This is a genomic window from Salicibibacter cibi (genome assembly GCF_016495865.1).
Taxonomy (GTDB): Bacteria; Bacillota; Bacilli; order Bacillales; family Marinococcaceae; genus Salicibibacter; species Salicibibacter cibi.
This window is the reverse complement of record NZ_CP054706.1, coordinates 1838449-2069134: the sequence shown is the minus strand read 5'-3', so window position 1 is coordinate 2069134 and position 230686 is coordinate 1838449. Positions and strand designations below refer to the sequence as shown.

At 45.5% G+C, this 230686-nt stretch carries 224 protein-coding genes, 4 pseudogenes and 1 riboswitch (2 of these 229 running past the window's edge); of the genes and pseudogenes, 193 read left to right on the top strand and 35 right to left on the bottom strand.

The window, feature by feature from the left end:
- The 18 genes and pseudogenes from HUG20_RS10525 to HUG20_RS10440 all read left to right on the top strand — a co-directional run.
- Positions 1 to 329, top strand: partial view of a tripartite tricarboxylate transporter permease gene (locus HUG20_RS10525; protein WP_246476379.1) — the end only. It extends 1165 nt beyond the left edge of the window; 329 of the gene's 1494 nt are visible here — the last part of the coding sequence; its start codon lies off the left edge, out of view; the stop codon is at positions 327 to 329.
- A 134-nt stretch (positions 330 to 463) separates the two neighbouring features.
- Positions 464 to 1849 (top strand): sigma-54 interaction domain-containing protein, encoded by a 1386-nt coding sequence (locus HUG20_RS10520; protein ID WP_200084551.1) that lies wholly within the window; start codon positions 464 to 466, stop codon positions 1847 to 1849.
- A gap of 17 nt (positions 1850 to 1866) precedes the next feature.
- Positions 1867 to 2022 (top strand): hypothetical protein, encoded by a 156-nt coding sequence (locus HUG20_RS10515; RefSeq protein ID WP_200084547.1) that lies wholly within the window; start codon positions 1867 to 1869, stop codon positions 2020 to 2022.
- A gap of 140 nt (positions 2023 to 2162) precedes the next feature.
- On the top strand, positions 2163 to 2714 hold the full coding sequence (locus HUG20_RS10510) for a 3-hydroxyacyl-CoA dehydrogenase family protein (RefSeq protein WP_246476378.1): 552 nt from the start codon (positions 2163 to 2165) through the stop codon (positions 2712 to 2714).
- Positions 2715 to 2771: 57 nt separating this feature from the next.
- On the top strand, positions 2772 to 3293 hold the full coding sequence (locus tag HUG20_RS10505) for a thiamine pyrophosphate-binding protein (protein ID WP_200084543.1): 522 nt from the start codon (positions 2772 to 2774) through the stop codon (positions 3291 to 3293).
- On the top strand, positions 3230 to 4444 hold the full coding sequence (locus tag HUG20_RS10500; protein WP_200084541.1) for a thiamine pyrophosphate-binding protein: 1215 nt from the start codon (positions 3230 to 3232) through the stop codon (positions 4442 to 4444). Before HUG20_RS10505 ends, HUG20_RS10500 begins: the two co-directional genes overlap by 64 nt.
- Positions 4410 to 4556: pseudogene (locus HUG20_RS19800) on the top strand (SDR family NAD(P)-dependent oxidoreductase); the annotation flags it as partial. The gene HUG20_RS10500 and the pseudogene HUG20_RS19800, both read left to right, overlap by 35 nt.
- 388 nt (positions 4557 to 4944) lie before the next feature.
- Positions 4945 to 5964: a TAXI family TRAP transporter solute-binding subunit gene (locus HUG20_RS10490; protein WP_200084538.1), complete on the top strand. Its 1020-nt coding sequence runs from the start codon at positions 4945 to 4947 to the stop codon at positions 5962 to 5964.
- 17 nt (positions 5965 to 5981) lie between these two features.
- The gene (locus HUG20_RS10485; protein WP_200084536.1) at positions 5982 to 7955 is read left to right on the top strand and encodes a TRAP transporter permease; all 1974 of its coding nucleotides are present in this window, start codon (positions 5982 to 5984) and stop codon (positions 7953 to 7955) included.
- A 221-nt stretch (positions 7956 to 8176) separates the two neighbouring features.
- Complete coding sequence (locus tag HUG20_RS10480; RefSeq protein WP_200084534.1) at positions 8177 to 9805, top strand: sigma-54 interaction domain-containing protein; 1629 nt, start codon at positions 8177 to 8179, stop codon at positions 9803 to 9805.
- 17 nt (positions 9806 to 9822) lie between these two features.
- Positions 9823 to 10044 (top strand): hypothetical protein, encoded by a 222-nt coding sequence (locus HUG20_RS10475; RefSeq protein WP_200084526.1) that lies wholly within the window; start codon positions 9823 to 9825, stop codon positions 10042 to 10044.
- A gap of 9 nt (positions 10045 to 10053) precedes the next feature.
- Positions 10054 to 10200 (top strand): hypothetical protein, encoded by a 147-nt coding sequence (locus HUG20_RS10470; RefSeq protein ID WP_200084524.1) that lies wholly within the window; start codon positions 10054 to 10056, stop codon positions 10198 to 10200.
- A gap of 230 nt (positions 10201 to 10430) precedes the next feature.
- Positions 10431 to 11579 carry an acyl-CoA dehydrogenase family protein gene (locus HUG20_RS10465; protein WP_200084522.1) on the top strand — a complete coding sequence of 383 codons (1149 nt, stop codon included), beginning with the start codon at positions 10431 to 10433 and terminating at the stop codon, positions 11577 to 11579.
- Between the two features lie 4 nt (positions 11580 to 11583).
- On the top strand, positions 11584 to 13194 hold the full coding sequence (locus HUG20_RS10460) for a long-chain-fatty-acid--CoA ligase (protein WP_200084514.1): 1611 nt from the start codon (positions 11584 to 11586) through the stop codon (positions 13192 to 13194).
- The gene (locus HUG20_RS10455) at positions 13194 to 14054 is read left to right on the top strand and encodes a 3-hydroxyacyl-CoA dehydrogenase family protein (RefSeq protein WP_200084495.1); all 861 of its coding nucleotides are present in this window, start codon (positions 13194 to 13196) and stop codon (positions 14052 to 14054) included. Before HUG20_RS10460 ends, HUG20_RS10455 begins: the two co-directional genes overlap by 1 nt.
- Positions 14047 to 14859: an enoyl-CoA hydratase/isomerase family protein gene (locus HUG20_RS10450; RefSeq protein WP_343073169.1), complete on the top strand. Its 813-nt coding sequence runs from the start codon at positions 14047 to 14049 to the stop codon at positions 14857 to 14859. The genes HUG20_RS10455 and HUG20_RS10450 overlap by 8 nt, the downstream gene beginning before the upstream one ends.
- A gap of 15 nt (positions 14860 to 14874) precedes the next feature.
- Positions 14875 to 16071: a thiolase family protein gene (locus tag HUG20_RS10445; RefSeq protein ID WP_200084493.1), complete on the top strand. Its 1197-nt coding sequence runs from the start codon at positions 14875 to 14877 to the stop codon at positions 16069 to 16071.
- A 5-nt stretch (positions 16072 to 16076) separates the two neighbouring features.
- Positions 16077 to 16922 (top strand): 3-hydroxyacyl-CoA dehydrogenase NAD-binding domain-containing protein, encoded by an 846-nt coding sequence (locus HUG20_RS10440; RefSeq protein WP_200084491.1) that lies wholly within the window; start codon positions 16077 to 16079, stop codon positions 16920 to 16922.
- A 367-nt stretch (positions 16923 to 17289) separates the two neighbouring features.
- On the opposite strand, the gene HUG20_RS10435 is transcribed toward HUG20_RS10440, so the two are convergent.
- Entirely contained in the window at positions 17290 to 18195 is a 906-nt protein-coding gene (locus HUG20_RS10435; RefSeq protein WP_200084489.1) for a nuclease-related domain-containing protein, read from the bottom strand.
- 203 nt (positions 18196 to 18398) lie between these two features.
- Here HUG20_RS10435 and sucC point away from each other — a divergent pair, with 203 nt between their 5' ends.
- From sucC to HUG20_RS10125, 62 genes are all read left to right on the top strand, one after another.
- Complete coding sequence (sucC, locus tag HUG20_RS10430) at positions 18399 to 19559, top strand: ADP-forming succinate--CoA ligase subunit beta (RefSeq protein ID WP_200084487.1); 1161 nt, start codon at positions 18399 to 18401, stop codon at positions 19557 to 19559.
- A gap of 18 nt (positions 19560 to 19577) precedes the next feature.
- A complete protein-coding gene (gene sucD, locus HUG20_RS10425) occupies positions 19578 to 20492 on the top strand; it encodes a succinate--CoA ligase subunit alpha (protein ID WP_200084485.1) in 915 nt (304 codons plus the stop codon).
- 124 nt (positions 20493 to 20616) lie between these two features.
- Positions 20617 to 21471: a DNA-processing protein DprA gene (gene dprA, locus HUG20_RS10420; RefSeq protein ID WP_200084483.1), complete on the top strand. Its 855-nt coding sequence runs from the start codon at positions 20617 to 20619 to the stop codon at positions 21469 to 21471.
- A 234-nt stretch (positions 21472 to 21705) separates the two neighbouring features.
- Positions 21706 to 23778 (top strand): type I DNA topoisomerase, encoded by a 2073-nt coding sequence (gene topA / locus HUG20_RS10415; RefSeq protein WP_200084476.1) that lies wholly within the window; start codon positions 21706 to 21708, stop codon positions 23776 to 23778.
- 227 nt (positions 23779 to 24005) lie between these two features.
- Complete coding sequence (gene xerC / locus HUG20_RS10410) at positions 24006 to 24911, top strand: tyrosine recombinase XerC (RefSeq protein ID WP_200084474.1); 906 nt, start codon at positions 24006 to 24008, stop codon at positions 24909 to 24911.
- An 11-nt stretch (positions 24912 to 24922) separates the two neighbouring features.
- Entirely contained in the window at positions 24923 to 25462 is a 540-nt protein-coding gene (hslV, locus tag HUG20_RS10405; RefSeq protein WP_200084472.1) for an ATP-dependent protease subunit HslV, read from the top strand.
- A 36-nt stretch (positions 25463 to 25498) separates the two neighbouring features.
- Positions 25499 to 26911 carry an ATP-dependent protease ATPase subunit HslU gene (gene hslU, locus HUG20_RS10400; RefSeq protein ID WP_200084470.1) on the top strand — a complete coding sequence of 471 codons (1413 nt, stop codon included), beginning with the start codon at positions 25499 to 25501 and terminating at the stop codon, positions 26909 to 26911.
- A 27-nt stretch (positions 26912 to 26938) separates the two neighbouring features.
- On the top strand, positions 26939 to 27718 hold the full coding sequence (codY, locus tag HUG20_RS10395; RefSeq protein ID WP_200084468.1) for a GTP-sensing pleiotropic transcriptional regulator CodY: 780 nt from the start codon (positions 26939 to 26941) through the stop codon (positions 27716 to 27718).
- Positions 27719 to 28382: 664 nt separating this feature from the next.
- Positions 28383 to 28769: a flagellar basal body rod protein FlgB gene (gene flgB, locus HUG20_RS10390; RefSeq protein ID WP_200084460.1), complete on the top strand. Its 387-nt coding sequence runs from the start codon at positions 28383 to 28385 to the stop codon at positions 28767 to 28769.
- Position 28770: 1 nt separating this feature from the next.
- Positions 28771 to 29223: a flagellar basal body rod protein FlgC gene (flgC, locus tag HUG20_RS10385; RefSeq protein WP_200084458.1), complete on the top strand. Its 453-nt coding sequence runs from the start codon at positions 28771 to 28773 to the stop codon at positions 29221 to 29223.
- Positions 29224 to 29243: 20 nt separating this feature from the next.
- Positions 29244 to 29582 (top strand): flagellar hook-basal body complex protein FliE, encoded by a 339-nt coding sequence (gene fliE / locus HUG20_RS10380; RefSeq protein ID WP_200084456.1) that lies wholly within the window; start codon positions 29244 to 29246, stop codon positions 29580 to 29582.
- 121 nt (positions 29583 to 29703) lie between these two features.
- Positions 29704 to 31284, top strand: coding sequence for a flagellar basal-body MS-ring/collar protein FliF (fliF, locus tag HUG20_RS10375; RefSeq protein ID WP_200084454.1), 1581 nt, complete (start codon positions 29704 to 29706; stop codon positions 31282 to 31284).
- 12 nt (positions 31285 to 31296) lie between these two features.
- The gene (gene fliG, locus HUG20_RS10370; protein ID WP_200084452.1) at positions 31297 to 32310 is read left to right on the top strand and encodes a flagellar motor switch protein FliG; all 1014 of its coding nucleotides are present in this window, start codon (positions 31297 to 31299) and stop codon (positions 32308 to 32310) included.
- Complete coding sequence (gene fliH, locus HUG20_RS10365) at positions 32303 to 33079, top strand: flagellar assembly protein FliH (protein WP_200084450.1); 777 nt, start codon at positions 32303 to 32305, stop codon at positions 33077 to 33079. Before fliG ends, fliH begins: the two co-directional genes overlap by 8 nt.
- Positions 33076 to 34395: a flagellar protein export ATPase FliI gene (gene fliI / locus HUG20_RS10360; protein WP_200084448.1), complete on the top strand. Its 1320-nt coding sequence runs from the start codon at positions 33076 to 33078 to the stop codon at positions 34393 to 34395. Before fliH ends, fliI begins: the two co-directional genes overlap by 4 nt.
- Positions 34395 to 34835 carry a flagellar export protein FliJ gene (fliJ, locus tag HUG20_RS10355; protein WP_200084446.1) on the top strand — a complete coding sequence of 147 codons (441 nt, stop codon included), beginning with the start codon at positions 34395 to 34397 and terminating at the stop codon, positions 34833 to 34835. The genes fliI and fliJ overlap by 1 nt, the downstream gene beginning before the upstream one ends.
- A gap of 4 nt (positions 34836 to 34839) precedes the next feature.
- Positions 34840 to 35370: a MotE family protein gene (locus HUG20_RS10350; RefSeq protein WP_200084438.1), complete on the top strand. Its 531-nt coding sequence runs from the start codon at positions 34840 to 34842 to the stop codon at positions 35368 to 35370.
- A 116-nt stretch (positions 35371 to 35486) separates the two neighbouring features.
- A complete protein-coding gene (locus HUG20_RS10345) occupies positions 35487 to 36791 on the top strand; it encodes a flagellar hook-length control protein FliK (RefSeq protein ID WP_200084436.1) in 1305 nt (434 codons plus the stop codon).
- Positions 36792 to 36806: 15 nt separating this feature from the next.
- Complete coding sequence (flgD, locus tag HUG20_RS10340; protein WP_200084434.1) at positions 36807 to 37280, top strand: flagellar hook assembly protein FlgD; 474 nt, start codon at positions 36807 to 36809, stop codon at positions 37278 to 37280.
- A gap of 251 nt (positions 37281 to 37531) precedes the next feature.
- A complete protein-coding gene (gene flgG, locus HUG20_RS10335; RefSeq protein ID WP_200084432.1) occupies positions 37532 to 38320 on the top strand; it encodes a flagellar basal body rod protein FlgG in 789 nt (262 codons plus the stop codon).
- Positions 38321 to 38452: 132 nt separating this feature from the next.
- Positions 38453 to 38881, top strand: coding sequence for a flagellar basal body-associated protein FliL (fliL, locus tag HUG20_RS10330; protein ID WP_200084430.1), 429 nt, complete (start codon positions 38453 to 38455; stop codon positions 38879 to 38881).
- A gap of 81 nt (positions 38882 to 38962) precedes the next feature.
- Positions 38963 to 39949, top strand: a complete 987-nt coding sequence (gene fliM, locus HUG20_RS10325) for a flagellar motor switch protein FliM (RefSeq protein WP_200084428.1) — start codon at positions 38963 to 38965, stop codon at positions 39947 to 39949.
- Entirely contained in the window at positions 39949 to 41145 is a 1197-nt protein-coding gene (gene fliY, locus HUG20_RS10320) for a flagellar motor switch phosphatase FliY (protein ID WP_200084426.1), read from the top strand. Before fliM ends, fliY begins: the two co-directional genes overlap by 1 nt.
- A 567-nt stretch (positions 41146 to 41712) precedes the next feature.
- On the top strand, positions 41713 to 42075 hold the full coding sequence (locus HUG20_RS10315) for a response regulator (RefSeq protein WP_200084424.1): 363 nt from the start codon (positions 41713 to 41715) through the stop codon (positions 42073 to 42075).
- A 15-nt stretch (positions 42076 to 42090) separates the two neighbouring features.
- Positions 42091 to 42699: a flagellar biosynthetic protein FliO gene (locus HUG20_RS10310; RefSeq protein ID WP_200084422.1), complete on the top strand. Its 609-nt coding sequence runs from the start codon at positions 42091 to 42093 to the stop codon at positions 42697 to 42699.
- A complete protein-coding gene (gene fliP / locus HUG20_RS10305) occupies positions 42699 to 43382 on the top strand; it encodes a flagellar type III secretion system pore protein FliP (protein WP_200090473.1) in 684 nt (227 codons plus the stop codon). Before HUG20_RS10310 ends, fliP begins: the two co-directional genes overlap by 1 nt.
- Positions 43383 to 43397: 15 nt before the next feature.
- Entirely contained in the window at positions 43398 to 43667 is a 270-nt protein-coding gene (fliQ, locus tag HUG20_RS10300) for a flagellar biosynthesis protein FliQ (RefSeq protein ID WP_200084413.1), read from the top strand.
- A 4-nt stretch (positions 43668 to 43671) separates the two neighbouring features.
- The gene (fliR, locus tag HUG20_RS10295) at positions 43672 to 44445 is read left to right on the top strand and encodes a flagellar biosynthetic protein FliR (RefSeq protein ID WP_200084406.1); all 774 of its coding nucleotides are present in this window, start codon (positions 43672 to 43674) and stop codon (positions 44443 to 44445) included.
- A 6-nt stretch (positions 44446 to 44451) separates the two neighbouring features.
- On the top strand, positions 44452 to 45537 hold the full coding sequence (gene flhB, locus HUG20_RS10290; protein ID WP_200084403.1) for a flagellar biosynthesis protein FlhB: 1086 nt from the start codon (positions 44452 to 44454) through the stop codon (positions 45535 to 45537).
- A 197-nt stretch (positions 45538 to 45734) separates the two neighbouring features.
- Complete coding sequence (gene flhA, locus HUG20_RS10285; protein ID WP_200084396.1) at positions 45735 to 47774, top strand: flagellar biosynthesis protein FlhA; 2040 nt, start codon at positions 45735 to 45737, stop codon at positions 47772 to 47774.
- Positions 47775 to 47816: 42 nt separating this feature from the next.
- Positions 47817 to 48431, top strand: coding sequence for a chemotaxis protein CheC (locus HUG20_RS10280; RefSeq protein WP_200084394.1), 615 nt, complete (start codon positions 47817 to 47819; stop codon positions 48429 to 48431).
- The gene (locus tag HUG20_RS10275) at positions 48428 to 48931 is read left to right on the top strand and encodes a chemotaxis protein CheD (protein ID WP_200084392.1); all 504 of its coding nucleotides are present in this window, start codon (positions 48428 to 48430) and stop codon (positions 48929 to 48931) included. The genes HUG20_RS10280 and HUG20_RS10275 overlap by 4 nt, the downstream gene beginning before the upstream one ends.
- Positions 48932 to 49275: 344 nt before the next feature.
- Positions 49276 to 50043, top strand: coding sequence for a FliA/WhiG family RNA polymerase sigma factor (locus HUG20_RS10270; protein WP_200084390.1), 768 nt, complete (start codon positions 49276 to 49278; stop codon positions 50041 to 50043).
- 39 nt (positions 50044 to 50082) lie between these two features.
- A complete protein-coding gene (locus HUG20_RS10265; RefSeq protein ID WP_200084388.1) occupies positions 50083 to 51471 on the top strand; it encodes a flagellar assembly protein A in 1389 nt (462 codons plus the stop codon).
- 34 nt (positions 51472 to 51505) lie between these two features.
- Positions 51506 to 51922 (top strand): DUF6115 domain-containing protein, encoded by a 417-nt coding sequence (locus tag HUG20_RS10260; RefSeq protein WP_200084386.1) that lies wholly within the window; start codon positions 51506 to 51508, stop codon positions 51920 to 51922.
- 326 nt (positions 51923 to 52248) lie between these two features.
- Positions 52249 to 53010, top strand: coding sequence for a 30S ribosomal protein S2 (rpsB, locus tag HUG20_RS10255; RefSeq protein ID WP_200084384.1), 762 nt, complete (start codon positions 52249 to 52251; stop codon positions 53008 to 53010).
- 83 nt (positions 53011 to 53093) lie between these two features.
- Positions 53094 to 53975, top strand: a complete 882-nt coding sequence (tsf, locus tag HUG20_RS10250) for a translation elongation factor Ts (RefSeq protein ID WP_200084382.1) — start codon at positions 53094 to 53096, stop codon at positions 53973 to 53975.
- Positions 53976 to 54042: 67 nt separating this feature from the next.
- Positions 54043 to 54765 carry a UMP kinase gene (gene pyrH, locus HUG20_RS10245; protein ID WP_200084380.1) on the top strand — a complete coding sequence of 241 codons (723 nt, stop codon included), beginning with the start codon at positions 54043 to 54045 and terminating at the stop codon, positions 54763 to 54765.
- A complete protein-coding gene (frr, locus tag HUG20_RS10240) occupies positions 54762 to 55319 on the top strand; it encodes a ribosome recycling factor (RefSeq protein ID WP_425504070.1) in 558 nt (185 codons plus the stop codon). The genes pyrH and frr overlap by 4 nt, the downstream gene beginning before the upstream one ends.
- A gap of 207 nt (positions 55320 to 55526) precedes the next feature.
- The gene (uppS, locus tag HUG20_RS10235; protein WP_200084378.1) at positions 55527 to 56279 is read left to right on the top strand and encodes an undecaprenyl pyrophosphate synthase; all 753 of its coding nucleotides are present in this window, start codon (positions 55527 to 55529) and stop codon (positions 56277 to 56279) included.
- Positions 56280 to 56290: 11 nt separating this feature from the next.
- A complete protein-coding gene (locus tag HUG20_RS10230) occupies positions 56291 to 57073 on the top strand; it encodes a phosphatidate cytidylyltransferase (RefSeq protein ID WP_200084377.1) in 783 nt (260 codons plus the stop codon).
- Between the two features lie 36 nt (positions 57074 to 57109).
- A complete protein-coding gene (gene dxr / locus HUG20_RS10225) occupies positions 57110 to 58261 on the top strand; it encodes a 1-deoxy-D-xylulose-5-phosphate reductoisomerase (protein ID WP_200084375.1) in 1152 nt (383 codons plus the stop codon).
- A 64-nt stretch (positions 58262 to 58325) separates the two neighbouring features.
- Positions 58326 to 59582, top strand: coding sequence for an RIP metalloprotease RseP (rseP, locus tag HUG20_RS10220; RefSeq protein ID WP_200084373.1), 1257 nt, complete (start codon positions 58326 to 58328; stop codon positions 59580 to 59582).
- An 82-nt stretch (positions 59583 to 59664) separates the two neighbouring features.
- A complete protein-coding gene (locus HUG20_RS10215) occupies positions 59665 to 61362 on the top strand; it encodes a proline--tRNA ligase (RefSeq protein ID WP_200084365.1) in 1698 nt (565 codons plus the stop codon).
- Between the two features lie 79 nt (positions 61363 to 61441).
- Complete coding sequence (locus HUG20_RS10210; RefSeq protein ID WP_200084357.1) at positions 61442 to 65740, top strand: PolC-type DNA polymerase III; 4299 nt, start codon at positions 61442 to 61444, stop codon at positions 65738 to 65740.
- 919 nt (positions 65741 to 66659) lie between these two features.
- Positions 66660 to 67127: a ribosome maturation factor RimP gene (gene rimP / locus HUG20_RS10205; RefSeq protein ID WP_200084355.1), complete on the top strand. Its 468-nt coding sequence runs from the start codon at positions 66660 to 66662 to the stop codon at positions 67125 to 67127.
- 146 nt (positions 67128 to 67273) lie between these two features.
- The gene (nusA, locus tag HUG20_RS10200) at positions 67274 to 68494 is read left to right on the top strand and encodes a transcription termination factor NusA (RefSeq protein ID WP_200084353.1); all 1221 of its coding nucleotides are present in this window, start codon (positions 67274 to 67276) and stop codon (positions 68492 to 68494) included.
- Entirely contained in the window at positions 68491 to 68763 is a 273-nt protein-coding gene (gene rnpM, locus HUG20_RS10195; RefSeq protein WP_200084351.1) for an RNase P modulator RnpM, read from the top strand. Before nusA ends, rnpM begins: the two co-directional genes overlap by 4 nt.
- Complete coding sequence (locus HUG20_RS10190) at positions 68760 to 69062, top strand: YlxQ family RNA-binding protein (protein ID WP_200084350.1); 303 nt, start codon at positions 68760 to 68762, stop codon at positions 69060 to 69062. The genes rnpM and HUG20_RS10190 overlap by 4 nt, the downstream gene beginning before the upstream one ends.
- Before the next feature lie 18 nt (positions 69063 to 69080).
- A complete protein-coding gene (infB, locus tag HUG20_RS10185) occupies positions 69081 to 71234 on the top strand; it encodes a translation initiation factor IF-2 (RefSeq protein ID WP_200084348.1) in 2154 nt (717 codons plus the stop codon).
- On the top strand, positions 71231 to 71506 hold the full coding sequence (locus tag HUG20_RS10180) for a DUF503 domain-containing protein (protein WP_200084346.1): 276 nt from the start codon (positions 71231 to 71233) through the stop codon (positions 71504 to 71506). The genes infB and HUG20_RS10180 overlap by 4 nt, the downstream gene beginning before the upstream one ends.
- Before the next feature lie 22 nt (positions 71507 to 71528).
- The gene (rbfA, locus tag HUG20_RS10175) at positions 71529 to 71876 is read left to right on the top strand and encodes a 30S ribosome-binding factor RbfA (RefSeq protein ID WP_200084344.1); all 348 of its coding nucleotides are present in this window, start codon (positions 71529 to 71531) and stop codon (positions 71874 to 71876) included.
- 32 nt (positions 71877 to 71908) lie between these two features.
- Positions 71909 to 72838, top strand: a complete 930-nt coding sequence (truB, locus tag HUG20_RS10170; RefSeq protein ID WP_200084342.1) for a tRNA pseudouridine(55) synthase TruB — start codon at positions 71909 to 71911, stop codon at positions 72836 to 72838.
- A 44-nt stretch (positions 72839 to 72882) separates the two neighbouring features.
- Positions 72883 to 73830 carry a riboflavin biosynthesis protein RibF gene (gene ribF / locus HUG20_RS10165; RefSeq protein ID WP_200084341.1) on the top strand — a complete coding sequence of 316 codons (948 nt, stop codon included), beginning with the start codon at positions 72883 to 72885 and terminating at the stop codon, positions 73828 to 73830.
- Positions 73831 to 74065: 235 nt separating this feature from the next.
- Positions 74066 to 74335: a 30S ribosomal protein S15 gene (gene rpsO, locus HUG20_RS10160; RefSeq protein WP_200084339.1), complete on the top strand. Its 270-nt coding sequence runs from the start codon at positions 74066 to 74068 to the stop codon at positions 74333 to 74335.
- A 199-nt stretch (positions 74336 to 74534) separates the two neighbouring features.
- Entirely contained in the window at positions 74535 to 76613 is a 2079-nt protein-coding gene (locus HUG20_RS10155) for a polyribonucleotide nucleotidyltransferase (protein WP_200084332.1), read from the top strand.
- A gap of 129 nt (positions 76614 to 76742) precedes the next feature.
- Entirely contained in the window at positions 76743 to 77768 is a 1026-nt protein-coding gene (locus tag HUG20_RS10150) for a polysaccharide deacetylase family protein (RefSeq protein WP_246476377.1), read from the top strand.
- Positions 77753 to 79012, top strand: coding sequence for a M16 family metallopeptidase (locus HUG20_RS10145; RefSeq protein WP_425504119.1), 1260 nt, complete (start codon positions 77753 to 77755; stop codon positions 79010 to 79012). The genes HUG20_RS10150 and HUG20_RS10145 overlap by 16 nt, the downstream gene beginning before the upstream one ends.
- A gap of 71 nt (positions 79013 to 79083) precedes the next feature.
- Entirely contained in the window at positions 79084 to 79320 is a 237-nt protein-coding gene (locus HUG20_RS10140; RefSeq protein WP_114370763.1) for a YlmC/YmxH family sporulation protein, read from the top strand.
- Positions 79321 to 80584: 1264 nt separating this feature from the next.
- A complete protein-coding gene (dpsA, locus tag HUG20_RS10135) occupies positions 80585 to 81466 on the top strand; it encodes a dipicolinate synthase subunit DpsA (RefSeq protein WP_200084328.1) in 882 nt (293 codons plus the stop codon).
- Positions 81467 to 81468: 2 nt separating this feature from the next.
- Positions 81469 to 82062, top strand: coding sequence for a dipicolinate synthase subunit B (locus HUG20_RS10130; protein ID WP_200084320.1), 594 nt, complete (start codon positions 81469 to 81471; stop codon positions 82060 to 82062).
- A gap of 361 nt (positions 82063 to 82423) precedes the next feature.
- Positions 82424 to 83410: a gamma-glutamyltransferase gene (locus HUG20_RS10125; protein ID WP_246476376.1), complete on the top strand. Its 987-nt coding sequence runs from the start codon at positions 82424 to 82426 to the stop codon at positions 83408 to 83410.
- Between the two features lie 586 nt (positions 83411 to 83996).
- On the opposite strand, the gene HUG20_RS10120 is transcribed toward HUG20_RS10125, so the two are convergent.
- Entirely contained in the window at positions 83997 to 85223 is a 1227-nt protein-coding gene (locus HUG20_RS10120) for an MFS transporter (protein ID WP_200084313.1), read from the bottom strand.
- A gap of 66 nt (positions 85224 to 85289) precedes the next feature.
- Positions 85290 to 85826 (bottom strand): flavodoxin family protein, encoded by a 537-nt coding sequence (locus HUG20_RS10115; RefSeq protein ID WP_200084311.1) that lies wholly within the window; start codon positions 85824 to 85826, stop codon positions 85290 to 85292.
- A gap of 123 nt (positions 85827 to 85949) precedes the next feature.
- Here HUG20_RS10115 and HUG20_RS10110 point away from each other — a divergent pair, with 123 nt between their 5' ends.
- Positions 85950 to 86852 carry a LysR family transcriptional regulator gene (locus HUG20_RS10110; protein WP_200090469.1) on the top strand — a complete coding sequence of 301 codons (903 nt, stop codon included), beginning with the start codon at positions 85950 to 85952 and terminating at the stop codon, positions 86850 to 86852.
- A gap of 627 nt (positions 86853 to 87479) precedes the next feature.
- Here HUG20_RS10110 and HUG20_RS10105 read toward each other — a convergent pair.
- The 3 genes from HUG20_RS10105 to HUG20_RS10095 all read right to left on the bottom strand — a co-directional run bounded on the left by HUG20_RS10105 (position 87480) and on the right by HUG20_RS10095 (position 88947).
- Positions 87480 to 87629 (bottom strand): hypothetical protein, encoded by a 150-nt coding sequence (locus tag HUG20_RS10105; RefSeq protein ID WP_200084309.1) that lies wholly within the window; start codon positions 87627 to 87629, stop codon positions 87480 to 87482.
- A 13-nt stretch (positions 87630 to 87642) separates the two neighbouring features.
- Positions 87643 to 88530: a permease gene (locus tag HUG20_RS10100; RefSeq protein WP_425504118.1), complete on the bottom strand. Its 888-nt coding sequence runs from the start codon at positions 88528 to 88530 to the stop codon at positions 87643 to 87645.
- Positions 88531 to 88620: 90 nt separating this feature from the next.
- Positions 88621 to 88947: an ArsR/SmtB family transcription factor gene (locus HUG20_RS10095; protein WP_200084305.1), complete on the bottom strand. Its 327-nt coding sequence runs from the start codon at positions 88945 to 88947 to the stop codon at positions 88621 to 88623.
- Positions 88948 to 89117: 170 nt separating this feature from the next.
- Here HUG20_RS10095 and HUG20_RS10090 point away from each other — a divergent pair, with 170 nt between their 5' ends.
- Genes HUG20_RS10090 through arsC form a run of 3 tightly spaced genes read left to right on the top strand, consistent with a single transcriptional unit; the run spans position 89118 to position 91216 of the window.
- Positions 89118 to 89468, top strand: coding sequence for an ArsR/SmtB family transcription factor (locus HUG20_RS10090; RefSeq protein ID WP_200084303.1), 351 nt, complete (start codon positions 89118 to 89120; stop codon positions 89466 to 89468).
- Positions 89469 to 89480: 12 nt separating this feature from the next.
- Positions 89481 to 90779, top strand: a complete 1299-nt coding sequence (locus HUG20_RS10085) for an arsenic transporter (RefSeq protein ID WP_200084301.1) — start codon at positions 89481 to 89483, stop codon at positions 90777 to 90779.
- A 20-nt stretch (positions 90780 to 90799) separates the two neighbouring features.
- On the top strand, positions 90800 to 91216 hold the full coding sequence (gene arsC / locus HUG20_RS10080; protein WP_200084298.1) for an arsenate reductase (thioredoxin): 417 nt from the start codon (positions 90800 to 90802) through the stop codon (positions 91214 to 91216).
- Positions 91217 to 91309: 93 nt separating this feature from the next.
- Here arsC and HUG20_RS10075 read toward each other — a convergent pair whose 3' ends face one another.
- Entirely contained in the window at positions 91310 to 91555 is a 246-nt protein-coding gene (locus HUG20_RS10075) for a YolD-like family protein (RefSeq protein ID WP_200084291.1), read from the bottom strand.
- 615 nt (positions 91556 to 92170) lie between these two features.
- Between HUG20_RS10075 and asd the strand changes: the two genes are divergently transcribed.
- The 3 genes from asd to HUG20_RS10060 all read left to right on the top strand — a co-directional run bounded on the left by asd (position 92171) and on the right by HUG20_RS10060 (position 96492).
- Positions 92171 to 93223: an aspartate-semialdehyde dehydrogenase gene (asd, locus tag HUG20_RS10070; RefSeq protein ID WP_200084289.1), complete on the top strand. Its 1053-nt coding sequence runs from the start codon at positions 92171 to 92173 to the stop codon at positions 93221 to 93223.
- Positions 93220 to 94467, top strand: a complete 1248-nt coding sequence (dapG, locus tag HUG20_RS10065) for an aspartate kinase (RefSeq protein WP_200084287.1) — start codon at positions 93220 to 93222, stop codon at positions 94465 to 94467. The genes asd and dapG overlap by 4 nt, the downstream gene beginning before the upstream one ends.
- A 354-nt stretch (positions 94468 to 94821) precedes the next feature.
- Positions 94822 to 96492, top strand: a complete 1671-nt coding sequence (locus HUG20_RS10060; protein ID WP_200084279.1) for a ribonuclease J — start codon at positions 94822 to 94824, stop codon at positions 96490 to 96492.
- Positions 96493 to 96612: 120 nt separating this feature from the next.
- Here the strand turns inward: HUG20_RS10060 and HUG20_RS10055 are convergent, their stop codons facing one another.
- Positions 96613 to 96885 (bottom strand): hypothetical protein, encoded by a 273-nt coding sequence (locus HUG20_RS10055; protein ID WP_200084277.1) that lies wholly within the window; start codon positions 96883 to 96885, stop codon positions 96613 to 96615.
- Between the two features lie 78 nt (positions 96886 to 96963).
- Positions 96964 to 97209, bottom strand: coding sequence for a hypothetical protein (locus HUG20_RS10050; RefSeq protein ID WP_200084275.1), 246 nt, complete (start codon positions 97207 to 97209; stop codon positions 96964 to 96966).
- Between the two features lie 170 nt (positions 97210 to 97379).
- Between HUG20_RS10050 and HUG20_RS10045 the strand changes: the two genes are divergently transcribed.
- The 29 genes from HUG20_RS10045 to hfq all read left to right on the top strand — a co-directional run bounded on the left by HUG20_RS10045 (position 97380) and on the right by hfq (position 130981).
- The gene (locus HUG20_RS10045; protein ID WP_200084273.1) at positions 97380 to 98120 is read left to right on the top strand and encodes a ClpP family protease; all 741 of its coding nucleotides are present in this window, start codon (positions 97380 to 97382) and stop codon (positions 98118 to 98120) included.
- Entirely contained in the window at positions 98117 to 98326 is a 210-nt protein-coding gene (locus HUG20_RS10040; protein WP_200084270.1) for a YlzJ-like family protein, read from the top strand. Before HUG20_RS10045 ends, HUG20_RS10040 begins: the two co-directional genes overlap by 4 nt.
- A 227-nt stretch (positions 98327 to 98553) precedes the next feature.
- Entirely contained in the window at positions 98554 to 100878 is a 2325-nt protein-coding gene (locus HUG20_RS10035) for a DNA translocase FtsK (protein WP_246476375.1), read from the top strand.
- 34 nt (positions 100879 to 100912) lie between these two features.
- On the top strand, positions 100913 to 102190 hold the full coding sequence (gene yfmF, locus HUG20_RS10030) for an EF-P 5-aminopentanol modification-associated protein YfmF (protein ID WP_200084268.1): 1278 nt from the start codon (positions 100913 to 100915) through the stop codon (positions 102188 to 102190).
- Positions 102191 to 103477 (top strand): EF-P 5-aminopentanol modification-associated protein YfmH, encoded by a 1287-nt coding sequence (gene yfmH / locus HUG20_RS10025; RefSeq protein WP_200084267.1) that lies wholly within the window; start codon positions 102191 to 102193, stop codon positions 103475 to 103477.
- Positions 103474 to 104196, top strand: a complete 723-nt coding sequence (gene ymfI / locus HUG20_RS10020; protein WP_200084265.1) for an elongation factor P 5-aminopentanone reductase — start codon at positions 103474 to 103476, stop codon at positions 104194 to 104196. The genes yfmH and ymfI overlap by 4 nt, the downstream gene beginning before the upstream one ends.
- A gap of 142 nt (positions 104197 to 104338) precedes the next feature.
- Complete coding sequence (locus HUG20_RS10015; protein ID WP_200084263.1) at positions 104339 to 104587, top strand: DUF3243 domain-containing protein; 249 nt, start codon at positions 104339 to 104341, stop codon at positions 104585 to 104587.
- A 499-nt stretch (positions 104588 to 105086) separates the two neighbouring features.
- Positions 105087 to 105860, top strand: a complete 774-nt coding sequence (locus HUG20_RS10010) for a DUF3388 domain-containing protein (protein WP_200084255.1) — start codon at positions 105087 to 105089, stop codon at positions 105858 to 105860.
- A 17-nt stretch (positions 105861 to 105877) separates the two neighbouring features.
- The gene (locus HUG20_RS10005) at positions 105878 to 106774 is read left to right on the top strand and encodes a helix-turn-helix domain-containing protein (RefSeq protein ID WP_200084253.1); all 897 of its coding nucleotides are present in this window, start codon (positions 105878 to 105880) and stop codon (positions 106772 to 106774) included.
- A gap of 151 nt (positions 106775 to 106925) precedes the next feature.
- The gene (gene pgsA, locus HUG20_RS10000; RefSeq protein ID WP_200084251.1) at positions 106926 to 107504 is read left to right on the top strand and encodes a CDP-diacylglycerol--glycerol-3-phosphate 3-phosphatidyltransferase; all 579 of its coding nucleotides are present in this window, start codon (positions 106926 to 106928) and stop codon (positions 107502 to 107504) included.
- 23 nt (positions 107505 to 107527) lie between these two features.
- Entirely contained in the window at positions 107528 to 108766 is a 1239-nt protein-coding gene (locus HUG20_RS09995) for a competence/damage-inducible protein A (RefSeq protein ID WP_200084249.1), read from the top strand.
- 95 nt (positions 108767 to 108861) lie between these two features.
- The gene (locus tag HUG20_RS09990) at positions 108862 to 110475 is read left to right on the top strand and encodes a DEAD/DEAH box helicase (RefSeq protein ID WP_200084247.1); all 1614 of its coding nucleotides are present in this window, start codon (positions 108862 to 108864) and stop codon (positions 110473 to 110475) included.
- A 190-nt stretch (positions 110476 to 110665) separates the two neighbouring features.
- A complete protein-coding gene (gene recA / locus HUG20_RS09985; protein ID WP_200084245.1) occupies positions 110666 to 111724 on the top strand; it encodes a recombinase RecA in 1059 nt (352 codons plus the stop codon).
- A gap of 626 nt (positions 111725 to 112350) precedes the next feature.
- Complete coding sequence (locus HUG20_RS09980; RefSeq protein WP_200084244.1) at positions 112351 to 113583, top strand: IS110 family RNA-guided transposase; 1233 nt, start codon at positions 112351 to 112353, stop codon at positions 113581 to 113583.
- Between the two features lie 694 nt (positions 113584 to 114277).
- Positions 114278 to 115849 carry a ribonuclease Y gene (gene rny / locus HUG20_RS09975; RefSeq protein ID WP_200084243.1) on the top strand — a complete coding sequence of 524 codons (1572 nt, stop codon included), beginning with the start codon at positions 114278 to 114280 and terminating at the stop codon, positions 115847 to 115849.
- A gap of 129 nt (positions 115850 to 115978) precedes the next feature.
- Positions 115979 to 116173 (top strand): hypothetical protein, encoded by a 195-nt coding sequence (locus HUG20_RS09970; protein ID WP_200084239.1) that lies wholly within the window; start codon positions 115979 to 115981, stop codon positions 116171 to 116173.
- A 171-nt stretch (positions 116174 to 116344) separates the two neighbouring features.
- Positions 116345 to 117139 carry a TIGR00282 family metallophosphoesterase gene (locus HUG20_RS09965; protein ID WP_200084237.1) on the top strand — a complete coding sequence of 265 codons (795 nt, stop codon included), beginning with the start codon at positions 116345 to 116347 and terminating at the stop codon, positions 117137 to 117139.
- An 85-nt stretch (positions 117140 to 117224) separates the two neighbouring features.
- Complete coding sequence (locus HUG20_RS09960; RefSeq protein ID WP_114370720.1) at positions 117225 to 117485, top strand: stage V sporulation protein S; 261 nt, start codon at positions 117225 to 117227, stop codon at positions 117483 to 117485.
- Positions 117486 to 117679: 194 nt separating this feature from the next.
- The gene (locus HUG20_RS19495; RefSeq protein WP_281392387.1) at positions 117680 to 117811 is read left to right on the top strand and encodes a hypothetical protein; all 132 of its coding nucleotides are present in this window, start codon (positions 117680 to 117682) and stop codon (positions 117809 to 117811) included.
- Positions 117812 to 117918: 107 nt separating this feature from the next.
- Positions 117919 to 119616, top strand: coding sequence for an ABC-ATPase domain-containing protein (locus HUG20_RS09955; protein ID WP_200084235.1), 1698 nt, complete (start codon positions 117919 to 117921; stop codon positions 119614 to 119616).
- A gap of 181 nt (positions 119617 to 119797) precedes the next feature.
- Entirely contained in the window at positions 119798 to 121372 is a 1575-nt protein-coding gene (miaB, locus tag HUG20_RS09950) for a tRNA (N6-isopentenyl adenosine(37)-C2)-methylthiotransferase MiaB (protein ID WP_200084233.1), read from the top strand.
- Entirely contained in the window at positions 121369 to 121770 is a 402-nt protein-coding gene (locus HUG20_RS09945) for a YlbF/YmcA family competence regulator (RefSeq protein ID WP_200084231.1), read from the top strand. Before miaB ends, HUG20_RS09945 begins: the two co-directional genes overlap by 4 nt.
- A 217-nt stretch (positions 121771 to 121987) precedes the next feature.
- A complete protein-coding gene (locus HUG20_RS09940) occupies positions 121988 to 122467 on the top strand; it encodes a Dps family protein (RefSeq protein ID WP_200084229.1) in 480 nt (159 codons plus the stop codon).
- Between the two features lie 258 nt (positions 122468 to 122725).
- Complete coding sequence (gene cotE, locus HUG20_RS09935; protein WP_200084227.1) at positions 122726 to 123370, top strand: outer spore coat protein CotE; 645 nt, start codon at positions 122726 to 122728, stop codon at positions 123368 to 123370.
- Between the two features lie 651 nt (positions 123371 to 124021).
- A complete protein-coding gene (gene mutS / locus HUG20_RS09930; RefSeq protein WP_200084225.1) occupies positions 124022 to 126598 on the top strand; it encodes a DNA mismatch repair protein MutS in 2577 nt (858 codons plus the stop codon).
- Positions 126599 to 126810: 212 nt separating this feature from the next.
- The gene (mutL, locus tag HUG20_RS09925; RefSeq protein ID WP_200084210.1) at positions 126811 to 128688 is read left to right on the top strand and encodes a DNA mismatch repair endonuclease MutL; all 1878 of its coding nucleotides are present in this window, start codon (positions 126811 to 126813) and stop codon (positions 128686 to 128688) included.
- A gap of 285 nt (positions 128689 to 128973) precedes the next feature.
- Positions 128974 to 129837 carry a class I SAM-dependent methyltransferase gene (locus tag HUG20_RS09920; protein ID WP_200084208.1) on the top strand — a complete coding sequence of 288 codons (864 nt, stop codon included), beginning with the start codon at positions 128974 to 128976 and terminating at the stop codon, positions 129835 to 129837.
- Positions 129773 to 130723 (top strand): tRNA (adenosine(37)-N6)-dimethylallyltransferase MiaA, encoded by a 951-nt coding sequence (miaA, locus tag HUG20_RS09915; RefSeq protein ID WP_200084206.1) that lies wholly within the window; start codon positions 129773 to 129775, stop codon positions 130721 to 130723. Before HUG20_RS09920 ends, miaA begins: the two co-directional genes overlap by 65 nt.
- Before the next feature lie 24 nt (positions 130724 to 130747).
- Positions 130748 to 130981, top strand: coding sequence for an RNA chaperone Hfq (gene hfq, locus HUG20_RS09910; RefSeq protein WP_200090467.1), 234 nt, complete (start codon positions 130748 to 130750; stop codon positions 130979 to 130981).
- A 35-nt stretch (positions 130982 to 131016) separates the two neighbouring features.
- Here hfq and HUG20_RS09905 read toward each other — a convergent pair whose 3' ends face one another.
- Positions 131017 to 131997, bottom strand: coding sequence for a tyrosine-type recombinase/integrase (locus tag HUG20_RS09905; protein ID WP_200084204.1), 981 nt, complete (start codon positions 131995 to 131997; stop codon positions 131017 to 131019).
- 117 nt (positions 131998 to 132114) lie between these two features.
- On the opposite strand from HUG20_RS09905, the gene HUG20_RS09900 reads away from it, so the two are divergent.
- From HUG20_RS09900 to glnA, 5 genes are all read left to right on the top strand, one after another.
- On the top strand, positions 132115 to 133002 hold the full coding sequence (locus HUG20_RS09900; protein ID WP_200084196.1) for an AAA family ATPase: 888 nt from the start codon (positions 132115 to 132117) through the stop codon (positions 133000 to 133002).
- Positions 133003 to 133028: 26 nt separating this feature from the next.
- Complete coding sequence (gene hflX, locus HUG20_RS09895) at positions 133029 to 134282, top strand: GTPase HflX (RefSeq protein ID WP_246476688.1); 1254 nt, start codon at positions 133029 to 133031, stop codon at positions 134280 to 134282.
- Positions 134282 to 135538 (top strand): methionine gamma-lyase family protein, encoded by a 1257-nt coding sequence (locus tag HUG20_RS09890; protein WP_200084187.1) that lies wholly within the window; start codon positions 134282 to 134284, stop codon positions 135536 to 135538. The genes hflX and HUG20_RS09890 overlap by 1 nt, the downstream gene beginning before the upstream one ends.
- Positions 135539 to 135645: 107 nt before the next feature.
- Positions 135646 to 136035, top strand: coding sequence for a MerR family transcriptional regulator (locus HUG20_RS09885; RefSeq protein ID WP_425504069.1), 390 nt, complete (start codon positions 135646 to 135648; stop codon positions 136033 to 136035).
- Between the two features lie 33 nt (positions 136036 to 136068).
- Complete coding sequence (gene glnA / locus HUG20_RS09880) at positions 136069 to 137424, top strand: type I glutamate--ammonia ligase (RefSeq protein WP_200084178.1); 1356 nt, start codon at positions 136069 to 136071, stop codon at positions 137422 to 137424.
- A 126-nt stretch (positions 137425 to 137550) separates the two neighbouring features.
- On the opposite strand, the gene HUG20_RS09875 is transcribed toward glnA, so the two are convergent.
- The gene (locus tag HUG20_RS09875) at positions 137551 to 138384 is read right to left on the bottom strand and encodes a tyrosine-type recombinase/integrase (RefSeq protein WP_343073168.1); all 834 of its coding nucleotides are present in this window, start codon (positions 138382 to 138384) and stop codon (positions 137551 to 137553) included.
- Positions 138385 to 138413: 29 nt separating this feature from the next.
- On the opposite strand from HUG20_RS09875, the gene HUG20_RS09870 reads away from it, so the two are divergent.
- The 14 genes and pseudogenes from HUG20_RS09870 (at position 138414) to HUG20_RS19490 (ending at position 149225) form a co-directional block, all read left to right on the top strand.
- Positions 138414 to 138674 carry a cystatin-like fold lipoprotein gene (locus HUG20_RS09870; RefSeq protein ID WP_200084168.1) on the top strand — a complete coding sequence of 87 codons (261 nt, stop codon included), beginning with the start codon at positions 138414 to 138416 and terminating at the stop codon, positions 138672 to 138674.
- A gap of 35 nt (positions 138675 to 138709) precedes the next feature.
- Positions 138710 to 139573 (top strand): RpnC/YadD family protein, encoded by an 864-nt coding sequence (locus tag HUG20_RS09865; RefSeq protein WP_425504068.1) that lies wholly within the window; start codon positions 138710 to 138712, stop codon positions 139571 to 139573.
- Between the two features lie 446 nt (positions 139574 to 140019).
- A complete protein-coding gene (locus tag HUG20_RS09860) occupies positions 140020 to 140244 on the top strand; it encodes a hypothetical protein (RefSeq protein WP_200084166.1) in 225 nt (74 codons plus the stop codon).
- Positions 140245 to 140433: 189 nt separating this feature from the next.
- Positions 140434 to 140688 carry a hypothetical protein gene (locus tag HUG20_RS09855; RefSeq protein WP_200084164.1) on the top strand — a complete coding sequence of 85 codons (255 nt, stop codon included), beginning with the start codon at positions 140434 to 140436 and terminating at the stop codon, positions 140686 to 140688.
- A gap of 792 nt (positions 140689 to 141480) precedes the next feature.
- Positions 141481 to 141894: a MarR family winged helix-turn-helix transcriptional regulator gene (locus HUG20_RS09850; RefSeq protein WP_200084162.1), complete on the top strand. Its 414-nt coding sequence runs from the start codon at positions 141481 to 141483 to the stop codon at positions 141892 to 141894.
- A gap of 70 nt (positions 141895 to 141964) precedes the next feature.
- Positions 141965 to 143101: an NADH-dependent flavin oxidoreductase gene (locus HUG20_RS09845; RefSeq protein WP_200084160.1), complete on the top strand. Its 1137-nt coding sequence runs from the start codon at positions 141965 to 141967 to the stop codon at positions 143099 to 143101.
- Positions 143102 to 143591: 490 nt separating this feature from the next.
- The gene (locus HUG20_RS09840) at positions 143592 to 144188 is read left to right on the top strand and encodes a TetR/AcrR family transcriptional regulator (protein WP_200084158.1); all 597 of its coding nucleotides are present in this window, start codon (positions 143592 to 143594) and stop codon (positions 144186 to 144188) included.
- A 73-nt stretch (positions 144189 to 144261) separates the two neighbouring features.
- Positions 144262 to 144888 carry a GNAT family N-acetyltransferase gene (locus HUG20_RS09835; protein WP_200084156.1) on the top strand — a complete coding sequence of 209 codons (627 nt, stop codon included), beginning with the start codon at positions 144262 to 144264 and terminating at the stop codon, positions 144886 to 144888.
- Positions 144889 to 145146: 258 nt separating this feature from the next.
- Positions 145147 to 145269, top strand: a pseudogene (locus HUG20_RS19795) (GNAT family N-acetyltransferase); the annotation flags it as partial.
- A gap of 133 nt (positions 145270 to 145402) precedes the next feature.
- Positions 145403 to 145597: a hypothetical protein gene (locus HUG20_RS09830; RefSeq protein WP_200084154.1), complete on the top strand. Its 195-nt coding sequence runs from the start codon at positions 145403 to 145405 to the stop codon at positions 145595 to 145597.
- 587 nt (positions 145598 to 146184) lie between these two features.
- On the top strand, positions 146185 to 146379 hold the full coding sequence (locus tag HUG20_RS09825) for a hypothetical protein (protein ID WP_200084152.1): 195 nt from the start codon (positions 146185 to 146187) through the stop codon (positions 146377 to 146379).
- Between the two features lie 129 nt (positions 146380 to 146508).
- Positions 146509 to 147324: a CPBP family intramembrane glutamic endopeptidase gene (locus tag HUG20_RS09820; protein ID WP_200084150.1), complete on the top strand. Its 816-nt coding sequence runs from the start codon at positions 146509 to 146511 to the stop codon at positions 147322 to 147324.
- Between the two features lie 202 nt (positions 147325 to 147526).
- Positions 147527 to 148918, top strand: a complete 1392-nt coding sequence (locus HUG20_RS09815) for a serine hydrolase domain-containing protein (protein WP_200084143.1) — start codon at positions 147527 to 147529, stop codon at positions 148916 to 148918.
- 175 nt (positions 148919 to 149093) lie between these two features.
- A complete protein-coding gene (locus HUG20_RS19490; RefSeq protein WP_281392386.1) occupies positions 149094 to 149225 on the top strand; it encodes a hypothetical protein in 132 nt (43 codons plus the stop codon).
- Between the two features lie 420 nt (positions 149226 to 149645).
- On the opposite strand, the gene HUG20_RS09810 is transcribed toward HUG20_RS19490, so the two are convergent.
- Positions 149646 to 150185: a GbsR/MarR family transcriptional regulator gene (locus tag HUG20_RS09810; protein WP_200084141.1), complete on the bottom strand. Its 540-nt coding sequence runs from the start codon at positions 150183 to 150185 to the stop codon at positions 149646 to 149648.
- 672 nt (positions 150186 to 150857) lie between these two features.
- Here HUG20_RS09810 and HUG20_RS09805 point away from each other — a divergent pair.
- From HUG20_RS09805 to HUG20_RS09790, 4 genes are read left to right on the top strand one after another with little or no spacing between them, the layout of a single operon-like run.
- Positions 150858 to 151976, top strand: coding sequence for an ABC transporter ATP-binding protein (locus HUG20_RS09805; protein WP_200084139.1), 1119 nt, complete (start codon positions 150858 to 150860; stop codon positions 151974 to 151976).
- Positions 151977 to 151979: 3 nt separating this feature from the next.
- The gene (locus HUG20_RS09800) at positions 151980 to 152612 is read left to right on the top strand and encodes an ABC transporter permease (RefSeq protein ID WP_246476374.1); all 633 of its coding nucleotides are present in this window, start codon (positions 151980 to 151982) and stop codon (positions 152610 to 152612) included.
- Positions 152613 to 152632: 20 nt separating this feature from the next.
- On the top strand, positions 152633 to 153523 hold the full coding sequence (locus HUG20_RS09795; protein WP_200084136.1) for a glycine betaine ABC transporter substrate-binding protein: 891 nt from the start codon (positions 152633 to 152635) through the stop codon (positions 153521 to 153523).
- A 21-nt stretch (positions 153524 to 153544) separates the two neighbouring features.
- The gene (locus HUG20_RS09790; protein ID WP_200084128.1) at positions 153545 to 154195 is read left to right on the top strand and encodes an ABC transporter permease; all 651 of its coding nucleotides are present in this window, start codon (positions 153545 to 153547) and stop codon (positions 154193 to 154195) included.
- 162 nt (positions 154196 to 154357) lie between these two features.
- On the opposite strand, the gene HUG20_RS09785 is transcribed toward HUG20_RS09790, so the two are convergent.
- A complete protein-coding gene (locus tag HUG20_RS09785; protein WP_200084121.1) occupies positions 154358 to 155833 on the bottom strand; it encodes a transposase in 1476 nt (491 codons plus the stop codon).
- A gap of 261 nt (positions 155834 to 156094) precedes the next feature.
- Here HUG20_RS09785 and HUG20_RS09780 point away from each other — a divergent pair, with 261 nt between their 5' ends.
- From HUG20_RS09780 to HUG20_RS09760, 5 genes are all read left to right on the top strand, one after another.
- Positions 156095 to 157276, top strand: coding sequence for a M20 family metallopeptidase (locus tag HUG20_RS09780; protein WP_246476373.1), 1182 nt, complete (start codon positions 156095 to 156097; stop codon positions 157274 to 157276).
- Positions 157277 to 158858: 1582 nt separating this feature from the next.
- On the top strand, positions 158859 to 161339 hold the full coding sequence (locus tag HUG20_RS09775) for a transglycosylase domain-containing protein (protein ID WP_200084112.1): 2481 nt from the start codon (positions 158859 to 158861) through the stop codon (positions 161337 to 161339).
- 147 nt (positions 161340 to 161486) lie between these two features.
- Positions 161487 to 161780, top strand: coding sequence for a hypothetical protein (locus tag HUG20_RS09770; RefSeq protein ID WP_200084105.1), 294 nt, complete (start codon positions 161487 to 161489; stop codon positions 161778 to 161780).
- 79 nt (positions 161781 to 161859) lie between these two features.
- Positions 161860 to 162015: a hypothetical protein gene (locus HUG20_RS09765; RefSeq protein ID WP_200090318.1), complete on the top strand. Its 156-nt coding sequence runs from the start codon at positions 161860 to 161862 to the stop codon at positions 162013 to 162015.
- A 203-nt stretch (positions 162016 to 162218) separates the two neighbouring features.
- Positions 162219 to 163409, top strand: coding sequence for an MFS transporter (locus HUG20_RS09760; RefSeq protein ID WP_200090462.1), 1191 nt, complete (start codon positions 162219 to 162221; stop codon positions 163407 to 163409).
- Between the two features lie 10 nt (positions 163410 to 163419).
- Here the strand turns inward: HUG20_RS09760 and HUG20_RS09755 are convergent, their stop codons facing one another.
- Positions 163420 to 164403: an LLM class flavin-dependent oxidoreductase gene (locus HUG20_RS09755; RefSeq protein ID WP_200090317.1), complete on the bottom strand. Its 984-nt coding sequence runs from the start codon at positions 164401 to 164403 to the stop codon at positions 163420 to 163422.
- Positions 164404 to 164419: 16 nt separating this feature from the next.
- Positions 164420 to 164704: a DUF3219 family protein gene (locus HUG20_RS09750; protein ID WP_200090316.1), complete on the bottom strand. Its 285-nt coding sequence runs from the start codon at positions 164702 to 164704 to the stop codon at positions 164420 to 164422.
- A 336-nt stretch (positions 164705 to 165040) separates the two neighbouring features.
- Between HUG20_RS09750 and HUG20_RS09745 the strand changes: the two genes are divergently transcribed.
- The 3 genes from HUG20_RS09745 (at position 165041) to HUG20_RS09735 (ending at position 168213) form a co-directional block, all read left to right on the top strand.
- Complete coding sequence (locus HUG20_RS09745; protein ID WP_200090315.1) at positions 165041 to 166033, top strand: ABC transporter substrate-binding protein; 993 nt, start codon at positions 165041 to 165043, stop codon at positions 166031 to 166033.
- A gap of 132 nt (positions 166034 to 166165) precedes the next feature.
- On the top strand, positions 166166 to 167014 hold the full coding sequence (locus tag HUG20_RS09740; protein ID WP_200090314.1) for an ABC transporter permease: 849 nt from the start codon (positions 166166 to 166168) through the stop codon (positions 167012 to 167014).
- 26 nt (positions 167015 to 167040) lie between these two features.
- The gene (locus tag HUG20_RS09735; protein ID WP_200090313.1) at positions 167041 to 168213 is read left to right on the top strand and encodes a quaternary amine ABC transporter ATP-binding protein; all 1173 of its coding nucleotides are present in this window, start codon (positions 167041 to 167043) and stop codon (positions 168211 to 168213) included.
- A gap of 67 nt (positions 168214 to 168280) precedes the next feature.
- Here the strand turns inward: HUG20_RS09735 and HUG20_RS09730 are convergent, their stop codons facing one another.
- The 3 genes from HUG20_RS09730 to thiT form a co-directional block, all read right to left on the bottom strand.
- Positions 168281 to 170689 carry a YhgE/Pip domain-containing protein gene (locus HUG20_RS09730; protein WP_200090312.1) on the bottom strand — a complete coding sequence of 803 codons (2409 nt, stop codon included), beginning with the start codon at positions 170687 to 170689 and terminating at the stop codon, positions 168281 to 168283.
- Positions 170690 to 170770: 81 nt separating this feature from the next.
- On the bottom strand, positions 170771 to 171346 hold the full coding sequence (locus HUG20_RS09725) for a TetR/AcrR family transcriptional regulator (protein ID WP_200090311.1): 576 nt from the start codon (positions 171344 to 171346) through the stop codon (positions 170771 to 170773).
- Positions 171347 to 171482: 136 nt separating this feature from the next.
- A complete protein-coding gene (gene thiT / locus HUG20_RS09720) occupies positions 171483 to 172124 on the bottom strand; it encodes an energy-coupled thiamine transporter ThiT (protein WP_246476610.1) in 642 nt (213 codons plus the stop codon).
- A riboswitch (TPP riboswitch) is annotated at positions 172118 to 172218 on the bottom strand. It overlaps the preceding gene by 7 nt.
- Positions 172219 to 173003: 785 nt before the next feature.
- Between thiT and HUG20_RS09715 the strand changes: the two genes are divergently transcribed.
- The 3 genes from HUG20_RS09715 to HUG20_RS19485 all read left to right on the top strand — a co-directional run bounded on the left by HUG20_RS09715 (position 173004) and on the right by HUG20_RS19485 (position 174657).
- A complete protein-coding gene (locus HUG20_RS09715; RefSeq protein WP_200090460.1) occupies positions 173004 to 173390 on the top strand; it encodes a hotdog fold thioesterase in 387 nt (128 codons plus the stop codon).
- A 27-nt stretch (positions 173391 to 173417) separates the two neighbouring features.
- Positions 173418 to 174212 carry an MBL fold metallo-hydrolase gene (locus tag HUG20_RS09710; RefSeq protein WP_343073211.1) on the top strand — a complete coding sequence of 265 codons (795 nt, stop codon included), beginning with the start codon at positions 173418 to 173420 and terminating at the stop codon, positions 174210 to 174212.
- 322 nt (positions 174213 to 174534) lie between these two features.
- The gene (locus tag HUG20_RS19485; protein ID WP_281392552.1) at positions 174535 to 174657 is read left to right on the top strand and encodes a hypothetical protein; all 123 of its coding nucleotides are present in this window, start codon (positions 174535 to 174537) and stop codon (positions 174655 to 174657) included.
- A 149-nt stretch (positions 174658 to 174806) separates the two neighbouring features.
- Here HUG20_RS19485 and lexA read toward each other — a convergent pair whose 3' ends face one another.
- A complete protein-coding gene (gene lexA / locus HUG20_RS09705) occupies positions 174807 to 175439 on the bottom strand; it encodes a transcriptional repressor LexA (protein WP_200090309.1) in 633 nt (210 codons plus the stop codon).
- 144 nt (positions 175440 to 175583) lie between these two features.
- Between lexA and HUG20_RS09700 the strand changes: the two genes are divergently transcribed.
- From HUG20_RS09700 to HUG20_RS09675, 6 genes are all read left to right on the top strand, one after another.
- On the top strand, positions 175584 to 175772 hold the full coding sequence (locus HUG20_RS09700) for a hypothetical protein (RefSeq protein WP_200090308.1): 189 nt from the start codon (positions 175584 to 175586) through the stop codon (positions 175770 to 175772).
- A gap of 163 nt (positions 175773 to 175935) precedes the next feature.
- Positions 175936 to 176169, top strand: a complete 234-nt coding sequence (locus HUG20_RS09695) for a DUF896 domain-containing protein (protein ID WP_200090307.1) — start codon at positions 175936 to 175938, stop codon at positions 176167 to 176169.
- A gap of 230 nt (positions 176170 to 176399) precedes the next feature.
- Positions 176400 to 178388 carry a transketolase gene (gene tkt, locus HUG20_RS09690; protein WP_200090306.1) on the top strand — a complete coding sequence of 663 codons (1989 nt, stop codon included), beginning with the start codon at positions 176400 to 176402 and terminating at the stop codon, positions 178386 to 178388.
- A 175-nt stretch (positions 178389 to 178563) separates the two neighbouring features.
- Entirely contained in the window at positions 178564 to 179001 is a 438-nt protein-coding gene (sirA, locus tag HUG20_RS09685) for a sporulation inhibitor of replication protein SirA (protein WP_200090305.1), read from the top strand.
- Between the two features lie 109 nt (positions 179002 to 179110).
- Positions 179111 to 179335, top strand: a complete 225-nt coding sequence (locus HUG20_RS09680; protein WP_200090304.1) for a YneF family protein — start codon at positions 179111 to 179113, stop codon at positions 179333 to 179335.
- Positions 179336 to 179450: 115 nt separating this feature from the next.
- Positions 179451 to 179972, top strand: coding sequence for a CcdC family protein (locus tag HUG20_RS09675; RefSeq protein WP_343073210.1), 522 nt, complete (start codon positions 179451 to 179453; stop codon positions 179970 to 179972).
- 37 nt (positions 179973 to 180009) lie between these two features.
- On the opposite strand, the gene HUG20_RS09670 is transcribed toward HUG20_RS09675, so the two are convergent.
- Positions 180010 to 180420: a DUF2621 family protein gene (locus HUG20_RS09670; RefSeq protein WP_200090458.1), complete on the bottom strand. Its 411-nt coding sequence runs from the start codon at positions 180418 to 180420 to the stop codon at positions 180010 to 180012.
- Positions 180421 to 180591: 171 nt separating this feature from the next.
- Here HUG20_RS09670 and acnA point away from each other — a divergent pair, with 171 nt between their 5' ends.
- Positions 180592 to 183321, top strand: coding sequence for an aconitate hydratase AcnA (gene acnA / locus HUG20_RS09665; protein ID WP_200090303.1), 2730 nt, complete (start codon positions 180592 to 180594; stop codon positions 183319 to 183321).
- Positions 183322 to 183795: 474 nt separating this feature from the next.
- Here the strand turns inward: acnA and HUG20_RS09660 are convergent.
- Positions 183796 to 184967 (bottom strand): annotated as a pseudogene (locus HUG20_RS09660) (IS3 family transposase).
- A 260-nt stretch (positions 184968 to 185227) separates the two neighbouring features.
- Between HUG20_RS09660 and HUG20_RS09650 the strand changes: the two are divergent.
- The 7 genes from HUG20_RS09650 to HUG20_RS09620 all read left to right on the top strand — a co-directional run bounded on the left by HUG20_RS09650 (position 185228) and on the right by HUG20_RS09620 (position 189741).
- Positions 185228 to 185938, top strand: a complete 711-nt coding sequence (locus HUG20_RS09650) for a DUF421 domain-containing protein (protein ID WP_200090457.1) — start codon at positions 185228 to 185230, stop codon at positions 185936 to 185938.
- A gap of 47 nt (positions 185939 to 185985) precedes the next feature.
- Positions 185986 to 186105 carry an FbpB family small basic protein gene (locus tag HUG20_RS09645; protein ID WP_200090302.1) on the top strand — a complete coding sequence of 40 codons (120 nt, stop codon included), beginning with the start codon at positions 185986 to 185988 and terminating at the stop codon, positions 186103 to 186105.
- 265 nt (positions 186106 to 186370) lie between these two features.
- Positions 186371 to 186805 (top strand): acyl-CoA thioesterase, encoded by a 435-nt coding sequence (locus HUG20_RS09640; RefSeq protein WP_200090301.1) that lies wholly within the window; start codon positions 186371 to 186373, stop codon positions 186803 to 186805.
- Positions 186768 to 187121, top strand: a complete 354-nt coding sequence (locus HUG20_RS09635) for a hypothetical protein (RefSeq protein WP_343073209.1) — start codon at positions 186768 to 186770, stop codon at positions 187119 to 187121. Before HUG20_RS09640 ends, HUG20_RS09635 begins: the two co-directional genes overlap by 38 nt.
- Before the next feature lie 15 nt (positions 187122 to 187136).
- Complete coding sequence (gene nadE / locus HUG20_RS09630) at positions 187137 to 187961, top strand: ammonia-dependent NAD(+) synthetase (RefSeq protein ID WP_200090299.1); 825 nt, start codon at positions 187137 to 187139, stop codon at positions 187959 to 187961.
- Positions 187962 to 188000: 39 nt separating this feature from the next.
- Positions 188001 to 188909, top strand: coding sequence for a homoserine O-acetyltransferase MetA (metA, locus tag HUG20_RS09625; protein WP_200090298.1), 909 nt, complete (start codon positions 188001 to 188003; stop codon positions 188907 to 188909).
- Complete coding sequence (locus tag HUG20_RS09620; protein WP_200090297.1) at positions 188896 to 189741, top strand: alpha/beta fold hydrolase; 846 nt, start codon at positions 188896 to 188898, stop codon at positions 189739 to 189741. The genes metA and HUG20_RS09620 overlap by 14 nt, the downstream gene beginning before the upstream one ends.
- Before the next feature lie 39 nt (positions 189742 to 189780).
- Here HUG20_RS09620 and HUG20_RS09615 read toward each other — a convergent pair whose 3' ends face one another.
- Positions 189781 to 190098 carry a YppG family protein gene (locus tag HUG20_RS09615; RefSeq protein ID WP_200090296.1) on the bottom strand — a complete coding sequence of 106 codons (318 nt, stop codon included), beginning with the start codon at positions 190096 to 190098 and terminating at the stop codon, positions 189781 to 189783.
- Positions 190098 to 190475, bottom strand: a complete 378-nt coding sequence (locus HUG20_RS09610) for a hypothetical protein (RefSeq protein ID WP_200090295.1) — start codon at positions 190473 to 190475, stop codon at positions 190098 to 190100. The genes HUG20_RS09615 and HUG20_RS09610 overlap by 1 nt, the downstream gene beginning before the upstream one ends.
- Positions 190476 to 190825: 350 nt before the next feature.
- On the opposite strand from HUG20_RS09610, the gene HUG20_RS09605 reads away from it, so the two are divergent.
- The 8 genes from HUG20_RS09605 (at position 190826) to HUG20_RS09575 (ending at position 198252) form a co-directional block, all read left to right on the top strand.
- Positions 190826 to 191629, top strand: a complete 804-nt coding sequence (locus HUG20_RS09605; protein ID WP_200090294.1) for a SurA N-terminal domain-containing protein — start codon at positions 190826 to 190828, stop codon at positions 191627 to 191629.
- Positions 191630 to 192144: 515 nt separating this feature from the next.
- The gene (locus tag HUG20_RS09600; protein ID WP_200090293.1) at positions 192145 to 193362 is read left to right on the top strand and encodes a quaternary amine ABC transporter ATP-binding protein; all 1218 of its coding nucleotides are present in this window, start codon (positions 192145 to 192147) and stop codon (positions 193360 to 193362) included.
- A complete protein-coding gene (locus tag HUG20_RS09595) occupies positions 193331 to 194170 on the top strand; it encodes an ABC transporter permease (protein ID WP_200090456.1) in 840 nt (279 codons plus the stop codon). Before HUG20_RS09600 ends, HUG20_RS09595 begins: the two co-directional genes overlap by 32 nt.
- 459 nt (positions 194171 to 194629) lie before the next feature.
- A complete protein-coding gene (locus tag HUG20_RS09590) occupies positions 194630 to 195616 on the top strand; it encodes a glycine betaine ABC transporter substrate-binding protein (protein WP_200090292.1) in 987 nt (328 codons plus the stop codon).
- A 77-nt stretch (positions 195617 to 195693) separates the two neighbouring features.
- Positions 195694 to 196617: a glycine betaine ABC transporter substrate-binding protein gene (locus tag HUG20_RS09585; protein ID WP_200090291.1), complete on the top strand. Its 924-nt coding sequence runs from the start codon at positions 195694 to 195696 to the stop codon at positions 196615 to 196617.
- Between the two features lie 140 nt (positions 196618 to 196757).
- The gene (locus tag HUG20_RS09580; RefSeq protein ID WP_200090290.1) at positions 196758 to 197288 is read left to right on the top strand and encodes a chemotaxis protein CheW; all 531 of its coding nucleotides are present in this window, start codon (positions 196758 to 196760) and stop codon (positions 197286 to 197288) included.
- Between the two features lie 243 nt (positions 197289 to 197531).
- Positions 197532 to 197663, top strand: coding sequence for a hypothetical protein (locus tag HUG20_RS19480; protein ID WP_281392551.1), 132 nt, complete (start codon positions 197532 to 197534; stop codon positions 197661 to 197663).
- Between the two features lie 397 nt (positions 197664 to 198060).
- Positions 198061 to 198252, top strand: a complete 192-nt coding sequence (locus tag HUG20_RS09575) for a hypothetical protein (protein ID WP_200090289.1) — start codon at positions 198061 to 198063, stop codon at positions 198250 to 198252.
- 48 nt (positions 198253 to 198300) lie between these two features.
- Here the strand turns inward: HUG20_RS09575 and HUG20_RS09570 are convergent, their stop codons facing one another.
- The gene (locus HUG20_RS09570; RefSeq protein ID WP_200090288.1) at positions 198301 to 199164 is read right to left on the bottom strand and encodes a YitT family protein; all 864 of its coding nucleotides are present in this window, start codon (positions 199162 to 199164) and stop codon (positions 198301 to 198303) included.
- Between the two features lie 132 nt (positions 199165 to 199296).
- On the opposite strand from HUG20_RS09570, the gene dsdA reads away from it, so the two are divergent.
- Positions 199297 to 200652 carry a D-serine ammonia-lyase gene (gene dsdA, locus HUG20_RS09565; protein WP_200090287.1) on the top strand — a complete coding sequence of 452 codons (1356 nt, stop codon included), beginning with the start codon at positions 199297 to 199299 and terminating at the stop codon, positions 200650 to 200652.
- Positions 200653 to 200686: 34 nt separating this feature from the next.
- On the opposite strand, the gene HUG20_RS19475 is transcribed toward dsdA, so the two are convergent.
- Positions 200687 to 200818: a hypothetical protein gene (locus HUG20_RS19475; RefSeq protein WP_281392550.1), complete on the bottom strand. Its 132-nt coding sequence runs from the start codon at positions 200816 to 200818 to the stop codon at positions 200687 to 200689.
- 259 nt (positions 200819 to 201077) lie between these two features.
- Here HUG20_RS19475 and HUG20_RS09560 point away from each other — a divergent pair, with 259 nt between their 5' ends.
- From HUG20_RS09560 to HUG20_RS09550, 3 genes are read left to right on the top strand one after another with little or no spacing between them, the layout of a single operon-like run.
- The gene (locus tag HUG20_RS09560; RefSeq protein ID WP_200090286.1) at positions 201078 to 201605 is read left to right on the top strand and encodes a helix-turn-helix domain-containing protein; all 528 of its coding nucleotides are present in this window, start codon (positions 201078 to 201080) and stop codon (positions 201603 to 201605) included.
- A 5-nt stretch (positions 201606 to 201610) separates the two neighbouring features.
- Positions 201611 to 202339 carry an AzlC family ABC transporter permease gene (locus HUG20_RS09555; protein WP_200090285.1) on the top strand — a complete coding sequence of 243 codons (729 nt, stop codon included), beginning with the start codon at positions 201611 to 201613 and terminating at the stop codon, positions 202337 to 202339.
- Positions 202336 to 202635 (top strand): AzlD domain-containing protein, encoded by a 300-nt coding sequence (locus HUG20_RS09550; RefSeq protein WP_200090284.1) that lies wholly within the window; start codon positions 202336 to 202338, stop codon positions 202633 to 202635. Before HUG20_RS09555 ends, HUG20_RS09550 begins: the two co-directional genes overlap by 4 nt.
- 177 nt (positions 202636 to 202812) lie before the next feature.
- Here HUG20_RS09550 and HUG20_RS09545 read toward each other — a convergent pair whose 3' ends face one another.
- Complete coding sequence (locus tag HUG20_RS09545) at positions 202813 to 204399, bottom strand: fatty acyl-CoA synthetase (RefSeq protein ID WP_200090283.1); 1587 nt, start codon at positions 204397 to 204399, stop codon at positions 202813 to 202815.
- A 144-nt stretch (positions 204400 to 204543) separates the two neighbouring features.
- Between HUG20_RS09545 and HUG20_RS09540 the strand changes: the two genes are divergently transcribed.
- From HUG20_RS09540 to HUG20_RS09530, 3 genes and pseudogenes are all read left to right on the top strand, one after another.
- Positions 204544 to 205248 carry an ABC transporter ATP-binding protein gene (locus tag HUG20_RS09540; RefSeq protein WP_246476608.1) on the top strand — a complete coding sequence of 235 codons (705 nt, stop codon included), beginning with the start codon at positions 204544 to 204546 and terminating at the stop codon, positions 205246 to 205248.
- Positions 205249 to 205251: 3 nt separating this feature from the next.
- Positions 205252 to 206019 carry an ABC transporter permease gene (locus tag HUG20_RS09535; RefSeq protein ID WP_200090282.1) on the top strand — a complete coding sequence of 256 codons (768 nt, stop codon included), beginning with the start codon at positions 205252 to 205254 and terminating at the stop codon, positions 206017 to 206019.
- Between the two features lie 109 nt (positions 206020 to 206128).
- Positions 206129 to 207750 (top strand): annotated as a pseudogene (locus HUG20_RS09530) (catalase).
- Between the two features lie 683 nt (positions 207751 to 208433).
- Here the strand turns inward: HUG20_RS09530 and HUG20_RS09525 are convergent.
- Positions 208434 to 209336: a polysaccharide deacetylase family protein gene (locus tag HUG20_RS09525; protein ID WP_200090281.1), complete on the bottom strand. Its 903-nt coding sequence runs from the start codon at positions 209334 to 209336 to the stop codon at positions 208434 to 208436.
- A gap of 153 nt (positions 209337 to 209489) precedes the next feature.
- On the opposite strand from HUG20_RS09525, the gene HUG20_RS09520 reads away from it, so the two are divergent.
- The 3 genes from HUG20_RS09520 to HUG20_RS09510 are packed head-to-tail and all read left to right on the top strand — an operon-like array spanning position 209490 to position 212643.
- Positions 209490 to 210050, top strand: coding sequence for a biotin transporter BioY (locus HUG20_RS09520; RefSeq protein WP_200090280.1), 561 nt, complete (start codon positions 209490 to 209492; stop codon positions 210048 to 210050).
- Positions 210047 to 211501, top strand: coding sequence for an AMP-binding protein (locus HUG20_RS09515; RefSeq protein WP_200090279.1), 1455 nt, complete (start codon positions 210047 to 210049; stop codon positions 211499 to 211501). The genes HUG20_RS09520 and HUG20_RS09515 overlap by 4 nt, the downstream gene beginning before the upstream one ends.
- Positions 211501 to 212643 (top strand): thiolase family protein, encoded by a 1143-nt coding sequence (locus tag HUG20_RS09510; protein ID WP_200090278.1) that lies wholly within the window; start codon positions 211501 to 211503, stop codon positions 212641 to 212643. The genes HUG20_RS09515 and HUG20_RS09510 overlap by 1 nt, the downstream gene beginning before the upstream one ends.
- Positions 212644 to 212674: 31 nt before the next feature.
- Here the strand turns inward: HUG20_RS09510 and HUG20_RS09505 are convergent, their stop codons facing one another.
- Positions 212675 to 214366 carry a BCCT family transporter gene (locus HUG20_RS09505; RefSeq protein ID WP_200090277.1) on the bottom strand — a complete coding sequence of 564 codons (1692 nt, stop codon included), beginning with the start codon at positions 214364 to 214366 and terminating at the stop codon, positions 212675 to 212677.
- A 120-nt stretch (positions 214367 to 214486) separates the two neighbouring features.
- A complete protein-coding gene (locus HUG20_RS09500) occupies positions 214487 to 214675 on the bottom strand; it encodes a hypothetical protein (protein WP_200090276.1) in 189 nt (62 codons plus the stop codon).
- Between the two features lie 127 nt (positions 214676 to 214802).
- Here HUG20_RS09500 and HUG20_RS09495 point away from each other — a divergent pair, with 127 nt between their 5' ends.
- Positions 214803 to 215972, top strand: coding sequence for an aminotransferase A (locus HUG20_RS09495; RefSeq protein ID WP_200090275.1), 1170 nt, complete (start codon positions 214803 to 214805; stop codon positions 215970 to 215972).
- Here the strand turns inward: HUG20_RS09495 and HUG20_RS09490 are convergent.
- On the bottom strand, positions 215950 to 216585 hold the full coding sequence (locus HUG20_RS09490) for a DNA-3-methyladenine glycosylase (protein ID WP_200090274.1): 636 nt from the start codon (positions 216583 to 216585) through the stop codon (positions 215950 to 215952). The two genes, HUG20_RS09495 and HUG20_RS09490, sit on opposite strands and share 23 nt — an antisense overlap.
- A 72-nt stretch (positions 216586 to 216657) precedes the next feature.
- On the opposite strand from HUG20_RS09490, the gene HUG20_RS09485 reads away from it, so the two are divergent.
- Together HUG20_RS09485 and HUG20_RS09480 are read left to right on the top strand one after the other, a co-directional pair.
- On the top strand, positions 216658 to 216993 hold the full coding sequence (locus HUG20_RS09485) for a metal-sulfur cluster assembly factor (protein ID WP_200090273.1): 336 nt from the start codon (positions 216658 to 216660) through the stop codon (positions 216991 to 216993).
- Positions 216994 to 217086: 93 nt separating this feature from the next.
- Positions 217087 to 217386 carry a hypothetical protein gene (locus HUG20_RS09480; RefSeq protein WP_200090272.1) on the top strand — a complete coding sequence of 100 codons (300 nt, stop codon included), beginning with the start codon at positions 217087 to 217089 and terminating at the stop codon, positions 217384 to 217386.
- 126 nt (positions 217387 to 217512) lie between these two features.
- On the opposite strand, the gene HUG20_RS09475 is transcribed toward HUG20_RS09480, so the two are convergent.
- From HUG20_RS09475 to HUG20_RS09460, 4 genes are all read right to left on the bottom strand, one after another.
- Positions 217513 to 217710 carry a hypothetical protein gene (locus HUG20_RS09475; protein WP_200090271.1) on the bottom strand — a complete coding sequence of 66 codons (198 nt, stop codon included), beginning with the start codon at positions 217708 to 217710 and terminating at the stop codon, positions 217513 to 217515.
- Positions 217711 to 218689: 979 nt separating this feature from the next.
- The gene (gene pepF, locus HUG20_RS09470) at positions 218690 to 220480 is read right to left on the bottom strand and encodes an oligoendopeptidase F (protein WP_200090270.1); all 1791 of its coding nucleotides are present in this window, start codon (positions 220478 to 220480) and stop codon (positions 218690 to 218692) included.
- Positions 220481 to 220518: 38 nt separating this feature from the next.
- Complete coding sequence (pepF, locus tag HUG20_RS09465) at positions 220519 to 222327, bottom strand: oligoendopeptidase F (RefSeq protein WP_200090269.1); 1809 nt, start codon at positions 222325 to 222327, stop codon at positions 220519 to 220521.
- Positions 222327 to 223256: a ketopantoate reductase family protein gene (locus HUG20_RS09460; protein ID WP_200090268.1), complete on the bottom strand. Its 930-nt coding sequence runs from the start codon at positions 223254 to 223256 to the stop codon at positions 222327 to 222329. Before HUG20_RS09460 ends, pepF (HUG20_RS09465) begins: the two co-directional genes overlap by 1 nt.
- 145 nt (positions 223257 to 223401) lie before the next feature.
- Between HUG20_RS09460 and HUG20_RS09455 the strand changes: the two genes are divergently transcribed.
- From HUG20_RS09455 to HUG20_RS09440, 4 genes are read left to right on the top strand one after another with little or no spacing between them, the layout of a single operon-like run.
- Entirely contained in the window at positions 223402 to 224574 is a 1173-nt protein-coding gene (locus HUG20_RS09455; protein ID WP_200090267.1) for a pyridoxal phosphate-dependent aminotransferase, read from the top strand.
- Between the two features lie 15 nt (positions 224575 to 224589).
- Positions 224590 to 225375 (top strand): carbon-nitrogen family hydrolase, encoded by a 786-nt coding sequence (locus HUG20_RS09450; protein ID WP_200090266.1) that lies wholly within the window; start codon positions 224590 to 224592, stop codon positions 225373 to 225375.
- A gap of 13 nt (positions 225376 to 225388) precedes the next feature.
- Positions 225389 to 226243: a fumarylacetoacetate hydrolase family protein gene (locus HUG20_RS09445; RefSeq protein ID WP_200090265.1), complete on the top strand. Its 855-nt coding sequence runs from the start codon at positions 225389 to 225391 to the stop codon at positions 226241 to 226243.
- A 13-nt stretch (positions 226244 to 226256) separates the two neighbouring features.
- Complete coding sequence (locus HUG20_RS09440; protein ID WP_200090264.1) at positions 226257 to 227045, top strand: SDR family oxidoreductase; 789 nt, start codon at positions 226257 to 226259, stop codon at positions 227043 to 227045.
- A 109-nt stretch (positions 227046 to 227154) separates the two neighbouring features.
- Here HUG20_RS09440 and HUG20_RS09435 read toward each other — a convergent pair whose 3' ends face one another.
- Positions 227155 to 228210, bottom strand: coding sequence for a tetratricopeptide repeat-containing glycosyltransferase family 2 protein (locus HUG20_RS09435; protein ID WP_200090263.1), 1056 nt, complete (start codon positions 228208 to 228210; stop codon positions 227155 to 227157).
- A 204-nt stretch (positions 228211 to 228414) separates the two neighbouring features.
- Here HUG20_RS09435 and HUG20_RS19975 point away from each other — a divergent pair, with 204 nt between their 5' ends.
- The 4 genes from HUG20_RS19975 to HUG20_RS09415 form a co-directional block, all read left to right on the top strand.
- Positions 228415 to 229215: a hypothetical protein gene (locus HUG20_RS19975; RefSeq protein ID WP_425504103.1), complete on the top strand. Its 801-nt coding sequence runs from the start codon at positions 228415 to 228417 to the stop codon at positions 229213 to 229215.
- Positions 229216 to 229335: 120 nt separating this feature from the next.
- Positions 229336 to 229875, top strand: coding sequence for a GNAT family N-acetyltransferase (locus HUG20_RS09425; protein WP_246476605.1), 540 nt, complete (start codon positions 229336 to 229338; stop codon positions 229873 to 229875).
- Positions 229876 to 230523, top strand: coding sequence for a class I SAM-dependent methyltransferase (locus tag HUG20_RS09420; RefSeq protein ID WP_200090261.1), 648 nt, complete (start codon positions 229876 to 229878; stop codon positions 230521 to 230523).
- A gap of 59 nt (positions 230524 to 230582) precedes the next feature.
- Positions 230583 to 230686, top strand: partial view of a GyrI-like domain-containing protein gene (locus tag HUG20_RS09415; RefSeq protein WP_200090260.1) — the 5' portion only. It continues 382 nt past the right edge of the window; only the first 104 of its 486 coding nucleotides appear in the window; the start codon lies at positions 230583 to 230585; the stop codon falls past the right edge of the window.

Sequence of the window (230686 nt, the reverse complement as noted above, 5' to 3'; positions counted from 1 at the left end):
TATTTCCCATCGTATTATCACTTTGTTTAATGGGAGGGTATGCATTTGAAAACCAGATATATACAGTAGGTATAACTATATTTTTTGGGGTGCTCGGCTATTTATTGAGTAAATTGCAATATCCACTTGCTCCTATGCTCATTGCATTAATATTAGGGCCAATAGCTGAAGAGGGATTACGTCAATCTTTGATGTTATCTGGAGGGAGTTTGGCCATCTTCTTTGTTAGGCCGATATCCTTATTCCTTATAATCTTAATTCTATTATCCGTAATAATGCCTTTTGTAGCTAAATATAGAAAAAATAAGACGGCGAACCGTAGTCTATAGTTGATCTTACTTTACGTAGGAACTAAATTCTAATCGATTTGTTTGATTAAAAGAGGCCATATCCTTAGTTGAACCATTATATTATGTTAAACTATTTGGCAAAACTATGTTGTTATTTGGAGGGATGAATAAAGATGTTCAATAATGAAACGTTGCAAGAATTCTTAGGCAGCGAAAAATTTGAGCCTGAATCGATACATGATTTTCCTTTAGCGCAAGTTTTGTCATCCATTCATGACGGCATCGTTGTTGTAAATGAACAAGGGGTGATTGTGTATGCCAATCCTTCCTATACCCGTATCTTAAATGTCCCTGTGGATCGTGTGATAGGTAAAAAAATGAAAGATGTAGAACATGACGCCAGAATATTAACAGTCTTAAAAACCGGTAAAGCTATTTTACAAGAACCCATTTATTTAGATTCACTACAAGCTGAGGTGGTTGTCGACTCAACACCATTATATAAAGGTAATAAAATAATAGGTGGTGTCACTGTTTTTAAAAAAATGGGAGAAGTCATTGATTATTATAATGCTCTCACTAAGTTAAACGAAATCAAAAAGAAAAAAAAGCTGAAAAAAAATAAAGACGAATTAAAAGACCCTTTTAAAAATATTATCGGTAGCGATCCTCTTTTTAAGAAGAGTCTCCAAAAAGCGTCTGCAGTCGCCCTATCAGGCGCATCCATTTTATTGAGTGGGGAGAGCGGTGTTGGGAAAGAAGTGTTTGCAAATGCGATTCATAAATCCAGCGATAGACAAAACAACGCTTTTGTAAAAATTAATTGTTCCGCTATTCCGGAATCATTATTAGAATCAGAGCTATTTGGTTATGAAGAAGGGGCATTTACCGGGGCTAAAAAAGGTGGGAAAATTGGAAAGTTTGAACAGGCAAATGGCGGAACGGTTTTTCTAGATGAAATCGGGGACATGCCAATACAGGTGCAGGCGAAATTATTAAGGGTACTACAGGAAAAAGAATTTGAACGTGTAGGTGGCCTACAAACGATAAATGTCGACATTCGAATTATAGCAGCAACGAATCAGAATCTTGAAGCGATGATAGAAAACAAACAATTTCGTGAAGACTTGTATTATCGCTTGAATGTCGTACAAATTCGCATCCCGGCTTTAAGAGAAAGGCCTTTAGATATTGAATTAATTGCGAAGCATTTCACTTCTCAATTTACAAACCTATATAATAAAAAACTGATTCTTTCTAGTGAAGTAGTTCAAAGGTTAAAACACTATGATTGGCCGGGAAATGTTCGCCAACTTGCTAATTTTATCGAACATGGGATTATTCTCTGTGATGAGCCCATCATACAAACGAAGCATCTACCTGAACAAATTTTTGAAATCGATTACATTCATGAATATGATTCGAATGATAATGAAGAACTAAGAATCATCAAGGCTTTAAAGGCATCAAAGTACAACCGGACAAAAGCTATGGAAGATTTGGGTATAAGTCGGAGAACGTTTTATAAAAAAATAAAAAAATACAATATTGAGCTATGATGTAGGCGGTGGTCGAAATGAGAGTGATCGTACTTGGTTCAAATAAATATGCGATCGGTATAATAAAAAAAGCTTTTATGTCAAACGCCGAATTTATATCTGTTTTTGAAAAAGACGATTCATTATTAATGGATTTAAAAGAAGAGCTTAATAAGGAATTAGGGGATATTTAAATTTTGAGAGTAAAATAAAATATATAGCTGAACTAAATATAGATAGCCTAAAAAACTCAATTGTTATTGATTGTTTAGCAGATTTTGAAGAAGATTCTAGTTTAGTAAAACAAATTTTCAAAGAGGTGTCATCAAAAGCGATGATATTTTTTACTACAAGTAAAATTAACTCCGTGAATTACATCGCTTCTCTGACAGAAGATCCCAAAAAGGTTGTAGGACTTCAATTTATTGGGTATTTCGAAAGTATAAAGATTGTGGAACTAATCAAAGGGATTCATACATCACAGAAAACGTTGATGGATGCGCAAAATATTTTAAAAAAAATGGATAAAGAGGTAATCATTTTAAAAGACTCACCTGGTTTTATGATAAATAGATTAGTATTTACATTAATCAATGAGTCTATTCATCTTTTAAATGAAGGAATTGGCACACCGAAAAACATAGATGATGAAATGGAATTAGGAATGGGGATGGCAATAGGTCCATTAAAGTTAGCTGATAAAATAGGATTGGACAATACACTAAAAATATTACATCATCTTTATGAGGAGACGGGAAACAATAAATATTTACCTTGTCCACTATTAAAAAATATGGTGAATGCCGGCTATGTTGGTGTTAAATCAAATGTAGGTTTTTTCAACTACTCAGCAGAAATATTAGATTTTCCGATATTTAATACTTAATAAAAGGACATTTATATTTATGTTATTTTTTCTCGATCTGAAAGGAAGGATGATAGTTTGCTAGGAAGAGATTTAGTTTTAGAAGCATTCCGGGAGTATGGGGTAGAGTACTTGTTTGGCAACCCGGGGACGACAGAGTTACCTTTAATGGATGGTTTAGTGAATTATCCGGATATTGAATTCATTGTATCTCTTCAAGAAGATATCTGTGTGGGGATGGCTGCAGGTTATGCTCAAGCGACAGGGAAGCCCGGCGTATTAAATTTACATGCAGCTCCGGGGTTAGCGCACGGATTAGGAAATGTTTATGATGCTTTTCGCGCATCCGTGCCATTGATTGTGACTGCCGGCCAACAGGACACACGGTTGGCTGCTCAAGAACCGGCTTTATGGGGAGAAATGGTCCCGATGATTGAAAATTACACAAAATGGAGTTGGGAAGTCAAAAGCATTGAAGAATTGCCGATCGTTGTGCAGCGTGCTTTTAAAGTTGCAATGACGGAACCAAGGGGCCGGTGTTTTTATCTTTCCCTTCCGATATCATGTGGAAGGAATCGGACGCAGAGACCCTGCCTTTAACAGATATATCAACTAATATTCGTGGCGATCGCGAGGCGATCAAAGCAGCGACGAAAAGCATTCTTGAAGCGTCCAACCCTGTTATTTTAGCAGGCGATCGAATCGGGAGCACGAATTCTATATCAAGCTTAGTGGCATTATCAGAATTAACGGGGGCTCAAGTCTATGTAGAACATCAAAGTGCTGAGTTGAACTTCCCTTACACTCATCAACATTTTGGAGGGCGATGCTTACCGAACGGTTCTTTTATAAAAAAAGTCCTGTCAGAAGCTGATTTGGTGATTTTTGCCGGTGTCATCAGTCAGGCACCATTACTTTACTTTGATGAACCACTTGTCGAGAAAGGGACGAAACGAATTGCTATTGACAACTCCGAATGGCAAATCGGTAAAAATATGCATGTGGATATTCCTATTCTCGGACACCCCCATGAAGTTTTGAAAGAAATCGTTGATGAAACGAAACAACATGCCTCAAATGAGAACGTTCGGACATTTGACATTACGAGAAAAAGAACGTTGGCAAAACATAGGCAAAGGACTGAAGACTTACAGAGACAGTTGGAGGAATCGCAGGAAAACGACATCCTGACACCGGCTCAGGTTATCCATGAACTGAATCAACATCTGCCCGAAAATGCACTAATCGTCGATGAATCGGTCACTTCCGGGCAATATGTCCACGACTATTTGCAATTGGAAAAGCCCAAAAGTTTTATTGGACTGAAGGGTGGTGGTTTAGGTTACGGAATGCCCGCCTCCTTAGGGGCGCAATTAGGGCGCCCGGATCAAAGAGTCGTGAATATCATAGGGGACGGATCCAGCCTATACTATATTCAGGCCATATGGAATGCTGCTAAACATCGGCTCCCTGTTGTTTTCTTTGTTATTAATAATGCCAGTTACATGATTCTAAAAGGTGGTTTAGTAAACATGGATGGGGAAGCAGCAAAAAAGAACTTTTTTCCCGGAATGGACTTAACAGGACCATCTATTGATTTTGTCAGTGTTGCCAAGGGATTTGGTGTGGATGCAGTAAAAGTGGAAAATGAAGAGGAATTGACGACAGCTTTACAACAGGCGTTTTCTGCAAACAAACCGATGCTTCTTGATGTGACTGTTGACTCCACGGTTAAAGTGTTTCTTAAATAGAAGCAGTGGCATTGGGGAAGCGACCGCCATTGCTCTTGCTGAAAAAGGAGTCAAAATTGTTTTGGCTGCGCGAAGAAAGGAACGGTTGGAGGAAATCGCGGACGTATACAAAAAATGGGGGACAGGCAGCGTATTACTAAACCAATGTAACCGCTCGTGAAGCGGGGGAATTGATAAGCCGTTAACGGAAATCGATATTGCTGACGCGATTAGTGTCATGGCTGATAAATTGCTTGTTTGGCTGATATATTGATGTTTTCGGCTGATAAGTACTCTAGGAACTTATCCAGGTAAAGCTTCCGGGAAGCCGCATAACAGCTTCTGCGGAAGCTTTTATTTTTTTCATGCAGTTTTGCATGATCCATACAAGAATGAATGATTAAAAGAGCAAGTAAAATGAAAGCCCTTTAATTTGATGCCTTTTTTGCCGATTATTTTTTTGGCATCATTATTGCATTAAAAGAATGAGGCAACATCTAAGAAATACAGGAGGGAAAAGAGTGAGAATAAATAAAAAAGCGAAGAAATGCTGTTTGTTAAGTGGATCGTTCTTACTAACAGCAGGCTTGTTAACCGCCTGCAATAGCGAAGCAGAGGATGATGAGTGGCAGCATGCCCATATTTCCGGACCGACAGATTCGGGTTGGTATCCGCTATCCACCTTATTTTCCGACATTTGGCTGGATGAACTGGAAGAAGCCGATGTGACCGTTGTTGAAGGCGCTGCGATTGGCAACATTCGTGAGGTGAATACAGGGGTTGACGTGCAAACCGGATTTGCGTTTGTATCTGACTTTGTTGATGGGATTAACGGAGAAGGAGGATTTGAAGGGGAACCCCAGGAGAATGTGAAGGCGCTCGGCGCATTTTATCCTACCTTTTGGAACATCGCGGTATTGGAGGACAGCCCATATGAATCCCTGGAAGATGTGGTTGAATATGGCGCAGATGTGATTCCCGGCAATCCGGGCGACGCGAGCGTGCAAACCTTTCATCGAATCTTTGAAGCCATGGGGTATGACGAAGAAGATTTGGAAGAAGCAGGTGTTTCTGTAGATTATGGAGGTTACGGCGATGCTGCCAATCAGATGAGGGATGGGATTATTGATCTCACGATTCAAGGCGGCGGTCCTTACGTTCCGGGTCTGACTGAAATTGATGCCACCCAGTCCGTGGAACTTTTGTCTATCCCGGAGGAAGTGTTGGACGAGTTGGAGGAGCAAGATTATGGATACACCACTGACTTGGAGATTCCCGCTAACAGCTATAGCGCTCAACCGGAAGATATTCCGACCGTTGTGACATGGGCGATGATGATTGTACACGAGGATATGGATGATGACGTTGTGTATGAGCTTACAAAGGCGATTTGGGAAAATGTTGATCGTGTTGAAGAGGAGCAACCGACGCGAGGCGAATGGTTTGATCCGGAATTTGCCTACGGTGAAATTGACGATCCCGAAGAAAATATTCATCCTGGCGCATTACGATATTATGAAGAAGTCGGTGCGACTGACTAGGAAGGGGGGAGAACGCAATGGAGAAAAGCGCTAACGGAAATGAAAAAATTGACTTAACCATCGAAGAAGAAAGAATGAACTCTTCCATTGAGAAATCTCTGTATAACCCGGATGGCTGGACAACATGGAAGCGTTTACGGCAATTTATGATTGCCATCATTGCGATCACCCTCGCGGTTTATGTGATCTACTACGCGGCAGCCGGGGGCTTGCCGGCTTGGCAGCACCGCGCTGTGTTTACAACCATCTTTTTAATTCTGTGTTTTAGTACGTTTTCGTATCGCAAAGGCAAAGAACCCGGACATTTATTGTTCGATGGAGTGCCGCTCATCTTATCGATTGCACTGCTCGGACATGCGTTTTTTTCCTATCCGGATATTGCCCTTCGCCAAGGGGCTACTACCCTTATTGACCAAATCGTGGCGACGGTTATGATTTTCCTTGTTATAGAAGGAGTACGACGGACGATTGGGCACGCGATGGCAATATTGGCATTGTTTTTTTGGGCCTATATATTTATAGGGCCTTTGTTCCCGGGTCTATTGGGGCATCAAGGATTTAGTTATGGCCGCATGACTGATGCCCTTTACACGACGACGAACGGGATTTTCAGTGATCCCATTTATGTGGCTTCCACTGTCCTTATTTTGTTTCTGATTTTTGCTGCCTTTATGATGAGGACAGGGGTTGGGCAATTTTTTATTGAATTTGCATTTGCATTAACCGGACGTATTCGCGGCGGTCCCGCGCTAGCGTCGGTGTTATCAAGCGGTTTGCTAGCGACGGTGAGTGGAAATGGGGCGGCGAACGCATCCATGACCGGACCGTTTACAATTCCGTTGATGAAGAGGGTAGGTTATACCAAAACGTTTTCCGGTGCTGTGGAAGCGGTTGCTTCTCAAGGTGGACAGATTATGCCGCCGATCATGGGCGCGGCCGCGTTTGTTATGGCGGAATACACCGGTATTCCTTACATTGAAGTAGCCGCCTATGCCCTTCTCCCGGCTATTCTGTTTTTTACCGTCGTCGGAGTGGTCATCTATTTTCAAGCTCGCCGCTTAGGGTTGGAGGGCATCCCGGGATATCAGCTCCCAAATTTTTGGAAGCTCGTCGCGGGCAAAGGATACCTTATCTTGCCGTTAGTGATTATTATCTTTTTGATGGTCATTGGCTATAGCCCGATGAGAGCCGGAATGTGGGCGTTGCTGTCCGTTTTTATATTGAGTCTATTTAAAAAAGAGAGCCGTATGAATGTGATGGCTATCCTTGCCGCTTTGGAAAAAGGCATCCGAAATGCCGTTCCGACGGTGATGGCCTGTGCAGGGGCGGGCATTATCGCCGGATCTGTGATTATGACAGGACTTGGCATGAGTTTTTCCAGATTCGCGGTGGAAATGTCAGGCGGGCAACTGTTGCCGTTGCTTTTGCTGATCATGGTTGCTTCCATTATTCTCGGTATGGGCATGCCGACGGTTTCGGCTTATGTCATTCTCGCAACCGTTGCCGCAGGTGCGCTTACGCAATTGGGTGTACCCGTTCTCGTCGCCCATTTCTTCGTTTTCTATTTCGGTATTTTTTCCGGAATTACACCACCGGTGGCGATTACCTCTTATATTACAGCCGGAATTGCCGGCAGCAATCCGTTGCGTACCGCTGTCTATTCCCTTCGGGTCGGGATGGCCGGTTTTATCTTGCCGTACATGCTCGTCTATAATCCATCGCTGTCTTTGGATGGAAGTGTCCCTTCGATTATTTTCGGTATTATAACTGCTCTCATGGGTCTTGTGGCCTTTGCCGGTTTTATCGAAGGGTGTATGCTGAAAATAACGGAGGTTTGGGAGCGAATATCTTTATTGGTAGCGGCTGTTTTGTTGGTGGCTGACCATTTATGGACAGACGTTATCGGTCTCGCGTTGCTGCTGATTATTTTTGTCTATCAATGGAGAAGCAAGGATAAAAATACAACAGCGGGGATTTCTACTGAGTACTAAAGCAACTTGAAATTCTTATGCGCTCAAATCTCGGTTTTGGGCGCATGTTATTTTAAGGATCCTTTGCTAGTAAAAATGAGATTGCCAGTCCTAATAGACTTTCAACCGGGCTTTGGGCGCAGTTGATGGCCTTTTCCGGGAAAAACGGGTTGGGAAGATGAGGTCACATTCTGGTATAATGGCTGAAAGAAAAATCCATTCTTCTTGAGGGAGTGTTTCTGATGACAACAAAAGCGTTATTATCCAGTGAATGGTCCTATCTCCCTTTCCCTATGCTCCTTGTAAACGATCGTGGAGAAGTGATCGCGAGCAATGAGCGGGCAAGTGAGGATTTTCATCGTTGCATAGCGGAAGACGAACATCATTTTGCATGCAATGTTAATGGTAAGGATTATCTTGTGGAAAAATATGAGCACTCCCATATAAACAATTATTTTTTTTATCTTTTCTATCCCCACGATAAAAGTGCGGCCAAGAAGTATGAAGAGATGGAAAGGGAATTAAATAGTTTGTTGGAAAGCGCTTATGATGCGATTTACATTACTGATGCTGAAGGAACTACGTTGAAAACTAATCCGGCCATTGAACGGATTACGAAAATCCCGCGAGATTATTATATTGGAAAAAATGTAAATCAGCTCGTTCAACGAGGCATACTGGAAGAATCGGTAACTTTTAAAGTGGTAGAAGAAAAGAAACCCATGACGGCTTATCAGCGGGGTCAAGGAGATATTGAAGTGATGCTTACCGGGAGTCCCATATTTAATGAAGATGGCGAAGTGGAAAAGGTCATCACCAACATTCGGGACTTGACGGACTTAAAGCAGCTTCGCGATGAAAATCAAAAAGTGAAAGAACTGAACTCTTTTTATAAGGCCGAACTCAATAAAATGCAGGCGAATCCACAGGTAACAAAGGAGGTCGTTTGTGAAAGTACGGAAATGAAAAACATTTTTTTCACGGGGGAACGTGTGGCAAATATCGATGCCACCATCCTTGTTCTCGGGGAAACCGGTGTCGGGAAAGATGTTTTCGCTAAAAATGTGCATGAGCATAGTCTACGCTCGGAACAAGGAGAATTTATAAAAATCAATTGCGGTGCGATCCCGCCGACACTTTTGGAATCGGAGTTATTCGGTTATGAAGCGGGGGCTTTTTCAGGTGCGCAGAAAGCGGGAAAAGCGGGGATGTTCGAACTTGCGAACCATGGTACGTTATTTCTCGATGAAGTCGGCGAACTTCCCCTCGAATTGCAAGTCAAGCTATTGCGCGTGTTACAGGAAGGCGAAATTAGAAGGGTTGGGAGCACGCACACGACGCGGATCAACGTTAGGGTGATTGCCGCTACCAACCGGGATTTAAAGAAAATGGTGAAAGAAGGCATCTTCCGGGAAGACCTATACTATCGCATTAATGTCATCCCGATTCACATTCCGCCGCTACGGGAGCGGCGCGAAGACATTTTGCCCCTCATCTATTTTTATCTCAAGCATTATAATGAAAAATACGACGTAAATAAACAGTTTTCGGAATCGGCATTAAACTTTTTCTATCAGTTTGATTGGCATGGAAATGTGAGAGAATTGGCCAACTTGGTGGAACGGCTCGTCGTCACGATTCCAACCAACATGATCGATATCAGCGATATTCCCGTCGATATCAGGGAGGAAACAGGAGATGACGGGTTACCCCAAGAGATTACGACACTGCAGGAAGCAACGGAACATTCGGAAAGAGCGCTTTTGGCAAAAGCCCTGAAACTTTATGAAAACACGTATAAAATCGCTGACGCATTAGGAACGAGCCAGGCGACGATTGTAAGGAAATTGAAGAAGTATGAGTTGACGTAGGTAGAGAAAAAAATTCAGTGACAAAAAAGAAGTGCCGATCGAATGGCACTCTTTTTTTGTTAGAAATTTTCTTTTGTGTAGAGGATGAAAGCGAGCAAATTCTATATTTCACCCGTGCGATTCTAAAACAAGAGAAAAACCCACCTGAATTTGAACGGCTGATTCAAGAAAGTGAACAAATTGTCTTAATGTATACAATGAAGACACGATTATCGATATTAAAGGCAAACAGTTTTTGATTCATCCAATTGAAAAAAAATGAAATACAAACAGAGATCGAGAATAATCCGGAATTGCAAAAAATGATCGAACGGGCAGATCAGGATATTGCCACAGGAAATGTGTTCACAACGGAGGAAATGCTTGAATCGATTAAACCTGGAGCTTTTACATGATTACCCAATATTTATGGCCATCGTGATCGAACCCTTAAAAATCCGAAAAGTGACTTACAATTTTGAAACCGGTTTCGAAGTGAAACCGGTTTTTTCTCCCCATAATACATTTATAAATCAAATCATACATAGATGATTTTCCGGGTGTGTGAATCCTCCTTAAAACGCTCATGAAAAATGGCATGGATTTTGCATTTATAATGATGAGAACTTTAAAGGAGGAAAACCTCATGAATTTTAATATCAGCGAAGAAAATGAACAGATGCGCGTGATGGTAAAAAACTTTGTGGAAAACGAAGTGGAACCATATGCGCAACAAATTGAAGAAGAGGATGCGATTCCCGGGAATCTTATCGATAAGGCTAAGGAGCTAGGGCTTTTTGGTTTAAGTATTCCGGAAGAATACGGAGGCATCGGCCTCGATACCGTCGGGAAGTGCATTGTGTATGAGCAGTTGGGACGTACGCATAATGGCTATGTTTCTCTTATTGGCGCCCATACCGGCATCGGCAGTACCGGACTCGTTAGATTGGCTTCGGAAGAGCTCAAACAAAAGTATCTGCCTGACATGGCAGCCGGAAGAAAGATTGGTTGTTTTGCCCTTTCCGAACCGGGAGCAGGGTCTGATGCGACCAATCTTGGCACGACAGCGGAGAAAAAGGGAGATAAATGGTTTGTAAACGGCACTAAGCATTTCATCACGAATGCGCCGATCGCCGATGTTTTCACCGTCTTCGCTCTCACCGACAGAGAAAAGGGAGCAAAAGGCGGCATTACGGCATTTCTGATCGAAAAGGATTTTCCGGGAATCAAGGTCGGTAAACCGGATAAGAAAATGGGGCTCAAAGGTTCCCATACGAGTCAAGTTATCTTCGATAATTGTGAAGTCCCTGATGAAAATGTCATCGGTGAAGTCGGGATGGGATACGTGTCCGCGCTCACCATTTTAGGGGAAGGGCGAGTTGGACTGGCTGCCCGTTCCGTTGGGTCATCGAAAAAGTTGATTGACCTTTCCATGGAATATGCGGAAGAAAGGAAACAATTTGGGAAACCAATCTCCAAGCAGCAAGCGATCCAATGGATGCTCGCCGATATGGAAACGGAAACGGAAGCGGCCAAAACGATGACCTACCGGGCAGCATGGTTGATCGACCAAGGCGAAAAAGCGATTAAAGAAAGCTCAATGGCCAAGCTTTTTGCAACGGAGACCTATAATAAGGTTGCCGATAAGGCGGTACAAATCCATGGTGGAATGGGTTACATGGCCGAGTACCCTGCCGAACGTTTTTATCGTGATGCCAGAATCACGAAAATCTATGAAGGCACCAATGAGATTCAAAGACTCATTATCTCTAAAAATATGTTGAAAGGCTCGTGAGGGTATGGAACGTATATGGCTCGAAAATTATCCCGAAAATGCTCCGGCGGATATCGAGGTTCCGAACCTTTCCATATATGATTTTCTGGAAAGAACAGCAGAAGATTACGGTGACGTTCTCGCGGTCATCGATGGTGAGCTAAGCTACACTTATGAAGAATTGAGGGACGAGGTCCGGCGCTTCGCCTCCTCTCTCTCCGATTTAGGGCTCCGAAAAGGGGACCGTGTCGCTTTAATGCTGCCGAACGGTGTGGAATATATTGTGAGTTACTTTGCGATCCAGCGTCTCGGCGGTATCGTCGTCCAAGTGAACCCGATGTATCAGGTGGGGGAACTGGAGCATATATTCCGGCAAACAGAGCCGCTGATCTTCATCGGGGAAGCGAAACAAAAAGAAAAAGTGCAATCGATTAAGTCGCCGACTTTCGGCATCTATCATGGCCGCCCACAACTAGACGAAAATGAATATGATTTACATGACCTCTTTGATCAAGGCAATTCTGGCAGGATCCCGGAAACGGTGATTGATCCCGGGAACGATCCGGCGCTTATTCAATTTACGGGTGGAACGACCGGTTCACCTAAGGGGGCGGTTCTTTCCCATTACAATCTGGTTGGGAATGTTTATCAAACGTTTGCATTCACATCGGATACGCTACAACGACCGGGGGAAATTTTTCTGGGGGCTGCTCCTTTTTACCATGTGTTGGGAATGTCGAGTGTCATCAATCAAGGCGTTTTTGCTGCCGCGACGATCATTTGTATGAAAAAGTGGACGGTAGAAGAGGGCGTTGACATTATTGAGCGTTATCGGCCGACGTATTTTCCCGCTGTTCCAACGATGTACATTGGGTTGTTGCGCTACGCGGAGGACAATCCTATTTCCCTTGATTCCATAAAGGCAATGACGAGTGGCAGCGCCCCGTTGCCTGTCGAAGTCATGCGAAATGTTGAGGAGATGACGGGTGGGGTGATTTCAGAGGCTTACGGATTGTCGGAAACGTCACCGACGACCCATCGAAATCCGTTCAAAGGAAAACGGAAGACGGGAAGTATCGGTCTGCCGTTGCCGAGTACGGAATGCAAAATCGTGGATACTGAAAGTGGAGAAGCCTTGTCCGTCGGGGAACCCGGTGAATTATGGATTAAAGGTCCGCAAGTCATGCTTGGATATTGGGGCCTCAAGGAAGAGACAGATGAACACCTGCAAGATGGCTGGTTCGCCACCGGAGATATCGCTGAAATGGATAGCGAAGGGTATTTTTATATTGTCGGCCGGAAAAAAGAGATGGTGATTGGCAGCGGTTTCAATATTTATCCCAATGAGGTTGAAGGCATCATGTATGAGCATCCGAGCATTGGAGAGATCGTAGTTTATGGTGTTCCCGACCCTTATCGCGGAGAAACATTAAAAGCCTCTATCGTTTTGAAAGAAAGAGAAACGCTTACTGAGGAAGAATTAAAAGCCTGGTGCAAAAAACGAATGGCGAGTTATAAGGTACCAAAAATTATCGAATTTCGCGACTCGATCCCCAAGACGAGCGTAGGGAAAATATTGCGTCGGGAACTTATCCGGGAAACGAAAGATCAACTGGAGAAGGAGAGAAATCAATAATGGGTTCGGTCAACAAAGTTGCGATTATCGGGGCAGGCGCGATGGGGTCTCAAATTGCGGCTGTATGTGCCCTTGCCGGCTGTGATGTTCGCATCCAGGATATTAATGAGCAAAATTTCGGAAACAGTATGGAAGAGATTTGCAAACGGTTGAAACGAAAAGTAGAGAAAGGGAAATTATCTCAGCAAGTCCTGGAGGATCGTTTTGCGCGCCTCATTTTTATGCCAGAAATTGAAAGCGCTGTTGCTGATTGTGATTTTGTCATCGAAGCAGTCACCGAGAATATTGAAACGAAAAGGAATATCTTTCAAGAGATGGATCAATATGCGCCGAAGCACGCGATCCTCGCGACGAACAGTTCCACGATTGTAAGTTCAAAGATTGCGGATGCAACGGATCGTCCTGAACAGGTGTGCAATTTTCACTTTTTCAATCCGGCACTTGTGATGGAACTAATCGAAGTTGTGAAAGGACCTCATACATCAGATAAGACAGCGGAAACGGCAATGGAATTTGCAAGAAATTTAAACAAAACACCGATTCTGCTACAAAAGGAAATCAGCGGTTTCGTGGCAAACCGCATGCTTGGAAGCTTGATGGACGAAGCCTTGGATTTATACGAAAGAGGCGTCGCAAGCCATGAGGAAATCGATCTTGCCTGTACAAAGGCTCTTAATCATCCGATCGGGCCTTTTCAACTCATCGATTTAACCGGGATTGACGTGCATTATCATGTGCGAATGCAGCGCTATGAAGAATCTGGTGATGAATCCCAAAAACCGGCAGAAGCGGTAAGAAAAAAATATGAAGCCGGAGAGCTTGGACGGAAAACCGGCAAAGGGTTTTATACGTATGTTTGAAAGTGAAATGAAGAAAGGAACGTCAAAAATGAATTTGGAATTGATTCAATTAAATGTTGATAACCGGTGGGCGACGATCACGATCAACCGGCCGGATGTGCGCAACGCATTGAACGCACAAGTGTTGGAAGAAATGGAAACTGTGCTCGATGACGTGGACAGGCGTGCTGACGTAGACGGCGTTATTTTCACAGGAGCAGGTGAGAAGGCATTCGCGGCTGGGGCGGATATCAAACAGCTTCGGGACAAGGAAGCGCTCGATGCACTCTCGCCGGGCATGCAAGCGGTGTATGACAAACTGGCAGACTTTGAAAAGCCAACAATCGCCATGATCAACGGAGTTGCGGCCGGGGGCGGGTGCGAGCTGGCATTGGCCTGTGATATTCGGGTGGCGAGCACGAAAGCGAAAATCGGGCTGCCTGAATTGAACTTAGGGATTATTCCGGGGGCCGGCGGCACGCAGCGTTTAACCCGGCTCGTCGGGAAAGGGAAAGCGGTTGAAATGATTTTACGCGGCAAATTGATCGAGGCCGACGAGGCTCATCGAATTGGCCTTGTGAATGATGTGGCCGATCCGGAAGCGCTTGAGGAAAACGTGCGGGCGATCACCGCTGATATCTCCGCGAAAGGGCCACTCGCCGTTCGGCTTGCGAAGATGGTCGTGACCCGGGGTGCGGATTCGAATCTTGAAAGCGCTCAATTATTGGAAAAACTGGCGCAAGCAGTCGCTTTCCAATCCGATGATAAATATGAAGGAACGAGTGCTTTTTTGGAGAAAAGAAAGGCTGATTTTCGAGGAAAATAGAAAGGGTGAAACCATTTGAAGGTTGAAAATAAGGAGATTGTGATCGTAAGCGCTGTGCGAACCGCCGTTGGACGCGCGGGGGGTTCGCTAAGGAATGTCGATAGCGGCCACCTTGGCAGTATAGTGATTCAAGAAGCGGTGTCTCGAGCAGGGATCGAAAAAGCAGATGTAGATGAAGTCATTCTTGGGGAAGTCCGGCAAACGACAGCGTCGTCGAATGTGGCCCGGGTCGCCGCTTTGCGCGCGGGCATTCCGGAGAGCAAACCGGCGTTTACCGTCAATCGCCTATGCGCTTCCAGCATGCAGGCGATTGGGTCCGGTGTCCAACAAATTTTGTTCGGGCAGGCGGATGTCGTCGTTGCCGGCGGGACGGAAAACATGAGCCAGGCGCCCATGTATCTGCGTAACACCCGTTATGGCGAAGGGATACAGAAGCTTGTGGACTCCAATCTGGAAGCCGGACAACAGCCGATGGACATTTATGGGGACAAACTTGGCATGGGGGCGACCGCGGAAAATGTGGCGGAGCGCTATGAAATTAGTCGTGAAGACCAAGACGCTTTTGCATTTGAAAGCCAAGAGAGGGCGCAGCGCGCGCTTGAAAACGAGACGTTTGCAGAAGAAATTGTACCTGTGGAAGTGAAGGAACGGAAGCGTTCGTTTCCGTTTTCCGCCGATGAGCACCCGCGGGAGACTTCCCCGGAGAAGCTTGCGTCTTTGAAACCGGCATTTAAAGCGGATGGCTCGGTGACGGCAGGGAACGCTTGCGGGCGCAATGACGGCGCATCCGCCCTCGTCTTGATGACGAAAGAAAAGGCAGAGACGCTCGGGGTAACGCCGATGGCGACGATTGTAGACTGGACGGCTGTAGGCGTCGACCCGGAAGTGATGGGCATCGGTCCCGTGCCGGCAGTGGAAGAGCTTTTGGATAGAACAGGGAAGCAAAAAGAAGACATCGAGGCATGGGAACTGAATGAAGCGTTTGCCTCCCAGTCATTGGCGGTCATCCGTGAACTTGGCATTCCGGAGAAGGATGTCAATCGAAACGGCGGCGCCATCGCGTTGGGGCACCCGCTTGGCGCCACAGGCGCGCGGATTACGACATCGCTCCTTTACGAAATGAAACGAAAAAATGAACGGTTCGGCGTCGCGACCTTATGTGTCGGCGGCGGCCAAGGCATGGCTTTAATGCTGGAAAGGAATAAGAGGTGAGTGTGTTGCAACAAATTAGTGTCGTGGGAGCCGGGACGATGGGCAGGGGCATCGCTTATACCGCTGCTTTGAGTGGCTTCCGGGTGAAACTTCATGATGTCGATGAATCCAATCTTGAGCAGGGAAGGGCATCGATTGAGGAATTATTGCAAAAAAGCACGGATAAAGGCTTTATTGATGGCGGTCAGGCGGAAGCGGCGAAGCAACAAATAGATTATGAAAATGATCTGCGAGAAGCTGTGCGCGAGGCAGATGTCGTCATTGAAGCAGTGTTGGAAGAAATCCCGTTAAAGGTGAAGATTTTCCGGCAGCTTGATGAGCATTGCCCGGACCATACCGTTTTGGCGACAAATACATCCACGCTCAGCCCGACCGAGATCGGCGCGGCGACGAATCGCCCGGAGAAAGTGGTTGCCATGCATTTTTTCAATCCGGTTCATAAAATGAAGCTGATTGAGATGATCAAGGGGTTGGATACTTCGGAAGAAACGGTGCGGATTGTGCAGGATCTCGGGGAAAAAATGAACAAGGAAACGGTGGAAGTCAATGAATTTCCGGGATTTGTGACGAGCCGTATGAACTGCCTGATCGGAAACGAGGCGATGAACATGTACATGGAAGGCGTCGCTTCAGCCGAAGATATCGACAAAGCGCTTAAACTGGGCTTGAATCACCCAATGGGCCCGTTGGAACTGGCAGACCTCGTCGGTCTTGATAGCCGCCTTCGGAACATGAATTATTTGTATGAAACACTTGGCGAAAAATACCGGCCTTGTCCGCTCCTCATCAAGTATGTGAAAGCCGGAAAATTGGGCCGGAAATCCGGGGAAGGGTTTTATAAATACCGCTAGGCGCTTGCGCTAAAAAATGAGCATAAAACGTACACGGGATTAATGCAGGTGAAGGGCAAGTATCATGAGCTAATCGTGAGTTTGGTTCAGGCGTTGGATGGGTGAGTGGGGCGTCTGAGCCGCGGGAGAACTCGATAATGGGTATCCAACTGATCTCGTTGGAACGCGAATTGCGGTGCACCGTCTGAAAAAGTGTTCCAACCAGGTCCGTTGGAGGGTGAATCGAGGTGTAACGCCCCAAAAAGTGCTCCAGCCGAGTGCGTTGGGAGGTGAATCGGGTAGACCTGTTGTAAAAAGTGTTCCAACCGGGCTCATTGGAACGCGAATTGCGGTGCACCGTCTGAAAAAGTGTTCTAACCGAATCCTTCTAGCCATAGTATGAACCTTTCCCATGACTAAAACGTCTAAAATTTTTCGATAGGACCCGTTTGACTTTGCTTGCTGAACCTTTAACCCCACACCATTCGTAAATCGTGTTGGTTGTAATTTTTGCGTTTGGAAATAGAAATGTAAATGCCTCGACATTGCGCATAATCGCGGCTTCGTTTGACTCTTGGTTTCCGCACGAGGAACATATCCATTTTCGCTCTTTTTCACTCATGAATGTCCCGCATGTGACACAAATGACACCCTTTTTCAACGTTTGATAGTCGTAGTCCGGCCACCGAGTATGCGGTGAATGATCCAAGTGCAATGAAACCAATCGTTCGACAAGTATTTCATGTTTTCGCTCTATTTTCGAAGGTTTGCTGTTCAGTTTTTTCTTAAATCGATTGAGTTGGCTGGAAAAAATGATAGGAAACTGTGGAGGAGCATTATACAAAATGAATTCAGGGTGGATAAAAACAAGGGAGGGCTCGATAGGAGTGGTTGTGCCAAGTTTTCGCAGCAATTGACGAAGGAGAAAGTCACTCCGCTGCAACTGAAGGAGGGGGCTCTTGATTTCAGCGCCTGACATGAAGTGCCATTTTTCTCCATTAATATAATAATCACCGGCGTGATTTTTTACATTAAAGAGATAGATTTGCCAAGAAAAAATAAGAAGGGTATCAATTTGAAATAATTCCCCTTTATGTTCGAGCAACAAGCCTTTTATTAAAAGGTGATCGGTCGATAGATTTTGCTCGATCCAACGGTCAAATGTTATCTCACCTTCAAAACCTTTTTGAGCATTGGTGTATTGTCGTTTTTCTTCCGGGGAGAGATGCATTCGTCCTTCCAAAAATCTGAAATATTTTAATTCAAGGGGTTCTTGTCGTTCCTTACGATTCATTACTCATCTCCTTTCGGCTCATTATTTTAATCATACGAGAAACAATCAGGAAAAACAAGAATATACTCGAATCTTTCCCTTTATTCTTTTCCAAAAGACTGGTATCATAAAAAATGTGTGTAAAGGTATTGGACAGGTGATATTCATCGCTCCTTTATCGCATGATCGAATTGATAAGTACTCATAGGAAGGATGGACAGAACATGAATATTCATGAGTACCAGAGCAAAGATCTCCTCAGACAGTACGGCGTCGCTGTGCCGACGGGGTATGAGGCTTTCTCTGTGGAAGAAGCCGTCGAAAAAGCCCGTTCATTAAAAACGGACGTGCGCGTCGTGAAGGCGCAAATTCATGCCGGCGGCCGTGGCAATGCCGGCGGTGTAAAAATAGCGAAGAATGAGGATGAAGTGCGTACATATGCCGAAGAAATTCTCGGCAAAACACTCGTCACTCATCAGACAGGCCCTGAAGGTAAAGAAGTAAAACGATTGCTCGTTGAAGAGGGCTGCGACATTGACCAAGAGTATTACATCGGCTTGGTATTGGACCGTAGCACTTCCCGCGTCGTCTTGATGGGCTCTGAAGAAGGCGGCACCGAAATCGAAGAGGTGGCGGCCGAAACACCTGAAAAAATCTTCAAAGAGTTTATCGATCCGGCGATTGGCTTGCAAGGTTTCCAAGCGCGTCGACTCGCATTTAACATGAACATTCCAAATGATTCCCTCGGAAAAGCGGTTAAGTTTATGAGCGGGCTTTATGACGTGTTTATGGAAAAAGATTGCTCCGTTGCGGAGATCAATCCGCTCGTTACGACAAAAGACGGCGACGTTTTGGCGCTTGATGCGAAACTAAACTTCGACGACAACGCCCTTTATCGCCAAAACGATATCCAGGAACTTCGTGACCTCGATGAAGAGGATCCGAAAGAAATCGAAGCATCCAAGTACGACCTTAGTTACATTGCTTTGGACGGAAATATCGGTTGTATGGTCAACGGCGCAGGTCTTGCCATGTCGACGATGGATATTATTAAGCATAATGGCGGCGAACCGGCGAACTTCCTTGACGTGGGAGGCGGCGCAACGGCAGAGAAAGTGACCGCTGCTTTTAAAATCATCCTCGAAGATGAACAAGTCAAAGGCATCTACGTCAATATTTTCGGCGGAATCATGAAGTGTGATGTCATCGCGGAAGGTGTTGTGACGGCAACAAAAGAAATCGGCCTAACGATGCCGCTCGTTGTCCGTTTGGAAGGCACAAACGTTGGTGAAGGCAAGAAAATACTCGAAGAATCAGGCTTAAACATTACCGCTGCAGATTCTATGGCAGATGGTGCCGAGAAAATCGTAGACTTAGTAAAATAGAAAGGCGGGCACGCTACTATGAGTATCTTAATTAATAAAGATACGAAAGTGATAGTTCAAGGGATTACCGGTTCCACCGGCCTCTTTCATACAAAACAAGCGATCGAATACGGGACTCAAATTGTCGGTGGCGTTACGCCGAAAAAAGGCGGCACCGAAATTGAAGGTGTCCCGGTATTCAACACCGTTTCAGAAGCTGTAGATGCCACAGGAGCCACTGCTTCCGTTATTTACGTTCCACCGGGACTTGCGGCAGATGCCATCTTTGAAGCGGTGGATGCCGAGCTTGATGCCGTCATTTGTATCACGGAAGGAATTCCCGTGATCGACATGTTGAAAGTAAAGCGTTACATGGAAGGGAAAAAGACCCGTTTAATAGGACCGAATTGCCCGGGTGTCATCACGCCGGATGAATGTAAAATTGGTATTATGCCCGGCTATATTCATCAAAAAGGGCACGTTGGTGTCGTTTCCCGCTCCGGGACGCTCACGTATGAAGCGGTGGATCAATTATCCGCGGCCGGCGTCGGACAGTCCACGGCTGTCGGCATTGGCGGCGATCCGGTGAACGGGACCGATTTCATCGATACGTTGAAACTATTCAATGAGGATGACGATACAAAAGCGGTCGTGATGATCGGAGAAATCGGCGGTACGGCAGAAGAAGAAGCAGCCGAATGGGTGCAAGCGAACATGAACAAACCGGTCGTCGGCTTTATCGGCGGCGCCACTGCGCCTCCGGGAAAACGTATGGGTCACGCGGGCGCGATTATTTCCGGCGGCAAAGGCACTGCGGATGAAAAGAAAAAGACAATGGCCGATAACGGCATTTCCATTGCTGAAACCCCGGCGATCATCGGAGAAACGATGATTGAAACGTTGAAAGAAAACAACTTGTATGATGCATGTTTAACGCATGAACCGCGCAATTAATTCTCCGGAAGGCACCTGTCATGAAAAGTGTGACAGGTGTCTTTTTTTTGCTTGACTTCTTTTTCATATGTGCTATAATTGTACACGAACACATGATCTATATCCTTATTGGAAAGGAGACGCTATGTCCTCGTACCGACAACGATTGCTCCACGCCCATCTCGCCCCCGGCATGAGCTGGCGCGCACTGCGCCGCTTGCATGCAGACGACCCCTCATTAGAACGATATGCCGAGCATTCCACCGACACATTAATTAGCCTTACCGGCTGTCGCTCGACGTCGGCTCGCAACTGGCATTCCTATTGGAAAAGCACCTCCGTTGTTGAACTGGAAAAAGAATTGAAAGCGGCCGGAATCATGCCGATCACGAGAGACGATCCTTCCTATCCGTTGCGTCTGGAACAAATGCCCGACCCGCCTTGGGTGATCTATTGTAAAGGAGATATCTCTCTATGCAACAAAGAAACGTTGGCTGTTATTGGCACGCGCCAACCGAGCAATTATGGTGTGCGAGCCACAGAGGAATTGCTCCCCCCGGTCATTCAATCTGGCCGTGTCATCGTAAGCGGCTTGGCCAGAGGCATTGACACCGTCGCCCATAAGCGTGCAATTCTCGCAAACGGTATGACGATCGCTGTGATTGCCGGAGGCTTTTTTCACATTTATCCCCGCGAGAACAAGTCGCTTGCAGAAACATTGGCGAATGACCATTTAATCCTCTCCGAATATCCCCCGGACCGTCGCCCGCAGAAGTGGCATTTCCCGGAACGTAATCGCATTATCAGCGCTCTCAGTGACCGCTTATTCGTCGTGGAAGCCGGCGAACGCTCAGGTACACTGATTACCGTTGATCAAGCGTTGGAGCAAGGGCGCGATGTTTGTGCGCTTCCCGGACCGATTTACAGCAAAACATCCATAGGCACTAACCGTTTGATTGAACAAGGGGCAGCGATTGTCCTGCGTTCCTCGGATCTTTAATCCCCCCTCTGAATTCGAAAAATTCTTCCCCTTTCCAAAAAACTTTGTTTGACAAACATGAAATTGTTGTTTAATAATGAGGAAGGTTTTACATTAAAATTCGAACATGTTCAAAACGCCCTGCAATATAGCCATGAAGCCTTCGCTACAGACAGCAACAACAAATGAAGCGGGCAGAGTGATACACGGCACAGGCTTTTGAGCAACCTTATCTGGGGGGAGGAAACTCTAGAGATGGCAGATTACCTTGTAATCGTTGAATCTCCCGCTAAAGCAAAAACGATAGGAAAGTATTTAGGGAAAAAATATACGGTGAAAGCATCGATGGGACACGTGCGTGATTTACCGAAATCACAAATGGGTGTGGATGTGGAGCAGAAATATAACCCGAAATACATTACGATTCGCGGGAAAGGCCCGGTTTTACAGGAATTGAAACAAGCAGCGAAAAAAGCAAAAAAAGTTTACCTTGCTGCGGACCCCGACCGTGAAGGGGAAGCGATTGCCTGGCATTTGGCATTCAGCTTGGGGATTGATGAAGATACGCCTTGCCGGGTTGTGTTTAATGAAATCACAAAGCCCGCGATTCAGGAAGCATTCAAAAACCCACGCACCATTAATACCGATCTCGTTGATGCCCAACAGGCACGCCGAATTTTAGATCGGCTCGTTGGTTACAACATCAGTCCGTTGCTTTGGAAAAAAGTGAAAAAAGGCTTAAGCGCAGGACGTGTACAATCGATCGCCGTAAAGATGATCAATGATCGGGAGAGAGAAATTCAACAGTTTGAACCTGAAGAGTACTGGAATATAAAAGGAACATTTACGTATGGAAAAGAAACATTTGAAGCCCAATTTTACGGAAAAGGAAACAAAAAAGAGGCTCTGAAGAAAAAAGAAGATGTGGACGAAGTCCTTGGAAAAATAACAGGGAACGATTTTACGATTGCTTCCGTGCAGAAAAAAGAACGGCGTCGCAATCCGGTACAGCCTTTCATCACCTCTTCGCTTCAGCAGGAAGCGGCCCGAAAGCTTAATTTCCGTGCAAAAAAGACGATGATGGTTGCCCAGCAATTGTACGAAGGAATAGAGCTGGGAAAAGAAGGAACTGTAGGTTTAATTACGTATATGCGTACCGATTCCACACGAATTTCCGAAACGGCAAAAGAAGAAGCGCAGACCTATGTTCAAGATAAATATGGAAAGCAATATGTAGGCGGCGACCGCAAGCCAAAGAAACAGGGAGAGAACACCCAAGACGCCCACGAAGCCATCCGTCCAACGACTGTCTCCCGTGAGCCCAAATCAGTCAAAGACTATTTGAGTCGGGATCAGTTAAGACTCTATCGTCTAATTTGGGAACGTATGGTAGCGAGTCGCATGGCACCTGCGATCATGGATACAATGACGGCAGATTTGGAAAATGGCGGAATGATCTTTCGGGCAACGGGATCTAAAATAAAATTTCAAGGATTCATGAAAGTTTATGTGGAAGGAAGCGACGATCGCAAAAAAGAAGAAAGCAAACTTCTTCCCGCGCTCGAAGAAGGGCACACGGCCAAAAAAGAATCGCTGGAACCGACGCAACATTTTACGCAACCGCCGCCCAGATACACGGAAGCACGACTCGTGCGCACGATGGAAGAACTGGGAATCGGCCGGCCTTCCACGTTTGCGCCAACGCTGGACACCATTCAGCGACGCGGGTATGTCTCATTGCAGGACCGTCGTTTCGTACCGACGGAGCTTGGAGAGATTGTCCTTGATCTTATCGTCGAGTTTTTCCCCGAAATCTTAAACGTGAAGTTTACTGCCCAGATGGAATCGGATCTTGACGACGTTGAGGAAGGAAAAGAAAACTGGATCGAGATCATCGACACCTTCTACCAAGGATTTGAGAAACGGTTAAAAGTTGCCGATCGGGAAATGGAAGAAGTCGAGATCAAAGACGAACCGGTAGGGGAAGATTGCGAAAAATGCGGGCATCCCATGGTTTACAAAATGGGAAGGTATGGAAGGTTTATGGCTTGCTCCAATTTTCCCGATTGCAGGAACACAAAGGCCATTCTAAAACCGATCGGTGTAAAATGTCCGCGGTGTAAAGAAGGGAACGTCGTGGAACGAAAAAGCAAAAAACAACGGACATTTTACGGATGCGATCGATATCCGGCGTGTGAGTTCGTGTCTTGGGATAAGCCGATTGCGCGGCCGTGCCCGAAGTGCCAGAGCCTACTCGTCGAGAAAAAAGCCAAAAAAACAGTGCGGGTACAGTGTTCGAATTGCGATTACCGCGAAGAGCCCAATTAGGATAATTGTGTACGATTTAGTGACAATTCTCTTTATAGAAAGGAAAACCCCTTGTCATCAGCAGGGGTTTTCCATATGCTGATGATGGGTGTTCCAGTGACAGTTAATAGGGCACGTTGTATTGCAAACCCATATCAGAATTTTATGAATAAAATCTTGCTTTTACACGATGCAATATGTTAAGCTTTAAATGCTTAACAAAGCGGAAAGCTATGAGGTGAATGCTGATGCATTCTGATACGAAAGATCCTTATTTAGCTTTTTTTCAATATTTGCAGGTTGAAAAAAATGTGACTCCTCATACGATGGCTGCTTACAGACGGCAGTTGAGCGTTTGGCAACATTATACGCATGAGGAATTGCAAGTAGATGTATATGCCGTTGATTATCGCCACATTCGCATGTATTTAACTCATCTGTATGACAAAGGCTTGGCAAGAACGAGTATCGCCCGTGAACTTTCTGTCATTCGGTCGTTTTATCGCTTCTTAAAAAGGGAATCACTAATACGGAACAACCCTGTGTCGTTCACTCGGTTTCCGACTCAAACCAAGCGTTTGCCCCGTTTTCTCTATTGGAACGAACTGGAAACGCTTTTGAGCGTCTGCGAAGGGGAAGATCCGCTAAAACAGCGGGATCTTGCGATCATAGAATTGCTTTACGCAACAGGCATCCGTGCATCGGAATGTTGCGGTTTAGTGCTCGATGATTTGGATTTGGGCACAGAAACTATCCATGTGACCGGGAAAGGCGGAAAAGAGCGCTACATTCCCATTGGAGCTTATGCCCTCGATGCTTTAATGAAGTATTGCGAAGACGGGAGGGACACGTTAGCCAATCACGATGGAGATCGTCCTTCCGCTCTTTTTTTGAATTATAAAGGCGGAACATTAACGGATCGCGGGTTGCGCTACGTGTTAAATAAACGCGTACAAGAAGCGTCACACTCTATGAAAATGTCTCCGCACAGTTTGCGCCATACATTCGCCACCCATCTTTTAAATGAAGGCGCTGATCTTCGCGCGGTTCAAGAATTGCTTGGGCACGAGCATTTATCGACGACCCAGCGCTATACACATGTAACAACCGATCGTTTACGCACGATTTATAATGGGGCGCACCCGCGTGCCTGAAAGGAGTCATTATGGAGTCCACTTTTCACGCAACAACGATTTTTGCCATTCGCCATAATGGCAAAGGCGCAATGGCCGGGGATGGCCAAGTAACGATGGGGCAGGCCGCGGTCATGAAACACAGTGCCAAAAAAATACGTAGAATTTATAACGGGAAGGTGCTTGCGGGATTTGCCGGTTCTGTCGCCGATGCGTTTACTTTATTCGAGAAATTTGAAGGGAAACTGCAAGAATACGGCGGTCAAATGCAGCGGGCGGCCCGTGAGTTGGCAAAAGAGTGGCGCAGCGATAAGGTACTCAGAAAGTTGGAAGCAATGCTGATCGTCATGGATGATCGTCAGTTGCTGCTGATTGCCGGTACGGGGGAAGTCATTGAACCCGATGACGGTCTATTGGCCATTGGCTCCGGTGGTTTCTATGCGCTTGCAGCCGGTCGGGCACTCGCGAGACATTCCGGACTCGAAGCCCGGGATATCGCTGAAGAAGCGCTTAGAACCGCCGGTGAAATCTGCGTATACACCAATGATCAACTCGTGATAGAAGAGATTTAACTTCCCGTATAAATGGGTTACGAAAGGTGATAACTGGTGGAATATGCCAATCATACCCCGCGTCAAATTGTTGAACAGCTCAACCAATACATTGTCGGGCAAAACGAGGCCAAACGTGCGGTTGCGATCGCGCTTCGCAATCGTTATCGCCGCAGTAAAGTTCCTGAGGGCATTCGCGAGGAGATTACACCAAAAAACATTCTTATGATTGGCCCGACAGGCGTAGGAAAGACAGAAATCGCCCGTCGCTTGGCGAAACTCGTCGGTGCTCCTTTTGTCAAAGTGGAAGCAACGAAATTTACGGAAGTAGGTTATGTTGGCCGCGATGTGGAAGCAATGGTACGCGACCTTGTCGATCATGCCGTCCGTATTGTAAAAGCTGAAAAAATGGAAACGGTCAGGCCGCAGGCAGAAAAACAGGCGAATGAACGCTTAGTGAAACTTTTGGCTCCAACGAAGCGAAAAAATCAGCAACAAAAAAATCCCTTTGAAATGCTGTTTCAAGCATCGTCCACTGAAGACGCGGAGGAAGATGCGAACGACAGTGAACCGGAGCAGGAAGAAAACAATCGGGAACGCAGGAAACGCATCGCCCATCAACTCGCCCTCGGCGAATTGGAAGATCACCTCGTCACGGTTGAAGTAGAAGAGCAAAGCCCATCCTTTTCAGATATGTTTCAAGGGACGGGAATGGAACAAACGGGCATGAATATGCAGGAGATGTTCGGAAAAATGATGCCGAACAAAAAGAAAAAACGGCAACTGCCCGTGAAAGAAGCACGAGGTGTTCTCGCAGACGATGAAGCACAAAAACTCGTGGATATGGACGAAGTCAGTCACCAAGCCGTCAAAAAGACGGAACAACTCGGGATGATTTTTATTGATGAAATCGATAAAGTAGCCGGATCACAACAAGGAAGCAGCGCCGATGTTTCCAGGGAAGGTGTCCAGCGCGACATTCTCCCCATCGTAGAAGGAGCATCGGTGACGACAAAACATGGGACGGTACAAACCAATCATATTTTATTTGCGGCAGCCGGTGCGTTCCATATGTCAAAGCCTTCGGACTTAATCCCCGAACTTCAAGGCCGTTTTCCGACACGCGTGGAATTGGAGAATTTGTCGAAAGAAGATTTTATCAGGATTCTTTGCGAACCTGACAATGCCCTCCTCAAGCAATATGCGGCACTTTTGAAAACGGAGGGTATAGATGTAGAATTTTCTGACGAAGCTGTTGACAAGATTGCAGAATTAGCCGAACATGTCAATCGCGAAACGGAAAACATCGGGGCCAGGCGATTGCACACGCTGCTCGAACGATTGCTTGAGGAACTGTCCTTCGAAGCTTCCGACATCACGCTGGAAACAATCACAATAACTGCCCCTTATGTCGAAGAAAAACTCGCGGATGTTGCCGGAAACGAAGACACGAGCCACTTTATTTTGTAATTTAACAATAGGAGGAAATGATTCACAATGGAACTACTAACGAAATCGAGACAAATCAATGATATGCTACAAAAGACGACGGGCCAGCATGTAGATTTTAAAGACATGGCGGAAACGTTAAGTGAAGTGATTGCTGCCAACGTTTTTGTTGTAAGTCGTCGGGGAAAATTGCTCGGTTACTCAATTGAACAAGAGATTGGCCATGAAAAAATCGACCGGATCCTCGAAGAACGACAATTTCCGGAGGAATACACTGCCGGCATCTTCAATGTCAACGAAACCTCGCCAAACCTCGACATTGACAGTGAGCATACCGCTTTTCCGGTAGAGAACCGGGACCTTTTCCGCACCGGGCTTACAACGATCGTTCCGATTATCGGTGGCGGTCAACGTTTGGGAACGTTGATTCTTGCCCGTTTGAACGATCGTTTTAGCGACGATGATTTGGTATTGGCCGAATACGGGGCGACCGTTGTCGGCATGGAAATTCTTCATGAAAAAGCTTCGGAAATCGAAGATGAAGCCCGGAGCAAAGCGGTTGTGCAAATGGCGATCAGTTCACTTTCATACAGTGAATTGGAAGCCGTTGAACACATTTTTGAAGAGTTGGACGGCAAGGAAGGATTGCTCGTCGCCAGTAAAATTGCCGATCGTGTCGGCATCACACGTTCAGTTATCGTAAATGCCCTCCGCAAACTGGAAAGCGCGGGTGTGATTGAATCTCGCTCGTTGGGCATGAAAGGAACGTATATTAAAGTGCTTAACAATAAGTTTCTCGTCGAATTGGAGCGCCTCCGCGACGATTAAAACGGAAAGTAATGACAGTCAGTCTTCCCTTTCATCGAGGGGGACGGGCTGTTTTTTTTGGGAGCTAAGGTTTTCGCCATAAAAACTTGAAGAAAAATCAAGTTTTTATGGCGAAATTTAGCGTGGTGCATGGCTATAAATGGCGTATGGCGACCGAAACGGATCGCTCGAGATTTTTAATAGTCGTCATGAAGGAGTTAGGACGAACGAACGGACGGAACCAATGCCAGATATTTTGGTCACCATGGAAGGCCGAAAGGATAAATAAATAGGATGAAACACCCGATATTACAAAAGCAATATTGGGTGTTTTTTTAGTAGATAATTTGGGCGAAGGCTTTCGCCATAAAAGCTTGGCGAAAAGACAAGTTTATAAAGCAAAAAGGCAGAATAGTTTTCAAGATCATCCGAAACAAGCTTACTAAGCTTTTAGGCCTAAACAACTGTCGCCGGAAATATAATGAGTAAAAAGAACTATATAAAAGAAACAACCCCTTGTTTTTAATAGATAATAGTTACTGTTTTTCGTTTTTTTTCGTTTCTAATAGACAATTATCTTGTCTTTTTTATACAATGGTAAGGACGAATTAAACCCAACGTAAGTATTAAGTACATAAGTATAGGCTTAACGTTTGATTTATTTTTGAACAAGGAGGTGTGTGTGATGGCTTTGTTTTCATCGACCATTGACCAATTGCACAACGGCTTGGACGGCGCCGAACTTCGACAAAATACGACCGCAAACAACATTGCAAATGCAGATACGCCGAACTATAAAGCAAAGAAAGCAAACTTTGAACATATGTTGGATGATGCTAGGCGACAGTTCGACGCCCAAAAGACGGACGGAAGGCATGTCGATTTTTCCGAAGGGGATCGTGAGGCCTATACATCTGTTGATCGCAGCCGAAGTTATAATCATAACGGCAACAGTGTAGATATGGACAAAGAGATGGCGGAGATGGCCAATAATCAAATCTATCAATCGGCGCTCGTTGATCGGATGGACGGACAGTTTGGCAATTTAAAAACCGCTTTGGGAGGTCAGTAACATGGCGTTGTTTGATGGCATGAACGCGACTGCTTCCGCTTTAACCGCGCAACGCCTGCGCATGGACACGGCATCGGGAAATATGGCGAACGCATCGGCGACGAGAGGAGACATGGTTGATGGGGAGTGGGAACCTTACCGGCGAAAAATGGTTACGATGGCGCCTCAGGAAAACCAGCCCTCGTTTGCTTCCCATTTGGAAAACGCGGAAAGGGAAAACACTGAAGGTGTGCAAGTGACCGGCATCGTTGAAGATCAGACGCCTTTTCAAACGATGCATCAACCGGGGCACCCGGATGCGGATGAGGACGGAAATGTCCAACTCCCCAACGTTGATCCCCTGAAAGAGATGGTGGATGTAATGGGGGCAACACGATCATATGAGGCCAACGTAACCGTGTTTGATGCCCATAAAGCCATGAAAATGAACGCCATGGAAATCGGTCGAGGCTAGAAGGGGAAGGAGGAAAGAGAATGCCAATGATACAAGGAAACCCATCCGGGGAGATGCCTTTGTCGCCGTTGTCTCCGCAGGCGGCGCAAAGCCCAACGGAGGACGGTCGAAGCGAACAGGTGCGTACAGATGATGCACAAAATAGCTTTGGAAATAGGTTAAATGAAGCGTTGCAAAATGTACAAAATCATCAGGAAGCATCCGAGGAAAAGACAGGCCAACTGCTGACCGGGGAAGTGGAGAATCTGCATGATGTTTTTATTGCTTCCGAGAAGGCAGGCGTGGCTTTGCAGGCAACGGTAGAAGTGCGGGATAAAGTCATCGATGCTTATGACAGCGTGATGAGAATGACTTTATAGACGTCTGAATTTGGCAGGTAAGAAAGGATAAAACTTTTTTCTGCATAAGTGCAACGAAGGCTTTCGCCATTAAGCTTGGCGATAAGCCAAGTTTTCCAAATGGGAAAGTGAGCGGCAATCAATGAAAGAAAAGATACATATGTACAGCAATAAAGTCCGGGAGTATTGGTCAGGAAGAACGAAAAACCAGCAACTGCTTATCATTGGCGGGGCACTGTTACTCCTCGTATTCATCGTGCTGCTCATCTTTTTTAGTACACGGACGAACTATGCCCCGTTGTACAATGATTTGCCCGTTGAAGAAACCGGCCAGATAAAAGAAACGCTCGACAGCAGGGGTGTCCCTTCGGAGGTAACCGATGATGGCACAGCTATTTTAGTGCCCAGGGAAAGCGTAGATCAACTAAAAGTGGAATTGGCCGCGGAAGGGATTCCGGAAAGTGGTTCTATTGGCTATGAGGATTTTCAGGATCAACTAGGGTTCGGCATGACGGAAAATGAGTTTTCCGTCATGGAAAAAGCGACACTGGAAACGGAACTCGGAAATTTGATGCAGTCGATGGATGGTGTTTCGCAGGCAGACGTTATGGTTACGCTTCCGGAAGAAACGGTATGGGTGAGCGACGAACCGGAAGAATCCAACGCTTCCATCGTTATCACGCTTGCCGCGGGTTATCAGTTGGAACAGGAAAACGTACAGGCACTGTATCATCTTGCTTCAAAAAGCATTCCCCAATTGCCCGTTGAGAACATCACGATTACGGATCAGCAGGCGAATCAATATCATTATGAGGATCAAGGGGCCATCGATGGAACGCAACAAGCCTATGATCAGCAACGAGAGATTAGCCGTACTGTCGAAAGTGACCTGCAACAAAACCTTCAACAGATGTTAGGCACAATGATGGGACAGAACAGTGTGATCGTTTCAGTAACAACGGATATCGACTTCACCCAGGAAACAAGGGAAGAGGAACTGGTGGAACCGGTCGATGAAGAGCAAATGGACGGGATTGAGATCAGTGCAGAATCAATCATCGAAACGTATGAAGGAGAAGAAATTCCCGAAGAAGGCGTTGCCGGAACCGGGGAAGATGACATCGCCAACTATCCCGGTGTTGGCGCCGGCGGGGACGGCGATTACGAAAGAATCGAAGAAAGGGTGAATAACGATGTCAATCGCATTCATCGCCAAATCCAGGAGAGTCCTTACAAGTTAAGGGATTTGGGTATACAAGTTATCGTTGAACCGCCGGACCCGGAAGATATGCTGTCGTTGCCGGCGGAAACCGTCGATAACATTGAAGAGATTCTGGAAACGGTTGTCACTACGAGCATCGATGAAACCTATTTGGAAGACATGGAAGACGGAGAAATCACGGATAAAATTTTTGTTTCCGCCCAGCCGTTTATGGGCAATATGGACACCGGTGAAGAACCGGAATCCGCGGGAATACCGGCATGGGTATACATTTTGGCACTTGGCATGCTGGCGGTGATCGTAGCCATTGTCTTTTTCTTCAGGCGCAATCGTTATGTGATCGAGGATGAAGAAGTGCAGGAATCGCATGTTGCGCTCGAAGACATTCCGGAAGAAGATTATTCGATCGAAGGGGAGCAGCGACAGCGCTTAGAAAGGCTAGCGAGAGAAAAACCGGAGGAATTTTCCAAACTTCTCCGCACGTGGATGTCGGAAGATTAGGGGGGAGCATCGATGGCGAGAGGAAAAAATGTAATGACCGGCAAGCAAAAAGCCGCAATTCTTCTCATCTCCATGGGACCCGATGTCTCGGCTAACGTATACAAACAGTTGCAGCCGGAAGAAATTGAACAATTGACGCTAGAGATCGCCAACGTTCGTAAAGTGGAAAGCGAGACGAAAGATAAAATCATCGGTGAATTTCATCAGCTCGCGGTTGCCCAAGATTATATGACGCAAGGAGGCATCGGCTATGCGCGGGACGTGTTGGAAAAGGCCGTCGGTGAAGAAGAAGCCATGGCGATTATTACGAAACTTACGTCAACGCTTCAGGTCCGCCCATTTCATTTTGCCCGCAAAGCTGAACCGATGCAGATTTTGAATTTCATTCAAAATGAACATCCGCAAACGATCGCCCTCGTCCTTTCTTATCTAGATGCAGAGCAGGCGGGACAAATTCTCTCGGCATTGCCTTCCGAGGTGCAAGCGGATGTTGCGAAAAGAATCGCGTTGATGGATAGCACTTCTCCGGATGTTATCAACGAAGTGGAAGGCATTCTTGAACGGCAACTTTCTTCGGCTGTTTCTCAAGACTATAAAGAAGCGGGCGGGATTGAATCGGTCGTGGATGTGTTAAATAGCGTCGACCGGGGAACGGAGCGCACGATCATTGATTCTTTGGAATTTCAAGATCCGGAACTTGCGGATGAGATCAAAAAGCGGATGTTCGTATTTGAAGATATCGTCACCCTTGATAACCGCTCGATCCAACGCATTATCCGCGAAGCGGGACAAGAAGATTTACAGCTTTCCTTAAAAATGGTCAGTGATGAAGTGAAAACGATCATTTTCAGCAACATGTCCACGCGGATGGCCGAGACGTTCCAAGAAGAATTGGAGTACATGGGTCCTGTTCGCTTAAAAGACGTGGAGGACGCGCAAATGCGAATCGTCGGGACGGTACGGAAGCTGGAAGAAGCGGGCGAAATCGTTATTGCCCGTGGTGGGGGAGACGATATTGTTGTCTAACATTATCAAAGCAGGTACATCAAACCTAAAGGCGAACGCCCCCCACGCTGTACTGTTACAGCCGGTACGTAATAGCAGCGGGCAAAACTCCGCCCAGGATGAAGGGCCAGGCGGGCATTGGGGCGGCAAAAAGGGACAAATGCTTGCCGAAGCTCATGAAGAAGCACAAACCATCATCGAAAAAGCCCAATCGGAAAAGGAACACATAGAAAAAGAGATGGAAAAAGCTCGTGCCACCCTAGACGAAACCATTGAAAAAGCATACAAAGATGCAAAAAGCAAAGGGGAAGAAAAGGGATTTCAAGCAGGAAAAGATAAAGGTTATGAGACATATCAAGCCATCATTGCCGAAGCCGAAGACGTTGTTACCGCGGCTCACGAAGAATACCGGAAATATATGGACGGTGCCGAGCCTGTGATTCTTGATTTAGGCGTGAGAATCGCCGAAAAAGTCCTTGGCGAAAAGCTGGAAACGGAGAACCACTGGTCCCAATTCGTAAGGCAAATCCTCCGGGAAGTAAAAGATCAAAGCGAGGTCGATATTTTCGTCCATCCGGATCGTTACAAGAAAACAGTTCAACAACGGGAAGAATGGCAAGCCCTTCTTAGCCACACAGAACGCATTCGCTTTTTTCCGGATGATGATTTGGATAAAAATGGATGCCTCATTGAAACACCATATGGGCGTTTGGTAGCTTCATTAGACGATCAGTTAGAGGTGTTACAAACTGAGCTTCACGAACTGCTATCCGGGGAGAGGGACTCATGAAAGCCGCAGATTTGCAAGAGCAACTTGATGACGTTCGTACGTTGAAATGGATGGGAAAAGTGACGCGTGTGGTCGGCCTTACCATTGAGGCGAAAGGACCGCAAGCGGCCGTAGGGATTTTATGCTTTATTTTCACAGATAACACCCGTGAACCGATACGCGCAGAAGTCGTTGGCTTTAAAGATGCCCGCATTCTATTGATGCCGTATTCGCAAACCGCAAATATTCAGCCCGGTTCTCTGGTGAAAAGTACGGGAAAACCTTTGGAAATCGGCGTGGGAACAAGATTAATAGGGAAGGTTATTGATGGTTTGGGGCGGACGCTTGATGGTGGCGAACTGCCCAAGGGTCTACATAAATTCCCAGTCAACAGAGAAGCGCCGAATCCGCTGACGCGCCCTAGAATTGTCGAACCGCTTTCCCTCGGCGTACGAGCGGTTGATGGCATGTTAACGGTTGGCGAAGGCCAAAGGGTAGGGATTTTTGCCGGTAGTGGGGTTGGAAAAAGCACGTTGATGGCAATGCTTGCAAAATTCTCGGAAGCCGATATCAATGTTATCGCGCTAATCGGTGAACGAGGCCGAGAAGTCAAAGATTTTATTGAAAAGGATCTCGGGGATGAAGGATTGAAGAACACGATCGTTGTCGTCGCCACATCGGATCAACCGGCCCTCGTTCGCATAAAAGGAGCGATGGCGGCGACGGCCATCGCGGAATATTTTCGCGACCGGGGAAAAACCGTTAATTTAATGATGGATTCGGTGACCCGTTTTGCGATGGCACAACGCGAAATCGGACTTGCCACCGGGGAACCTCCGACGACAAAAGGGTACACCCCTTCCGTCTTTTCCCTTTTGCCGCAACTGTTGGAACGATCGGGAGCTAATCAGCGGGGATCGATCACCGCCTTTTATACCGTGCTTGTCGATGGTGATGATATGGATGAACCGATTGCGGATGCTGTGCGGGGGATTTTGGACGGGCACTTCATCCTTGATCGGAAATTGGCGAACAAGGGGCATTATCCGGCTTTAAACGTTTTGAAAAGCATCAGCCGTTTGATGACAGATATTGTTCCAAAGGAACATTTGGAGGCCGCTACAACGATTCGGCAACACTTGGCTACCTATGAAGACAACGAGGATTTGATCCAAGTGGGCGCTTATAAGAAAGGGACCTCAGAAGACGTGGACCTCGCCATACAAGTGCACCCCGACATCCAGGAATTTTTGCAACAGGGAACCGAGCGAATCTACCCCTTATCGGATACGGTTGAACAATTACAGTTGCTGGCAAGGAAAGGGAATGATGTGTGATGTTTTTTACGTTTACCCTTGAAAAGGTGTTGGAAGTGAAAGAACGAGAAGCTGCCGAACGCAGAAAAGGGTACGAAGAAGCCGCCGGAACATTCGAATCCGTTGGCTACGAGCTATATCAATGGTTGAAAGCACGCGAATCTCTCGATGACAGCCAAACCCAAGATTGCCAAAAAGGCACGACGATCGCGGCTTTGCAAAGCAAACAATTGGCAAGAACAAACATTGAAACCGCCATTGAACAGAGCCAAGCAAAAACAAACGCGGCCCGCAAAACGATGGTCAAACGGAAAAAAGAATGGCAAACGGCAACGATCGAGGCAAAGAAATACGAAAAGATGAAAGGGCGCAAGTGGGAAGAACACGTCCGGGAAATGAAGAAACAAGAACAAAAACACATGGATGAACTTGCTTCCCGACAAGTGTTGCAAGGCAGGTGACACAATGGCCAAAAGAAAAGAAGAAAAGGGAAACGGCTTCAAACGTTTTGTGCTGCTCATCGTTATTCCCGGGTCCTTGCTCGTTATCATTGGGGCAATCGTCTTATCGGCATTGGGGATGAGCCCGGTGGAACATGTATCCACCTGGATAAGCGAAGAAGAGGACGACGGGGAAGAACAGGAATCGCCCCTTCCCGATAAAGATGAAGAGGTTGCCAACCTTGAGCAGCAACTGCAAGAAGCAGAAGACACTATTGAGGAATTGGAAGAAGAGATCGAGCAAATGGAAGAGGATGAAGCCTTTGCAGAAGAAAGTGCCGAGGATGATGAAGATGACGCTTCGGAAGATGAAACGAGGATTGCCCGCATCTATGAAAATATGAGACCGGGGCAGGCCGCTGAAATTATGGAAGAACTTACAAATGATGAGATTTTGCTTCACATGTCGGAGATGAATGATGATAGCCGCTCGACGATTCTGGAAAATATGGATCCGGAACGAGCCGCGGAAATTACAGCATTGCTTGGCAGGTAAGAAAGTATAAATCAACTTTCTTACTTGCATAAGTTGGGCGAAGGCTTTTCCCCATAAAAGCTTGGTGAAAAACCAAGTTTTCTAACCGATTAAGATCAGCAGCGAAGGGAGGTGAAATGGTGATTTCATCGGGCTTGCAGGCATTTCCATTCCATGAAGGGTTACCCAAGTTCGTTCCAACCTCCATAGAAAAAATAGGCGAGAGCCTTGATAGAACTTTTGCGCAACGGCTTGCCCATTTTCAAGAAAAGAACGAGGCATTTTCGTGGGAAGAAGGATCACAAAAGAGCGGAGATACGTTTGAAGAAGGAAAGAACAAAGATTTTCCTGATATGGAAGCCCTCCTCGAAGTGTTTCAAGACTGGGCTCACTCCTTCCCCGAATCAGCATCTTTCTTCGAGGACATTGATTGGGAAAATGCGATGATGATGGCTGAAGAAGCGTTGAACAAAAACGAGGAAGATGGCCTCCCTTCTTTTGATTTGGAAAAGCTAGCAGTATCTATCATGGAGGCCGCACCTTCCATTGCGGAAATGCTTGAAACCGTCTTCCCCGACAGCGAAGAGGGGATCACCGAAACCGATGAGGCATTCGCTTTTTCCGAAGAATTGAAGGAGGCAGACATCCCGCCTTTAATGGCTTTTATCGCTTTTGCCGCTGAAAAGGATGAAAATGAGAAACCGATACGTGAACGAATTGCCCAGTACGTCCAACAATTGTATCCGGCGGCGAGAAGGGAGGCTGGATCGCAAAATTATCGTGATGCTTCCGTCCGTGCGGAGAAAACCGAAAAGACAACAGAAGTGGCCTCCCGCCTTTATCGTTTTGAACCTTCACATGCGGCTGTAAAGGTGGAAACGATCCTTCCGAAGCTCAATCACGGGAACCCGACTCCTCCTGCATTTGTTTTCAATGAAACGATGACGATGCAGCCTCTGAATCAAGGGGAACAGTTGAACATTCATATCGGCGGTCAAAAAACCGAACATGCACGGGTGATGGCTTTTATCAAGCAGTTTCAACAAGCGCTCAGCAACGGGAACCTGCGCTCGGATGGAGAAGGCCGGCAGCAATTGACGATTAAACTTCATCCTGAAAGCTTGGGCCGGTTAGACGTGCAAATCACAAGAGATAACGGCGTGTTGCAAGCAAGGCTCGTTGCAACAACAGCGATGGCCCGTGAATTGGTAGAATCCCAACTTCCCAATCTCAGGCATGCATTCCATCAACAACAACTGCCGGTGGAACGAATCGTCGTTGATGAAGCACACACCGAAGTTGCCGACGAACGAAGAGAAGGGAAACATCCGACGGATGAAGACGCTTCCGTTTATGAAGAAGAAAACGATGAAGAAAGGGCCGATGAACAGCTTCCATCCTTTGAAGAATGGTTACAGGCGACATTAAATCAAGAAATATAGGCAGGTGAAAATGAGATGAACATGAACGTGCAAGCCACGGCTTCTCCGGGCGAAAGGGACATGAATGAAGGGCAGGTTGCCGAGCAAGAAGACGCTATGCTCGACAAGGATGATTTTTTAAAAATTTTAATTGCCCAATTACAGAATCAGGACCCCCTTGATCCGATGGATGACCGGGAATTTATTGCCCAGATGGCGCAGTTTTCCTCTTTGGAACAAATGACGAATATGAACGAGGCGATGCAACGTTTCGTTGATCGGCAAGAGGGCAATGCCCTCGTTCAACAAAGCGAGTTGATTGGAACGACCGTCAAATGGGGCAGCCTCGTTGATGAAGATCACGGAGAAATCCAGTACAAGGAAAACGAAGTCCAATCCGTACGGAGGAGCGAACAAGGGGATATCGAGCTGCTTCTCGATGATGGGCGCTGGATTGACAGTAGGCAAGTGGCGCAAATCGGTTTGGAGCACGAAAATGAGGAAACATAAGCATTTATTGATCAACAATCTATGGTTGAAAAATAGATGTATTATGCCGGTAAGAAAGTTGATTTTTACTTTCTTACCGGCAAAAAAGAAGTTCGCTTTTTTTCTGCGGGGTCTTCCCACTGCGCTTTCCCACAGGAGTTTCCGTGTTTTTCCTCCGCTGGTTAGTGTTATTACCATCATTATTCACTGATATCAACGATAGATTTTAATGAAGAGTCGCATTTACCTTACAAAACAGGAGGATTTATTCCATGTTGCAATCGATGTATTCCGGGATTTCCGGTTTGCAAAACCATCAAACGAAATTGGACGTGATCGGCGATAATATTGCCAATGTGAATACGCATGGGTTTAAAAAAGGACGGTTTACTTTTCAAGACATGATGAGCCAACAAATGCAAGGAGCAACCGCCCCCGGCGCTGGCCAAGGTGGGTCAAATCCGGAACAAGTAGGGCTAGGCACGCAGACCGGCTCTATCGATACGCTTCATACCCAGGGTCCAACGCAACCGACGAACCGTGAACTTGACCTCGCGATTGAAGGAGACGGTTTCTTTCGCATTCAAAATCCGGATGGCGGAGAATTTTACACCCGCGTGGGCAACTTTTCCCGTGATAGTGATGGGGATCTTGTGACCGCAGATGGATATTATGTGTTAGATGACGATGGCGGCACCATTAATATTGCTGAGGAGGCGTCCAATTTCAGCATTGGCAGCGACGGTACGGTGACACAAGTGATTGACGGGGAACCTGAAGATGCGGGGACGATTGGCCTGGCTACATTTGCGAATCCGGAAGGCTTGGAAAGCTTGGGCGGCAATTTATACGGGGAAACGGCTAACTCGGGAGACGTAAACAATTTGGAAGCGGGAACCGGTGGTGCCGGTGATATCGCCGCGGGCATGTTGGAAATGTCGAACGTTGACCTTTCCGAAGAGTTTGTGGAAATGATTTCCGGCCAGCGTGGTTTACAAGCCAATACACGCATTATTACGACGTCCGATGAAGTCTTGCAAGAAATTATGAATATGAAATAAGAAAACTTTCTATCAGAGGGGTTCATCTCCCTCTCTGAGGTTTTTAAGGTGCAAGCTCGCCGCGGCTACATAGTAATTCGGCAAAAGAATCGATAAAAGATTTTGGCCATGAGGCAGAGAGGGGGCGTCTCGATGAAAAAGCTGGTCATTACGTTTAGCATTGTCATTGGGTTATTGCTCGTCAGCATAACGGCGGCGTTTTTTCTTGCCGGTCAAACGGGAAGCGGATCAGCGGCGGAAAATGAAGACTCCGGGATCGATGAAGTCATCGATCGTTCTTGGGACACAGAAGAATTGACCACGAATTTGGCGGGTGACCATTACGTACGTGCCTCTTTTCGAATCCAGGCTGATTCCAACGATACGAGAGAAGAACTGGAGAAACGGGACTTTCAAATACAAAATGCGATTATTTATCGATTGGCGGAGATGGACGCGGATGAACTCGGCAGTTCGGATGGATTGCAAACGTTGGAAGCCGGATTGCAGGAAGATATTAATGACTTGCTTGATACCGGAGAAGTGGAGAACGTGTATACGACAAGCCGGATCATACGATAACGGCCGCCCTTGGCTCCCAGGCATGCGCGAAAAAGTGTATTGGAACGAAGAAGAAACATTGATAAACCGGAGTTGGTAGTTATGGCAGACGTACTCTCGCAAGGCGAAATCGATGACTTGTTGTCAGCGCTGTCCACGGGGGAAAAGGATGCGGAGGAATTGCGCAAGGAGATCGATGAAAAAAAAATAACAACATATGATTTTAAACGGGCCCTCCGTTTTTCAAAAGATCAAATGCGAACACTGACGCGCATGCATGAAAACTTTGCCCGCCTGTTTACGACAACCCTGTCTTCCAGGTTACGGACCTTTGTGCAAATGTCCGTCGCCTCCGTTGAGCAGTTGCCTTATGAAGAATTCATAAGTTCGATTCCGAAAATGACCTTGCTTCACGCTTTTGAAGCCCCCCCGTTGGAAGGGCGGTTGTTAATCGAGATGAATCCCCAGATCGGCTACGCCATGCTTGACCGCATTTTAGGAGGAGTGGGGGCCGATTATAATAAGATCGAAAATTTGACTGAAATCGAAACGCGTATTCTTTCGCAAATGTCGACTTATTTAATGGATAGTTTTCAACAGGCATGGCAATCGCTCGTTGAAATTGAACCGAAGATGGTTGATTTGGAAGTAAACCCCCAATTTATGCAAATGGTTTCGCCGAATGAAACCGTCGTTGTCGTATCCCTTTCGGCAATGGTTGGGGAAACAGCCGGAATGATTAACGTATGTTTGCCTTACGTTGTACTTGAAGAAATTTTACCCAAATTGTCGGGGCATTACTGGATGCAAACGACGAAAAAAACGCGGGATGAACAGGAAGAAGAAAAAATAGAGACATCGGTTCGGCAGGCACAATTGCCGTTGCAAACGGTGCTTGGCCATTCAACGATTAGTGTGGAGGAGCTCCTTTATTTAAGCAAGGGAGATGTCATTGAACTTGATCAAGGCGTTAATGATGCACTGATTGCCTATGTAGGCAGCGAGCCGAAATTTTACGTGCAGGCAGGGAAAAAGAACCAACGGCTTGCCGTGCAAGTGACCGAGGACTTCAAGGAGGCCGATCAATAATGAACGATCATGGAGATGAGAAATTATCCCAAGAGGAAATCAATCGTTTGCTCGAAGGTTTTGAAGGCGATGGGGCAGAAGAAACGAAAATTAACGACTTGCAAGCAGACGGCTACCCGCCGTCTCCAACGAAAGCAGTCTTGGATGCGAATCATTATTTAACCGATGTGGAACAAGATACCCTTGGTGAGATCGGAAATATTTCTTTCGGGAGTGCTGCTACCGCGTTGTCCGAGTTGATCAACCAAAAGGTATCGATTACGACGCCTATCGTACAGGCGATTGAATTTGATCTTTTGCATGAAGAGTTTCCCGTCCCGCATGTGGCTGTTCACGTCAACTATACGCAAGGATTTAGAGGGACGAATCTTCTCGTCATTAAGCAAGATGATGCAAAAATCATTGCCGATCTAATGTTGGGCGGAGACGGTTTAAACCCGGCACCTGAGCTTACCGACATGCACATCAGCGCCGTTCAGGAAGCAATGAATCAAATGATGGGAAGCTCTTCGACATCGATGTCAACGATCTTTGGTCTTCGTGTGAACATTTCTCCTCCCAGCATCGACATGCTTGATACGATGGAAGGTTCCGGTACAGAGGAAATGTCCGACGAAGCGACATTGATCAAAATCTCCTTTCGGTTACGAGTGGGAGACATGATCGATTCTTCCATTATGCAGTTAGTCACCGTGGCTTTTGCAAAGGAGATGACTGCCCAATTGCTTCATTCACAGAATGGAGAAAAAGAAGAGAAAATTAGCACCGAAGAAAATCCTCCATTCGCAATAAATGAAAAATCAAGTGAAAGAAGCGTAAATGTAGAAGGGGAGCAGGCAGCATCAAACGTGCATGACGAAACGTCCAGAAGAAGCGTGCAACCAGCGGCTTTTCATGACTTCGATGATGTGGGGTTACAGGCCTCCGAAGCTCAAAATCTCAATCTGTTAATGGACATCCCTTTGGATGTGACCGTCGAATTGGGAAGAACGAGCCGTTCGATCAAGGATATTCTTCAATTTACACAAGGGTCGATCATTGAGTTGGACAAACTTGCAGGGGAGCCGGTAGATATTCTCGTCAATCAGCGTTTGGTGGCAAAAGGCGAAGTCGTTGTCATCGATGAAAATTTTGGGGTGCGTGTGACAGACATCGCCAGCCGTGAACAACGATTGCAGCACTTAAGAAGTCAATAACCCACGACGAAAGTTGCGGGCTTGCAAAAGCCCTTATTTGACTAGCCTAAGTCTTCATTGGCTACGTTGTTTGTGTCATGACCGGAGTGCCTGCTCTAGCTCCTTGCCCTGTCGTGTGTGATTAAAAGTTCTGATGGGTAGGAACGGTGTTACACATGTCAAAAGCACTTACAACATTGGCGAAGAGCACCTAACTCTAAAAGGGAGGACGTAACTTTGAGCGTCTACGTCACTAATCAAAGAGAAGAACCTTTAATGCCAACAAGACCACAGAAGGCACGAAAATTGTTCAACAAAGGAAGAAGAGCAACTGGATATTTTGAATTAAGATTATTGGATCCCGTGTCCATAAAAGTGCTAGTTAGTACTACAGCGAAAGATTGGCTAAAGAAAGTCACTAGACGTCTTTATTATAGCCGAAGACAGCCATGAGATTGGGGATGTTGCAGGCTTTTCAGGAAGAATGTTTATAAGTTTCGCTGTAGTATTAGGGATTGCTGAACAACTTGCAGCTATCAGTTGAAGCCGGGAGGCAGCCCGCAGAAACGACTAAAGGAGAGAAGGACAATGGCAAGCAACGTGCTTATCGTAGATGATGCTTCGTTCATGCGGATGATGATTAAGGACATATTGGAAAAGAACCAGTTCGTAATTTGCGGCGAAGCGGAAAATGGAAAAGAAGCAGTGGAAAAATACAAGGAATTGAAGCCCGCGTTTGTAACGATGGACATTACCATGCCGGAGATGGACGGCATCCAGGCGTTAAAAGAAATCTTGGCACTTGATCCACAGGCAAAAGTCATTATGTGTTCCGCGATGGGGCAACAAGCGATGGTGATCGATGCGATTCAAGCAGGAGCCAAAGATTTTGTTGTGAAACCTTTTCAAGCTGACCGGGTGCTTGGTGCGGTTCAGAAAACCCTCGGTTAGACAGGAGAGGTTTCAATGAAAATAGGAAAAACCTGGTTGGCAATATGCATATTCGCATTTTTCACGCTCGGTCTTCCCCAAGAGGCTTTTGCGGATAACTCCGTAAGGGATGCCTTGGAAAATAATGAAGGCGTGGGCGAGGGTAATGAAGAAAGAGAAGAAGCCGAAGAAAGTGGCGAGCAAAGCTTATGGGGTGTTTTGTTTCAACTCGGGTTAGCCCTCGGCGCCGTCATTCTCGTCATGTTTTTTTTATTAAAATTGTTGGCCAATCGGACAAATCGCTTTCAAGCGACGAGCACGATGCAAAATTTGGGCGGCATCGGCCTTGGGCAACAAAAATCGGTGCAACTCATTCGCGTAGGCGATCGGCTCCTTGTTGTCGGTGTCGGGCAATCGATTCAATTGCTTCGGGAAATCGAGGATGAAGCGGAAGCAAAAGCGCTGATCGCTTTGGCAGAAGATCAGCAGACGACGGATTTCACAAGCAAAGGGCGGGCACTTCTGAAAGGGGATAAGCTGGAGGAGAATGATGAGCATTCCATTTATTCACAAATGGATGTGCACATGCGTGATGTGAAGCGTCAAAAAGAAAGCGGATTGAACCGGGTAGAGGGGAGAAAATGATGATATCATCCATCATACCGGGCGTGCCCATCGGTGAGTTTTTTGGTGATGATCCAGAGGGTGTGTCTACGGCACTGCGCCTGATTGTCCTTATTACCGTGCTTTCCCTTGCGCCGGGAATCCTCATTTTGATGACTTGTTTCACGAGAATTGTCGTCGTGCTCGCCTTCGTGCGGATGGGGCTCGCTACCCAACAGATGCCACCGAATCAGGTGTTGATCGGCCTGGCATTATTTCTGACCTTTTTTATTATGTCACCGGTTGTATCTGAAATGAATGAAGAGGCGCTGACGCCATTTCTCGAGGGAGAAATGGATCAAGAAGAAGCTTTTGAAGCAGCCGCTTCTCCCTTAAGAGAATTTATGGCAGACCATACTCGGGAAAGAGACCTGGCGCTATTTTTGAATTACGCAGAAGCAGAGGCTCCGGAGACGATTGATGATATCCCGCTTTCTGCTTTGATTCCTGCTTTTGCGATCAGCGAATTGCAAACGGCTTTTCAAATCGGTTTTCTCATCTTCGTGCCATTTCTTGTGATCGACATGATCGTGGCCAGCGTTTTAATGTCCATGGGGATGATGATGTTGCCGCCCGTAATGATCTCTCTCCCTTTTAAAGTATTGTTATTCGTTTTGGTAGACGGTTGGCATCTTGTCGTTGAATCGCTTTTAATCAGCTTTTAGCAAAGGGTGGATGGCATGAATGAAGAGACGGTTATAAGCATGGCGGAGCGAAGCGTAACGGTTGTTTTTCTCGTTGCGGGGCCATTGTTGATTGTCGCGCTCGCCTTGGGATTAGCTGTCGCTATTTTTCAGGCGACGACACAAATCCAGGAGCAAACGTTGGCGTTCATTCCGAAAATTATCGGCGTTCTCGCCTCGGTCGTGATGTTCGGCGCCTGGATGCTCAGTCAGCTCGTGAGTTTTACAACGGAAATCTATACAAATTTGCATAACTTTATAGGATAAGGCGATGGAGTGGATCAACCAGCTGCCGGCTTTTCTTTTAATCTTTGTGCGCATTCTCGCTTTTTTGGCGACACTGCCGGTATTTTCGTATCGCAATGTGCCGAATATGTTTAAAATCGCTTTTGCGCTCTTTTTTGCTTATATCATTTTTTTCACGCTGGATGTTCCGGTGATCGGGATCGACGCTTCTTTGTTTTTGTTGATCATGAAGGAAGTTTTGATCGGTCTTTTACTCGGGCTGATTGCCTCGATACTGTTTTATGCCATTCAGGTCGCAGGCGCTTTTATCGATATTAAAATGGGTTTTCTTATCGCGAACGTGATGGATCCGCAAACTGGAGCGCAAACCCCGTTAACCGGCGGATTCCTTTATGCCTTTGCCGTGCTTTTTCTGCTCGTTACCGACGGCCATCATTTGTTATTGGATGGGATTTTTTACAGCTATGCATATGTGCCCGTCGATGAAATGAATGTTCATTTTGGCGGAGAGTCGGTGATGGAAACAGCGGTCGGAGCTGTTTCAACGATGTTTATCATTGCTTTTCAAATGGCTTTTCCGATTGTAGGGGCGCTTTTCCTCGTCGATGTGGCGCTTGGGCTGATGTCGCGGGCGGTGCCGCAGATGAATGTGTTTGTCGTCGGCTTGCCGCTGAAAATTTTCCTGGGGTTGCCGATCATCATGTTTATGTTGCCGGCGTTCTTTTGGCTCGTCTCCAATCTTGTCGATGAAATGGTGATCACGATGCGGACGCTTTTAGAGTTGTTTGGGGGAGCGTGAAAAGCCATGCAAATGGATCTGCAATATTTTGCAGCAGAAGGCGGACAGGAGAAAACGGAAAAAGCGACGCCGAAAAAGCGTGAGGATACGCGCAAAAAAGGACAGGTAGCGAAAAGTAACGATGTTAATACTGCCGTCATTTTACTCATCGTTTTTATTGTCCTTTTTGCTTATGCTGCGGTTCCCGGACAATTCCTGCACGATTTATTCACGAAAATGTATATCAACTACGCGGGCATGGCTTTTTCCATTGAAAATGTAATGGCGCTATTTCTCGATTTGATGTTCGAAGTCGCGATTGTTTTGTTGCCGATATTTGTTGCCGCCCTTTTTGCAGGGGTAGTCGCGAGTATGCTGCAAGTGGGTGTGTTGTTTGCTCCGGAAGCGATCAAACCGAAATTGTCGAAAATAAATCCGCTTAAGGGAATCAAACGAATTTTTTCCGCGCGTGCGATCGTGGAGTTGGTGAAAGCTTTTCTGAAAATCTGCCTTGTCGGCTTGCTTTCCTTTGGAATTATATGGATTTATGCGGACGAGCTTCTGCAACTGGCACTCATGGACGTCGTTGAAGGATTCCAATTGGTGGCTTGGTTGACGGGAGTCATCGGCATTGCTTGCGCCTTGCTCTTGCTCCTTTTAGCTGTTCCGGATTATGTCTACCAACGCTATGACCATGAAAAACAGATTCGTATGGCCAAACAGGAAGTAAAAGATGAACATAAAAAGATGGAAGGCGATCCGCAAATAAAGGCAAGGCGACGGCAACGTGCCAAAGACGTGGCTATGCAACGCATGATGCAGGAAGTTCCGAAAGCCGATGTCGTCATCACAAACCCGACCCATTACGCGGTTGCCCTTCAATATGACGGGGAGGTGATGGCGGCGCCGACAGTGATTGCCAAGGGATCGGATTATACAGCTTTGCGCATGCGGCAAGTGGCCGATTTAAACAAAGTTCCGATCGTCGAAAACAAGCCGCTCGCCCGTAGCCTCCATGATGGAACGGACATTGGACAAGAAGTGCCGGAAGATTTATTTCGTGCGGTCGCCGAGATTCTCGCCTACGTGTATCGGATTGGAGGTGAGAGGTGAGAAGTGGGAGAGGTGCGTGGTGCCGTACTGTACCCATCTTTTCGCCGTTTGCCAGAGCGCCCGAAATCGAGAGCGAACCGTGCGACTGGTCGCCATGAAGTGGCTTTTGAGGCTGAAACAGAAACCTGCCTGCCATATATACACATGCGGAGACAACCTCGTAGAAGCCCGCCCGGGTCTTTGAAGGAGATGGAACGATGCGAGCACGTGATTTAGTCATTTTAATAGGCGTCATTTTAATCGTGGCAATGCTTATTTTTCCATTGCCGTCTCCGATGATTGATGTGCTTATCATCGTCAACATCTCGATGTCACTCATCATCATCCTCGTCGCTATGAACATGAGGGAGCCGTTGGACTTTTCCATCTTTCCGACTGTGCTTTTGTTGGCGACGTTGTTTCGCGTCGGATTGAGTGTATCGACGACACGTGCGATTTTAAGCCGCGCAGAGGCGGGAAGCGTCATTGATACGTTCGGGTCATTTGTTGTCGGTTCGAACGTGCTCGTTGGTTTTGTCATTTTTCTTATTCTTGTTGTCATCCAGTTCATCGTCATCGTCAAAGGCGCGGAACGTGTTTCCGAAGTTGGCGCACGCTTTACCCTTGATGCGATGCCCGGGAAACAAATGAGCATTGATGCGGATCTTAATGCCGGATTAATTACGGAACAACAAGCAAAAGCGAGACGGGAAAAAATAGAAGAGGAAGCGGATTTTTACGGTTCGATGGACGGCGCAAGCAAATTTGTCAAAGGGGACGCGATCGCCGGCATCGTCATCGTTCTTGTGAATATTATCTTCGGTTTTATCATTGGGATGCTTCAACATGGAATGAGCTTTCAAGAAGCAGCCGCCACGTATACATTGCTCACGGTCGGGGATGGGCTCGTAACACAAATTCCGGCCCTTTTGATTGCAACAGCTACGGGCATTGTCGTGACACGGGCGGCGTCCGACGGCTCTCTCGGCTACGACATCAGCGAGCAGTTGCTTGCCTATCCAAAATTACTTTATATCGCAGGGGGTGCCATTCTGCTCCTCGGCCTGCTCACTCCGATTAACAATATTGTTACCCTGCCGATCGCCTTGTTTCTTGGAGTAGGGGCATGGATGCTGTCCCATCGCAAATCCGACAACATGGAAAAAGAACCGAAAGCAGCAGAAGAGGAAGAGCGCCCCCAAAGCACTACCTCTCCGGAACAGGTTACGGAGCTCTTGACGATTGATCCGATCGAATTCGAGTTTGGCTACGGGCTCATTCCGATTGCAGATGCAAACCAAGGAGGGGACTTGCTTGACAGAGTCGTCATGATCCGGCGCCAATTGGCACTCGATTACGGGATTGTCGTGCCTGTCATTCGCATCCGCGATAACATTCAGCTACAACCGAATGAATATGTGATTAAAATGCGTGGAAATGAAGTCACGCGCGGGGAATTGCTTCTCGATCATTACATGGCCATGAGCCCCGGTGTCGAAGATGATACGGTTACCGGCATCGAAACGGCGGAACCGGCATTTGGCCTGCCGGCGCTATGGGTGGATGAAGAGCAAAAAGATCATGCTGAAATTGCCGGGTTTACCGTTGTTGACCCGCCTTCGGTCGTATCCACCCATTTAACGGAAACGATTAAACGCCATGCCCATGAATTATTGGGGCGCGAAGAAACGAAACAACTCGTCGAACATTTGAAGGAGTCTCACCCGACGCTTGTGGAAGAGGTTACGCCAAACCCGCTGTCCCTTGGCGACATTCAAAAAGTGCTGGCAAATCTGTTGAAGGAAAAAATATCGATCCGGAATCTGCCTTTAATTTTTGAAGCGTTGGCGGACTATGGGCAAATGGTCAAAGATCCGAGGTTAATCGCAGAGTACACGCGGCAAATGCTATCCAGACAAATTACAAAGGCCGTCGTTCCGAACAATGGACCTTTATATGTTGTCACGTTAGCGGGTACTGCTGAGAAAAAAATTGCAGATGCACTGCAACAAACGGAACATGGAACGTTTTTGTCCATGCCTCCCGAAGATTCGGGAAAAATGATTGAAATGATCGGTCGGGAAGCCGAAAAACTGTCTGAACTGGGGCAAACACCGGTCATTCTCTGTTCCCCTGCAGTACGGATGCACGTGCGCCACTTGATAGAACGTCAATTCCCGAACGTTCCGGTCTTGTCCTATAACGAGTTGGAACCGCAAGTGGAGATTCAAAGTGTGGGAGTAGTCAATGTCGCATAACGAATGGAGCTCCAAAGTATTTGAACGAGGAAGTGGCAAACGATGTTTTCCATCCATCAAGCAGAATTAGATAAAATTCGAGAGATAAGCAACATCGGGTTAGGCCAGGCGGCGACTTCCCTTTCCCGGTTGCTGGATATGTCGTGTAAAATGACGGTCCCGGCCGTCACTCTCACCGGCTTTGATGAAATTATCGAACTGGCGGGCGGTCCCGAAAACGAAGTTGCTGCAATTTCCCTCAAAATGAAGGGTGCGTTTCGAGCGACGATGCTGTTTATTTTTCCCGCTGCCCATGTCTCAAACATTATCGGGAGATTAACCGGCGAAAGCACCGGAATCATGGATGGCATCGGCAATTCAGCGCTTCATGAATTTGGGAATATCATTACGGGTGCGTATGTAGCGACGTTTGCCGATGTGACGAAATTGAATGTCCGATCATCGATTCCGGATGTTGTGATCGATATGGCAGGTGCGGCGATAACCCCAAGTCTTTTGCCTCTTTCGTTATACGGGGATGACGTTATTTTGATTCAAACGTATTTTAACGATTGGTTTGCAGAAAGCCCGGAACGTCTTCAGGCACAGTTTTACTTAATCCCCGAACCGGGAAGTATGAATGTCCTTCGCACTGCTTTAGAAGGGATGCCGTCATGACGTTGACGCAAAAAACGGTGAAAGTCGGTATGGCGGATATGGGGCATTGTTTGGCGCCGAATTCGATCGGGAGTTCCGGATTGGGATCATGTGTAGCTATCGTTATTTATCCCGCGAACGGTGCCGCGGCTGCCCTCGCCCATGTCATGTTGCCGGACGCTTCGATTCGCAGAAACGATGATTTTAACCATGCAAAGTATGCGGACACAGCTGTGCCGTTGCTCCTCGAAACGATGCAGCGACTCGGCCCTTTCCGGAACACAACGTTACGCGCGAAAATTGCCGGAGGGGCAAACATGTTTCAAAGGTTATCAACGGTTGATCCGATGATGAAGATTGGCGAGCGAAATGCCGAAGCGGCGAGAGAAGCGTTGAAACAGGCGAATATTCCAATCACGGCGGATGTGACAGGCGGATCCGAAGGACGAAGTGTTGTATTTTCACTTAAGGACCAATCGCTTTCGGTACGAACGATTCACGGCGGGACTAAGCTTTATTGAAAAGGTGGGTCAACACTAAAATCTATGGTTGGAAAATAGAATCATGAACGATGGTAACCGCTGCGGAAAAACACTACGCTTTCCGTGGGCCTTTAGCTCAGCCTCCTCGTTAGAAGTTCGCTTTTTTCTGCGGGGTCTTCCCGCTGCGCTTTCCCACAGGAGTCTCCGTGTTTTTCCTCCGCTAGCAAGTGTTATTACGATAATTTTTCATTGATACCAACTGTATTTTTTAGTTAAGAACGAGAATTAATTGCGACGACTACTCAGGGGAAAGAAGTTCAGATGAAGGAAACGGTTTTTTGACTTATTTACCAACTCTAACCTCTAGCAAAGGAGGCGCTACCATGGAACGACCAACTGCAATGGAGGATCATTGGGCACGATGGATCAATGAAAAAGATGAACAGGCAGCCGAAGAAATCCTAACTGCCCATGCACCGCTCGTCGATTATCATGTGCAGCGAATCGGCGCTACGCTTCCGACAAATGTAGACCGTGAGGATTTGCGATCACAGGGCTTGGTTGGCTTATACGATGCGTTGTTAAAGTTCGACCATCGCCGAGATTTAAAATTTTATACATATGCGTCTTTTCGGGTGCGCGGGGCCATCATTGACAGTTTGCGGAAAGAAGATTGGCTGCCTCGCTCTTCACGGGAAAAGGCAAAAATGATTGAGGATACGACAGAAAAGCTTGAGCAGCAAAAAGGAAGGTATGTCACGGAACACGAAGTTGCGGACACGCTTCAGCTATCCATCGAGGACGTTTTAAAAACGACAGCGGAAAATTACATGGCACAGCTCTTATCGATCGACCAAGCGCCGGAGGATGAGAACCGGGAAGATACCCATCCGTTAATGGTGCAAGATCCTCAAACGCCCACCCCTCATGAAGAGGCAGAAAAAAATGAGACAAAAAAACAGTTGCAACATCTGATATCAACGCTTCCGGAGAAAGAAAAACTCGTGCTCTCCCTCTTTTATCACGAAGATCTGACATTGACGGAAATCGGCCATATATTGCGGTTGTCCACTTCAAGGATATCCCAACTTCATGCAAGGGCGTTGTTTCGTTTAAAACAAGCATTTCAAAAAGAAGAAGCAAAAATATAACCGTCAGCCAGGCCACAGTTTAATTTGGAGGGGACGTGCATGGAACTTACACAGTACTTTAAAATAAAAGTGTCACGTGATGCAATGATGGCCAGTTGTTTTTCGAATAAACCGGTGGAAGACAGGGATTATCATGACGAAGACGTGCTAAAATTCCTGCATGCCAATGGGATTGTCTATGGCATTGACGACGAAAGCATCCGAAAATTGGCAAACGATCTGGTCCATGTAACGTTCCCATTGATTGTGGCCAGAGGAAAAAAACCGACTCGTGGAACGGATGCGTATTTGGAAGCGACACGTAAGAATTATGCATCACAAGAAGAAAGCGAAGATTTCGGTTCTGTGGATTTGCGGCAAGTAACGGAGATCCCGATGGCCACGCAAAATGAAATCGTCGCTCGCAAAGTGGAAGCCACAACAGGCGAGGCCGGCGTGGATGTATATGGAAACCCTATTCCGGGTTTAAGAGGGAAAGATTTTACGTTACGAGCCGGGAAAAACACGGCTTTGTCTGAAGACGGAAAAAGCCTGCAAGCGATTCTGAACGGCCAATTAAGCATCGCTGGCCGGACCGTGCATGTCTATCCCGTCTATGAAGTTCCCGGCGATCTAACGATGAAAACGGGAAATATTACATTTAATGGAAATGTTGTCATTCATGGTTCCATCGCTTCCGGTTATCGGGTGAATGCCGATGGAGATATCCATGTAAAAGGGTCCGTCGACGCTGCGTATTTGGAAGCAGGCGGGTCCATCTTTGTTTCCCAAGGCATTGCCGGCCAAGGGAAAGGGGAAATCAACGCGCGTTATGATGTTTATAGTGGGTATATCAATCAAGGGATTGTTTTTGCCGGTCACGATATGCATGTTTCCAATCATATTTTACACAGTCAATGCGAGGCCGGAAATGCATTGATATGCACGAGTGGAAAAGGGAATGTTGTCGGCGGACAACTTTCCGCCGGGCGAAAGATCAAAGTAAAAGAAGCAGGCAATGGATTAAACACACACACGTCCCTATACATTGGCGTGCAGGAAAAGTTGTTAACGGCCCGAAAAGAAGCGGAGAGCGTTTTGCTGAACGGAAAAGAAGAAAAGGGTAAGTTGCAAACGTTACAAACAAAAATGGCGGAGAAAGAAAGGGAGAATCCTCTTCTGTCAACGAAAGATCGAATAATGAAACTTCGGATTCGCCAGTCGTTGAGCGAGCTTTACGACCGAATGAGAGAAGCTTATGACACCTTGCAAGCCTTTAATGATCGAATAGGCGAGCGCGATAACGGAGGGGTTTTTATCACCCATCAGGCTTTCGTGAATACAAACGTGCACATCGGCAAATATAAACGCAGAATCACGAAAAACAGAAACGCGGTCAACATTTTTTTGTCCGAAGGCGAGATTCGCATCGAGCAACAAGATTCCTAAACAACCGCCATTCGAGAAAAAGAGGAGGCTAACTGTGATCGTCTTTGTAATCATAAGTGTACTTCTGCACGCCGTCTCCTTTGCCGCCATCGTCTATCTTTTTCAGAAAAGTGCCGCTCCCGGAGATAAAATTGAACGATTGTTAAAAAGATACACAAATGAAATGAAGGAAGACAACGAGCGGTTGCTCCGGCAATTACGACCCGAGCAAGCAAATACGCCAAAAAACCCCTTTCGATTCGAGCTCGCACAAGCAACCGGCAAACTTGAAAAGCAGGAAAAAGGGTATGAGCCACCTGAACCGGCAGGCGAGAACGAAGCGCAAGTAACACCTGCTGCACAAGCGTTAAGATTAGCGCAAACAGGAAAAAGCAAACAGGAGATTGCCGAGACGCTTTCCCTTGGCTACGGGGAAGTTGAACTTTTGCTAAAAAAACATGAACGAACGTAAATGAATAGCGTATGGGTAGCCATCCATACGAGAGGTGCCGGGTACCCGAAAAACGTTTGCCAACCGTAATTTAGGGTAATCCTGTTGAAAGGTATTCCCAACGGGAGTGACGAATGATAGAAGCGCAACATATCGCTTGTCGAGATCCCGCATCTTATGGTATAGTTACTGCGGTGTTATTGAATACACACGCTTGCTGATTCGAACAACGGTGCCGTCCAACGACCACGGTTTTGTTCTACTATCTAGTGATAGTAATGGGAAAACGACCGTTTTTCCAGGAACATGATGCAAAGCGGAGGAAAAAAACCGAAGGAGGAAAAAATATGGCTGTTATTTCTATGAAACAGTTACTGGAAGCAGGTGTGCATTTCGGCCACCAAACAAGACGGTGGAACCCGAAAATGAGCCGTTATATTTTCACGGAACGAAATGGCATCTACATCATCGATTTGCAAAAAACGGTGAAGAAAGTAGATGAAACCTACAAATACGTGCGCAACTTGGCTGCGGACGGCGGCAAAATCTTGTTTGTCGGCACGAAAAAGCAGGCACAGGAATCCGTCCGGGAAGAGGCTGGCCGTTGCGGGATGTACTTTGTTAATCAACGCTGGTTAGGCGGTACATTGACAAACTTCCAAACGATCCGAAAGCGGATCACGCGCCTTAAAGATTTGGAAAAAATGCAGGAAGACGGGACGTTTGACGTCCTTCCGAAAAAAGAAGTAACGGTTTTGCAAAAAGAAATGGATCGCCTTGAGAAATTCTTGGGCGGGATCAAAGACATGAAGACACTACCGGATGCCGTTTTCATTATCGACCCTCGCAAAGAACGGATCGCCGTTGCGGAAGCACGTAAACTTAACATCCCGATCATCTCCATTGTCGATACTAATTGTGATCCGGATGAAGTGGACTACGTCATTCCGGGTAACGATGATGCCATTCGTGCGGTACGTTTGCTTACATCAAAAATGGCGGATGCTGTTGTGGAAGCAAGCCAGGGAGAAGAAGAAAAAGTGGCGGACGAAGAACAAATAGAATCGGACCCGGAACCTGAACCGGCAACGACAAACGCTGAAGAATAATAAGGAAGAGAAAAAACGGGGTGACAAGGGCGAGTCCCATGTCACCTTTTTTCCACGAAAAACAAAAATAAGGAGGAGTTTACATGGCCATCAGCGCAAGCAAAGTAAAAGAACTACGGGAAAAAACCGGCGCCGGAATGATGGATTGCAAGAAGGCGTTAACGGAAACAGATGGAAATATGGAAGAAGCGGTTGCTTTTCTGCGTGAAAAAGGAATCGCCAAAGCAGCGAAAAAGGCAGAGCGTGTTGCGGCAGAAGGATTGGCGAACGTCAAGGTTGACGGCAATAAAGCAGTGATTGTGGAAATCAACGCCGAAACCGATTTTGTCGCGAAAAACGAAAACTTTCAAAAGGTCGTTTCGACCGTTTCCCAGCACCTGCTTGACCATCAACCAAGCGATGTCGATACCGCGTTGGCACAGAAAACCGAAGGCGGAGACACCCTCGAACAGTATATTACCGAGCAGATCGCTACCATCGGTGAAAAAATCTCGCTAAGGCGCTTCACGGTCGTTGAAAAAACAGAAACGCAAGCATTCGGCGCTTACCTTCATATGGGAGGAAGCATCGCTGTGCTTGCCGTGGTCGACGGCACAACGGACGAATCGGTTGCAAAGGATATAGCGATGCATGTGGCTGCGATTAAGCCAACGTATGTGACGCGCGATGAAGTTCCCGAAGAAGAAGTCAACAAAGAGCGGGAAATTCTTAAACAGCAAGCGCTTAATGAAGGAAAACCGGAAAAGATCGTTGAAAAAATGGTGGAAGGCCGTTTGAAGAAATTTTTCCAACAAGTGACGCTCTTGGATCAAGAATTTGTGAAAGACAGCGATCAAACTGTAGAACAATATATGAAAAGCCAAAACGCAACAGTTTCCTCCTTTATTCGTTATGAAGTGGGAGAAGGAATGGAGAAAAAAGAGGAGAATTTTGCCGACGAAGTCATGTCGCAAGTGAAAGAGTAAGGCAAACGGTGGGGGCTTTTCTCACCTCCCACCTCTCACCTCTCACTTCTAGTAATGGAGGCATACGATGCACAATTACAAACGTGTAGTTTTGAAATTAAGCGGGGAGGCACTTGCCGGAGATCAAGGGTATGGCATTGATCCGAACGTCATCCAATCTATTGCTTCTCAGTTAAAAGGCGTAGCCGCGTTGGGTACAGAAATCGCCATCGTTGTTGGAGCCGGCAATATTTGGAGGGGAATGGCAGGCAGTTCTCAAGGAATGGATCGCGCCACCGCTGATTACATGGGAATGCTTGCAACAGTCATGAACGCCCTCGCTTTACAGGACAGCCTTGAAGAAATTGAAGTGGAGAGCAGGGTGCAAACGAGCATAGAGATGCGCCAAGTCGCTGAACCATACATACGACGCAAAGCAATCCGGCACTTGGAAAAAAAGCGCGTCGTCATATTTGCAGCCGGTACCGGCAATCCTTATTTTACTACGGATACGACAGCAGCATTGCGGGCAGCGGAAATTGAAGCTGACGTCATCCTAATGGCAAAAAATAACGTAGATGGCGTTTATGATGCTGACCCCGCAGAGAATGAAAATGCGGTTAAATATCGAGAGTTATCCTACTTTGACGTCTTAAAGGATGGACTGGGCGTGATGGATTCGACCGCATCTTCCTTATGCATGGATAACAACATCTCGGTAATCGTTTTTTCTATTTCAAAGGAAGGGAATATCAAACGGGCGGTTCAAGGAGAAGATATTGGAACCGTCGTAAGGGGGAACGGATCTTGAATGACCCGATGAAAAAAGACATGAAAAACCGAATGGAAAAGACAGTGGATTCGCTAAACCGTGAACTTGCCACATTGCGTGCCGGCCGTGCGAATCCGGCGATTCTAGACAGGGTCGCCGTCAATTATTACGGAATGGAAACACCGCTCAATCAGCTGGCAGGCATTACGGTGCCCGAGGGACGGTTGCTCGTCGTGTCTCCTTTTGACAAATCAGCTATTGCAGATATTGAAAAGGCCATCCAAAAAGCGGATCTCGGCCTCACTCCCAATAATGATGGCCAAGTGATTCGCATTACGATTCCGGCGCTCACGGAAGAACGTCGCAAAGAATTAGGGAAACTTGTGCGAAAATATGCCGAAGACGCACGTGTTTCCATCCGTAATATTCGTCGGGATATTAATGATCAAGTGAAAAAACAGGAAAAAAACGGAGATATTGCCGAAGATGAATCCCGGCGTGCGCAAGAAGAAATCCAAAAAATCACAGATGAACATATAAAAACAATTGATCAAGCGGCAGACGAAAAAGAAAAAGACATTATGGAAGTGTAAAGCGGTGCGATGCGCCCAAAAACCCTCTGCTCGACAAGGGGGTTTTAGCTATTCAAGTGCCGTACTTCATACGTCCAATCTGTCGACGGATAAGACCGACGCGGATCACAAAGGATGTGGAGTAACTTGACGTAGGAGACCTGGGAATCATTTTCCCACCTCTCACTTCCCACATCCCACATCCAGTAAGAGGCTGGTGCGTAAACCATGTTGGGAAGGTTTTTTAATCATCAGAAAGAGTCACAAGCCGTTGATGTGAAAACGGAAGTTCCGCCCCATGTGGCCATCATTATGGATGGAAATGGGCGATGGGCGCTGAAACGGGGCATGCCGAGAAATATCGGTCACCGTGAAGGCATGAAAACCATCCACCGCATTGCAGAAACCGCGAATGATATGGGTGTTGAAGTGCTCACATTATTTGCGTTTTCGTCGGAAAACTGGTTAAGGCCCAAGACAGAAGTCGACTTTATTCTTCGTCTTCCGGAACGTTTTTTATCCAGTGAATTACCAAAACTGCAAGCGAACAATGTACAAGTTCGTGTCATAGGTGCTGTTGAAGACTTGCCTTCCCATACAAAAAAAGCCGTTGAAACGGCAATGCTCGAGACGGCGGATAACGATGGCATTATTTTAAATTTGGCGCTTAATTATGGAGGAAGGTCAGAGATCGTCCAAGCGGTGAAGCGTCTTAGCACCGAAGTTGAACAAGGGCGTTATCAAGCTGAAGACATTACCGAAGAGATGATTTCCGACAAACTGTATACATCCGATTTTCCCGACCCGGATCTATTGATCAGAACGAGCGGGGAAATTCGTTTAAGCAACTTCATGCTTTGGCAAATGGCGTATAGCGAATTCTGGTTTACTGATGTATTGTGGCCGGATTTTAACGCAGACGATTTTGCCGAGGCCATCTCGGTTTTCCAACAACGTAAGCGTCGATATGGCGGGGTGTAAGGAGCGTTCGTATGAAGCAAAGAGTAGTAACTGCAATGATGGGACTTGTCATTTTCCTCGTCCCGCTCGTCATCGGCGGATCCGTTTTTGCTCTGCTTGTTGCGGCAATGGCAGTTGTGGGCTTCATGGAATTGTTAAGAATGAACCAATTAAGTCTCTTTTCCATGCCTGCCTTCATCGGATTGTTGCTTTCCCTGTTTCTATTGGTTGCGGGACCGCAATCAACGTTCATACCCAATGACGCTCTATTGATGAGCATGATAGTTGCTGTCTGGTTGTTGCTGCTCGTAACGGTCATTTCGGCCAACCGGTACAATTTTGAAAAGGTTGCGTTTGTCGCATTTGCCGCCCTTTATGTTGGATTCGGATTGCACTTCTTTCTGGCGGCTCGCCTTGAGGAAGGATTTGCCTTTGTTCTTTTCGTCCTAATCGCTATTTGGGCGACGGATACGGGCGCTTATCTTTTCGGACGAAAATTCGGAAAGCGTCCGCTCTGGCCGAAAATCTCACCGAAGAAAACGGTCGAAGGCGCGTTGGGAGGATTCGCGCTGGCGCTTGTGGCGAGTGTTATTTTCGCTTCATTTTGGCCTCCTTTTCCGTCTCTGTGGCTAACGATCGTCGCGGTGATCGTTATTTCCGTTGCCGGCCAATGCGGGGATCTCGTGGAATCTGCCTTTAAACGTTATTATAATGTAAAGGATTCCGGCAAAATCCTTCCCGGCCATGGCGGCATTCTTGATCGTTTCGATAGTCTTATTTTCGTGTTTCCCGCCCTTTATGTACTAATGATTTAATCGGCCCGCTCGCGGGTGTGAAGAAGGTGAAGTCGAATGAAAAAAGTCGCTGTACTTGGTTCAACAGGGTCAATCGGCACGCAAACCCTAGAAGTCATCCGTCAACATCCGGATTTATTTCAGGTAAGCATGCTCGCCTGTGGCCGAAATATTGAGCTTGCAAAAAAGCAAATCACCGAGTTTCAACCTGCGACCGTTGTCATTGCAAATGAAGGCGATCTTGGAAAATTGAAAGCTCATCTCCCACCGGAGACACGGGCAATGGCAGGTGAGGCGGCATTGTTGGATGCGCTTGGCGAGACGGACGCCGCATTCGTGATGAACGCCATGGTGGGAAGCCAAGGTTTGAAACCGACAATGACCGCGATCAAAGCAGGAAAAACGATTGGGATCGCCAATAAGGAGACCCTCGTAACCGCGGGACACTTCGTAACTGCTGCCTGCAAACGTTACGGCGCACAGTTGATTGCCGTCGACAGCGAGCATTCCGCTATTTTGCAAAGCTTGCAAGGCAGCAATCGCAGCGACGTCGAGCGGCTGATCATCACCGCATCCGGCGGGAGCTTTCGCGATTGGAGCGCCGAGGAAATCCAGCACGCCACACCGAAAGATGCATTGAATCACCCGAATTGGTCGATGGGACAGAAAGTCACCATTGATTCGGCAACGATGATGAATAAAGGCCTCGAAGTCATTGAAGCCCATTGGTTGTTCGATATGCCTTATGAAAACATTGACGTCGTTATCCATCGGGAAAGCATTATTCACTCCCTCGTTGAATATCAAGATAAGAGTGTGATTGCACAGATGGGCACCCCGGATATGAAAGGGCCGATCCAGTATGCGCTCAGCTTTCCGGACAGGCTTGAATTAGACGGTCCGGAAAGGTTAAACTTATGGGAAGTCGGAACGTTACATTTTGAAAAAATCGATCCGGTCAAGCACCAATGTTTATTGATGGCTTACCGAGCCGGTGAAACGGGCGGATCGGCACCGACGGTTTTAAACGCGGCAAATGAAGGTGCCGTCCAACGTTTCCTGGAAGGGAAACTTTCGTTCCCCGGCATCGCGAACGTTATTGAAAAGGCGCTCGCTGCCCATAGCGTCATTGCGGAGCCTACAATCGAAGAAGTGTTGGAGATTGATGAAGAAACACGAGAACGGGTAAGGAATGGAACAGAAATGTGAGAGGAAGCTCTCCCCTTCCCCCTCACATTTCTGATATGCAAGCCAAAAAGAAGGTGAAAAGCACGTGCAAACGCTTATAGCCATCATCGTGATTTTCGGGCTTATTATTGCCATTCACGAGTGGGGCCATCTCTACGTAGCAAAAAAAGTAGGCATTCTTTGCCGGGAATTCGCGATCGGTTTCGGGCCGAAATTGTTTTCCAAGAAAAAGAACGAGACGGTTTATACGTTTCGGTTACTCCCGCTCGGCGGTTTCGTTCGCATGGCCGGTGAAGACCCGGAAATCGTGCAAATTAAACCGGGGTATGAAGTGGGTTTAACGTTTCATGAGGATGACACCGTAAAAGAAATCATCGTGAATAACAAGGCGAAACATGCCGACGCCAAAATTGTTTCGGTTGAACGGGCCGACCTTGAACATCAGCTTTTTATAGATGCCTACAGTGACGATGAAGAAGGATTGGTTCGTTACGACGTCCACAGCCAAGCGGATATGATTGTGGATGAAGAACGGGAACAAATTGCCCCTTGGGACCGGCAATTCGGATCGAAAAAGCCGTGGAAAAAGGCAGCTGCCATTGTTGCGGGACCGGCAATGAATTTCGTCCTTGCGTTTATTTTGTTTGTGATCTATGGGCTTATCCAAGGGATTCCTCAACCGATCGTTTCGAACGTGATGGACGATAGTGTCGCTGAGGAAGTAGGATTGGCCGAAGGGGATCAGATTGTCTCCATTGAAGGTGAATCCATTGACGGCTGGACCGATATGACGGAAATCATCCAGCAACAGCCTGATGAAGAAATCACGATGGTGGTAGATCGGGATGGCGCGACTGAATCATTCACGATGGTGGTGGATAGCGTTTACGAGGATGTTGTAGATGCAGAGATCGGCCAAATCGGTGTCGAACCGACGTGGACTCATTCTGTGTTTGAGTCGCTTCAATACAGTATCTCGCAAATTCAAGAAGTGGTTGTATTAATATTCGACGTTCTTCAGCTCATTTTTACCGGTGATTTTTCCTTGGATTATTTAGCGGGACCGGTGGGGATTTATGATTATACCGGTGAAGTGATGGAAATGGGGATCCTTATTTTGATCATGTGGACAGCGATGTTGAGTGTCAATATCGGACTCATCAACTTGTTGCCGCTTCCTGCTCTTGACGGTGGCCGGTTGGTCTTTATCGTCTTGGAAGCGATTCGCCGAAAACCGATCGATCCGAACAAGGAAGGTGTGGCCCATTTCGTCGGTTTTGCGCTGCTTATGTTGCTCGTGCTCATGGTCACCTGGAATGACTTAAACCGGTTGTTTATGTAGTTATTAGATGGGAGAGGTGGGAGTGCCAATCTCTGGCCTCTAGCCTCTGACTTCTGATTTCCGAAAAAGGAGGGTGTAACGAATGAGACAACAAACGTTTTTTAGCCCGACGATGCGGGATGTTCCCGCGGATGCGGAAGCAATTAGCCACCAACTAATGTTGCGCGCCGGCTTAATGCGGCAAACCGCAGCCGGCATTTATACATATTTACCACTTGGAACAAGGGTGCTGCACAAAATTCAAGCGATCATCAGAGAGGAATTGAATCGTGCAGGGGCGCAAGAATTATTGATGCCGGCGGTTCAACCGGCCGAACTTTGGGAAGAATCCGGCCGTTTGGAGGATTACGGCCCCGAATTAATGAGGCTGAACGATCGTCATGAGCGGCGTTTTGTACTCGGCCCCACCCATGAAGAAGTGATCACCTCAATTGTTCGCGATGGCATTCACTCTTATAAACGTTTACCGATCAATGTGTATCAAATTCAAACAAAATATCGGGATGAGCGCCGTCCTCGTTTTGGATTGTTACGCGGCAGGGAATTTATTATGAAAGATGCCTATTCTTTTGAACCCTCGGAAGAAGCGCTCGCCGAGACCTATGAAGTGATGTATGAGACGTACATGAAAATCTTTCGTCGATGCGGCCTTGATTTTCGCGCGGTGGAAGCGGACGCGGGTGCCATCGGGGGAAGCGGGGGCACGCATGAGTTTATGGCACTAGCCGATATTGGCGAGGACACGATCGCGTATTCCGATCGTTCCGGTTATGCCGCGAACATTGAAATCGCGGCTGTTCGTCCGCCTGACGACACGGAAGAAGGAACGTCTACAGCCCTTTCCGAAGAAAAAGGGTTTGCAAACGGAGAAGCCGTGGCAACTGCCGCTGGCCAACCAACGTCTGCGGTGATTACCGGCCGGCTTTTTTATATTGACGAAGCCCCCGTACTCATTCTTACGCGAGGGAATCATGAAATCAGCGATGTGAAGATTGGAAACCATTTTGATACATTGGATGTTGAAGTTGCAACGGATGCACACGTGCAGGAACGATTCGGCACGTCTTCTGCTTACATTGGTCCGGTGAAGGCGCCGTCGAGTGTGAAAATTGTCGCCGATCAAGCGATTCGCCCGCTTGTCAATGCCGTCTGTGGCGGCAATCAAGACGAAGCCTTTTATGTCAATGTTGACCATCGCCGTGATTTTAAAGTCGATGCCTTCGCCGATCTTCGCATGATTCAAGAAGGAGATCCGTCCCCCGACGGGGAAGGAACGATTCAATTTGCCGAAGGCATTGAAGTGGGGCAAGTGTTTAGCCTTGGAACGAAATATTCAGAGGCCCTCGGTGCCCAGTTTCTGGATGAAAATGGCAAAAGTGTGCCGATGCAAATGGGCTGCTACGGCATCGGCATTAGCCGTACGCTAGCTGCCGTTGTGGAACAACATCATGACGCAGACGGCATCATTTGGCCAAAAGCACTTGCGCCGTTTGATTTGCATCTGCTCGTCATCAATCCGAAAGATGAGGCGCAACTGACGCTCGGGGAAAATCTTTACGAGGCACTTCAAACGGAAGGCTATGACGTTCTTTATGACGATCGCAAAGAACGTGCGGGCGTGAAGTTTAAGGATGCCGATCTTTACGGCATGCCCATCCGTATCGCAGCAGGCAAAAAAGCGAATGAAGGCATCGTCGAAGTAAAAGACCGAAACACAGGCGAAGTAACGGAAGTACAAGCAGAAAACTTACCCGCGTATTTAAAAACGATCGGATGGTAAAGGAAGTGTGCAGGTTGGCGGATGAAGTTTTTTCACCTCCGATCTCTCACTTCCAACTTCTAGAAAAGGACGGTTTTCTATGGATGACAGTGCTGTTCGGTATGAACGTTTTCAACTTCTTTTGGAACAGATTGGAATCCCTGAAGATGTTTACCAATCAGAGTTGCGTTCCGGACGCATCGAGAAATTAGATGTTTATCGGGAAACGCGCAAATGGCATTTTACGTTCAGGCTGGACAAACCGGTCAATGCGTTCGCGATCCAACTGTTGCAGGAAAAACTGAACGCAGGATTCCGGGAAATGGCCACGATTGATTTTTCCATCGCTTATGATGAAGGAAACATTCCCTCCGAACAGGTGGCGACGTACTGGCCTGCAATCATTGCTAAAGCGAGTGCCCTCCCCGACCATATCGCCCTGAAGCTGGAACGATCAGAACCGGCTGTGAACGGACGTTTCTTGATGCTTACGTGCCACAGTGAGGCGGAAGCCAATTCCCTTTCCAAACAAGCAGGTCCCGCTTTGGAAGCCGCGCTCCAATCTTTAGGGTTTGAAACGCTTACCTTTTCTCCGAAAGTCGAAATTGCTACCGAGGAAGAAACCCGCTTTTTGGAGCAAAAAAAAGAGGAAGAACAATCGAAAGTCATTGAAGCAATGATGGAACAGCAAAAAAAGGAAAAACAAGCGGCGCCGGAAGCGAAAAAACAATTGCACATCGGTTATCCGATTAAAGACGAGCCCCTCCCACTTGCTTCCATTCAGGATGAAGAACGTCGGGTGACGATACAAGGATATGTGTTTCAAGCGGAAACGCGTGAGTTAAGAAGCGGGCGTATGTTAGTAACATTTAAACTTACCGATTACACAGACTCTTTGCTTGTGAAAATGTTTTCCAGAGATAAAGAGGATATTCCGCTATTCAATGAAATAAAAGCGGGCAAGTGGCTGAAAGCAAGAGGCAGTATTCAAGACGATACATTTGTTCGTGATCTCGTCATGATTGCCAATGACCTCACGGAAGTTCAAATTGCGCAGCGGATGGATGGGGCCCCTGAAAATGAAAAACGCATCGAGTTGCATGCGCATACGACGATGAGCCAGATGGATGGTGTGGCCTCCCCGAGGGAAATTGTGGAAAAGGCGGCACAATGGGGCCACGAGGCTATCGCGATTACGGATCACGGGGTCGTACAAGGCTTTCCGGAAGCTTATTCGGCTGCGCAAAAAAATGACATTAAACTGCTTTACGGCATGGAAGCCTATCTCGTCGATGATGGTGTGCCGATCGCGTACAATGAGAGCGAACGGAATCTAAAAGCGTCAACGTTTGTCGTCTTTGATGTGGAGACGACCGGGCTATCAGCCGTTTATGATACGATTATTGAACTGGCTGCCGTAAAAGTGACGAACGGGGAAATTGTGGACCGGTTTGAATCGTTTGCACAACCGCATGTACCCCTTCCCGCGAAAATTACGGAGCTTACCGGTATTACCGATGAAATGTTGACAGATGCCCCTGAGGTGGGCGATGTCTTGCAACAGTTTGCGGATTTTGTGGGAGATGCCGGTCTTGTCGCGCACAACGCCAGTTTTGATATCGGTTTTATCAACGCCGGCTACAAAAAAGAAGGATGGGCGAAGGTAGAACAGCCGGTCGTCGATACGTTGGAACTAGCCCGCTTTTTATATCCAAATATGAAAAATCACCGGCTGAACACATTATGCAAAGCGTTTGACATTGAACTCGTCAGCCACCACCGCGCCATTTATGACACGGAAGCCACCGCCTATCTTTTTATGAAAATGATTCGTGACGCCAATGAGCAGGGAATTGATCAACATCGCCAACTCAATGAAAATATTGGCCGCGGCGATTTTTATAAAAATAGACCTTCCCATTGCACGATTCTCGTTCAAAATCAAGAAGGCTTGAAAAATTTGTATCAACTCGTTTCCTTATCCCACTTATCGTATTTTCACCGAACGCCGCGAATCCCGCGGTCAAAACTCGTCCGGTATCGGGAAGGGTTGTTGATTGGATCGGGCTGTGAGCAAGGGGAAGTCTTTGAAACAATGATGCAAAAATCCGCGGAAGAAGCGGAGAAAGCTGCCCGTTTCTATGATTTTATCGAAATACAACCGCCGGAAATCCATAATCATCTATTGGAAAAAGATATCATAAGAAGTGAAGCACAACTTTTGGACATTATGCGAAAATTGTACGAGGTTGGTGAACGTTTAGCGACTCCGGTCGTCGCCACTGGCAATGTCCATTATTTGGAACCGGAAGATCATATCTATCGAAAAATCCTTGTTGCGTCTCAAGGCGGAGCGAATCCGCTAAATAAACAAACGATGCCGAAGGTGCACTTTCGAACGACTGCGGAAATGTTGGAGGCATTTGCTTTCCTCGGGGAAGAAAAGGCGCGCCAAATTGTGGTCACATCCCCAAAACAGATCGTGGACGAGATCGAAGCGATCGCGCCGGTTCCGAGCGGCTTGTATCCACCAAACATCGAGGGTGCCGACGAAGAAATGCGGTCGCTCACCTATGGGAAAGCAAAGCGCATGTACGGGGAAGATCTTCCTTCCATTGTCGAAGACCGCTTGGAAAAGGAATTGGAAAGCATTATCGGGCATGGGTATGGCGTGATTTATTTAATTTCCCATAAACTCGTCAAACGTTCCCTGGATGATGGCTATCTCGTCGGCTCCCGCGGTTCTGTCGGATCCTCCTTTGTGGCAACGATGTCCGACATTACCGAGGTTAATCCGTTGCCGCCCCATTACGTTTGCCCGGACTGCTCACACTCTATTTTTTATGATGACGGCTCGGTGGCTTCGGGGTATGACTTGCCGGACAAATTATGTGAACAATGTGGGTCCACGTATATCCGCGAAGGCCATGATATTCCCTTTGAAACGTTTCTCGGCTTTAAAGGCGATAAAGTTCCCGATATTGACTTGAATTTCTCCGGGGAATACCAGGCACGCGCGCACGCGTACACCCGTGAATTATTCGGGGATGACAAAGTCTTTCGAGCGGGGACGATCGGCACGGTTGCGGATAAAACGGCTTACGGGTTCGTGCGCGGGTATCAAAACGACAACCAAATTGACCATATCCGCGGCGCTGAAATCGATCGGCTCGTTCATGGCTGCACAGGGGTGAAACGGACGACCGGCCAACATCCGGGCGGCATCATCGTTGTTCCGGGCGATAAAGATATCCATGATTTTTGCCCGGTGCAGTATCCGGCCGATGACAAAAACGCGAGTTGGAAGACGACCCATTTTGATTTTCATTCCATCGATGACAATTTATTGAAACTCGATATTCTCGGCCACGATGATCCGACGGTCATCCGGATGTTGCAAGATTTAAGCGGCATTGATCCCAATGACATTCCTATTGACGATCCTGAGGTTATGCGTATATTCGAAGGGCCGGAAGTGCTCGGCGTCACGCCGGAGCAAATTATGTGCAAAACCGGCACGTATGGCATTCCCGAGTTCGGCACCCGATTCGTCAGGCAAATGTTGGAAGAAACGAAACCGCAGAAGTTTTCCGAGCTCCTGCAAATTTCCGGCTTGTCCCATGGGGCCGATGTGTGGCTCGGCAATGCGGATGAATTAATCCGCGATGGAATTTGTGAGCTGAAAGACGTGATTGGCCTTCGAGATAACATTATGGTTAACCTAATTTATAAAGGTCTGGAACCATCGCTTGCTTTTAAAATTACCGAATTCGTCCGTAAGGGAAGAGGCTTGGAGCAAGAATGGATTGACGAAATGAAAAAGCACGACGTCCCGGATTGGTATATTCAATCCTGTTTGAAAATCAAGTATATGTTCCCGAAAGCGCACGCAGCAGCGTATGTTCTGATGGCGGTGAGAATCGCATACTTCAAAGTTCACTATCCGATTCTTTTCTACGCCACTTATTTCAGTGTGCGGGCCAGTGACTTCGAGCTTGAAACGATGCAAAAAGGGAGCGCTGCTATCCGGGCGCGCATCGAGGACATTCAAGCAAAAGGATTTGACGCGGCGCCGAAAGAAAAAAGTCTGGTTACGGTATTGGAACTGGCGCTAGAGATGACGGAGCGCGGATTTTCTTTCGGGCAGATTGATCTCTACCGTTCGGAGGCAGATACGTTTATCGTCGATGGAGATGCGTTGATCCCGCCGTTTGGCGCGTTGGAAGGCGTAGGCGCGAATGCCGCGAAAAATATTGTCGACGCGCGAGCGGACGGTGAGTTTTTATCAAAAGAAGATTTGCAGCAAAGAAGCAAAGCGACGAAAAACGTGATTCAAAATTTGGAAGCGAGCAACTGCCTGGAAGGCTTGCCGGATTCGAACCAGCTTTCGTTGTTCTAGAGGAACGCATCAGAAATTCTTTCTTTGCGAGAACGTTACATCGTTCGCTTTCTATTTTCACTTATTAATGCCTGCGGAGTGCACATTCCCCGGGTTTTAAGCAGCGCTGCTCCGGGAGGGGCAAGAGAAAGAGAAGCAATATAATTACCGTCCCTCTAAGAGAGAAGCCTGCCTTTTGGGGTACGACAACGCGGCCCCCCGTCCCTCTGAATGGTATGAGTACCATCGGGAGTGATCACTTGTATTCGAAACGGGGGATGAGCGAATGCTAGGCTCCATCTGGTCGGTGAGGCCACCTAGAGCATAAAACGGTCTGGTTTCGGGCTTCGTTGCGATTCTAGAACGTAAGCGGGCGACCATCGATCTATTTTCAGCGCTCGTTGTGATAATAGACCGTAAGAAAGCGTCCAACGATCTGTTTTCGTCGATCATCGCGAAAATAGAACGAATGAACGTCTCACGATTTTTTTCGAAGTCTGTGAACTGCTGTTTTGCGCAACGATAAATCGAGTGGTTCCCATGAATGTCCCGAGGTTTACGATTGTCCACATTTGGCCAAAATAAATAGCAGATAAGCACAATGCCATGCACCACACACGCAGAGAGGGCGCTCCTCGGTCCGCGTGTGACTTGCAATCGTTGGGAAATTGTGATATTTTAACGTTGGCAACAGATGGATACGTACGGAGAAAAGAGTGGGGCTAGTTCCCACTCTTTCTGCTTGCACTTTGAAAAAATGTTCGTAAGACCTAAGGCTCGCTACCGGAACTTGGTAGGTAAGAAAGTATAAAGCAACTTTCTTACCTACATAAGTGCAACGAAGGCTTTCACCATAAAAGCTTGGCGAAAAGCCAAGTTTTCTAAGCTAAGCCAAAGTTTTTCTCATCATACTGGACGGCTTTTGCAAAGGAGGGAGCACATGTCAAAAAATGTGAAGGCAAACGTGGCAACGATCGCGAAACCCGTTCTTGCTGATCTCAACATGGAACTTGTGGATGTGGAATATAAGAAAGAAGGAAAAAATTGGGTGTTACGTATGTTTATTGACCATCCGGATGGTGTGGGACTTGAGGAATGCAGCCTCGTCAGCGAACAGATGAGTCAAAAATTAGACGAAGAAGACCCAATCGAGGGATTTTATTATTTGGAAGTAAGTTCTCCGGGGGCGGAACGCCCGCTAAAAAACGCAAAGGATTTCCAGGGAGCTATCGGGAAGAACGTCTATATCAAGACGTATGAACATGTTGATGGCAGAAAAACGTTTACGGGAGAGCTTACTGCTTATGAAGATGGCGAAATAACGATCAACATTCGTGAAAAGGCACGGACCATTGCTTTTCAGGTGCCGGAGCGCCTGATTGCAAATGCACGATTGTCCGTATTATAGAGCAATCGGCTTTTCCGGAAGTCAGACATTGGAAGCTGGAAATCGGAAGATCCCGAAAAAAAGACCATTTCCGACCTCTGGCCTCTGAAATCTGACCTCTGTTAATGGAAGTTTCACTGTATTCACCGAAAGGGGACCGCGTAGTTATGAACAGCGACTTTTTAGATGCTTTGGCGACATTGGAGGAGGATAAAGGCATCGAAAAGGAAATCGTGCTCGAAGCAATTGAATCCGCGTTGATATCGGCTTACAAGCGAAATTTCAGCCAAGCGCCGAACGTCCGCGTCGATATCAACCGTGACAATGGTGAAATTAAAGTGTATGCACGCAAACAAGTGGTTGAAGAAGTCTTCGATCCCAGGCTGGAGATTACCGTCGAAGCCGCGAGAGAAATAAGCATGCATTATGAGCTTGATGATGTTGTCGAAATTGAAGTAACACCGAAAGACTTTGGGAGAATTGCGGCGCAGACCGCAAAACAAGTCGTTACCCAGCGCGTGCGCGAAGCGGAGCGAGGCATCATTTACTCAGAGTTTATCGATCGCGAAGAAGACATTATGACGGGGATCGTCCAACGCCAGGATCATCGCTTTATCTATGTTGATTTAGGAAAAGTGGAAGCTATCCTTCCACAAAGCGAACAGATGCCGAATGAAACTTACGCGCATAACGACCGGATCAAGTCTTATATTACAAAAGTGGAAAAAACGACAAAGGGTCCGCAAATTATGATTTCACGTACCCATCCGGGTCTTTTAAAGCGATTATTTGAACTTGAAGTTCCGGAAATATATGATGGAACTGTTGAGATTCGATCCGTGTCACGAGAAGCAGGGGACCGGTCAAAAATTTCCGTTTACGCTGAAGATCCTGACGTTGATCCGGTTGGTTCTTGTGTCGGGCAGCGCGGACAACGCGTTCAAGCAATTGTTAATGAATTGAAGGGCGAAAAAATCGATATCGTTCATTTTTCCAATAACCCTGTCAACTACATCGGAAATGCCTTGAGCCCTTCGAATGTGCTCGATGTTCAAGTCGACGAGGAATCGAAAAGCACCCTCGTGATCGTCCCGGATTACCAATTGTCGCTTGCCATTGGGAAGCGCGGGCAAAACGCACGCTTGGCAGCGAAGCTGACGGGCTGGAAAGTTGATATCAAAAGCCTCTCGGAAGCAGAAGAGAAAGGGGTATACGATCCGGCAACCGCTCGAGTCCCCGGCGAAGATGAAGGGGAAGAGCATAACATTCAAGAAGATGAGATCGAAGAAGAAGAGGTGTATGGAGAGGAAGATATAGAAGCTGTTTTGGATGACGATCTTGATGAAAAGTTTCCGGAAACCGACGCCGTAGAGGAGAAAGACGAATGAAAAAGCGTAAAACCCCTTTGCGAAAGTGTATCGTTACCGGTGAAATGAAAGCCAAGAAAGAGCTCGTGCGAATCGTCCGGGACCCGGAAGGCCATGTATCCGTTGATCCGACCGGAAAGAAAAACGGGCGCGGATCGTACATTACAAACACAGAGGAATGTTTCGCACTGGCCAAAAAGAAAGACCTTTTATCACGGCATTTAAAAGTAAACATCGATGAAGAAACCTATGAAAGGCTGGAGACACAACGTCTTCAAGCAAACAAATGAAACAAGATTTTCACCGATTTCTCGGGCTTGCTACACGAGCCAACAAGGTTGTCAGCGGCGAAGACACCGTTATGCGAGGCATTAAAACGGAACGGTTTCATCTTGTTCTTATTTCCGATGATGCATCAACAAACACAAACAAACGGTTTGATGATAAATGCCGACATTATCATATTCCAATAAGGCAAGCGGGAACACGGCAAGCGTTAGGGGAAGCGATCGGAAAACGCGAACGTGTTGTCATCGGCATTACGGATAAAGGATTCTCCAAAAAAATGATCCGGATGCTAGACCAATAGAAGTTGGAGGTTGTTTTTATGGCGAAAATGCGAGTATATGAATACGCCAAGTCCATTAATAAATCAAGCAAAGAAGTCGTTGCGGATTTAAAGGCGAAAAATATAAACGTGAGCAACCATATGTCTGTAATTAATGACGAACAAATCAAACAGCTAGAGCAAAATCAAACAACAGAGAAAAAGGATGGGAGTATGGGGAGAAACGAAAATCAAACAAAAGAAAAACAAACGAATGCTTCAACACAATCCCAAAATCAAAATAACCGTAAAAAAACCCAGCAACACAATAAACAAGATAAAAGGAACAACGGGCAAAATCGCCAACGTCCCGGCGGGCAGCGAGGAGGAAACCAAGGTCCCGGCAGAAGAGGCAAAGGCAATAAAAATCAAAAACGGCGTGCAAAAGAAGCACCGAAAATCCCTGAAAAAATTACGTTTTCCGGGAGCTTAACCGTTGCGGAATTGGCGCAGAAATTAAACAAAGAAACGTCCGAACTCATCAAAAAGCTCATGGGCTTAGGCGTTATGGCAACGAAAAACGAAGCCCTTGACAAAACTTCCATCGAGTTGATAGCCGATGATTTTGGCGTGGAAGTAGAAGAAGAAGAAGTCGTCGATCCGTTGGATATTGAACGTTATGAGGAAGAAGACGACCCCGCGAACCTTGAAGAAAGGGCTCCCGTCGTTACGATCATGGGACACGTGGACCACGGGAAAACCACCTTGCTTGACGGTATTCGCAAGACGAAGGTCACCGATACGGAAGCCGGTGGCATTACCCAACACATCGGTGCTTATCAAGTGGAAGAAGGAGGAAAAAGGGTCACCTTTCTTGATACTCCCGGCCACGCGGCGTTCACGACGATGCGTGCCCGCGGCGCGCAGGCTACCGACATCACCATTCTCGTTGTCGCTGCCGATGACGGGGTCATGCCGCAAACGGTGGAAGCATTGAATCATGCGAAAGCAGCGGAAGTCCCCATTATCGTTGCCGTAAACAAAACGGATAAAGAAAACGCGAATCCCGATCGCGTCATGCAAGAATTAACGGAATATGAGCTAGTCCCCGAAGCATGGGGCGGTGAGACTATCTTCGTTAACGTTTCGGCCATGAAAGGCGAAGGCATCGATGAGCTCCTCGAAATGATCTTGCTCGTCGCGGAAGTGGAAGAGTTAAAAGCCAATCCATCGAAACGAGCGCAAGGAACGGTCATTGAAGCGGAGCTTGATAAAGGACGGGGACCGGTTGCAACATTGCTCGTGCAAGGGGGAGTGATGAACGTCGGTGACCCTATTGTTGTCGGGTATACGTACGGTCGTATTCGGGCGATGATGAATGATGTCGGCCGGCGTGTGAAAACTGCAGGACCGTCGACACCGGTGGAGATTACCGGTTTGAATGACGTACCAGAAGCCGGCGATCAATTTCTCGTGTTTGCCGATGAGAAAAAGGCGAAACAAATCGGCGAAGGACGTGCCGTCCGGGCGAAGGAAGCAAGGAGGCGCCAAACGTCTCGTGTTAGCCTTGATGACTTGTATAACCAAATTAAAGAAGGTGAAATTAAGGAAATCAACATCATCGTTAAAGCGGATGTGCAAGGTTCCGTAGAAGCCGTGCGCGGATCCCTCGAGAAAATTGATGTTGCCGGCGCCAAGGTAAATATTATTCATACGGGTGTCGGAGCGGTAACAGAATCGGATGTCATTCTTGCTTCCGCATCCAACGCGGTTATTATCGGTTTCAATGTCCGCCCCGGTACGAACGCAAAACGGACAGCGGAAGTAGAGAACGTTGACGTACGTCTGTACCGTGTCATTTACGACGCAATCGAGGAAATTGAAGCTGCGATGAAAGGGCTTCTCGATCCGGAATATGAAGAAAAAGTAATTGGCCACGTAGAGGTTCGCCAACTGTTTAAAGTGTCGCGAATCGGAACAATTGCCGGAAGTTATGTAACCGACGGTAAGATTACCAGGGATTCCAACGTGCGTGTACTTCGGGACGGTGTCGTTATTTTTGACGGAAAAATTTCGGCGCTCAAGCGGTTTAAGGATGATGTCCGGGAAGTCAGCAATAATTATGAATGCGGCATTACGCTGGAGAATTTTAATGATGTGAAAGAAGGCGACACGATAGAAGCTTACGTCATGGAAGAAGTTCCGCGCACATGATCGGTGTCATTCATTGTGAATGTTTTTTGCCGGATTGCGGTTCCTTAAAGGAAAAACGCTCCATCTTGCAGAGTCTTATTACCCGGGCGCGCCGTTTGAATGTCTCCATTTCGGAGATGGACCATCAAGATGCATGGCAACGTACATCCTTTTCCATTGCATGCATTAATAAGACCCGCAAGGTGATTGAGAAAGAGCTCGAACATGTGCTTAAGATGATTGACGGCAGCGCAGGATTGGAATGCCATTCGGTTCAATATGAGTGGCTGTAGTAAGTAGTGAGGAGTGTTTACGATGAGTCAAATGCGTGCCCAACGAGTCGGTGAACAAATGAAGAAAGAACTGAGCGATATACTCATGCGGGAAGTGAAAGACCCTCGAGTGGAATTTGTCACCGTCACAGGGGTTGACGTAACCGGGGATCTCCAACACGCCACGGTGTATGTTACCGTCCTGGGGGAATCCGAAGAAAAAGAAGAAACATTGAAGGCGCTCCGTCAAGCGAAAGGATTCATTCGCTCAGAAATCGGCAAGCGCATTAACCTTCGCAAAACCCCGGATATTGAGTTTGATTTTGATGAATCAATTGCTTATGGCAATCGGATTGAAAAACTAATCAATGATTTGAAAAAGGAAGAGTAGAGGGGCGCCTCCCTCCGATGGAGGAGAAGACAATGAACGTTAGTGGCATTTTGCCGTTGGAAAAACCGGCAGGGATGACTTCACACGATTGTGTGCTGCGGGCCCGGCGTTGGTTCAAAACGCGTGAAGTCGGACATACGGGAACGCTCGACCCGGATGTCACGGGCGTTCTCCCCCTTTGTGTCGGACGGGCTACGAAACTTGTCCCCATTTTAATGGAAGGCACAAAGGCGTATGAAGGCAAGATTGCATTGGGAAGCGCGACAACGACGGAAGATGCGACGGGAGAGGTGATCGACCGCAAAACAGTGCGTACCCCGATTCCGGATGAAGAATTGGAACAGGGATTCGCGTCATTCGTTGGGGAGATACGACAAGTCCCACCGATGTATTCGGCGGTAAAGGTTAATGGCAAACGACTGTACGAATATGCTCGCGCGGGAGAAGCTGTTGAACGTCCGATCCGATCGGTTACGGTTTATGCATTTAATCGCACCGGGCATACAATGTGGTCACCGGATCGGGATCATCTTTTGATCCCTTTTTCAGTTATTTGTTCCAAAGGGACCTACGTCCGAACGCTCGCGGTAGAAGTTGGCAGGCGCCTGGGATATCCCGGTCATTTATCGATGCTAACAAGAACGATGAGTGCAGGCATTGGGCAAAACGAGTGCGTGAGCATTCCGGAAATGGAAGAGCGCTCGGAAAATGGGCATGTCGAGAGGGCCCTGTTGCCCGTAGAATCTGTGCTCCGGGAGTACCCTCACTACGAAGTCAGCGACTGGGAAACACAAAAAATCAAAAACGGCGCTGTTCTGCCGGCAAAAGATTATCCGCAATCGAAGCGGATTGTCTTTACAAAAGAACGCCAAGCCCTTGCGATTTACACACCGCATCCTCGCAAACAGGGCATGATCAAACCGGATGTAATGCTCAGGGTGGATGCGGGACATGAGAAGTGAGAGGCTCTCCCACTTCTCACCTCTGGCAGGAGGAGGCCGAAGATATGGAAGTGGAATATTTACAAGCGGAATTAACAGCTGCTGAGCGCGAATCACGCCCTCCCATCGTGCTGGCGCTTGGATATTTCGATGGGGTGCACGAAGGGCATCAAAAAGTGATTCGGACTGCGATTGCAGAAGCAGAAAAAAGAAGTGCCGAGGCCGCTGTTTTAACGTTTCATCCCCACCCGCGCACGGTTCTGACCAAGGATTATGAAGAGACTGATTATCCCGAATTAACCCCTTTGCCGGTAAAAGAAACCCACATAAAGGAATTGGGAGTGGACCGGCTTTTTGTCGTCACTTTCGACAACACACTTTCTTCGCTTTCGCCACAACAATTTGTTGATGGTTATATCCTTCCGCTTCATGTCGTTCATGCCGTTGCCGGTTTTGACTTTTCTTACGGCCAATACGGGAAAGGAAACATGGAAACATTGCCTTCCCATGCCCGTGGAAAATTTGCGACGACCGCTGTTACAAAATGGGAAAGAGAAGGAGAAAAAGTAAGCTCCACCCGTATTCGCCAACACATTGAATCCGGAGAATTGGAACAAGCGAGCTATTTGCTGAAACGCCCCCATACGGTGTATGGGAAAGTCGTGAAAGGGGATATGCGCGGACGAGAGATAGGGTTCCCGACCGCGAACATCGAGCTTGATGCTCCTTACGTATTGCCGCCAATTGGAGTGTTCTGCGCGTATGTGCAAATTGATGGAACGGATTATCCGGCTGTTTGCAGTTTCGGGTATCGTCCGACTTTTCATGAGCAGCAACCGGAGCCATTGATTGAAGCTCATCTTCTCTCCTTTCATGAAACGATTTACGGGAAACGCGTAGAGATGAAATGGTTGACAATGCTTCGCCCTGAGATAACATTCAATACCGCAGATGCACTGGTTACGCAAATGGAGGCTGACAAGCGCGAGGCCTATCGTTATTTTGGCGAGTGAGAAAGTATAAAGTGCAACGAAGACTTTCGCCATCCTTGGCGATAAGTAAAGTTTTTCCAACATTAATCTCCGGTCAATGAAAAGAAAAATCGAACGAACACTTGCATTCTCGCAAAAAAAAATGTATTCTACTCGATGTGGTCTGTTTCCAAGGCCATTACTGCCATTTGCTTGGCTTACGCGCGCCACCGGCGGTAAGCGAGGGAAGTGGAGAAATAAAAAGGAGGTGGAAAGGATGGCTATTAGTCAAGCACGTAAACAGGAGATTGTCGATACGTATAAAGTGCACGATTCGGACACTGGATCTCCGGAAGTTCAAATTGCTATCCTTACGGAACAAATTGTCGAATTGAACGAGCATTTGCGCACCCATAACAAAGATCATCATTCGCGTCGCGGTTTGCTCCAGATGGTCGGGAAGCGCCGAAACTTGCTCACGTATTTGCGAAACAAAGAAATTACAAGGTATCGGGATATTATCCGCAAGCTGGGATTACGTCGATAGGCTGTCGGGGGAGATTATTCTCTCCCCGGCGGTACTCGATGCTATCAGCAGTCCCCGCCGCTTGCTACGATGGGATAAAACAAAAAGCGGGGTGTTGATCCCGCTTTTTTCCACTATCAGAAAGTATAATTTATGGATGATAGAATAAGAAAACGTATTCGCCTACTTAGGGCGAAAAGACAAAAAAGGAGGTATATACATGGAAGAAGAACAACGAATATTTTCCCTCGATGTCGGCGGCCGCACGATGTCCTTTGAAATTGGCAAACTTGCCAAACAGGCGAATGGCGCAGTACTTGTAAAGTACGGCGACAGCGTTGTGCTCACCACTGCGACCGGCTCAAAAGAACCAAAAGACTTGCCATTCTTTCCTTTAACGGTGAATTACGAAGAGCGTTTGTATGCAGCCGGAAAAATTCCCGGCGGATTTATTAAGCGGGAAGGACGGCCATCGGAAGCGGCTACATTAACGAGCAGACTTATTGACCGGCCGATTCGTCCCTTGTTCCCCGATGGTTTCCGAAACGATGTCCAAGTGATCAGTACAGTGATGAGCGTGGATCAGGACGCATCACCGGAAATGGCGGCAATGGTTGGGTCTTCCTTGGCGCTTTCGATATCGGATCTTCCGTTTGCAGGCCCTATCGCCGGCGTGGATATTGGCCTTGTGGATGGGGAATTCGTCGTTAATCCGACAAGCGCGCAAACGGAATCGAGCGAAATGGCATTAACGGTAGCGGGAACGAAAGAAGCCATCAACATGGTAGAAGCAGGAGCAAACGAAGTATCCGAAGAAAAGATGTTGGAAGCCATTCTGTTTGCCCACGAGGAAATTAAAAGAATTGTCGCTTTTCAAGAAGAAATCGTCGCTGAAATAGGAAATGAGAAAATGGAAGTGACGTTGAAAAAGCCGGATGTTGATTTGGAAACGGACGTCCGCCATCAAGCCGAGGGGCAATTGAAAGAAGCAGTGCTCGTCAAAGAAAAACATGCCCGTGATGTGGCCATTAAAGAAGTGGAAGCATCCATCCTTGCCAACTTTGACGAAGAACATCATGAAGATGTAAAGGAAATTCTGCAAAGCCTTCTCAAAAAAGAATTTCGCCGTTTGATTACGAAAGAAAATATTCGCCCCGATGGACGCGGTCGGGAAGACATTCGGGATCTTTCTTCTGAAGTTCAGCTTTTGCCGCGTACCCACGGATCGGGATTATTCACGCGCGGGCAAACACAAGCCCTCAGCGTTTGTACGTTGGGCGCCCTCGGAGACGTACAAATCATCGATGGTCTCGGTGAGGAAGAATCGAAACGGTTTATGCACCATTACAATTTTCCGCCTTTTAGCGTTGGGGAGACAGGCCCGATGCGTGCACCCGGACGTCGGGAAATCGGACACGGAGCACTTGGCGAGCGGGCATTGGAAAGAGTGATCCCCGATGAGGATGCGTTTCCGTATACGATCCGACTCGTTTCCGAAGTTTTGGAATCCAACGGTTCCTCATCACAGGCCAGCATTTGCGCGAGTACACTCGCGATGATGGATGCCGGCGTTCCAATCAAATCACCGGTTGCCGGAATTGCCATGGGGCTTGTAAAAGAAGAAGAGGACGTAACCGTGTTAACCGATATTCAAGGAATGGAAGACGCCCTTGGGGACATGGACTTTAAAGTGGCCGGAACCTCCGAAGGGGTAACCGCCTTGCAAATGGACATTAAGATCGAAGGCATCACCCGTGAAGTGTTGAAAGAAGCTTTGGATCAAGCCCGTAATGCCCGTATGCAAGTGTTAAAAAGCATGCTCGATGTTATCAGCACATCCCGGCCGGAATTGTCCGCTTACGCACCGAAAATTCTTACGATGCATATTAAACCGGACAAAATTCGCGATGTTATTGGACCGAGCGGGAAAATGATTAACCAGATTATCGAAGATACAGGCGTAAAAATTGATATTGAACAAGACGGAACCGTCTACATTTCTTCAACGGATGCAGGCGCGAACGAAAAAGCAAAAAAGACGATCGAAGATATTGTCCGCGAGGTTGAAGTCGGGCAAACCTACGAAGGCAAAGTGAAACGAATTGAGAAATTCGGGGCATTTGTGGAATTATTCAAAGGAAGGGATGGACTCGTCCACATTTCCCAACTAGCGAAAGAGCGTGTGAACAAAGTAGAAGATGTTGTAAAAATCGGGGACAAGATTAACGTGAAAGTAACGGAAATCGATCAGCAAGGTCGCGTAAATCTATCCCGAAAAGTGTTGTTAAACGAAGAATAATTGATCATTACTGAAGAGAAACTTGGTCGAACACCAAGTTTTTTTACTGCTTTTTTTGGCACCACATAACCTCATACACATAACATAACGCTTTAACTCTCGCATAAAATGGGACGAGGGGTGAGCAAAATGATGTTTAAAACGAGGTTTTTACAATTGTTCATAGGTCTTCTCGTTGTCATTGTAGGCTTTACCGCTTGGCAACTTCCCCATACATCGGAGGATACCGTTGATACATGGACGGAAGAAGCAGAAGAATTGCAAACCGAAGAAAGCGGGGAAGATATCCGCCAGCAGATTCAAGAAGCACAAGAGGAGTTCAATGAACCCCCCATTGACGCTTTCATTGATGACGTTTGGAAAGGAATTCCCGGTTATAATGGTCGTGTGATTGATGTTTCGGAATCATATGAAAACATGAAAGAACATGACCGTTACGCCGAAGAACTCCTTGTTTTCCGTGATACGGTCCCTGAAGTGTCCTATGAAGATTTGCCACCAACGCCTTTTTATAAAGCAAATCCAAACAAGCCGATGGTCGGCTTTGTCATAAATGTTGCCTGGGGGAACGAGCATCTTCCAACCATTTTGAATGAGTTAAATGAACAGGATGTACAGGCAACGTTTTTTCTGGATGGGTCTTGGGTACGCGACTATCCCCGGATCGCCCGCATGATTAAGGAAGAAGGCCATGAAATAGGCAACCATGCATATTCCCATTCTGATATGGCTTCTTTATCGACTGAAGAAATAAGAAGCGAATTGGAAGAAACGAATGAAGTAATTGAAGCAACATTAAATGAAGATCCGCAATGGTTTACGCCACCATCGGGAAGTTTCAGGAATGAAGTCGTGGAAATAGCCCACGAACTGGGCATGTATACCGTGCTGTGGACCGTCGATACGATTGATTGGCAAAATCCCGATCCGGATGCTATGGTGGAACGAGTAACGAATCAAATACATCCGGGCGCGACCGTCCTGATGCACCCTACAGAGCCGACAGCTGAAAGCATCGGCGCGATGATTGAGCAGATTCGGGATCAGGATTTGGAGATAGGCACGATCTCTTCAGTCATGAGTGAAAATCGGATGAGCGGACCACAAAGATCATCAGAGGAAGAGGAGGACGATGAGCTATTGTTCAACGAATGAATTTACCAAACGGGCTGCGCCTCGTTTATGAACCGATGGAACATGTGCGCTCGCTTTCCATCGGCATTTGGATTTACACAGGATCGCGGGATGAAAAGGAAGAAGAAAACGGCATAACTCATTTTCTCGAACATATGCTGTTTAAGGGAACAAAAAAACGATCGGCAACCGAGATTGCAGAAAGCTTCGACCGCATTGGCGGGTATGTCAATGCTTTTACGGCGAAAGAATATACATGTTTTTACGCGAAAGTCATGGATAAACACGGGAAAGAAGCCGTCGATATTTTAAGTGATATGTTTTTTAACTCTATTTTTGATGAAGAGGAACTGGCAAAAGAACGGAATGTCGTTCTTGAAGAAATCCGCATGGTTGAGGATACAGCTGATGATGTCGTGCATGACGACCTCGATGCCGTCGCTTACGGAGACCATTCATTGGGGCGACCGATTCTCGGTACGGAGAAAACAGTTCCCACGTTTAGCCGTGAACAATTATATAATTTTATCCATACCCATTACCGGCCTGATAACGTCGTTCTATCAATGGCGGGAAAAATAGATGATGGATTGTTATCCTTTGCAGAATCTCAATTTTCCGGGTTCTCGGCAAGAAAGGCCCCCTCGATTTCCGAAACACCGCCTATTTTGCTTAACAATAAAGGAGCGCGGGCAAAAAGGATTGAGCAAGCCCATCTGTGTCTTGGTTTTAGCGGGGTCCCGGTCCGTGATGATGAGCTTTATGCGATGGTCTTATTCAATCAATTATTGGGAGGCAGCATGAGCAGCCGTTTGTTCCAGGAAATCCGAGAACAACGAGGGCTTGCGTACGCGGTGTTCTCCGATCATGTGGCGTATCGTGACGGAGGGATGTTGACGGTTTACGCGGGAACTGCTCCCACGCATGTAGATGAAGTTTTAGAGGCGATTTTGGCAATGGTTGAGCGCTTTGCAAGCGAAGAAGTTGATGGCAAAGATTTGAAGGATGTAAAATCTCAAGTTCAAGGTAGCATGGTTCTGGGATTGGAAAGCACGAGCAGCCGTATGAGCCGAAATGGAAAAAACGAGTTGAGCCTTGAAACTCACTCTTCCCTTGATACGGTAACGGAACGAATAGCTGCCGTGACAAGCGGTGAAATCCAAAATGTTGCCCAAAAACTTTATGAGAACGATTATGCCCTCTCGATCATAAGCCCGGATGGGAAATTACCAAAAGGTCGTTCTAAATTGTCGCCATTGGCATAGATTTTGTAAAGTACGCGGTTTGTGCGGCTGTCGGCGATCGGTTCTCACAAACACCTAACAAGGGGGATCGTATGCGATTAAGCGAAATGAGCGCAAAAGAAATTGTTGACTTTGAACAAGGCGAGCGTCTCGGTGTTCCCGGGCGCTTAGATGCCCGTGTCAATGCTTCGACCGGTGAAATTGAAGCTTTCTTGTTTCCGACAACGAGATGGAGTCCTTTCCGAAAAAATGAAGAAACGCTCGAGATTCGCTGGCACCATATTCATACGATTGGTGAAGATATGATTATCGTCAATCGCTCCGTTTGAGAGGCCCCGTGGCGGGGTCTTTTTTTATTTTCAAAAGGTGGCGCAGGAGGTCGGATGATTCTGCGACGCCACATGGTCGATATAAGCGGGCACTTGTGCAAATGGGGGAATACGTGAACGCCGTTCATGTGACGCCCATATTGAGAATTCATCTAACATTAGAATGACTTATCATTTTTCATCAGCGTCTACCTTTTCTGGGTTGAGCCAAGGTGTGAACGAGACGTACAAACAATATGCACGAGTGGTCTGTTTCGGAAGGGTTTTCCCGGCAAACAGTTCGATCACATGATAATGTTTAATTTTAGCTTGGTTAAAATGGAATCGAAAAGCGCTTTGACGGACGGGTACGGGCAGCAAAATGCAGAATGTGTAGTCACAGTCACGCAGCCTCAAGATGCCTCAAAACAAACATGACGGCTCCGCGACACGACCTCGACTCCGAGGACTCATCAAGCACCAAAGCGGCTCTATGAGTCCGCAGCCCTCGATTCTGAGGACTCATCAAGCACCAAAGCAGCTCTATGAGTCCGCAGCCCCCGATTCTGAGGACTCATCAGGCACCAAAGCAGCTCTATGAGTCCGCAGCCCCCGATTCTGAGGACTCATCAGGTACCAAAGCGGCTCTATGAGTCCGCAGCCCCCGATTCTGAGGACTCATCAAGCACCAAAGCGGCTCTATGAGTCCGCAGCCCTCGATTCTGCGGACTCATCAAGCACCAAAGCAGCTCTATGAGTCCGCAGCCCCCGATTCTGAGGACTCATCAGGCACCAAAGCAGCTCTATGAGTCCGCAGCCCCCGATTCTGAGGACTCATCAGGTACCAAAGCGGCTCTATGAGTCCGCAGCCCTCGATTCTGAGAACATTATACTAAACCGATGATCGGCTCAGAGGAGGCGGACCCCCATTTAGATAGAAAAAGTATCTTTCATGCAAAACACCATGGGTGCTTTCCGTTGATTCAACATTGACTTTGCCCGAGTGAGTCTTCCATACATACACAAAAACTTGTTTGCTGCTCCCCTTTCTACATTTATCCATATGAATACCTATTGCGGACATTTTGGAGCTCGCCCCCTGTGGTTGTTGGTAAATTTTTCTAATAGTCAGCGGTGAACCATGTCATTTCAAAATGCGATCGCTTATTTCCGCCTTGCTTATCTAGATTTCTCCACAGTTTAAAAGCCTTCCATTGTTGAAAGGTGAAAAACCTCACGGAAGTGTGCATCTGCTCATAATCTATAGGGCAATGGTCAAAAGGAGGTGGAGATCATCGAACATGTTGCAGTTATCGGAGGAGATCGTCGCCAAGTTGAACTCGTGCATCAATTGAAAAATAGCGTTGACCATATTTCGGTGGTCGGGTTCGACCATCTTACCTTCCCGGATGCCAACATTACCGCCCATCCATTATCGGAAATGCCTTGGGAGCAATTGAGCGCGATCCTCTTCCCGGTCAGTGGTGTGAACACGGACGGAAAGGTAGAAGCGCAATATGCACCGGAACCGCTTATCGTTACACGTAGCATGCTTGCAAAAAAACCAAAAAACTGCATTATTTTCACCGGCATCAGGACGGAATTCTTAAAAAATATGGGTGAAAACCTCGTCTGTTGGATGGAAAGGGACGATGTCGCTGTCTACAATTCCGTTCCGACAGCGGAAGGGGCATTGATGCTGGCGATGGAGTACACATCGACCACCATTCACAATGCTTCTGTCGTCATCCTTGGTTTTGGCCGTTGCGGCGTGACGATTGCCGATCTTTTTCAATCCGTCGGCGCAAAGGTAACCGTCGTGACGGATGATGATACAGAAAAGGCAAGAGCCTACCAGGCAGCCCATCGTGCAAAAAGCCTACAGATGATGGAAGCGGAACTTGCTTGCGCCGATATTTGCATCAATACTATTCCCGCGTCCGTGCTTACAAAAAATACATTGGCTTATGTGAAGGAAAGTTGCTACATCCTGGACATCGCAAGTCGTCCCGGAGGTGTAGACATGGAAGCTGCCGGTCAACTCGGATTACAAGCACAAGAAGCGCCGGGTTTACCGGGAAAAGTAGCTCCTGAAACCGCCGGGGAGATTCTCGCCCTCGTGACGTTGGCAATATTGAAAACGGAAAGTAATAAGAAAGGATGGTAAAAATGATGCTCGACGGTAAACGGATCGGCTTTGGTTTGACAGGATCCCATTGCACGTTGGAAGAAGTGATCCCGATGATTAATGGCCTTAAAGACGAAGGGGCGGAAGTGATCCCATTCGTGAGCTTCACGGTACAGACGACAGAGACAAAATTCGGCACGCCGAATCAGTGGCTGGACTCGATCGAAAAGACGGCCGGCCGTGAAGTGGTGAATTCCATTCCGAAAGCAGAACCCTACGGCCCGAAGACGCCGCTTGATGCCATGTTAATCGCGCCCATGACCGGGAGTTCCATGAGCAAGTTTGCCAACGCGCAAACCGACTCCCCGGTATTAATGGCTGCGAAAGCAACATTGAGAAACAGCTCCCCGGTCGTATTGGCTATTTCCACAAACGATGCGCTTGGGTTAAATGCCACCAATTTGGCAAAATTGTTGCAAATGCATCATGTGTACTTTGTTCCGCTCGGCCAGGATAACCCTTATAAAAAACCGACCTCCCTCGTGGCGAGAATGGAAGATATACCGCAAACCATTGAAGCAGCGATACGTGGTGAGCAATATCAACCGCTGATTATCGAAAAGTTTAACGACTGATATGCCAGCATTTGCAGGAACAGAGACCCCGGAATTGGGGGGGATAATTTTAACAAGAAAATATTTTCTGAATATAAGTTCGCCAAAATACTGAGTAGGTGTAGTCAGCAATGACTACACCTACTCAGTTAATCCCTTTGACCTTATACATAGGGCAAAAGTTTCGTTATAATAGTTTACTTTATCGTTATACATTGTTACGATTGCACAGAATTATCCAGAAAGGGGTTAAAAATGATTAATTTATACAGTAAGGAGTGGTTAGTTTGTCTCGGGGAGGTATGATAATGTCCCTATCTCTGAAGCGATCCAAGAAGGAGACACCCTAACTCAACCTGAATTAGCAGATACGTTAAGGCATTTGCAGGAAGAAGGAATTGAAGATTTTTATTCAGGAGAATTAGTTTCCAGAATCACGGATGATCATGTTAGTTGGACAGCCGAAGATTTAGAAGGGTATGAGGTTTTGCGGACGGAGCCAGCAAAAGGTGAATTTAGCGACTACGAAGTGTATTCAGCACCTCCACCACTCTCTGGAACCACACTCATCCAAATTTTACAGATGTCCGATCAATTAGATATAACACAGTATGAACCTGATTCAGCAGAATTCGTAGACACTTATACGCAAATATGGGAACAGGCACGTTCAGATCGATACCTGAACATAGGAGATCCTGTTTATAATGATATCGAAACGAATGAATTGACAAATAGAACATATACCGATGAATTAGCGGAAGATATAAATCAAGATTCGCTTGCATTTAATGAGGATCAATCACTTGCTCATGATGAAAAATCGAGCACAACACATATTAATGTTGTGGACGAAGATGGAATGATGGTTTCTGCAACCAATTCATTGAGCAACTTTTTCGGCGCAGGCATTCAGAATGACGAAGGATTTTTGATTAATAATCAAATGAGCAATTTTGCATTCGAAGCAGAAAATAACCCGAACTATTATGAAGAAGGGAAGCGCGCGAGAAGCTACATTGCACCAACGATTCTTGTTAACGATCATGAAGGGTTATTAGTAGGAAGTCCCGGGGGCGCCCGCATCCCGCAAGTGTTGGGTCAGGTGATTATCAATTCAGATCGTGATGGGGAAGATATTGGAGAATCGTTTGATCGCTCACGTTTTGCTCTGCATATGGATGATGATGAAGAAGAAATTCGTTTGGAATATGGATGGCCAAAGCATTCGATAAGTGATATTGAACAACTGGATTATGACGTAGATAGCGATTACTATACAAATATATTTTTTGGAGACGTCGGGCAATTGATGGTGGATCTCGAAAACGGTGATGTATCACGCACCGAAGATCCCAGACGTGATTGAGTCACATTTTATGTGGCTCTTTTTTTATTGGATGACTCCCAATTAAAATAGGATAGTCACTTTTAATTGTTCAACATCGTGATAGTTTAAAGATAAAACACATGGGGGAATCAAGCCATTATGTGGAATAACGAAAGCTTTATGTTCAAAAAGGAGATGATATCTTGTGCGTAAACAAAACTATGGTTGCTGGAATTATATCTGCATTTATTGGCTTAGTTTTCTAACTGGCAGTTGCCTTTTTCCTCCCAACTGGTAATGAGAGTGATTGGGGATATGGGATGGGTGGTTTAACTGTAGCTGCTATTTTCGGAATAGGTGGGATACTTATTCTTATCATCGGTGTTATCATCAGGATAATCAAACGTAGGGAATACCGATGACGTTTTCTATTTATAAAAAAAGAGAGGTTGTGTAATTAACGGAGCGCTTTAGAAGCGCCTTAATGGAATGAAAGTTGTACCAGAAAATGATTAGACCGATGTTGCTAAATAACTAAAGCCAAATTCCCTTCGATAAATTAAAGGGAATTTGGCCATTTAAACGTGTTCAGCAACACGTTTTCAAGGAGAATGTCGAGTTATGTTTACATACCTACTTCTTTGCTTTCAATTGGCTTCACAGACGGACTTAAAATAACCAAGATTTGATGTATAACAACACCAATGATCATCAACAGTCCTAAACTTATAAATCCTATCCTCGGAGAATAGCTATCTATGAGTAGCCCCAATGATGGTGAGGCAATAGCTTGTAACAACAGTGATATAGACATCCATATGGACATAGCTCTTCCCATAAATGCTTTTGGTACAGTTTCCATGAGCACCGTATTCATTACGATTCTTAATGATGAATTACATAATCCGAATACTAAGCTCCCTAAGAATAAAAGCATGACGTAGTTATTAATTGAAAACCCGATCAGTATACAAATGGATACTAAGAAAAGCAGTGTGATAGCAACGTTTTTTGTTATCTTTTTTGCCAAAGACCCAGCTATAAAACCGGACAAAAACCCGCCTACACCATAAAACATATCTGATAAACCAAATGCAATGGAGCTACCTTGCAACGTATCGTTTACATAACCAGGTAGGACGACATTATACATCATTGTTGCTACCAGTGGAATGATCGCAGCTACACCAAAGAAGAAGATTTTGGGTTTATTCATAAGATATGTTATTCCACTTTTAAAACTTGAATAGAACGACTCTTCAGTGCTTTTGATTATAGAATTGTATTTTACTCGGGAAATAAAAATACTGCTTAACAGGAAGATGAATGCGTTAAAAATAAGCATGTTTTCAAAACCGAGGTATTGATAAAAGACACCTGATATCCCGCCAGCTGTAAACATCCCCACCTGCAAACATATTTCGATTAAAGAGTTTCCGTCGATTAGATCGTCACTCGATAGAAGTTCCTGTAACAAGCTTCTGGATGTAGACATATAAGTTGTCCACCCTATACCATTTACAATAGAAAAGAGATACAATAATTCTATATGGAATCCCCTTGTAAAAAGTAATAAAGCGATGACAAAGATTAATACAGACTGAGTGAAATATGTGAATAGGATAATTTGTTTCCGTTTAAATTTATCTGTTAGAATTCCAATGATTGGAGAAGTGAGAAATCCCGCAATGACATTTAATGCTAGCATAACACCAACTGCTGTAATAGAATTTGTCTGCTCCATTAAATACCAATTTGCACCAACGGTACCCATTCCTACACCAAATGCAAAAATTATTTCTGAAAAGAAAAAGTTACGAAAGTCAGCTCGTTTTAATAAGTTCAGAAACATTCAAAAGCCTCCAATGAATTACAAAAAATATAAATGATTATTACAAAAGAATTTTTATTTAAAGGACTATAATCTCTTTTGCATTAATGAGGCTAATTCAAACGCTGCTTCATCATGATAAATCTCACCTGGTTTGTTTCCTTTTCCAAGTATATAACCTTCAAATGAAGCACCTATGAAGTCAAAGATATATTTAAATTGCTGTATCATCGGTAATCCTTTAACGAATGGCTCATCTCCGCCTACACCAATAACAAAAGTTTTTTTGGAGGACATTGAATGTTTAAATTCATATCTGGGATCCTTAATTGTTTGAGACCAACGATCAATAAAGTTTTTCATGATTCCTGACATGCTGTACCAATATATTGGCGTAGCAAATATGATCATTTCATGTGCTTGAATACGTTTAACAATTGAATTATGGTCATCATCGTTTTTTTCTAGAAAACCTTCTTCAGAATGACGTAAGTCTTCAATTGGAAGTATCTTATAATCCTTCAGATATATTCTCTCCACATCTAACCCTTCAACAGCCCGTTCAGCCAGAATTTCTGTATTTCCATTTTCGCGTGTACCACCATAGATAATCATGATAGACATCATTTCCAACTCCCTTAATTAAACTTGTTATTTAACAATTTCTATCCTATAATATATTTGTAAATCAATAAAACGGATAATAACGATTGAATCAATCGATAAATTTGATTGAAGGTGATGAAATTGGATATCAAACAGTTGATAACCTTTAAAACAGCAGCAAATAATTTGAATTTCACTAAAACAGCTGAGATTTTAAACTTTGCGCAGTCCAGTGTAACTTCCCAAATAAAAACACTTGAGAATGAATTAGGGGTAACGCTTTTTGAACGACTCGGAAAAAGATTAATACTCACGGAGTACGGAAAACAATATAAATCATACGCAGACAAAATCGTTAAGCTTAGTCAAGAAGCAGAATGGAGTATCAATGATTACAAAGAAACAAAAGGTACTCTAATTATCGGAGCACAAGAAAGTCAATGTACTTACCGGCTTCCTCCGATATTAAAGGAATTTAAAGAGAGGTACCCACAGGTCAAACTGGTGTTTAAACCAGCGCATTCCGATAAAGTTGCCAGACAAGGACTGGAACAAGGTCAACTGGATATTGCTTTAATCACTGATATTTCTAAACCAGCTGATGTCTTGGAAGTAGAGTCACTTATTCAAGAACAAATAAAGCTTGTTGCTTTTCCTGAACACCCTTTAGTGCATAAAAAGAAGATAAAACCAAATGATTTAGAAAATGAAACCCTTCTATTAACTGAATCTGGTTGTTCCTATCGAACAATTTTGGAGGAAGCTCTATATTCATCAGGCACTTACCCTAAAAATAAATTGGAGTTCGTTAGCATAGAAGCCATAAAACAATGCGTCATAGCAGGACTTGGTATAGCTGCCTTACCAGCTATGGTTGTAGATAAAGAAATTAAATTGGGCACGATGAGAGAACTAGTATTGGGGAATGATACAAATCATATATACACTCACCTAGCTTGGCATAAGGATAAAGAGATGACCCCGCCGTTTCAAGCTTTTATTGAATTGACCCGCGAAAAATTTCATAGCTATAAGGCTTCTTAATTCCGGGAGGGGGATGAATGTACTATGTTAAAATAGTTGAGGGGATAGGGAGAATCGAAAACACCTATATATGAGTAAGGTTATAATGCCGAACGAGCGCGATTGTTGAATAGTAAACTCTATAAAGGTGCCCGTTTTGATATGAAATCCATTGAGATATTTTGAAATAAGAGAAAAACAAAACCCTTAATTCCCAAGGGTTTTGTATAGTCGTTGATTTCATTTAAAAGACAAATTTAATTCGCTTCGAAATGGGGGGTTGGAAACAAACGAAAAGTGCATTTAAGTTCTATTTTCCTGCGTGCTGTTCCCCTTAAAATAATATAAAAAATTGTTGTGCGATTGAATATGAATGGCTTTAAATAATGGTTGGTATGATGTAATGCTTGTCTGAATCCTTTAATATGAGGTTGGCCGCATTTTTTTATGCTTTTTGTGTCAGAAATGTTTATTCCATTAAAGGGCCATTATCTGGAATAAAGTTCTTATGCCATTGGAATACGATTGTTGGGGGGACTCTAAGATATGTATTTTAAAAGTTATATAAATTAACTATATCTCTTCGTAACAAGTAAAGCAAAGGACTCCATAAAAGCGAAGTCCCTTGCTAACGTCCAGTTCTAAGTCCTAATGTTCCTTATTCTTTTGCTGATTAGAAGAATCACAACATTCCTCTTGGTTAGATTCAACTTCTTCAATTTCTACACTGCAACAATTTTTTTGAGCCGGCTTCGCTTTTGAGAAGAAGTTTTTCAAGCTTGATTCTTTTTGGGCCATGGAATCACCTCCTTTATAGGATGATTTGCACGATAAATCCTGTACCAATAGCAACAATCAAAATGGAAACGACAAAAGCCACAACTAATTTTCGTTTAAATAATTTGCTTAATAAAATAACCTCTGGAATACTTGCCCCGGCACCGCCGATTAAGAGAGCAATCACAGCTCCCAAGTCCATCCCTTGGCTAACTAAGGCGCCCGCAATCGGCAACAGGGTTTCTACACGAATATACATGGGAATCCCGATCACCGATGCAATCGGAATCGTCCAAGGATTATCCCCTCCAGCGTACTGAACGATTAATTCTTGCGGAATGACGTCATAAACTAACACTCCGATAAAAACACCGATGATAAGGTAAGGGAATAAGGGATAGAAGAGTGTCCATGCATCTTGAAGAGCCAATTTCCATTTGGGCACATTCTGATCTTCGCTTGAACGATCGCCTTTTTTGATCCTTACTTGCTTAACCGATTGCTCAAAACCTAAAGCATTCCATACAACACCAATGAGTATTGAAAAAATGATGATCAGTATTGCATAATATAAGGTTAACTCCCACCCCAACAAGGTTAACATCATGATAATGATCACAGGATTTAACAAAGGAGAGGCAATTAAAAATGACATCGACGGTCCAAAGGGTGCTTTAGACGATAATAATCCTGCTAATATCGGTATCGTTGAACAAGAACAAAAAGGGGTCAGTGATCCTAACCCTACGCCATAGAGGTAGCCACTCCATTTATTTGGTCGATTAAGAATGCGTTTAACTCGATCTTCTGTCACCTTTTGTTGTAACCAACTGACCAAAAAACTAATGAGTATGAACAAAGCGGTCAGTTCTAAAAAAAGAATGAAAAAGGTGTTTAGAAAGCTTGAAAAGGTGCCCATGATTGCTCCTTATTAATCAATATTTTTTGATATATAAGCGATTTATTTCATCAACTTTTTTTGATTAAAGAATCAAAAAGTAATCCCCAGTGATTAGGGGTTATTCGGATAGAAAATGCAACAGAGTTCTTCGGACAACAAGTTCTTAACCTCGGTTTCATTCAAGCGATAGTAATTCCAAGTGCCAATTTTTTCTTGTTGAATCAAGCTCGCATCGAGTAATATTCTTAAGTGATAAGACAGCTTCGATTGGGGTAAACCAACAATGTCTGTTAGATCGCAAACACATACTTGGCCACGTTGATTTAATTCATACATAATTTTCAAACGAAGTTCATCCGCAAGAGCCTTAAACTTTACTTTATATGTTTGAAATAGCTGATTTTGGTTAGCTTTTGATGGAGCCATGGTTTCTTTCATGCTCAATTCCCCGTTTCATTTAATCAATTATTTTTGATTTACTTAGATTCTATGCGCTATAAAAAAAAATTGCAACTGTTTAGAACAAAAAAATTTGATGGAAGATCATTTATAACGATTGACTTATATAAATAAATCATAATATACTGATCGTGAAAGGGGGTGGTCAGATGGGCACGTCAACGATAAAAGTAAGTTCCACTGAAGTGGCCAATTGCATTAAAGTGATCAGCGATCCTACCCGATTGTTAATGATGAAATTGATGGAGAAGAAAGAATACTGTGTTTGCCAATTTGTCGATATGTTTGGTATGAGTCAGCCGGCGGCTAGTCAACATCTACGTAAATTAAGGGAAGCAGGTCTCGTAAAAGAAAACCGCAGAGGGCAATGGCGTTTTTATTCGATGAATGAATCATCGCCAGAATCGAGTATTGTTAAGGGGATTCTTAGTCAAATTGGCGAGAATGATGAACAATATCGCCAACTCTTGGAGAGAGAAACACCTGTAGATTGTCAGTAGGAGGATTAGACGTTGACTGCAGTCGTTTTGGCATCAGCTATATTTATTGCAACGCTCGCCCTTGTCATTTGGCAACCGAAAAACTTGGATATCGGATGGTCGGCTTGTGGGGGAGCGTTCATTGCTTTAATTCTTGGCGTCGTTTCTTTTGGCGATGTCGTTGAAGTAACAGGAATTGTATGGAATGCGACTCTCACCTTTATTGCTGTCATTATCATTTCTTTGATCCTCGATGAGATTGGTTTTTTTGAATGGTCAGCTCTACATATGACAAAAGCGGCTAAAGGAAATGCTGTGCTTATGTTCGTCTATGTTTGTATTTTGGGCTCCATTGTGGCAGCGTTCTTCGCAAATGATGGCGCGGCACTCATTTTGACACCGATCGTTCTCGCCATGGTTCGATCGCTGAATTTCAATGAAAAGATGGTCTTTCCATTTATTATTGCTAGTGGATTTATTGCAGACACTACATCGCTGCCTCTGATCGTTAGTAATCTTGTGAATATTGTATCGGCAGATTTCTTTGGGATAGGATTTGTGGAATATGCGACGCGTATGATTGTCCCGAATTTCTTTGCATTAGTGGCTAGTATCCTTGTTTTGTACCTCTATTTTAGAAAAAGTATTCCAAAGCGATACGACTATGAAAAATTGCATGCGCCTGTTACAGCTATTAAAGATAAAAAAATGTTTAAGCTTTCATGGATCGTTTTAGCTGTTTTGCTCGTTGGCTACCTCGTTAGCGAGTTCTTGCACATTCCTGTATCCATTGTTGCCGGAATTATTGCCCTTATTTTCTTAGCGATTGCCAGCAAAAGCCCTGCTGTTGCAACACGATCAGTGTTAAAAGGTGCGCCATGGAACATTGTCTTTTTCTCAGTTGGGATGTATGTCGTTGTGTTTGGTCTGCAAAATGTAGGTTTAACGGATTTTCTGGCTTCAGGGCTTGAATATGTTGCTGAACAAGGTGTTTTTGCAGCAACTATGGGCATGGGCTTTTTAGCAGCTATTCTGTCATCGATCATGAACAATATGCCTACGGTCATGATCAATGCCATAGCGATTGATACCACAGCAGCAACGGGATTGATGAAAGAAGCAATGGTTTATGCAAATGTGGTCGGTTCTGACCTGGGGCCAAAGATTACTCCTATTGGTTCGTTAGCAACGCTATTGTGGTTACATGTCCTTACGCAAAAAGGCGTCAAGATTTCCTGGTGGACATACTTTAAGACAGGCATTGTCATTACATTACCCGTTTTATTTATGACCTTACTTGGCCTCTATCTTTGGTTAATGATCATTAGTTAAAGAAAAGGAGAGAACCCATCATGTCTAAAAAAACGATCCATTTTATTTGTACAGGAAACTCGTGTCGTAGCCAAATGGCTGAAGGATGGGCAAAACATTATTTGGGTAATGATTGGAACGTCTACAGTGCGGGTATAGAGGCTCATGGGTTAAACCCAAACGCAATAAAAGCCATGGCTGAGGTAGATATTGATATTTCTAATCAAACATCGGATGTAATCGATACAGAACTATTAAATAATGCTGATATGATTGTGACGCTATGCGGTGATGCGGCGGGTCGTTGTCCGATGACGCCTCCCCATATCCGCCGTGAACACTGGGGTTTTGATGATCCTGCAAAAGCTGAAGGATCAGATGGAGAAAAATGGACGGTATTTCAACGCGTACGTGATGAAATTGGTGCTCGCATTCACCAATTCGCGAAAACGACGTGATATGAAAGCATGGATTTATTATTCCTGAAACGAGACGCGATTGTTGAATAAAGGGAACCAGCAAACATTTCTTTGGTTTGCAAGTCCCTTTATTCAGACTGGTATGATATTAGCGATTGTATCAAACTTTAAATAATGTACACCTTCAACTGAATCAATCATGGAGTTGAAAAATCCATTTTCCCAATAAGTAAACTCTAACAACGAACTGTACTCCATCGCTTCATTAACTGGTTGTTCGATTCCTTCCCATTTTTGCTCATCGATTTCAGGTTTCTCCACTTTTTTCATACTTTCTCGATACTGTAACCACATTTCACGATGTTCGGGTAAGGTCATTCGCATTGATTCCCATCGCACATTTGATCCGGGCGTAAGTTTGTTTGCCCTCATGATACTTTCACAGCCGCAAAGCGTATAACCCTATATTTATATTTTAGTATGTAGAAGTCAACGTCATTTTGATCATGATTTCTTCATCTGCATCGTTTAATTCTGAACAGAGATCCTTGAACTTCCTCCGTGCTTTCTTCATTATCAAAATGAATCGTTATCGTATTGTTAACGTCCATTCCGAACAGTAAGGAATTCTTTATGATGCTCCAAGGTGCATATTCGTTCATGAGATGACCGCCCTTAGGGAACTTAGGTTCCTGTTTAGTATATACGAACATCATTCCAATTCAAGGGTACGTTAGATATGGGTCAGAATTTTTTCATTATAGCCCCAAAAATATTATAAGAAGTCGCAAGAGGGCAAATGGAAAGTGCATGAAATCAGGGGAAAACAGAACCTTTCGTACGATTTCCGAACCCCATGAGCAACATCAACCGCTTTTCTTCATAGAAAAGTTTAATGATTAATCGCTCACAGCTGTTGCCAAAATGCCGATATTCTTTTATTTTAAGAAAAGAGGATTAAATGTAGCAATCGACCGAGGAGGTACCTAAAGAATGACGAAAAACCAAGCATTTAACGTAGCTCTGGTTGGAGCAACGGGAGCAGTTGGGCAACAGATGTTGAAAACACTCGCTGACAAATCATTTCCGATTCGCACGTTGAAACTGTTGTCATCCCCGCGTTCTGCCGGAAAGAAAATCGATGTCAACGGAGAAACGCTTACGGTTGAAGAAGCCACCCCCGAACAATTCGAAGGCGTGGACATCGCGCTTTTTTCTGCCGGAGGATCCGTGTCGAAAAAATTGGCACCGGAGGCTGTGAAACGGGGGGCGGTCGTGATCGACAACACGAGCGCCTATCGCATGGATGAAGAGGTGCCGCTCGTCGTTCCCGAAGTGAATGAGGATGATCTTCACAAGCATCAGGGAATCATCGCCAATCCGAATTGTTCCACGATCCAAATGGTCGTGGCGTTGGAGCCGATTAAAAAAGCGTATGGCTTGAAAAAAGTCATCGTCTCCACTTATCAAGCCGTTTCAGGCGCGGGTTTGGGCGCTGTCGATGAAATGTATGAACAAACACAGAAAGTTTTAAATAAGGAAGACATTGCTCCGGAGTTGCTTCCGGTCTCCAAAGATAAAAAGCATTATCAAATCGCGTTTAACGCGCTTCCGCAAATCGATGTTTTCCAAGATAATGGGTATACGTTTGAAGAAATGAAAATGGTCAACGAAACGAAAAAAATCCTCCGCGACTCGTCTCTTGCCGTATCGGCAACTTGCGTTCGTTTGCCTGTGGAAACCGGCCACTCGGAATCCGTATATGTGGAAACCGAAAAAGGAGGCGCGACGGCAAAAGATGTGCAGGGGGTGCTCGCGGACGGCGCGGGAATCACCTTGCAAGATGATCCGTCCACGCAAACGTACCCGCTTGCCACCGAAGCAAAGGGACTTCCGGATGTTTTTATCGGGCGTGTTCGCCAGGATCTTGATACGGAAAATGGCTATCACCTTTGGGTCGTTTCCGATAATTTGTTAAAAGGAGCAGCGTACAACTCAGTGCAAATTGCGGAAAGTCTTGCCAAATTAGAGCTTATCGGCCGATGAAAATTACCGTGCAAAAATATGGCGGAACGTCTGTCCAATCAGAGACGTTACGCCAAAAAGCTGCCGGCCACGTCAAAAGCGCGGTGCAGTCCGGGTACAAAGTCGTCGTGGTCGTCTCCGCAATGGGACGCATGCATGATCCCTATGCCACGGATACGTTGTTAAGCTTAATTCCCGAAGGTGGAAACGCGCTGCCAAAACGCGAACGTGACATGTTGCAATCCACCGGAGAAGTGATTTCTTCCGTTGTGTTTGCGAACCTTTTGATTACGGAAGGCTTGAAGGCATCGGCGCTTACCGGCAAACAGGCCGGCTTTCGCACGACGGAAGAGTTCGGCAGCGCGCGTATTACGGAAATGGATACGCGGCATTTGCTCAAGCGCTTGGAAGAGGTGGATGTCGTTGTCGTTGCCGGTTTTCAGGGAGAATCGGCAAGCGGGGAAACGACAACACTGGGGCGTGGCGGGAGTGATACTTCCGCAACCGCACTCGGTGCAGCTTTGCAGGCGGAATTTGTGGATATTTTCACCGACGTCGACGGCATTATGACCGCCGACCCGAGAATCGTAGGGGATGCGCGGCCAATGAAGACGTTGACGTATACGGAAGTCTCCAATTTGGCGCATCAAGGCGCGAAGGTGATCCATCCAAGAGCAGTGGAAATCGCCATGCACGCAAAAGTGCCGATTCGTATTCGTTCGCTCGCCTCTGATTCCAACGGCGGCACCCTTGTTTCCTCCGCTCAAACCCATGCGCCGGGCAGTGATATTCGGGAAAGCCTCATCACCGGTATCACGTATGTGCGCGGGATTACGCAAGTGATTGTGTCAAAACAGCAGGAGGATATGCAAGCGGCTTCGATCATTTTTGAGCACATGGCAGCGGAAGGGATCAGTGTCGATTTTATCAATATTGATCCAACGTCGGTGGTATTTACCGTACCGGGAAGGAAAAGTCAACTCGTGGAACAAAAGCTCCATGCGTTGAACTATTCCGCGAAATTATTGCAAGGGTGCGCTAAGGTTTCAGCAGTCGGAGCCGGAATGACCGGCGTTCCCGGAGTCTTGTCACGGATTGCAAGTGCGCTCTATGAAACGGGGATTGATATTTTGCAAGCAACGGATTCCCATACGACCATTTGGGTGCTCGTTCGTGAAGCAGAGATGAACGGCGCCATTAATGCACTTCATGGCGTGTTTAACTTAGCAGATAGCCAGAACCATGAACGACGGACTTCTGAATAAGCGGCGAGTAAGAAGGGGTGAGCATTGCCTCTTCTTTTTTAATTGCTTGCTAGATATAATTTCCGGGATTTTTAGATCGCGAAAAGCTGCAAGCGATCTGTTTTTGGCAATTGCGCAGATTGGCATGATGATCGTTACGTAAAAAAACACAATCATTCCGCTTGTCTTAAAGTCGCCAATTAAGGTATACTAACTAGCAGTTCATTCGTTCGGGCCCATCAAGCTGAAAGCGCGGAGAATAAATGGGAAGAATAAACGGATCTATTCCCATATCCCGCCATCCAGAATGAGTAACGAAGTAAGCACATCGTTTTGACGGACAACGATGACCAAATTTAATAGGAGGAACTGATATTGCCGAAGCAAGAAGAGACAAATAAAGTACGTGTTTTTGCCTTGGGCGGACTCGGTGAAACAGGCAAAAATATGTATGTAGTGGAAGTGAACGATGAGATCATCGTTTTGGACGCGGGTCAGATGATCCCGGAAGATGATATGCTCGGCGTCGATATTGTCATTGCCGATATATCCTATCTCGTCCAAAATAGTGATCGTGTAAAAGGGATTATTCTCTCCCACGGGCACGAAGATCACTGCGGGGCTTTGCCTTATGTTTTACGAAAACTACAGGTGCCCGTATATGGAACAAAATTAACCCTCGGCTTGATTGAAGGGGAGTTGAAAGCCCAGCATTTGCTAAAGAAAACAGATTTAAAAACTGTTTCTTCGGGGGATAAAGTGAAAATCGGCAACGTGAAAGCTGAATTTTTCAGGGTCAGCCATAGCATCCCCGACTGTGTCGGCGTTGCTATTGAGACACCGCAAGGGTATGTCGTATACACCGGTGATTTTAAGTTTGACCAGACCCCTGCCGATCATAAATTTGCCGATGTCGGCAGAATGACACAATACGGAAAAAAAGGCGTTCTTTGTTTATTGTCCGATAGCACCAACGCGGAAATCCCCGGCACAACTCCTTCGGAAAAAGCAACGGAGCCGGGAATCAAGGCTGTGTTTCGCGAAGCGCCGGGCCGGGTTATCGTCAGTACTTATGCATCGAATATTTACCGTATTCAACAAGTCATTGATGCAGCCAAGGAAACGAACCGTAAAGTTGCGGTGGTCGGTGAATCGATGAAGAAAAATATTCAAATTTCCAAGCGACTTGGTTATTTGCGAATCCCCAAACAATTAATGGTCAACGTCGAAGAATTATCCAAGCATAGAGGGGAAAAGATCGCGATTCTTTCCACGGGAAGCCAAGGGGAGCCTACCTCCGAGTTGCATCGAATGGCGAAAGGAACCGACCGCCAGCTTTCGATTATGCCGAAGGATACCGTCGTGATTTCGGCAAGCCCGACCCCGGGAAAGGAAAAAGCAATCGGACGAGTCGTGGATTTTCTTTACAGAGTCGGAGCAGAAGTCGTTCACTCCGATAAAAATGTAAATGTATCCGGACACGCCAGCCAAGAAGAACTTATGCTCATGCTCAATCTCATGAAACCGCGCCATTTTATCCCGATTCAAGGGGAATACCGAATGCAAATCGCCCACGAAAAATTGGCGAAGACGGCCGGTGTCCATCCCGAACGAATCCATTTGCTGCAAAACGGTGAAGTGTTGCAGCTCGAAGAAAGAAATGCGACGAAAAGCACGAAAGTCCAAGCCGGAAATGTACTCGTCGACGGACTTGGCATCGGCGACGTGGGAAATATCGTATTGAGGGATCGACGCTTGTTGTCCAAGGATGGCATCCTTGTTGTCGTTGTCACATTGAGTAAAAAAACCAATGCCTTTGTTTCAGGTCCCGATATCATTTCCCGCGGGTTCGTTTATGTTCGTGAATCCGAAGAATTGTTGGATGAAGCCAAACAAAAAGTAGCCGAAACGTTGCGCGAGTGTATGGATGACAACGTAAACGAATGGTCCTCCCTCAAAAGCAATATTCGCGACGTGCTCAGCCGTTATCTTTTTGATAAAACGAAACGGAGACCGATGATTTTGCCGATTATAATGGAAGTATGAATGGAACCGTTATCGATCGGAATAGAAAAACTTGCTCCCATGAAGGAGCAAGTTTTTCATTTGCTGGATGTATAAAAATTAAGGATGGAGTGGTGTCCACCCCTTTGATCATCCGCGTGACTAACGAAGCCAAAATGGTCTGGTGTGGGGAGTCGTATCTTCTATAGGCCGTGATGTTTGAAAGCCCCGTTTTTCAAATTGGTGGTCCATTTCCCTAAGCATCGTTTCGTATTGCTTTTTATCCAGCCGGTTGTCTGCATAATAAAAGCAGGCAAGCGCATAAGCGAGGGCGGTTGTCTCAACGTTAACCGTTACATCAACATCCGAGTTTCCGCTGTCGTTCACCAACGAATTGGATTCGACCTGTGGGATAACGTCACTTCGTCTGTACACGATTTATGCCTCCCTTTGATCGAAGAGGTCTAGAGATGCTAGTGTTATTAGCATCTCGTTTGCCTCCTGTCTTCATGATTAATATTTTTTTCCGTGTGCACCCTCGTCAACTTTCTGATCTGCTTTTGCGCGTACGCGTGCCAAAGCCTCTGAATCTACGTGGACATCTACATAGGCATTTCCGCTGCCTTTAACTTCCGAATTGCTGAAATTGTAATTGTAATTTTTGTCTTTTAGGACGTTATCGTTGTCGTTGTCATTTTTTACATGACTATGCCCGTCGTGGTGACATTCCCCTTTGTTTCTTTTCTGATAACAACACATGTTATGAACCCTCCTTCTATTACGTATACAAACATGATATGAATGCAACACTTTCTTGTCTGGATGATCGTCCCTCGGTTTTGGAAAATGTATACTTATCCAATTTCAGGCCTTATGCATGAATAAGCAAATGCTCTCCAATAATAAAAAGGCATAAGGAGGCAGGTAATATGGCAGAACAACAAGAGCCGAACCAATCGAACGAGCAACCGAATAAACAGTCCGATGAAACAGCACAGGGGCTTGTGGATAAAATTCAGGCGCTCGGAGAAACGAACGTTCCGAAAGCCAACTCGGACGTTCATGTGATCACGGTAATTGGACAGATCGAGGGACATATGCAATTGCCGCCGCAAAATAAAACAACCAAGTATGAGCACATTATTCCCCAGTTGGTTGCGATTGAACAAAATCCAAACATCAAAGGGCTTTTGCTTGTGCTAAATACAGTCGGCGGCGACGTGGAGGCAGGTTTGGCGATCGCGGAAATGGTGGCGAGCATGGATAAGCCTTCGGTAACGATCGTGCTTGGTGGCGGGCATTCCATCGGCGTTCCCATCGCAGTCGCAGGGGATCATTCTTTTATTGCCGAAACAGCGACCATGACCATCCATCCCATCCGTTTAAACGGAATGGTCGTCGGGGTGCCGCAAACATTTGAATATATCGAGGAAATGCAAGAACGCATCATTCAGTTCGTAACGAGTCATTCTAATGTGGATGATGATAAATTTCGGGAATTAATGTTTGCAAAAGGAAATCTTTCCCGGGATATTGGTACGAATGTGATCGGCAAGGATGCCGTCGACCATGGACTGATCCATTCCCCCGGTGGTGTGGGACCAGCCATTCGAAAACTAAATGAACTTATCCGGGAAAAAGAAGCGGAACAAGGAGAGATGCTGCAATGACCCTTTACACACACCTTCCTCTTGAAGATGTGATGGCAGAAAAAAACGACACGGAAGTGAAATATAAAGACACTCCATCCGGCACGGTTGTGTTGCAAAAGAACGAGGATGGGGCTTGGATTGTCCAACGTTTGGTGAGCCCGGATCCGAATGACTATTTACAAGATGAGTACCAACCGGGAAGCAGCTGGGGTCGCGATGAATAGAGACAAAGGGTTGGAAATCCCAACCTTGCAAAATAAAGTCTGAATAATCGGAATGATAAATTCGCTTAGACAGTGCGCCTGTTCCCATGGAAAAGCGTTAAAAAGCCGTGAAGTCTATTTCGGTTCTATGTTATAATAGCCAGGTGTTGCCTTCTGCCGCAAGAAGTGACATCAATTGTAAAATACATACGTTATCATGAAGGGAGTTCCGGAAGGAGGGGGATATTTTGGCGGCCAAAAAGAAAAAACACAGAAGAAAGAAACAACAGGAATGGACGAGCCAACTGAAATTTGAAGTATCGGGATTGATTCTCCTCGCCCTCGCCGTGATAGCCACATTCACGTATGGCCCGGTAGGAACGATTATCATTCAACTTTTTCGTTTTTTTGCCGGAGAATGGCATCATTTTCTAACTGTCCTTTTATATGCGTTTGCACTTACGCTTATTTTCCGGCGCGCCTTCGTGAGCTTTTGGTCCCGTCGCTTGGCGGGCGTTTATACGCTTATGTTCACCATGTTGCTATACAGCCACATAGGCCTCTTTGAGAACTTGGCAAGCAGCGGTCCTTTTCAGGATGGTTCGGTGATTATGAACACATTCCGGCTTTATACGATGGATTTGACCGGACAAGCCGATGATCTCGGTGGCGGGATGATCGGTGCGGTAGGGTACGCGACCGGAACATTTTTAGTTGATGTGCCCGGTACCCAAGTGCTCGCTATATTGCTTGTCGTGATCGCTTTTATTTTGCTAAGCGGAAAGTCATTAAAAGACAGCGGGAAGTGGGTATATGAACGTATAAAAGCTATTCTCGTCCCACTTACCGAATCTATACGGAACTTCCGTGCTAGTCGCCAATCGGGAAGCGGGAAAGCGACGCAATCCCCGAAAACAGTCAAAGAAGCGAAAACACAAGCAACACCCGGCAAAGAAACGGCTGGCGGGGCGCGGAAATCCAATGAAAATAAAGATGAACGCCCGGTCATTCACAATTTTCAGGAACAGGCGACCCGGGAAACACCGACGAAACCGGCAAACGTACAGAAAAAGCCATCGGCAGAAAAGAAAACGGAAGACAGGGAAGCGGCCCCGCTGTTAACCTCGGGAACGACCAACGAAGATTATCGGTTGCCGGCTTTGAAGTTATTGAGCGCGCCCGTTCAAAACAAACAGACGAATGACCGTAGCCACGTTTCTTCAAATGCAAAAAAACTGGAAGACACATTGCAAAGTTTCGGGGTGCAAGCACAAGTGAATGAGGTCCACTTGGGACCCGCTGTCACCAAATACGAAGTGCAACCGGCGACCGGCGTCAAGGTGAGTAAAATTGTCAGTCTCACCGATGACATTGCTTTGGCACTCGCGGCCAAAGACATAAGGATTGAGGCGCCGATTCCGGGAAAGGCCGCTGTCGGAATAGAAGTCCCTAATCAGGATATTTCGATGGTTACCTTGCGTGAAGTGCTGGAATCGGATAAAGCGCAAAATTCCCATGTGTTATCCGTCGCTTTAGGCCGGGACATTTCCGGAGAACCGATGACCGCCGACCTTCATAAAATGCCGCATATGCTCGTGGCCGGAGCGACAGGAAGCGGGAAGAGTGTTTGCATCAACGGGATTGTCACTAGCATACTCATGAAAGCGAAGCCCCACGAAGTCAAACTAATGATGATCGACCCGAAAATGGTGGAGTTGAACGTGTATAACGGCATTCCCCATTTGTTAACGCCGGTCGTTACCGAGCCGAAAAAAGCAGCACAGGCATTGAAAAAAGTCGTCGCGGAAATGGAGCGACGTTATGATCTTTTTTCCCATAGTGGCGCCCGAAATATTGATGCGTATAATGATATGATCCGGAAGCAAAATGAAGGGGAGGAAGAAGAGCAACAAAAGTTACCTTATATCGTTGTGATTGTTGACGAATTGGCAGATTTGATGATGGTGGCTTCCGGCGACGTAGAAGACGCGATTACCCGTTTGGCACAGATGGCAAGAGCAGCGGGCATTCATATGATCATTGCTACTCAGCGTCCGTCGGTTGATGTCATTACCGGCGTAATCAAGGCAAATATCCCATCACGCATTGCTTTTGGCGTTTCCAGCCAAACGGATTCCCGTACGATATTAGATGCGGCAGGGGCTGAGAAATTGCTCGGGCGCGGGGATATGTTATTCATGCCGGTCGGTGCAAACAAATCGACGCGGATCCAAGGGGCATTCATATCGGATAATGAGGTTGAAGCGGTAGTAAATGACGTTGTCGAACAACAAAAGGCGGCGTATCAGGAAGAGATGATGCCGGAAGAAGTGCCGGAAACAAGTGCCGAACCGGAAGATGAGCTTTATTACGATGCCGTCGCTCTCGTCGTCCAAATGAATTCCGCGTCCGTATCCATGTTGCAACGCCGTTTTCGCATTGGATATACAAGAGCCGCCCGCCTTGTTGACGAGATGGAGGCGAATGGTGTCGTTGGCCCGTATGAAGGGAAAAAACCGCGGGAAGTTTTATATCAGCCTCCTGACAACGAAGATTTAACCAATGTGAAGTAAGTGATTCGTTTAAGGCTAAAGAAAAGGTGATAGAATGGCAGAAGCAGAACAATTCAACGTCGGTGGACTGCGTGTCCACTGGCAACCGAGCGACACATTCAAAACGACGACGATCGTCTTGCACGTGAAGGCCCCTTTGGAAGCCGAGACGGCAGCTTCGCGCACACTTCTCGCGCATGTGCTGCAAGCAGGTACCGAAGAATTCCCGAGCCGAAGGAAAATCCGCTATTTTCTTGATGACTTGTATGGAGCAACTTTCTATGCAGATGTAGGAAAAAAAGGGGAAAACCACGTGCTTACCTTCGTGATGGAAGTGGCAAGTGAACGGCATTTACAAAACGAAACCCCTCTTCTGCCCAAAGCGTTGGCGTTTTTGTTGTCGGTCATTCAAAAACCAAACCGCTCGGATAACGGCTTTAGTGAAGCAATCATTCAAGAAGAAAAGCAGGCGCTGATGCAACGGATTCGCAACATTGTCGACGATAAAACAAGGTATGCGAATATCCGTATGCTGGAAGAAATGTGCACGAAGGAACCGTTCGGCCTCCACCCTTTCGGTTCCGCCGAAGAAGTGGGGACGATTACCGATCAGCAGCTCCAAACGGCTTATGATCGCATGCTCCGTAGCGATCAATTTGATTTGTTCGTGACAGGACCGGGCACGAAAGAAGAGATTATGGATGCCATTCGTTCAACGGAGCAAATGATTGGGCAAGGAAAAACCGTTGAAACAACAGCAACGATTCAAGACGCTCCGGCACAGGTGAATGAGGTGGTGGAAAAACAATCCATTCAACAAGCAAAATTACACCTCGGTTTTAGAGTTCCCTACACGGTCGGCTCCCCTGAATACACGGCCGTTTTGGTGACCAACGGGATCCTAGGGGCATATCCCCATTCAAAATTGTTCGTGAACGTCCGGGAAAAGGAAAGCCTTGCTTATTATGCTGCTTCCCGTTACGAACCTTATAAAGGGATCTTATTTGCTATGGCCGGCATTGCACCCGATCAATACGAAAAGGCCCTCGCGATCATGAAAGAGCAACTGGAAGCCATGCAGCGTGGGGAAATAACCGAGGAAGAGCTAACGACGACAAAGCAAATGCTTAAAAATCAAATCTTGGAACAAGTCGACAGTGCCCGTGGCGCAATCGAAATGAATTATCAAAATGTGCTTAGCGGTACGAAAAGAACCGTGGACGATCGTCTTCGGGAAATCGACATGGTAGATATGGACACCGTCATTTCCGTTGCCAAAGCGATTCAACTGGACACGGTCTATTTGTTGACCGGCGAGGAGGGGACAGCTTAAATGGAAAAACAGCATTACGAACAGATTGATGAAACGATCTATATGGAAACGTTGAGCAATGGACTAAACGTATACGTCTTGCCGAAACCCGACCATAATAAGACGTTTTCCATTTTCACGACCGACTACGGTTCCATCGACCAAGCGTTTACCCCTATAAACAGTGATCAAATGATACACGTTCCGGATGGCATTGCCCATTTTCTCGAACATAAACTTTTTGAGGACGAAGATGGCGATGCGTTTGATACGTTTAGCAAGCGTGGAGCCCAAACGAATGCGTTCACCAGTTTTACGAGAACGGCTTATTTATTTTCCGCTACGAGTAAAGTAGAGGAAAATGTGGAAACGTTGTTGGACTTTGTGCAATCCCCGTATTTCACCGAAGAGACGGTAGAGAAAGAAAAAGGGATCATCGGCCAGGAAATAAACATGTATAACGACGATGCCGACTGGCGCTTATTTTTTGGGCTGATCGGTGCGCTTTACAAAAATAATCCGGTGCGTATCGATATTGCTGGTACGGTGCAATCCATCGATGACATTACGAAAGATTTGCTATATACGTGCTATCAGACCTTTTACCATCCTTCTAATATGGTTTTGTTTGTTGTTGGCCCCGTGGATCCCGAGGAAACCCTTCAACTCGTAAAAGCCAATCAGGAAAAGAAATCATTTCCGGAAGCGGATACGCTTGCGCGTACGTATGGATCGGAGCCTGAGGAAAGTTGCGAGCGGGAAAAAACGATAGAAATGAACGTACAAACACCGAAATGTTTGCTTGGGTTTAAAGAGCCCAATGAAAAATATCCGCTGTCCGGACTCGCGTATGAATTAGGGGTGCAACTTCTCTTGGATGTGATGTTCGGCCTTGGGTCGCACACGTATGAAAAATTGTATAAAGAAGGTTTGATTGATAACAGTTTTTCCGCTGATTTCACGATGGAGCGTTCATTTGGATTTTCCGCCATTGGAGGCGATACGAAAGCTCCCGATCGGCTCGTTTCCTTGCTGGAAGAAACGATAGATACCTATAAACAACAGGGATTAAGGAAAGAAGAAGTGCAGCTCGCCAAAAAACGGAAAATCGGGACGTTCCTAAAACAATTGAATAGCCCCGAGTTCATCGCCACCCAGTTCACTCGTTACGAGATGAATGGGGATGCCCTTTTTGAGGTAGTGCCAACGCTAGAAAAAATGAGCATTGATGACTTGGAAAACATTTTACACCGGCATTTTCGTTCCGCAAGAAGTTCTGTCGTGAAAGTAGAAGGCTCCGGGTCATGACGACCACATTGGTTACGGGGAGCAGCGGCGGGATTGGCGCCGCCGTTGCAAAGGTGCTGGCTGCTCCCGGGCAAAACCTGTATTTGCACTACCATCAAGGGGAGGGAGAAGCAGAAAAGGTGCGTGCCCACTGTGAAAAACAGGGGGCAAGTGTTCATTTAGTTTGCGCCAACCTGCAAGCAGATGATGGCGTCTCCTCTCTTTTTGCGGGTGTGCATCACCCGGTTGACCATCTTGTTCTTGCAAACGGCCAAGCTTACTACGGGCTATTTACAGAGATGGAGGACCGGGAGCTGATGGATATATTTACGCTGAACGTAACGGCCCCGATGCGCGTCGTTAAACATTTTCTTCCTCCTATGATTAGCCGAAAATACGGCAGAATCGTTGCCATTTCCTCCATTTGGGGGGATGTGGGGGCAGCGCTCGAAGTAGTGTACTCCGCGGCAAAAGGAGGACTGAATCAATTCGTCCGTGCCCTCGCCAAAGAAGTGGCGCCGTCCAACGTCACCGTTAACGGGGTGGCGCCGGGAGTGGTGGATACGAAAATGATGAATGCGTTTAGCAGCGAAGAGAAAGCTGAATTGCAAGCTGCCATCCCTGCCGGACGTTTCGGAACCGCTGAAGAAGTGGCGGGCGCTTGTTCGTATTTGCTAGGTCCGGAAGCAAGTTATATTAATGGGCATGTTCTTTCCGTGAACGGGGGTTGGGGCGGATAAAACCATGAAGCGGTGTGGCCACTTCCTCTCCGGGCAAATGCCAGCATTGGTTGTTCCCTCGAGAATCGGTGTATATTTTCTGATTCTTGAAGTCAAACTATGAATGTAAAACAAAGTTTGACTGATAAGGAGGGAACGATCCATGTCCGTATTGGACAATTGGGAACAGTGGAAATCGTTTTTGGGGGATAGCTTGGGAAATGCAGAAGGCGATGGCATGACAAACGATGCGATTTCTGATGTGGCTTTCCAAGTTGGCGATTATTTGGCGAACAACGTAGACCCGAAAAACGAACAGGAACGAGTTTTGTCTGATTTGTGGAACGTTGCTGATGAGCAAGAGCAACACGCGATCGCAAATGTGATGGTGAAGTTGGTACAGGAAAAATAATGTTACATGGGACATCAAGAAGCATCCTCGGCGCAATTTACTGTGTCTGAGGGTGCTTATTCTTATCTCCGTGATAAGCGCCCGCTATTCCAGAGGTCAGACATCGGGTGCCGGAAACCTTCCCGGATTTCAGATGTATGGGAATGCAAGAAAAAATGGGGGATGACATCAAAATTTTGTCTTGCAAACGCTTGAATGAGGACAAAAATACGAAATGATACGAAAAATCGTTCATATGTTGCTTTGAAACACGCCATCCATTAGTTTGTCAACCGTAGATTATGGTGAAGAGCCCTGATGGAAAATTCACTTTATGGTGCACGATTAAAAAAGTTTCAGCCCTTGTATGGAGGAACTTCCGTTCTTTTTCCATCCGTTTACAAAAAGAAACACCCTAGCCCTGTTCAAACGCGAAGAAATAACGTAAAATGACAACAAGTGCAGTGAGAAGCGACAACGTTAGACTATAAAAAAATCGCAATGTAGAAGGAGGAACGGGATGGAAAAGAAAGAGTGGTATTTTGAATATCAAATTCGTCAGAACCGTCCCGGCTTGCTGGGAGATATTTCCTCGTTACTTGGGATGTTATCGATTAATATCGTGTCGATTAACGGAATCGAAAATGACCGGCGCGGTATGTTGATTCGCAGCGCCAGCGATGATCATGTGACGCGTTTACGAGACATATTGCAAACGATGGATGCAATTTCGCTCAAAAAATTTCGGGTGCCGAGGCTTCGAGACCGTTTAGCCGTGATGCATGGTCGTTATATCGAAAGAGACCTGGGGGACAAAAAAACCTATCGTTTTGTTCGTGATGAGCTTGGGCTTTTGGTTGACTTTTTGGCGGAGCTGTTTAAAGAGAAGCGGCATTATCTCGTGGGTGTGCGGGGGATGCCGAGAGTCGGGAAGACAGAATCAATCGTAGCCGCAAGTGTTTCAGCCAACAAGCACTGGTCATTCATTTCTTCGACAATGCTAAGGCAGACGATCAGAAGTACGCTTCCTGATGATGAATTTAGTGAAGACCTTGTTTATATCATTGACGGGATCGTTACGACTATGCGTGCGCCGGAAAAGCACCGTTCCCTCGTTGATGAGATTATGGCCTTATCTGCTGTGAAAGTTGTGGAGCATCCGGATATTTTTGTGCGTGAAACGGCATATACATTAAAAGATTTCGATTGCATCATTGAACTTCGTAATGATGAAAATGAAAAAATTACGTATGAAATGGTGGAATCGGGTTTTTCTTCTTTTGATATTAGCTAACTTGGTAGGTGTTTAGCATGTCTGAATTAGGGCAATTTCTAAAAGAAAAACGCGAGGAAAAAGGGTGGGGGCTTGATGAAGTCCAAACGCGAACGAAAATTCAAAAGCGCTACTTGCTAGCCATTGAGGAAGGGCGATATGACGATGTGCCCGGCGCTTTTTATGCACGGGCATTTATCAAAAGCTATGCAGAAGCACTTGAGCTCGAACCTGAAGAAGTGTTTGCTGAGTTTGAACATGATTTGCCGAAACCGAGGAAGGAGTCGGTGGATCTTCCTTCGAGAACCGAACATTCGAGAACAAAACGATCATCCCAAGAAGGGAAAAAAAAGAACAGTGTCCTTCCTTCCGTCCTCGTTGTGTTCTTCCTCGTCGCGATCGTCGCGGTTATATGGCTTTTCAACATTGACGGCGGCAGTGGCGACATCGCTTCCGATGAGGAAGAAGAAAATGGGGATGATATCGTGAATGAAACGGAAGGAGAAGAGGAAACGCAAGAAACGAACGGCAGCGAAGAAAATGGGGATGGCGACGATAATGAAGAAAATGAGGAAAACGGCAATGAAGAAGAAACTGCAAATGGACAACTCTCCTTTGAGGAAGTAGATGGATTTAATTCGATCTATACGATAGACAGCGATTCCTTGGAAATCACGCTTGAGTTTGATGAAGAAACGGACAGTTATGTCGATTTTCGCGAAGAAGCGACTGATGATGGTTCAATCGTAGAAACGGCCGATGCCCCTTCCGAGGCAACAGAACAAGATTTTGACTTAAGTGAACACGACTCGATCACCATCAATGCTGGCTACACACCCGCGCTCACGATTTACGTGAACGGCGAAGAATTGGAATACGAATTAGAACCCGATGAAAGAGATTTCCAGCGCATTACCATCGAGAAAGAGAATTAAGCTTTGAGAGCACCCCGGCACCCTTCCCCTTGATGACGAGGGGGGAGGTGCCCATTCATACATAAATGTCGGAAAATGCGCGGACATTGGCATTTTTCTTTCTTATGATTTTTGTTAAAATGAAGGGTGTTCCCGTAGGAGGAACCGTTACGTGAACCTGCCAAACCAGATTACGATTGCCCGTATCGGATTCATCCCGATATTTATGCTGATTTTCCTTTACCCATTCCAATGGGGACCTCCCATAGATGTCTTTGGGACGCAAGTGCCTGTGAACCACGCGGTTGCCGGGATTGTTTTCGCCATTGCGGCGGGGACGGATTGGCTCGATGGCTATATTGCCCGCAGCCGTAATCTCATCAGCAATTTCGGAAAATTTTTAGACCCGTTAGCGGATAAATTGCTCGTGACAGCGGCTTTATTATCCCTTATCGAGATTGGTTTTTTGCCGGCTTGGATGGCTGTTGTCATTCTTAGCCGCGAGTTTGCCGTAACCGGGATGAGGCTTGTGGCAGCGGCCGAGGGCAAGGTTATTGCGGCTAGCCCGCTCGGAAAGGGAAAGACGCTTTTTCAAATGCTCGCAATTTTTTTCCTGATGGTTCACAACGCGCCTTTTGATGCATTCGGATTGCCGGTCGCGACGATATTAATATGGATCGCCCTCTTTTTAACGGTAATTTCCGGCATCGATTACTTTGTGAAAAATAAACATGTGTTCAACGACGCTTAGATAATTGGAAGGAGATCCATCCAATGAATGCGGAGATTATTGCCGTAGGTACCGAACTACTTCTTGGACAAATAGCGAATACAAACGGACAGTATCTTTCAAAACAGCTCATGGGGCACGGGGTGAATATATACAAACATACGGTCGTCGGAGACAATTTGCCTCGCATTCGGCAAGCGATACGGCTGGCCGCAACTGATAATGATATCGTTATTCTTACCGGGGGTCTCGGGCCCACGGAGGATGATGTAACCAGAAACGCGCTCGCAGAGGAATACGGTCTCAACCTCGTCTACGATCAACAGGCGCTCGACAAGGTGGAAGCTTTTTTTCAATCGAGAAACCAATCCGTAAGTGATGCGAACCGTCGCCAAGCGCTTCATACAGAAGGGGCGCACGTGTTTCAAAATAGCGTGGGCTTGGCTTGCGGCATGGCGTATAAACATACAGACACGTGGTTTTTTCTGTTGCCGGGTCCACCGCATGAGATGAAAACGATGGTAGAAAAAGAAGTTAGCCCCTTTCTTGATGCTATGAACGAATCGCGTGATTTTTTGTTGTCGCGGGTACTTAAATTCTACGGGATTGGTGAGTCGGCGCTGGAAGCGCGTGTTCATGACTTAATCACACAGCAAACCAATCCGACGATTGCACCGCTCGCGGGTCAAGATGAAGTGACGTTGCGTTTGACTGTGAAAACGGCCGATCCGACGGATGCCTCAAAAAAGCTTGATGAGTTGGAAGGCGCCGTCTGTGAACGTTGCGGATCTTTTTTATATGGGTATAATGAGGATACGTTATTTTCAAGCGCCCTCGATTATTTACGGTCGAAAGGTTGGACGCTGGCCGTTGCCGAAAGTTTAAGCGGGGGATTGCTCGGGGCATCGTTTACCGATGTTCCGGGAGCGTCTGACGTTTATGTCGGTGGTGCGATTACGTATAGCAATGAGGCAAAAGAAAAGCAGCTTCATGTGAAAACGGCGACCCTTGCGCAACATGGGGCTGTGAGCGAAGCATGTGCCGAAGAGATGGCAGAAGGCGCGAGAAGCGAATATAGAACAGATATAGGGATTTCGTTGACAGGTGTTGCCGGTCCGGACACCCAGGAAGGTCATCCGCCGGGTACGGTTTATATCGGGATTGCCTACCCGGATAAAACGTATGTCTATAAGCGGCGTTTACGCGGGGATCGCGCGTCGATACGACGCCGGGCGGTAAAAGAAGCATGCGCCTGCATGTTGGAGGTGGGAGATGAGAGGTGAGAGATGGGGTCAAACCTATGACAACCCGTCTCCTGCCACGAAGGATGTGTTGGGGCCGGGGGCTCCTTAATTGATAGAAGAAGGTGATGAAGCATATGAATGTATTTGAAAGTGAACAGATTAAACCGGAAGTTAAAAAAGCAATTAAGGAGATCGGTTTTGAAGAGCCTTCTCCAATCCAGGAACAAGCAATACCGAAAGTACTAAACGGCAAAGATGTGATAGGGCAAGCGCAAACGGGGACCGGAAAGACGGCAGCCTTTGGGATTCCTCTGCTTACAAAGCTAAGCGCTTCCTCCCACGTTCAGGCGCTCGTTTTAACGCCTACCCGGGAACTTGCCATCCAAGTGGCCGGGGAATTGCAAAAGTTGTCCACACACTTGCATGTCACAACGTTGCCGGTCTATGGCGGACAATCGATCGGCCATCAAATCAAGGCGCTTAAACGCGGCGTACAAGTCGTTATCGGAACCCCTGGGCGCGTTCAAGACCATTTGCGGAGAAAAACGTTAAAACTTGACCGCGTGCAGACGCTCGTCTTGGATGAAGCGGATGAAATGCTTGATATGGGTTTCATCGATGATATTGAATCGATTTTGAAACAAACGAATGAGGACCGGCAGACGATGCTTTTTTCAGCAACGATGCCCGATCCGATTCGAAAACTTTCCCGCCGTTATATGCAGCAACCTGAGACTGTATCCATCAGCAAAAGCGATGTTACAGCTCCCTCAATTGAACAGATTTATTTTAAAGTGCTTGAAAGGAACAAACTGGAGTCGCTTTGCCGTGTCATTGATCGCTACAATCCGGAGCTTGCGATCGTTTTCTGTCGCACGAAAAAAGGCGTCGCGGAATTATCGGAGTCTTTGCAGGCACGGGGTTATTTTGCAGACGGCCTGCACGGTGATTTGAACCAATCGCAGCGGGATGCGGTTATGAAAAGATTTCGGGAAAGCACGATTGAGTATCTCGTCGCAACAGATGTTGCTGCCCGCGGACTGGATGTTCAAAACGTCACCCACGTGATAAATTATGATATACCGCAAGACCCGGAATCCTATGTCCACCGCATCGGTCGGACCGGACGGGCCGGGAAGAGCGGCCAAGCCCTTACGCTTGTCACTCCGAGGGAAATGAAGCATTTACGCTCGATTGAAAAAGAAATAAAGATGTCTTTGCCGACACGGGATATCCCGACGCTGGAAGAAGTCGTAGAAAAACAGCAAGACTCGTGGCGACAGCAGATCATAGGCGTCATTGAACATAGTGAAGAAACATCGATCTTTGATGAACTAACCCGGGAGCTGCTCGAGCAATATCAACCGCAGGAAGTCATTGATGCGTTGTTGAAAATGAATTATCAAACGGAAAATAACATCTCTGAAGAAGGGTATTATTTCGGGGATACCGGCGCAGCAAAAGGAATGGTCCGTTTCTTTATGAATGTGGGCCGCAATGTGAGCTTAACCCCGAAAATACTCGTGGATGAAATTGCCGATGCAGTCGGGATTTCAAAAAAATCGGTCGGGCGCATCGATCTTTTCGAAAAATTTACGTTCGTGGAAGTGCCGGAAGATGTGGCTCCCTTTGTTTATGAAGGATTGCGCCATTCCCGTGTGCACGGTGCGCGCGTGAACCTGGAGCCGGCAAAACCAAAACCGAAACGCCATGGACGGCAAACATCCAACCCTTCCGTCTCTAACTAAAGACACATCGGGCTCCTCCATGGAGGAGCCTTTTTTCATCCGGACGTTTCAGAATAAATGTTCGTATAATCCTTGGCAAATGATGAAAAACACGATATGATAGGTGCAGGGGAAACGATTGGTTTTTTTGTTTATGCCTATCGGGAGAATAATAAAATGATTAAATTTATACCTATAAAGGAGTATTGCTATGAGTGAAAGAAAAGCAGCGCTCGACCAAGCCTTGCGAAGCATTGAAAAACAATTCGGGAAAGGTTCCATCATGAAGTTGGGGGACGAAACGGAAAAGCGCATGTCCACGGTTTCAAGTGGAACATTAGCCCTTGATATCGCGCTCGGTGTTGGCGGGTATCCACGTGGGCGGGTTATTGAAATATATGGTCCGGAATCTTCCGGGAAAACAACCGTTGCCTTGCACGCCATTGCCGAAGCCCAACAGGAAGGCGGACAAGCGGCATTTATTGACGCGGAACACGCCCTTGATCCTGTGTATGCCCGCGCCCTTGGCGTCGATACCGATGAACTCTTGCTCTCGCAACCGGATACGGGGGAACAGGCCTTGGAAATTGCAGAGGCACTCGTCCGCAGCGGCGCTGTTGACATCATCGTTGTTGATTCCGTGGCGGCCCTCGTGCCAAAAGCGGAAATCGAAGGGGATATGGGCGATGCACATGTCGGTCTGCAGGCCCGTCTCATGTCGCAGGCATTGAGAAAGTTATCGGGGGCCATCAGTAAGTCGAATGCGATTGCGATTTTTATCAATCAAATTCGCGAGAAGGTAGGCGTCATGTTCGGAAGTCCCGAAACGACGCCCGGAGGACGCGCATTGAAGTTTTATTCCTCGGTACGCTTGGAAGTGCGCAGGGCTGAAGCGCTGAAGCAAGGAAATGAGACGGTCGGCAACAAGACACGCTTAAAGATCGTGAAAAACAAAGTGGCTCCGCCGTTTCGCCAAGCAGAAGTTGACATTATGTACGGGGAAGGCATCTCCCGGGAAGGTTCGTTGTTGGACATCGCAACAGAATTGGAGATTGTGCAAAAAAGCGGAGCTTGGTATGCGTATAACGGCGAGAGGCTTGGCCAAGGCCGTGAAAATGCAAAACAATATTTGCAAGAGCATTCATCCGTAGCGTCTGAAATTGAAACACGTATCCGTGACCACCATGAGCTTCCAAATAATCAACAACAGGACCAACAGCAGGACGAAAAGAAGGAAAAAGAAGAAACACAAGATTCATCAGGGTCATGATAAAGGAACATTTTTCTAATGGATACAATAGAGGGGCTATCGCACTTTATTGGAATGATTCTCCAATAAAGTGCGCAGGAAAGCCCATTGTCCCTTAAAAAAGAATAATTCTCCATATGAGGTACAGCTGGGAGGGATTTCTGGAAAATAGTTAGGGACTGCTGAATAACGGAAAAAGACTGGCCGTTCGTCCACGGAAAGCGAAGCCATGGAAGCGGCATCCCGGCTTCAGCTGGTAGCTGCACGTTGTTTAGCAATCCCTAGTTAAACCACGCTATGACGTGTTTAGAATGGCATCACTGGTGTGTGTTATTAAATCAACCACTCTGCACTAGTGAAAAAGTAAGAAACAATGTGGCTACGCTCCTCGTAGCCACCATCTACAATGAAAATGGTTGTTTGCTCAAAATGGGAGTATGCCATCTTTATGAATTGGCAATATCTTGACTAACAATACAGCCAGGCTGAATGCTTTTTGGTGGATCTTGAAAAGATACCCTGTGTAAGAAACTGGTTGTGACAGTATGAAAGAACCATCTATTGTGCTGCGAGCACGTAGACAAAAATTTTGAAACCGAACGACTGTCATTTGTATTGTTCAATTACGTAGGAAGGTGGTTTTTCCCATGGAAGCTATGATTGAAAGGTGTGCAGGCCTAGATGTACACCAGGAAACCATTGTCGCTTGTGCTTTATTTGGACCATTAGACAAAAAGCCGGAGAAGTCCATCCAATCATTTTCAACCACTACACCAGGATTGTTGGAATTGAATGATTGGCTCACATCCCTGAAGGTCACAGATCTTGTCATGGAAAGTACCGGTGTCTACTGGAAACCTGTATGGAACATTTTAGAAAGTGATTTTCAGCTTATTCTTGCTAACGCTAACCATGTTAAAAATGTTCCTGGTCGTAAAACCGATGTCAAAGATGCCGAATGGTTAGCCAAACTATTGAGAAGTGGATTGATCGAAAGCAATTTTGTTCCACCCGAGGATATTCGCGATTTACGCGACCTGACGCGTTATCGAAAGAAACTGACGCATCAGCGCACAGCTGAGCAAAATCGCATCCACAAAATCCTTCAAGATGCCAATATCAAGCTGACGTCGGTTCTGTCCAATATCTTTGGTTTATCTGGACGCCGGATCCTCGAAGCGATCATCAATGGTGAGAAGATCGAGAAGAAGAATCTTCAGGAAATGGTCCACTGGCGAACGAAAGCTAGTCTCGATGACATTGCCAAAGCGATCAATGGACGGGTGCGCCGTCATCATCGTGATATGCTGCAGTATCATTGGGATCATATGCTGTATATTGAGGGAATGATCCAAAACTTAGAGGAACAAATCGACCAAAGCTTAGCGCCTTATCGCAAGGAAGTCGACCTTTTGGACACAATTCCAGGTGTAGATCAATCAGGCGCGGCTACTTTCATCGCTGAAATGGGCGTGGACATGTCCGTATTTAAGTCTTCCAAGCACCTCGCTTCCTGGGCTGGATTAAGTCCTGGAAACAACGAAAGTGCTGGTAAAAAAAAAGGAAGTAAAACCACAAAAGGGAACAAGGCATTACAGACCATGGCGGTACAATGTGCTCTGACTACAGCAAGGCAAACCAATCGAATTTCTGCACACCAGAAAAGAATTATGAAACGGCAAGGCAAGAAAAAAGCCCATTTCGCTTCCGCTCATCTAATCGTAACCATCGCGTATAACATCTTAAAAACCGGTGAACCGTATCAGGAACTAGGCCCTGAGTACGTTCATCAAAGGCAAGAAAATAAAGAGCTTAAAATGATCGAACACCTCAAAAAGAAAGGATATACCGTTTCAAGTGCTGACCCAGAAACAGCTTAAATAGATCTTACTGGATAAGATATTTACGTTTTAGTCCTACAAAATCAATTTTTAGGGCCTAGTTTCCTATTGCCATCTAGTCAAAATGGTTTTCATACAAAAAGCATTTCTTATCCTAATATAAGTAGAAACGAAGGTTTTCGCCATAAACGCTTGGCGAAAGCCTTCGTTTTTTAACGCTCGGATGGATGGGGTTGACACGGTTGACATATGAACAATGGCAAGTATACAATTAAATATGAAAGTTGGGGGAACGGCAGGATCGAGCAATTGATTCGCCGTTTACAAAAGGCTTTTCTCTGGTTGTAATGTATCATGTTTTAACCATTCGTTTTTTACAACTGAACACAGTAGGAAGAAAATGTTTTAAAACATTGGTGTATGTTCCGATATACGAGCATATGCATGTGCAGGGAACGGGCTCCGAACCGATTCATAATCGGATCGATTGCACCGGAAAAAGGCGACAGTTTCATAATAGGCCGTGTTCAAGAAGTTTATTCATTTGTGCGCAAACAGAGGCTCCCATGACACTTGCACTTTTTGAACAACAGAAGAACGAAATGGATCAACACCAACGAATGATCGCAGGCATTCGCCTGCCTGCATTCTCCGTTTTTCGTTAGGCAAAGCCCGCAACGTTTTCGAAGTAAATGTACACGTACAATGGAATAGCAAAGGAGGTGTAGGCGAGATGAACGGAACACTCATCTTGGTCATCTCCATTTTGCTTGTTGTCGTTGCTGTTTTAAGCGGGTTTATTGGTTATGTCATCCGTAAAAAAATTGCCGAAGCAAAGATTACGAATGCAGAATATGCGGCAAAAAAGATGATCGAAGAAGCGGAACGCAATGCGGATAACAGCAAGAAAGAATCACTGTTGGAAGCCAAAGATGAAGCGTATCGCTTGCGTTCCGAAGCCGAAGACGATATTCGCGAACGGAGAACCGAAATTCAGAATCAGGAAAGTCGCCTTCAGCAAAAAGAGGAGGCGCTTGACCGTAAAAGTGAAACGCTTGACAACAAGGAAGAATCTCTAGAACTCCGGGAGCAAACGCTCGCTGAGAAACAAGAAGAGACAGAAACGATGAATAGCAAAGTGGAACAATTAATCGCCGAGCAACAAGAAGAACTGGAACGGATCTCAGGACTGACGAGAGATGATGCCCGACAGATCGTTCGAGCTGAAACCGAGCGGGAACTCGACCATGAAAAAGCAGTGATGATTAAAGAAAATACGGATAAAGTCAAGGAAGAAGCAAATAAGAAAGCCAAAGATATTCTTTCTGTGGCCCTGCAGAGATGTGCGGCGGATCATGTGGCGGAAACGACGGTATCCGTTGTCCATTTGCCGAATGATGAAATGAAAGGCCGAATCATCGGGCGTGAAGGCAGAAATATTCGCGCATTGGAGACGTTAACCGGGATTGATTTAATCATAGATGATACACCCGAAGCGGTCATTCTATCCGGCTTCGATCCGATACGAAGGGAGATTGCGCGCACGGCGTTGGAACGGCTCGTTCAAGATGGCCGGATTCACCCCGCCCGCATTGAAGAAACCGTAGATAAATCCCGGCGTGAGGTCGATGAACGGATACGTGAATATGGAGAAGAAACGACGTTTGAAATGGGGATTCATCATTTGCACCCTGACCTTCTCAAAATTTTGGGCCGTCTGCGATTTAGAACGAGCTACGGACAAAATGTCTTGAATCATTCAACTGAAGTCGCGTATTTAACAGGTTTAATGGCGGCGGAACTTGGAGAAGATGTCCAGCTTGCCCGGCGGGCAGGATTGCTTCATGATATCGGAAAAGCGATTGACCATGAGGTCGACGGCAGTCATGTTGAAATCGGTGTCGAATTAACGAAAAAATACAATGAAAACGAGGTCGTTGTGAACAGCGTTGCCTCTCATCACGGGGATGTCGAAGCCACTTCGGTTATTGCCACACTCGTCGCCGCTGCAGATGCCCTGTCTGCGGCAAGACCGGGAGCAAGACGGGAAACGCTTGAAACGTACATTCGCCGTTTGGAAAAACTCGAGGAGATTGCAGAATCATTTGATGGTGTTGAAAAGACGTATGCCATACAAGCGGGTCGCGAAGTCCGCATTATGGTAAAACCAGACTTGATCGACGACGTGTTGGCCCATCGGCTGGCACGTGACATTACGAAGCGAGTGGAAAACGAGCTTGACTACCCCGGGCATATACGAATAACCGTTATTCGTGAAACGAGGGCAGTAAATTATGCAAAATAAGGCAGCACATTTGTGCTGCTTTATTATGTTTGCAGATAAGAAAATATAACATCTGCATAAGTTAGGGACTGCTAAATAATGGAAAAATACTGGCACATAAGTATTTTCCGTTGGCATTGCTAAAACTGGATGCAAGGAAATCCATCCTATAAGCAAAAAACCCTTGCACTTCTGGCAACGTACGGAGGGACGGTGCTGCAATGGCGAGACTCCAGCGGAAAAACGGACGCGTCAAGCCCCCGCAGCGCCGGTTTTGCGCGAGGAGGCTTGACCGTTCGTCCGCGGAAAGCGAAGCCATGGAAGCGACATCCCGGCTTCAGCTGATAGCTGCAAGTTGTTCAGCAATCCCTAAGTTAGGCTAAGGTTTTCTGATGCAGAACGAAAAAATATACTCGATAGTGAAGGAAAAATAGCCACACGTTTAACAGGGCATATAAAATGGGTATAAGTGAGGATAGAAATGTCTTTTTAAACTGGAAAGTAGGTCTTAAGCACATGCGACTATTATTTGTCGGAGATGTTGTCGGCCGTCCCGGACGAAATATGTTGGAGTCTCAATTGCCGAAACTTAAGAAGAAATATAAACCTCAAGTAACGATCGTCAACGGCGAAAACGCCGCGAGCGGGAAAGGGATTACAGAGAAAATTTACAAAAGTATTTTGGGGTTTGGCGCTCAGGTTGTTACGCTTGGCAATCATACGTGGGCAAGGAACGAAATTTTTTCATTCATTAACGAAGAAACAAATCTGATCCGCCCGTTAAATTATCCGCCGGGCGCCCCTGGGAGGGGGCAAACTTCAATCAACGTGAATGGATTGGAACTCGTCGTCATCAATGCCATGGGGCGAGTGTTTCTGGAAGCGATTGATTGCCCTTTTCAGGCGTTGGACAAAGCGGTGGAGGATGCCAAAAAACGGACGCCGTTTGTATTTGTTGATTTTCATGCCGAGACGACCAGTGAAAAACAAGCCATCGGTTGGTTTTTAGATGGGCGTGCAAGTGCCGTTATTGGAACCCATACCCACGTTCAAACAGCCGATGAAAGAATACTGCCGGGCGGAACTGCTTTTTTAACCGATGTCGGCATGACCGGGCCATACGATGGCATTATCGGCGTTGATAAGGATGTGATTTTGAAAAAATTCCAAACATCGTTACCGGCAAAATTTGAAGTTGCGAAAGGGAGGAGTCAACTCAACGCTGCATTTATGGAATTCGATGAAAAAACTGGCAAAGCACGAAAAATTGAAAGAATCCTGATCAATGATGATCACCCATTCGACGAATAAATGCTAAGACGAAGGCATAGAGAACGATTCAAAGAATATAGTAAGGGATAAAAGGTGACATTCCACAATTATAGGAGGACTAATCATGGAAGTATTAAAAGTATCAGCGAAATCTACCCCTAATTCTGTCGCCGGTGCCCTCGCGGGCGTGATCCGCGAGAGAGGAGCTGCGGAAATTCAAGCCATTGGAGCAGGTGCTTTAAATCAATCTGTCAAGGCAGTTGCCATCGCGAGAGGATTTGTTGCCCCCAGTGGAATCGACCTGGTTTGTATCCCGGCGTTTACGGACATTGAGATTGACGGTGAAGAGCGAACAGCCATTAAGCTCATTATCGAACCAAGGTGATGAAAGAAAAACTCAGCGTATCCCATGCGCTGAGTTTTTCAAAGTTAAGTTTCATAAATAAATAGTTGACTGCTGAGTAACGGAAAAAGACTGGCCCATAAGCATTTTCCGTTGGTGTTGTCAAAGCTGGATGCAAGGAAATCCATCCTGTAAGCAAAAAAACCCTTGCACTTCTGACAACGTACGGAGGGACGGTGCTGCAATGGCGAGACTCCAGCGGAAAAACGGACGCATCAAGACCCCGCAGCGCCGGTTTTGCGCGAGGAGGCTTGACCGTTTGTCCGCGGAAAGCGAAGCCATGGAAGCAGCATCCCGGCTTCAGCTGATAGCTGCAAGTTATTCAGCAGTCCCTAAATATTTTTCCCTGGGCAAAGGCTTTCGCCATAAAAGCTTGGCGAAAAGCAAAGTTTTCTAAAGTTGGAGTGAATGAACAATGAAACAATTACAGCAAACGTTACAACGCATCGATCGAAAAGGATACAAAGCATATAACGATATTCGCGGGACGTTTACATTTCCCTCGTTTCGCCTCCATTTGGATCACATCCAAGCAGATCCTTATGCTAGTCCCTCGCGGGCACGGGTGGAGATCACCCATCGGCAATTACATATGAATGAGGACCTTTATGAAAGTGGGCATCGCAACGTAGCGTTTACTGACTATGTGGCCCGCTCAGTCGGAAAAGCCATTCGCAAACAAAATGCGGAAAAAAGTCTTGTCATTGATCGCCCGGGTCAAGAAGTATTGGAGCGAACAGCCGTCGTTTGCGATAAAGAAAAAGTGGAGGTTCGTTTATCCATTCATCTGCCTGCCCACGGCAGAACGATTATGGGCGTACAGGCGGCGAACTTGTTAACCGAACAACTTCCCGGTATCATTGAACAAGCCCTTTATAATATTGATATGGAGGGGCTCAAGAAGCATGTGGCGCTTAGCGATGACCAACAGGCTTTGCGTGCCTATGTAAAAGAACGTGACGCACTCGCGTTTGTCGCAGACGGTTCGATCCTTCCAAGGGCAAGCGGTGTCGAAAATCGCCCCCTTGCCCCCGATCAGGCGATCCCCTTTGCAAGCCCGGAGACGATGGCGACTACCGTTTCGTTGCCTAATTTCGGAGATATACGGGGCATGCTTATTCCGAAAGGCGTTCATGTCATTGTCGGCGGCGGTTACCATGGGAAAAGCACATTGCTTGAGGCATTGGAGCGCGGCATTTACAATCATATCGACGGAGATGGACGAGCCTATATCGTTACGGATACGAGCGCTTGTAAAATACGAGCCGAAGACGGACGCGGGGTTACGAATGTAAACATCTCGCCTTTTATCGATGATCTTCCGAATAAAAAAAGCACAGATCGTTTTGGAACGGATAATGCGAGCGGCAGCACCTCGCAGGCGACAAACATTATCGAGTCGCTCGAGGCCGGAAGCCGTCTGTTGCTCATCGATGAGGATACGAGTGCGACGAATTTCATGATTCGCGATTATCGTATGCAGCAACTCGTTTCTTTGGAAAAAGAACCAATTACTCCGTTTATCGATCGGGTTAGAGACTTATATGAAGAAGAAGGTGTCTCCACCATTATTGTCGTCGGCGGCACAGGCGATTACTTCGATGTTGCCGATACGGTGACGATGATGGATGCGTACCGGCCGTATGACGTTACCGGCAAAGCGAAAGAAATTGCAAAAGAAGCCCGCAGCCAACGGATCACCCACGAAGCGGCCCCTTTCACAGTTGAAAGCACGCGCTATCCTTTGGAAAAGAGTTTTGATGCCCGGCGCGGAAAAAAGGAAAAAGTCGACGCCCGCGGAAAACATACGATCCTTTACGGACGGGAAACCATCGATCTTTCCGCAGTAGAGCAATGCATCGATCCCAGCCAAACGAGAGCCATCGCGCGCACGCTTCATTACTTGGCGAAAAAATACACCAATGGAAATCACACACTTGGAGAACTGCTCGATATTTATGAACGGGAAACCGCCTCCGGATTGGATGAATTGTCCCCGTTCAAAGGCAAACATCCCGGCGATTTGGCAAGACCGCGCCGTTTTGAAATCGCAGCTGCCATTAATCGTTTACGCACATTGTCGATCGAGCGCGAGCGTGGATCCCAGCGGTAAGTGTCCGTAATTCCAGAGGTCTGGTGCATGGTATATCGAAGAAGCAAAGGATTTCTGGGAAATAACTTTCACTGACTTCCGGCATCCGACTCCTGATGTCTGAGAAGGTGGTTGTCTTCAGGCAAAGGAAGCTTTATAATTTGATGAGGAACGGAATGAGGAAAGGGGGCTCCCCTCGCATATGAACGAGGAACAACACCGTCCGACGACGAAATCGAAAGATTACAGCAAGTACTTTGATTTCTCCAATGCAACGATTGAAGTCAATGAAGACGGCCAGGAAATCATGAAGATCGGCGGCCGGCGCATTAAAATAAACGAACAGCCGAACTATCGAAAAGGACAGCGGCGTCGTCGCAAAGACGTGGAATTTTATTATGATTTTAAAATTCCCGAGGATATGCAAAGCATCGGAAACGGAAAAAAATACTATATTCGCACGTATGGTTGCCAAATGAATGTACACGATACGGAAAATATGTCCGGGATCCTCGAGGAACTCGGGTTCACGCCGACGGATACGACCGATGATGCCGACGTTATTTTGCTAAATACATGTGCCATCCGTGAAAACGCGGAGAATAAAGTCTTCGGTGAGGTAGGCAATTTAAAAAACCTTAAAAAAGAACGACCGGAGGTCGTCCTCGGCCTTTGCGGCTGCATGTCCCAGGAAGAAAGCGTCGTCAACCGGATTTTACAAAAACACCAACATGTGGACCTCGTTTTCGGCACACATAACATTCACCGTTTGCCGCATTTGCTGAAAGATGCGATCCAAGGCAAGGAAATGGTCGTGGAAGTTTGGTCCAAAGAAGGCGACGTCGTGGAAAACATGCCCAGGCGCCGTCAGGGGAACATCCAGGCATGGGTGAACATTATGTACGGATGTGACAAATTTTGTACGTATTGCATCGTGCCCTACACCCGTGGAAAGGAACGAAGCCGGCGCTCTGAGGATATTATCCAGGAAGTGCGCGAGCTCGCCAGACATGGGTATAAAGAAATCACCCTGCTTGGCCAAAATGTGAACGCATATGGCAAAGATTTGGACGACGATGTCGGACTTGGCGACCTAATGGATGAAATCCGTAAAATCGATATTCCGCGGGTTCGTTTTACAACGAGCCATCCCCGTGACTTTGATGACCATCTTATTGAAGTGTTGGCAAAAGGCGATAACCTGCTTGAGCATATTCATTTGCCTGTTCAACACGGTAACAGTGACGTATTGAAGTTGATGGGGCGGAAATACACGAGAGAAGAATATGTGGAACTGGCACGAAAAATCAAGGCTGCCATGCCACACGCCACATTCACGACCGACATCATTGTCGGTTTTCCGAATGAAACGGAAGAACAATTTCAAGACACCCTTTCCTTAGTGAGAGAAATGGGTTATGATAGTGCATTTACGTATATTTATTCGCCGCGTGACGGCACGCCCGCGGCACGCATGAATGACAATGTCCCACATGAAGTAAAACGCGAGCGATTGCAAAGGTTGAATGCCATCGTCAATGAATTGTCGGCAACAAGCAATCAAGCGCTGCAAAACCAAACTGTCGAAGTGCTTCTTGAAGGGGAAAGCAAGAAAGATCCCGAGATTCTTGCCGGGCGCACGCGTACGAATAAGCTCGTCAACGTTCGTGCACCTAAAACTTCCATCGGAAAACTTGTGGACGTAAAGATTACCGATGTGAAAACGTGGTCGTTAAACGGGGAAATGGTATCCTATAGTGAGGTGCAAAACGTATGACGGAAAAGTTATATACAAAGGATGACATCTTGGCGAAAGCGAAAGAACTGGCTAACATGATGGTCGACACCGAAGAAGTTGACTTTTTTAGAAGAGCTGAGAGGACGATTAACCAAAACGAAAAAATCCAAAAGCTGATCAGCGACATTAAGGATAAACAAAAAGAGCTTGTGAACTTGAAACATTACGGAAAAACCGAAGGAGTCCGCCAAAAGGAAGCGGAGATCAACGCGTTGCACGCCGAGGTGGATGAAATCCCGATTGTTAAAGAATTCAAGCAAAGCCAAAATGACGTGAACGAAATGTTGCAAACCGTATCCACAACGATTTCAAATGCAGTCACTAATGAGATCAATCAGCGATCAGATGGTGCATCACCGTTAAAGCAAAATAAATAGCAATCGTATATGTGACGGATAGCTGCCATGTGCAAAACACGCATGGCATTTTTTTCGTAGATATTTTAAATTCGTGGCATATTTTTTCTGTCAAACGGGAATGGAATAAGTAGAAAGACATTTATGATAATGGTTGTTTTTTTATAATGATTATAATATAATAGGTATTGTAATCACAAACAACCATAAAATGAAATGAACAGAGGAGGCAATAAAGATGGCAAAACGACAAGCAACTGAAATTAAAGGGCAAGCAGGACGAGTATTGGAACAAGATTTGAATCGGGAACTCGCGAATATGCAAGTGCTATACGTAAAGGTGCTCAATTATCACTGGTTTATAAAGGGTTCGCATTTCTTCTCACTTCATGAAAAATTTGAAGAACTGTATAACAAAACGAAAGACTACATCGATGACTATGCCGAACAAATGCTGGCCATTCAAGTAAAACCGTTGGCAACGATGAAAGATTACCTCGCTAATGCAACCATTGAAGAAGCTTCCGGTAGTGAAGAAGAACAGGAAATGGTAGAAACTTTGGTTGCTGATTTGCAATATGTAAGCAATCAACTCTTGGAATTAGTGGATAACCTTGAAGACCAAAAAGCGCTATCCCTCGCTGACGCTGTACAAGATATGGCCCGCGACTACCAAAAAGATGGTTGGATGCTTCGCTCCTATCTAGGAAAAGACTAACGTATTTTTTTAAAACCTGCCTCGAGTGGCAGGTTTTTTTTATCCCGGTGGTAAGCGCCCGTAATCCCCCCGCTTCAACCCCATAAACGGGAGTTTTACGGGCGGTTAACACCCCGATTGCTTTAACTATCCATCATAGAGGATGATTTCCTCTCAAATGGAAGTTTCATTTTATGTCATGAACAAAAAATACGTTCATACATATGAAGAAGAGGCATGCAAACGCCGGAAGTCGATTATTAAGGGAGGGACCGTCACTTGGATCATAAAAAGGAACATTATCGGGAAATCATCACAAAGGCGGTTTGTGGAAAAGGAAAAAAATTCTCGAAGACGACCCATACGATCAAGCCTGCCCATCGCCCATCAAGCATTCTCGGTTGTTGGGTGATTAACCACAAGTACGATGCCAAACGAAAGGGGGACAGTGTAGAGATTACCGGCGATTACGATATTAATGTATGGTACTCTTATGAAAATAACACAAAAACAGACGTGGCGAGTGAAAAAGTATCGTACAAGGAACATGTGCCGTTAAAAATGCGCTCCGATGAAGTAATGACGGATGATTTCGATGTCATCGCGCGAGCAACAAAGCAGCCGAATACAATCGAAGCATCCATTTCCAAGAAAGATAAAGAAGTCAATGTGGAAGTGGAACGGGAGTTTGCGGCAGAACTCGTCGGGGAGACGAAAATCTCTATTCTCGTTCATCCGGATAAAGAAGACGATTATTATCAGGACGTCAAATGGGCGGATCAAGTTTCCGACCAGGAATTGAAAGATGACATTCAGCCTGATTTCCTGGGAAGACGGCCGGGCGATTTTGAATTGCACGGACATTATAAGGAGACGAAGGAGGAAGACAGAAAAGAAGAGACACATGGCGAGAAAAAAGATTGAACGAAGAACGAGTGAAGGGTTTTGTTCCCGTCACTCGTTCTTTAGGTTCCGGGGTCAGAAGAGATGGCTGCCACATCACGGTAGATAGTGGAAAGCGCGTTGTATCGATCGCATGAAAGGGGCCATGGATGCGTATTCCTTGAAAACATTTAGGGTCAACACTAAAATCAATGGTTGATATTCGTGATTAAATATGGCAACACCACTAGCGAGCGAAGGAAAAACACGTAGACTCCTGTGGGAAAGCGCAGGGCGAAGACCCCGCAGGAAAAAAGCGAACTTCTTTTTTTCCGAGGAGGCTGAGCTCGGGGCCCACGGAAAGCGTCGTGTTTTTCCGTAGCGGTCACTACCAATCATAATTGCCCCTAGGTTGTCAGCCATAGATTTTGGTGAAGAGCCAACGTTTATTTCGAACAAAAGTTTACTATCACAGTATGATTGTCGCGTCGAATGTGGGTCCGAAAGGGAACAACAGGGCACAAGCTTGAACGGTATAGGCCCTCTACAGGAGCGAGCAACCTCCATTCCATCCACATGGATGCTCGGCATTTGAATGCCGAGAGGATGTCACCGAATTTTCCTTTTCACTTCGAGCGTATGCACTCCCTATGCTATAATTTGAGTTAGTAGTTTAATAGTGGAGGAATAGCCGTGTCGAAAATTACACCGATGATGCAGCAATACTATGACATAAAAAACCAGTATCCGGATGCTTTTTTATTTTTTCGGTTGGGAGATTTCTATGAACTGTTTTTCGACGATGCCGAATTGGCGGCAAGGGAACTGGAAATTACCCTGACGCGCAGAGGAAAAGGGGAAGACGCCGCTCCCATGTGCGGAGTTCCGTATCATTCTGCCGAAAATTATATCGCCCGTTTAATCGATAAAGGGTATAAAATTGCGATTTGTGAACAAGTGGAAGATCCGCAAACGGCCAAAGGGGTTGTGAAGCGCGAGGTGATTCGTGTCGTTACTCCGGGAACGATCATGGAAGAACGTGCCGTAACGGCAGATGCCAATCATTACATTGCGGCTTTGTCCGGCACGGATCATGAAAGGTTGGCGTATGTACGCACGGACTTAACGACAGGGGAAACCGACGGAGGCATCATCGGTTCCGAAGTGACCGATATCGAAAAGGCGCTGCTCGTGGATGGACTAAGAGAAGTGATCTTTCCGCGCGAAGAGCTTCCATCTGAATGGGAAAAATGGATGAAAACGGCTGCCTTTACGATTTCTTATGAAGAAAATGAGGACATGCCTGATGCTTATCACCATTTATACAATGGCTCAGATCCATCTGTGCGCGCTGCTTTCGGACGAATGCTCCATTATCTGGCCAGAACACAAAAACGTTCCCTTGCCCATCTGCAAGCTTTGGCGACGATTGAGCCGCAGGAATTTTTACAAATGGATGTACATACCAGGCGAAATCTAGAGCTCACCGCTTCCTTAAGAGAGCGCAAAAAGAAAGGTTCTTTGTATCATTTGCTCGACGATACAAAGACAGCGATGGGAAGCCGAATGCTCCACCGTTTTCTGGAACGTCCGTTAGCGAATAAAAGCGAAGTGGAACGGAGGCAGACGCTCGTCCATAGACTTGTGGATGATATGCTTACCCGTGCGCAATTGCAGGATCAACTGAAAAATGTGTACGATTTGGAACGTTTGGTGGGCCGTGTCGCTTATGGAAATGTCAACGCTCGTGAACTCGTGCAATTGCGAACGTCGTTGCAACAGGTTCCGGAAATCGTACAAACGTTGCCTGCGCTAGGTGATGAAGGCGTTCGTCTGATTGAAGATGTGGATGTGTGCGATGCATTACGCGCACGTCTGGAAGCTGCGCTTGTGGATGATCCGCCGATTGCGATCCGCGAAGGGGGGATGATTCGGCGCGGTTTCCACGAAGAACTTGATGAATACCGGGAAGCCAGTGAAAACGGGAAGACGTGGCTCTCCAATCTTGAACATCAAGAGCGGGCAGCGACGGGAATTAAAACGTTAAAAGTGGGCTATAACCGTGTTTTCGGTTACTATATCGAAATCTCCAAAGCGCAGTTGCCGCACACTCCCGATTACTTTGAACGAAAACAGACATTGACAAACGCGGAGCGCTTTATTACTCCCGAATTAAAGGAAATGGAAAATCGCATTTTGGAAGCCGAAGAAAAAATGGGTCAGCTGGAATTTGACCTTTTTAAAAGAATTCGGGAGGAAACGAATGCGTACATTCCCCATCTGCAGCAGCTTGCGCAAATGATTGCTTATGTCGATTGTTTGCAAAGTTTCGCCCAAGTCAGTGAAGAAAGGCGTTTCACGCGTCCGCAATTCTCCGAAACGCGTAAGTTAGCGCTCATAAACAGCCGCCACCCTGTCGTTGAAACAACGTTGGAAAGAGGAGCGTACGTCGCGAATGATGTGCGCATGGATGATGAGCGGGAACAGTTATTAATTACCGGTCCGAATATGGCGGGAAAGAGTACGTATATGCGGCAGATCGCGATCATTGCCGTTATGGCGCAAATCGGTTGTTTTGTTCCTGCGGATGAAGCGACTTTGCCATTGTTTGATAAAATTTTTACGCGTATCGGTGCCGCCGATGACCTTGTCAGTGGCCAAAGCACATTCATGGTGGAGATGCTTGAAACCGAACATGCCTTGAAAGAAGCGACGTCGGACAGTCTCCTCCTCCTTGATGAAATCGGGAGAGGAACGTCTACGTATGACGGCATGGCGCTTGCCCGTTCCATCGTGGAATATATTCATGGGCATATTGGGGCAAAAACGTTATTCTCCACCCATTATCATGAACTGACCATCTTGGAAGATGAGCTGGAGACGTTATGGAACGTTCACGTACGGGCAGAGGAAGAAGCGGGAGAAGTGATCTTTTTGCACAAAGTCGAGGAAGGGCGCGCTGATAAAAGTTACGGCATTCACGTTGCCCAATTGGCTCGGCTTCCCGATACAGTGATCGAACGTGCGCGCACATTGTTGGACACATATGAGAACGTTCCGCAAGAAAACACAAACGATCTTCATGAACAGGTCCCATTGTTTACGTATCAGGAAGAAAAAAAACCGGCTCGTGCCGTTAATGAAAAGGAAACGACCGAACTCGCCAAAGTGACCAAGCAAATCCGAGACACGGATCTATTGAACCTCACGCCGCTCGAAGCGATGCAAGCCATTGGCAAATGGCAAAAACAACTGCGTTCAAAATCATAAGGCTTAAAACGGTATAAAATCCGAACGGGTATGATCCGAGCACTAAGCGTCGCCATGGATCGCTCATGAAGCCCGAACCAGGCCGATCTGGGCATTTAGAGGCATCCATGGGATCATTCATAATGCCAGAAAGCAGAAAAATCGCGTCGAATTCCGAATCGGTCGCCATCGAAAAATTTCATTCAGAACATCACTTAACGGGAGGGGATACAATGAGTGCCATCGTTACGCTGGAAGAAACACTTTCCAATAAAATAGCTGCCGGAGAAGTCGTTGATCGGCCAGCCTCTGTCGTCAAGGAACTGCTAGAAAATGCACTGGATGCGGGCAGCACTCGTATTGATATTGAATTGCAAGACGGCGGTCTATCCCGTATCCATGTGCTGGATAATGGCGCGGGGATTGCCCCTGAAGAGGCGGAGCTCGCGTTTTTGCGACACGCGACGAGTAAAATAAAAAACGAAGACGACCTTCATCACATTCAAACGCTAGGCTTTCGCGGGGAAGCCCTTCCGAGCATCGCTTCTGTTGCCAAGTTGACGTTGGAGACGGCCCAAAATCAAGCGGCAGGCGTTCGCCTCCGTTATCAAGGTGGGCGATTGATTGCCCGCGCAAAAAGCAAGGCGCGTCAAGGCACCTCGGTCCTCGTCGAAGAACTTTTTTTCAATACACCTGCTCGACTGAAGTATATGAAAACCGTTAATACGGAACTTGGGAATGCAACCGATGTCGTGAATCGAGTAGCATTGGCGCGGCCGGATGTTTCTTTTCGCTTGATTCACAATGAACGGCAGGTGCTGTTTACAAACGGCAATGGGGATCGGCGTTCGGTAATATATGCTATTTATGGAAAGCAAGTTGCGGAAAATATGCTGACGGCATCCGGAATCTCCCAGGATTTTGAGATTACCGCCCTGATGGCAAAGCCGGACATGAATCGTGCGAGCCGCCACTATATGAGTGTTTTTATTAACGGGAGGTACATTAAACATTTTCCCTTATTAAAAGCGATCGAAAAAGCGTATCACACGTTACTCCCCATTCACCGCTATCCAATCGCTGTCATCGCGATAACGATGAACCCCACCTTGGTGGACGTCAATGTGCACCCGTCCAAATGGGATGTGCGTATCAGTAAAGAAGAAACCTTGCTCTTGGAAGTAAGTGAAATGATCCGGGAACGTTTGCAACAAGAAACGCTTATTCCGGAGCAAACAGAGCGTGAGCTTCAACGCTTTGATAAACCTCGGGAAGAAGTGAGGGAGCTTCCGCTCACTTTTGCCAGTGAGCGAGAAAAATATGCACCAACATCCTCCAGCGTAAGGGAGGAAGATGACGAACAAAATAAAGAGGAGAGCGCCCCGTCCCTTAAGGAAGAAAATCGTCTATCTGATGAAAAAACCGAGACACAAATCCATGAAGGAGGCGAAGACGCACAACCTCATTATGAAGATATGGAGCACGTTTACGAGGAGCCGAATACGGAATCGGAATCGTCGGAATTGCAACGGATTCCGGTAATGTATCCCATTGGCCAGTTGCATGGTACGTATATTTTGGCGCAAAACGATCAAGGGCTTTATTTGATTGATCAACATGCTGCCCAAGAGCGGATCCACTACGAATATTATCGAAAAAAACTCGGCGATCCCGAACAGATGAGCCAATCGTTGCTCGTTCCTTTCACGATGACATTTACACCGCAGGAAGCAGCCCGTATCGAAGAGCTGGCGTCCGCGCTTGAGGAAATGGGGGTTCAATTGGAGGCATTTGGTGTGCATACGTACCGTGTCCGTGCCCATCCCACTTGGATCCCGAAAGGGGTAGAAGAAGAGACGATTCGGGAACTGATAGCTCAATTGCTCTCCTTAAAACAACCGGATATTCCCGAGTTGCGTGAAGAAGCGGTTGCTTTAACTTCTTGTAAGGCAGCTATTAAAGCCAACCGGCATTTGCGTTCTGATGAAATGTTTGCGTTGTTGGAAGAAATGCGGGCGTGCAAAGACCCGTTTACTTGTCCGCATGGGCGTCCGATTTATATTCACATAACCCGGTATGAACTTGAAAAGATGTTCAAGCGGGTCATGTGAGACGAAAAGTCAACACATCGTCACACTCGTCAACGTTGTCCATCATAATGTTTGTTACAATCAAAGATAAAAGGGAGTAAAAGGAGAGAAATCAATTGTCTGGAATGGATCTCGTCGCAATCATCGGTGTTTCATTTATCGCCGTCGCCGCAGCTGTTATCATGACCTTTGTTATGTTCAAGATGGCATCATCCGATAAAAATTAGTTTAAGCATAGGCGTAGTCAGCGGTGACTACGCCTATTTATTGTTGAGTGCAGGTAAGAATACATGTACACTAGTAGGTATGAAACCCCTTCAAACGATTGTCACGACGAGCCGCTATCCAACGCCGCAAATGCAAACGCGTGCGTGGCAATTGGCCAAACGTTTTCAATGCCCGTATGCAACGCGTTTCAGAAAAACGATGGCAGATTTCTTGCAAAAAGCGGAAGTCGTCTACATGGTCGGGAAAGGTGGGCGGGACAAGTTATACGAGTACAATGGCCATCAGCCGTTTTTTTTCCACCCGAGCATGGCAAAAATACGCGTCCAACGTTTAATGGCCGGCGAAGTTGATGTGCTTATTTCGGCCGCGGGATTACGACCGGGAACCACCTTTCTCGATATGACGCTTGGTTTCGGTGCGGACAGTATTGTCGCAAGCTATGCAGTGACAGCTTCCGGATGCGTCACCGCTGTCGAAAAAAACCCCTATATCGCCGAAGTGGTGGCAAGAGGTTTACACTGTCACCAAGAAGATGTCGAAGCATTGAATGAGGCGATGCGGAGAATATCGGTCGTCCAGCAAGATCATCACGCCTACTTACAATCCGTACCGGCAAATAGTTTTGACGTCGTCTATTTTGATCCAATGTTTTCGCATGCCCGTATGCATTCGGCACATATCGAACCATTACGCGCCTTTGCCGATACAGGTAGCCTTCATGAGGCCGTCATTGAAGAGGCCAAAAAAGTGGCCAAACACAACGTTGTACTGAAGGCAGAGCGAGACAGCCCTCTTTTTGAACGTTTTCGATTTCACAATGTGCGGAAGCATCGAACGGTTTCATACGGAACGATGCACATGGGAGGTGGGCAGGAAGATGAAGAAACCGGTAATTGCGATCGTCGGGCCGACGGCGGTGGGGAAAACGTCGGTCGGCATTGAAGTGGCGAAACATTTCTCGGGAGAAATCATTAACGGGGACGCTTTCCAAGTTTATCGGGGCTTAGACATTGGAACCGCAAAAGTGACTCCAGAAGAAAAAGAAGGCATTCCCCACCACCTCATTGATATTCTCGAACCGACGGATATCTATTCAGCTGCCCGTTTTCGTCAAGATGCCCATCGAAAAATGAAGGAAATAGAGGCTCGCGGGAACCAACCGATCATTGTCGGCGGAACGGGAATGTATATCAAAGGCTTAACCGCTGACTGGTCATTTAGCGGAGTCGCTAGGAATGAGTCCCTTCGCGACCGATTGGAAGCGAGGGCTACAGAAGAGGAAGGAGAAATCCGCCTCCATGATGAATTGCGAAGCCTTGACCAGGACGCGGCCGAACGAATCCACCCTCACAATGTGCGCAAAGTGGTTCGTGCCCTCGAACTGTTATACGCCGATAAACATCCACCGGCTCCCGTTCAAAGCGAAAATCCGAGTGACAAATCCCATCAAGTAACCATAATTGGATTAACGATGGAGCGTGATCTGCTTTATGAGCGAATCGAAGCTCGCGTTGACAAAATGATTGCCGAAGGCCTGCTTTCGGAAGTGCGTGCGTTATATGATGCCGGTATCCGTTATACGCAATCGATGAAAGGGATCGGTTACAAAGAACTCGTGGCTTATCTTAACGGAGATGATTCATGGCCCGAGGCGATCGCGCAACTGAAGAAAAATTCACGAAGGTTTGCAAAAAGACAACTCACCTGGTTTCGAAACAAGGAACAAGTGACATGGTTTGAGGTGGACGAAGATGCAAACCAACATTTGCCCGAAAAAATTACGGCGCACCTTGCAGGGAAATTGACACACATGTCGAATGGTTACTGAAAAGCGAAAGTTTAGGGGGAAAGCATAATGAAAAACATTAACATTCAAGACCAATTTTTGAATACGTTGCGCAAAGATAATATTCCGATTACGCTTTTTCTTACTAATGGATTTCAACTTCGGGGTTATTTAAAAGCATTTGACAATTTTACGGTCGTCATTGATACGGACGGGAAACAACAACTTGTTTACAAACATGCCATCTCGACCTTTGCCCCCAAACAAAATGTGGAGTTGAATTTCGAAACCAATGATTAAAAAGGAAGGCTCCGCCTAATATGGGTGGAGCTTCCTTATTCGGACAGGCCGTCCACGTATTCTTGATAGCGTGTCAACACGAGCGTGGAATGAAGACCGAGCATATCTTGAATGTATTCAAGCGTATGTCCGCGTTTTAAGGCAGACACAATAAAAGTGTGACGAAAATGCCGGGCACTTTTTCCGGATGCTACTCCTGCCCGTTTTGCTTCTTCACGAATCATTTTTTGCATCGCCACGATTGTTAAGCGTTTCGGTTCATCATTTTCATATGACCAGCGGTAGGTCTGTTTTTGAAAGTCAAACGCGACAAACAAAGGATGATTTTGCCCCGGATATGGCCGAACGGGTTTCGGGATCCCTTTTAAATAATGGTTTAAATCCCGGCGGTCTTGCTTGGAAAGTTGAATAGGCCTCGGCAACACTTCGCCGTCGTCCGGGGAAACAGCCATTGTTCCTGTGCCAAAGTTTATGTTATCCAGGCTTAATCCGTGTAATTCCTGCAGTCGCAATCCGTAATGGAGAAGGAGTTGGATCATCGCTTTATTGCGTGGTGCCAAAAGAGGGCGAGCCTGTATCTGCTCATCGCTTAAGCCAAGATCGGATTCGATGCTTGTAAACAAGCGGGAAAGTTCTTTTTGGGTGAATAGATCGTCCTCGCTGATCGTTTCATCCCCTGCGGCGGGAAGGGAAACATTTTCCATGATATTTCCGGTAAGTCCGTGGGTTTGGGAGAGATACTGAAAATAGCGCCGTAAAACGGTTGCGATTCGTTTCGCCGTTTTATGATTGTATTTGCGGGTATCATTGAGAAACATAAAATAATCTTCAATCATCACGGGTTCCAAATGCTGGAGACTTACGTTTTTGTCTTCTGCGTGCAAGGCGGCGAAACGGTAAAAATCCGCGAGGTCGTACGTGTACCTGCGGATGGTCGTAGCTTTCCTTCCCCTGGAAACCAAAAAATCGAGAAAACCGCGGGCTTCTTTTGGCAAATGTTCTGCTTGATTGTTCATAGCGCCTCCTTTCCCGCTCCTCCGACTTCCGAAATGCACACATTGATCCCTTCTTGCGTAAACTATGGGCAGATGCCCTGGTAAATCTGTTTTGACCAGAGAAGCGGAGGGGTTATAATGCATGCGCAAAAATCGAAATCGCGTATACGGGTACTCATTCAAGACCGGGAACGTGATCAACCTGACCCCGATCACTATGTCTTGCAAAAAGCAGAGCAACAGTTGCATACACTCGTTGGTGTCAGTGAACTGAAAACATTTATTCGTGAAATCTATGCCTGGATTCATATTAACCGCTGTCGGGAAAAACATCAATTAAAAACGAAGCAGCAATCGATGCACATGATTTTCAAAGGAAATCCGGGAACGGGGAAGACGACAGCAGCACGTTTACTTGGCGATATGTTTCGGGAATTGGGTTTTTTAGAGAAAGGGCATTTTATTGAAGCGGAACGGGCGGATCTCGTTGGGGAATATATCGGGCAAACGGCACAAAAAACAAGAGAGATCGTGCAAAAAGCCGAAGGCGGCATCCTGTTTATTGATGAAGCATATGCCCTCGCCAGAGGCGGGGAGAAAGACTTTGGCAGAGAAGCAATCGATACGCTCGTTAAAGCAATGGAGGATCAGGCGGCTCCGTTTGTGCTTATTTTAGCCGGTTATTCCAGGGAAATGGAACGTTTCCTTGCCATGAATCCCGGACTCCCGTCCCGTTTTCCGGTACAGCTTGATTTTCCTGATTTTACTTCGGAGCAATTAATGAAAATTGCGGAAGATATGCTCGTGGACCGGGATTATATCTGGACATCGGAAGCGAAAGAAAAGTTGCAGAAAAAAATACATTTGCGTCGTTCGGGGGATGGAGCAAGTGTGTTTAGCAACGGACGTTATGTGCGCAACCAAATCGAGCAGGCCGTTCGCCATCACGCGGTAAGAACCATGCGGGAAAAAAAGGAACACGATAAAGATGCGTTGCGGACGTTAATCGGCACGGATTTTAAATGATTTGGAGGGTCTGGCTTTTGGAAAGAGTGATTGCGACAGCTGTTATCAGCGAAAAAGAAAGCGAGGCAGAAGCATACGCCTCGCTTGAAGAGTTGAAAAGCCTCGTCACTACCGCAGGGGGCACGGTTATGGCAACTACGGTGCAAAATCGACCCACCCCTGATGTATCCACGTATGTCGGAAAAGGGAAGGCCGATGAAATTGAGGGACTTGTGGAAGAATGGGAAGCCGATGTTGTCGTTGTCAACGGGGAATTGTCTCCGCGGCAAGGGCAATCGCTGGCCGCGAGAACGAGCGCCCGTGTCATTGACCGCACCCAATTGATTTTGGACATTTTCGCGGACCGCGCACGCACAAAGGAAGGACGCATTCAAGTCGAGTTAGCGCAACTGACGTATTTATTGCCGAGATTACGCGGGCAAGGCCATGCACTCTCGCGCCTCGGGGGCGGCATCGGCACACGCGGACCGGGTGAAACAAAATTGGAAACGGACCGCCGCCATATTCAAAAAAGAATGGATGAATTAAAGAAGGAGCTGCGACGGATTCGGAAGCACCGTTCCACGCTCCGAAAGCAAAAAGAAAGACAAAACCACCCGCAGTTTACACTTGTCGGGTATACAAACGCCGGCAAAACCACTCTCTTAAACGCGCTGACAAACGAAGAAGCTTTGGCCGAGGACTTGTTATTTGCAACGTTGGATCCGTTAACACGGGCTTTGCGTCTGCCTTCGGGCTTATCGGTAAGAATTAGCGACACCGTCGGGTTTATTCGCGGGTTGCCAACGACGTTGATTGCGGCATTCCGGGCGACGTTGGAAGAAGTATCAGAAGCGGATGTGCTCATTCATATCATTGATGCTACCAGCCCGGAAGCAGAGACGGAAAAACAAACGGTCATGGAGTTATTGGATGAGCTGGGTGCCGGGGACATACCGGTCATCACGGTGATGAATAAAGCCGAAAACCTTGAAGAAGATGGAGTTCCCACCGTAAACGCGGGCCGCCCGAGATTATATGCAAGCGCGCGGGAAAAACAAAATATCGACGATCTGCAAACCGTAATGGAAGATGAATTAATCAAGCAAATGTCCTTTTACTCTATTTCTATCCCGGCCGGCGATGGCCGACGTCTTTATGAGATTCGACATTCGACGATTGTGCGGGAAGAAACATTTGATGAAGCAAACGAGCTGTACAAGCTGCAAGGTTATGCATTTGATCATCATCCGCAAATTGCAGCCGAAAGAAAAACCGATAAAAAGGAAGATCATCGCTAATGGATACAACTGACTTGAACAATGCCTCGAAACTCTCTCGCTGGTTAGCAGAGATTGAGGAAGAATGGATGCCGCTTCAACGAGAAATCGAAGGGATCGTTGAGGCCAATCAAGCAAAAACGCTGAGCGCTTACCGAAAAGAAAATATTTCCGATGATCATTTGCAAGGGTCGGACGGATACGGATACGATGATGCGGGACGAGAAGCGCTCGGCCGTGTGTATGCGCATGTTTTCGGGACCGAAACCGCCATCGTGCGTCCGCAATTTGTCTCCGGCACCCATGCCATTGCCGCCGCTCTGTTCGGCAATTTACGCCCCGGGGATGAAATCGTCTACGCAAGTGGAGACCCGTATGAGACGATGAAAGAAGTGCTCGGACTCGTCGGCAATAGCCCGGGGAATTTCCGTGAATATGACATACAGACGCGCGTGTTGCCGTTAACGCCGTCCGGGGATGTCAATCTCGAACGATTGCCGGAAGTGATCCATGAGAAAACGAAATGGGTGGTCATCCAACGATCAAAGGGTTACGATAAACGTCCGTCGATTCCGGTTCATCAACTTGAACAGCAAATACGCCATATCAAAACCCGTTGGCCACACGTGCACGTGTTTATCGATAATTGCTATGGTGAATTCGTCGAAAAAAAAGAACCGGGACACATCGGTGCCGATTTATTGGCCGGTTCGTTAATTAAAAATCCGGGAGGAGGATTGGCGAAAACCGGCGGTTACATTGCGGGTAAAGCGTCGCTCGTTGAACGGGCGGCGTCTAGGCTGAGCGCCCCGGGGATCGGCTTGGAAGCAGGAGCAACCGGTTCTTTTCTCGGAGAAGCGTTTCAAGGTTTTTTTCTCGCGCCCATGATCGTTGGAGAAGCGTTGAAAGGCGCCCTTTTTACCGCCGCGTTGCTGGAAAAAGCGGGTTTCCAAACAAACCCTCCCCCTTTTACGGCGCGGACGGATTTAATCCAATCGGTTTCGTTTCAAAACGAGGAACAGATGATTTTATTTTGCCAAAACATTCAAAAATACTCCCCGATCAATGCATATGTATCCCCGATTCCCGGTCCTTTGCCCGGCTATGAAGGGAACGTCATCATGGCGGCAGGCACATTTATTCAAGGGGCAAGCATTGAACTGAGCGCAGATGGACCCGTAAAACCGCCGTATACGGCATATGTCCAAGGGGGATTGTCTTTCGCGCACATAAAAATCGCTGTCACACATGCTTTGGATACAGTGATGAGCAATTGATGTTAAGGAACATAACATTAAAATGTAAAAAATATTGACATCTTAATCGGATGCGTTTAAAATAAAGCTATATTCGGTAAAAGATGTGAAGGGAAGGGGGAGAGAACGTGGGACAAAGCGACCGTTTGCATATGCCTTTGTTCTCGATTCGCATCGTCAAAGATTTAACAGATCTGACACCTCGCCAAATCCGCTACTATGAAAGCCACGGATTTGTAACACCGGCAAGGACCGAAGGCAATCAACGATTGTTTTCGTTCGCGGATGTAGACCGCTTGCTGGACATCAAACAACTAACGGAGCGTGGCATTAACATGGCGGGCATTAAAGAGGTGTTCCGGGATCGCGCGGAACAAGAGGAAAAGCAAAGCAAAGCAGAACGAGAGAGAATAGAAACGAAACGATTGCATGAACAACTCAGATGGGAAGCGCTTAATAATGCCCATGCGCATAAAGCGTCGATGATCCAGGGGCAAATTGCCCATTTTTTCCATTAAAAACAGCGGGATATCTATTGGGGGGAAATGAAAATGCCAACTTCGTATACGCATGAAGACATTACAAGAATGGTAGAAGAAGAAAATGTGAAGTTTATTCGACTGCAATTTACCGACTTGCAAGGAACCGTAAAAAATGTGGAGATCCCTACTGATCAATTGGAAAAAGCACTCGACAATCAAATGATGTTCGACGGTTCTTCCATTGAAGGGTTCGTGCGCATTGAAGAGTCGGATATGTACTTATATCCGGATTTGGATACGTGGGTGATCTTTCCATGGACGCCGGAAAAGGGGAAGGTTGCCCGTATGATTTGTGACATATATGAACCGCCCGAAAAGCCGGGGGACGAGCCGAAACCTTTCGATGGAGATCCGCGCAGGGTGCTTAAAAATGTGCTCGAAGAAGCGAGAAGCCTCGGCTACACCGACTTTAACATCGGTCCCGAACCGGAGTTTTTCTTGTTCAAAAACGATGAAAAAGGCGATCCAACATTGGAATTGAATGACAAAGGCGGTTATTTTGACTTGGCGCCTACCGACTTGGGGGAAAATTGCCGTCGGGACATTGTCCTTGAACTGGAAGGCATGGGTTTTGAAATTGAAGCTTCTCACCACGAGGTCGCTCCCGGCCAACACGAAATTGACTTTAAATATGCAGATGCCGTCACGACTTGTGATAATATCCAGACGTTTAAGCTCGTCGTCAAAACGATTGCCCGTCAGCATGGTTTGCACGCGACGTTTATGCCCAAACCTTTATTTGGCGTGAATGGATCGGGAATGCACTGCAACATGTCTCTTTTCAAAGGGAAGACCAACGCTTTTTACGATGAAAGCACCAAGACGCAGTTAAGCAAGACAGCTATGCATTTCCTCGCCGGCATTTTGGAACACTCGAAAGCATTCACGGCGCTGACGAACCCGATCGTAAATTCATATAAACGTCTCGTTCCCGGCTTCGAAGCACCGGTCTATATCGCCTGGTCCCATCGGAACCGGAGTCCGCTCATACGCATCCCGTCCTCGCGAAAAGCGAGCACAAGAATTGAAGTACGCAGCCCGGATCCTGCCGCAAATCCATACCTCGCGATAGCTGCGATGCTCGCCGCCGGCCTTGACGGCGTGAAACGCGAATTGCAGGCACCGGATGAAACCAACCGCAATATTTATGTGATGAGCGAGGAAGAACGGGAGGAAGAAAATATCCAAGCCTTGCCGCCGAGCTTAAAAGAAGCAATCGATGAGCTCAAGAGGGATAAAACCTTGCTTGATGCACTCGGTGAACACGCGGTGGAACACTTCGTCGAAGCAAAAGAAATCGAATGGGATATGTTCCGTACACAAGTGCACCCGTGGGAGCGGGAGCAGTATATGCAGAGTTATTAAATCATTGGAAGCCTTGGTGTATAAGCATCAGGGCTTTTTTTTCGTGATTTTTAAGACGGTCAGTGATCACGCAACCCCCGAAGGTCACGAAAAAGTCACGAAATGAAAAACTCGTGATCTAAAATATCACGAGCTGAAAACATCCCATGTGTGATCTTCAAATTTGTTCAGTGAGTCACGTTCGATTCGGTTGCTCACGTGACTATAAACATCAGCAGTGATCTGCATAGACCCGTGACCGAGAAGATCTTGAATATATTTCATTTCTGCTTCAGACTCAAGAAGAAGGACCGCAGCGGTGTGACGTAAAGAATGGATATCAAGGTCAGTTGGAAGGTCTGCTTTTTTACATAACCGCCTAAAAGCATTAAACAACGTTGATTTTGGAATAGGCGTACCGTCCTCGCGAGCAAACACAAGGTCAAGGTCGTGTCTGTAGTCCTTTCCAAAGCGCATCCGGTTATCATTTTGCCTGATTCTGTGGGAGTTCAGCTGCATAGTCCACCAATTTGTAATTGGTATTTCCCTTGCTGACTTGTATGTCTTTGTATCGCCAAACAGCTCGGGTGAATCCAAGTCCTCGCTGTAATCAAGACTCTGGATAATATTGATACGCTGATTAGACAGATCAACTTGTGACCATTGAAGCCCGCCTGCTTCACCTTTACGCATCCCTGTCTGTATCAAATGACAGAAAAACATGAAATAAAGCAGATTGTCCTTCTTAGCTGTTTGGAGAAACGCAGGGATCTGATCGTAGTCGATGAATCGAACTTTGTTCTTTTCGCTCTTTTCCCTTGGGGTATCTATGATAACATCTTCACAAAAATTGGCTTGTATCTTTTTTGACGGTTTGACCGCCCGTTTAATTGCCATATACATCGTTCTATGCGTCAATCTAACGGTTTGTTTACTAAAGCCTTTATCGTCAATCAAATAATTAATAAATTTTTGATACATATCTGGAGTGATATCTTTAAGCTTTAAGGATGGATGTAATCGCCTATTACCATGAAGAAAATGCAAATACGGATGAAGATATTGAAATAAGAGAAAATGCAGATATAAAAGTTTGGGAAGATGGTCGATATATCAGTGCTGTTTTTTATGATGAAGAAGGAAACGAGGAAGGGGATTTTATTATTGAGGAATTAAGAGGGGAATTTACAGACTTAAGGGGTGATCTTGATGCTGCAAGGCAATCGCCCGATCCAGATTACCAAGAACGTTTTGGGGAGGAAATAGATTAATGTCAATGGTAAAATGTTGATGGGAGGTTGTTTATATGTCTAATGAGCGTGAAACGATAAATGAAAGGCAAGTCGATCATGATCGTTTGTTCAAAGAGTTGATTCAGGAATTTTTTCAGGATTTATTTTTTCCAACGATTCATGAGCATATTGATTATGTGCATCTCAAATTTTTGGATAAAGAAATGATTACGGATGTCAGCGATCGGGAGAAACGGCATTTAGACATTGTTGTGGAAACAAGGTTACGGAATGAGGATAGCCTTATTATTGTTCATGTTGAACCACAGGCTTCTTACCAACCAACATTTAATGATCGCATGTTCCGGTATTTTAGTCGTCTGTATGAAAGGCATCGTAGAAGAATTGTTCCCATTGCTGTTTTTAGTTATGATGAAAAAAATAAAGAGGAACCCCAGTCATTTAACATGAGTTTCCCGTTTTTGGATGTATTGCAGTTTAACTACTTGACGGTTGAGTTGAAGAAATTGGATTGGAGGGAATACATTCGACAAGATAATCCTGTTGCAGGTGCATTGTTGAGTAAAATGGGTTACACTGAAGATGAGAAAATTGAAGTGAAAAAAGAATTTTTGCGGATGCTCGTTCGGCTTGAACTCGACCCTGCTCGAAATCATCTGCTAACCACATTTTTTGAAACGTATTTAGGGCTTTCAGAGCGTGAAGAGCATATACTGGCAGACGAAGTTAATCAACTTGATCCCAAGGAGGAGGCGAAAGTTATGGAATTGATGACTTCTTATGAACGTAAAGGGATAAAAAAGGTAGCCCTTAATTTGCTGTCGGATGGCATGGATATACAGAAAGTGGCTAAATTAACGGGATTAACGGAACAAGAGGTCAAGGAGTTAAAAAGCCAGCAGAGCAAAAACGATTAATACACGTTCATAAAAGGAAGGTTCCTTTCGCTCTTAATGCGATGGAGCCTTTTTATTTTTTGGAGTAAAAGTTGTGTAAGTATCGAAACAGTTACTAATGGTTCCATGAAAATAAAGATTTCTTGCTCGGAAAAAATGGATGGTTACTGGTGAATATTTTGTTTACCGGAACAATTCATGAAATTTTGTGATGAAATAGAATAAGTGTACAACAAAAGGAGGACGTTAAAATGAAAATGGCGAACAATCTGGCGATCAAGGGGTGTTGGAAATGAACGAAATGTATTCCATTAGAAACCATCATGGCGACTGAGCATGTCGCCACCATCTATAATGAAAACAAGTAATTTGGCGCAAAAAAGTATAATCATGACATATGTTGGTTATACTGATTAGTTTGCGCTGCTCCAATAATGGGTGTTTTCATACAAAAAGTACGTACGACGTTGACGGTTCAAACGCCGGATGAACCTGACACATCGGAAACAGGCGATGGGTTACTTGTGTGTGGTCGTTACGTCATTAATTTTATTGAAGCACCTGTTAAACATGTTGCTGTCCATGAACTACGAACGTGCCTATGCACACCCGGTGATCATATCATTTACGATTATATCGGTGACGTTGGGCGGCAAATGATAGCCGAAAAAAGGGTTGGATTTAAACGCTGATGAACTTCGAAACATGTCCAGTATAGATTTGCTGATCCATCTTACCATAAATCAAAAAGAGATTATATGAATGCAAATGACTATTATATTCAGCAGCATCCTAATTGATTTCAAGACCAATTGACTATTAGGTCTTGAAAAACTGTAATTACGATACTACAATTCACATAGTCATAAGGAGGGTTTCTGATGAACGAGAAGAAAAACCCTTGGCTTGCTGGGTTACTGTCTTTTTTCATATCGGGAGTTGGTCAAATTTATGCTGGTGCGTTTAGAATAGGCATATTTTTTATAATTTTATATATCTTGTTGGTGATCGGAGGAGGGTTTGAAATATTTAATGCAGTGGCAAGGTTACTATTTATATTATTAATACCAATATTATGGCTAGCAGCAATCATTCACGCAGTTTTATATGCAAGAAAAGTGAACACACAACCATAATTCTAAATTTAAGATAAGGAAGGTTTCATGTGTTAAACAATAATTACGATCCTCTTCGAGAGAGTGAAAGGGAGGATCATAAAAAGAAACTAAAAGCTCGGAGAGCTAAAATTGCATTTTCCATTTTAGCAGTGATCCTTATCATACAAATTGTAGGGTATTTTTCTGGGTTCAGTACGGAATGGTTGGATAATATGTTAGACTTCTTCCGTTTCGATGGTTAAAATCGTTTAGGATTCGATTTCAACAAAAGAGGTGCGATTATTGAGGAATGAAATTGACTTGTTACTTTTTGAAGGGTAACAAAAAAAGTAACGAAAAAAACGGTTATTGACGAAATTCAACGAAATTACGTTCCTTATTTTTGCAGGAAATTTTACATCCGCACAAGGCATGCGAAACTTTATCAAAGCTGGTGAATAAGGTTATGTTAAGGACGGCATGATGTAGAATTATGCTATGATCCCTGATATATCAGGATTGTTTTAACTACTCAATAACCTGTCTATGTGCATGTTTTTGATCATGTTTTGGGTGTTATTGAATCAGTGAATGAGGTCCTTCATCAGGTTACTGAACTTGGTGAAAGCCTCCTTTTTTTTTTTGATTTTAATAATTGTTTGCGCATGCATATAATATTTGTTATGGTATCAATAAGCACCTCAACCGAAAAATCGTTGGCGTTAATGTTCGTTCACGCCTTTGCTTGGAAGAAGAATGATTTATAAAACTTTCCTAGAATGTTGAAGGTCTTGGACTGCCTTTAAAGCCTGTTTTGAAAGGATTACAATTATGAATAATAATGAGTTGTTTAATGCTTGGCTTAATCTGACGAAATATCACGACCGTTTACTGAAAGCAATGGATTATAAACTTCAAGAACAATTTCAATTAGGCATTAAAGAATTTTACCTTATGCATTACTTGGCACAATCAGAACAAAAGAAGATGAAGTTATCAGATTTAGTTTCAAAAGTTAGCCTTAGCCATAGTGCTTTATCACGCTTAGTTACAAGACTTGAACAATATCGAGGCGGATCGTTAGTTGAACGCCAAACGTATGCAAATGATAAGCGATCGGTTGATGTCTTCCTTTCGAAAAAAGGGGAACATTGCATTCGTGAGATGCAAATGGTCATTAATGATCACTTACAGTCTTCACTAAGTGTGAAGGATATACAAAATATTAAAAGGCTTGTTGAATAAGGCTTTTAAAACTGATTGTTCAGGTAAGGATACATGTTAAACATGTAAATTTATAGGAGGCATTGTAGTAATGGATAAGAAGTATGAACCTTTATTTGAAAAAGTAACATTACCTAACAAAGTAGAATTAAGAAATAGATTTGTCTTAGCACCACTCACCCATGTATCTTCTAATGATGATGGTACAATTTCTGATGTGGAAATTAATTATGTGGGACCACGTTCTACAGATGTGGGATTAGCCATCTCTGCGGCCAGTAATGTGACTGATTTGGGAAAAGCATTTCCTGGCCAACCTTCCGTAGCACATGATTCAGGCCTTGATGGTTTGAAACGGTTGGCTAAAGCGATGAAGAAAAATGGAGCAAAAGCGATTGTACAAATACATCATGGCGGGGCACAGTCAATGCCGTACCTAACACCAAATGGAGATGTAGTTGCTCCAAGTCCTATAACTTTGCAAGGTGATGAGAAACATAGTCCATCCTATGAAAAAGAGGAACATCATGCCAGGGAAATTACTAAAGAAGAAATTGAACACACCATTAGAGCATTTGGCGAGGCAACACGCAGAGTGATCGAAGCAGGGTTTGATGGTGTAGAAATACACGGGGCAAACCATTATCTCATCCAACAATTTGTTTCACCATATTATAATCGTCGTGATGATGAGTGGGGAGAAAACAGATTCAAATTCCCAATGAAAGTTGTCGATGAGGTTGTTCATACGGTTAAAGCTCATGCAGATGAGAAGTTCATTGTTGGTTATAGATTTTCACCAGAAGAAGCAGAAACGCCAGGTATAACGATGGAAATCACAGAAGAATTGGTGAAAAATTTAATTGAGAAACCTTTAGATTATTTACATGTTTCATTAATGGACGTACACTCTACAACGCGTGAAGGTAGGTATCAAGGCGAAGAAAGAATTAAATTACTTCACCGATGGATTGATGGTCGTATGCCATTAGTTGGTATTGGATCAATATTTACTGCTGAAGACGCATTAGAGGCTGTAGAGTCAAGAAATGTTGACCTAATAGCATTAGGCAGAGAAATTCTATTAGATCATAATTTCGTTAATAAAATACAAAATGGTAAAGCGGACGAAATCATGTCGAAATTCGACCCTTATAGAGAAGATAAACATGATTTGCCACCTAATTTATGGGAACAATTTAATAAAGGTCTCTATTCATTGCCATGAACTGATGGCAAAAAATCCGTTAAAGCAGACGCGAAAAACGCCATGAAATCATGAAAAAATATCATGAAAAACGATAAGTTTAAAAATGGAAGTGTTGATTTATCAGGGATTTAAAGGTGTTCATGATACATTGTAAACCTTTGGCTGTCTTGAATATAATGAATTAAAAAAGATAATCATTGGTATGCAAGAAGACATAAACAAGAGATTTGATGGAGTGGATCGGCGTTTTGATGAAGTAGAAAAGGGCAGGAAGTTATTGGATCGGAGGTAGCTTCTTTACGAAAAGATGTGACGGAGTTTAAGGATGAATTGGCATATCAAGATCAGGAACAAGCAGAAATTAAACGTAGAATTCGCAGACTTGAACGTTGAGCATTTTAGAGTCTTTTAATTTTTAAATGGGTTGTAATTGTAAGTTACATCAATTATAATTAATAAAACGATCAGTCAGTTTATTAATATAAATAAAAATGATGAGGTAATCATTATGGCAAGACCTGTTGGTCAAGGCGAAAAAACGAAAAAACACATTGCAGAAAAAGCCAAAGTTCTTTTTGAACAAAAGGGTTATGCTGCCACTTCCATGGAAGAAATCCGTGAATTCACAGAAATTAGCAAAGGCAGTATTTATTATCACTTTAAAAGCAAAGAAGAATTATTTTTGTACACGGTTGAAACAGCCAATAAATCCTGGAGGGAGGCATGGGAAACTCAAGCCAATCAAGTGACGACGGCTACGGAGAAGTTATACTTGCTTGCCCAATACTACGCTTCAGATATGCAAAACCCACTGTCTCAAACTGTTCCAGAGTATATGGGCACAGAAAGCATCGAAGATATGGTGAAAGAAAAGATGATCCATCTTTTTCAGCCTGAATATGATATATTTTATCATATCATCGAGGAAGGCATACGTGATAAAGAGTTTATAAGTAATAAAACGATTGATGATTTAGCGTATATTCTTTATAGTACACTTACTGGTATGAGTGTTACACAATTCCTCGGTTACGATGAGGAAAAGTTTTATCTCCTTTACGAAAATGCGATTGACGTTTTTTTGAAAGGGATAACTAACAGGTAACCCCTTGTTCAAGGGGTTTTTAAACACATGTTAATAAACCGTACGGTCAGTTAATTAACAAGGAGGAATTTAAATGAAAAGATATGAAATTAGTGTAAGACCAATGAGAGAGTTAAAACATGATGTATCACGTGAGGTTGCAGCCGTTTTTGTTGATGGATACGAGAAAGATTTGGCGTTTCTCTCAAATAATCGAGAAAAGTTAGTTGAAGCGTTTCAGAAAATGATTAGTCCTGATGTTTTTTTCATTGCCACTTTAGAAGATGAAATTGTAGGCATTCTGGCTTGTTCCAATAACAAGAATCGAGCATTGACGATTGATAAAACAATATTGAGAAACTCATTTGGCTATGTAAAAGGGAGCATGGCTTATCATTTTATGAAAGATGAGTTTAATAAAAAATTGTCATACCAAGACGAGACAGGTTATATTGAATGTGTTGCCACCACAGTTAAAGCGAGAAGTAAAGGTGTTTCAACTGCTCTGATGCGTTACGTATTAGCAAATGAGAATTATTATCGTTATATTCTCGAAGTTGTGGATACGAATGAGGTTGCTTATCGATTATATAAAAAATTAGGTTTTACAGAGTTTGAACGAAAAAAGGAACGTTTTTCAAAGATGAAAGGCTTTAAGCATAGAATTTATATGGAATTGTGTGTATACACCAGATATAAGTTTGGTGGGCCATTGCAATAGTGAGGCAAATGATGATGGATATTGTGAAACATGTATGAATCGATATAGATTTATATTAGCTGATAGTAACAGATAAACGTTGAAAACAGTAACGCATTAGATTTAGCCCGCCGTGGGTAAACATTGTTAGGTGGTGGGGTGATTTAAATCCAAAGCAAACGAAGTGCGATTGTGTAATAACAGGGGTTTCGCCTCTCCTTGAAAACCGGGCGATCTAATTGAAATAATATTTGAAATGGTAGAAGGGAGCATAGGATAATCAAAATTCGAGGTTTTCAAAGTGACGATGTTAATCAGATTGTTTCGCTTTTTTATGAAACAGTACATTCTATAAACGCACGAGATTATTCACTAGAGCAACTTAATGCATGGGCACCTAAATGATTGTCCTTTTACTTTATCGGAGCGCGAGAGAAAAGTAAGCATCACTGGTGATAATAAATAGTTATGTTAAAATAAACGGAAGTTGAGATATAAATTAACGTAGCAGGTTAGGTCAAGGGGGTCAGATCCATTGAGAACAAAAAGGATAAGAAATTGGATGATTGGGTTAATGTTAATGGTTATGGCTATTATAACTATCAGCATTACTTCTAGCTACAACGGTTTTACAGCAGCTAAAAGTACTTGTGGGGAAAGCAATGGAACTATTACAGAAGAAAATTTGGATTTATTGGCTTTAAATTGGTCGTTATCTTGTGAGAAGTAAAATGCAAGATGTGAAAAAATTATTTGAGCGTATATTGAATAAGAATGCGCTTTTCAGAATCAGACCAGATTTTTGAACAACGATGATCTTTAACCTAAATCAGAAAATTGGTTACTATATGGTATTTAGCGACTTCACAGCAGCTCAAATTAGGATAGCTAGGCCAACAGACAAATTTGAAGGGGGGCATTGATGATTAGAGCTTAAACAAAAACTTTGTCTCATTGGGCTATTTGAATCTTAAAAAGCTATAAAAATGGGGCTGAATTAACTGATTTGTTTGAACGTAAATGTGACTAGTTGTTCATTATGCTGAGAATAATCATTCTGATAAACAGTGGCGGGATTTTACTTTGGAGCGCAAAAAGTATAGAGATACATATGATTATCCATCAACTCGGCCAAAAAATCCCTGTTAGAATAAAACTTTTAAAATGGAGGGTAGGGCTATTTTTGCTTTATTCGAACATATACCCTGCAAATTCTATACATGTGTCGAATTTTTATTAAGGAGCATACTTAGGGACTGCTGAATAACGGAAAAAGACTGGCACATAAGTATTTTCCGTTGGTGTTGTCAAAACTGGATGCAAGGAAATCCATCCTATAAGCAAAAAACCCTTGCACTTCTAGCAACGTACGGAGGGATGGTGCTGCAATGGCGAGACTCCAGCGGAAAAACGGACGCGTCAAGCCCCCGCAGCGCAGGTTTTGCGCGAGGAGGCTTGACCGTTCGTCCGCGGAAAGCGAAGCCATGGAAGCGGCATCCCGGCTTCAGCTGATAACTGCAAGTTGTTCAGCAATCCCTATTTAATTCATACTACATAGAAATCCTTTTGATGAGTGGGTAATAACTTAGCAAGAATGTTACTTCATCAAAAAGGGTTGAGAATAAGACGGGATGTGTAGATATGGATATTCAACGTTTGTCACTTATTTGGAGAATACTGATTGTTTTCTTGGCAGCGTCGATCATTTGGTGGGTATCCGGGGATGTTAATTCCTGGGTAGGAGCTGAGGGAGAATATGATCGTACGGCTCATATAATATCCGCATTACTCATATTTAGTTTAGTACTTCCTATGGTTATTGTTGCACGCAAGTATCTTGATAAACGATCCTGGATGAGTTTGAGGCTTACTTCATTCAAAGAGGGATGGAAACCTTTTGTCTTTGGAGGTATTAGCTACCTTGTACCAGCATTGCTAGGTATGATCATTTTTGTCATATTTGGTTGGACTAATATAAATGTTCAAGCTTCCTTTGGGGAGTTGTTAGTTGCTGTTATAGTGCTGTTGTTTCTTGTATTTATGTTCGAGGCATTACCGGAAGAACTCATTTTTCGTGGATATTTTTATCGTAACTTGAATAATGCTCTTTCTAAGTGGAAGGCAGTCTTAACTCAGAGCGGATTATTTGTATTGTTTGCTCTAATCATCGGAGCTGCACCAAGTGTTGACCGAATCGTATTTTTTTTAGCAATCGGAATTGTCATAGGTATGATTCGTGTTATCACTGAAAACGTATGGAGTGCGGTCGGTTTTCATTTAGCTTTTCAAACGATGCAGCAGATGTTTGGAAATCCCTATAATCAAGAATTAACATCTACAACACCCGCTCTCATGGAAATCGTTATTTTGGGAATCATTCCGTTTTCATTGGCAATTGTGACACTAAAACTTTTCGTTAAAAAAGAGCCAGACTGGAAAGAAATTAATCCTGAATAAAGAGACTAACTAAGTCTGAAATACGCTAAATGATCATTTGAAAGCAAGATAGTGTAGAAAAAGCCTTGCTTATCTCTAATAAGGTCATGAAACGTGGTGATTTTATAATTGGATCTTAAATGCATTTAACACTTGAACCTTACGTTGCGTGATGTTATATCATTGAAAAATGAGAATTTGACAAAAAATTGGGGGAACAGAAATGGACAAAAATAAATTTGAGGCATTTGCAAACGAACAAATTGAACAGCATAAGATCCCTGGCACTATGATAGCGATTCATAAAAATGGTACCGACATGTATGAAAGAGGATTTGGCTATCGTGATGGCGAACAAAAACTTTCCGTTACTAGTCAAACGGTTTTTGGAATTGGGAGTATTACAAAATCGATGACCTGTGTCGCCATCTTACAATTACAAGAAGCCGGAAAGCTTTCTGTCCATGACTCCGTCCTCACTTATCTTCTGGAGTTCAAAACCCCGGATGAAGCGAAGACAAAACAAATGACGATCCATCATTTCATGACCCATTCTTCCGGCATACCACCCCTACCAACGCTTTTCTACGCTAATAAAAACAGCATGGAAATGGAAGGTTCAATTGAGCAATTTAAGGCGATGGGAATGGAGTGGGATGACGAGCAGACCGCAATCGACACAAATGAGGATTTGTTCACTTTTCTTGCCGAACAAGATTACAAACTTTTGGGTGAACCGGGCCAATACATGAGTTATTCCAACGATGCCTATGCGCTTCTTGGCATCATTATTGAACGTGTGAGTGGCCGGAATTACACTGAATATATGAAAGAACATCTTTTTAATCCATTGGGGATGAACAATACCTTCTTTTCCCCCGAAGAGATCAAAGACCAAAACGAAGTGACACTCCTTTATACAACCGAACCGAGTGGTGATGAAGTTGAGATTGCTGCTTCTTCTCTTTGGTGGGATGCTCCGGCAATGTATGCAGCTGGCTACGTCAAATCAACAGCTGATGACATGCTACGTTACGGGGAGCTTTTTTCGAATGATCACCCAACGGTCCTAACACAGGAAAGCATCAATGCCATGATATTCCCTCATATTCAAATGCAACCCGGCGTTTACTACGGTTACGGATGGATGGTTTCTCCAGATTATTATGGAACGACACTCATTGAACATAGTGGAGGGATCAAAGGTGTATCTGCATCTTTTGCCATTCTGCCTAAGAAAGGGATCAAAGGCGTGTGTTTAACAAATATTGCAGGAGCACCTGCCAATCCGATTTTGATGGGTGGATTAAATTTGGCGAGTGAAAGAGATCCGAATGAGAACTACCTTCAATATGAAGATTACGAATGGAGTAATGAAGAACGCCAATTGTTACAAGGGAATTACGTAAGCAAAGAAGGGAACAACGTGGAAATTAAAGAGCAAGATGAACAACTCGTCGTTGTCAGTTATGGAATGGAACTCCCTGCACGATCAGTCGGACCCCAGCAAATGACCGTTCAATTTCACGGTCAAGAAACGTACATTGAAGGGATATATATCGACCAAGAAATTAAACGCATCAGTTTTGGGGGACGTCAGTTAATAAAAAGATAAACCGGACACGGTATGAACCTAATATGAAGGGAGATTAATGTAATTAGGGACTGCTGAATAGCGGAAAAAGACTGGCACACAAGCATTTTCCGTTGGTGTTGTCGAAGCTGGATGCAAGGAAATCCATCCTATAAACAAAAAAACCCTTGCACTTCTGACAACGTACGGAGGGACGGTGCTGCAATGGCGAGACTCCAGCGGAAAAACGGACGCGTCAAGCCCCCGCAGCACCGATTTTGCGCGAGGAGGATTGACCGTTCGTCCGCGGAAAGCGAAGCCATGGAAGCGGCATCCCGGCTTCAGCTGATAGCTGCAAGTTGTTCAGCAATCCCTAATTAAGTTGATGTGCCGTTTAATGCCTTATCGTCACCTTAGACATTATTCCAAGGTTAGTTATAACTTATTTTGGAGCAATAGAATTGCCATTTGATCAATGTAATCACTTAATAATCGAGGATATGTTTGGAAAGATAAGCCATCTCAACAGTTAATTAATGAGTATGGCATAGATTAGGTAAAATACCTCAAATCATCAACCGATTACATTCAGTTTGTTATCCCTGAATCGAGCGTTTTTGCGGAATAAACCCGTGGAACCCCCCGGCACGATTGGCGCCAGTGGGTTCTTTTTCACTATCCGAAAATATAAATTGTTTGAATGATAGTATAAGAAAAGAAAAGATTTTTTTCTAAAGGGTGCACCCAGTCTTTGAGCTCATTTGGGTGATTAATCTTCCTCTTTCAAAGGGACGTAGTCAAATATTTTATTGGTTTCAAAAGCTTCTAACAAGCGGTCTAACCAATCATAGTAGTTAATGGCTTCATAATTCTTTCGCAGAAGATCTTCTGCCTCTTCCCTCGTTTCATTGCTTATTTCCTTCAAAGCAGTGATTTCCTCTAGCTCATCTACGGTTTTTTGTACAGAAAGTGTATTATTTGTAACTGCTCTTCTCCAATTTGAACAAAATAATTTAATAAATCCAAGGTAATAATCTTGTTCGATTGCAAAAACATCTTTACGTCCAGCTTTATGAAATGATTTTTCCGCCATGTCCGCATCAAGCAGAGTACGAATAGCTGTACTCATTCTTGTCTTACTCATATTTAGCTCATCTTTCATATCATCAAGTGTCATTGGTTCGCCGTGATGGTACATAACGCCCATTAGACGCCCTACAGTTGATGAAAAACCGTACAATTCCATATTGTTAGCGGTTCTTTCAATCGATCGTTGTCTAAGCTGTTTCAAACGATTATCTACACTCATCATATCCTCCTTATTAGTATACGGTGTTCACCAAGTAGTAAATCCAATTCATATGGTTGACAAATAGGTATACTTGATGATAATTGCTACGGAAAAACACGACACTTTCCGTGGGCCACGAGCTCAACCTCCTCAAAAAAAGAAGTTCGCTTTTTTCTGCGGGGTCTTCGCCCTGCGCTTTCCCACAGGAGTCTCCGTGTTTTTCCTCCGTTAGGCTAGTGTTACTATCATAATTATCCGCTTATATCAACCATAGATTTTGGTGAAGAGCCCAGTTCTTTTCTAGAAAGTTTTGAACTCGAAGTAAATATTTAAAACCCCTCCTAATATTGATGTTTTCGCGTCAAAGGAACTGCTAAATTCGGGGAAGATTGAATTATTTATAGATTAGTTTACTTGTATTTAGTTTAAGTGCATTGCCATAAATAAAGCAAATTAAAAAAAGCGTGTATTAACGAGATATACTTAGATAAAAGTATGTAAAGAACATACAGTAAAAACTGTATATAAATTACACACGAAATTGACCGTTTATTCGTTTTGTAATAACTGAAACGATATGTTTAAAATATTTAGCGTAGCCGCTTGAACTGGTTTTCCTTATGTATCATTGAAGTATTGTTGATGATTCGTGCCTGAAATGATTCTAGATAAGGATGTGTTAAAGAAGAGATGATTAGATTGGAAAACATCAAAAAAACCTACGCGGATGGTTTTCAAGCCTTAAAAAACATTAATCTTCACTTCGAGCAAGGTCAATTGAATGTGCTGATTGGCCCAAGTGGATGTGGGAAAACGACAACGATGAAATTGCTCAATCGATTAATAGAACCTTCGGACGGAACAATTTTGGTGGATGGAAAAGACATCTCATCCATAGATCCTGTCACACTCCGACGAGAAACAGGATACGTCATTCAGCATGTCGGTCTATTCCCTCATATGACAATTAAAGAAAACGTAGCTTCTGTACCGAGATTGCTTAAGTGGGATAATGACAAAATTGAAAAACGGGTTAATGAACTATTACATCTTGTCCATCTTGACCCGGATACGTTTAAGCATCGCTATCCCTCCGAGCTGAGCGGGGGACAACAACAGCGGATTGGCGTTATACGTGCACTTGCCGCAGAGCCGCCTGTTATCTTGATGGACGAACCGTTTAGTGCACTTGATCCAATCAGTCGTGAACAATTGCAAGACGAACTGGTACGTTTGCAAAAAGAGATCAATAAAACGATTGTGTTCGTTACGCATGATATTGATGAGGCTTTAAAAATAGGGGATCAAATTATTCTGATGCGAGACGGGGAAGTCGAACAAAAGGGCACGCCTAATGAACTGCTTAGTGATCCAGTTAGTGATTTTGCGATTGATTTTATTGGTGAGCATCGTTTAAACAAAGCAAGAAAACAGGTAAGAGTAGAAGACTTAATGACTAAATGTGATGAAACGCTGTTTAATCATTCCGACCTTCAACAAGCCTTGGAGATGATGAGGGATAGAAAAACTGATCGTCTTTTCGTTGTTGATAACGAGAACGTACTTAAAGGTTATGTTGATATTTATCAGCTTATGAAAGAAAAGGATGAAGCAAAACTAGTAAATGCTGTACAACCGTTTAAGTCACAAATCAAAAAACGAACGTCACTAAAGGATGCGCTGCAATTTATGAACAGCGAAAAGATCAACGAGTCACCGGTCATGGAAGAAAACCGAGTTATAGGGATGCTTACCTATCAACATGTATTCAATTATCTACAAACCCTTGACTTTGGGAAAGGAGAATAGCGAGTGGAAAATAGTTACGTAGATTTTTTACAAGCTCGTGCTAATACTATCATTACGTATTTTTTAGAGCATATTTTCATCTCGTTTATATCCGTTATCATTGGGGCAATGATTGCAATCCCAGTTGGCATTTTGTTAACACGGATCACATCAGACACCTTTAAAAATAGCATTTTTAATATCGCGAATATCTTCCAAACAATTCCGACCATAGCTTTATTAGCATTGTTTGTTCCATTATTAGGCATAGGGATGCCACCGGCCATTGTTGCGCTCTTTCTATTTTCATTACTGCCTTTGTTGCGTAATACTTATGCCGGTATGCAGTCGGTCAGTGAAGACATCAAGGAGTCTGCAAAGGGGATGGGCTATAACTCATTTCAACAATTATGGAAGATTGAATTTAAAATTGCTTTCCCCTATATCATGTCAGGATTACGAATGACAACTGTTTACGTCATTAGCTGGACAACGATTGCTGCAGTCATTGGGGCCGGAGGCCTTGGTGGTCTTGTTATGTCCGGCTTGAGTATGAATGACGCCTACTACATTTTCACTGGGACCATTCTTGCTGTAATTTTAGCACTTATCGTCGATTTTATTATGAGCAAAGTTGAGAAAAAAATCATTTATTAAAAAAAAGGAGCTAATCAACGATGAAAAAACAAATTGCTTTATCACTCCCCATCCTTTCCGGCCTTCTACTCAGTGCATGTGGCGAAAATGACGATACGATTAACTTTGGGACGCAACAATATACAGACCCGAAGATTTTGGCTCATATCGTTGAAGGGATCGTAGAGGATCGTACGGAGTATAACGTTGAAATTACAAAGGATATTAATGCCAGCCCGCAAGTCATTACCTCACTTGAGCAAGGTGAATTTGATATAGCAACGTTATATTCAGGGGAGGTTTACAACAATCACTTTGACGGAGTTGAATTCACAACCGATGCTGAAGAAACATTTCGTCAAGCACAAGAAGGGTTTGAAGAACATTTTAACTTTACATGGTATGACAAGATTGGATATACGAACAATTATGTTCTTGCTGTTAATGAAAATGTTGCTAACGAGCATAATCCTGAACAAATCGAAGATTTAGAAGCTTACGCTGATCAACTTAATTTAGGAACCGACAACACCTGGCTCGAGCGTGAAGGCGATGGTTATCGTGATTTTCAGGAAACCTATGATTTCTCATTCAATGATGAAAGAGGCATGAATGTTCGTTTGATGTATGAAGCAGTCGAAAATGATGAATTGGATGTGGTTACCGGACATTCAGTTGACCCACAAATTATTGAATTAAATATGAAAACCTTAGAGGATAACAAGGATTTTTTCCCGTCTTTTGAAGGGGCATTTGTAGCCAATAATGACATGGTGGAGGAATACCCTGAGGTCGATGAGATCCTGCAGGAACTACAAGATTCAATAGATACGGAAACGATGACAGAGTTAATCTATGAAGTCGACCTGGAAGGTCGCAGCGAGGAAGAGGTCGCGTATGAATGGTTAGAAAAAAATGGATGGTTAGATTAATACCATAAGGTGGTTAAACGAATGGACTTCTTAGGAAATATTGTCGAGGCATTTATCTATATAGCCCAAAACTGGGACTTATTATTAGATCTTACCATTGATCATATGTTGATGGTTGGTTTAGGACTAATCCTGGCTTTAATTGTAGGAATTCCATTAGGGTTGTTATGTGCGACCCAAGAGCGGATTGCCCCTTTTATTCTGTCATTAGCAAACATCATTCAAAACATCCCAAGTATCGCTTTGCTCGCGATTATTATGCTTTATTTTGGGTTAGGCTTTTACACAGTTGTGGCCGGTTTATTCCTTTACTCATTGTTACCTATTATCCGTAACACGTATGTTGGCGTAAAAGAAGTTGATCCAAGCATTATCGAAGCAGGTCGGGGAATTGGAATGACAGGGTTACAGTTATTGCGCAAGGTCCAGATTCCTCTCGCTCTCCCATTTATGACTGCAGGTTTGCGAGTGGCAGCCGTTATAGCGATCGGTGTTGCGTCCATTGCCCCCTTTGTTGGGGGAGATGGATTGGGGCGAGAGATTGTCTCTGGTATTAACGCACGAGATGATGTGCGTATTTACGCAGGCGCTATTCCTGCTGCCGGCATTGCCATTATCTCTGATCTTTTGCTAGGAAGATTGGAAAAGAAATCAAAAAAGAGAATCGGCTAGCGTGCTTATTTTAATAGCCTCTCGGAATTAGAAGGCGACGGGGGTGGTTCGAGGCAAGAAACGGATAGACAATAGGCCTAAAATGGTTTGAAGCATATGGAAATGAAAACCATTTTCAAAAAAGGGCATACGTGCAGAATTTTGGATGTCGTTTTTTAAAACTTAAGCAGCGGCAGGGCAGATAGTCGTTTTGAGCTGGTTCCAGTCGTCTTTTTGGCTTTCATACCAGGCGTCTATGTGTTGGCAGATCATAATGCCATAAATACGCATGTACCACATCATCGTTGATCGGTGTCGACCGGCTTCCAGTTGATAATCATTCTTCTCGCGTTTGTTTGTCCGTTCGCTTGAAGTGCGGCGTTTGTAGATGTCTTTCCACGCTTGAGAATCGCGTGGCGTTTTGGGAAACAAACGCAGGTTGTCACTTGATTTCGTGTGATAGGTCCGGCCGTATGTCGCGTCCGAACACCCGCAGGATGGCGTGCAGCGCCACTTCCTGCGATTCTGGGATTTGTCGAAGCCATTTGGTTTCATTTCACGACCGTTGGGGCAGATGGGAATGCCCTCGGGTGAAATCTGAATATCACTGTTCGTTTCGATATTCTTTTTGCTTCTGTTGTTCAAATCGATGAAAGGCTCGGTACCTTGCTTATCCAAGAGCTCATAGATAGCCTCGGCGTCATGAGCGGCATCGAGAAGCATACGATTCACGGATCCCAAGGTGTAGCGTTGGTTGAATTCAACCGCGCTCGCGACCAAACTGACGGCATCATGCCGGGATGCCGGATGCAGACGTGGATACAATGGCAGGTCATGCGGGCTGTCCGCGGCCGCTAACATATAGAGATGATAGCCGTTAAAGTACTTCTCACGGGAGCTGTCCCATCCACCGTCACAATCCGGCTGGGAATAGATGCGATGATGATGGCAGCCATAAATCCCGTTCGCGCGACAATCACAGGTCGGTTTGCTTCGCCGGTAAGCTTGCGTGACAACAGGCGTACCATCCCCGGCGACACTGAGCGCATCAGGATCTCCGATCAGGCCTAGGTCCGCAGAAACCTTTAAGATATTCTGTTCGAAAAACTGAAAAAGTGGGTCGCCGGGCAATGGTTTGACGATGTCCATATGGCGTTCCGACCATCGTGCGAAGCGTTCGACTTTACCCGGTTTGTAATTGGCTTTTTGGCCTTTCTTTCCTTTTTGGCCCTTCTTCTTGTTCTTTTTCGGTTTTTGCTTCTTGGGTTTTAAGTTTTTGGTCGCCTCGGGCCAGAGGCGCTCGATAAACTCATAGAACGTGCCAACCCCGGGGATATCATCAGGAGAAAAGCCGCTCAAGATCGCGTAAATAGGTGTGCGTTTCATTTCGTTGATCCATTGGGTGATCCCGATGCCGGGATTTGTGAACAAAAAGACGAGATAGGAACGCAACATGGAAGCCGGATCGCGGGGTTCTGGCCCTTGATCCGCATACTGCTCCATCAGTTGGCCGGTAATGCCTGAAAGGTCGGCTTGCCAACATTTGAGGATGAGCGGCCAATCCTGACTCAAATGGATAATGGAGCGTCCGTAGTGTTCCTGAAGTTGTTCAAGGACAAAGGTTTGATACGTGTCATGAGGAAAAACCGTTGGTTTCAAAAGAAAACCCCCAAAAATCGTAGTAAAGGAAAATACATTCCCTTCACCGGCGATTATGAGGGTGATTTGAAAAAGTCAAGGGCTTACAGACCCAATTATAAAAGAAATTTTCGTGATTCACATGACTGGATTTAAAATTGAAAAGATAAAAATCTCCTACCGAAGGTAGGAGGATAGCAAAATGGGTGCGACAAGGAATCCCTTGCCGCGCCAGCCTTGGCGAATGCCGAGAGGCTATTTTAATGTTAGGAGGACGAAGCAGTGGACGCGAGTTTTTTTTCAAGAATTGAAGCGTTAAGAGATGAGATGATAGAGATCCGTCGTGATCTGCATATGTATCCCGAACTTTCCCGCAAAGAAGTTCGAACACCGGAAATCATCACCGACTACTTGAGAAAGTTAGGATTAGAGGTGAAAACAAACGTCGGTGGACGGGGAGTTGTTGGGATCCTCAGAGGAGATAAACCAGGGAAGACGGTAGGCCTTCGAGCCGATTTTGATGCATTGCCGATAAGTGAAAAAAACGATGTTCCATATAAATCGAAAAATCCGGGTGTGATGCATGCTTGTGGTCATGATGCCCATACAGCGATTGCGCTAGGCCTAGCCAAAGCATTTAGTGAAAGGAAACATGAATTAGCTGGAAACATTGTATTTCTTCATCAACACGCTGAAGAAGTTGTCCCTGGTGGGGCGAAGGATATGGTTGAAGACGGGGCGCTTGAAGGTGTCGATGCAGTCTTTGCCACCCATATGGAGAATGCCTATCCTGTTGGGGATGTGATTTATCGTCATGGTTATATTATGGCGTTTTCCGACCGCTTTGAAATTGAAGTGATTGGACAAGGGGGGCACGGAGCTTTTCCTCATCAGACGAACGATGCTGTTGTTATGGCGTCTCAGCTCGTGAATCAGTTACAAACGATTGTTAGTCGTAAAGTCGATCCATTAAAATCCGCTGTGATCAGCATAGGCTCCATTCACGGTGGCGAAGGAGCCAATGTTATTGCGGATTCTGTTACTTTAAAAGGAACGATACGAACATTTTCTAAAGAAGTAAGAGAAAAGATAATTCTTAACGTGGAAAGAATCACTGCCGCTGTTGCAGAAGCCGGGGAGGGAACGTATCGGCTAGATTATCAAGAAGGGCATCCGGTGACATGGAACCACCATGAAGAGACTGATATAATTGTTGAAGGTGGAAAAGCTGTCGTTGGAAAAGAGCATGTCAAGGAGATGCCACCGCAAATGGGAGGAGAAGATTTTTCCCATTTTCTCAACACAGTTCCTGGTTCCTATTTCTTTACGGGATCAGCCAATAAAGAAAAAGGCATTATCTACCCCTATCATCATGATCAATTTGATATTGATGAAGAGGCCATGATTATTGGAGCGAAGACATTAGCGAAAGCAGCTATTCTCTACTTCGAAAAAAATAACTAGCATTGCAGACATTCCATTTTAATATGGAGTGTCTTTTTTTCGCGAGTGGCATTATATATGTTATAGGGGGGAGGTGGGGAAAGAGGCTCAACAACGAAACGAGCATCCCTTTGAGAAGATGAGTCCACGCATCATGTATATTACGCTGCGTTTTTTTCGTCAGGGACGTCCCATAGTAGGGGTATCTTTCTTGGAAAGATGAATCTCTTACATATTGGTTTTGAAAATATCGTTTCCCATCCATGACGAACTCTTGTTTTCATATGCGAGATATGCTATTCTGAGTGATATCCTTACGAGGAAAAGTTACTACAGTCGAACAATCCATTTGCCTTCGTTGTCCTGGCTGGCAAATACATGTTAAAAAGCAAAAAAGATGTCGATCGCCGTTATCTATTCAAGCGCCGATTGTTCGAGTTGATCCTAAATAAAGAACTTCTCCGAGGATCATATCCAATCGTTGTTATCGTTTATTGACTTTTTGCTGGCCGTTCCAAGTAAAATGAATCATTTGCTAGCGATAACATGCCAGTTTTTTTGGTGGGTAAGAAAGTAGGGTCAACACTAAAACCTATGGTTGACAAATAGGTGTAATTGATGATAAACGCTACGGAAAAACACTACGCTTTCCGTGGGCCCCAAGCTCAGCCTCCTCGAAAAAAGACGTTCGCTTTTTTCTGCGGGGTCTTCGCCCTGCGCTTTCCCACAGGAGTCTCCGTGTTTTTCCTCCGCTAGCTAGTGTAAATACCATAATTATTCACTTATATCAACCATAGATTTTGACGAAGAGCCAGAAAGTATAAATCAACTTTTTCACCTACATAGGGACTGCTTAATAACGGAAAAAGACTGCCCCATATAAGCAAAAAAACCTTGCACTTCTGGCAATGTACGGAGGGATGACACTGCAATGACGAGACTCCAGCGGAAAAACGTCAAGCCCCCGCAGCGCTGGTTTTGCGCGAGGAGGCTTGACCGTTCGTCCGCGGAAAGCTAAGCCATGGAAGCGGCATCCCGACTTCAGCTGATAGCTGCAAGCTGGTCAGCAATCCCTACATAAGTTGGGCGAAGGTCCGTAGCGCTGACCAAGCGTTATCAATACATTGGCTGGTCAACCATAGATTTTAGTATTGACCCAGAAAAAGGAATAGGTTTTCAACATGTGACCATAAAAATCAGTCGTATACGTTTTAATAGAAAAAGAGTCGTATTATCATGAGAATTATGGGGAAGAAGACGTGCTTATCATTGTAAGGTGCTGAAATTGCTGTGGCGTGAATGCTCTCGCCACTTAATTTCTAACGAAGAAATTTGAAGTATAAGTGTTCCTAAGGTTTCGACGAAAAAAATGAATGCTTTTTCAGCTTATTGGGTCCACACAGAACGCGAGCCTCGGCGGATATTTAAATTTGAACATTTTATGTGGCAAAAGGGATGATTCATGGCATAACCATCAATGTTCAGTTTTACAGAAACGTATATCCTTGTTTTGGCATTTTCGAAAAATAATTCTTTATCAATTTGGCAGAAAGATTACGGAGAAGTCGAGAATTCATCGACTTGTAATTGGAGGAATAGCTGAATGGAGGAGCACCGTTCACGAACGGAGAAACGTCGTGCCGGCGAGAAGAAAAAACGGTCCACACTTAAAAAAGTGTTGTTTTCTATCTTAGGGGTCGTGATTGTTGGCATGGCGGTGATAATAGCGGCAGGAGTGTCAATGATTTCGGATGCTCCTGAGCTTAATGCAGAGGAACTTGTTTTTGCAGAAGGGGCAACGATTTATGATATGAACGATAACGAGCTCGGTCGGTTGCAAGGAACGGAAAATCGTACCTATAGGGAAAACGATGAAATGCCCGAACATCTCAAAGATGCTTTCATCGCGGTTGAAGACTATCGTTTTTATGAACACAGTGGCATTGACTTTTACCGGATTGGCGGTGCGATTATCTCGAATGTTACCGATGGGTTTGGTTCTGAAGGGGCAAGTACCATCACCCAACAGCTTGTAAAACAAGCCTTCTTATCCCCTGAGCAAACGATTGACCGAAAAGTGCAGGAACAATGGCTCGCTTTGCAAATGGAGCATCAATACAGCAAAGATGAGATCTTGGAATTGTATTTGAATAGCAGTTACTTCGACAGTTCAGCTTGGGGAGTTGGAGAAGCGGCGATTCGTTATTTTAATAAAGAGGATCTGGATGAACTTACGGTTGCCGACGCCGCCGTCTTGGCAGCTATCCCGCGGCGGCCTTCCTATTACAATCCGCAAAATAACCCTGAGGAGGCGGAAGAGCGCAGAGATTTGATCCTTTCCCTGATGGAGGAGAATGATTTCATCAGTGAAGAGGAAGCAGCCGACGCAATGTCTGTGGATATCGAAGATCAACTGGATTATACTCCTCAGGAAAATGTCGCTTATCAATCGATCATTGACCAAGTAATGGAAGAAGTGGAAAGCATCGATGGGATTGAAAGCGCGGATCTGTATGCGGCCGGTTTTGACATTTATACGACCATTGATCCGGAGGCGCAGGAGATCGCACAAGATGTTATTCAAAGCGATGAATATGTTTCGCAATACCCCGATAATGAAGCGTTCCAGGTAGGTTTTTCCCTCCTTGACACGGAAACTGGTGCGATACGTGCAATGGTAGGCAATCGTGAGGAAACAGAAGAAGAAAGAGGCTTGAATTACGCCACTGCCGCCGGCGGCTCACCGGGATCGACGGTCAAACCGATTCTTGGTTACGGTCCGGCTATTGAGGAGCAAGACTGGTACACGGGAGAAACTATCGTCGATGAACCGCATGAGTATTCAGATGGGACTTCCTTCGGCAATTATGGGGACAGTTACAGTGGTGAGGTCTCCATGCGAGAAGCGCTTGTTCGCTCGATCAATGTTCCGGCTGTAAAGGCGATCCAGGTCGTGGGCTTGGACGATGCCCAATCGTTTGCCGAACGCCTTGGCTTCGACTTTGATCAGGATATTACCGAGAGTTCTGTCCTAGGAGGCTTTTCCGATGGGATATCAAGTTTGGATATGGCCGGCGCTTACGCCTCGTTTGGAAATGAAGGTACCTACAATGAACCTTACAGCGTTCGAAAAGTGGAGTTTCGTGATGGAGGGGAAGTAGAGAACTCGCCTGAATCAGACCAGGTGATGTACGAATCGACTGCTTATATGATGTCGGACATGCTTAAAGGTGTTTTGGACGATTCTTCCGGAACCGGTCAACGTGCGAATATCGGGGAGCTTCCGCTGGCGGGAAAGACAGGAACTTCGAATTTTACCCAGGAAGAATTGGGGGAATATGGTGTTCCTGACGGGGGTGTGCCGGATGTTTGGTTTAACGGCTACACGACTGACTATACGGCAGCTGTCTGGACTGGGTTTGGTGACGGACGCGATAGCGGCTATTTAATCGGTGAAGAACAAAACATTGCCCAGGATATTTTTCGTATTATCATGACTAATGTTCATGAAGGCGAGGGAACGGAAGACTTCTCACGACCGAATTCTGTTTGTGAGACTGACGGTGAACTTTATCGGTGTGAAGCGCCTCCTGCACAAGTAACCGAAGAAGCGGATGAAGAAGGAACGGATGAAGAGACGCCGGAAACACCGGAGGAAGAAGGAATAGAGGAAGAAGAACCGGAAGAAGAGGAAGACGAAGACGAGGAAGATGAGGAAGACGAAGAAGACGAGGAAGAAGAAGAAGACGAGGAAGAAGAAGAAGAAGAAGAGGAAGAGGAAGAGGAAGAGGAAGAAGAGGAAGAGGAAGACGAAGAAGACGAGGACGAGGAAGACGAAGAAGAAGACGAGGAAGAAGAAGAAGAGGAAGAAGACGAGGAAGAAGAAGAAGAGGAAGAAGACGAGGAAGACGAAGAAGAAGACGAGGAAGAAGAAGAAGAGGAAGAAGACGAGGAAGACGAAGAAGAAGAGGAAGACGAAGAAGAAGAAGAAGAAGAAGACGAAGAAGAAGAGGAAGACGAAGAAGACGAGGAAAATAATGAAGATGCAGAGGAAGAAAACGAGGATGTAGAGGACGATGAATAAAAAAAGGCCGGGTGTCATCCGGCCTTTTCATGCTACATGCGTTCCTAGACTTTTACATTTTTCAAAGCTCTGCATGACGTAAAAAATCATATCGTGAAGCAATTTGCATAATCTCTAATGAGTATCAAAAAAAGGGGAGATGGGCTCATGAGTGATGAAAAAAACCAAAATGAAGAGGAAGACGATAACTTTGTCAAAAAGACCTCGAAAGAAGCAACCGACCTTTTTGGCAATACGGTTGATTCAGCAGGGCGCGTGATTAAATCGGTTTCCGGTGAAGGAGGGCTGGTAGGAAAAGCAACGGATTCTTCAGGGAAAATCCTCAAAGGCACAGCCAACAAAGCAAATGATGCCATTGGGAAAACATCGGAAGCACCCGGAAAATTTTATAGGAAGGCGAGAGGGCGCACCGATAAGAAATCGAAACACGATGATGAATAACAACTTTTAAATAGGGACTGCTGAATAACGGACATAAGCATTTTCCGTTGGTGTTGTCAAAGCTGGATGCAAGGAAACCATGACGCAGCAATGGCGTAGACAACAAAACGGACGCGTCAAGACCCTGCAGCGCCGGTTTTGCGTGAGGAGATTTGACCGTTCGTCCGCGGAAAGCGAAGCCATGGAATCCCGGCTTCAGCTGATAGCTGCAAGTTGTTCAGCAATCCCTAAATAAGGAGAATGAGCTTTCATCTTTTGGGAGCTCATTCTTCTTTTTGCACGATCAGAAAGCATAAAATGTTCGGCGTCCATCAACTTCTGTTGCCAATTATGTTACTTGTCATTCATTTTCAAAGGGTCTAGACATCTCCCTGCATATGTTGTAGGGTGTTTTCTCGTGATTCAAAACAAGAGAAAACAAAGGGGTGTTGGACCATGATGGGCGTAACCTTTTCCAGAAAAACGATTTTAACCATTTTTATGCTCGGCACATTCGGCGTTGGCATGACCGAATACGTCGTGACAGGTTTGCTCACGCAATTTGCGGACGATTTGAGCGTTGACGTATCGACGACAGGATTGCTGTTAACGGTTTATGCGATAAGTGTGGCGATCTTCGGTCCACTCCTTCGCATCATAACGATTAAACTCTCGCCAAAGCCATTACTTGTTGGCCTCATGGCCGTATTTGTCGCTAGTAACATCATGGCGGCAACCGCCCCGAACTTTGATGTTTTATTACTGTCGAGATTGACTTCGGCTGCCATGCATGCCCCATTCTTTGGCTTATGTATGTCTTTGGCCATGAATATGTCTCCACCGGAAAAACGGACTGGGGCGATTGCCATGGTTCAAGGCGGCCTTACCATTGCCGTGATGCTTGGAGTGCCGTTTGGCTCTTTTCTTGGCGGCATGTTTGACTGGAGATTCGTATTTTGGTTCATGGTTATTCTTGGCTGTATAACGTTGATCGGTCTTGCGGTCGTCACTCCAAACATGAAACCATCAGAAGCTCCGAACTTGAAAAAGGAACTTGGTATTTTTAAAAATAAAAATGTCCTCATGGTCATCGCCGTCATCATTTTTGGATTTTCCGGCGTGTTTACAGCGTATACGTTTAAAGAGCCGATGCTCCGGGAGTTTGCCGATTTTGGCGTGACAGGCGTGACAGCGGGATTATTTTTCTTTGGCCTTGGAGCCGTAGTCGGCAACTTTGCTTCCGGAAACATTCATCCTAACCGTTTAACCGAGAGACTAATCGTTGTTTTGGGTTTGCTTGCTGTCGTTCTTGCAGCATTCACATTTATTCTGCAATTTTCAGCCTTCGCCTTCGTTATGACCTTTTTGTTTGGAGCAGGAACGTTTGGCACAACGCCGATTTTAAATACGAAGATCATTCTTGCAGCAAAAGAAGCACCTTCGCTCTCCGGGACCATCGCGGCCTCAGTGTTCAATCTCGCGAATGCTATCGGGGCAGCACTCGGATCGTTGTTGTTGAGTGCCGGGTTAACGTATACGATGATTACCCTCGTGGCAGCAGGAATGATCGCATTTGGCATGTTCCTCACGATCTTAACGCATCACGTGGAAGATAAGTCATTGTTTCAGGCTGAGGAAGTAAGGGGATGAAAAGAAAAAGTTACCGCTTAAAAACTTCCCCGGCGATATATTCATACGACCGCACGCGATCTTCCGGGGAGTATGGGCTCGTCATGATCATGATTTCGTCTGCTTGACACTTCGCTTGAATCTCCTGCATTTGCGCCCATGTTTCTTGTGGATCTCCGATAATCATGCGCTGTTTCATGCTTTCCAATCTTTCTCTTTCTTTATCTGTCAGCGGATAATTTTTTGCTTCTTGGATCGATGGGATGCCATGCCCTTCGTTTCCCTTTTCTTTCTGCAATTGCCAAATGAGAGGGCTTAGAGCAATTTCTTCCGCTTTTGCCGTCGTTTCTGCGCAGATCGCGGAAATGGTTACGATTATTTGCGGTGTTTGTGCTTGTTTTCCGGGGGTGAAAGCATCCACATATTGCTGGGCAATTTCCTGGCCATCCTCATCGCTCATGAACTGGCCGAACACATAGCTTAGTCCGAATTCTCCTGCAAACACGGCACTTTTTTCACTCGTGCCAAGCATCCAAGGGGTAGGGGAGGCGCTCGGAATTGGAGATGCAGATACTTTTGGAACTTGGTCTTTTAAATAAGCGAGCAGTTCCCCGACCAATTCTGGCATCTTATAGACATTTTGCAAAAAGTTATCATTTAATGCATTCGTCACTTCAGCGGAGCCGCCCGGAGCTCGTCCGATTCCCAAATCAATCCGATCTGGAAAGAGTGTAGCCAATTGGTGATGGATTTCCGCTATTTTGTACGGTTTATAGTGGGGAAGCAAAACCGCGCCGGTGCCGAGACGAATCGCATCGGTTTTCGCTCCGATATAACTTAACACGACTTCAGGAGCGGAACAGGCAAGCCCCGGCAAATCATGATGTTCGGTCATCCAAAAACGCTCATATCCAAGCCGCTCTCCCATCTGTGCCAGTTCCATAGATTCATTTAGAGCCTCTTCAGCTGTTTGATTCGACGAAATCGGTGATTGGTCCAATATGCTTATTTTCATATCAACGCCTACTTTCTTAGCTATTCACTTCGATTAAATGTAACGTATAATCTCCCACTTGTCCTGGAATATACAAGTTTGTAATCGAGGTAAAATACTGCTGAATCGTTCCGCGAAACGTTAAATCCCGCTCCGGTACTTTCACATCAAACATTCCTTCATATAGCAAAGTCGTAATTGCGTGATACTCCTCGCTCGTCACTTTAAACGAAACGTTGATTTTATATAAACCGTTGACTTTTTCTTCTTCGTAGCTTTCCACTTTAATGGTGTAGTTATTTAACTTGATTTCGTTAACCAAAAGAACCATCCTCTCTATCTGTAAAGAAAAGGGTAGCATTCAGGGAAGCGCGGGGCAAAAGATGTGCCCAAAAAAGCACAAAAACGTAGCCCTTATTGCCATTTCACACAAAAAAATTCAATGTAATGAGCTTTTTTGTCGAATTATATTGAATTATACCTGAAATTGCTAAAATTTATTGATATAAGTTTTCTTTGCTAGTAAATAATTACGATAACGACAAATATGTAAGAATAACGACTGATTACTATTTTGACTTCTTACATGAAGTTTGGTGTAATGAGCAAGTAAATTAGATAAGCATCATACATAGAAAATTTGGAGGGGTTTTGTCAAATGAAGAATGGATTTCGAAAAAAAAGAAATAAATTATGGTGCACAGGTGGCCTGCTTTCCGTTGCAGCCTTTGGCTTAGCTGCTTGTGGCGGAGCGGAAGAGGACAACGAAACGATTGTCTTTGCCGAACCTGAATGGGAAAGCATATGGTTTCATAATTCTGTGGCGCAAATCATTGCTGAAGAGGGGTACGGATATGCCACGGAGACGCAGACAGGGAGCTCTCCGGCTACATTGCAAGGGTTGAGAGACGGAGATATCGATGTTTATTTGGAAACATGGATCGAGAATATGCAAGAGCCGTATCAAGAAGGGATGGATGCAGGCGAAATCGTTGAGCTTTCCACAAACTTTGATGATAATGAACAAGGGTTGTATGTTCCTACATTTGTCATTGAAGGAGACGAAGAGGAAGGCATAGAACCGATGGCGCCTGATCTGGAATCTGTGGGGGACTTGGAAGAACACTGGGAAGTGTTCGAGGACCCGGATGAAGATGGAATTGGGCGAATATATGGTTCTCCCCCCGGATATGAAGCGGAAACGATTGTAGATGATATGTATGAAGAGGCCGGATTGAATGATAACTATAATTTGTTCAGCCCGGGATCGGAGGCTGCCCTTAACACTTCATTGTTAACTGCATATGAAGATGGGGAGCCTTGGATCGGTTATAATTGGGAACCTACTTGGATTATCGGTTTGCTTGATATGACATTATTAGAAGAAGAAGACCCTGACGATCCGTTTTTCCCATCCCAGCCGGTAACCGTGACTGCCAACACAGAGTTTGCAGAAAATGATGATGAGTTTGTTGCGTTTCTGGAACAATATGAGACGAGCAGTGATATCACCGGGGAAGCACTGTACTACATGGAGGAAAATGATGCGGATGAATGGGAAGCTGCCGAATGGTTCTTAGAGGAGTACGAAGATCTTTGGACCGAATGGGTGCCCGAAGATGTAGCTGAAGATGTACTGGCGTCTTTATAAAAAACGTTTAAAGAAAGACAAACAGTGGAGTGATAAGGTCTCTGTTTGTTCTTTCCTCTTTGTTTTAAGGAAAAAGTTACCAATAGAATGGAGTGAAGTGGGGATGGGTATTATCCGGTTTCCCGGGAAGCGATGAATACGTTTCCGGACATTGATTTCGATCTTGGACAATATATAGATGATTTTGTCAACTGGCTTACCGATAACCTTGGCGTTGTTTTTGATGTGCTTTCAGATGCCATTATATGGAGCTTTCAGTTATCGTCATCCTTCCTCTTGTGGTTGCCTTGGTGGGTGATCATCGCGATTGTTTTTCTGCTGGGTTGGCGGTTGATTCGTTTATGGACAGGTGTAATGTTTGCGATATTCATTTTTATGATCGGTGCTTTTGGTTATTGGGAACTTATGATGGATACAGTGTCGATTATTTTGGCCTCTGTCATCATCTCCCTTATCGTAGGTATTCCTATCGGCATTTTTATGGCATATAAAGATCGATTTGAAAAGTTCATGAAACCGATTTTGGATGCCATGCAAACCATGCCCACCTTTGTTTATCTCATTCCGGCGATGATGCTTTTCGGATTGGGTGTTGTTCCGGGCATGTTTGCGACAATCATCTATGCGATTCCTCCTGTTATTCGTTTAACTAACTTGGCGATTCGCAACGTTTCAAAAGAAATGGTGGAAGCTGCTGATTCTTTCGGTTCATCCACTTCACAGATACTATTCAAGGTACAATTGCCGCAAGCTTTACCGACTATTATGACCGGCATTAATCAAACGACGATGATGGCGCTCGCGATGGTCGTTGTTGCATCCATGGTTGGTGCACAAGGATTGGGATTGGAAGTCCTCTCTGCATTGCAACAAATTGATATCGCTACAGGGTTTGAAGCCGGGATCAGCATCGTTTTTCTGGCCATTATTCTGGATCGCCTCTCGCAAAGCGTGGCCGAAAAGTACAAATACACGGATTGATCAAATTGTGAAAGTAGGAATGGAAGATGTCCACAAAGATCAACGTTGAACATTTAACAAAAATCTTTGGTCGGGATCCGCAGGAGGCTCTTGATTTAGTGAAAAAAGGGGATTCCAAGGAGGCCATATTGGAAAAAACGGGACATACCGTCGGTGTATATGACGTCTCTTTTGATGTGTCCGAAAGTGAATTTTTCGTTATCATGGGCTTGTCCGGAAGTGGAAAATCTACCTTGATTCGCTGTTTAAATATGTTGAATAGACCGACCGCGGGAAAAGTGATTGTGAACGGGGAGGATATTGTTCCCTACTCGAAAAAGACGTTAAGCGAATTTAGGCAAAACAATATGGCCATGGTTTTTCAACACTTTGGCCTGTTCAGCCATCGATCGATTTTAACGAATGTCGCTTATGGTTTGGAAGTCAAAGGGTTTAAGCAAGAGGAAAGAGAAGAAGCGGCTAAGCAAGTATTAAAAACCGTTGGGCTTGAAGGATGGGAACAAAAAAGACCCAGTGAGCTGAGTGGCGGTATGCAACAGAGAGTTGGCTTGGCCAGGGCTTTGGCTACTGATCCGAATATTCTGCTGATGGATGAACCATTCAGTGCATTGGATCCGTTGATTCGTCGGGAGATGCAATTGGAATTGTTGGACATTCAAGCCAAATTGAAAAAAACGATTATTTTTATTACACACGATGTGAACGAGGCTTTTCAACTCGGTGACAGGGTTGCCGTTATGAAGGATGGCATTATGGAGCAAATCGGCACACCGGAAGAAGTTCTGGAAACCCCGAAAAGCGATTATATTAAAGAATTTGTAAAAGACATTGATAAAACGAAAGTATTGCAGGCGCAAAATGTCATGTTTAAACCATCGGCGATTGTTCCTGTTGGAGGCGGAGCTAAATTGGCGATTGAAGAAATGAGAAATCATGGGATTTCGAGCGTGTTTGTGATCGGTGAGAACAAAAAACTTGAAGGTCTTGTAACGATTGACGATGCAATAAAAGCCAACAAGGAAAATCAATCACTGAAAGACATTATCAAATCCGATTATCACACGACCGATCCTGAAACGTATATCGAGAAGCTAATTCCAATCGCCACGGAAGCGAAGTATCCAATTGCTGTGGTAGACGATGACGAGCGATTAGTAGGTTATATCTCTCGCGTGTCGGTATTGGCGTCGCTCGTTTGAGGGGCTAAAGTGCCCCTTTCTTATCGGCAGAGAGAAAAAAGGGGCAGCTACAATGGGTAGCTGTCCCTTATGATTCCGTCTTTTTCTTGTGTTTGATGGCAAAAAACAGGAAAGTCACTCCCGATGATACAAGTAAAATCAACAGCAGCGGCCAAGACTCAAGCAACAATCCCGGTTCGCCCATCATGATCGTCGCCCGTAATCCTTCAACGGAATACGTCATCGGCAGTAAGTTGTGCACGTATTGGAAAAAAGCAGGAGTTAGTTCCACGGGGAAAGAACCTCCACTTCCTCCGAGTTGTATGATCAATAAAATAATCGCGATGAAGCGCCCGGGATTTTCCAATATGGCAACGAGCATAAAAATCAGCGTCATAAAGGAAAGGCCGGAGAAGACCATGAAAAATGAAAACCAACCAGGGCTGGCGATATCCAAATCAAGTCCGAAGAAGGTGACTCCGATGAGCGCGATCGTTTGAAGTATGCCTACTGTCCAGATGACGCCCAACTTACCGGAGAACCAATTCCAGGCCGTTTCGTGTTTCGTCAACGGTTGATAAAATGGGTAGATGATCGAGAGCGTCAAACCTCCGACGAACAATCCCAACGATAAGAAATAAGGCGATAATCCTTCTCCGTACGTGTAATCCATGGTTTCACTTTCCGATACGGATTCAACGGGGGAAGTGAAGAGCTCCTGCTGTTCTTCAGATAGCTCATTTTCCAATAACGTTTCAGCCAATGTCTCAAGATTTTCGTGCAGTTCACGGGATCCGTCATCGAGTTCTTCGAGGCCATCTTCAATCTCAAGGCCGCCTTCGAATGCTGTTTGCATTTCCGACGACAGTTCGTCTGCTCCTTCGTTCAAATCTTGTACGCCTTCATCAAGCGTCTGCACCGCCTGTTCCGCTTCATCGATCGTAGCGTCTGCCGATGAGAATACTTCGTCTGCTTGGGAAAGAGATTCATCCAAATCTGCCAATGTGGATCTTGCTTGCGGAAACACTTCCAATAGCTCGATGTCTCCATCACCGATCCCTTCCGGTGCGGCAGTACGAGCATTTTCCAACTCCTCACTTACTTCATTTATCCAGTTTGACACGTCTTCCTGTCCGTCGGAAATCGTATCTGTGGTTTCATTGAATGCTGCATCGATCGTTTCGAGTTGCTCTGAAAGCTCCGGCGTTGCCTCTTCCATATCATCATACGTCTCATTTAAAGCATCTATGGTTTCATCGATTTGTTGGCACGATTGACCATCTTCGGCGTCAATCCCGTCAACTGTTTCTGAAAATGTATCCGCATAGCTTTGTAATTCTTCATCTTCCGGGTAGTTTTCAGCAATATAATCGGATAAACCTTGAGCTTCTTCATCGGCGTCATCCCATTCGTCAAGCCTTTCTTGCCATTCGTAACAGGTCCCTGCAAACGATTCTAAATCATTCAAGCTTTCATTTGCCCGATTTTGCCATTGATCCAGGCGATCATTCATCTCGCGGATATCATCGAGGGTACCTTGTGCGTCTTGAACGGGTTCGTCAATGTCTTCCAGACGATCGTCCAATTGGCCTAGCGAATCTTCGGCTGATTGCAGGGAGGCGCTTGCAGCCGCCCAATTTTCATCAAGCGAACGAAGGGATTCTTCCAGTTGTTCCGCATCGTCACTTTCCAAATAAGCGCGGGCGTTTGTTACATCCGTTTGCATCTCGTTCAACGTGTCTTCCAATTGATCGATTTCTTCACTGTTATGGAAAAACTCCGCGAAAGCTTCTACTTCCGTTCGCAATTCATTGGTGCCTTCAGCGGCTTCGTTCGTTCCTTCATGTAAGGAGCCGGCACCTTCACGCAAGTCTGACAAACCTTCCGTAAGGGAGCCCATGTTTTCAAGCGCTGAATCCACACCGTCCGCAAGTGTTTCAGCTCCCTCCTCAAGCTCTACTGTTGCGTCCGCCAGCTCGGTGTATGCATCATCGATCACTTCCACATAAGTTTCCGTTAGTGTCCGGGACAGTTCCTCTTCAATCGTGTCCACCGCCTGCGTGCCCATTTGAGAGGCAGCAAAGTTAACATCCTCATTGATATCATAATAAATCATTCCACTTTCAGGATCCTCATCCTGTAAAGAAGACACATCTTCAGAAAAAGAAGCAGGGATGAAAACGTATAAATAATAATCGAACGCATCGAAGCCTCGTTTTGCTTCATCGGCATCCGTCACATGCCAATTGAAATCTTCGCTTTCCAATAGTTCGTCTACGAATTCATCCCCGGCATTCACTTCTTCTCCGTCCAATTCAGCTCCTTCATCTTCATTCACAATAGCAACGGGAAGCTCCTCAAGCTGACCGTACGGATCCCAGAAAGCCGAAAGCAGAATGCCTCCATACAAAACAGGAACCAATAGAATGCCGATGATCGATATGAGCATTTTTTTGTCTGCGAAAATAGCCTTCCATTCGGCAATAAAACCCTTCAATGTAAAACCCCCTGATTCGACCGAATGACCATAATAATATAATGGTCATTTTTTATTCAAAAAAAACATCATTTATGTGTATCATCGAACAACGATTCCTTTAAAAATGTGATTTTCAAAGACCTGAAACAATTCTTCCTCCGTCAGCGGACGTTTTTTCGCTTCCCAATCAACGATGAACGCAATGTATAATTTATAAATGGTGAAGGCTGTGATCTCCGTGTCCATTACTTGCAGACGACCTTTTTCCACCCCTTGCGCAATGGCCTGTTCCAAAGCGGTGATAATGAAATCTTCAACCTTTTGCATCGCAGACACCGCTTCTTTCGTACCGTAGACATTGACTTCTTCGGCAAGATGCGTCAGTAGTTGATGCTCTTTGCGATATTGCAACGTATCATATAAGGCACGGTGCAATTTCAGAATGGATTGTTCGTCGTTGTGTTTCACCCGTTCAAAAATGGTTCCGAGATCATGTAAAATGCCATCCATCACGGCTTCCAACATTTTTTCCTTATTTTTAAATTCGGTATAGATCGTGCCCTTGCCAACACCGGCAAGCCTGGCAACGTGGGCGACTGATGTGCCTTTATAGCCAAATAAAGAAAACGCCCGTTTCGCTGCTTCTAAAATCGTGGCGCGTTTGTTAGTGATCATTTTTGATAACCTCTTTTCGAGAAAATGACCGAATGAACAAATTGGTCATTATTATAATAACATGCGTGAGCCATCAGTCAAGGGGGAGGCATGAAAAGTAACATGCACGAACGTATGGTGCGCCCGTGCACAGTTCTTAAGAGGGAAGATGAGGGGTAGTTTTTTTTATTGGAAAAAAATCAGGCTGTGCCCTGGAGAGGATGTAGAGGACAACAAGGGTGATCAAAATTTCCGGCAATAAATAGGAAATGTTGTACCCAACCGAATAGAGATAAGCATTCATTCCATCCGGGGTGAAACTCCCAAACCAAACAACACCGGAGACGACGTGGGATAGAAATCGTAAGAAGCCGGCGAATAACAAACCGAAAAACGCCCAGTTTACGGACAATTTCCCCTTGCTATTGCGAAAAGCAAACAATGCGGCAAGTCCAAGAACTGCGTAGGGCACCGGATAATCCAATAGCATTTGGATCGGATGAATAATTGAGGCATTATACATTAAATTCACGATCCCGACGAGCAATCCTGTCAAAACCCCAACGCGCCATCCGCGCCTAAAAGCCATAATGAAAATCGGCACCATGATAAGAGAAACCGAGCCGCCTTGTGCCCAAGGTCCAGGAAATTTCACGAAGCTCAAAATAAACGCGAGTGCCGTCATCAAAGCGATTTCAACCATTGCAAGCGTCCGTTGGTGCATAAAAAAATCCCCTTTTCTGTGATCCACAGGGGGAAGCAAAGCATACATCACAGGCGTTCGCACCTGTACATCCATGCCATCCACTTCCCTACGCTGGTATGAACCAGGTCAGGTTCCAAGAGTTAGGACGCACGTCCCTCTCAGTCTTTCGACACCTCTAGCGGAAAAATATTTTAATGATCTTCCTTCATTATACGCCTATTAGGAAAACTTGCAAGTACGAGGAGGGAAACGGTTGAAATAATGGGGATCTGCTTAATATTAGTCTCCACGTGGTGGTTGTGGCACCAAAAAATCGGGAAAACCTAAAAATAGTCCCCACTCAACGATTTCCCAACTGACTTTAATCATCTATTTTGGTAATATATAACTAGATCCTCTAATGATAAATCAACGGAGAGGATTGATTTTATCCTGAGACGGAAGGATTGTTATCTCCCAGGGATATTTATCAATTACTAAAGAGGCAACCGGAACTTGATACATCGCCTTCCACTAGTGCAGAGCGGTTGAATTACTCGGTCACCCAGCATTGGGCACTAAAATGGGAAAATGGATGCGTAGTAAGGGTCAGAGGCGTCCCTACACAAGTGTAACTTCATACCTTCAAAGAGAGGGAAAGCTGGTTCGAGAGGAATGACAATCCTGATCTAATCCTCAAACGGAAGAAAAGCTGTACCTAGCGGGACAAGAGTACCGATCCATTCCCTCAAATGGACAGGTTCTCAATAATTCGTTTGTGGAATTACGTGTGTTGGTGAAAACGCGTAATAAAAGGAAAAAAAATGGAATAAGGCATGACACTGATTGTCTACGATTAAATGTTATTTTTTGATTGATTTAGAATGAACATTCTTAAATAAAACCAAACAGAAGGAGCGGATAGGAATGATTGTTTCTCAAGATGTATTGGATTTGTATGATGTGGATGATAAGGAAGCTTTTGCCGAAGAAATGCGAACGCGGGGTAAAGATTCCCTTGTTGGCGAACTAGAAATGGAGTATGTGGAACTCAGTTCCAACCGTTTGATCATGACGATGCCCGTGGGATCTAAGACGAGGCAACCGGCCGGTATTCTGCACGGCGGGGCATCGGTTGCGTTGGCGGAAACGGCGGCAACGATGGCGACGGCAATGAATATAGATCCGCAAAAATTCAATCCGGTAGGAATGGAGATTAATGCAAACCATATTCGCAGTAAAACCGACGGCGTTGTTACGGCAACCGCTACGCCTTTTCATAAAGGACGCACGACTATGGTTTGGGATATTCAAATAACCGATGAAAATGAAAAGTTGATCTGTGTCGCTCGTTGTACGATGGCAGTTGTTTCAAAATAATAAAAAAAGGAGAGGAGTGCAACTGTGATGCAAGTATACGAAAAAGAAGATGTGACTTGTGTAAAAATGGATGTTGTTCTCGGAGGGGAAAAAACAAATATCGTCTATGCCTTTTTGGTTGACGGGATGTTAGTCGATACCGGACCACCGCGCATGGAGTCTGAACTTATTCCTTTTTATGAAGCGCATTCGATTGATTTTGTATCCCTTACCCATAGCCATGAAGATCATTCCGGAACAGCGCCGTGGTTGCAGCGAAACTTTGAAGTGCCTATTCATGTTCATCCGAAAGGGATTGGTATATGTGCCCAAGATTCGCCCTATCCGGAGTATCGTCAGATGACTTGGGGGAAGCGGGAAGGGTTTCAGGCCACGCTACTCGATGGTACGATCCAATCTCGAAATCGGGAATGGAAAGTTATTTATACACCGGGTCATGCCGATGATCATGTCGCGCTTTTCGATGAAGAAAACGGTACGCTATTTTCAGGGGATTTATTTGTCTCACCGAAACCGAAGGTCATTATGAGCAGCGAATCCATTCCGCAAACGATGGATTCCATCCGAACATTGCTCGCTTATGATTTTGAATCGTTATTTTGTGGTCATGCCGGATATGTAGAAAACGGGAAAGAGATGTTAAAGCAAAAACTGGATCACCTTGAGAACCTTTCCGAAGAGGTAAAACATCTTCACAAAGAAGGGCTTTCCGTTGAGGAGATTAGAGACAATTTTTATCCGAAAAAGTATCCGATTATAAGCGTCTCCGGGGGAGAATGGGACTCTTTGCATATTGTCTCTTCGATTCTGGAGAATGAATAACAAAAAAATTCCCTGCACGTTGCGCGTGTAAAGGTACCCTCGAGCGAAATCAGCTCGGGGGTTATTTTCGTGGAAAAGGTTCTTTGATTAGAGCGAGAGTGGAGACCGCATATTTCCGTTCGGGCTCCATGGACACCTCATGGTTACTCAATCGAAGCTCCGAACGTTATTTCGGTCTTCATGGACCCCTTCATGACGACCATTACGCCGAACCAATCCATCATTCGGAGTCTCATCAACAACGTGCCAATCTAATCATTCGTCGCATCACCTCGCGCTCGTTTATACATACCATATTGGCAAAGATCGCGAGGTGATGGGTGTGTTGGAAATTGGTCTTTTTTTAGCGATCGCGGCTTCCATGCCCGGGCTGTTGATTCTCGCTGTACTGATCACAGCAGGGCATTATCGCAAAAAGAAAAACCGAAACGGGAAGAAAAAATAATCAAGCCGTTCTAAACAGATATGCGATGTGCATATAGTAAAACAGAAACGGAATTAAGTTCCAATAATATTATTATGTCAACTTAAACCCTGAAATTGGGAAGGGAAGGAAACGTTTGATCTTCCCGCCCTCTTAGGTTTGCAATTTTTTCACGAGATCGTACGAAAGACACCGCTTACTTTTCCAAGCACTTGGCAATTGTCAAGAATGATCGGTTCCAACGCTTGGTTTTCCGGCTGCAATCGGATGTGGTTCCCTTCATTATAAAAGCGTTTGACGGTTGCTTCTTGTTCATCCGTCATCGCTACGATAATATCACCGTTATTTGCGGTCGGTTGTTGGCGCACAATCACCTGGTCACCATCAAGAATTCCTGCGTCAATCATGCTGTCTCCTTCAATGGTGAGCATGAATACCTGGTCAATTCCGACAAAATCGTCGGGCAACGGCATATAGCTCTCTACATTTTCGACGGCTGTAATGGGAACGCCTGCGGTTACTTTTCCGATTAAAGGAACATAAGCACTTGCCGGCTTGTCTGCTTCGGAAATTTCGTTTCCTTGTTCATCCAGATGAAGGACTTCAATCGCTCTTGGCTTGGTCGGGTCTCTACGAATATACCCTTTCTTTTCCAATCGGGCCAAGTGGCCGTGAACGGTTGAGCTCGAGGCAAGATCGACCGCTTCCCCAATTTCTCTTACTGAAGGCGGATATCCTTTCTTTTTTACATTGTCTTTAATAAATGCAAGGATCGTTTCTTGTCGTTGCGAAAGCTTTTTCATTTCATTCACCTCGTTAATATTTATTTTTTATAGCTTATCATATAAAACAAACGTTTGCAAACATTAGTTCCTTAAAATGCTTGACACGAACGATAGTTCTGCTATACTAATAAATAGAACAAACGTTTCGGAGGTTTTCTTATAATGAACCAACAAGTTGGAAAAGAACGCGGAAAAGGACAAGAACGCATGTTATTGTTTTTATTCGCCCTTTCTATCATCATTATGACGTTGGTTGCCGATCACTCGATTGGGACAAGTGAGGCGGAAGCGGAAGGGCATCCTCAAACAACAGCACTTGTGCCAACACCGGTTGAACATACGGATTGGTAGAGGGAATAAAAGAATGGGGACGAAAAAGAAAGCATATCAGGGACTATTTATATTCAGCCATTCATTTAGGTTATAATATGAACTGTTGCCTGTTGATTTCTTGCGGGCATGAACGTTATAGTGTCGTTAAGCATCATTCATGATTCTATAAGGGGGAGCTTCATTGATATCCGATGAAAAGCTTGACCGTATTAATGAATTAGCCAAACGACAGAAAACGACGGGGTTGACTGCAGATGAGGAAGACGAGCAAAAAGGCTTGCGGGAAGAATATCTACAGAATTTCAGGACCTCTTTTAAACAGCAGATTCAAAATGTATCCGTCGTCGATGAGAACGGAAACGAAGTAACCCCGGAAAAATTACGCAGTGCAAAAGGCAACCGCCGTTCTTACTAACGATAAAAAGCGGTGCATCGCTCGTCAAAGTGATGCGCCGCTTTTTTTCTTAGCAGATAAGAAAATATAACTCAAATTTTCTTGCCTGCATAAATTGGACGAAAGCTTTCGTCATAAAAGCTTGGCGAAACGCCCGGTTTTCTAAAAAGGATGAAAGATATTCTTGTTTTACTTTTAGAAACCATATATCATAACAATAGAGACAATTCATAAAGGGAAGGATGGAAACATTGACTTCAAACATAGAAAAACGCGCCATTAATACGATACGGACATTGTCCATCGACAGCGTCAATCGAGCAAATGCAGGCCACCCGGGGTTGCCCATGGGTGCAGCGCCGATGGCCTTTGCATTATGGACGAGGCATCTCAAACATAACCCGACGAAACCTGGTTGGTGGGATCGGGACCGTTTTGTCTTATCCGCAGGCCACGGCTCCATGTTGCTGTACAGTTTGCTTCATTTAAGCGGATACGACTTGAGTCTCGGAGAGTTGAAAAACTTCCGGCAAATGGGGAGCAAAACACCCGGCCATCCAGAATACGGACATACGGCGGGGGTAGATGCGACGACCGGCCCTCTCGGACAAGGCATTGCCATGTCGGTAGGGATGGCAATGGCAGAAGCCCATCTTGCCGCAACGTACAACCGGGAAGGATATGAATTATTCAACCACTATACGTATGTGATTTGCAGTGATGGGGATGTCATGGAAGGCGTCGCTTCGGAATCCGCTTCTTTAGCCGGCCACCAGCAATTGGGACGGTTGATTGTGCTTTACGATTCCAATGATATTTCCCTCGACGGCGATTTGAATCGCGCGTTTTCGGAGGATGTTTGCAAGCGGTATGAAGCGTATGGCTGGCACACGATCTTTATCGAAGACGGTAATGATGTTGAGGCTATTGACCGCGCGATTAAAGAGGCGAAAGAAGATCCCCGTCCGAGTTTTATCGAAGTAAAAACCGTTATTGGTTTTGGTTCGCCAAACCGTGCAGGCACAAATGAAGCACACGGGAAGCCGCTTGGAGATGAAGAAGCCACGCTCGTAAAAGAAGCATATGAATGGGATCACGAACCGTTCCATATTCCCGATGATGTTCGTGCTTATTTTGAAAAGAAACAAGACGAAGCCGTCGATGGGTATCAACAATGGATGAAAACATTTGAGGGGTACAGCAAGGCATTTCCGGAAAAAGCCGAAGAACTCAGGCGCGCGTTTGACCGTGATTGGCAAACGGATCAGTTGCAAACGTTGCCGAGTTACGTTGCCGGAGAAGATACACTTGCCACCCGAAAAGCTTCAGGGGCAACAATTCAGGCGATTTCGTCTCAAGTGGACGGGCTGTTCGGTGGTTCTGCCGACCTCGCCTCTTCCAATAATACATTGATGGACGCGTATGAAGATTTTACGAAGGACAACCGTGAAGGCCGTAATGTCTGGTTTGGGGTGAGGGAATTTGCCACCGCGTCAGCGTTAAACGGCATTGCCTTACACGGAGGCTTGCACGCGTATGGAGCAACCTTTCTCGTCTTTTCCGATTATATGCGGCCGGCCGTTCGCTTGTCAGCGTTAATGGGTGTTCCCGTTACCTATGTTTTTACCCATGACAGCATTGCGGTCGGCGAAGACGGACCGACCCATGAACCGATTGAGCAGTTGCCATCGTTGCGTGCGGTGCCGAACCTTTCCGTTATCCGGCCGGCGGATGGGAATGAAACCGTTGCAGCTTGGCGGCTGTCGCTGGAAGCAAAAGATCATCCGACCGCCCTCGTATTAACGCGACAAGGGCTTCCAACGATGACGGATCCGGCGCGCACGTATGAAAACGTGAAAAAAGGCGCTTATATTTTGGCGGATGCCGATCGGCCGGCGGCGGCGATTGTCGCGACAGGATCGGAAGTTGCACTCGCTATGGGAGTAAAGGAGAAACTCTCCGAACAAGGCATTGCCGTTCGTGTCATCAGTATGCCGAGCCGGGATCTTTTTGAAAAGCAATCGGAAGCTTATCGGCAATCGGTCATCGACACTGCTATTCCAACGGTGACACTGGAAGCGGCGGCTACGTTCGGTTGGGAACGTTATGCCGGAGCGAACGGCAAGACGATCGGCATCGATCAATTCGGAGCTTCAGCTCCCGGCAACGTTGTGATGGAAGCTTTCGGATTTCACGAAGAAACTATTGTAAATGAAGTGAAGACCTTACTGGAACAGTAAGCAGCGCCCTGGGAAGGTGTCCTGGATAAACGCCAGGGCACCTTTTGTGCGAAAGAATGTTATCGGGACAAAAAAATTGTCGATCATTACCGGGTTTTATCATACAAATGTTGACATATTATTTTGCGGACAGGCATTAAAATAATGGGAAGGACATCTAAAGGAGGGCGAGCATGTGCACCGATATGACATCTATCTTCTAAAGCCGGGAATCGCCCGGCAATTTATCCAATTGGAAAACAAACTCTTTCAACTTTTTAAAGAGTATGAGACAGTACCTTCCCTTCGCCATGAAGTCCAAAAACAAGTCGATTATATTTGTCAGCCGATTTCGATTCATCATTTGGGGGAATGGCTTTCTTCCGCGCAAATAACTCCTTTTCCGCAGGGAAGAGATGATGGTCTCATCTATTATTTGGAAGGGAGCGAAAAAGTAAAATTAATGCTCGCTGAAAGAAGAGTGCAAATTTGGAGCACCCTTCATATGGAGGACGAATGGCCATGGTTTGATCAATTACAGGCGTATGATCCTTACTTTTTTGCTTGTGATGTCGAGCGGGAAAGATATGGGTGGTTGAAACCGATCAAAATGCATACCCATCTTTTTGGTTAATTGATGCGTGATCCCTTTTCAACGTTTGATCGATACGGTATAATAGATGATGTTTGCTTAAGCGAAACCTATCCGGTGCCGAACGATCGACGTAAGGAGGAATAACCGCATGAGTACGATTTGGGTTGTTTTGATCGCAATGGCAGCCTTGCTCGCAGGTCTTGTGGGAGGGTTTTTCATTGCCCGAAAAACAATGGTTAATTATATGAAGAAAAACCCGCCGATCAATGAACAAATGCTGCGCGTGATGATGATGCAAATGGGACAGAATCCATCCCAAAAGAAGATCAATCAAATGATGAAAGCAATGCAAAAAGAACAAGGAAAAAAATAATCGCACGGAACACCTCTTTAGGATTTGGGGGTGTTTTTGTTTTTGGTCACTTCTCGTTTCGGCCATATATTGATCACCTTACTTGAAAAAGGTATGATTAAGTTGTACGAAGGAGGTGGGCAATATAACAGAGACAACATTACTTTTTATACTTACAACGATTGGCGCGGCCATGATGGGGACGTTCGCTATCATAGTGCGAATGAAAGCCATCAAAAAACCGGCAACTGTGAAAAAAATCATTATCCCGCCACTCATGATGAGCACCGGTTTCTTGATGTTTTTATATGAACCCACGCATCTTCCCATTGCCCGTATTATTGCGCCACTGATGGTCGGTGCCGCAGCTTCTTATTTATTGATTCGCACGTCACGCTTTGAAATACACAATGGCGATATCTATATGAAAAGATCCAAATTGTTTATTTTTTTATTGATGGGATTGCTCCTTGTCCGTGTGCTTATCAAGCTCATCATCGGGGAACAAATCCATCTCCCTCAACTGGCTGGGATGTTTTTCTTGCTTGCATACGGGATGATTCTTCCGTGGCGCATTGCCATGCTTTTTATGTTCAAAAAGAAACAACAAGAAATCAACACCCCGATCATGGACGTGCCCATGAGAGAAAGAACGTGAAAAAACCGGTGATTCCCAAAACGGAATCCCGGTTTTTTCAATCAAACAGCTGTTCATATTGGCTGTAATCCATCTCTTTTTCATCCAGTTTTTTTCGCAAAAATTTATGGTCACGTTTCGGGGTTGCCAAAATATAACCGCGGATAATCAAGTCTTCGTTCATTTGTTTTGCGTGCTCATCTAACGCCAGCTCTCCGATCTTCCCCGCGATTTTTTCACGGGCGATGTCCCTGAACAATTCAGGAACGGGCGAGACGAGTTCTTCCAGTAAATCGCTTTGCTCGCGTGTCCAAAGATGGCGGGTTTTTTCAAGATAGTAGTCTTGCCAGTCGAGAATGGAGTTCCCATCTTCTTTCGGAAGGCGTTTCAGGAACTTCCGAAACATGAAAAAGCCGCCGATAAACATGAACACAATCATGAACACAGACCAAAGGACAATCAACCACATAAATATATCTGTACCCACGTTGCTCACCACCACGTTCTAAACTCTTAAGACTAGTTTAGCACATCTCCTTGCTTTTTTAATACTGTCAAACTCCCATGAGAGGTTTGATGCTAGTTTTGCTTCGACATTTTTAACAGATTGTTATATGATAGAGACAGAGGAGGGGTATACATGGGAGAAACCAACGACATGTATCAGGCGAAAAAAACGCTGAATGTAGGAAATGAAACCTACTATTATTACGACCTCGCCGCTTTGGAAAAAGCGGGTATCGGCGACATTAACAAGTTGCCTTATTCAATTAAAGTATTACTGGAATCTTTACTGAGACAACAAGACGGCAAAGTGATTTCTTCGGAACACGTGGAAAGCCTTGCCAACTGGGGAACGAAGGATGGCGGGACCGAAGATGTGCCGTTTAAGCCATCCCGCGTGATTCTTCAGGATTTTACAGGGGTTCCCGCGGTCGTGGACCTTGCTTCGCTTCGAAAAGCGATGGAGGACGTAGGGGGCGATCCGGCGTCGATCGATCCGGCGATTCCGGCAGACCTCGTCGTTGATCACTCCGTGCAAGTGGACCAGTTCGGCACAAACGATTCACTGATGCGGAATATGAATCTCGAATTTGAGCGGAATGAAGAACGTTATAAGCTTTTAAGCTGGGCAACCCAAGCGTTTGACAATTACAGCGCTGTTCCGCCGGCAACCGGCATCGTTCACCAGGTGAACTTGGAATACTTGGCGAATGTTGTGCACGTAAAAGAAAATGACCAAGGAGAAAAGGTCGCCTATCCGGATACGCTCGTCGGCACGGACTCCCATACGACGATGATTAACGGTCTCGGAGTCCTTGGATGGGGCGTCGGCGGGATTGAAGCGGAAGCGGGCATGTTGGAACAACCGTCTTATTTTCCTGCTCCCGAAGTGGTTGGCGTGAAGCTTGAAGGCAGCCTTCCTGACGGTGCGACCGCAACGGACTTGGCATTGAAAGTCACCCAGCTGTTGCGTTCGAAAAACGTCGTCGGCAAATTCGTCGAATTTTTTGGTCCCGGATTGAAATCCATGTCGCTTGCTGACCGTGCCACGATCTCCAACATGGCACCGGAATACGGCGCAACGTGCGGATTTTTCCCGGTCGATGAAGAAGCTTTGAATTACATGCGTCTGACAGGACGGAGCGAAGAGAAAATTGCGCTTGTAAAAGCCTATTGCCAGGAAAATGGGTTGTTTTACAGCGAGGATGCCATCGAGCCGAACTATTCAGAAGTGGTTCCTTTGAAATTGGACAATATTGAACCGGCGTTGGCCGGTCCGAAACGGCCACAAGACTTGATCGAACTCAATGATATGCAACAATCGTTCAAAGAAGCCGTTACCGGTCCGGAAGGCAATCAAGGTTTTGGACTTGATGGAGATGAATTGGACAAACAAGTGGAGATTACGCATCCGAATGGCGAAACGTCCACGCTCCCTACCGGAGCCGTAACGATCGCGGCGATTACGAGCTGTACGAACACCTCCAATCCGTCCGTGATGATCGGTGCAGGTTTAATGGCCAAAAAAGCGGTTGAGAAAGGGCTGGATGTTCCGGCGTATGTGAAAACATCCCTCGCTCCCGGATCAAAAGTTGTCACCCGTTATCTTGAAGATTCAGGGTTAATGCCGTTTTTAGACGAGCTCGGTTTCAATCTCGTTGGATATGGTTGTACGACGTGCATCGGCAACACCGGCCCACTACCGGAAGAAGTGGAGCAAGCGATCGCAGACAATGATTTGCTCGTTTCCTCGGTGCTAAGCGGGAACCGTAACTTTGAAGGCAGAATTCATCCGCTCGTGCGTGCCAATTATTTGGCTTCCCCGCCGCTAGTCGTGGCTTATGCGCTCGCGGGAACCGTTAATGTCGATCTTCGCAAAGATTCATTCGGGAAAGACAAAGACGGAAACGATGTCTTTTTCAACGACTTATGGCCAAGCACGTCTGAAGTGCAAACGTTCATTCAAGATAATGTGTCACCTGAACTCTTTAAAGAAGAGTACAGCAACGTATTTGACAACAATGAGCGTTGGAACGCGTTTCAATCATCGGATGATGCTACTCTCTATGATTGGGACGAGGCGTCCACGTATATTCAGAATCCGCCGTTCTTTGAAAATCTGTCAAAAGACCCTCAGGCGATTGAGACCTTAAGCGGAATGCGGGCCATTGGCAAGTTCGGAGATTCGGTAACAACCGACCATATTTCTCCGGCAGGTTCGATTGCAAAAGACAGCCCGGCAGGAAAGTATTTGCAATCAAAAGGATTAAAGCCGGCACAGTTTAACTCCTACGGTTCCCGTCGTGGAAATCATGAAGTGATGATGCGGGGAACGTTCGCGAACATCCGCATTCGCAACAAGTTAGCGCCTGGAACAGAAGGCGGCTTTACCACGCACTGGCCGAGCGGTGAAGTTATGCCAATCTATGATGCGGCGATGGAATATAAAAAAGATAACACCGGCCTCGTCGTGCTTGCAGGTGACGATTACGGGATGGGAAGTTCTCGTGATTGGGCAGCCAAAGGAACGACGCTCCTGGGCATTAAAATGGTTATCGCCAAAAGTTTTGAACGGATTCACCGCAGCAACCTTGCGCTAATGGGCGTTTTGCCTCTTCAATTTAAAGAGGGCGAAAGCGCCGACGAACTAGGCTTAACCGGTGAAGAAACGTTCCGGGTAGACATTGACGAAAATGTCAAGCCACGGCAACTCGTAACCGTCACAGCAGAGGACCACGATGGAAACACAAAAACATTCGAAGCTGTCGTGCGTTTCGACAGTGAGGTGGAAATTGATTACTACCGTCACGGTGGAATCTTGCCTATGGTTCTTCGCGATAAACTGGCGGCAGAAGCGAAAGCTTAAACGAAAAAACCTAGCCAAAGCGGCTAGGTTTTTTTGTTTTGAGTGTGGTAAAAGCAGGATGGACGGGTACATCTCAAAATGCGAAATTTAGCATTTTTAAGGTGTTATTTGGTCGTTTATGGAACCTCAGATTGGTTGATTTTACATGTTTTCGGTGCCATGTGGAGTTATGTCAATAATACGAGCACAAAAATTGGTGCCTTTTCAGTCTTCAAGTTTCAAGCGACTCTTCTCCAAATCCGCCGCCTTTGACAGCTGTTTCGGTTCGTGGTGTGCATCTGATGGCGGCTGGAAGAAAAAACTCATGTTAGCATCAGCCGCATGCTTAGGATACCACGAACCGATCGATTCACACGATCCTGCGGCCGGGGGCCCCGATCCCCAACCGTCGGATCGCGGAATCGGGCACAGCTGTCAAAGGTAAAGTTCACGGCTCCCAGCAATAACGATCATGCTTGTTTTCCGCGTTTTTCGTTACGCCGTCGTATCGCCTCCTTGAGCTTGTCTATACTGCCGTTCGAATTGGTTAGGCGACACATAGCCAATGGTGGAATGCGTGCGTTCTTCGTTGTAAAAGCAGGCAATATACTCCCAAACGCTCATCTTAGCCTCCTCCCGTGTATCGTAGGTTTCATGCGCAAGCAGATCTTTTTCGATGGTTGCATGAAAAGACTCGATGCACGCATTGTCATAACAATCGCCTTTCCGGCTCATACTTGTGCGCATGCCGTGTTCCCGGAGAATGGCCTGGTAGTCATGGGACGCATATTGGCTCCCCCGGTCCGAATGATGGATGAGTCCCTCTTGCGGCGGTTGAAGGCGCATAGCCCGATGTAGGGCAGTCGTAGCCAGTTCTTTCGTGAGACGGTGACTGATATTCCAGCCAATGACCTTTCGAGAAAATAAGTCCATCACTGATGCTAGATAAAGCCAGCCTTCCCGGGTCCAGATATAGGTGATATCCGCCACCCAAGTCTCGCCGGGCTGCTCCGTATGAAAATCTCGTTTAAGCAGGTTGGGATAAATCGGTTGATGATGATTGGAATCCGTTGTCTTTTTCCCTTTCTTACTGGCGCTCTTTGGACGAAGCCCATATTCTCGCATATAAGTCGAGACCGTTTTCTGTGTGACCGTTAAGCCTTGTTTATACAGTTCCATCGTTATCCGCGGACTCCCATACGTTTTTCGGGATTGAACGAAGATTTCTTTTATGGCTTCGACGATGGATGCCTTCCGCTGTTTTTGCGAGCATTGCGCACGGTTACGCCATTCATAATAGCCGCCTCTGGAAACACCTAAAACCTTGCACATCTTCGCCACACGAAACTCGTGTCGGTGTTCCTCGATGAAGGCATAGATTACGCCTGGTTTTTGGCGAAGAAGGCCGCCGCCTTTTTTAGAATCGCCACTTCTTCTTCCAATTCCTCAATTCGTTTCATATCCCTTTGATGCTGCTCTTCCGCTGGCGTGAGATAACCGTTTCCGAAAAGGGCGTCTCCCTTGTCCTCCCGATAATTTCTCACCCAATTTTCCAGCGTGCTATCGGAGATCCCATGCTCTCTCGCGACATCCGCTCGCTTTTTCCCCTCCTGAACGATGAGTTTCACCGCATACCGCTTAAATTCTATATCATGATGTTGCACTATCGGCACACTCCTTTAGATCCATTGTAACAACGCACCAATTTTGTGTGTCCAACTTTTATTCTACCTCCACATGGCCCCGTTCATGGCACCGAAATGGTACTATGAGCCGTTCAAGACCACCATAAACAGGGTCAATTATTCCTCTCGGTGGTTCTCAAATTAAAATTTCACGTATCATATTTAAACAATGAATATTTCCATGCAATCTGCAAAAGATGAAGGATGACATCATCAGGTGGGATGGGATAATAATGGACAATATTACAAACATATGGACAGGGGCACAGGATTTACCGTTTTATGGATTTATCATTCGCGCAATCTTTGTATATGTATACATATTCTTAATGGTGAAAGTGATCGGCCAACGTTCTATGGCAAATATTGATCCGCTTGATTTTATTTTCGGTGTTGTGATCGGGGATGTCATAGGGGAAACTGTTGCAAGTGGTGATGAAGCGCTGACCGGTCCTTTTGCCGGTGCTGCCATGATTGCGTTTTTACACTGGCTTCTCTCGTATGCCAGCTTGAAATTCCCTCGCTTCAGAAGAGTGATTGAAGATGAACCATTTATCATTATTGAAAAAGGGCAGATTCTCGATTATATGCTTAAACGCAGCAATATTACCATTGAACAATTATTAATGGATCTTAGGCAAAATGATGCGCCGGATTTAAATGAAATTGATTACGCAGTATTGGAACCGAATGGAGTCATTAGTGTCATTAAAAGAAGCCCTTATAAATCAGTGACACCGCATGATTTGGGACTAAGTCCACAAAACACGGGATATCCCAAAGTAATTATTAGCGATGGAAGAGTTATTACTTATAACATGGAAAAAATCATGACCCGTAAAGAGCTCGAAGACGGGTTAATCGACCATGGCTATAATGCGATCGAAGATGTTTTCCTCATGACAGTGAATGAGGCTGACGAATGGTATGTAACCCCTCGGCTGCGTGTATAAAAATCAAAAAATTTACCGATAATAGAAGAAAAGAAGGAGGCGTTCCTATGCGAAGAATCAAAAATGTACGCTTTATCGATTTGTTACGTGACAATCGCGAAGCGATTCTTAATGATCGGGAAGCGATGAATCGAATTGAAGAACGCTTGGATGCCAAAAGAAAATAACCCGTATGTTGAACATCGGCTGTCGCTATCTTGTTACAAGGAGAGGCGGCCTTTTTTTAGTAGATAAGAAGTATAAATCAACTTTCTTACTTGCATAAGTTGAGCGAAGGCTTTTGCCATAAAAGCTTGGCGAAAAGCCAATTTTTCTAATTTAAGATTCCTTTTTCTTGATTGAATGATAATTGTTTATTATTCTAAAGAGAAAGAAGGTTTGTCACGCAAGCTTAAAGAATTCCATAAACGAAATGAAAGTAGGCGTATATGTTTGAAAAAAGCGTCCACCGACATACAAGTTCGATATGCGGAAACAGATCAAATGGGGGTCGTACACCATTCCCAGTATTTAATATGGTGCGAGATCGGCCGGACCGAACTTATCAACGATTTGGGTTTTTCTTATGCAAAATTGGAAGAGAGCGGTGTGCTTGCCCCGGTAACGGAAGCAAACTTGTCTTATAAAATAGCGATACGATATGGGGAAACCGTCCGTATAGAGACATGGATCGAGGATTACGATGGAATACGGGCGATGTACGGCTATGCCATTTATAATGAAGATGGTCAATTATGCGTAAATGGGACGACGACCCATGTGATCGTAGACCGTGAACGTTTTCGCCCCCGTTCCATGAAAAAACGCTTGCCGGAATGGCACGACGTATATGAACGGGAAAAGAAACAAAAAAAGGGAAGCGAATAATTTCGCTATGGCCTTTGGGATCGATAAGTACGAACTGGAAAAATGGAAAGCGCGAGCGACGGCCGGCGAAATTGCGATTATTACCCATTATTGGTTAGATGACCGTTTTCCCAACTGTGATTCTGTGACGAAAGTAGCCTGCGGGGATTACCATAAACTGGTACAATGGGGAAAGGCATACGGTTTGAAGGAAAAATGGATTCACGAACGGGGGAGATTGTCCCATTTTGACCTCTTCGGAAATCATCAAAGACGTGTACTGTTAGCAGAGGGATTATACCAACAATGGAATAAATTTATCGATGATGAATCATAGCGGGGAGGAAATGCAATGCAACAGGAAGCGATTATTCGTGCATTGAACGTGCAACAGACCATAAGCCCCGATGAAGAATATGAAAAGCGAAAAGGATTTTTAAAATCCTATGCCAAACACACAGGGGCCAATGGTTTCGTACTTGGCATATCCGGAGGACAAGATTCAACATTGCTGGGGAAAATGGCGCAAGAAGCAGTCGAAGAACTTCGCAAAGAGGAGAACGGGCGTTATCAGTTTATTGCTCTTCGTCTTCCTTTCGGGAAGCAACATGATGAAGATGATGCAAACGAAGCGCTCGCGTTTATTCAACCGGATCGTACGGAAACGATTGATATCCAACCGGCGGTTGACGCCTCCGCAAAAAGCTTTGCACTAGCGTTTGACAGGGAGCTTAGTGATTTTCACAAAGGGAATACAAAGGCCCGGGAGCGTATGAAGGTCCAATATGATGTGGCAGCCGCATTTGGCCTTCTCGTCATCGGAACGGATCATGCCGCGGAAGCGATCACCGGTTTTTTTACCAAACATGGGGATGGAGCTTGCGACATCGTCCCTTTGTACGGATTGAATAAGCGGCAAGGCAAAGCGCTTTTACGAATGTTGGACGCTCCTTCATCCACCTATATGAAAACCCCGACGGCCGACTTGGAAGATGATAGGCCCGGCCTTTCAGATGAAGAAGCATTGGGATTGACATATGATGAAATTGATGATTTTCTGGAAGGAAAAACGACTAGTGACAAAGTCGAGAACAAGCTGATCCATTATTACCAGGTAACCGAACATAAGCGACGCACACCGGTAAGCCCTCAAGATGAGTGGTGGAACCATAAATAAAAATACCTTAGCAGAACAAAGGAGCATGGGGGAAAAACGATGCCAATAAAAATTCCGAGTGAATTGCCGGCGAAAGATATACTGCAACAAGAGAATATATTTGTGATGAATGAAAGACGGGCGTATACGCAAGACATCCGTCCGTTGCATATCGTTATATTGAATTTAATGCCGTTGAAAGAGACGACGGAAACCCAACTTTTACGGTTGTTGGGGAATTCCCCTTTGCAAGTGGAGATTACGTTTCTGCATCCAAGTACACACCGGTCAAAAAATACGTCATCGGAACATTTGGAAGCTTTTTATAAACGGTTTGCAGATGTGAAAGATCAGTATTTTGACGGGATGATTATCACAGGGGCACCGATTGAACGATTATCCTTCGAAGACGTGGACTATTGGAATGAATTGGTTGAAATGTTGGAATGGAGCAAAACCAACGTCACTTCCACTTTGCATATCTGTTGGGGAGCACAGGCAGCCCTGTACTACCATTATCAAATACCGAAGTTTGAATTGCCCCATAAACAATTCGGCGTTTACAAACATGAAATCAAAGCGATGAACAGTCCGCTTTTGCGAGGGTTTGACGATCAATTTTACGTTCCGCATTCACGATATACGACGACTAAAAATGAGGATATTGAAGCGGAAGATGAACTGATTGTACTTGCTGATTCGGAAGACGCGGGCGTTTACTTGATATCCGATTTGGAAGGAAGCAAGGTATTTGTCACCGGGCACGCGGAGTATGAGGCTACAACTTTGCGGGATGAGTATAACCGGGACCGAGAGCGGGGATTCGATATACAGGCACCGACCGGTTATTTTCCGAGCGGGAATCCGAACAACGATCCGTTACTCCTTTGGAGAGCCCATTCCCATCTGCTCTTTTCCAATTGGTTAAACTATTACGTCTATCAAGAAACACCTTATGAGCTACGTTGACCGCTATCCGGTTCAACCGGAAGAGATGAATGTTCAACATTATCCTGCGACCAATAACACGATTGGAAATGATGCACCTCCGCGATTGTTCGTATTGATTCACGGTTTCTTGTCATCCGCATATAGCTTTCAGGCACTCATTCCCGAATTATGCTTTTACGGCGAGGTCGTCACATTCGACCTTCCCGGTTTTGGAAAAAGCAAAAAAACATTGCAATACCGCTATTCGTACGCACAATATGCATTAACGGTAAATGCCATTATAAAGCCCTATGTGACCGAAAAAACCGAAGTGATTCCCGTCGGCCACTCCATGGGAGGGCAAATCGCTCTCCGTTTGCCAAAAATAATGCTCCGTCCGCCGAAAAAAATCGTGTTGCTTGCAAGTTCCGGAAGCATCGCCCGCCTCCCATTTTGGTTACGGACTACTACATATTTTCCTTTTTTTTCAACTTTGCTGAGACGTTATATACGCAAACACGACGTCAGAAATATTTTGCATGAAGTCATTTATGATTCGTCCATCATTACGGACGGACACGTATCCGCTTATGAAGAACCATTACGGGAAAAAGCGATGTATCAAGCGCTGGCAAAATTTATTCGCCACCGTGAAGGCGATTTGACAACAGCGGAACTTGCGGATATCCATGTGCCTGTTCTTTTGCTGTGGGGAGAAGCGGACAGCATCGTACCGTTGAAAGTAGGGGAAAAGCTCGTGAGCGCCTTGCCTTGCGCGACACTTTCGGTTTATCCGAAAACTGGCCATCTGCTTCCGGAAGAAATGCCGAAGGAAACAGCAAAAGCGATCCGGTCGTTCACAGAGGCGTAAATCGTGTAAAAGCAAAGCACCGGCCCGCGCGGGCCGGCTTTAATCTCGGTACAGGAAAATCGACGATAGCTGTTTAATCACCGGAGAAACTTGTTGGTACGTTTTTACTGCCGTATCGATCGTTGTCATTGTTTTCTGTACATCCAATTGCCCATTCTCATTCGTAAATCCTGCCATAATTCCGGAGACAGCCGGTGGTTTCGGCTTTTTCCCTGTATTTCCATAAGCGGGTGGTCCGGACCTGCCATAAGGCTGCCCGGAAATCGGCGGCAATGAAGGCGGATAAGGGCGTGGCGGATACATGTAGGGCTCTTCATAATGAGGCGGTCGTGACCGCTGCTGAGAATGATGGATCATCAATGCTCATCTCCTTTCAGGATATTAAAATAAAGGTCCACATGATCGTTGCAACAAATAACGGAATAACTGCTCGTGTCTACGTGTGTCGGGAGCGATGTACGGGTCGCCCATTCCGTCAAAGCTTGATAAGCAGAAACAATGCCCGTTGTTTCGTTTACTTGTTTTTCCTCCGTCGTTTGTTGAAAACGGATATGCAAATTGCGATTGTCAATATAAGTGATTACATTCTCTGCACGCATCCCCTGGATTGGAAAGCGTATGATCCAATGCGCTTCTGTTCTCGTTTGCACCGGTGTAAGTGACGAACCAAAAAAACCGGTGTCATTCGTGTACCAACGGCTAAATACCTTTATCGGGAAAAGCGAATGTTGCATAATGTCCCTACTTTCCGTTCAGTTGTTTTGGCTGTATAGCGAAAAGGGTTAGCGTTATGATAGCCTATGAAAACCAGATCAGAAATGTTTGGGCGTCTCTCCCATGACATGAACATTCATAAAAGGGAAAAGCGCATATGCAGATCGCTGATGCACATTGTGTTGATGGAAATTGGATATTATCCGCCAAAGTGTGAACGCTATTTTCGATGAGTGGATGACATGGCGGTTTCACTCCTGTCACAAAATAGACACAATGATGAAACAAGATATAAATGTGATGAGGTTTGCGGAGTGATCCTGTTTTTGTGTTATAATGCCCTCAGCCTGTGGAAGGAAGGAGCTTTTGTGTGAAACGAATTTTAGTAACTGGCGGATTGTCGTTTATGCTTGCGATAGGACTGGCTGCATGCAACGACGATGGCGATGAAAACGGGGAAGCAGAAGATACAGAGAACGGAGAAGAGGAAGGAGATGGCGAAGAGCAAGCCAGTGACGCGCTTCCGGATGAAGAAATGGAAATGCCGGAACCGGACATTGACTTGGATGACGTGCCTGACCCCGTTGCCGAAGTAAACGAAGAAAGCATCGATAGAGAAGAATTTGAAGAGATTTATACAATGCAAGTAGAGCAGATAGCACAAACGCAGATGATGGATATTACAGAGGATGAGGAACAAGACCAAGAATTTCGCGAGGAAATTGCAAATGAACTAGCAAGACAGGAACTGCTTCTTCAAGAAGCGAATGAACGCGGACTCGAAGTAAGCGACGAAGACTTGGATGAAGCGATCGATGAAATGGCCGAAGAAATGGGCCAAGACACGGAAGAATTCTATGAAGTGTTGGAAGAACAGGGCATGTCGGAAGACGAAGTTCATGAAATTTTGGAAGATGATCTTCGCATTGAGCAGTTAATGGAAGATGAGTTCGGAGAAGTAGAAGTAAGCGAAGAAGAATTAGAAGAACTTTATGATGAGCAAATGGCGATGATGGAAGAACAAATGGGCGATGAAATGGAAGAAGATCCGCCGGAGCTCTCTGAAATGGAAGATGACCTCCGGGACCAGGCTGAACAAATGGAAAATCAAGAAAACCGCGAAGCGTTAACGAATGACTTGGAAGAAGACGCAAACATTGAAATACACGTCTAGGAATGTGACATACACGTAAGGCTTGCCGGATGGCAAGCCTTTTTAAGGGGGGAAGAACGTCCTTTTTTATGTTATAATAAATAAAAAATAATTTTTTTTCAAATCATTCGCAAATCAATAACACGTATTTTGTCGATATTAGCAGATATGAATAGATAAAACAAAAATACATATGTTTATGATAAGTAACGCATTTTATTATGAGAATATGGGCAATAAACCTTGATTGCCCGATTTGTTTTCACCTCCCGAAAAGAGTATAGTATTTAAAGTATGATGCTGTACAGATACATGATCGTCAAATTCAACAGGACATTCGTTGGGTTTACAAATGTTGTATGACAAAGATGAATCGTACGAACATCATAGTTGCATGGGTGAAAATTGTTGATCAAAGCTAGTGAAAGTGTGATAAAATTACTGTAAGTTGAATAGATCCTTGCTTTGAAATTGATCCCAGGCATATTGGGAACCTTATTACTAAAAAAAAACAGATCGCCGGAGGAGTGAATTCATTGGCGAAGATCAAGGTTGAGAATTTGACCAAGGTATTCGGGAAAAGACCGGAACGGGCCCTCTCTCTTTTAAAGGAAAACAAGTCGAAAGGAGAAATTCTCGAAGAAACAGGCCTTACCGTCGGTGTGAACAAGGCATCATTTGATGTCCAAGATGGTGAAGTGTTTGTCATTATGGGCTTGTCGGGGAGCGGAAAATCAACGCTCGTGCGTTTGCTGAACCGTTTGATCGAACCGACATCCGGCGCTGTCTACTTAAACGATGACAACTTGGCGGAAATGAATGAAAAAAAATTGCGGACGATTCGCCGCCGGGACATGAGCATGGTGTTTCAGAAATTTGGCCTCTTCCCTTTTCGAACGATTCAAAGCAATGTGGAGTATGGGTTGGAAATACAGGGATTTGAGCGAGAGGAAAGACACACAAAAGCCGGTGAATCTCTTAAACTCGTAGGCTTGGAAGGATATGAGAACATGTATCCCGAAGAATTATCGGGAGGGATGCAGCAACGGGTCGGACTTGCCCGCGCCCTTGCCAATGATCCGGAAATTCTTCTCATGGACGAAGCTTTTTCGGCGCTCGATCCATTAATTCGAAAAGACATGCAAGATGAGCTGATGGATTTGCAGGAAAACATGAAGAAAACGATTATATTTATTACACACGATTTGGATGAAGCACTCAGGATTGGAGATCGGATTACGATTATGAAAGATGGAGCCATCGTGCAAATCGGCACCCCGGAGGAAATTCTTACAAATCCGGCGAACGATTATGTTGAGAAATTTGTCGAGGATGTGGATCGTTCCAAAGTGTATACGGCACAAAATGTCATGAACCGGCCGGAGACCGTTAATCCGGAACGGGAAGGTCCGCGCGTGGCTTTGCAGCGAATGCGAAATGAAGGCATATCAAGCATTTATGTTGTTAAACGTGATCGCACATTGCTAGGAATTGTCCACGCGGATGAGCTCTCCAAGCTTGTGGATGAAGGAAAAGACGATTTCATGGGTGTGATCCGAAATGACATCCCGAGGGTGGATCTTGAGACCCCGGTGACGGAAGTCATTGAACTCATTACAAACAGCAAAGTGCCAGCAGCGGTTGTCCAGGACGGAAAGCTTCGTGGTATTATCGTGCGTAGCTCAGTGCTCAATGCGCTGGCAGGAGGAGAGGTGAATGTCGATGGATCTGTTTCCGAGCCTTCCTCTCGCTGATTGGATTGAGCGTTTTGTTGATTGGTTAACCAATGCGGACATCATATTTGATTCAATTGAAACCTTAATCGCTTGGATACTGAGCGCTTTAACGACGATTATGGAGATTGTTCCCATCCCGGTTGTGATTATCGGTATTCCCCTTTTAACTTTTTTCTTTGCTGGCAGGAAGATTGGTTTAAGCCTATTCGTCTTTTTAGGTTTATTACTCATCGATAACCTTCAATTTTGGGATGATATGATCCTTATGCTTTCCATCGTGCTGGCAGCGACATTTATTTCCATTTTGATCGGGATACCGATTGGCATTTGGATGTCAAAAAGCAGGATGGTTGAAGCAATCGTTAAACCGATCCTGGATTTCATGCAGACGTTGCCGCAGTTCGTTTATTTGATCCCGGCCGTTGCCTTTTTCGGTATCGGAATGGTACCGGGGGTTATTGCATCTATCATCTTTGGGATGCCCCCGACCATACGCTTAACGAATTTGGGCATCCGGGAAGTATCTTCCGAGGTTACTGAAGCTGCGGACGCGTTCGGTTCCACACCGGCGCAAAAACTATATAAAGTACAACTTCCAATGGCCAAGACAACGATTATGGCCGGGGTCAACCAAACGATTATGTTATCCTTATCGATGGTTGTCATTGCCTCCATGATCGGTGCCGACGGCCTCGGGGATGTTGTCTATACTGCAGTCGGGCGAAATGATGTGGGCAGTGGTTTTGAAGCTGGCATCGCGATTGTTATCGTAGCAATCATTCTTGACCGTTTAACCGCCGGTTTTCAACTTAGAAGGAAAAAATAAATAATAAATGAGGGTCAACACTAAAATCAATGGTTGATATTCGTGATTAAATATGGTAACACCACTAGCGAGCGAAGGAAAAACACGTAGACTCCTGTGGGAAAGCGCAGGGCGAAGATCCCGCAGGAAAAAAGCGAACTTCTTTTTTTCCGAGGAGGCTGAGCTCGGGGCCCACGGAAAGCGTCGTGTTTTTCCGTAGCGGTCACTACCAATCATAATTGCCCCTAGGTTGTCAGCCATAGATTTTGGTGAAGAGCCATAAATGAAACTTCCATAAAAGGGTTTTAGATACGCCGGGTCATGATGTTATTTCAGAAGTCGGAAGATCATTGTTCATTTACTGTAAAATGCCTTTTCCGACCTCTGGCTTCTGAAGTCTGACCTCCGAAAACACTTCCCTGCCGCTGGCAGCGCGCAGGGGGGTTAATTAACATAATAGAAAGGGAGAGGTGTTAATCGATGATTAAGCACTGGAAACGTCTCGGTATTGCCACCGGACTTTCGCTTACACTCGTTGCCGCCGGTTGCGGCGCAGATGATGAAGGGGAGGACGCAGGCGCCGAGGACGACAATGGCGACGCCGAAGACACAGAAGAAGACGAAGACGACGATGATGACGAAGACGACGCGAACGGTGAAGCAGCGGATTACGGCGAAGAAGTTGATCATACAATCGTCGGCATTGACGGAGGTTCAGGCGTTGTACAATCAACGGAACAAGCGATTGATGATTACGAACTTGATGAGTGGAGCGTACAGACAAGCTCTGATCCAGCGATGATCCAGGAGTTGGATAATGCTTATCAAAATGAGGACCCTGTTTTCATCACCGGGTGGACGCCGCACTGGAAATTTCAAGAGTATGATCTAGAGATTCTTGATGATCCGGAAGACTCGTACGGGGATGCTGAAAGTATACACACGATCGCACGTGAAGGACTCGAAGACGAGCATCCGGACGCATATCAAATTCTTGACAACTTTGAATGGGCAGAAGAGGACATGGAAGAAGTCATGCTTGAAATTCAAGATGACGTAGATGAAGCCGAGGCTGCCCAAAACTGGGTAGATGCCAACGAAGATGTTGTATCCGAATGGACAGACGGCGTGGATGAAGATGCAGGAGATGGCGAAAGCCTCACCCTTTCCCTTGTTGCTTGGGATACGGAAATTGCCTCCACGAATGTAATCGCAAACGTTCTTGAAAGTGTCGGTTATGAAGTTGAGATGAACCAGATGGAAGCAAACCCTGTGTTCCAATCTGTGGCTGACGGTGATGCTGATGCATCTGTTGCTGTATGGTTGCCACACACACATGAAGACTATCATGCGGACTATGAAGATGAATACGAAGATCTTGGGCCAAACATGCCAGATGGCGCACAACTTGGTCTAACTGTTCCGGCTTACATGGATATTGAGTCGATTGAAGATCTGCAAGAATAAAATAAGCCGGTCTTTCAGCCCAAAGATGAATGTCTTTGGGCTGAATACATAACATAAGCGAAAAGGAGAAGAAAATCATGGCTAAATTTTTAACACATTTAGGTACATGTACAAGCTTTTCGCTCATCTTTGTAGCCGCCGGTTGTGGCGCAGATGATGAAGGGGAAGACACGGTCGCCGAGGATGACAATGGCGACGCAACCTCTGAATATGCTGAAGAAATGGATCATACGATTGTGGGCATCGATCCAGGTGCCGGGATAATGGCAGCCGCTGAACAAGCGCTCGAGGATTATGATAACCTTGATGACTGGACGCTGCAATCAAGTTCAGAAACCGCGATGATCGCGGAGATGGAAGAAGCCATCGAAAATGAAGAGCCGATCGTTATTACCGGATGGGATCCGCACTGGAAATTTGTTGAACATGACCTTAAATACCTTGACGATCCGGAAATGTCTTTTGGGGAGCCGGAGGACATCGATACACTCGTCCGTGAAGGATTGCAAGAGGACCATCCGGAAGCTTATGAAATTCTGGATAATTTTGAATGGACAGCTGACGATATGTCAGAAATCATGCATGATATAGTTATTGAAGAGCAAGATCCATTAGATGCTGGGCAAGCTTGGGTTGACGAAAATGAAGATCTAGTGAACAGTTGGACAGAAGGCGTAGACGAAGTGGACGGAGAAACGTTTGAAATTGTTCACGGGCCGTGGGAAACGGACTACTCCACGGTGAGCGTGATGGTGCATGTGTTGGAAGACATGGGGTATGATGTGCAAACGACCAATGTGGAAGCGAATTATATGTATACAGCGGTCGCAGATGGCGATGCCGATGCAATGCTCGGAGCATGGTTGCCTGATACACACGGAGATTACTATGATCCAATCGAAGATGATGTGGAGAATTTAGGTGCCAATATGGAAGCGGAAGCAGCGCTAGGTTTGGTGGTTCCCGAATATATGGATATTGACTCCATTGAAGATTTATAAGCATAAAAGAAAGCAATAAACCCGAGGGATCGAGAAAAAACGTTCCTCGGGTTTTTCTTTTTATGGAAGATGTGCTAGGATAAAAATAGGAAAAAAGAATCAAAATAAGGAAAAGGGGGCAATGGTGACGAGCATTCAGCTTGCGCCATATAAAGATGAAAACACAAACGTCCGTTTTCTCTCAATCGCCGGATTCGCAAGGGAACGATCAGCTCGAAGTGATTCTTTATGAGGTGGGTGATGTTTTATTCGCGATTGATATTCTCAATGTAAGGGAAATTATTCAAACGTCGGAGGTCACGGAATCACCAAACCGGCATCCTTCCGTCGAAGGAGTGATCCAATTACGGGATGAATGGATCCCGGTTGTCAACCTTGCCAATGTTCTTAATGTGAAGACCCATGCAGCAAGCAAAGAAAACAAATTGATGCTTTTGGAAAAAAGCCGAAACAAATTGGCTTTTCACGTGCAAAGGGTCACAAAAATTCGGCGTCTCCGGTGGTCGGACGTCGAAAAGCCCGATGCGTTATCGAAAGGGTTGGAATCCAACGTAGCAGGTGTGCTCCATATTGACGCCCGTATCGCGTTTATGTTGGATGAGGACAAAGTCATTACGGATATTATCTCGCAACCTGTTATTATACAGGATGAAAAAGATCAATTCCGGTAACACATATAAACCCTAAATCCTCATTGAAGTCTTGGATCATCGCTGCGCTCTGGTTTCAGAGTGCTTTTTTTGGTAGGTAAGAAAGTATAAATCAACTTTCTTACCTACATAGGGACTGCTGAATAACGGAAAATTACTGACACATAAGCATTTTCCGTTGGTGTTGTCAAAGCTGGATGCAAGGAAATCCATCCTCCTATAAGCAAAAAAACCCTTGCACTTCTGGCAACGTACGGAGGGACGGTGCTGCAATGGCGAGCCTCCAGCGGAAAAACGGACGCGTCAAGCCCCCGCAGCGCCGGTTTTGCGCGAGGAGGCTTGACCGTTCGTCCGCGGAAAGCGAAGCCATGGAAGCGGCATCCCGGCTTCAGCTGATAGCCGCAAGTTGTTCAGCAATCCCTACATAAGTGCAACTAAGGCTTTCGCCATAAAAGCTTGGCGAAAAGAGTTTTCTAATTTTGGACTAAAGCACATTGTTATATAAAATCATAAATTTATCTTGACTGTATTATAACAATACCTTACAATAAACATAACAAAACAAAGGGGATGATCCATATGGCAAACACAGAGGAACAAAGAGAACAAAATCATGAGTCTGTATCAGAACAGAAAACAGTTATTGAATTGATCAATGACTATCATGGATAAGCGAACGCGAGAAAAATAACCATCTTCATTTTTCATCGTTTCTTAGTCAAATAAATGTGCTCTTACTCTTCCATGTATGCTAAAATAATAAAAGCCCAATGATTTTAGGGAGAGATGTACAATGGAAGAGAAAGAAAATTTATTTGAAATCGGAGAAACCGTGAAATATGAAGGAGAACTGTTGAAAGTGATCGCAGAGCATGAACGGACAATTGTAGCCGAGTTTAATCGTTTTCCGATCCCGGAACGAGCGGAAGAATTTCCTTTTCAGCGAATCGTCATCCGAAAAGAGAAAGCAATGCGAGAAGGCTGATTAGTGATAAGAAAAGACCTCCCACAAAAATGGGGGGTCTAACTTTTTTTAATGAAGGTCGTTTTTAAACTTTCCTCCGTGTACTTCTTGCGCATTCATGACCGTAATAAATGCTTCTTTATCGATTTCAAAAACGATGGATTTTAATTTCATCACTTCCAAGCGAGTGACAACGATGTACAACACTTCTTTGTCGCTATGGGTGAAGGCACCTTGCCCGTCCATAACCGTTAATGATCGCCCTAAGCGATGCACGACTGCGGAACTGAGTTGAGCATACTTATTGGAAACAACGACGACCGCTTTTGTTTCGTCGATGCCCTGTATGACTGCATCAATGGTTTTCGATGCCACGAAATAAGTGATGACCGATAGCATTGCCTGTTCCCAACCAAACACAAACCCGGCCCATGTGAAAATAAAAATATTGATAAACATGATAAATTCGCCGACGGAAAAAGGAACATTTTTCGTCAGTAAAATGCCGAGAATTTCCGTTCCGTCAAGTGCTCCACCGTAGCGGATGACGATCCCTATCCCCGCCCCGAGAATAAATCCTCCAAACAGCGTAGTGATCATCGGTTCATGGATAAAAGTCGTAAATTGATGAAGCTGTTGCTCCGTAATCGCCAGAATGACAATCCCATACAATGAGGTCAGGAAAAAAGTTGCGCCCACTTGTTTTAATCCAAACAACAAAAAGGGTATATTAATAACAAGTACGAGAATGCCGAAGCCCAAACCGGTAAGTTCATTCAATATTAACGAGACGCCGATGACCCCGCCGTCAATGACAGAATTCGGGATCAGAAAAAGTTGAATCGCGATGGCTGTTAAAATAGCGCCGCATGTAACCATAAAACAACGGTACATAAAACGGGCAATGCTTTCCTTGCGTTTTGTTGAAAACATGGCAGACGACCTCACAAACAATTATTCGCATAAAGTGTCCCGGATGAGACAAGCTCTCTACTATCAAATATATCGCCGGCGCTCTGAAAACATGCTTATTTTTTCTATTAAAGCACACGAAGGAGTTTTTTCATGGAGGAGCAATATATTCTCGGACATACGTTGAAAACGTGGACCGAGCGCCATCCGGCCCTTGAAAGAATCATACGGGCGGAGGAAGTCGTCTGGTTAAACCCGAATGATCAATCGTTTAACGATTATCGTTCGTCTCTTTCTTTATCCTTGGTGGATATAAAAGAAGCAGCGGCAAGGTTCAGACGTTTTCAACCGCTTATTGCCACATTGTTCCCGGAGACAGCGGAGGAAGAGGGGTTGATTGAATCAAGCATTGTCCAAATTCCGAAGATGCAATCCGATTTATCGAGCCATTACCGTGTGGATTTACCCGGGAAACTATGGGTGAAAGCAGATCACGAATTGCCGATATCCGGGTCCATTAAAGCGCGCGGAGGGATTTACGAAATATTAAAATTCGCGGAACACTTGGCGTTGGAGCATGGGTTGCTTCAAACAAGCGATGATTACAGCCTGCTCGCCGGCGCAGAGGCCCGCGCGTTGTTTCAACAATATGGCATCATGGTTGGCTCAACCGGAAACCTAGGTTTAAGCATTGGGATCATGGGCGCGAAACTCGGTTTTAACGTGGAAGTCCATATGTCCGTGGATGCGAAAGAGTGGAAGAAGGAAAAGCTGCGGAGCGCCGGTGTCACTGTCGTTGAACATGCTGAAGATTTCTCTCGGGCTGTCACGGAAGGTCGCAAAGCCGCTGAAGCAGCCCCTCATGTTTATTTTGTCGACGACGAATGGTCCCGGGATTTGTTCATGGGTTACGCGGTCGCGGCGCTTCGCATAAAAAAACAGCTGGAAACCGCACATATTCAAGTTGATGAAGCCCATCCATTGCTCGTCTATTTGCCATGCGGCGTTGGTGGTGGACCGGGAGGTGTCACCTTTGGTTTGAAACAAGTCTTTGGGGATGCGGTTCATTGTTTTTTTGCAGAGCCGACGGAATCGCCGGCGATGTTTCTCGGTTTATTGACAGGAATGCATGAAAAAGTGAGTGTAGAAGATTTTGGATTGAGTAACCGTACAGTCGCAGATGGGCTGGCGGTAGGCAGACCTTCAGGCTTCGCCGGAAAAATGGTCGAGAAGATGGTCAGCGGTATGTATACGGTTCGGGATGAACATCTTTATCAACTTTTGCGGCAATTAATAGATGCAGAAGGGATGTATTTGGAACCTTCGGCTCTTGCCGGATTCCCCGGCCCTTACAACTTAATTGGAACGGCGGCGGGAAAAGAATATTTGAAGCAACAAGGGCTCGATGAAGAAAAACTCACCAACGCTACGCATTTGCTCTGGGGCACCGGTGGCAATATGGTTCCGGATGACGTGAGACAAGCGGATTATCAATCTGGCATGAAATAATAATAATTAGGGAATGCTGAACAACTTGCAGCTATCAGCTGCAGCCGGGATGCCGCTTCCATGGCTTCGCTTTCCGCGGACGAACGGTCAATCCTCCTCGCGCAAAACCGGCGCTGCGGGGGCTTGACGCGTCCGTTTTTCCGCTGGAGGCTCGCCATTGCAGCACCGTCCCTCCGTACGTTGCCAGAAGTGCAAGGGTTTTTTTGTTTATAGGATGGATTTCCTTGCATCCAGCTTCGACAACAGCAACGGAAAATGCTTATGTGCCAGTCTTTTTCCGCTATTCAGCAGTCCCTAATTAAGGAAGACAAAACCATTAAAAAACGTTTGTCTTCCTTTTTTCGTTTAATATAGTATGTTATTATTTACTATAAGGAATAAAAGGGGTGAGGTTCATCGACATACACGAGCGGGTAGGGCAAAATTTGCAACGAATCAGAAAAAGAAAAGGATGGACGTTTGATCAAATGGCCGAACGTACCGGTGTTAGCAAAGGAATGCTTTACCGAATCGAAAAAGGGGAGACTCACCCGACGATCACGACGGTGTGGCGGATTGCCACCGGGCTAAATATGTCGTTTTCTTCTTTAATTAAACAAGAAGTAGAAGTCGTCACCGTTGCGGAACAAAAGAAAACCCCCGATTTGGAAGAAGACAACGGTCGTTGCCGTCTGTACCTTATTTTTCCATTTGATCCCGAGACTCATTTTGAAGTGTATACGATGATTTTGCGACCGGGCGCTAATTATGACTCTTTGCCTCATCCTGAGGGGGTGCGCGAATACATTACCGTGAAGGCTGGGGAGTTTGAAATAACCATTCACGATAAGACATACACGCTGGATGAGAAAAAAAGCATTCAATTTTCGGGAAATGTTCCCCACCAATATGAAAATCGTTCCAATATAGAGACGGTTTTGCAAGTGATTATGTATTATGCGGACGAAGGATGACAGCAATGAGAGAAGAACAGCTAAAGGAAATACATCCCCCTACATATTCGGAAGATTATTGGCATGGATTAAAACTTGCTGTCCCGGTCATTCTCGGATACTTACCAATCGCGATTTCTTTTGGTGTACTCGCGGTGCAAACGGGAATTTCGTTTTTTCATGCATTATTGATGTCAATGACCGTTTACGCCGGAGCCAGTCAATTTATGGCGCTGAATATGTTAGCGATTGGAACGGCTGGCCTCGAGATTGTACTGGCAACGTTTATTTTAAATGTGCGTCACTTTGTTATGAGTATTTCTTTGTTCAGCAACTTGCAGCACATTCCGAAACGATGGCAGACGTTACTTGCCCAAGGGATAACGGACGAAAGTTTCGCCCTCGCCTCCCTTAGACAAAAAGAATTAGGTAGTCAGCCGTCTGCTGCCATTTATTTAGGCATTTTTTCGGGTGCATTTGGGATGTGGGTCATTGGCACAGGGATTGGCGCTTTTATTGGCAACATCGTGCCGGAAGCGTTAAGCGACAGCATGGGGATTGCTCTTTACGCGCTATTTATCGGATTGCTTGTTCCGGCCATTCGCGCTTACTGGAAAATAGGGATCATCGCAGCCGGAAGTGCCGGTCTTTCCTGGTTTTTTTCGATTTATCTATCGGAGGGTTGGGCGATTGTGCTTGCAACTGTGTTCGGAAGTTTGATAGGGGTGTGGGTGCTTGAGGAGGAGGAAAAATGACGTTAACGCTCATCATTATCGCAATGGCGATTGTTACTTATCTGCCGAGAGTGTTGCCGGTATTTATTATGGATCACCTACAATTTCCCGGGTGGGTGAACAAGTGGTTAAAGGCAATTCCTTACGCGGCGCTCGGTGCTTTAATCGTACCGGGAATATTTACGGTTGAACCGGGCGCGCCGATCGTTGGAATCATCGGCGGACTTGTGGCAGCTGTGATTGCCTATTTCAGAGGCCATATTATGATCGTGATTATTGCGGCGATCGCGACAGCGTTTATTATTCAGAGGTTTTAATGGGAAGGGGGGCGTGCTTCCTATTTGGTTGCAATTTGAAGTCCTTGGCTTTACCAAAAAGAAAAATGGATCTATATGATACCATCAATCAGCGTTTTTCCGTATGGGAGTGAATGACACCACATATTAGGATGAAATGTCAATGTGTGGTGTCATGCTATGAAAAAAAGTTAACGATCACGTCTCCTGATATCGATCGCGAAGGTCGCGTTTGAGAATTTTGCCGCTAGGATTTTTCGGTAATTCATCGGTTACCTCCACAAATTTAGGCACTTTATATTTAGCTAACGTTTCTCGGCAAAATTCGATTACTTCTTCTTTTTCCAATGGAACATTCGGTTTTGGAACGACAATGGCCATCACCGCTTCGATCCAATAGGGGTCCGGTACGCTGACAACAGCAACTTCCGATACGTTATCCATTTCATAAATCGCTTCTTCAATTTCGCGGCTGGATACGTTCACTCCGCCTGTATTGATCATATCTTTTTTGCGGTCGACGATCGTGACATACCCTTCCTCGTCCATAACGCCCAGATCACCGCTGTGGAACCAGCCATTGCGGAAGGCTTCTGCTGTTTTTCCGGGATCGTGCAGATAGCCTTTCATGGCATGAGGCGTACGATGAACAATTTCACCGATTTCTCCGCGGGAAACTTCTTCATCCTTATCATCGACGACTTTCGTCTGTACGTTTAAAGCGGGCACACCTGCCGAGCCGAGCTTTCGCAATTGATCCTCGGGTTGTAAAGCGGTGGCGAGCGGAGAAACTTCCGTTTGTCCATAAAAGTTCCAAAAGCGGGCGTTCGGTAAACGTTCGGAGAGTTCTTTCAAAACTTCGCGGGGCATAATTGCCGCACCATAATAGCATTTTTCCAAAGAAGACAAATCGCGGTGATCAAAATCAGGCGATCTTAGTAGTCCGATCCACGCAGTTGGCGGGCAAAACAGTTGACTTGCTCCTTTGTTTTCAATCGACTCCAGAATTAGATCCGGTTTTGCTGCTTCCAGAATGATACAGGTGGCGCCTACATATATGCTGGGACCGAGAAAGACGTGGAGTTGGGCACAGTGGTAGAGCGGCATCGCTTGAATCGATATGTCTGTTGGTTCTATATTGCCATCAACAATACAGCTCACATATTCGCTAATAATGCTTTTATGGGAAAGCATAACCCCTTTTGGTTTAGACTCGGTTCCGCTCGTATAGAGCACGTGGGCAAGGTCATCATCATCGATCTCTGCGTCAACAAAATATTTCGTCTTTCCGACACGCGCGTGTGCTAATGGTACCCATCCGTCGTTTAAGCCCTCCATTTCATCTGTATCCATTAAATAACGATGGTTGATCTCCAGTCTTTCGGCAGATGGATCCAAGACATGGGTATATTCGGCAGAAGCAATCATTCCATTCACTTCGGCGTGTTCTAAAATATACCGCACATCATCGGTGGAGAGCATATAATTGATGGGAATCATCACTGCTCCGATACGTGCCAAGGCAAATGTTACGACGACAAAATCAAGGCTGTTTTTGGACATGACGCTAATCATATCGCCTTTACGCATGCCGTTAGAAATGAATGCGCGAGCCGTCTGGTTTACGATATCATCCAATTCGGCGTAATTCAGTTCTTTTTCTCCATAAATGATGGCGAGTTTGTCCGGCATTCGTTCTCGAGTTCTGGCTAATAAATCCCCGAGTGTTTGGCGTCTAGCACGAGCCAATGTTTTGTCCAATTCTTCATTTGCTTTTGTTTTCATGGAACCCCTCCTCATAGCTATAAGTCTATCATTAGTTTAATTTAGAAAAATAAGATGAGCAATAGTTTATAGATTCCGGAAGGTTTTCTTCCGGCTAATAAAACGCTAGAATAATGAGTATGCTGTTATTTGAGGTGAACGCTTATGGATGAAACGGAAACGATGATTCAAATGGAAGATGTACATACTCCTATCCTTCAAAATATTTCCTTGCAAGTGAAGAAAGGCGAAATCATTACATTGATCGGAGGGTCCGGGGCCGGGAAAAGCAGCTTGCTTATGCTTCTTAATCGTTTGGCTGATCCGGATAAAGGGATGATTTCCTTTAGGGGAAGGGATGTAAGAGATTACGAAATCCCAAAACTAAGGAAATCAATAGGAATGGTATTGCAATCCTCTTCCCTTTTCAAAGGGACCGTCGCCGATAATCTGGCTTTTGGGCCGAAACTGTTTCAAGAATGGGAAGAAAACATGGGAGAAGAACTATTGGAGCATGTGCAACTTCCTGCTTCCTATTTGCATCGTGATGTGGAAACACTCTCCGGTGGGGAACAACAACGCGTCGCATTTGCTCGCACCCTTGCCAATCGACCGGATGTCTTGCTTCTTGATGAGGTAACGAGTGCCGTTGATTTAAAAAACGAGGAACTTATTGAAGCTTTTCTATTGGAAATTTTATCCATAAATGTTGAAGCGATTATGATGGTGACCCATGACGTGAAGCAGGCAAGGCGACTCGGGGACAGAACGATCTTTATGGAAAATGGTAAAATCGTGGAGACGGGACCGACGGAGGGTCTATTTACAAATCCACAAACAGAACAACTTAAGTATTTTCTAAAGGAGTGACCAATGGCCCCTGAAATTTCGAATGTATCCATGTTTTTTCTTATATTTTTTGTTCTCATTCCTGTTTCTTTGTCTTATTTTTATGCCCTTGGCTTAAGCAAATCCATCATTTGGTCGTCTTTTCGCGGCATCGTGCAATTATTTATCATCGGCTATGTGTTAACGTATTTATTTTCACTGCCGCCGGCGATCGGGATTACGATCATGCTCTCGATTATGATTGCCGTGGCTTCCTTTCACGCGAGTAAAAAAGGGGCGGGACTGCCTTTTGTTCGCTTAATTATTTTCACGATCATTGTCGGTGTGGCCCTGCTTATCCTTGCCATGTGGCTCGGATTTGACATGATTTCTTTTGAGCCTGATCAGGTCATCCCAATGAGCGGGATGGTGATCGGCAATAGCATGGTGGCCATAGGTCTGGCGCTCGAACGCATGCAAAGCGAGTTTCAACAGTCAAAAGGGAAGCTTGTCGCTGCTTTGGCGTTGGGAGCTAGTCCGAAACAAGCCTCTACAATTCTCATCCGAAAAATCGTTAAGGCCGCGATGATCCCGAATGTCGATGGATTAAAAACCGTCGGACTCGTACAATTGCCCGGGATGATGACTGGGCTTATTTTAGGCGGTGTACCGCCCATTGAAGCGATTCGTTATCAGATTGTCATTTCCCTGAGCATTTTTACATCCGTGTCATTGGCTGCGATGATTGCGACCATTGTTTTTTATCGTTTCTTTTTTAACAAACATATGCAGTTGGTTGAAATGAAAAAATAAGCAGGCATAAGACGAGGCGCTCGGCTTATGACTTTTTCATGCATACGGATCAACGTTTCGGGAGACACTACGGGGGAATTATGGCATGTTGAAAGGAGAGAAGGCAATCGTGCAAGACGAATATAAAAAACCTTCCTATGGAGTAAATGTATCCGGGGAGGGGGATGCGTTGGACAAGCGTAAAGCGGAAAATGAGAAAGAAGATACGCTCACGGACCGACAGGGCCATCCGATCACGGATAATCAAAATATGACAACCGTCGGCAATCGTGGTCCTACAACACTTGAAAACTATGAGTTTCTTGAAAAAATGAGCCATTTTGATCGCGAGCGGATCCCTGAACGGGTCGTTCATGCTCGCGGTGCCGGCGCCCATGGTTATTTTCAATCCTATGGAAAAGTGGGCGATGACCCGATTTCCAAGTACACGAGAGCGAAGGTGTTTACGAATACGGAGGTTGAAACACCGGTTTTTGTCCGCTTCTCTACCGTGATACACGGAAATCATTCCCCGGAAACACAACGGGACCCGCGTGGGTTTGCCGTCAAATTTTACACGGAAGACGGAAATTGGGATTTGGTCGGCAACAATTTAAAGATTTTTTTCATCCGTGACGCGATCAAGTTTCCGGATGTCATACACTCGTTGAAGCCCGATCCGGTCACCAATCGCCAAGATCCAAGAAGGATCTTTGATTTTATGGCAAGCTCTCCCGAGTCTACCCATATGATCACGTTTTTGTTCTCACCATGGGGGATTCCAGCCAATTACCGGTATATGCAAGGGTCCGGTGTAAACACATATAAATGGGTTAATGATGAAGGGAAAGCGGTGTTGGTCAAATACCATTGGGAGCCGGTGCAAGGCATCAAAAACCTAACGCAAGAAGAAGCGGACCATATTCAAGGATTAAACTTTAATCACGCGACACAAGATCTATATGAAGCGATTGAAAATGGCGATTATCCGGAATGGGAGCTGTACGTCCAGGTTATGGAGGACGGGGAACATACTGAGCTTGATTTTGATCCTCTTGATGACACGAAGCTTTGGTACAAAGATCAATTCCCCTGGCATAAAGTAGGGAAAATGACGTTAAATAAAAATCCGGAAAATTATTTTGCCGAGGTAGAGCAGTCGTCTTTTGGGACGGGGGTCCTTGTTGACGGGCTTGATTTCTCCGATGACAAGATGCTTCAAGGTCGTACGTTTTCATATTCGGACACCCAGCGTTACCGGGTCGGCCCTAACTATTTGCAGCTGCCGATCAATGCACCGAAAAAGCGTCTCGGGACGAATCAACGGGATGGGCAAATGACGTATCACGTCGATAACCCTCCCGGAAGTGACCCTCATATCAATTATGAGCCTTCGATAGTGGGGGATTAAAAGAAGCGGTACAAAAAAGGGAACCGCACGAACCGCATGTGAGCGGAGAGGTTAAAAAAGAGGCGATCGATCGTAAAGCGCATTTCACCCAAGCCGGCGAAACGTGGAGACGATTTAATGAACGGGAAAAAGCCGACTTGATTTCGAATCTTTCAAATGCGCTCTCCGACGCGGATGAAGCCGTCCAAAAGCAAATGATCCACCATATGTCAGAAGCGGATCCGGAATATGGCCGACGCCTAAAAGAAGGCATCGAGAAAGTACAAACATCAGAGAATGAGAAACAAGAAGAGGCAGTATTGAATGCTGAACGCATGGGAGATGTATCCGATCCGTATTAAGAACTGAGCCGCCGCCCTGAGGGGCGGTTTTTAAGGGAAGAGAGGAAACGACTTTAAAATTTCACGTACCGTAATTATTATTAAAAATAAAAACTGCTCATCAAGGGAGAGTGAAGCACAATAAGGCTAATGAGTACCAAAAAAGCAAAGAACGATAATGATCAAACAAATTGTAGCACAGGGACTACAGGTGAGTCCCTCAAACAGAGGGATAACTGGTTCGAGAGGGATTACATCCCTAATTTATTCCCTCAAGAAGAGGAGAGAGGAAATACTTCTCTGATCTAGTCCCTCAAACGGAATGAAAAGTTGCACCGAGAGGGACAAGAGCAACGATCCAATCCTTCAAACGAAGGGAAGCCTGCGAAGAGAGGGATAAACCAAATCTAATCCATATACCAGTAGCCTTTGCAAGTATGATATTTCAAGCCGTTAAGGCATCAAATGCCATAGTTGGCTCCCTTATGACTTCTGTCATCACTCGTTAGGGCGTTAAAACCGGTGGTTAAAGACCTAACGACTTCCGTGTTCATTCATTAGGTCTTCATAAGCGCGGCAGAATCCCTACTATGGGTTCCTCGCGGATCTTGTAAAAGTTGCACAACACAGATAGGGAAAAAATTTCTGGTTCGTAGCACTAGGGGAAGGTCATTATCACACTGACCACCCCAACAATTATATAGTTACCGGTACGCACGTTCATCCAGCAGTTCATCCACGGGAACAAAATCTACATTATCGTCTTGCAGTTCCGGAATCACTTTGTCGAGGGCATCTACCGTTCTTATTAATCCTTCGTCGTCCTCCATACCGGCACTATGCTGTAAAACAATGGCACCGTAATCAATATCACTTAGTATATTGTCAGCCACCTCTTCAACTTCTAAGTCCTTCCAATCCAATGAATCTTGTGTCCAAATGATATTGGAATAATTTAAATTCCCGATGGTACGAACGTTCTTCTCATTTTGTTTTCCGTAAGGAGGACGGAACATACGGACTTTTTGCCCGGTAATGTCATTTAGAACAGTTTCGGTACGGTCTATTTGCTCTTCGACTTCTTCATCGCTGATCTCTGTAAACTCGGGATGATTCCAGCTATGGTTGGCGATAACATGCCCTTCGTCTATGATGCGCTCAACGATGTCCGGGTGAGTTTCCGCACGTTCCCCGATAAGAAAAAAAGTTGCTTCGACATTGTATTCGTCCAATTTATCTAAAACTGCCGGAGTGATTATTTCATCAGGACCGTCATCAAAAGTTAACGCTACTTGTTTTTCTTCAGGGGGACCTTGTAATGTGACAATGTCCGGATAAGCATTTTGCAACTCCACATTGCTGACCGGATTAGGATTACGAACGTCTCTCTCCGAACCCCCGTCCATCGCGGGTGTTCTTTCGTATTGAACGGTGGTTATTTGCTCCTCATCCAGCAGTTCTTCCTCAGGTTGTCGTTCATTCATATTTTGAAAAGGACGCGCATCATCATTTATAGCCCCGGAATCTGCCGTGAAAGGATTACAACCGATGAGCGTCTCCGTTAACATTAATAGTAGCAGGCATAACAACATCATTTTATTTCGCATGGATGAGTCCCCCAAAAGCAATTGTTTCATATTATTGTTTGCATGAGGAACAATATTTATTCTCGAGTTTAATTGTAAACCAATATTATAAATATGTTGACAATAATGTTTGTATTTTTTACAATTTATGTTGCAAAAGAAATGAGGTGTGCCGTGAATACAAAAGATATAACAATGATGGCGATGTTTGCAGCAATCATCGGTATTTTAGGTCTTTTTCCGCCACTTATTCTGCCTTTCAGCCCTGTGCCCATTACTGCGCAAACATTGGGGGTAATGTTAGCCGGTTCCATTCTTGGAGCAAAACGCGGAGGAGGAAGTGCTCTTCTGGTTGTGGCTTTGATAGCTGTAGGAGCACCTTTATTGTCAGGCGGACGGGGAGGGTTGGGCATACTGCTCGCTCCAGGTGGGGGATACATATTAGCTTGGCCGATGGCCGCGTTCGTCATTGGTTTTATCATTAATCATGCAAAAAATGTAACAGTAATAAAAGCTGTAATAGCTAATCTGACAGGAGGGGTTATCGTGATCCATTTATCTGGCATCCTATATTTTTCCTGGATTGCAGATCTGCCCTTAACTGCCGCGGCTCTTTCCTCTCTCTCTTTTTTGCCGGGGGATTTGGCTAAAGCGACTATAGCTGCCTTTTTATCAGTAAAAATTCTACAACATAGTCCTTTTCCTTTTCAAAATAGCTCGGGGGTGAAAAGATGAACGTAGCTAAGGGGATATCACATTATGCGAAACGCCATCCAGAAGATGTAGCGATCGTTGCGGGAGATGAAAAACACACGTATAAATCTTTTGATAAAATAACAGATAACATCGCCCGTAAGTTGATCACGTATTCCGGTTACGAAAATTTCCGTGCCGCTATTTTGATGCCCAATAACGTTCACTTTCTGGAAGTGTTTATCGGAGCAGCGAAGGCCGGTTGGGTGGCAGTTACATTGGACTCGAAATGGACAACGGAAGCGTTGGAAAAATGCATAACGAAAACATCTCCACATTTGTTGTTTGTTGATCCCACCTTAAAACAAAAAATCGCTTCCCTGTCGCTGGATACCGAGTTAATCGTTTGCAACAATATGGAGCAATGGTTAAACGAGTCTTCTCAACATATCCCTTTGCCCGACCTTACCGGAGAGGAACCCTTTTACATTGGCTTCACTTCAGGTTCGACTGGCACACCAAAGGGGTATATTCGCTCTCATCGCTCTTGGGTGGCAAGCTTTGCGGAAGGAAAAAAAGAATTACCGATTAAAGAAGGAGATCGAGTATTGGTCTCCGGCTCTCTCGTCCATTCTCTTTTTTTATATGCTGCTTTGCATACGTTGGATGTTGGGGCTACGTGCCATTTATCATCCTCACCGAACCCGGAGCGTTTGGCAAAAGAGATTCAAAAACATGGCATCACGGTTATGTATGGGGTTCCAACAATGTACGTCCGTATGGCCAACGAAACCCAAACGTTTGGGCATATGCACACACTGATTACGTCAGGGGCCAAGATGTCTTCCGTTGTAACGAAATCATGGCGAAAAATAGCGCCAAAAGCAAGCTGGATTGATTTCTACGGTTCTTCCGAACATAGTTTTATCACAATTCTCCATCACGCGGAGGAAGCGAAACCTTCCGCTATCGGCCGGCCTTTTTCCTCTGTCTCCATTGATATAAAAAAAGAAGAAGGAGACGTTGGGGAATTGTTTGTATCCAGCCCCATGGTGTTCTCCGGCTACGATGGAGGTGAGATGGTTTCTCCGGCCTCTTGGATTCCAACCGGCGATTACGTTTGGCAAGATCAGGAGGGTATCCTTCATTTGGCGGGTCGAAAGCAAAATAAAATTGTAACCGGCGGCCTCAATGTTTATTCCGAAGAAGTGGAAGAGGTGCTTCGTTCCCATGACGAGGTTCGAGATGTTGTGGTCACAGGCGTTCACCATCATGAATGGGGCGAACAGGTAACTGCTGTTATTGAGATAAAGAATCATCGGCCACTTACCAAACATCTGATTACACAATTAATCGAAACGTGCAAAATGTCTCTAGCTTCGTATAAATGTCCAAAAAATTGGCTACATATGGATCCAATCCCACTGACAACCAGCGGAAAACCAAAAAGATCTACCGTGAAAGCGTGGGCGGTAAAACTGGAGGGGAAATAATGAGTAATGTTGTTATCGGCTGGGCAAAACGGACACCAATCGGCAAAGTAGGCGGCACATTAAAAAGCTACAGACCGGAAAAAATGGCTGCCGCTTTAATCTGTCACATGCAAGAAGAAACCGGCATAACAGGAGAAAAGATTCAAGAGGTGATTCTCGGAAACGTTGTCGGTCCGGGAGGAAATATCGCTCGTTTAAGCGCATTGAGCGCGGGGCTTCCTTATAGCGTACCGGGAATGACGATTGATCGCCAATGCGGATCCGGACTTGCTGCTATAGAAATGGCTTTTGAAAGGGCATATGTTAACAAAAAAGCACTTTTTCTATGCGGGGGAACTGAAAGTGTGAGCCAGGCCCCATGGAAAATGGAAAAACCGTTACGACCTACGCGAGAAACACCCGTATTATTCGAGCGGGCAAGATTTTCACCGGATGAAATCGGAGATCCCGAAATGGGGGAGGCAGCAGAGAATGTCGCTCGTACATATCAAGTATCAAGAGAAATACAGGATGAATTTGCTTATAAAAGCCAGCAAAAAGCTGTGCAAGCCCAAAAAGAAGGAAAATTTGAAGAAGAAATCGTTCCTTTAGGGCAAATAAACGAGGATGAATGCCCGAGAGAGAACACATCAATGCGAAAACTGAAGCGCATGCCCGCTGTTTTTCAAAAAAACGGAACAGTTACCGCCGGAAACGCATGCCCCATTAATGATGGAGCAGCTTTGGCCGTTGTGACAAACCAAAAGCAAGCCAACTACCTCGGCCTGGATACGCGTTTTTCCATCGTCGATAGTTGCACGGTAGGGGTCGACCCTAACTTACTCGGTATCGGTCCAGTGCCGGCGGTACGCGCATTATTAGAGCGTAATAACCTTCATATCAGCGATATTGAAATAATGGAATTTAATGAAGCTTTTGCCTCCCAAGTTGTCGCGTCCATTCAAGAGATGGGTATCTCTTGGGACCGGATAAACCTTGGCGGTGGCGCAATTGCTCTCGGTCATCCGTACGGGGCATCGGGAGCTGTCTTGATCGTCCGTTTGCTGAAAGAAATGGAAAGGGCCAATGCAAAATTCGGAATTGCCACGTTGGGAATAGGAGGGGGGATGGGAACAGCAATGTTGGTAGAGCAACAAAAATGAGCGGCGCACTCTTCACGCCGCTCATTTTTGTTTATGATCGTTGATCGTCTTGATTATTTTGTTCGTTTCTTTCTTCTTGCATTTCCTCTTGCACTTGTTTATGCACGTCTTCTCTTACTTTATCATATACCTCATCTCTCATCTCATCATACATTTCTTCACGGATACTTTCTGTGAGCTCCGCTGTTTCTTTTTCTTTCTGCTCTCTTTTTCCGATCTTATGATCCTTCATCATCATGAGAAGGACAACGATGACCATTGAAACCATGATCACCCCGAAGGGGAGTGCAGATACAATAGCGGCGGTCTGCAATCCTTCCAAGCCACCGGTTAAAAGTAGGACGCTTGCCGTGCCGGCAATCAAAAATCCCCAAATGATTTTAATGGAGAGCATTGGTTTAAGTCCGCCTTGTGAGGTCATGACTCCAAGCACGTAAGAAGCGGAATCAGCCGAAGTGATAAAGAAAATGCCGATTAACACAAAGGCCAAGATGCTCACGATCAGCGCCATAGGCATATTGGAAAGCATTTCAAACAGTGCGATTTCTTCATTTGCGGTCACTAATTCGGAAATGCCGGTGCCCATGAGAATTTCCTGGTAAAGTCCGGTGCCGCCAAACGTCGTGAACCAAATAACACCGACTAAGGATGGCAAAAGCAGTACTCCCATCATATATTCACGAACGGTTCGGCCCCGGGATATCCTCGCGATAAATAAACCGATAAATGGAGCCCAAGACATATGCCACGCCCAGAAAAAGATCGTGTTTCCACCGAGCCATTCACTCTCGGCCTCCGAATATGGGGCTAATTCCAGACTCATCGGTACAATGTTAGACAGATACCCGCCGAGTGTCGTCAAGAAGCTTTCGGCAATTTGAATCGTCGGGCCGGCAACGATCACAAACAAAAGCAAGATGGCGGCAAGACCCAAATTGATGTTACTTAAATATTTAATCCCTCGGTTTACGCCGGAAGCTGCCGAAACCATAAATAAAACAGTAATGATAGCGATAATTGTAAATTGGGTAACGAAATTATTGGGAATACCCGAAATATAAGAGAGTCCCCCGGACATTTGCAAGGCGCTCAAACCAAACGTTGTCGCAACTCCCATCGCGGTCGACAATACAGCGAACGTGTCAATCGCTTTTCCCGGCCATCTTTCCATTTGATTTCCAAAATAAGAGGCGAAAGCGGAACTGATTAACGCCGGCTTATCTTTACGAAACTGTACATAGGCAAGTGTTAACCCGACGACGCCAAAGATGGCCCATACATGCAAAGACCAATGAAAGGATCCATAGCGAAGACCTGCGTCAGCAGCAGCTGCCGTTTCCGGGGTAATGCCTTCAGGCGGATCCAAATAATAAAGAACCGGCTCGGCAACCCCCCAAAAAACAAAGCCTACCCCGATCCCGGCAGCGAAAATCATGCCGATCCACGTATAAAAAGGATATTCGGGACGGTCATCTTCTTTTCCGAGCCGAATTTTTCCAAAAGGGCTGAAGACGACAAAAACAGAAAAAGCTACAAAGAAGGCGGTCGCAATCATGTAAAACCAGCCAAAGTTATCAATAGTAAAGTCCAGTGCAATATTAGCGATGTAGTCCAACGATTGGGCGTTCAGAACCCCCCATAAGACGAAAGCCAATACTAAAACAGCTGAAATCGCGAAAACGATGTTGGGACGCTTCATTTCGTATGTATAATGTTTAGGCATGTCGGTGTAAAGACTCTTAGCGTTTAGAGCCTTTACAATCCCCCTTTCAAATGAATAACAGTATATATGTAATGTTACCCCACTCATTCCATTTGCAAACAAAAACAATTCGAGACAAACTTATAGCCCGAATTGTTTGGCAGTTGTTTCGTCATTTTCCAACTTGTTGAGAAATTCTTTCAAAACATGCACATCCAACGTAATATTCACGCCTTGCGGGGACGTAATAAATACTTGGTTTTGGCTGCGGGCTTTTTTAAATTGGTAGCCATCGATTATCATTAATACTCGTTCGTCCGGTCTTGCCATTCTTCGTCACCTCTCTTTCATATTTTTTATTGTAACGAAGAAACAGCGTAGATGCTATGCCTGTGCTCCATTTTTTTTCCCAGAGAGGTGTGATAATGTTGACAGGAAGAAGGGGAGGGCGTAAACAATGGAACATTTGGATGCAAATATTAATGAAAAAGTATTGCACATTCAAAGATCGGGCATCCGGCAATTTTTTGATAAAGTAGCGACTGTTGAAGGGGCTGTACAACTCACCCTTGGCCAACCGGATTTTCACACCCCCAATCATGTGAAAGAAGCCGCCAAACAGGCAATTGATGATAATCTTACCACCTATACGGCAAACGGGGGCATTCCGGAATTGAAAGAGGCTGCCACGGATTTTTTAAGGGAAAAATACGGATTGCCGTATGATGCGAAAAGAGAAGCCATTACTACCGTAGGAGCGAGCCAGGCGTTGGATATTGCCTTACGCACGGTGCTTTCAAGCGGGGATGAGGTGCTTTTGCCTGTCCCGGCGTACCCGGCGTATGAACCGCTTATTCGACTAAACGGTGCGAAACCAACGTATATAGATACGGGCAAAACTAACTTTAAGCTGACAAAAGAGGCGATACAAACAGCGATAACGCCGAAAACACGCGCAATTATCCTATCCTATCCTTCTAACCCGACCGGGATGGTGCTCACCGAAGAGGAATTAAAAGCGATTGCCGCTGTTCTTCGGGATAAAAATATTTTTGTCATCAGTGATGAAATCTATAGCGAGCTTGTTTATGCACGGCCCCATTCCTCCATTGCGTTCCAACCCGGCATGAAAGAACGTACCGTCGTCATCAACGGCTTATCGAAGTCACACAGCATGACGGGATGGAGAATCGGTTTTGCATTCGCACCGGCAGCGCTTACGGAACAAATGTTGAAAGTGCACAGCTATAACATATCTTGTCCCAGTTCCATTTCCCAACATGCCGCGCTTTCGGCATTGACCGCAGGAAAAGATGATGCGGAGCGCATGCGAACGGAATACGAAAAACGACGGGATTACATGCTCCGTCGTTTACTTGACATGGGAATGGATGTTGAAAAACCGGAAGGCGCTTTCTACTTGTTTCCATCGATTCAAAATACCGGTTTTGACTCCTATACATTTTCGGAGCGTTTGTTAGAAGAAGAAAAACTTGCCGTCGTTCCCGGAACAGCATTTTCACGGTATGGAGAAGGATATGTGCGTTTATCCTATGCTTATGATATGGAAAATCTCACGGAAGCATGCCAACGCTTGGAACGGTTCATCCGTCGGCACGGGGCTTAGGGCGTTTGGACACATAAGGGTGGTCTTTTTCGAAAAAACGCCACGGATAGTCTCTTGCTTCACCGCTAGCGTCAATGCCGATCCGCGGAGAAGTTTCGACAACAATGCGTTCTTTGGACCCCTCTGCAATGAAAAGGGAGTCGCTTTGAAGATCGTGTCCGTTGTATCGTTCCTTTGTGATGCCGAATGCTTGCCCGAGTTTGCCCGGACCATTGGTTAATTGCCGTCGCCGGGACTGTGTTAGCTCGTTATATGTGCGTTGGAATCGTTTTTTTGCCATCGTTTCCAGCCCTTCTAACGGTTCTGCTGCGCGGAGCAGTACGCCTTCGGGGTACTCTGGTCCCACGGTGACGCAATTGATACAGTGATGAATGCCATAAATGAGGTAAACATACGCATGCCCCGCTTCCCCGAACATTGTTTCATTTCTGGGTGTGCGGCGACCGCCGTATGTATGGGCGGCACGATCGTCCGGTCCTTTGTATGCTTCGACTTCAACGATTTTGGCCACGAGTGTGTCGCCTTCTTGCTGATGGACGAGACGTTTTCCAATGAGTGCATTGGCAACTTCCAACGTAGGTTGTTGAAAAAAAGCACGAGGGAGTTTTTTCATTGGGATCTGATCCTCCTGATTGTCTAACAAGCTGAAATCAAGTACAATGAATCAATAAAAGGGGTGATGAATATGGCAGATGAACAAGATATCCAAGAAACAGAAGAACGGGTATGGGCAGAACTGGAAAATGTCATTGACCCTGAACTCGGCGTGGATATTGTGAATCTTGGTCTAGTATACGAGGTCGACTTGGACCCTGACAAGAATGTAGTGATTACCATGACGTTGACGAGCATGGGATGCCCGCTTGCAGGTATGATCCAATCGGAAATAAAAAATGCCTTATCAGGATTGCAAGACGTAAATGAAATCGGAGGAGTCGAAGCAAACATCGTCTGGAGCCCACCGTGGGATAAGGATAAAATGTCCCGCTATGCAAAAATTGCACTCGGCGTTGCCGATTAATTAAAAAAAGATTGAAGGCGGTAGATGCCTTCAATCTTTTTTCCGAATGCAGCCGAACAGCGGTAGGTAAACAGACGGAGGGGGATGATACAAATGGGAAAGAAAAAGAATGCCACCTGGGCAGAAGCCAAAAAACGTTGTCGGCTGAATCAAGCTGACATACAAATGGCGAAAGAATTAGGTATGAAACCGAAAAGCTTAATAAAAAACATCCCTGCTCCTTCACAACAGTGGAAAGCACCGGTAAAGGTATGGGTTCGTGAATTATATGAGGAAAAATTCGGTGAATTGATTGAGAGCTCAAATGGCTCCCGGGACCAAACAACAACCAAAAAGAAGAGGAATCAGTCTCAAAAAACAAAACACATTCCCGATGAGGATTTGCCTTTTTAGATAAAGTTGATCCGTCCAGACTTATAATCTTAAGTTCTCTGATATATCTTTCGTGGAGGGAATTTCTAATACGTGCCACCGTTCGAGAGGGCGCGGGGTCTACGTCACTCTTGCAAATCCCCCGCACTAAATAAACATAAAGGCAAGCACGACGACGGCTGTGACCAGAATGATCGGGACGATAACTGTATACATGATGGTCATGACTTTGAAACTCGATTCAATGCTGTAATTATTATTATCGGGGCTTCGGCCGATGGCAAGCGTCATGCCTATGATCAAGGCGGCAACCACCAGTAACAATGCTATAATTCCTATATTCAATGAAATCCCCTGCTTTCAATACGTTTCCCTATGTTACGTTTATCATATCTTGATCTCCTCGTTTGAAAAAGCTTTAGCCTCAAAAAGTAACAAAAATTTCACAATACCGGTGCGTCCACTCCCTCTGATATTCATTCAGTAAATGCTCGGCATTATCAATCATCTATAGATAGAGGCCCACAATCCACGCTTTAAATTTCCAGTTGGCTTACCAGGTTCCCAACAAGAACAACGGAAACTACTCAGAGGTTGCAAAGATCCATCCCGAGTACAAAATCAGTTATTAAAAAATCGATCATGGCGCCCGAACTAGTGGATTTGGCTCCGTTACGGTCACCATGAGCGGAGCATGGCACCTGAAATCGAGGTTTTAGCTATGTTACGGTCGACATGGGCGGAGCATGAAAGAAGAAGTAAATAAATACGATATGTACAAACATTGATTTCGTGGTATAATGAACATAGAAAGACTGTAAGTGCATACAATAGTAAAGACCGCCCATGCTGTAACATGGAGCGGTCACAATAGACCGAACCCCGACAAGAGGGGTAGGTAGCGGGCAGAAATAACCCCTCACGTACCTGCTAAAGCGCATGAGGGGTTATTTTTTACGGTTTTTATCAGAAACGATAAACGCTACTAACATCCCGAAGGATATCATTAACGCTAACGCACTAACAATGTCCATTGGCATACACCTCCCGCCCGGGAAGTCTCCCAATGAAGACTAACGGCAGATCGACAGTGCTACCAAACCCCTCATGCGAAGCCAGTCTATTGAGTTAATTATAACATATATCTATCATGTATACTGTATTTAGTGGGCAATATTTGTTCTCTTTATGGGTCAAATATTTTAACAATTAATTGCTATCTTAAAGTGCGGACATTCTCGCAAAAAAAATGATTAGTAAGTCATGAATCCGAAGAAGTGTCCCAACTGTCGCAGTTGGGACAAAAAACGGAGAGGCATGTGACTCACGCCTTTTTAAACGCTTCCACAGTCTCGCTAAACATTTTCATGGCATTTTCAATCGGTTCCGGTGTTGTTAAGTCAACGCCGGTTTTTTTCAACAATTCAAGGGGGAAATCCTCGCTGCCACTGCGTAAAAAGGCGAGATAATTGTTCAACGTTTCCTCATCGCCATCAAGGATGCGCATCGCAATATGAATCGCGGAAACGAACCCGGTTGCGTACTGATAAACATAAAACGCTCGGTAAAAGTGAGGGATACGTGACCAGCCGTATTTGACTTCGTCATCGAACACGAGCGCAGGCCCGTGATACGTGCGAAAGAGCGATTCATATAATTCGTTTAAACTGTTCGCATCCAACGGTTCTTCCGCTTCCGCCCGCTCATGGGTTTGTTTTTCAAAATCCGCAAACATGGCTTGGGTAAAAAACGTGCCTTTGAACTGTTCAATAAAATGATTAAGCAGATACTTACGCATTTTCGGATCGTCGGTTTCTTTGAGCAAATGCTGAATGAGCAAGACCTCGTTGACGGTTGAGGCTACCTCTGCCACGAAAATACGATAATTGGCTGTAATCTGCGGTTGGTGTTTGTTTGAAAAATAACTGTGCATCGCGTGGCCCATTTCATGGACGAGCGTGAACTGACTTTTTAAGTCGTCATGATGGTTGAGGAGCACAAACGGATGCACGCCGTACACACCCATATTATAGGCACCGGAACGCTTGCCGGGCGTTTCCCGCACATCGATGTAACGCTTATCCCTGAACTCACGTAAAACCTCAATATACTCATCTCCGAGGGGCGCGAGTGCTTTCAGCATCGTGTCGTAAGCCTCATCATAGGAAATGTCCACTTTCATATCGGGCACAAGCGGAACGTTCAAATCATATTGGCGCAGTTCATCGACCCCGAGTTTTTCTTTTCGGATAGCCGTGTAATCGTGTAAGGGCTGGATATTAGCCTTGGCCGCCGAGAGTAAATTCTCGTACACATCCGTCGGGATGTTATCGCCGAACAGAGATTGGCTAAGCGCAGAATCGTGCCCGCGAAGTTTGGCAATCGTCGTATTTGTCTTGATCTCCGCTGCCAAATTAGTGGCAATCGTGTTATTTAATTCCACATAAGGCTTGTAATACGCCCTATACGCCTCTTTTCGTACATCGCGATCCTCATCTTCGATCCGCTTCGCGTACATCCCGCGCGTTAGCTGCACAGCCTTACCGTCATCATCAGTGACATCGCCGAACGGAATGTCCGCATTGTTTAGCATATTGTACGTATCCGCAGGCGCAGATAACGTTTCACCCAATGTCGACAGCAATTCTTCTTTTTCCTTTGAAAGGACATACGGTTTCAACCGAAACGATTTCCAAAGGGTATCTTCAAAATACGCAAGTTGCTCTTCCTCCCGCAAATATTGCTTTAAGGTCTCCTCATCAAGACTTAATAAAAAAGGCATGAAAAAGGCCGTTGCCTCACTCACCTTTACAGCCGTTTGCGAAGCTTTTGCTTTCAACTGCTGGGCATGGGATTCCCGCGCATCAATGTCAGACAAAAACATCGTGTACGCGAAAACGTGCTGCAGTTTGTAAGACAATTCTTCCTGTGTTTTTAAAAAAGAAAGAAGTGAAGCGCCGTCGTTAATGCTGCCATCGTATGATTGTAAGTCCTTGGCCATCCTCAACACATCATCGACATCTTGTTGCCAATCGGATTCCGATGTGTAAAGGTCGGTCAAATCCCATTTTTCTTGTTCCGGAACGTCTTGTCGTTTTTCATACGTCGTCGTCATTCATATACACCTGCTTTTTTGTTATTTATTAGTTATTGTTATGAAAAACTCTTTTCTAATTCATCCACTAAAGATCCGACATAGGTAACTGCTTGTGAAATGGGTTCGGAGGTTGACATATCTACGCCGCCTTTTTTGAGTAAATCAATCGGTCCCATCGTGCTACCCGCTTTCAGCATGGAAAGCCATTGATCGACAGCCGGCTGGCCTTCAGTGGCAATTTTTTCAGATACAGCCGTTGATGCCGTTAACCCTGCAGAATAAGTGTAAGGGTAAAGCCCCATGTAATAGTGGGGCTGTCGCATCCACGTCAGCGCCGCGCCATCATCAAGCGCCAGGGCATCTCCCCAAAATCCGGAAAGCACCTCATATTTCAGTTCATTCAACATTTGGACGGTGAGCGTTTCGCCTTTTTCAGCGACCTTGTACACCTCGCGTTGAAACGCGCCTTCCAGCAAGTGCGTGACGAAATTATGATAGTAGGTGCCGAGCAGTGACAAAATCACCCAGCGCTTCATTTTCACATCTTCTGATTTGTTAAGTAAATAGCGGGCAAGCAACATTTCATTCATCGTTGACGGCGCTTCAATCATGTAAGTGGACGGACGCACACTTCCCACCCTTTGATGTTGATTGGCCAGATAAAAATGCCCGGCATGGCCGAGTTCATGGGCCAATACAAACGTTCCTCGCGCCATGTTCGTCCAGGTGAGAAGAATGTAAGGATGGGTGCCGTACGGGCTTGAACAAAAAGCGCCGGTTTGTTTGCCGATATTATCGGCTCGATCCACCCAACCGTCATATAAGCCTTTTTCCATAATTGAAACGTAGTCGCTGCCCATCACGTTCAGCGCTTCTAGAATGGTTTGTGCTGCATCATCATAACTCATCTCAGGTTCGTAATCAGGATCGAGCGGTGCTTTTATGTCTGCAAACGTCATTTTGTTCAATCCGAGCACCCGCTGTTTCAGTTTGGCATAGCGCCGCATGTGTGGGGCTAATTCCCGATAAATCGTATCAATTTGTTGATGATAGATGTCTACAGAGATCTGCTGGGGGTGTAGAAGCATATCCGTGACGGAATCATAACCGCGTAATTTGGCGGTGGTCACTTGTTTTCTAACTTCAGTATCATACGTGCCGGCATAGGTATTTTGGTATCGGCGTAGGCCGTCGATAAATGATTCGTAAGCATTTCGGCGAACAGTGGCGTTTGACGAGAATTCATATTGATCCTCATAAAGGGCAAAAGATAGCGGATATTCCTTCCCTGTATCATCCTGAAAAGGGGAGAACGTCAAGTCGGTTGATTTACTTTGCTCATAGATCTTCAACGGGGCGTCCATTACCTCGCCGAGTGCTGCGAGAATTTCTTCGGATTCTCTTGAGAGCGCACACGGTTGATCGCGTAAAATGTCCCGAATTGGCGTGTCATAGTTGTGCAAATCAGGAACGTCTTTAAAAAATGCAGCAATGGTTTCTTCAGATAGCGCAATGATTTCAGACGAAATAAACGCCGCCGCTTGATTGTACTCACTCTCCAAGGCACGGGCTTTCCCTTGACGGGCTTGTTTTTTCGCATCAGTGCCGTCCGCTGCCAATTGCAGCTGCGCATAAGTGGTGATGGGAATCAGGCTTTCTTGCAGCTTTTCATCAGTCTCGAGGCAGGCGAGTAATAGGGTCGCGCTTTCGTGCAAACGCCCTTTATACGCGTTCACATCAGGTATTTGTTTTTGCAATTTCTCAAAGGCGTTTTCCCACGCTTCATCGTCCGGGAAAAGGTCTTCGAGATTCCATTTCTCATTTTCCGGCGCTTCATGTCGCTTTTTCAATGTCTGTGCTGTCATCAATCAGCATCCTTTCTCATCTGTTCGTATACTTTCAAATTCGCATAGACGGCTTGCAAATAGGGCGTGGAAAGCTCATTGCTTTCGGCAATTTGCAGCAAATAGCCCTGAATATGGTCGGCTTCGACCGGCAATCCTTTTTCTTTATCCTTTTGCATCGACGCTTTTGTCTCTTCGGACACTTTCATGAACTGCCGCCAGGCTTTGTCCGCGAAATCATCTTTGATGGGCTCATCCGTCTGTCGCATGGTCGTGACGATCTCCTCAATGAGCTGATCGGTAAATGCCTGTCCTTCATGACTGTTGCGAATCGGACCGACCGGGCTGTTAAAGAGTGTCGTGATACCGGATAGTGTCGTAATAAATAAGTATTTTCGCCACATCGCCTCGGAAATATGTATGCTCGCCTGGACGTCGGCATTCGTTTTTTCAAAGCTCGCGGCAATCCGTTCGACACGTTCGCTCAATTTTCCGTTTCGCTCCCCGAACGAAAGCCGGTGGCCGCTACTCGTATGGAGAATATGGCCGTCTTTTGTCAGCGTTGATTCAATAAAGCAAAGCCCGCCCAATACTTTGTCCTTGTTAAAATATTGATCGAGCGTATCGAGGTGACCAATGCCATTGAGCAGCGGGATCACTGCCGTTTCATTATGCATGAAATCCTTAAGATCGGGGAGGACGTTTGGCAGCTGATAGGCCTTCGTACTCAATAAAATGACATCAAATGTCCCCGCTTCTCCCTTTTCAATGAGTGGCGGATAGAGTGTCGCATCCCCTTTGACACTTTGCAAGACAAGCCCGTTTTGCTCCAACTGTTTTCGGCGCTTGGAACGCACAAGAAACGTGACATTTTCACCGGCCTCAAGCAAACGCCCACCGAAGTATCCACCGACCGCACCGGCACCAACAACAAGAAATTTTAACCCCATGATGATTCCTCCTTTTGATAACTATACATCTAGTATAACGAATTGGAAAAACTGTGAAAATACTTGCGTCTTTTCTTGCAGGTGGCTGCTAGGGGAGAAAAGATGTTAAACTGATGGAAACGCTAGAAAAAGGATGGCTTCCCAGATGAAAACATTTCAGAGTTCAAAGGCGATTCAACGTTTACCGGATCAGTATTTTGCGAAATTGGAAAAAAGTATTCTTGCCCTCAAAGATAAAGGGCACGATGTCATTAACCTTGCGCAAGGAAGTCCGGATCAGCCAACACCGAAACATATTATTGAATCGCTGCAAGAAGCAGCGGAAGAACCACGTTATCATAAATATTCACCATTCCAAGGTTTTCGCTTCTTAAAAGAAGCAGCGGCCGACTATTATAAACATAATTTTGGCGTTGATTTAGATCCAGATGAGGAAGTTTGTGTCTTGTTCGGAGGGAAGGGCGGACTCGTGGAAGTCAGCGAGTGCATGCTTGATAAAGGTGACGTCGCACTCGTGCCCGACCCGGGCTACCCCGATTATTGGTCAGGCGTCGCGCTTGCGGACGCGCAAATGGAAATGATGCCATTGCGCGAGGAGTATCACTTTTTGCCACAGTACGGCGAAATTTCGGAAGAAGCGAAGGAAAAAGCAAAGCTCTTATTTATTAATTATCCCAACAATCCGACAGGCGCCATCGCTGATCGCGCTTTTTTTGAAGAGACCGTCGATTTCGCCAACGCCAATGACATTTGTGTCGTGCATGATTTTGCTTATGGCGCACTAAGCTTTGACGGCAAACGCCATGAAAGTTTTTTGGAAGTTCCGGGCGCAAAAGAAACGGGCATCGAGATTTACACCTTGTCGAAAACCTATAATATGGCGGGATGGCGTATCGCTTTCGCGGTGGGAAACCGTTCGGTGATCCAAATGCTCAACAAGATTCAAGACCATATGTACGTCAGTCTTTTCGGGGCTGTCCAAAAAGCGGCGGCTGACGCTTTGACCAGTCCGCAAGATAATGTAGATGAATTGATCGCCATGTACCAAAGCCGAAGAGATGTCTTAATGGAAAAGGCACGCGAATTGGGCTGGGACGGCGAAGCACCCAAAGGTTCTTTTTTTGCCTGGTTTCCATGCCCCGATGGCATGACTTCTGATGCATTTGCGAGCAAGCTTCTGGAAGAAGCCCATGTTGCTGTGGCCCCGGGGCGCGGTTTTGGCGAACATGGCGAAGGGTACGTCAGATTAGGGCTCGTCAATGATGAAAAGACGATCGAGGAAGCGTTGGACCGTATTGCAAAATTGAACGTTTTTTAGTAGGAGGGGAAAAGAGTGAAGATCGCGATTTATCAAATGGATATTCAGGCCGGAAAGCCGGAAACCAATCGGGATAAAGTACAGCAGTGGATAAAAAGCGTCGCGGAACGTCATCGACCGGATGTGGCTGTACTGCCTGAAATGTGGACGACCGGTTACGCGCTTTCTGAAATTGCCCAACTCGCCGATGAGGAAAACGGGCAAACACAGCAAATGTTGAAAACTCTGGCAAAAGAACACAGGATCGACCTCGTTGCCGGATCTATCGCCGTAAATACAGCTGAAGGCGTTGTTAATCGCACGCTTACCATTTCCCGAGACGGGGAGGTCATTCACGCATACGACAAGATCCATTTAGTGCCCATGCTTGATGAACCCCGCTATTTAGCTGCAGGGAAGGAAAAGGCAAGTCCTTATGAGCTACAAGAAACAACGATGGGATCGTTCATTTGTTATGATTTGCGATTTCCGGAAATTGCTCGCTCGTTAGCAGTGAATGGGGCAAAAGTGATATACGTTTTCGGTGAATGGCCGGAAGCCCGGCGTGATCATTGGGATGCCCTGTTGCGGGCAAGAGCGATTGAAAATCAAAGTTTTGTCGTGGCCGCGGGCGCTGTCGGCAGCCATGACGGCTCAAATTTTTCCGGACATTCCACCGTCATTTCACCTTGGGGAAATGTACTTGCGCTTGGAAGCCCCGATGAGGAAGAGACACTTGTCGCCAACATCGATATTTCCGAAGTGGATGAATTTCGAGAAGCTGTGCCGGCACTAAAAAACCGGCTTCCAGCCCGTTATTGAAAGGAGGGTGCCGATGAAACTTGTTAGCTATCGAGAAGAGAACCAAGAAACGGTCGGCATATGGACAGGGGATCAGGTTATTCCGCTGTCGAATGTGAACCAATTCGGTAAAAATTTTCCCACGACGATGCAGGGGTTGCTTGAAACGGGGCGTATCCGGGAACTGCAAACATGGATGGAAGGACAAGATACGCTTCCCGAGGCTGCCAATTTAAGCGAGCTTTCATTCGCGCCTTTATACCGTCAGCCCTCTAAAATCTGGGGAATTGGCCTGAACTATGTGGATCACGCAGCCGATTTACATGAAACAGCACCCAATACGGAACCGGCAAGCTTCATGAAACCGGCGACAACAGTGATTGGACCGGGGGATGAGATCCAGTTGCCCTTGCAATCGGAGCGCACAACCGGAGAGGCAGAACTCGGAATTGCGATCGGCAAACGTTGCAAGAATGTGTCCGAAACCGATGCGCTTTCTGTCGTTGCCGGCTACACGACGGTCATCGACATGACCGCCGAGGATATTTTAGCGAAAAATCCAAGGTACTTAACACGTTCCAAAAGTTTTGATACATTTTTCAGTTTCGGTCCCGCGTTGATTACCCCGGATGAGATTGACGCGTTGCACAAGTTGGAAGTGTCCACGTGGATTAATGGAAAGCTTCATCGTAAAAATATCGTCGCCAATATGACGTTTACACCGGAAATGCTGATTTCTTTTCACTCGAAAGTCATGACATTGGAACCGGGAGATATTATAGCTACGGGAACCCCGGGGGCGGTTCCGCTAAAAGATGGTGACACGATAAGCTGTGAGATCACCGGCTTTCCAACATTAAAAAACCCGGTGAAAGATCTGAAAAAATAGGGAGGCATTTGAATTGGATTTACACATTTACAATAAAGCAGCGCTCGTCCTCGCGGGAAGCAAGGGGTTGGGGAAAGCGATCGCTGCCGAGTTGGCACGCGAAGGCGCAAACGTTATCATTGCAAGCCGTGACGAAGAACAATTGGAACAAACAGCAGGGGAGATACGGAAGGAAACCGGAAGTGATGTGCAGTACGCGATTTGTGATTTAACGAAGGAAGATGACATTAAGGCCGCCGTTAGCAAAACGGTTGATCAATACGGCACCGTGGATATTTTGATTAACAACAGTGGGGGACCGAAAGCGGGCGGTTTTGATGATGTCAACGCGGCGGATTGGCAACATGCGTATGAATTAAACCTGCTCAGTTACGTGCGCGCCACTGAAGCTGTGCTTCCGCATATGAAAAAACAACAAAACGGCCGGATTGTAAACATTACGTCATCATCGATCAAACAAGCCCTCGATGGGATGGTTTTATCCAATACATTTCGGGCCGGAGTTCTCGGTTTAACGAAAAGCCTGGCTTCCGAATACGCGGGCGATAATATCTTCGTCAACACCGTCGGACCGGGGAGAATTGCCACGGACCGCGTGGCTTCTCTGGACGACTTAAAGGCATCGAAACAAAATAAAGACAAGGAAACCGTGCGCAAAGAATCCGAAGCACGCATCCCTGCCGGACGTTACGGTGAACCCGGGGAATTCGCAAAAACAGTCGTATTCCTGGCCTCGCAGGCGAACAGTTACGTGACAGGAGAAGCGATGTTGGTTGACGGAGGTTTAGTAAAGGCACTGTAACACCTTTTCAACATTGAATTGCCTAGTAGCCATGGGATAAAAGGAATGTTCATTTTCGGCATTCCTTTTTCCATTTACTTGGAGGTATCATTGGTTAAAGCGTCTCTGTCTAAATCATTCCTTGCAAATAATCTTTGTTATGCAAAACATTTGGATCCGTAGGCCGATATTCACGTGCTTTTTCATTATGGTAATAAGCTGATTCATAATCGCCCAAACGGCTATGGCAAACGCATAGCTGTAAATGAGGCAACCAAGTGGAACATGCCTTATTGACAAACCCCATTGTTGTTTCAGATTGTTGGGTGGCTAGCGTATACCAAAATACGGCCGTCTCCAATGTGTTTTTGTTTAAAAAGTAATACCCTAGCCTACAACAAAATTCAGGACGTGGACGGTCATACATGAAGGATCTGAATGTAACTTGCAGTTCATTCTCCGGTTGCCCCAGTTGAAAATAGCAATCGGCCAATTTACTGCACGCCGTGATATTGTCCTCTATCCAACCTTTATTGGTTGCAAGGAATTTTTCGTAATACGAAATCGCCCGTTCATACATAAGATGGTCGACGAGTTCGTTGGCAAAGTAAAATAAATCTCTTGGGGTAAATGCTTCGCCACGTTCCATGCGTTTTTCGTAAATCCGCAGATTGCGGTCAGAATCAAGGCGCAATGGAAGATGAGTCACGGCTATATCACTCTGGATGATGGTTCCTCCCACTTCCAGATATTCATGAACAGCCCCGATCCAGCGAAATTTTCTTTTCCTTTTAACGAGGCGATTTCGTTTGATCTGAAAGGTCACATTTCCGTACTCGTCAAACGCTAAGTGATAATCCATAGCGACAGCATCGACGGATGGATGAATGGTTTTCTTTAGGGTCGATAATTTTTCCGTCTCTTTTTCAGCTAATACATCATCGGCGTCTAGCCAAAGAATGTAGTCTTGTTTAGCCTTTTCAAATGAAAAGTTTCTTGCCGCCGCAAAATTATCCACCCATTCGAAATCATAAATGCGATCGGTATAATCCCGGGCGATTTCTTTTGTGCGATCCGTTGAACCGGTGTCAACGATATTGATTTCTTCAACAACATTTTTTACCGAATCCAAACACCGGCCGATGACGGCTTCTTCATTTTTCACGATCATACAAAGGCTTATCATCAAACCGTTACTCCTTTTTGATATGATAATCGATACAGAGCCTTCTTACATCTTATTAAGCGCCATCAAATAAGGTATCGGCATGTACCCACTCACGTATCAAATGGAAGAAACAAAGGAAATTCTAAGTATGATGGCATTTCCCTATACCTCGCGGGGATTCCTCACATATGCTAATCAAAATGTGAAAATGAGGGGAAATCTATGCCTTTTGATAAAAATATCCATTTAGGAGGTCATCGCTATCAAGGTCATCACCCCAAAGAACTCAAGAAAAAGAAAGATGACTATTGTTGTTCCGAAATACCAAAGAAGAATTGTTGTGTTATAACCGGGCCGACAGGTCCAACCGGGCCGACAGGATCAACTGGCGCTACAGGACCCACAGGTGATGTTTGCCCGACAGGTCCCGCGGGACCGACAGGCGAGGATGGCCCAACCGGTCCTACCGGGCCTACAGGTGGAGATGGCCCAACTGGCGCTACGGGACCCACAGGCGATGTTGGGCCAACCGGTCCTACGGGACCCACAGGCGATGTTGGGCCTACCGGACCTACAGGCCCTACAGGAGCCACTGGAGAAGTTGACTTGGCTTATGGATCTCTAAGAGGAGCTAGTGTAGAAACACCTGGGGGAGATTTTGAACCTGTCCCATTTGGTATAGTTGGGCCCTTATCAGATACGATTACAGTTAGCGGGTCGGGCAATGAATTAGTGGTAGGAGAGAGTGGAATTTATCAGATAACGGTATCGATTAACGCTGAAGCCACAACCGATCCAGACCCGGATCAACCATTTTTGGATGCGATTATTACTGTTAATGGTGCGCCAATTTTTGGTGATACGACTACTTTTTTTAAAATAGCGAATAGAAGCAGTTCAACGTATGTGGTTCAAGCTGCCTTATCAGCAGGAGACGAAGTGGGGGCAAACATTAGGACGGATTATCCTGATCTTTTGGGTTATGTGAATCGTTCTTTAACGATTGTTCAATTAAGTGGTTAACGATTGCATGTAAAAGTATGTTAAATTATTTTATGAAGGCATCGCTCCTCCTTTGACACATTTCGCCTCTATGGCAGTAGCGACGCCTTCATTTTTCTGGATCAGCATAAAAGATACGAAATGAAAGGCCGAGTAGGTGATTTAATGGAAAGTAAAATAATGATTGATAAAATGCTCCCGGAAGACTGGGAAAAAGTTAGAGAAATCTATCTTGAAGGAATTGCTACCGGAAATGCAACCTTTCAAAAAGATGCTCCTTCCTGGGAAGAATGGGATAATAATCATCTGTCTACATGCCGTATGGTTGCGCGTTTAGAAGATGAAGTTTTAGGTTGGGTTGCTTTAACCCCTGTTTCAAATCGATATGTTTACGCAGGAGTTGCAGAAGTAAGCGTTTATATAAACCAAATGAGCAAAGGGAAAAGAATTGGCAGTTTACTTTTAAGAACGTTAATCGAAGAAAGTGAACAAAATGGATTCTGGACGTTACAATCCGGGATTTTCCCTGAAAATGTAGCAAGTCTTCGATTACATAAAAAATATGGTTTTCGGGAAGTCGGACGACGAGAACGTATAGGTGAAATGGATGGGGCCTGGCGTGACATTATCTTGTTGGAAAGAAGAAGTAATGAAGTAGGAGGAAATGAAAGGGGGCTTTAAATGAAAAAGATTGCATCTCTCATTTTCATGGTAATTTTGCCTGTTTTTATCTTTTATGCGTGGCGATATGCATCACGAAGCCATGAAATTCCTTGTCCATTTTGGTTACGTTGGTTTGTCGAACTGGACAATCCATTTACGAAGGCAAATAGAGCCAATACAATCATTCAACAGTCAAACATTCATCCGGGAATGCATGTCATTGATTTTGGATGTGGCCCCGGCAGACTTACAATTCCTTTAGCAGAAAGAGTTGGTTCCCATGGCAAAGCAATTGGAGTTGATATCCAATCTGAAATGTTGCAAAGGGCAGAAAGCAAGGCATTGAACAAGGATTTAAAAAATATTGAATTTATACAGGGCAAAATCGGTAAGGGAAAACTGCAACTTGCTCCGTGTGAACGTGCCGTGCTTGTCACTGTCTTAGGCGAAATTCCGGATCGAGATGCAGCTTTAAAAGAAATCTATGATACGCTTAAACCAGGCGGCATCTTAACAGTAACTGAAGTAATATTCGACCCACATTTTCAAAGCAGAAAAACGGTTCTGACACTCGCCAATAAAGTCGGATTTCGTGAAAAAGAGTTTGTTGGAAATCGGGCAGCATTTTCATTATTATTAGAAAAACCTGTAGGTGATGATCGTTGAAATGCCCGGAAAGCATGAGAAACATTTAACATTTCATTTTATTATTGAGGGGGATATTTATGAGCAGATTAGAATATGAAATTAAGAAACTCCCTGCATATCGTGCGATGGGGATTAAATGCGATGTTGCATTTACTGAAATTGAAACCATAAAAGAAGGCAT

Coding starts and splice junctions, on each gene's coding strand:
- HUG20_RS10520 (WP_200084551.1), top strand. CDS start 464: ATGTTCAATAATGAAACGTTGCAAGAATTCTTAGGCAGCGAAAAATTT.
- HUG20_RS10515 (WP_200084547.1), top strand. CDS start 1,867: ATGAGAGTGATCGTACTTGGTTCAAATAAATATGCGATCGGTATAATA.
- HUG20_RS10510 (WP_246476378.1), top strand. CDS start 2,163: ATGATATTTTTTACTACAAGTAAAATTAACTCCGTGAATTACATCGCT.
- HUG20_RS10485 (WP_200084536.1), top strand. CDS start 5,982: ATGGAGAAAAGCGCTAACGGAAATGAAAAAATTGACTTAACCATCGAA.
- HUG20_RS10480 (WP_200084534.1), top strand. CDS start 8,177: ATGACAACAAAAGCGTTATTATCCAGTGAATGGTCCTATCTCCCTTTC.
- HUG20_RS10465 (WP_200084522.1), top strand. CDS start 10,431: ATGAATTTTAATATCAGCGAAGAAAATGAACAGATGCGCGTGATGGTA.
- HUG20_RS10460 (WP_200084514.1), top strand. CDS start 11,584: ATGGAACGTATATGGCTCGAAAATTATCCCGAAAATGCTCCGGCGGAT.
- HUG20_RS10455 (WP_200084495.1), top strand. CDS start 13,194: ATGGGTTCGGTCAACAAAGTTGCGATTATCGGGGCAGGCGCGATGGGG.
- HUG20_RS10450 (WP_343073169.1), top strand. CDS start 14,047: ATGTTTGAAAGTGAAATGAAGAAAGGAACGTCAAAAATGAATTTGGAA.
- HUG20_RS10435 (WP_200084489.1), bottom strand. CDS start 18,195: ATGAATCGTAAGGAACGACAAGAACCCCTTGAATTAAAATATTTCAGA.
- sucC (WP_200084487.1), top strand. CDS start 18,399: ATGAATATTCATGAGTACCAGAGCAAAGATCTCCTCAGACAGTACGGC.
- sucD (WP_200084485.1), top strand. CDS start 19,578: ATGAGTATCTTAATTAATAAAGATACGAAAGTGATAGTTCAAGGGATT.
- dprA (WP_200084483.1), top strand. CDS start 20,617: ATGTCCTCGTACCGACAACGATTGCTCCACGCCCATCTCGCCCCCGGC.
- topA (WP_200084476.1), top strand. CDS start 21,706: ATGGCAGATTACCTTGTAATCGTTGAATCTCCCGCTAAAGCAAAAACG.
- xerC (WP_200084474.1), top strand. CDS start 24,006: ATGCATTCTGATACGAAAGATCCTTATTTAGCTTTTTTTCAATATTTG.
- hslV (WP_200084472.1), top strand. CDS start 24,923: ATGGAGTCCACTTTTCACGCAACAACGATTTTTGCCATTCGCCATAAT.
- codY (WP_200084468.1), top strand. CDS start 26,939: ATGGAACTACTAACGAAATCGAGACAAATCAATGATATGCTACAAAAG.
- flgB (WP_200084460.1), top strand. CDS start 28,383: ATGGCTTTGTTTTCATCGACCATTGACCAATTGCACAACGGCTTGGAC.
- flgC (WP_200084458.1), top strand. CDS start 28,771: ATGGCGTTGTTTGATGGCATGAACGCGACTGCTTCCGCTTTAACCGCG.
- fliE (WP_200084456.1), top strand. CDS start 29,244: ATGCCAATGATACAAGGAAACCCATCCGGGGAGATGCCTTTGTCGCCG.
- fliF (WP_200084454.1), top strand. CDS start 29,704: ATGAAAGAAAAGATACATATGTACAGCAATAAAGTCCGGGAGTATTGG.
- fliG (WP_200084452.1), top strand. CDS start 31,297: ATGGCGAGAGGAAAAAATGTAATGACCGGCAAGCAAAAAGCCGCAATT.
- fliI (WP_200084448.1), top strand. CDS start 33,076: ATGAAAGCCGCAGATTTGCAAGAGCAACTTGATGACGTTCGTACGTTG.
- fliJ (WP_200084446.1), top strand. CDS start 34,395: ATGTTTTTTACGTTTACCCTTGAAAAGGTGTTGGAAGTGAAAGAACGA.
- HUG20_RS10350 (WP_200084438.1), top strand. CDS start 34,840: ATGGCCAAAAGAAAAGAAGAAAAGGGAAACGGCTTCAAACGTTTTGTG.
- HUG20_RS10345 (WP_200084436.1), top strand. CDS start 35,487: ATGGTGATTTCATCGGGCTTGCAGGCATTTCCATTCCATGAAGGGTTA.
- flgD (WP_200084434.1), top strand. CDS start 36,807: ATGAACATGAACGTGCAAGCCACGGCTTCTCCGGGCGAAAGGGACATG.
- flgG (WP_200084432.1), top strand. CDS start 37,532: ATGTTGCAATCGATGTATTCCGGGATTTCCGGTTTGCAAAACCATCAA.
- fliL (WP_200084430.1), top strand. CDS start 38,453: ATGAAAAAGCTGGTCATTACGTTTAGCATTGTCATTGGGTTATTGCTC.
- fliM (WP_200084428.1), top strand. CDS start 38,963: ATGGCAGACGTACTCTCGCAAGGCGAAATCGATGACTTGTTGTCAGCG.
- fliY (WP_200084426.1), top strand. CDS start 39,949: ATGAACGATCATGGAGATGAGAAATTATCCCAAGAGGAAATCAATCGT.
- HUG20_RS10315 (WP_200084424.1), top strand. CDS start 41,713: ATGGCAAGCAACGTGCTTATCGTAGATGATGCTTCGTTCATGCGGATG.
- HUG20_RS10310 (WP_200084422.1), top strand. CDS start 42,091: ATGAAAATAGGAAAAACCTGGTTGGCAATATGCATATTCGCATTTTTC.
- fliP (WP_200090473.1), top strand. CDS start 42,699: ATGATATCATCCATCATACCGGGCGTGCCCATCGGTGAGTTTTTTGGT.
- fliQ (WP_200084413.1), top strand. CDS start 43,398: ATGAATGAAGAGACGGTTATAAGCATGGCGGAGCGAAGCGTAACGGTT.
- fliR (WP_200084406.1), top strand. CDS start 43,672: ATGGAGTGGATCAACCAGCTGCCGGCTTTTCTTTTAATCTTTGTGCGC.
- flhB (WP_200084403.1), top strand. CDS start 44,452: ATGCAAATGGATCTGCAATATTTTGCAGCAGAAGGCGGACAGGAGAAA.
- flhA (WP_200084396.1), top strand. CDS start 45,735: ATGCGAGCACGTGATTTAGTCATTTTAATAGGCGTCATTTTAATCGTG.
- HUG20_RS10280 (WP_200084394.1), top strand. CDS start 47,817: ATGTTTTCCATCCATCAAGCAGAATTAGATAAAATTCGAGAGATAAGC.
- HUG20_RS10275 (WP_200084392.1), top strand. CDS start 48,428: ATGACGTTGACGCAAAAAACGGTGAAAGTCGGTATGGCGGATATGGGG.
- HUG20_RS10270 (WP_200084390.1), top strand. CDS start 49,276: ATGGAACGACCAACTGCAATGGAGGATCATTGGGCACGATGGATCAAT.
- HUG20_RS10265 (WP_200084388.1), top strand. CDS start 50,083: ATGGAACTTACACAGTACTTTAAAATAAAAGTGTCACGTGATGCAATG.
- rpsB (WP_200084384.1), top strand. CDS start 52,249: ATGGCTGTTATTTCTATGAAACAGTTACTGGAAGCAGGTGTGCATTTC.
- tsf (WP_200084382.1), top strand. CDS start 53,094: ATGGCCATCAGCGCAAGCAAAGTAAAAGAACTACGGGAAAAAACCGGC.
- pyrH (WP_200084380.1), top strand. CDS start 54,043: ATGCACAATTACAAACGTGTAGTTTTGAAATTAAGCGGGGAGGCACTT.
- uppS (WP_200084378.1), top strand. CDS start 55,527: ATGTTGGGAAGGTTTTTTAATCATCAGAAAGAGTCACAAGCCGTTGAT.
- HUG20_RS10230 (WP_200084377.1), top strand. CDS start 56,291: ATGAAGCAAAGAGTAGTAACTGCAATGATGGGACTTGTCATTTTCCTC.
- dxr (WP_200084375.1), top strand. CDS start 57,110: ATGAAAAAAGTCGCTGTACTTGGTTCAACAGGGTCAATCGGCACGCAA.
- HUG20_RS10215 (WP_200084365.1), top strand. CDS start 59,665: ATGAGACAACAAACGTTTTTTAGCCCGACGATGCGGGATGTTCCCGCG.
- HUG20_RS10210 (WP_200084357.1), top strand. CDS start 61,442: ATGGATGACAGTGCTGTTCGGTATGAACGTTTTCAACTTCTTTTGGAA.
- rimP (WP_200084355.1), top strand. CDS start 66,660: ATGTCAAAAAATGTGAAGGCAAACGTGGCAACGATCGCGAAACCCGTT.
- nusA (WP_200084353.1), top strand. CDS start 67,274: ATGAACAGCGACTTTTTAGATGCTTTGGCGACATTGGAGGAGGATAAA.
- rnpM (WP_200084351.1), top strand. CDS start 68,491: ATGAAAAAGCGTAAAACCCCTTTGCGAAAGTGTATCGTTACCGGTGAA.
- HUG20_RS10190 (WP_200084350.1), top strand. CDS start 68,760: ATGAAACAAGATTTTCACCGATTTCTCGGGCTTGCTACACGAGCCAAC.
- infB (WP_200084348.1), top strand. CDS start 69,081: ATGGCGAAAATGCGAGTATATGAATACGCCAAGTCCATTAATAAATCA.
- HUG20_RS10180 (WP_200084346.1), top strand. CDS start 71,231: ATGATCGGTGTCATTCATTGTGAATGTTTTTTGCCGGATTGCGGTTCC.
- rbfA (WP_200084344.1), top strand. CDS start 71,529: ATGAGTCAAATGCGTGCCCAACGAGTCGGTGAACAAATGAAGAAAGAA.
- truB (WP_200084342.1), top strand. CDS start 71,909: ATGAACGTTAGTGGCATTTTGCCGTTGGAAAAACCGGCAGGGATGACT.
- ribF (WP_200084341.1), top strand. CDS start 72,883: ATGGAAGTGGAATATTTACAAGCGGAATTAACAGCTGCTGAGCGCGAA.
- rpsO (WP_200084339.1), top strand. CDS start 74,066: ATGGCTATTAGTCAAGCACGTAAACAGGAGATTGTCGATACGTATAAA.
- HUG20_RS10155 (WP_200084332.1), top strand. CDS start 74,535: ATGGAAGAAGAACAACGAATATTTTCCCTCGATGTCGGCGGCCGCACG.
- HUG20_RS10150 (WP_246476377.1), top strand. CDS start 76,743: ATGATGTTTAAAACGAGGTTTTTACAATTGTTCATAGGTCTTCTCGTT.
- HUG20_RS10140 (WP_114370763.1), top strand. CDS start 79,084: ATGCGATTAAGCGAAATGAGCGCAAAAGAAATTGTTGACTTTGAACAA.
- HUG20_RS10130 (WP_200084320.1), top strand. CDS start 81,469: ATGATGCTCGACGGTAAACGGATCGGCTTTGGTTTGACAGGATCCCAT.
- HUG20_RS10120 (WP_200084313.1), bottom strand. CDS start 85,223: ATGTTTCTGAACTTATTAAAACGAGCTGACTTTCGTAACTTTTTCTTT.
- HUG20_RS10115 (WP_200084311.1), bottom strand. CDS start 85,826: ATGTCTATCATGATTATCTATGGTGGTACACGCGAAAATGGAAATACA.
- HUG20_RS10105 (WP_200084309.1), bottom strand. CDS start 87,629: ATGGCCCAAAAAGAATCAAGCTTGAAAAACTTCTTCTCAAAAGCGAAG.
- HUG20_RS10095 (WP_200084305.1), bottom strand. CDS start 88,947: ATGAAAGAAACCATGGCTCCATCAAAAGCTAACCAAAATCAGCTATTT.
- HUG20_RS10090 (WP_200084303.1), top strand. CDS start 89,118: ATGGGCACGTCAACGATAAAAGTAAGTTCCACTGAAGTGGCCAATTGC.
- arsC (WP_200084298.1), top strand. CDS start 90,800: ATGTCTAAAAAAACGATCCATTTTATTTGTACAGGAAACTCGTGTCGT.
- HUG20_RS10075 (WP_200084291.1), bottom strand. CDS start 91,555: ATGACCTTACCCGAACATCGTGAAATGTGGTTACAGTATCGAGAAAGT.
- asd (WP_200084289.1), top strand. CDS start 92,171: ATGACGAAAAACCAAGCATTTAACGTAGCTCTGGTTGGAGCAACGGGA.
- dapG (WP_200084287.1), top strand. CDS start 93,220: ATGAAAATTACCGTGCAAAAATATGGCGGAACGTCTGTCCAATCAGAG.
- HUG20_RS10050 (WP_200084275.1), bottom strand. CDS start 97,209: ATGTGTTGTTATCAGAAAAGAAACAAAGGGGAATGTCACCACGACGGG.
- HUG20_RS10045 (WP_200084273.1), top strand. CDS start 97,380: ATGGCAGAACAACAAGAGCCGAACCAATCGAACGAGCAACCGAATAAA.
- HUG20_RS10040 (WP_200084270.1), top strand. CDS start 98,117: ATGACCCTTTACACACACCTTCCTCTTGAAGATGTGATGGCAGAAAAA.
- yfmF (WP_200084268.1), top strand. CDS start 100,913: ATGGCAGAAGCAGAACAATTCAACGTCGGTGGACTGCGTGTCCACTGG.
- yfmH (WP_200084267.1), top strand. CDS start 102,191: ATGGAAAAACAGCATTACGAACAGATTGATGAAACGATCTATATGGAA.
- ymfI (WP_200084265.1), top strand. CDS start 103,474: ATGACGACCACATTGGTTACGGGGAGCAGCGGCGGGATTGGCGCCGCC.
- HUG20_RS10015 (WP_200084263.1), top strand. CDS start 104,339: ATGTCCGTATTGGACAATTGGGAACAGTGGAAATCGTTTTTGGGGGAT.
- HUG20_RS10010 (WP_200084255.1), top strand. CDS start 105,087: ATGGAAAAGAAAGAGTGGTATTTTGAATATCAAATTCGTCAGAACCGT.
- HUG20_RS10005 (WP_200084253.1), top strand. CDS start 105,878: ATGTCTGAATTAGGGCAATTTCTAAAAGAAAAACGCGAGGAAAAAGGG.
- HUG20_RS09995 (WP_200084249.1), top strand. CDS start 107,528: ATGAATGCGGAGATTATTGCCGTAGGTACCGAACTACTTCTTGGACAA.
- HUG20_RS09990 (WP_200084247.1), top strand. CDS start 108,862: ATGAATGTATTTGAAAGTGAACAGATTAAACCGGAAGTTAAAAAAGCA.
- recA (WP_200084245.1), top strand. CDS start 110,666: ATGAGTGAAAGAAAAGCAGCGCTCGACCAAGCCTTGCGAAGCATTGAA.
- HUG20_RS09980 (WP_200084244.1), top strand. CDS start 112,351: ATGGAAGCTATGATTGAAAGGTGTGCAGGCCTAGATGTACACCAGGAA.
- rny (WP_200084243.1), top strand. CDS start 114,278: ATGAACGGAACACTCATCTTGGTCATCTCCATTTTGCTTGTTGTCGTT.
- HUG20_RS09970 (WP_200084239.1), top strand. CDS start 115,979: ATGCAAGGAAATCCATCCTATAAGCAAAAAACCCTTGCACTTCTGGCA.
- HUG20_RS09965 (WP_200084237.1), top strand. CDS start 116,345: ATGCGACTATTATTTGTCGGAGATGTTGTCGGCCGTCCCGGACGAAAT.
- HUG20_RS09960 (WP_114370720.1), top strand. CDS start 117,225: ATGGAAGTATTAAAAGTATCAGCGAAATCTACCCCTAATTCTGTCGCC.
- HUG20_RS09955 (WP_200084235.1), top strand. CDS start 117,919: ATGAAACAATTACAGCAAACGTTACAACGCATCGATCGAAAAGGATAC.
- miaB (WP_200084233.1), top strand. CDS start 119,798: ATGAACGAGGAACAACACCGTCCGACGACGAAATCGAAAGATTACAGC.
- HUG20_RS09945 (WP_200084231.1), top strand. CDS start 121,369: ATGACGGAAAAGTTATATACAAAGGATGACATCTTGGCGAAAGCGAAA.
- HUG20_RS09940 (WP_200084229.1), top strand. CDS start 121,988: ATGGCAAAACGACAAGCAACTGAAATTAAAGGGCAAGCAGGACGAGTA.
- mutL (WP_200084210.1), top strand. CDS start 126,811: ATGAGTGCCATCGTTACGCTGGAAGAAACACTTTCCAATAAAATAGCT.
- HUG20_RS09920 (WP_200084208.1), top strand. CDS start 128,974: ATGAAACCCCTTCAAACGATTGTCACGACGAGCCGCTATCCAACGCCG.
- miaA (WP_200084206.1), top strand. CDS start 129,773: ATGAAGAAACCGGTAATTGCGATCGTCGGGCCGACGGCGGTGGGGAAA.
- HUG20_RS09905 (WP_200084204.1), bottom strand. CDS start 131,997: ATGAACAATCAAGCAGAACATTTGCCAAAAGAAGCCCGCGGTTTTCTC.
- HUG20_RS09900 (WP_200084196.1), top strand. CDS start 132,115: ATGCATGCGCAAAAATCGAAATCGCGTATACGGGTACTCATTCAAGAC.
- HUG20_RS09890 (WP_200084187.1), top strand. CDS start 134,282: ATGGATACAACTGACTTGAACAATGCCTCGAAACTCTCTCGCTGGTTA.
- glnA (WP_200084178.1), top strand. CDS start 136,069: ATGCCAACTTCGTATACGCATGAAGACATTACAAGAATGGTAGAAGAA.
- HUG20_RS09875 (WP_343073168.1), bottom strand. CDS start 138,384: ATGTATCAAAAATTTATTAATTATTTGATTGACGATAAAGGCTTTAGT.
- HUG20_RS09870 (WP_200084168.1), top strand. CDS start 138,414: ATGGATGTAATCGCCTATTACCATGAAGAAAATGCAAATACGGATGAA.
- HUG20_RS09865 (WP_425504068.1), top strand. CDS start 138,710: ATGTCTAATGAGCGTGAAACGATAAATGAAAGGCAAGTCGATCATGAT.
- HUG20_RS09855 (WP_200084164.1), top strand. CDS start 140,434: ATGAACGAGAAGAAAAACCCTTGGCTTGCTGGGTTACTGTCTTTTTTC.
- HUG20_RS09850 (WP_200084162.1), top strand. CDS start 141,481: ATGAATAATAATGAGTTGTTTAATGCTTGGCTTAATCTGACGAAATAT.
- HUG20_RS09845 (WP_200084160.1), top strand. CDS start 141,965: ATGGATAAGAAGTATGAACCTTTATTTGAAAAAGTAACATTACCTAAC.
- HUG20_RS09840 (WP_200084158.1), top strand. CDS start 143,592: ATGGCAAGACCTGTTGGTCAAGGCGAAAAAACGAAAAAACACATTGCA.
- HUG20_RS09835 (WP_200084156.1), top strand. CDS start 144,262: ATGAAAAGATATGAAATTAGTGTAAGACCAATGAGAGAGTTAAAACAT.
- HUG20_RS09825 (WP_200084152.1), top strand. CDS start 146,185: ATGCAAGGAAATCCATCCTATAAGCAAAAAACCCTTGCACTTCTAGCA.
- HUG20_RS09820 (WP_200084150.1), top strand. CDS start 146,509: ATGGATATTCAACGTTTGTCACTTATTTGGAGAATACTGATTGTTTTC.
- HUG20_RS09815 (WP_200084143.1), top strand. CDS start 147,527: ATGGACAAAAATAAATTTGAGGCATTTGCAAACGAACAAATTGAACAG.
- HUG20_RS09810 (WP_200084141.1), bottom strand. CDS start 150,185: ATGAGTGTAGATAATCGTTTGAAACAGCTTAGACAACGATCGATTGAA.
- HUG20_RS09805 (WP_200084139.1), top strand. CDS start 150,858: ATGATTAGATTGGAAAACATCAAAAAAACCTACGCGGATGGTTTTCAA.
- HUG20_RS09795 (WP_200084136.1), top strand. CDS start 152,633: ATGAAAAAACAAATTGCTTTATCACTCCCCATCCTTTCCGGCCTTCTA.
- HUG20_RS09790 (WP_200084128.1), top strand. CDS start 153,545: ATGGACTTCTTAGGAAATATTGTCGAGGCATTTATCTATATAGCCCAA.
- HUG20_RS09775 (WP_200084112.1), top strand. CDS start 158,859: ATGGAGGAGCACCGTTCACGAACGGAGAAACGTCGTGCCGGCGAGAAG.
- HUG20_RS09770 (WP_200084105.1), top strand. CDS start 161,487: ATGAGTGATGAAAAAAACCAAAATGAAGAGGAAGACGATAACTTTGTC.
- HUG20_RS09765 (WP_200090318.1), top strand. CDS start 161,860: ATGACGCAGCAATGGCGTAGACAACAAAACGGACGCGTCAAGACCCTG.
- HUG20_RS09760 (WP_200090462.1), top strand. CDS start 162,219: ATGGGCGTAACCTTTTCCAGAAAAACGATTTTAACCATTTTTATGCTC.
- HUG20_RS09755 (WP_200090317.1), bottom strand. CDS start 164,403: ATGAAAATAAGCATATTGGACCAATCACCGATTTCGTCGAATCAAACA.
- HUG20_RS09745 (WP_200090315.1), top strand. CDS start 165,041: ATGAAGAATGGATTTCGAAAAAAAAGAAATAAATTATGGTGCACAGGT.
- HUG20_RS09740 (WP_200090314.1), top strand. CDS start 166,166: ATGAATACGTTTCCGGACATTGATTTCGATCTTGGACAATATATAGAT.
- HUG20_RS09735 (WP_200090313.1), top strand. CDS start 167,041: ATGTCCACAAAGATCAACGTTGAACATTTAACAAAAATCTTTGGTCGG.
- HUG20_RS09725 (WP_200090311.1), bottom strand. CDS start 171,346: ATGATCACTAACAAACGCGCCACGATTTTAGAAGCAGCGAAACGGGCG.
- thiT (WP_246476610.1), bottom strand. CDS start 172,124: ATGGATGTACAGGTGCGAACGCCTGTGATGTATGCTTTGCTTCCCCCT.
- HUG20_RS09715 (WP_200090460.1), top strand. CDS start 173,004: ATGCGAACGCGGGGTAAAGATTCCCTTGTTGGCGAACTAGAAATGGAG.
- HUG20_RS09710 (WP_343073211.1), top strand. CDS start 173,418: ATGCAAGTATACGAAAAAGAAGATGTGACTTGTGTAAAAATGGATGTT.
- lexA (WP_200090309.1), bottom strand. CDS start 175,439: ATGAAAAAGCTTTCGCAACGACAAGAAACGATCCTTGCATTTATTAAA.
- HUG20_RS09700 (WP_200090308.1), top strand. CDS start 175,584: ATGAACCAACAAGTTGGAAAAGAACGCGGAAAAGGACAAGAACGCATG.
- HUG20_RS09680 (WP_200090304.1), top strand. CDS start 179,111: ATGAGTACGATTTGGGTTGTTTTGATCGCAATGGCAGCCTTGCTCGCA.
- HUG20_RS09670 (WP_200090458.1), bottom strand. CDS start 180,420: ATGTGGTTGATTGTCCTTTGGTCTGTGTTCATGATTGTGTTCATGTTT.
- acnA (WP_200090303.1), top strand. CDS start 180,592: ATGGGAGAAACCAACGACATGTATCAGGCGAAAAAAACGCTGAATGTA.
- HUG20_RS09645 (WP_200090302.1), top strand. CDS start 185,986: ATGCGAAGAATCAAAAATGTACGCTTTATCGATTTGTTACGTGACAAT.
- HUG20_RS09635 (WP_343073209.1), top strand. CDS start 186,768: ATGAACGGGAAAAGAAACAAAAAAAGGGAAGCGAATAATTTCGCTATG.
- nadE (WP_200090299.1), top strand. CDS start 187,137: ATGCAACAGGAAGCGATTATTCGTGCATTGAACGTGCAACAGACCATA.
- metA (WP_200090298.1), top strand. CDS start 188,001: ATGCCAATAAAAATTCCGAGTGAATTGCCGGCGAAAGATATACTGCAA.
- HUG20_RS09620 (WP_200090297.1), top strand. CDS start 188,896: ATGAGCTACGTTGACCGCTATCCGGTTCAACCGGAAGAGATGAATGTT.
- HUG20_RS09615 (WP_200090296.1), bottom strand. CDS start 190,098: ATGATCCATCATTCTCAGCAGCGGTCACGACCGCCTCATTATGAAGAG.
- HUG20_RS09610 (WP_200090295.1), bottom strand. CDS start 190,475: ATGCAACATTCGCTTTTCCCGATAAAGGTATTTAGCCGTTGGTACACG.
- HUG20_RS09595 (WP_200090456.1), top strand. CDS start 193,331: ATGGATCTGTTTCCGAGCCTTCCTCTCGCTGATTGGATTGAGCGTTTT.
- HUG20_RS09590 (WP_200090292.1), top strand. CDS start 194,630: ATGATTAAGCACTGGAAACGTCTCGGTATTGCCACCGGACTTTCGCTT.
- HUG20_RS09585 (WP_200090291.1), top strand. CDS start 195,694: ATGGCTAAATTTTTAACACATTTAGGTACATGTACAAGCTTTTCGCTC.
- HUG20_RS09575 (WP_200090289.1), top strand. CDS start 198,061: ATGGAAGAGAAAGAAAATTTATTTGAAATCGGAGAAACCGTGAAATAT.
- HUG20_RS09570 (WP_200090288.1), bottom strand. CDS start 199,164: ATGTTTTCAACAAAACGCAAGGAAAGCATTGCCCGTTTTATGTACCGT.
- dsdA (WP_200090287.1), top strand. CDS start 199,297: ATGGAGGAGCAATATATTCTCGGACATACGTTGAAAACGTGGACCGAG.
- HUG20_RS09555 (WP_200090285.1), top strand. CDS start 201,611: ATGAGAGAAGAACAGCTAAAGGAAATACATCCCCCTACATATTCGGAA.
- HUG20_RS09550 (WP_200090284.1), top strand. CDS start 202,336: ATGACGTTAACGCTCATCATTATCGCAATGGCGATTGTTACTTATCTG.
- HUG20_RS09545 (WP_200090283.1), bottom strand. CDS start 204,399: ATGAAAACAAAAGCAAATGAAGAATTGGACAAAACATTGGCTCGTGCT.
- HUG20_RS09540 (WP_246476608.1), top strand. CDS start 204,544: ATGGATGAAACGGAAACGATGATTCAAATGGAAGATGTACATACTCCT.
- HUG20_RS09535 (WP_200090282.1), top strand. CDS start 205,252: ATGGCCCCTGAAATTTCGAATGTATCCATGTTTTTTCTTATATTTTTT.
- HUG20_RS09525 (WP_200090281.1), bottom strand. CDS start 209,336: ATGCGAAATAAAATGATGTTGTTATGCCTGCTACTATTAATGTTAACG.
- HUG20_RS09515 (WP_200090279.1), top strand. CDS start 210,047: ATGAACGTAGCTAAGGGGATATCACATTATGCGAAACGCCATCCAGAA.
- HUG20_RS09510 (WP_200090278.1), top strand. CDS start 211,501: ATGAGTAATGTTGTTATCGGCTGGGCAAAACGGACACCAATCGGCAAA.
- HUG20_RS09505 (WP_200090277.1), bottom strand. CDS start 214,366: ATGCCTAAACATTATACATACGAAATGAAGCGTCCCAACATCGTTTTC.
- HUG20_RS09500 (WP_200090276.1), bottom strand. CDS start 214,675: ATGGCAAGACCGGACGAACGAGTATTAATGATAATCGATGGCTACCAA.
- HUG20_RS09495 (WP_200090275.1), top strand. CDS start 214,803: ATGGAACATTTGGATGCAAATATTAATGAAAAAGTATTGCACATTCAA.
- HUG20_RS09490 (WP_200090274.1), bottom strand. CDS start 216,585: ATGAAAAAACTCCCTCGTGCTTTTTTTCAACAACCTACGTTGGAAGTT.
- HUG20_RS09485 (WP_200090273.1), top strand. CDS start 216,658: ATGGCAGATGAACAAGATATCCAAGAAACAGAAGAACGGGTATGGGCA.
- HUG20_RS09480 (WP_200090272.1), top strand. CDS start 217,087: ATGGGAAAGAAAAAGAATGCCACCTGGGCAGAAGCCAAAAAACGTTGT.
- pepF (WP_200090270.1), bottom strand. CDS start 220,480: ATGACGACGACGTATGAAAAACGACAAGACGTTCCGGAACAAGAAAAA.
- pepF (WP_200090269.1), bottom strand. CDS start 222,327: ATGACAGCACAGACATTGAAAAAGCGACATGAAGCGCCGGAAAATGAG.
- HUG20_RS09460 (WP_200090268.1), bottom strand. CDS start 223,256: ATGGGGTTAAAATTTCTTGTTGTTGGTGCCGGTGCGGTCGGTGGATAC.
- HUG20_RS09455 (WP_200090267.1), top strand. CDS start 223,402: ATGAAAACATTTCAGAGTTCAAAGGCGATTCAACGTTTACCGGATCAG.
- HUG20_RS09445 (WP_200090265.1), top strand. CDS start 225,389: ATGAAACTTGTTAGCTATCGAGAAGAGAACCAAGAAACGGTCGGCATA.
- HUG20_RS09435 (WP_200090263.1), bottom strand. CDS start 228,210: ATGATAAGCCTTTGTATGATCGTGAAAAATGAAGAAGCCGTCATCGGC.
- HUG20_RS19975 (WP_425504103.1), top strand. CDS start 228,415: ATGCCTTTTGATAAAAATATCCATTTAGGAGGTCATCGCTATCAAGGT.
- HUG20_RS09425 (WP_246476605.1), top strand. CDS start 229,336: ATGAAAGGCCGAGTAGGTGATTTAATGGAAAGTAAAATAATGATTGAT.
- HUG20_RS09420 (WP_200090261.1), top strand. CDS start 229,876: ATGAAAAAGATTGCATCTCTCATTTTCATGGTAATTTTGCCTGTTTTT.